Here is a 230,686-nt window from a genome sequence, read left to right as displayed (position 1 = left end):
AGGGTAAACAGAGTACCAATCGCCAGACCAGCAACGATAACGATACCGATACTGAAACGCTGAGCGGCACCTGCGCCCGTTGCGTACATCAGTGGGATCAGACCTGCAATCATCGCCGCAGTCGTCATTAGGATAGGACGTAGACGAACTTTCGCCGCTTCCATGACCGCTTCTGTCTTACCAAGTTTGTTATGTAACTGCTCTTCTTTGGCAACTTCACAGATCAAGATACCGTGCTTGGTAATCAGACCAACCAAGGTGATCAGACCGACCTGCGAGTAGATGTTCATTGAGGCTGCGCCCCATGCCAAAGCTATCAAAGCACCACAGATCGCCAGCGGTACGGAAACCATGATAACAATTGGATCTTTGAGAGATTCAAACTGAATCGCCAGAACCAAGAAGATGATCGCCAGTGCCAGACCAAATGTGGCGTACAGTGCGCTACCTTCTGTCACATACTGACGAGCTTCACCCATGTAATCATGGTTGTAACCGTTTGGCAGTTTCTCAGTCGCAATACTTTCGAGCCAGTTTACAGCATCACCCATGGCTGTGCCTGGTGCATTTACAGCACCAATGGTGGCTGAATTCAGCTGGTTGAAGTGCGGCAGTGAGCGTGGCTCAGCGACAACATCAATAGTGATCAGGCTACCTAGTGGAACCGCGCGGTTGTCTGCAGCACGCACGTAGTAGTTGTTCATCGATTCAGGGTTAAGACGCCATTTACGCTCGACCTGAGGGATCACTTCGTACGAACGACCATTGAGGTCAATTCGGTTCACGTAGCCATCAGACATCATAGTGCTCAGCGTGGTACCAATGTCCTGCATTGTTACGCCATACGCGCCCGCTTTGTCCTTATCGATATTGATCTTCATTGTCGCTGAGTCGTAGTTCAGGTCCAGCTCAGAATAAACAAACATCGGGTTAGACTTCACTTCGCCAAGAATATCGGTCGCGATAGTGAACAAGCTTTCGAACGCGTTTGGTGTGGTAATCACGAATTGAACCGGAAGGCCTGAACCTGCACCTGGTAGTTCTGGCATCTGGAATGCCGTTACCGCCATGCCTGGTACGTGACCGACTAAACCTGTCACGCGGTTAGCAACTTCAGACTGGCTCGCTTCACGCTCACTCCAAGGCACCATAGATGCGATACCAAATGCCTGGTTCGAGTTAGGTACACCAGTAAACACCTGTGCGTACGCTACTTCTGGCTGGTCAGACAGAATTCGGTTCACGTCGTTCATGGTGTTTTGCATGAAGTCGAGGTTGGCATTCGATGGAGCCGTACCCATCAGCATGACCACGCCTTTATCTTCTGACGGCGCCAGTTCACTTGGGATGAACTTGAACAGCATCGGCAAGCTGGCAAACACTATGATAGCGAAACCAATCACCACAGGGCGGTGTTTCATGACCGCACCCAGCATTCGCTCGTAACGGTTGGTCATGCCATCCAATACACTATGTACCTTCTGTTCGAACTTACTTGGCGTTTCATTTGCCTTAAGCATTTTCGAACACATCATAGGCGACAGTGTCAGAGCGACGATACCGGATACGAATACCGAACCTGCGAGGGTGAGGGCAAACTCTTTAAATAACGAGCCCGTGATACCACCCATCAAGGCAATCGGCGCGTATACCGCACCCAGTGTCAGGGTCATAGCGATAACCGGAACCGCGATTTCACGTGTACCGATAATTGCAGCACGGAAAGGTGATTCTCCCAGTTTGATGTGTCGGTCGACGTTCTCAAGAACAACGATCGCATCATCCACCACCAGACCGATGGCCAATACCATCGCCAGTAGCGTCATCAGGTTCCATGAGAAGCCCATTGCCTGCATCACCATTGCCACACCAATCAGAGATAGCGGAATGGTAACGATAGGAATCATAACCGCACGGAAAGAACCGAGGAACAGCGTAATTACGATCAGTACAATCAATGCCGCTTCAGCGATGGTCTTAATAACCTCGTTGATCGACTCATTGATGGCGATGGTCGAGTCATACATCACGTTCATGTCGATGTTACTTGGCAGGTTACGCTCTAGCTGAGGTAACAGGTCAAGGACATCGGCTGCGATGTTGATTGGGTTCGCACTTGGCGCCGCGTTGATCGCAACTACAACCGCTTCTTTACCATTGGCACTTGCACGGTAAACATCGTGGCTCTTCTCAAGCGTCACTTTCGCGATATCGCTCAGACGAGTGACATCACCTTCATCAGAGCTTACAACAAGGTTCTTCAGCTCTTCGACGTTAGATACCTGAGTATCAGCGCTACCGTTATACAGAACGAATTCGCCCACAGCCTGACCAGCCGCTGACTGGTAGTTGTTGGCATTTAGCACGTTCATGACATCAGTAGCGGTTTTGCCCAGTGCTGCCATTTTGGCAGGGTCTAGCCAAATACGCAGTGCGTATTTCATACCACCGTAGAGGTCAACCTTAGAGACACCATTAACAGTGAACAGCTGCGGGTTGATTACACGCTCTAGGTAGTCTGTGATCTGGCTTGATGAAAGTTCATCACTGGTAAAGCCGATGTAGAGAACCGCGGTTGTAGAACCCGTTGACATGGTCACGGTTGGGTCTTCGGCTTCTTTTGGAAGCTGAGATCGAACTGAGTTGGTCTTAGCCAGAATATCAGACAGGGCTGCATTCGGGTCAGTGTTCAACTTCATGTTAACGGTAATGGTCGATGTACCGAGTACCGACGATGATGTCATGTAATCGATATTGTCGGCCTGAGCCACAGCCTGTTCCAGAGGTTGGGTAATAAAGCCCTGGATAAGGTCGGCACTGGCGCCGTAGTAACTGGTGGTTACCGTTACTACCGTGTTTGTCATTTCAGGGTATTCTCGAACCTGCATCTTGAACACCGCTTGCAAACCAAGCAGGGCGATCAAAAAGCTGATCGATACCGCTAAAACTGGACGTTTAATAAAAACATCAGTAAAGCGCATGAGGCCTCCAATTACAGCATTGGTGTTTCAGCTGGTGGAGTAGTTGCATCGCTTTCTACTACACGAACTTTCGCGTCATTGCTCAGACGAACTTGACCAGATGTCACTACAACATCACCAGGTTTAACGCCATCTAGGATGTGAGCAATGTCTTTCACGCGTTCACCAACTTTAACCACGTGCTGCTTAACACGCTTTTCACCATTCTCTTCAGAGATGATGTAAACATTGTCACCGTAGAGCGTGAAGGTTATAGCGGTTTGTGGCAGAGTCACCTGATTGTCTAGCGTTGGCAGAATGATATTGGCACGAGCAAACATACCGCTACGTAGCTTGCCATCGCTGTTTGGAATATCAGCTTGAACCTGAATCAGACCACTTTGGATGTTAACTGCTGGTTCAATCGCGGTGATTGAGCCTTCAAATGGTGTTTCAGGGTAAGCGTCAACGAAGATATCAACTTGCTGACCTAGCTTGATGCGTGAGATGTCAGTCTGAGGCACAGTGAAGCGCAAGCGCATAACACTAGTATCTTCTAGGCGAACAATGTCCGTACCTGCTTGCAAGTATTGACCTAGGTAAACATTACGAATACCAACTACGCCTGCGAAAGGAGCTTTGATTTCACGGCGGTCGATGGTCGCTTTTAAGCTTTCGATATCCGCTTTAAGCGAGAAGTAGCTTGCTTCGGCGTCATCAAACGCTTCTTTCGATACAGACCCTTTTTTGTACAGGCCTTGGTAACGCTTATATTTAGCCTGAGCTGCCGGCAGCTTCGCCTGAGAGCTCTTCAGGTCTGCTTTTTCCACTTCAGAGTCAAGTAGAACAAGAGGCTGACCTTCTTCAACGGCAGTACCTGAGTCGAAAGTAATTTTATCAATCACACCCGCTGTTTCATTGGCAACTGTGACACCTTGGTTCGGTTCGATGAAACCGATCGCTTCGATCACAGGTACCCAATCAACAGGCTTCACTTCCGTTACGGTCACCGGAAACTCAGGCTCTGGGCGATTAGCCAAATATTCGGCTATCTTCTGTTGCTTGAATAGATTGAAGCCTATCACGCTACCAAATAGCAGTATTGCGATAAGCAACATAAAGAAAGTCCACTTTTTCATTCTGATCAGAACTCCAAGTTAGTGTTGAATTATTGCATCCCAGCTAGCTTCGATTGCGGCTTCTAAGGCTGCTTCATCCAGCTGGTAGTATCCCAAAGCATGTTTTCGGGCCAGTGCAACACTGGCTTCAAAGCTCAGCCCTGAAAGAATCTCATTGTCGAGAGGTTTAAAAATCCCTTGCTCTTTTCCTTGATTAAACAACCGATCCACTTGGGCAAACATTTGTCGCTCAAGTTCCCGAGTTTTTCGCTTATTTGCACAGGGAAGAGATTCATATTGAACGCGATTACTCAGGGTTTCCATATTGGAACCTGCAAGGTTCCAGATGTTTAACCACATAGTGCGATAGCGTGTTTTCAAGGGCATATCGTCATTGACGCCAGCTTGGACTGCAGTTGCAATCCGTTCGGCGACATTTAAACGCACTTCATCCAGGAGATGCTCTTTATCTGAGAAATAACGATAGATAGTACCTGCAGCCACCCCAGCTTCTTTAGCTAGCTTTTGCATCGACAGGCCTTGAAAACCCGACTCTGCAATCAGCTTTTCGGCAGCTGTGAGGATCTGCTCGTGTTTATCTATTGCCGTGTTACTAGACATAGTCTCACTATCAATGAATGAACGTTCATTCATTATAGCCCAATAACTGCACACTAGTGCAATAAAACATTTCGTTAATTATGTAAATTTACAGTCAATGAGATCATTTTAGCTGGAATTGGTGCACTACGATTAAACATAGCAATCGAACTATTGCACCATTATTATAGGCGCCAAAGATTTTGACCTCAGAGACTCCTATGAAGCTGAACCCCAATCAAGATGAAGCCGTAAAGTACGTATCGGGACCATGTCTGGTCTTGGCGGGGGCGGGATCGGGTAAAACACGTGTTATTACCAATAAGATTGCGTATTTGGTTCAGCAGTGCGGTTACAAAGCTCGCAATATTGCTGCGGTAACATTCACCAACAAAGCAGCACGTGAAATGAAAGAGCGTGTCGGCCAGACGTTAGGTAAGAACGAATCGAAAGGCTTGATGGTATCGACGTTCCACACCTTAGGTCTCAACATTATTAAACGTGAATACAAGGCGTTGGGGTTAAAGTCAGGTTTTTCTCTGTTTGACGACCAAGACCAGCTTGCACTATTGAAAGAGCTGACTGAGAAACAGCTCGATGGCGATAAGGATTTACTACGCCAGCTACTCAGTACCATTTCCAACTGGAAAAATGACATGCTGACTCCGGAGCAGGCGAAAGCATATGCTCAAGGGGAACAGCAGCAACTGTTTGCCTTCTGTTTCGATATGTATCAGAAACAGATGAAAGCCTACAATGCGCTCGACTTTGATGACTTGATCGCTTTACCGGTTCTGCTGCTGCGTACCAATGAAGAAGTCCGGCAGCGTTGGCAGAATCGTATTCGCTATTTATTGGTCGATGAGTATCAGGATACCAACACCAGTCAGTACGAGTTGGTCAAACTGATTGTTGGCGAGCGGGGTCGCCTGACGGTGGTAGGAGATGATGACCAGTCAATCTATTCTTGGCGTGGTGCGAAGCCGCAGAACTTAGTGTTATTAGGAGAAGATTATCCAAGCCTTCGTTTGATCAAGCTGGAACAGAACTATCGTTCTACTAGCCGAATTCTGCGCGCTGCCAATATTTTAATTGCCAACAACCCGCACGTGTATGAGAAGTCGCTGTTTTCTGAAATCCCCGATGGCGAAAAGCTCAAAGTGTTGCTGGCGAAAGATGAAGAACATGAAGCGGAGCGAGTGACGGGTGAGCTGATCGCCCATAAGTTCCTCAATCGTACTGATTACCGTGATTACGCTATCTTATATCGTGGTAACCATCAGTCTCGTCTGATTGAAAAATCGCTGATGCAAAACCGAGTGCCTTACAAGCTCTCTGGCGGTACCTCATTTTTTGCTCGTGCTGAAATCAAAGACATCATGGCGTATTTACGTGTGTTGGTGAACCCGGATGATGACAATGCATTTTTGCGTATTGTGAACACGCCACGGCGTGAGATTGGCCCAGTAACCTTGGAAAAACTGGGCAGTTACGCCAATATGCGCGGCAAGAGCCTGTTTGAGTGCAGTTTTGAGATCGGACTGGAGCAGCACTTGTCTGGCCGTGGGTTAGAAAATTTGCGCCGCTTTAGTCAGTGGTTAGTCAAGATTGCCGATCAGGCTGAGCGAGGAGACACTGTAGAAGCGGTGCGTTCATTGGTGCGGGACATCAACTACGAAGACTGGCTATATGAAACCTCTGCGAGCCCAAAAGCAGCAGAAATGCGGATGAAAAACGTCTCGGACCTGTATTCTTGGATTGTGGCTGACCTAGAAGGGGACAATTATGATCAGGAAGAAAAGACCATTAAAGAGGTAGTTCAACGTCTGACACTGCGAGACATGATGGAGCGGGGTGAAGAAGATGATGACAGTGATGCGGTGCAACTGATGACCTTACATGCGTCAAAAGGTTTGGAGTTTCCTTATGTCTACTTGATTGGTTCGGAAGAGGGCATTTTACCTCACCAGACCAGCATTGATGAAGATAATGTCGAGGAAGAACGCCGTCTGATGTACGTAGGGATCACACGAGCCCAGCGCGAGTTAACCTTTACCATGTGTAAAGAGCGCCGCCAGTTTGGTGAGTTGATAAAGCCGACCCAGAGTCGCTTCCTTGATGAGCTTCCATTTGATGATGTGGAGTGGGAAGTGAATAAAAAGCCCCAGACGCAAGAAGAGCGCATGGCCAAAGGGCAGGCTCACATCGCTAATATTCGTGCGATGTTCAATAAGAAGTAGTTGCCACTTATAAGGCGCACAGACAAAAAAGAAGGGCTTGGTAAAAACCAAGCCCTTCTTCTATATAAGGTGGGATTACAGACCAGCAATCATGTGCTCAATCGCAGCAACGATTTCGTCATCTGAACAATCCATACAAGACCCTTTCGCTGGCATCGCGTTGAAGCCGTTAATTGCGTGGTCTTTCAGCACGTCTTTACCTTGTGCGATACGAGGACCCCAGTCACCAGCATCACCAGTTTTTGGGGCGCCGCTTACACCTGATGCGTGACAAGCGATACAGAATGTACCGTATACTGTCGCACCATCACGTGGGCCAGTTGGCTCTGCTTTTACTGGCTCTGCGCCTGCTAGATAAACACCACCAACAGGTTTAATGCGTTCTGCAATCGCATCGTATTCTTCTTGGCTTACATTAGCTGCAAAAGAGGCGCTAGAAAAAGTGATCGCAGCGACCAAAGCGGTTAAGATTTTTCGAGACATATCCATTAAACTCACTTTACATTCCTGAAGGTAAGTTCGTGCTTACCTATTATTAGAGTGTGGTTTGATCCACAGCGTTTTGCTGTTAAATCAATGTAAATATTGGGTGATTATATCCTGATAACTTGTTGCAATAAACAACAAGTTACCCGCTTCCATGGGGTTATCTAATGGGAAATAGGGGTTTATCACACTTTAATTGCCGAAAAAGGCACCAAACGATAAAAAAAGTTTAAAAAGTACTAGACGGCCTAGTGTGATATACGTATTATTCCACTCCGCCGATAGGGCATGCGCCCGTAGCTCAGCTGGATAGAGCGTTGGCCTCCGGAGCCAAAGGTCGAAGGTTCGAATCCTTTCGGGCGCGCCATCCGGACGCTTACTAAGGTAAGTTAAATTGGCAAATATAATGGTGGCTATAGCTCAGTTGGTAGAGCCCTGGATTGTGATTCCAGTTGTCGCGGGTTCAAGTCCCGTTAGCCACCCCATTATTCTGGTGGCATAGTCTCCTTTCTTGATTCATTATCGAGATAAAACTTAAGTCGGTGAATAGCGCAGCTTGGTAGCGCATCTGGTTTGGGACCAGAGGGTCGGGGGTTCGAATCCCTCTTCACCGACCACTCTTTCGTTTATGGCTTTAGAGCGATAGACACAAAAATTGATGGTGGCTATAGCTCAGTTGGTAGAGCCCTGGATTGTGATTCCAGTTGTCGCGGGTTCAAGTCCCGTTAGCCACCCCATTTATTCTGGTAGCTTTGCTTCCAATCTTGATACATTCAAGATGAAACACAGTCGGTGAATAGCGCAGCTTGGTAGCGCATCTGGTTTGGGACCAGAGGGTCGGGGGTTCGAATCCCTCTTCACCGACCACTATTAGATAGAACCCCAGTCGAAAGACTGGGGTTTTTTCGTTTCTGTTCTATCCATATTTTCACGTCTAATCTCTTTGATTGAGAAGTCCTCTCGCCTCTCCAATTCTGTAATTCCTCAAAACATCGACAACCACTAATGCTTTCTTATTTATTGAAGGGCAAATATGGAGATTGCGTTCTTAGATTAAAAGCGGGGCTCTCGCTTCTGAGAGCATCATCATTCCATATTGAGCGGGTGGCGTTTGCTATCCGGCGGACATAAAGAAAATATTGGTTTCTTGCATCCGGATACAAGCGTTTGAATAAGTGCAGTTATGGTTCTCTTTATGCTTACTGTGTCACCTTGAACACTCAGTTTCTTGGTCGTGACACTCTTTCTACCAACAGTCATATATTCTACGTATGCACTAAATAGTTAAGCAGAAATTCCACCTATGCTCGATCTGATTATTGATCATTAATCATGGCAATTTTTGCTATTGATTTACTATTTATCTGGACTAAAGTTTTATTATTGTCGATTTGTATGGTTTAAATTACTAACTATTTAGTTAATTATAGTGGTATGTTTTTATTTTGTTAAATGACTCCATTGTGTTTTTTGTGAATTTTTATTCTTGATTATTTATAACGTCAAGGCCTAAGTCATAACTGGTAGTGCTTATAAACAAGGGGTTTTAGAGGGTATTGGCAACAGGTTTGACCAACCGATGATATAACCTAATTGCATATTTATTTTCATAAGCTGCTTGATATTTGTTCGAAATCGACTTTTTATACTATGTTTGTTGCTTTTCTGTGAATTTTTTGCCAAATTGATGACCTTATAAATTGCCAGAACGGTGTACCCAATTTTATCTAAATTGATTGGGTGGACAGGCTGGCTTGAATGGATTCACTTTTCAGACAGGGCAGAAAACTGCCAAAGCAGTAGAGGTCTGGTAATGTCACTTTTAGAAGTTAAAAATCTTCGAATCGAATACCCATCACGCCACGGTGTGCATGCAGCAGTTAAATCTCTATCGTTCAACATCGAACGAGGAGAAATTGTGGGCGTTGTGGGTGAGTCTGGTGCTGGTAAATCGACAGTCGGTAATGCCGTCATTGATTTGCTGAGCCCACCTGGTCGCATCGCGAGTGGTGATGTTTACTTGGACGGTGAGCTGATCTCAGGCTTATCGGCAGAAGAAATGCGCCAGGTTCGAGGCTCAAAAATTGGATTTATCTTTCAGGATCCAATGACCTCACTTAACCCGCTTTTTACTGTCGAACAGCAGTTGAAAGAAACCATTCATGCCAACATGAAGGTGACGGATGAAGAAGCGTATCAGCGCGCTCTATCTCTGATGCAGCAAGTGGGTATCCCTCAACCGGAAAACCGTCTCAAGCAGTTCCCACACCAATTCTCTGGCGGTATGCGTCAACGCGTGGTGATTGCGATTGCACTGGCTGGTGAGCCGGATCTGATCATTGCCGATGAACCGACGACGGCACTGGATGTATCCATTCAGGATCAAATCCTGAGTTTGATTCGAGAATTGTGTATTAAGAACAACGTGGGTTGTATGTTGGTAACGCACGATATGGGCGTGGTTTCTAACGTAACAGATCGTGTAGCGGTAATGTACCGAGGCGACTTGGTTGAATTTGGTAACACTGCCAAAGTTCTTGGGGATCCGGATCATCCATATACTCGCAGTCTGATTTCTGCGGTACCGCGTTCCGATGTAAAACTCGATCGCTTCCCACTCGTGAGCTATATAGAAGAAGCGCACGAAATGGAACCATTGGATGTGAAGAATCACTGGTTAGGTCAAAGTCAGGATCACCGTGATTACACCGGCTCATTATTGACCGTTGAGAACGTCAATCTTCGCTTTACCACCAAGGATTCATTGTTTGAAAGCCGCCGTGAGTATGTGCAGGCATCGAATAATGTCAGCTTTGAAGTCTTCGAAGGGGAAACCTTTGGCTTGGTAGGCGAATCGGGTTCGGGTAAGTCAACCATTGCACGTGTGATTGCGGGTTTGTATCAGCCAAACTCGGGCAAGGTGACATTCGAGGGCATTGACCTCACGTCTTTGAAGTCAGAGAAAGAGCGTCGCCCTCTACGCCGTCAAATGCAGATGGTGTTTCAGAACCCATACACCTCAATGAACCCGCGGATGAAGATCTTCGATATCATCGCTGAGCCAATTCGTTTCCACAAGCTTACTAGCAATGAAAACGAAACGCGCCAGATCGTGCACGATCTTCTTGATCACGTTGGTCTGGGCAAGATGGCGGGTGTGAAGTACCCACACGAATTCTCAGGTGGTCAGCGTCAGCGTATTTCGATTGCGCGTGCACTGGCAACCCGTCCACGTCTTCTGATTTGTGATGAACCGACATCAGCGCTCGATGTATCGGTACAGGCACAGATTCTGAACTTATTAAAAGATTTACAAGATGAGTTAAATCTAACCATGCTGTTTATCAGTCACGATTTACCCGTTATTCGCCAAATGTGTGATCGAGTGGGTGTGATGCAAATGGGCTCGCTACTGGAAGTGGCGCCGACCGAACAGCTCTTTAGATCACCTCAGCACGAATACAGTCAACAACTGATTTCATTAATGCCTGAATTTACAGGCTTAAGAGAAGAAGTAAAAACGGCGTAAGTCGTAGACATTACCCGATATTTGGGTGACAAAAACAGAAGCAAATACAACAACTAGGGATGAATCCCGCATAAGGAGTTATGCAATGAAAACCATGAAAAGCAAACTAGCAGTGGCTTTAATGGCAGCTGGCTTAAGCTTTAGCGCAGCAGCGGCAGATATCACAGTGGCTTATGATGCTGACCCAGTGTCTCTGGATCCACATGAGCAGCTATCTGGCGGTACACTGCAAATGTCTCACATGGTGTTTGATCCACTAGTTCGTTACACACAAAAGTTAGATTTTGAACCTCGCCTAGCAGAGAAATGGGAACGTGTAGATGACACAACTTTCCGCTTCCAGCTTCGTAAAGGCGTGAAGTTCCACTCTGGTAACGAACTAACGGCTGATGATGTAGTTTGGACGTTTGACCGTCTGAAAGACTCTCCTGACTTTAAAGCGATCTTCGAACCATACGAGAAGATGGTAAAAGTAGACGACTACACAGTTGAGCTAGTATCGAAAGGTGCTTACCCGCTGGTTCTACAGACCGCAACGTACATCTTCCCAATGGACAGCAAGTTCTACTCTGGTAAGACCGAAGATGGTAAAGACAAAGCGGAAGTGGTGAAGCACGGTAACTCGTTCGCTTCAACTAACGTATCTGGTACTGGTCCATTTATCGTCACTCAGCGTGAGCAAGGCGTAAAAGTGACGTTCGAGCGCTTTGGCGATTACTGGGACAAAGACACGGGTAACGTAGACAAGCTAACGTTAGTGCCAATCAAAGAAGACGCAACACGTGTTGCAGCACTTCTTTCTGGTGACGTCGATATGATTGCACCGGTTGCACCAAACGATCACAAACGTGTGAAAGGTGCGAAGAACGTAGACCTAGTAACACTACCTGGTACTCGTATCATCACATTCCAAATGAACCAAAGCAGCAACGAAGCACTGAAAGACGTTCGTGTTCGTCAGGCGATTGTTCACGCGATCAACAACGAAGGCATCGTGAAGAAGATCATGAAAGGCTTCGCAACGGTTGCGGGTCAGCAAGGTCCTGAAGGCTACGCTGGCTACGAAGCGGATCTCGTGCCACGTTACGACCTGAAGAAAGCGAAAGAGCTAATGAAGGAAGCGGGTTACGAAAACGGCTTCACGCTAACAATGATGGCGCCAAACAACCGTTATGTAAACGACGCGAAAATTGCTCAGGCTGCGGCGGCAATGCTGTCTAAGATCGGTATCAAAGTAGATCTGAAGACTATGCCTAAAGCGCAATACTGGCCAGAGTTCGATAAGTGTGCGGCTGACATGCTGATGATCGGTTGGCACTCAGATACAGAAGATTCTGCGAACTTCTCTGAGTTCCTAACGATGACGCGTGACGAAACAACAGGTAAAGGCCAGTACAACTGTGGTCATTACTCTAACGCTGAAGTTGATAAGCTGGTTAACGCATCTAACGTAGAGACGGATCCAGCGAAGCGTGCAGAAATGCTACAGAAAGTAGAAGCAACGCTGTACAACGAAGCGGCGTTTGTTCCTCTACACTGGCAGAACCTTGCTTGGGGTGCAAAATCTAACGTTGATATCGCGCCAATCGTGAACGCGATGAACTTCCCTTACTTCGGTGACTTGGTGGTGAAATAACCCCTCACAGAATTAAGTAGGAATATTGGCACCCTTTTCGGGTGCCAAAACTTAATTTTTTGGTGCTTAGCTTTGTTTCAGTCGGGTTAGGTGCCATTTTTAAGACTGAAAATGCGACCGGAGTACTTCTGGTTTAGCAGACTGAAATCTACGGAAAGTTAAAGGGGCAAGGAATGTTTTCGTTTCTGGTCAAGCGCCTGTTTCAGGCACTGATAGTGATGTTTGTGATCAGTTTGGTGGCGTTTGCCATTCAGGACAATCTGGGTGACCCATTGCGTGAGCTTGTTGGTCAGTCGGTTTCTGAAGCGGAGCGTCAAGCTCTGCGTGATGAGCTCGGCCTTAACGATCCCTTCATTACTAAATACACTCGCTTTGTTGGCGCTGCGCTGCAAGGTGATTTAGGTACTTCTTATTTCTTCAAGCGCCCTGCGGTTGAAGTGATTCTTGATAAGCTGGTTGCGACACTAGAGCTAGTGTTTGGCGCCACAGTTATCATCATCGTTTGTTCGATACCCCTCGGCGTTTACTCCGCGATTCACCCGAAAAGTATATTTACCAAAGTGGTGATGGCGTTCAGTAGTGTCGGGATTTCCATACCGGTCTTTTTGACCGCGATTATGCTGATGTATGTCTTCTCAATTGAGCTTGGCTGGTTGCCGTCCTATGGGCGGGGAGAAACCGCCAATGTGCTCGGCTGGGAATCCGGCTACTTTACTCTTGATGGCTTAGCGCATTTGATTCTGCCGTGTATTGCACTGGCGTCTATCATGCTGCCGCTTTTCATCCGTCTGGTGCGTTCAGAAATGCTGGAAGTGCTGAGCTCTGAGTACATCAAATTTGGTAAGGCGAAAGGCCTAGCGCTGAACAAGATCTACTACCAGCACGCACTGAAAAACACCATGCTGCCTGTTCTAACTGTTGGTGGTGTGCAAATTGGTACTATGGTGGCCTACACCATCCTGACTGAAACGGTTTTCCAATGGCCAGGTACTGGTTTCCTTTTCCTTGAAGCAATCAACCGTGTGGATACACCGCTGATCACCGCTTACGTTATTTTCGTTGGCCTGATTTTCGTTGTGACCAATACCATCGTCGACTTGCTATACGGCATTATCAACCCGACCGTTAACCTGACAGGCAAAGGAGCATAACCATGAGTCAAACAGCAACTGCTCCGTCTCATTTGGAGCGTTTTAAACAATCGGATTTCCTCTACTATTTCAAACGCGACAAAGTGGCAATGGCCAGCTTTACCGTGTTCATGTTATTCCTAGTGATGGCGATTGCCGCACCAATACTGTCACCGACAGACCCGTATGATCTGGCGTCTATTGATATCATGGACTCAGAGTTGCCACCATCTTGGATGGAAGACGGCGACGAGCGTTTTGTTTTGGGTACTGACGAACAGGGGCGTGATATTCTATCGACCATTCTGTACGGCTCACGTCTGTCACTGACCATCGGTTTTCTGGCGGTTGGACTACAGTTAGTGTTGGGTATCGTCATCGGCTTGTCTGCGGGCTACTTTGGTGGTCGTGTAGATAGCTTCCTAATGCGTTTTGCCGATGTACAGCTTTCGTTCTCTACCATGATGGTTGCCATCATCGTATCGGCCATCTTCAAAGCCAGCTTTGGCAGTGACTTTTACAGTCAATATGCCGTTGTGATGCTAGTGGTGATCATTGGTGTCGCAGAATGGCCGCAATACGCGCGGACAATTCGTGCCTCGGTACTGGCTGAGAAGAAAAAAGAATACGTGGAAGCGGCACGTGTGATGGGCTTTAAAGCACCACGCATCATGTTCCGCCACATTCTGCCGAACTGTTTGTCGCCTATCTTGGTGATCTCGACGGTTCAGGTGGCAAATGCCATCATGTCTGAAGCGGCACTTTCTTTCCTTGGCTTAGGTCTTCCGGTCGACCAGCCATCATTGGGTGCTCTGATCAGCATTGGCTTTAACTACATCTTCTCCGGTGCATGGTGGATTACTGCTTTCCCAGGTGTGGTTTTGGTGACATTAGTACTGGTTATCAATCTTTTGGGTGACTGGTTGCGAGATGTATTTAACCCGAAAATTTACAAAGGGTGATCCAAGCCTAAGATTTGATTATAAATATCTCACTACACTAAGAGCCGTAACATGTTACGGCTCTTTTTTTGCATCGACATTTTCTCAACAGTAAGCCGTCAATAATGTCACTATATCGATCACGATATGGACATCGAATTAAAGGTTTGAATTAAGAGTATGGGAATGAGAATGGCCGTTAAATCTAAGCGACCTTTAGTAACACTCATGAGCCTCGCAATATTGGCTTTGCCGATGTTGTCAGCTCCGACATATGCTGAAGAATTTTTGTGTGATGCAACTCAGGCGTCTAGCGACACCTTACCTGTGCTGGATGCTGCTTGCCCGATAGGCAAAGGGATGTGGGGAAAACAGAAGCCAAAAGGTCAGGCGTCTTATTTCTGGATCCAGTGTGGTGTGTACGGCAAACCGCTGGCTTTGCCTGAAGCGAAGAAAATCTATCAACACATCAATTCGGATGTATGGGCGAAACCGGAAGGCAAAGCCTACCGCTGTCTGATTGGTCCATACACAGACTTTGCTGAAGCAAAACAAGACCTGGCTAAAGTGAAGAAGCTGCCAGAGTATAAAGAGGCCTTCGTCCGCGAAGTGGTGAAAGGAGCGCCGACGGCAAAAGCCGCACCAATGACTAAGCCTACAACCAAGCCTAAACCTCAGCCAGCGCCTAGAGTGGCACAACAGCAGACAACGGTGATACCGGCACCAAGCCGACCTGAACCTAAGGTGGTGCCAAAAGCAGAGCCTAAGCAAAAGCAGGATAAAAGCGTGTCGATTCGTCAACACACCACCATCAATGGGGTCGAGTACAAGGTGCCATACGCTCTGTTTGGCAACGACCAGTTCTATATGGAACATGAATTGCCATGGAATCGCATGGACTATGAAATGGCCTATAAGACCTGTTACCGAATGGGAATGCGTCTGGCAACAGCAAAAGAGTGGCAATCTTTGTTGGATGCGAAGGTGATGTCACGAGACAAGTGGCCAATGCACTTACCGTACTGGGGCGCAGAGCGTACTGGACTGTTTTATAGCGGTAAGGTCAATCAGTTGAAAGGCACATCGCTGTTGAATGTCATGTGCGTGAAGTAATCGAAAAACCAGTGGCTCTGCTACTGGTTTTTTTCTTCAGCTTCTTTGAGTAAGTCGAGGTACTTTTTCTCAACAAAGTCTTTCTCTTTGGTAATGTGGTGCAGCTGCTGTTGCACCGCTTCCAGCTGAGCTTTGACTTCTCCGACGTCACCTTTCTCTGCGGCTTTTTTCTTGTAGGTGTCTATGATGCCAAGCAGTTGTTGCCGTTCATGCTGGTATTCTTTCTCTAGCTTATTAAAACCGCCAGCCTCACTGATCTGGACATATTCCTGCTCCAACTGTTCAAACTGTTTCTCTAGCTGCTCTTTCTCCTGTTGCAGGCTTTCGACGGTATCTGATTGTTTAAGAAGTTTATTTTTAGCGGTTCTTAATCCCTTGATGCTGCGGCTGAGGTCGCCTTTGAGCTTTTTGATCAACTGATGCGATTTGCTCAACTTCTGGTTGAGCTCTTCAATCGATTCCTGATCTTGAGCGCTTAACCCCCCGTCATTAGCGGATTTTATTTGTGATACCTGCGCTTCCAACGCCTGCTGGATAATAATGAGGTCATTGAGAGTGTCGCTGTTCTCAGCGGTGTAATTCAGCGCACTATCGACGGATTGCTGGCACAGTTCGTAGGTATTGCGGTCCATATTTTTGCCATGAACGACCTCTCGAGCGAAGTGGCGAAACTCGCGAAGTATCAACAATAGAATCACAAACCATACCAACAAAATGAATAACCCCATGTCGACCGCCAGGGCAATGAGATTTTCTGTGGTGAGAAGAGGCGCTAAATCCATGAACTCATTCCATGTTTTTTGAATCCTAATAGAGTGTAAGTTTAGTTGTCATAACAAATTGTGCCTATAATTTAGACAGCCCCCAGCAAGAGTAGAATGCGATTTGTGAAGATTCTGATTGTCGATGACAGTAAAGCCACATTAGAAATCGTCAGGCGAGCCTTAGAAAATTTCGGCTACCGCCGCTTGTCTATTCAGAAAACCGACAGTGCACTTGATGCTCTTGAACAGGTTAAACAATGGCAGCCAGAAATCGTCCTCACCGACTGGTACATGCCAGACATGACGGGGCTGACCTTAATTGAGGAAATCAAAAAGCTCGAACTGGGCGTCAAGATGGGCATGATTACTACGGTTGACGATCAACTGCAGATTAATCAAGCCAAAGCGGCTGGCGCGAGTTTTGTTTTGTCCAAGCCCTTTGATGACAAAGAGCTGCACCGCAAACTCTTACCATTAGTGCAAGGAGCTGAAGAGAGCGAAAGGGCGCTGGAAAACATCAACGATGTGCAGAAAGAGCTCGCTCTGCCTAAGTTATCTCAGCTGGAAAAGCTGATGAAACGTGAAATCAGCGATCGCCTAGTGCTGAACAATATCCGCCAGCAATCCTTTGATGAGAGTAAAATTCCGTGCCTGCTTGCAGTGTACGAGGATGGCGAAACGCAAAGGCCGCGCGCAGTGGCTATTCTCGACATCTATGCGATTTGTGTATTCTCGCGCAGCAATTCCGCAATCAGTAAGCAAGACCTGCAAAGAGCAATTCATAGCAAGCTGGTGAGCAAAGACATTCTCGATACCTGCCAGCGAGTGCTCGATAAGTCTTCTCTTGCGTTTCTCGACAGTAATTCACGCAAAAGCCTGCGACTGAAAAATGTCAGTTTTATCCCATCCGCGTTTGAAAAGCTCGAAGCTTTGTACAGTAAAGAAGCTGACAAGAGGGTCGACTTCTCCTGTCAGCTGGAAGATATGGCGCAGGGTAAAGTGACCCTGATTGGCTTTTAGTTTATGAGTCAGTGTTGAGTTGGGTGGTTGATATAAACTGGGTTGGAGTAGAACCACAAGTCCTTCCACGCCATGGTAGCAATGTCTGATTGGTCTTTTTGAAGATCAGAGATTGGATTACCTTGAGCATCCACGTATTTATCGGTGCCTTTCGGAGTATTTGAGCCACGTAAGCGCAGGTAATAAGGTTTCTCTTGTGCTGGAACGGTAAAGCTCAGTGATACTGTGTTTCCTTCTCTTGACCAGCTTTCGGTTCCGCTTTCGAAGCTCTGAATGACTTTGGCCAGATCTGTGTATGGCTGGTTATACATTTCATCACCGGGTAGTAATACCTGATTGGTAATGGTGCCTACAATGACATCGACGAACTCGACGTTAACCGCGTCACCATTATTATTCGTTTCTGGCATAGTAAATTGAATATTTACTGTGGCTGGCTGAGTGTGATCGATCGCTTGAACTTCGCCCATCTCAGCTTTGCGGCCGTTTTGGGTTACATGGAAATCGAGTTGTGTAATCAGATCACCATGTGTCGCAAAAGATTTGCCGCTTTTTATTGCATTGATAATGCCTTGAGGTGACTCTTCAGTCAGGTACAAGTGCGTTTTGCTGTACTCACCAGGCCAAAAATCTTTCAGCATGCTGTGAAAGTCACTTCCGACGAAAATCGAAAACTTATGACCTTCTGACAACAAAGCATCCCAGACGCCGCCAACTTTTGCTGTCATATAATCGAAGCCTCCATAGGTTGTTCCATGGTAGGCTTTATATTCCTTGCCTTGGATATCGGTCATCATGATTGGTAGGGTCATTTCATAAGAGCCGCGAGCAGCTGGATTACGCTGATGTCCAGGCGCGCCTTCCATGCCTGCAAACACATTCGGTCCGGTTGCCAACATCTCGCGGATAATCTCAATACGATACTCGTGCTTGCGCGATGGGTGGTTTAGGGTAAAGAAGCTATTGGTTGGATGGTTTTGTTGTAGGTAAGCCACGCCATCCAGCATGTTTTGCTTGTCTGCTCCTCCCTCTGATTGGTCGCTTGGGTTGCCCTTGAAGTATTGGTTATGGAAACTATTGAGCTCAGCGGAGGTATGATAGCCTTCATCGATAAACAGCGTGGTGTGCTCATCTACGTACGGTGCAGTCCATTCCATCCCTTTTAATAGCAGTTTATCGCTAGCCAGCTCTTGTTGACGATAATTGTTCAGATGCTCCAGCATTATATTGGAGTTAAAGGCGTACTCGCGTTCGTGTTTGGCGTGTTCAAAGTTGTCTTTGGCATAGTCGTGGTTGTGTGGCTCTTGTTGATTGTTCCAATCTACGATAAACGAACCTTGCCGCGCCATTCGCCACATATTATCTGATGAGATTTCAAAGCTCTTAAAGCCTCCGTGATCGGTGGAAATCAGGTAGTCCATACCGTATTTGTTATAGCCGATGTCCAGCACGGAGGTAATCAAGTTATGGCCATCTGATGCCGTCGAGTGAATGCGCATGTCACCCGTCACCCAGCGTCCAGTTGGTGTCGTTTCAGTCTTAGCTGTTTCATCTTCACAGCCGGAAAGTAGGGCCAAGAGCAAAAGGAGGGCTGTGTTGTGTTTGTTGATTTTCATAGGAAGAAATTGCTAGCAGATCGTCAAAAGCCGCAGAGTCTATTGTCTGAATATGAAAGTTAGGTTGCGAATACATTTCAACGCTCAGACTCATTATGAATCATCCTAAACAGCGTACTGCCCAACGATAGGATAGGGTGGATGTACAGTAATTAATTATTGGTGCGGGTTATGGTGTGACGAAGTGGTTTTTTTAATGGTGATGTTTTATTTGATGTAAACATTTTTATCTATTTGTTAAATAAAATGTTTTTAATATTATCCTTGGAAGCTTTTGTGCATCTCAATGTGATTTTTCTGCTTTTACCTCAATTATTGATAACCCGTTTAATTCGGCCTTACTTTTTGTAGTAAAACAAAATGCATAAGGTATGATACGCATATTGTTTTTTGCTGATAATACTAACAAGTCATGGATGTACGTAACGCTGACATGGAAGCGATGTGCCATGTATTCAAACGCTATGTTGAGTACATGGGAGTCGATCAGACGGTGTCTTTCTCTCGAGTGGATACACAACTTGAGCAAGTAAAAACCGTGTCGACTAACTATTCATGGCATCTGGCTTATTGGGGCGACGAGCTGTATAAAAACCTCCATTCGCGTCTCAAGCCGGGCATTAACCTGTGGAACAGTCAAGGGGCCCACAATTTCCGTGAGTCAGCGAAAGCGAGCCATAACCGCGTCGATATCGTGACCAATCAGGGCTCACAGTACGACATCCTCTCCATCTCTTTGCCAATCACGCCGTTACCTTGCGATGTGGTCAGTCAGGCGATTGCGTTCCGTCCTAAGGTCAATCACCTTGCGCTTGAATGCTGGAGTGATAAAGAGATACAAATCTCTATTGATAGCTTGTCAGCCGCCAATTCAGTTCAGTCGAATTATGACGAAGAGAAACCTTATGTGTTCGGCAATCTGACGCTGACACACGATGAGCTCACCAGTGTGCGTTACTTTCTTGAGATGAAAACCTTTCAAGAGGTGGCTCTGCTTCGAGGTTGCCAAGAGGCGGAAGAAGCGCGGCGACTCTATATCATCAAATGCAAACTGGGCTGTGAACCTCAGCCTGATTCGGTCTTCTTTAGAAAACTGGTGGAACATGGAGTGACAGTCGCATGTCTGGACAGTTTCATCACGTATCGCTAACGGTCAGCGATTTAGTCGCCAGCCAAAATTTCTATGCATTGTTTGGTTACCAGCTTGAACGAAGTTATCGGGATGAGCAGGTCACCATTCATATGTTGGAAAACCAAGGCTCGAGAATCGAGCTTTTTCATTTTTATGGGGACGTTTCAGCCCCAGTTTCTGAATCATTGATCGCGTTAAAAAGAGTGGGCATCACCCATTTCGCTTTACGTGTGAATGATCTTGAAGCCTTTCATAGAAAATTATCGGAAGTCACCAACATCACTACTATTTACAACGCTAGGCTAGGTAGTTTCCGTTACTTTTTCTGTTCAGACCCCGATGGAAATCAATTAGAACTTATAGAGGAGTAAAACAGAATGTCACTCACCTGGAAACAGCGCACCAGTGCTGTCCTTGGTAATGCCATGGAGTTTTATGATATCGCTGTATTCGCATCGATATCTATGTACATTTCCCAGCTATTTGCCACCCAAGGCATTGAGCACTCAGAGCTGGTGGTGTGGGGCGTATTTGCCCTGAGATTTTTGATCCGACCTTTTGGCGGCGTTGTGATTGGCCGCTACGCCGACAAATACGGGCGTAAACGAGCACTGGTTTTTTGTAACCTTCTGACTGGCTTAGCTACGGTATCGATGGCATTTGTACCAGTCGACACGGTCGGACAGTACGTGGTGGTTGTGTTCTTGTTCTTCCAAATGATTCAAGCGTTTAGCTTTGGGGGCGAATACCCAACCCTAATCAATTACCTTCTCTACGATGCGAAGAAATCAGAACGCTCACGTGTGAGCAGCTTGATTGTTGCGAGTTCTATTGTCGGTGTCATCATTTCTCTCCTTATCGTTGCAGGCTTAGAGCATTACTTAACGGCAGAAGAAATGAGTGCTTGGGGCTGGCGAGTGCCGCTGCTAGTGGGTGTCGCGAACATTATCGTAAGCTTATATTTGCGTCTTTCTCTACCTGAATTGCCGAAAGCAGAAGCGGTAGCAAGTAAGTCGAGCCGTCAGATCATTGCCAAAGTGTTTTGTATCTCCATTCTTGGTGCGGTGGTGTTCTATGTTCAGAACCTAGCGAGCGGTATCTTGGGCAAAGCGATGGGGATTGAGAACCTCGCACTGATCAACTCGTCAGTACTGGTGGTATTGCTGTTCGTATTTTCGTTTGTCGTCGACAAAAGTTCCTCACCACAACAAGCATTTAAAGTCGGAGCGCTGTTTATGCTGTTTGCAGCGGTCCCCTTGTTTGCGCTACTTGGTTCCAGCGAATTCATCTGGCAAGCGTTAGCAGTGTTGGGTATCAGTACGTTGGCAGCGATTATTTTAGGTAACTTGGCCGCGCTGTTATGGCAGCAATCTGCTAACCAAACCACCAGCTTAGGTATTGGTTATAACATTGCATTGTCTATCTTTGGTGGCCTAACACCACTGATCGTGACAGAAGCCATGCTGCTTAGCTCCGCCTATGTGGGTGTTTATGTTGCGATCGCGACATTACCGGGGCTAGCAGTGCTGTATCGCTTCGAGAAAGGTAACCAGTTAAGCTATCAGTAAGGCACAGAAGTGATAATTTGGGCATCAAGTTCAGATGCCCAAATCAGATTACTTAGGCTGATTCACTATTGCGATGAATATTCTTCACTGCACGGCCTGACGGATCTGCACAAGACTGGAAGGATTCATCCCAAGCGATAGCATTAGGAGTCGAACAAGCTATTGTTTTGCCATGAGGAACACAAAGAACTGCTGAGCTGCCTCCGAAAAAGCTTTCAAAGATACTCCGGTATAAATAACCTTCTTTCGTTAACGGTGTGTTTGTTGGGTACTTTAAACTAGCTCTTTCCATCTCTGGTGTGGAGACTTTAGTTTCAGCATAAGAATGGATTTTATCAATCCAAGAATATCCAACCCCATCAGAAAATTGTTCTTTTTGTCGCCATAGAATCTCATCAGGCAAGTAGTCGATGAAGGCTTCACGAAGAACTTTCTTTTCAATCACACCGTTACCACACATCTTTGAATTGGGGTTTAGAGTCATCGCACATTCCACAAACTCTTTATCTAAGAAAGGAACGCGGCTCTCAACTCCCCAGGCTGCCATAGCTTTGTTTGATCTAAGGCAATCGTATTTATGAAGTTGTTCTAGTTTAAGAACGGTTTCATCATGAAATTCTTTAGCATTTGGAGCCTTGTGGAAGTACAAGTAACCACCGAAGAGCTCATCACTTCCTTCTCCAGATAAAACCATCTTCAATCCCATAGCCTTAATCTGCCTAGCCATTAAGTACATGGGTGTTGCAGCTCGAATAGTAGTTATATCGTAAGTTTCTAGATGGTAAATAACATCTTTAATTGCATTAATGCCATCTTCAATATTGTAAATCACTTCATGGTGAATGGTTCCAATACTATTTGCCACCTCTCTAGCTGCTTTTAAGTCAGGAGAGTTTTTTAGACCAACAGCGAATGAATGCAAAGGATTAAGACCCTTCGAACGCCTTATTTTCTGAGCGACAGATGCAATGATTGAAGAATCTAGCCCTCCAGATAATAGTAGGCCGAATGGAACATCACACATCATGTGCTTTTCGATAGATGTACATAATGAGTCGTGAATAACTTTCAAGTTGGAAACGTTATTTTTGACTGAGTCATACTCTTTCCAAGAGTAATGATTGTATTGTTGTGGAGTATCACCATCTTTGCTCCAAATATAGTGACCAGGTGGAAAATCCATAACGACATCACATATATCGATAAGTGCCTTCATCTCAGAAGCTACATAAAGATTATTATTTTTATCAAATCCGTAGTAGAGCGGTATTATTCCTATAGGATCTCTCCCTATTAAGTAGTTGTCCGTTTTGGAGTCATAGATTGCGAAGGCATACATACCACTTAAATAATTAAACAGTTCAACACCATATTTATTGAATAATGGAATTATTACTTCACAGTCTGAATTAGTTTCAAAATAATATGAATTAGAATAATTATTTTTGAGTTCAATATGGTTGTATATCTCACCATTTGCAGCAAGATATAAATCTAGTTCGTTGCTATGAATTGGTTGCTTACCATTTTCAATACCAATAATAGATAACCTTTCATGGGTCATTGAAAATGTGTCATTGGATATGGATGACGAGTCATCTGGACCTCTATGTCTAATTTTTTTAGACATTTTCAGAGCTGTCTCTTTTAGGTTTTTATTTTTATATTTTGAGTGTATAAATATAAACCCACACATAAGCTTACCTTTAATTTTTTATTATTTTCCATACTGCTTGTTCGTTTAATTTAATCAATATTGAGATCAACTTCATAACGATAGCAGTATAAATAAATCTAACGACTAAAATCCAAAACAATGCTCCACCCATCATGAATATAATTATAGTATCTTCTATTATTGAGTGGAATAAGTTCATCGAGGTAACGGAAAGCAGAACATCATCCTCATCTAACTCTCCTTTCTCTACTTCTTCAAGGAGTAGAGCTCCCCCATACACGAGTCCAAGTGTCATACCAACAAATGTTATAGGAGCACAGTTTTTTGAGACTCCTATTAAGCTAAAATATGGAGATAGTATTTTTCCTAACTTATGAACTAGGTTAAATTTTTTCAGTAAATCAAGAGTTAGGACTAGTCCAACTAGCATGAAATATACCAAAATATAGCTCTTTAATTGAGATACACACCATGAAGAAAATGATTCTTGTAGTGAACTTGCCTCACCTATCATCACAAGTGCAGGCTCATTTAATAGGTTGAAAGTATTGAACGCAAAGTTAAATAAATAGGCAAGAATTAATGATCCACTTAGTCTTAAAATAAGTGAGAAAATAGCACTCACGCCACACTTTTGAACCATGCGAATCTCAAGAGGAAGGCCATGTGATATTAACATCATAATCCCAAGAATTGTTACTTGAGCTGATGTTACTTCAACGTTACCAATTAACGTTACGAAGAGTAATGCACCTGTCCATAAATTAGTAAACATGGTTACAGCCCATACCAGCCCCATAATTCCTGGGAGGCCAACTGATATCATGATTGGCTCTAATAAAGTACCGATAAAGTGTATTCCTCCTACTTCATCCAATAGCTTGACACTTATTGCAATTGGTATCATTAGCTTTATTACACTTATCCACAATAGAAATGAGCTTCTAATGCTTGATTTAATAAATTCAGTCATAAGATCCCTATACCTCTATACCTGCACTTTTTAGTGTCTGCGTTGCTGATGAGTAGTCGAGTATTCCGAGGTTTTTTAGAAAAGCGATGGTCGGCCTTGCAGCAAGGAGCATTTCTTCCATCAAAACATCTTGAGTGTACACTTCAGATATAATCTTTCTGGATTCATTACGATTTATCCCAGAAGCTTGAGAAAAGTAGAATCCTAGTCTATCAATATCCGGATAACTCCTAGCAATAGTGGTTTCAGCATATATTTTTGCAACAATTTCTCTTTGCCTATCATTAAAATTTTCCCAGGACCACTTTCCTAGTGCTCTGAACTGAGATGCATGGACTACTTCATCTTCTTGGTGGGAACGACAGTTATCAACTACTGCTGAATTAATTAGCTCATCATTTGTGAATAACCCTAATTCTTTAGAGATCCTCGTCTCAGTAACTACACCAATTATCATATTAAATATAGCGATATCTCTTTCAGTCTCCAAAAACTCTTTCTTGTCAAATAGCTTTCTCAAAAATAATGGCATTTCCTTGTCTTTCTCATACACTTCCAGATGAAATAAATCTTTTATTGCATTTATAAATGTAAGAGCTTGGGCTGCGTGATGACCTTCATCTGTCACAAGTTTATATAAATCTTCCAGCGGGGTTTGTGGAACTTCAATTGGTAGAAGATGTAAATCTCTGATAGCGGGGATCACAATATTGTGCTCCACAGCGATTGTATCGTGTAAGAAACCTAGAAACTGTGCAGCCCCAAATTTTTGGCTATCAAATTCATTAGAAAAGTAAGGTTCTAGGCTTCTATTTTTAGGATAAAAAACTTTATTTTTTTCAATTTTTACTTCGGTTTGAAAAAATTGATCTGTGAAAGTGGGATTTTTGCTGAGCTCAGAAAAAGTCAGATAGTTTGGATATGAATTCATTATTATTCCTTTATTATTAGTTATTAATTAGTTGGAAAGCATCTTTTCCTTCATCACATTCTGGACAAATGTAATCATCTGGCAGATTATGAAATAAATGTTCATTTTCTTCACTTTTTTCGTCATATATGTACCCACATACAACGCATACATACTTTTTCACTATTTTCTCCTTTTTTATATAGTGAATGTTTGGTTTATTATTGGAAGTCCAACCTTAATGAATAAGTTGTAATTGTTTTCTTCTAATTTTGATTTTTTATCAAAAATATTTTCAGATATAATAAGTGCGCATTTATTTATAAATTGAAGGTTGCTTATTGTTTTTCCTTTGTAACTTGCACAATCACCTAATGCGTAAATATTGTCTATATTAGTTTTAAGCTGGTTATTGACAATGACTCCATTATTTATATTTATATGGCTACCCTCAATAAATCCAACATTAGGTTTTATCCCAATAGTTTCTATAACTAAATCAACAGGTAAGATTTTTTTTTCTTGATTAGAACTGAAATGTATTTCGTTTGTTGATTTCTCTTTCTTGTATGAGATATCTTCACAATTCTTTAGTACTTTAACGTTCCTTTGTGATAGACGATGTTCAATTTCATTGCTAATGCTTTTTGGTGCAGTGTTTTTTAAAATAAGTTCTTTATTGCAAAGAAGGTAAACCTGCTCAAGCTTACAAGAAAGATCATACGCTATCTCGCATCCAACAACCCCAGCGCCTACTATCGCTACCGATTTAGCATTTTTTATTCTTTTCAATAGTTTCCTATAGCCTTCAATACAGTTGTAGCTATGGATAAAAAACGTTGATGTCAAAGATGCAGTGGACTTTTTAGGTGTAGCTCCTGATGCTATGACTAGAGAGTGGAATGCGATTTTTTGGTTATTATCTAGTGCAATGTAGCTTTCTTCAGTGTTGATCGAAATTACCTGAACATTTGATAATACAGAACATGATAAAGTGGTCTCTATTTCTTTTTTGTTTTTTATATTCAGTGATTGCTCGTCAAAGTCATTCTTGCATATTAGTGATAGCTTGGGCTTTGTGTACGTATAGCCATCCCCATTAGTGATGAGAATTAGTTCTACTTCTGAGTTAATCTTCCTGATGGCTTTAGCTGCAGCGATGCCGCTAGCTCCCGTCCCAATTATAACTATCGGCAGTGCCATTGGGCGTTCCTCAATAATCTATGCATAACATTTAACCTAATGATTCTTATGACTTATTTGTTAGTGTTATGATACATTATGAATATAACGATCAATTAAGGCTGTAAGGACGGCTAATGGACTTAAGTGGACAAAATATTCCTGCAAATAAAATGATTGATCTTAGGATTACATCATCTGCTGTAGGCAAAATTATCCATATGGCAAAAGGAATGGAGGAGGACTTTCATGTGCATACATGGCATCAGTTGGTTTATCCGGTTACAGGTCTGTTACAGACTCAAGCTAAACAAAGTAAGTTTTTGGTACCGAGGACGACAGCCGTCCTTGTTCCGGCAGGTGTCGTTCATGCCTCTAGTGCATTGACTGACACAGTATTCTTGGGCATATACATTAATCCTAATATATGCCCTGAGTTTGAACATCGAATTATGTCGGTTTCAGTCTCTGCGTTTATGCGCGAGCTGATGTTGACCTTAAAGAAAGAGTGCGAATCTGAGTCACTGGATAGTGAAATAAGAACGGCTCGCTTGATTGAAGTCCTTTACGACCAAATGAAGGAAAGTCAGACGGGAGACTTTAGCTTGTTGATACCTCGTGATAGACGCATTAAGTTAATTTTTGAGAAACTTACTGAAGAGCCATCTCTAAACTACACGTTGAGCGAGTGGAGTAATGCTGTAGGCGCTACTCAAAGGACATTGACTAGACTGTTTAGCAAAGAATTTAGTACTTCATTTTCCTTGTGGAGGCAGCATTTGAGATTAGTTTGTTCTTTGCCATTGCTGGAGGAAGGACTACCCATTCAATCTATATCTCATAAAGTGGGGTATCAAAATGATTCTTCCTTTATAAAAGCGTTTAAAGCTAGGTTTGGCATGACTCCTATTCAATTTCGAAACAACCATGAGACTTTGTATTGACGCTCGATTAATAAATGGATGCAATAAAAAGCAGGCCATTGGCCTGCTTTGTCGTTTGGTTTGATTAACGCATGGTAACAAACTCTTCTGAGCCCGTTGGGTGGATAGCCACCACAGAGTCAAAGTCTGCTTTGGTTGCGCCCATCTTCATTGCAACGCCGAAGCCTTGGATCATTTCATCTACCGTGAAGCCGATACCGTGTAGGCCTACTACGGTTTCTTCTTCACCGGCACAGACCAGTTTCATCTTACATGGTTGGCGATGCTTAGTGACCGCTGTGTACATTGCGGTAAAGCCAGACGTATAGACTTTGATGTTGTCTTTGCCGTACTTCTCTTCAGCTTCTTGGGTTGTCAGGCCGATAGTGCCGATTGGCGGGTGGCTAAATACCACCGTTGGTACTAGGTTGTAGTCCATCTTGGCTTCTGGCTTGTTGTTAAACAGGCGCTCAGATAGCTGACGACCTGCTTTAACGGCCACTGGCGTTAGCTCGATACCGCCTTCCATGATGTCGCCGACACAGTAGATACCAGGCACGTTGGTCGCTTGGTATTCATCAACTTTGATGTAACCACGGTCATTAGTTTCAACACCCGTTGATGCTAGGTTAATCGCATCGGTTGCTGGATGACGACCAATAGCCCAGATCAGTGTATCGACGTTTTGCGTGTTGCCGTTCTCTAGGTGAAGCGTCAGGCTGCCATCGGCTTCCTTAACCACTTCTTTTGGCACTGAGTGGGTGTGTAGTGTTGGGCCTTCCGCTTCCATCACTTCAACCAGCGTCTCGATGATCATTGGATCAAAGCTACGCAGTGGTGATTCTTTACGGCAGAAAAGGTGAGTGTCTGTGCCAAGAGCGCTAAGTACGCCAGCAATTTCAACGGCGATGTAACCAGCACCAATAACCGCTACGCGTTTTGGTTGCTCGCTTAGTTCGAAGAAACCGTTTGAATCGATGCCGTGCTCTGCACCTGGGATGTTAGGAATCGTTGGACGACCACCTACAGCGATTAGGATGTGATCGGCGGTGTAGTGCTCGCCGTTCACTTCAACGGTTTTCTCGTCAACAAACTTAGCGAAGCCTTTAATAACATTGACTTTGTTGTTGCCAAGTACGCGATCGTAAGATTGGTGAATACGACCGATGTAAGCTTGACGACTTTCAACCAGTTTGCTCCAGTCAAAGCCTTTCACGTCAACGTCAAAACCATAGTCTTCAGCGTATAGGTTCATCGCTTCAGCCACCTGAGCACCATGCCACATGACTTTCTTCGGTACACAACCTACGTTTACACACGTGCCGCCTAGATCCTGAGCTTCAATCAGCGCAACTTTAGCACCATACATCGCTGCTCGGTTTGCTGAAGCAATACCACCACTACCGCCACCGATACAGATATAGTCAAAATGAGTCGCCATTACTTTCTCCAATTATTGCGGGATTAAGGCGCTGTGCGACATGTGTTGCCCAGTCGCAAGCTCCCTGCGAGTTTTAATTCATTGTCTTTGATATGGAGGATAGATCGGTTGAACTCAATCTACCCTGTTTAATTTTTCTTCGGCCTGCGCTGTACATTGAGCGCGAGTGTCCGTTATTCCGGTACAATCCAGTCTACTTTGAAATGACCGGTTGCAGGCGCAATTGCTTCTTTGAGGAAAGGCAGAATGGCGTTCATCTGGCTTTCCAGCTTCCATGGAGGATTAATCACAATCATGCCTGAGGCGGTCATCCCGTGTTCATTGCTGTCCGCCGCAACACCTAATTCAATTTGTAAGATCTTACGGATGCCAAGGCCTTCAAGACCTTCAATCATGTCTTCAATGTCGCAGCGATTAACGACCGGATACCAGATAGCATAGATCCCCGTGGCCCAGCGTTTATAGCTCTGATAAATCGCTTGGACGACATCACGGTATTCCTTCGCCAGCTCGTAAGGTGGGTCAATCAGTACCAGACCACGACGCTCCTGCGGCGGTAAGCTCGCCTTCAAACGCTTGAAGCCATCTTCCTTATAGATGCTGACCTGACGGTCGCGATGGAACTCTTGTTCTAATAACGGGTAGTCACTTGGGTGAAGTTCCGTTAATACCATGCGGTCCTGTGGACGCAGATGCGCGCGAGCGACACGCGGCGAGCCTGGGTAGTAACGCAGTTTGTCACCGTTGTTCAGTGTCTGAATCGATTCAAGGTAGCTTTGGATTTCTTCTGGAATCTCAGTTTGTTGCCAGACACGCGCGATACCGTGTTTGTATTCACCTGTCTTTTCTGACCATTCGTGGGTTAAGTCATAGCGACCCACTCCTGAGTGGGTATCATGGTAAACAAATGGCTTATCTTTTTGCTTGAGCGCGTTGAGGATAAGGCTTTGAACAATATGCTTAACCACGTCAGCATGGTTGCCTGCGTGGAAACTGTGGCGATAACTTAACAAAATGACACTCTCTAACTGGTGACAACACCGGGTAATTTAATAGCTGTAGTATACGTCACTATTGAAAATTGCTGAACCTACCTATATTTACTATTTAAGACGAACGAGAAATAACAAAGACGAACCCGTCAGTTCGCTTTTTGCCAATAAAAGGAATGCTTTATGTCTAATCCTCTTCTGAGCTTTACCGATTTGCCCCCGTTTTCTGAAATCAAACCTGAACATGTGAAACCAGCCGTTGAACAGGCGATTGCAGACTGCCGGGCGAAAATCGATCTGGTACTGGAAGGAAACAGCGACCCAAGTTGGGAAAATGTCGTTGCGCCGATTGAAGAAGTGGATGATCAACTAAGCCGCCTTTGGTCACCTGTGAGCCATATGAACTCGGTGATGAACAGTGATGAATTGCGTGAAGCGTATGAAAGCTGCTTACCTCTTTTGTCCGAATACGGCACTTGGGTAGGGCAGCACAAAGGGTTGTTTGAGGCATATAAGGCAATTAAAGCGAGTGAGGCATTCGCTGGGCTGACTCAGGCACAGCAGAAAACCATCACAGACTCCCTGCGTGATTTTGAGTTGTCAGGCATTGGTCTGCCAGCCGACGAACAGCACCGCTACGGTGAAATCAGTAAGCGCATGTCTGAGTTGGGTTCTAAGTTCTCTAACAATGTGTTGGACGCGACCATGGGGTGGGCCAAACACATTGAAGATGAAAAACAATTGGCAGGTATGCCGGAGTCTGCACTGGCGGCAGCCAAAGCAGCGGCAGAGTCCAAAGAGCTGGATGGTTACCTGCTAACGCTGGATATCCCATCTTACCTTCCGGTGATGACTTACTGTGACAATCAGGAATTACGTAAAGAGCTCTATGAAGCTTACGTCACTCGTGCCTCGGATCGTGGCCCGAAAGCGGGCGAGTGGGACAACAGTGAAATCATTAACGAGCAGTTGAAGCTGCGTTATGAAATCGCCCGTATGTTAGGTTTCAATACCTTCAGTGAGAAGTCTCTGGCGACTAAAATGGCAGAAAACCCATCGCAAGTGTTGGGCTTCCTCAATGATCTTGCCAGCAAAGCCAAGCCGCAAGGCGAGCGTGAAGTTGAAGAGTTGCGCCAGTTTGCTAAGAGCGAGTTTGGTGTTGAAGAACTCAACCTTTGGGACATTGCTTACTACAGCGAAAAGCAGAAGCAGCACTTGTTCCAGATTTCTGACGAAGAGCTACGTCCTTACTTCCCAGAACAAAGAGCGGTAAGTGGCTTGTTTGAAGTTCTGAAGCGTGTGTTTGGTATGAATGTCAAAGAGCGAGAGGGCGTTGATGTTTGGCATGAGTCAGTGCGATTCTTTGATATTTTTGATGCCAACGATCAGCTTCGAGGCAGCTTCTACCTTGACCTGTATGCGCGTGAACACAAGCGCGGCGGTGCCTGGATGGACGAATGCCGTGTACGTCGTATCAATGCGAAAGGTGAGCTGCAATCACCAGTGGCGTATCTGACCTGTAACTTTAACAAACCGGTTGGTGACAAGCCTGCGCTGTTTACTCACGATGAAGTCGTGACTTTATTCCACGAGTTTGGCCACGGTATTCACCACATGCTGACTCAGGTCGATACTGGCGCAGTTTCGGGCATCAACGGTGTACCGTGGGATGCGGTAGAGTTGCCAAGTCAGTTCCTAGAGAACTGGTGTTGGGAAGAAGAGGCGCTGGCGTTTATCTCTGGTCACTTCGAAACGGGCGAACCACTGCCAAAAGAAATGCTGGATAAGATGCTGGCCGCAAAGAACTTCCAGTCGGCGATGTTTATTCTTCGTCAACTCGAGTTTGGTTTGTTTGATTTCACGCTGCACACTGAATTTGACCCTGAAATCGGTCCTCGCGTGCTGGAAACACTGGCGGATGTGAAATCTAAGGTCGCTGTCTTGCCAAGTCTGGAGTGGAACCGATTCTCGCACAGCTTTAGCCATATCTTTGCTGGTGGTTACAGTGCAGGCTATTACAGCTACCTGTGGGCGGAAGTACTTTCTTCAGATGCTTTCTCACGCTTTGAAGAAGAAGGCATTTTTAATACCGATACCGGTAAGAGCTTCCTAAATAACATTCTCGAAATGGGTGGCAGTGAAGAGCCAATGGAGTTGTTCAAGCGATTCCGTGGTCGTGAGCCGCAAATCGATGCCTTGCTGCGTCATTCAGGGATTCGTGCTTAAGCACTGAGCTTTGAAACTAAAAACGCCCTCCAATTAGGAGGGCGTTTTTGTATTGGGTTTAACCTTGTAGCTTACTCTTAAGCAGCTTATCCAGAGAAACCAAGCCCGGTCCCCAGACTACGACGTTGAGAATCATCAGGCCCCAGAGCTGATGGTCGTAGAAGCCTTTCTCCCACAGCAGCGGGTAGGAAACGACGGCAATGATATTGAATACGAACAAGATGGCCGCCATTGGGCGGGTCAACAGGCCGAATGCTAAGAAAGCAGGCAGAATAAGCTCGGCGGCGGTACCGATGTAAGCGGCCAGCTCCCAAGGTAAAATTGGCACCTGATATTCGTACTCAAATAGGTACAGAGTACTGTCCCAAGAAGCAATTTTAGTTAGGCCAGAATTGAAGAAGACCCAGGCAACCCAGAGTCGACAAAACAGTAGCAGCAGTGGCACAAAGACGCATTGGGCTTTATCGACTAAGGCGTCGTAGCTCTCGATCATGTTTTTTATTGCGTTAGACATAGTAACAATCCTTATTCTTATTGGGCGAGAGAAAACCCAGAAATTAACTGGTTCTCCAGTAGTACTCCCAGATAAGGTAGGTGCGTTTCAGGGATTTCCCCTAGCGTGCAACCTGAGCTGAGATACTGAAGCAGTTCAAAAGGCAGCTGATCGAGCGACATAGTCCAACATTGACCGTCGGGTTGACTGATGATCACGCCATATTCGGCCTGATTGAGCGTCAGCTGTTCGAAATCATTATTCTCAATGGCCAGACGCAGCGAGTACACCGCGTAGGGCGAATGAAAAGGCAAAGTGCCGGGCGAAAGATGAAAATGGATGTAAGGCTGCTGCTGCTCTGCGACTTCCGCTAGGCGAGCAATTGGCAAAATAGCTTCTGGTGTTTTGACACCACCTTGAAGCTGTTGAGATAGGTCGATTTGCCATTCAAAACGTGCCACATCCGCAGCATAAGGCGCAGCCTCAACCACTGCAGGGAAGGCTTCTATGGTAGTCACGAAATGTTCACCATAGTAAGTCACGTCACCAGAACGAAGAGGGTGGTTGAGCACATGCTGACGAGCTAATTGTTCAAAGCACTCTTCACCCACCAGCGCCAGTACCATAGGGTAAGTAGCCTGAAGTACTTCGCTTAAGCTGATGATGAAATTGTTGCGGTAAATCTGCATTCGTTCGTCGGCACTGAAGGTATCAGAGCAGATATCACAGGCATCACCCGTCGCCTGATAGTGCAGAGCGCTGGCGAAGTTTTTTTGCAGTTCTGCTAGAGATTGAGTCATGACGCCTTTCTCCCCTGCAGAGCGTCAAACTGAATCAGCCTCTCACTGGCTTTATGGCATTCTGCCAGTAACACGTCAGGCTGAGGAATATCCAGATCCCATTCAATCAGTGTATGGCGCGGACCGTGAGTCGCCAGCCATTGTTCGTATAGTGTCCACACTTCATCAGAAACAGGTTGGCTGTGGGTATCAATCCAGATTTCACCTTTTTCCAACTGCTTAATCGTAAAGCCTGCCAAATGAATTTCATCGACTTTATCGGCGGGAATCGCGTTGATATAGGTCTGGCTATCGAAACCGTGGTTAAAGGCGGAAACGTGAATATTGTTGAGATCAAGCAGTAGTCGGCAATCGGTGCGCTTCTGTACTTCAGCCAGAAATTCCCACTCGTCAATCGTAGAGTGAGCAAACTTCACGTAGCTCGATGGGTTTTCTATCAGCATTGGGCGCTGAATATAATCCTGAACTTCGATGACATTGCGACAAAACACTTCCAAGGCTTCTTCTGTATAAGGCAGTGGCAGAAGATCATTGAAATAGTGGCCGCCATTTTCACTCCAGCTGAGATGATCGGAGACCAAAAATGGGTTGACCTCATCAATGAGCGATTTGAGTTGTTTAAGGTGATTAGGGTTGACTCTTTCAACGCTGCCCAGTGATAAACCAATACCGTGACAGCTGATCTGGTAGTCATCCATCAGTTTGCGCAGGCTTTGTCTGGCTGGTGAGTAGGGCTGAAAGTAGTTTTCACTGTGGATCTCCAACCAAGATAAGGCGGGCTTATTGTCAGTGAAATAATCGATATGAGGAGAGCGCAGTCCTACACCCACCTGGTCGTGGTAGTTGTCCTTATTCACGAACTCTTCCTATGCGAGTAAAACAAAAATAAAGGCGACCGGGTTGAGCCTAGGTCGCCTTATCCAATCTATTAAGAAGACTGAGTGCTACCGCCAGCTAGCTTGCCACATAGTCCTTTAGGAACGACTACGAAGGCATCTTTCTGGTTATCTTCTTTTGCAGTACCTGCACAAGAACTGGTTTTGGTTGCACAATCATTTTTACCTGCTTTTGAAACGCCGTAGCATTTCTCTTTCTCTGCAGCAACAGCAGGTGCTGCAGTGAGCATTGTGCCACCTAGAGCTAGTAGACCAGTAACAGCAGCAGTAACAGCAAGATTAGACTTTTTCATAGTAATTTCCTCAGACTTTTCCTTTCTTAGTGAATACCCAAGTAATCTCCGTCAAAACGGTTCTTTAGAGGTCACTTGGGTATTTTTCACAAGCTAATTCATCAACTTGCTTAATTAAAAGGATAGAAAAAGCGCAAATAAACTTTCAGAAAAAATATAAAAAAACGCATTATTATTGGTTTTGTTTATTTAAGGCTATGTTTTATAAAGAAAATGCAACATAAAAAATTTGTGTTTTTTCTTCTGAAATAGGCAGGGTGTTTAGGTTATAATCGATTTTCATGTATAGATAACCAGTAGCTGAACTCATAATGGATCCTTCATTACTTCTTGACGGCCTCAACGATAAGCAGCGTGAAGCCGTTGCCGCTCCACTTGAAAATTTACTTGTCCTAGCGGGCGCGGGGAGTGGTAAAACCCGGGTGCTGGTGCACCGTATCGCGTGGCTGATGTCGGTGGAGCAGGCGTCTCCTTTTTCCATTATGTCGGTGACGTTTACTAATAAAGCCGCAGCGGAAATGCGAGGCCGTATTGAAGAGCTGATGATGGGCAGTGCTTCTGGGATGTGGAACGGCACCTTCCATGGTATCTGTCATCGTATTCTGCGCGCGCATTACCTTGATGCTAAATTGCCGGAAGATTTTCAGATCATCGATACGGATGACCAGCAAAGACTGCTGCGTCGTCTCATCAAAGCGCAAAATCTGGATGAAAAGCAGTGGCCAGCACGTCAAGTGAGCTGGTGGATCAACGGCAAGAAAGACGAAGGTCTGCGTCCAAATCATATTGACGCTTACCACGATCCTGTGACTAAAACCTATCTGCAGCTCTACACGGCTTATCAGGAAGCGTGTGACCGTGCGGGTTTGGTCGACTTCGCCGAAATTCTTCTGCGTGCTCATGAGTTGTTGCGTGATAACAAATTTGTCCGCGAGCACTATCAGGCACGCTTTAAACATATCTTGGTGGATGAGTTCCAAGATACCAACAACATTCAATACGCTTGGCTGCGAATGATGGCTGGTCCAGAGTCACACGTGATGATTGTAGGGGACGATGATCAGTCTATATATGGTTGGCGCGGTGCTAAGATTGAAAACATTGAGAAGTTCACCCGCGAATTCCCAAGCGTAAACACCATTCGTCTGGAACAAAACTACCGCTCGACCAAAACCATCCTTGAAGCGTCCAACACTCTGATTGCCAATAACACCGAGCGTATGGGTAAAGAGCTATGGACTGATGGCGTCGAAGGTGAGCCTATCTCGGTTTACTCTGCTTACAACGAGTTGGATGAAGCCCGTTTCGCGGTCAACAAGATTAAAGAATGGCAGGAAAAAGGTGGTGCACTGAATGATGCCGCCATGCTCTACCGTAACAACGCCCAGTCTCGTGTATTGGAAGAAGCGTTAATTCAGGCTGGCTTGCCATATCGTATCTACGGTGGCATGCGATTCTTCGAGCGTCAGGAAATCAAAGATGCGCTGAGCTATCTAAGATTGATGGCAAACCGCAATGACGACGCGGCGTTTGAGCGCGTGGTTAATACACCAACACGTGGGCTCGGGGACAAAACCTTAGAGACGATTCGTTTTGCAGCGCGGGATCGTGGTTGCACCATGTGGCAAGCGAGTGTTGCTTTGCTCGATGAGCAAGTTCTGGCTGGTCGAGCGGCGGGGGCGTTAAGCCGTTTCGTTGAGCTGGTCAGCGCGCTGGAGGATGATACTTGTGAAATGTCTCTGCATGAGCAGACCGACCACGTGATCAAATACTCCGGCTTGTTCGCTATGTACGAGCAGGAAAAAGGTGAAAAGTCCAAAGCACGCATTGAGAACTTGGAAGAGTTGGTAACGGCAACGCGTCAGTTCGAAAAGCCGGAAGAAGCAGAAGAAATGACCTTGCTTACGGCATTCCTGACCCACGCCGCGCTTGAGGCGGGTGAAGGTCAGGCCGATGAGTTCGAAGATGCGGTGCAACTGATGACCTTGCACAGTGCAAAAGGTCTGGAATTCCCACTGGTGTTTATGGTCGGCGTCGAAGAGGGGATGTTCCCAAGTCAGATGTCCGCTGAAGAAGCTGGGCGCTTAGAAGAAGAGCGCCGACTTTGCTACGTGGGGATGACACGTGCGATGGAGAAACTCTACATCACTTATGCTGAGATGCGTCGCTTGTACGGTCAGGACAAATACCATAAACCGTCGCGCTTTATTCGTGAATTGCCAGAAGGCTGCTTAGATGAAGTGCGTATGAAAGCGCAGGTCAGTCGCCCAGCAAGCTCGGGGCGTTTCAGTCAGACTGTGGTCAAAGAGAGTTTCAATGAAACTGGCTTTAGCCTAGGTGCAAGGGTGATGCATCCAAAATTTGGTGAAGGGACGATCATCAATTTTGAAGGCAGTGGTCCACAGAGCCGAGTTCAAGTCGCATTCAATGGTGAAGGCATCAAATGGTTGGTGACGGCTTACGCTAAGTTGGAAAAGCTCTAATTTTATCTTGCTCACACTCTGGCGGTTAAATTTTGCTCTTATGTCGAGCTTGTTTAAATAATAGGTAGGCAACGTCTGATAAGAGGAAATCGCTATGCCGTTCAAACAGTTGGCGAACCACCAACAAGATCTAACTGCTGAACTTAATGCCATTGCTCAGCAGTTTGGTCTTCACTCTCTATTGATCATGGAGTCGACACCAGAAACCATGATTGTTTTTGCTGCCAACCAACAACCCATTTATAACGCCGGAGATGCAGGGCCTAAGAGCGTCCAGCCCGGTTGTCATGAGCTTTACTGCGAGCGGGTTGTGGATACTCAATCGCCTTTACTTGTCGCAGATGCGGCGGCAGATGAAGAGTGGCGAGGCAACGAAGATCTGGTGAAGTTTGGTTTAGGCGTCTATTACGGATTGCCTATCATGCATCGCGGAGAAGCGATTGGTACGGTGTGTGCACTGAATGATAAAGCGTTCGATTTCGCTGAGGGAGAGCCTAGTGCTATTGAGCGCTTAAATCAGCTTAAGCTTCGAATTGAGCAGTTGTTATAGAATGAAAAGAGCGGCGATGAGCCGCTCTTTTGGATCTTGAGGGACTTAGATCGCAGCAAGTGCTGACTGGTAATCCGGTTCTTCAGTGATTTCGCTGACAAGCTGTGAATGAGTGATCAAACCTTCTTCATTTAGGCAAACTACCGCTCGTGCTGTCAGGCCTGCTAATGGACCTTCTGAGATTGCGACACCGTAGTCTTGAGCGAACTGTGGTGAACGGAACGTTGAGGCATGCTGAACCCCTTCAATGCCTTCAACCTCGCAGAAGCGGCCCGCGGCAAATGGCAAATCTGCTGAGATACAAACTACCACTGCATTGTCTTTTCCTGCTGCCTGCTCATTAAAGTGACGAACACTCTGAGCACATACTGGCGTATCTATACTTGGGAAAATATTCAGGATGACTTTTTTGCCTTGCAGCGACGATAGCGTCAGCTCAGACAAATCGCCGGCTGTCAGAGCAAAGTCTGCTGCCTGAGTGCCTTTTTGTGGAAATTCGCCTGATACCGGAACTGGGTTGCCCTGAAATGTTACCTTGTTCATTTTTTCTTCCTTATTGATAGTGTTTATCGTGATTGAACTTACATCACGACGTTAACCTAGCACGTGGTTGGTGGGGAACAAAAAAAATGTCAAAAGTTAGATGCGAGTAAATCTTGATGAATTTTTAGAGACGCAGATAAAGAAAAACCCCGAGGGCTTGCGCCCATCGGGGTTATAGTCTTACTCGCAGCAATCCGGCTACTAGAAGTGCTCCATGCATCAAATCCTTGATAGTATGCTGATGTCCTTCAGCTTAGTCCATTCATCGCCATCCTAGCGGTGTCCTTGACCCTATCCTGGTCTGCTAACAATCCTCGTTAGCTCACTTCGCTTGTTCCTTGAGCGGTGTCCTTTTCATCATCCTGATGATAAGTCCTTTCCTCGTCCAGAGGTGTCCATTTCCCATCCCTAGTAGCAACCATCCTAGTTACTATTGAGTCCGTTCAATGTCCTATTCGCTATCCTTGCCGATTGTTCATCCTGAGCAACCGTATCTTCTTCCTGAAGATTACCAAATCCGTGGTAATTCCTGTTCCGTGTCAGCATCCTTCCGACAGGTTTAATATTACGTTTTTGACGGTTTTCAGCAATAGCACAGAATTTGACTTATTGAATAAAAGTTTGGTCAAAATTAGAACATTTCCTTTTATTACAATAGGATATGTACGATAAGTTGTAATACTCTCACTAAAAAAGCTATTTTTGCTCACCAGCCTGTAAGAGATCTCGCACAAGCCGGTGAGCAGATCGACGCTATTGGCCGATAGCGGCACCTTCGCGTCTTGGGTCTGCAGCGCCTTCTAATTCATTATTTTTGAATAGAATTGCGTGTAGGCCAGAATTTAAGTCACGAATATTCACTTCGAAACCCATTTTCTCCAGCTCCGATTTGAACTTTTCTGCCTCTGTACCTTGCTCAATATCTAATGTACCGAAGCGATTCAGTAAGTGTGGCTGGTTGATGGCTTGTTGAATATCCATATCCCATTGCGTGTGAGCAATGATCGCTTGGGCAACATAACCGATGATGCGGCTGCCACCTGGAGAGCCGATCGCCATGTAAGGTTTGTCGTCTTGCATGATGATGGTCGGTGCCATTGAGGAGCGAGGGCGTTTGCCCGGCTCTAAGCGGTTGGCGATAGGGTAGCCATCTTTGTGGGTACGAAACGAGAAGTCGGTCAGCTCGTTGTTGAGCAGGAACCCATTGGTCATCAAGCGTGAACCAAACGCGTTCTCAATCGTGGTGGTGATCGACACTACGTTGCCCTCTTTATCAACCACATTGAAGTGGCTGGTAGATGGCAGTTCGATGGATTCATCACGGCTTTGGCGCTGAGCGTAGTCCCAAGGTGGTGTGCCCGCTGGTGCTGACTCGAGTGCTTTCCCTGGCGTGATCAGTTTCGCGCGCTGTTTAAGGTAGTCTGAGTTGATCAAACCTTGAGTTGGCATAGGGACAAAATCTTCATCGGCCATGTACATGCCACGGTCTGCAAAGGCTAAGCGTGAAGCATCGGCGATAACTTGCCAAGATTTGGCGTTATCAGGGCCCCAGTTTTTGAGATCAAACTGCTCTGTCATCGCCAGAATCTGACCCACGGTAAGGGCGCCAGAACTTGGTGGACCCATTCCGCAGATGTCGTAGCTCAGATAAGCGGAACAGACAGGTTGGCGCTGTTTTATTTGGTAAGCATCGAAATCGGCTTGTGCCAGTACGCCCGGGTTGCCAGCGGCTGACTGAACGGTACTGACAATATCGCTTGCAATCTTGCCCTGATAAAAGGCATCTGCACCACCTTTGGCGATGGCTTCGAGAGTCGCCGCGTATTCAGGATTCTTTAGTAATGTGCCTTGCTGCTTGGCAGAGCCATCACTATTAAAGAAATAGGCTTTTGTGGCAGGGAAACGCGACAGGCGCTCTGCATCTTTCTCAATTAAGGTTGCTAGACGAGGGCTGATGGTAAAACCGTTCTTAGCGACTTCGACCACAGGCTCAATCAGCTTTTTCCATTCAAGCTTGCCGTATTTCTGATGAGTATCCCACATCAGTTTTACGGTACCTGGCGTACCGACAGAACGGCCACCTACGACGGCATCGTAAAACTGCATCGGTTCGCCCTTCTCATCTTGGAAAAGGCGAGGGGTTGCGGCTAAAGGCGCAGTTTCACGGCCATCATAAGTCGTTAACTGCTGCTTTTTGGCATCCCAGTAAACCAAGAAGGCGCCGCCACCAATCCCTGAGGATTGCGGTTCAACCAGACCCAGCATGAGCTGAGTGGTAACCATAGCATCGATAGCGTTGCCGCCTTGCTTGAGGATATCAGCGCCCGCTTGTGTCGCGAGCGGGTTGGCGGCGGTGACCATCCAGTCTTTGGCCTTAACCAGTTGCTTTTGTTCTAAGCCACTACTGTGTTCTGGGGCAACTGAATCGGCAGCCTGATTCGCGGCAGCACCAACGGACGTTAATAATAGGCACGTCGTTAGGAAAGTATGTTTCCACTGCATCTTGTTCTCCTTGTTATTTATGCAGCGACAAGAGTGACAGTGGAGTAACTTTGAGTCTAAGGATTTGTTATGAAAATGTAATCTCGAATCAAATTTTAGACACTTGAAAGCAGGGCGGACAGGGATTGCCACAAAATGCTTAGGCCGATAAGTGTGAATAGCACGCCACAAAGGCTATCGATATATACGGCCAGAGAATGAATTTTTCTCTGCATACGTTGAGTTGATAAGGCCCAAGCAAGAAACGAGAACCATAGCAAAGACAGCCCCCAAAGAATGACCAACGCCATTCCTTTGCCGGTTAATGACATACTGGCTGGCACTAAGCTCGACATCAGGCTGACAAAGAATACCAACGCCTTTGGGTTGAGGATGTTAGTGGCAAAGCCGCGCGAAAAAGCCTGACGCTTGTTGTTCAGTAATAAGCTGGTTTGAGCGGGCGGCTCGTCGTTTTGCTTGTTATTACGTAGTGTTAACCAACTGGCCTTGAGTGCGCCGTAGCCTAGGTAGAATAAGTAACTACCGCCAGCGAGTTGCAGCACCGCAAATAAAGTCGGCTGCTGGTGAACAAGGTAGCTGACGCCCGTTAGGCTCAGTACAGAGTGAAGCAGAATGCCAAACGACAAGCCAAGCGCAATGTATAAGCCCGTCTGGCGACCATAACGTGTTGCGTTTTGTACCACTAGCGCGAAATCCGGCCCAGGGCTCATCAAAGCGATAAAGTGGACAGTGGCTAACGTGGCAAGAATGGTCAGTTCGTTCATGGTAAGGCTCTTTGATAATTGATGACCGGATTGTGCCCTGTTCGAAAGAGTAATGATTGTAAATTATTGGCACTGAACCTTAGAAGGGGGAACACCATAAGTGGCTTTAAACGCTTTGCTGAAATGGGCTTGGTCGTAGAAACCAATCTGGTGTGCCACTTCGGTACCGCAGACACCGCTTTTGAGCAATTTAAAACCTTGCTCTAAGCGCAGGCGGCTCAGCCAGGCGTAAGGTGTCAGACCAACTTTGGCTTTGAAGTGACGCTGGAACTGCGTTGGACTGAGGTCACACAGCTGGGAGAGTTGTTCAAGTCTGACTGGCTGCGCCAGATTCTCCATCAGATAGTCTTTTAACGTTGAGACTGACTGATTACCTAGCGGGACAACAGGCTTTTGCTCCAGAGCACCATAATGGGTGAAAAGCTGTTCGAAGCCTTCGTAAGGCAGGCAGTCTTTCGCCAGCTGACTGAGTTGGTTATCGGCTAACGCACTGTGCAACTGAGCGAGAGGATTGAAGATGCGCGAATCGGAGACAATCAACTGATTGAATTGGATCTGAGCGCTGTTTTGTTTCAGCTCGGCTAATTCACTGAACCATTCCGGCTCGACGGAGAACACGCGCACTTGATAGCCACTGTCGAGCATAGAGCGCCCGTCATGCAGTTCATCCGGTGGCATGATGACAATTTGCCCGGCGCCAACATTGTGGCTCTGACCTTGATAATGGAATTTTTGCTGGCCGTGTGTGATCAACCCGATATGAAAATCAAGATGATAGTGGCGCTGAAAGGCAAACTTCTGATAGTTGGCTTCAATCAGGCTAATCTCTTTATTCTGTGTCGTGTGATAGTTGACCTGGTCCATAAAACAAAAAAGATTGGTGAAACTTTCACCAAGCTTATATCGGCTGTGTCACATTGTCTTGTAAAAAACGATCACTTTGCCGTTGCAACTTTGCGTGATTGCTTGCTGGTTTTAAGGCCGTCGAAGCTAAAGACCACTAGCGCGCCCCAGATAAAGGCGAAGGTGATGGCCTTGTCTGTGGTAAAGGCCTCGCCGTACACCAGTACCGCCAGCAAGAACATCAGGCTTGGGCCAATGTACTGGAAAAAGCCCAGAGTTGAGAGCTTAAGGCGTGTGGCAGCGCCAGTGAAACACAACAGCGGCAAAGTGGTGATAACACCAGCGGAGATCAGCAGTAGGTTTAGGTTCATCGGGTTCGCTGAAAAATCGGAAGTCGGAGAATCGGCAATCCACAATAAATACACCGCTGCGGCAGGCAGCATTACCAGTGTTTCAATGAATAGGCCCGTTTGAGCATCTAAGCTGACTTTCTTACGCAATAGTCCGTAAAAACCAAATGTCAGTGCCAGAGCAATGGCGACGGTAGGCACAGAGCCAAAAGCGATCAGCTGAACCATCACACCACAAGCTGCCAGTGCCACAGCAAACCACTGCAATTTACGTAGCCGCTCGCCTAAGAACAACATGCCGAGCAGCACATTAATCAGAGGGTTGATGTAGTAACCGAGACTGGCATCTAGCATGTGATTGGCATTTACCGCCCAGATAAAAATCAGCCAGTTCACTCCCACGAGTAGTGAGGTAGAAACCAGAAACAGCATTTTGGTTTTGGAGCGAATCACATCTCGTACACCACGCCAGCGACGACCTACATGTAGCAATACCGCTAATAGAACAAAAGACCACACCACTCGATGGCTGAGGATTTCAAACGGTGAAACCTCACTAATGGCTTTAAAATAGATCGGTGCAATGCCCCACATGGTGTAGGCACCTATGGCGAGAAGGACGCCTTGCCGTGCTCTTTGCTGTTCTTCTGGTGTCATTGACGTTTACTCAAAGGATGATTTTTGCAAAAGGAAGCATCCAGTATACGAATGAGTCAGTTAATCACCTAGCAATTTGCGGTTTTATTCACATCCGAACACTACTACAATGTGCCCTTTGCATTTCCCCACTCTTTGCTCAATCGAGATATCAATGACCGCGACACTGCTTGCCGAACAATCTGATCCTTCACCGACTCCACAAAGCATACTGGAGGATGTGTTTGGTTATCAGTCGTTTCGAGATGGTCAGCAAGAAGTCATTGAAGCAGCCGTAAACGGTCAGGATAGTTTGGTCATCATGCCGACGGGTGGCGGTAAATCACTCTGCTATCAGGTTCCGGCCTTAGTTCGTGGCGGTTTAACACTGGTGATTTCTCCTCTGATATCACTGATGAAAGATCAGGTCGATCAGCTTAAAGCAAATGGTGTTTCGGCAGAGTGTGTCAACTCTTCCATGCCCCGCGATGAGTTGATTTCGGTCTACAATCGAATGCAGTCAGGCCAGTTGAAGCTAGTGTATGTGTCACCTGAGCGTGTGCTGATGCGTGACTTTATTGAGCGTCTTGAAAGCCTATCGCTGTCCATGATCGCCGTTGACGAAGCACACTGTATTTCTCAGTGGGGACATGATTTCAGACCTGAATATGCGTCGCTCGGCCAGATCAAACAGCACTTTCCTCATGTGCCTTTTATGGCGCTGACGGCGACGGCCGATGATGCGACGCGCAATGACATCATGCATCGTCTGCAATTGAACGAGCCGCATATCCACCTAAGCAGTTTCGATCGCCCCAACATCCGTTACACCTTGGTTGAGAAACACAAACCAATTTCTCAGGTGATCCGTTTTCTCGACACGCAGAAAGGCAACTGCGGCATCATCTATTGCGGTAGCCGTAAGAAAGTTGAAATGGTGACGGAAAAACTGTGCAACAACCATATTCGTGCCGCCAGTTACCATGCTGGCTTAGAGGCAGACGAGCGCGCTTATGTGCAAGAAGCATTTCAGCGTGATGATATCCAAATTGTGGTCGCGACGGTGGCGTTTGGTATGGGGATCAACAAACCTAACGTGCGCTTTGTGGTTCACTTTGATATTCCGCGCAACATTGAATCCTACTATCAGGAAACTGGTCGCGCAGGTCGGGACGGCTTGCCTGCGGAAGCGATGATGCTGTATGACCCAGCGGACATCAGCTGGCTAAGGCGGATGTTGGATGAAAAAGACGATGGGCCACAAAAGCAGGTTGAAGCGCATAAGCTCAATGCGATGAGTGCTTTTGCTGAAGCGCAGACGTGTCGTCGTCAGGTGCTGTTGAATTATTTTGGTGAGTACCGTGAGCAGCCTTGTGGCAACTGCGATATCTGTTTGGACCCGCCCAAGCATTTTGATGCCACCGAGCAGGCACGTAAAGCGTTGTCTTGTGTTTACCGAGTTAATCAGAGCTTTGGTATGGGGTATGTGGTTGAAGTCCTGCGCGGAATGCAGAATATCCGCATCCGTGAAAATGGCCACGACAAGCTCACTACCTATGGTATTGGGCGTGAAAACAGTCACGATTACTGGGTGAGTATTTTTCGTCAGTTGATCCATAAAGGGATGTTGTTCCAGAACATTACTCGCAACTCGACCTTACAGCTTACTGAGGAAGCGCGCCCACTATTGCGTGGCGATACCGCTCTTGAATTAGCCGTGCCTCGTCTGGATACCGCCGCAAGAGCGGCTAAGTCCGACAAACTCACCAGTAAAAACTACGACAAAAAGCTGTTTGCCAAGTTGCGTAAGTTACGCAAAGCGATTGCCGATGAAGATGGTTTACCACCGTACGTGGTATTCAGTGATGCCACCTTGATTGATATGGCGGAAATTTTGCCAACCTCTTATGGTGAAATGCTAGCGGTCAATGGAGTAGGGCAACGTAAGTTAGAGAAATACGCGGATCCATTCTTAGATTTAATTCAGGAGCACATTACTCATCATGGTTGATTCAGTGCAGCAAACGGAATTTGGTTTACTTGAGTATCAAGCGCAAGAAGGGCGTATCATCATTCGAGCTCCGCGTTTTGATTTTGATAGTTTTCCTCAACTGGCCGATAAGCTGATAAAACTCCTCTCTGCGTCTGTGATTGAAAAGCAATGGGACGCCGACATTCATTCGTGGTTGATTGATTTTGAGGGGTGTCAGCTGTTTCTCAAGTCCGAACATTACAGTGAAAGCATCTGGTTAGAAGCGTTAGCCATCGAAGACAGCAAAGAAGAGCTAGACTACCTTGCGGGCTTGTTCCAACGTGGTTTTTAACTAAGTCAACGATTGCATAAAGTCTAGTTGTTGCGACTCATGTTGGTTAATGTATAATCGCCCGCCGCGGTATTTATCATATTTGAAGTTTCACTTGTTTAGATGGCTTGAGCCTCTGTTATTGGGACTTTGACTGTGCTGAATATCGAATCTAAATTCATTTAACATTATTGGTAAGAGTCTTTCCGTGGCTTGGAAGAGATTCGCTTTGGGTTCCCTCACCCCCAAACCAAACTAAAAAGGTATCGCATGAGTAACTTTACCCCTGCGCAGCAGCGCAAAGCCCTTTTCTTGTTAGTTCTGTTTCACCTGATCATTATTGCGTCGAGTAATTATCTGGTTCAGCTTCCCTTTACCATCTTTGGTTTTCACACCACGTGGGGCGCTTTCACTTTTCCGTTTATCTTTTTAGCGACCGATCTGACAGTACGAATTTTTGGTGCCCAACTTGCGCGTAAGATTATTTTCTTGGTGATGCTACCAGCGCTCGCAGTGTCCTATGGCTTATCAGTGTTGTTTTTTGAAGGGCAATTTCAAGGTTTCTCACATTTAGGTGAATTTAATCTGTTTGTCGCGCGTATCGCGATTGCGAGCTTTATGGCGTATTTGCTAGGGCAAATCCTAGACGTGCATGTGTTTAATCGCCTGCGCCAGATGAAGCAGTGGTGGATTGCCCCAACGTGTTCCACTTTGTTTGGTAACGCGCTGGATACTATTGCTTTCTTTGCCATTGCGTTTTACCAAAGCCCAGATCCATTTATGGCGGAGCACTGGACCGAAATCGCGCTGGTGGATTATGGATTCAAACTAGTGATCAGCTTAGGTCTGTTTGTGCCTATGTATGGTGTGCTGCTGAATTACTTGGTTAAGAAGCTCACAGCCGTTAATCCTGACTTTAAAGTGATTGGCGCTAAGTAAGGTTCGCTCCTCGAAAACAAAAAAGCCCGACAAGTTATCTTGTCGGGCTTTTTATTTGTTCTTTAGTTAGTTGGCAATGATGCTCAAAGGCCAGCCAATGTCACTCTGACGGTTGGCTTCAATCTCTAACTCGGCCGCAGTCAGAGGATTGGCTTTCAGCCACTGGTCAGCAACCGTCAGGGTGAGCTTATCGCCTTGTGATTGAAGCGCGATGTTCGGCTCTAAATCCGGATTGCGACGATGGGTCAGCAAAACCGCGAGACGTAGCAAACGTAATACGCGTTTGGCGCTGTTACCTGACAGCGCATGTTGCTCTGGTAGAGAAGTCAGTTGCTCGCGATAACGACGTGATACTTCACCAAGAAAGTGCTTTTGTGCTCGGGTATAACCCGGTAGATCCAGGTTTTGTAGCAAGTAGGCACTGTGCTCGCCGCCTTTCTTGAAATCAATCGTCAGACCGATTTCATGCAGCTTAGCCGCTGTCTCTAGCAATACGCTGCCCTGAGCTTCAGCAATCCACTCAGCTTCACATTGCTCAAGCAATTTACTGGCTAAGGTGGCCACCTGCTGACCGTAAGCCGTATCAATTTGGTAGCGGGTTTGAACACTGGCAATTGTACGAGCACGAATGTCGTCTTGCTTGAGTTCATCGACCATTTCATACACTAGGCCTTCGCGCAGTGCGCCGCCAGCCAGTGTCATCGAATCAATTTCAAGCAGTTCAAAGATAGCGATGAGAATCGAAAGACCGCTTGGGAAGACCAATGCGCGTTCTAGCGTTAGCCCTTCAATCTCAAGTTCTTCCAAATGATCCGCTAGCATGGCTTGTTTTTGCAGACGCTTGAGTTTGGCGTGAGTAATGACCTCGTCCATACCTTGTGCCAGCATAATTTCCTGCAAAGCCTGAACCGTACCAGAAGCACCGACACACACGTCCCAACCAATTTGAGTGTATTGCTCAAGGATAGGTTTCAGCGTTTCTTTAGCCGCTTCAATTGCATTATTAAAGTTGGTTACGGTGAGCTGGCGGTCTTTAAAGTGACGTTCCAGCCAAGTAACACAACCCATTTTCAGGCTGGTCAGTGCTTTGGCTTCGAAACCTTCACCGATAATAAGTTCGGTACTGGCACCGCCAATATCGACCACCAAACGACGACCGCTGCCGCCAGATGTGTGGGCAACCCCTTTATAGATAGTGGCTGCTTCTTCTTCGCCACAGATCACTTCAATTTTGTGACCAAGAATCTGGTTTGCTTTCTCAAGAAAGATATCCACATTGGTGGCGGTGCGCAGTGTTGCGGTGCCCACAATGCGGATATTTTGGGTTGGAATATCTTGAAGTCGCTCTGCAAATAGACTCAAGCAGTCCCATCCGCGTTGCATGGCTTCCTGGCTTAAAGCGTTGTTGTCGTCTAACCCAGCGGCAAGACGAACCTTACGTTTAATTTTTGCCATAGTCTGAACGCTGCCATCAATGTGACGCACAACGAGCATGTGAAAACTGTTCGACCCGAGGTCGATGGCTGCGTAGAGCGGGGAAGAAACTGCTTGGCTCATAGACGACTTAAGAATCCTTTTGGTGACGTTGACGAGAGCGGTTGTTGTTACGACGGTTGCCTGAGCGTGAGCCACCAGTATTGGTGCGACGTTGTTGCGGACGGTTAGAACGCATACGTAGCGGTGCTGGTAGATCTTCGATCAGTGCACTTGGGTCGTAATCTGAAACAGGAATGGTGTGCTCAATGTACTCTTCAATTGGCGGTAGGTTGATGGCGTAGTCTTCACAAGCAAAGCTGATTGAATGGCCACTTGCGCCTGCACGACCCGTACGGCCGATACGGTGTACGTAATCTTCGCAATCGTCTGGTAGGTCGAAGTTAAACACGTGGGTCACTTGAGGGATGTGAAGGCCACGAGCTGCCACGTCTGTTGCTACTAGCAGGTCAACTTCACCTTTAGTGAACTGCTCTAAGATGCGTTCGCGCTTTTTCTGAGGTACGTCACCCGTCAATAGACCAACACGGTGGCCATCAGCCGCTAGGTGACCCCATACGGATTCACACTTGTGTTTGGTATTGGCAAAGATGATCGCACGCTCTGGCCACTCTTCTTCGATAAGAGTCTGTAGCAGAGACATTTTGTGTTCGTTAGACGGGTAAAACAGCTCTTCCTGAATGCGGTGACCTGTTTTGACTTCTGGCTCCACCACAACGTGTTCTGGGTTGTGCATATGTTCGAAAGCCAGCTCTTGAACACGGTATGACAGAGTCGCAGAGAACAACATGTTCAAGCGCTCTTTTGGTTCTGGCATACGACGGAATAGGAAACGAATGTCTTTGATGAAACCAAGATCGAACATGCGATCCGCTTCATCAAGCACAACAGCCTGAATATTGTTCAGGTTGAAGACACGCTGCTTGTAAAAGTCGATGATGCGACCTGTGGTACCGATTAGCACGTCCACACCTTGCTCTAACTTAGCAAGTTGCTTGTCGTAGCTCTCGCCACCGTAAGCTAACGCAGCTTTAATGCCGGTTTCTGCAACCAGAGGTTCAGCATCATTGTAAATCTGAATTGCCAGCTCACGGGTCGGTGCCATGATAATCGCACGTGGTTGAGTCGGCTTGCGACCTTCGTGCTCTGGTGTGTTCAGAAGATGGTTAAAAGTAGCAGTCAAGAAAGCCAGGGTTTTTCCTGTCCCTGTTTGAGCCTGACCTGCAATGTCTTGGCCGGTGAGCAGTACCGGCAACGCCAAGGCTTGAATTGGGGTACAAAACTCGAACCCTTTTTTCTTCAAACCTTCAACAACTTGGGGGTGTAAACCCAAATCGGCGAACTTTTGCTCTGTGATATGCGTCTTTTTCATGGCTATAGAATATCAGCTTAAGCTTGCAATACGAAAGTAAATACATTCCAATAGGGCATCTAAATACTGGTTATCATCCAACCAGTTCCGAAAAAACACATTGGAGTGGAAGATGAGTGATAAGATTTTGCAGCTAACTGATGACGGTTTTGAAGCCGACGTACTAAACGCTGCAGGCCCGGTTCTTGTTGATTTTTGGGCAGAATGGTGTGGTCCTTGTAAGATGATTGCTCCTATCCTGGACGAAATCGCCGAAGAGTACGAAGGCAAACTCACTATCGGTAAACTGAATATCGACCAAAACGCAGGTACTCCACCTAAATTTGGTATTCGTGGTATCCCAACGCTACTACTTTTCAAAGATGGTGGCGTGGCAGCAACCAAAGTAGGCGCGCTGTCTAAGACTCAATTAAAAGAGTTTTTGGACGCTAACCTATAATTGGGTTGTTCTGATAAGACCGTGCATTCACTTCAATGCACGGTTTTGTTTTTGAAGCCTAACAAAATCTAGACTAGGCTAGTATTTAGTGCTAATTTATCGCACGTTAAATAAACAAGTTTCTCTTCTTGGTCGATCCTGTGACCAAAATTCATCTTAACTAAATAACAGATCCTATTTTGACTAAAAAAGTATCCACCACAATGAATCTAACAGAACTGAAGAACAGACCTGTGTCTGATCTTGTCAAACTTGGCGAAAGCTTAGGCCTTGAAAACCTGGCGCGTCTAAGAAAGCAAGACATTATCTTCGCCATCCTTAAAGCACACGCGAAAAGTGGTGAAGATATTTTTGGCGACGGGGTTCTGGAAATACTTCAAGACGGCTTTGGCTTCTTGCGCAGTGCAGACAGTTCTTACTTGGCAGGCCCAGATGACATCTATGTCTCTCCAAGTCAGATCCGTCGTTTCAACCTACGTACGGGTGATTCCATTGCAGGTAAGATTCGTCCACCGAAAGATGGCGAACGTTACTTTGCTCTGTTAAAAGTCAATACAGTTAACGATGACAAGCCAGACAACGCGCGTAACAAGATTCTATTTGAAAACTTGACGCCACTGCACGCAAACGAGCGTATGGTGATGGAGCGTGGTAACGGTTCGACTGAAGATATTACTGCACGTGTTCTTGACCTGGCTTCACCAATTGGTAAAGGTCAGCGTGGTCTGATTGTTGCTCCGCCAAAAGCGGGTAAAACAATGCTGCTGCAGAACATTGCTCAAAGCATTGCTTACAACCACCCTGAATGTGAGCTAATGGTACTTCTTATCGACGAACGTCCTGAAGAAGTTACCGAGATGCAACGCCTGGTTAAAGGTGAAGTGGTTGCGTCAACGTTTGATGAGCCAGCGTCTCGCCACGTACAAGTTGCTGAGATGGTTATTGAGAAAGCAAAACGTCTTGTTGAACACAAGAAAGACGTGGTTATCCTGCTTGACTCTATCACTCGTCTAGCACGTGCATACAACACAGTTGTTCCTTCATCAGGTAAAGTTCTTACTGGTGGTGTGGATGCAAACGCACTGCACCGTCCTAAGCGCTTCTTCGGTGCGGCACGTAATGTAGAAGAAGGCGGTAGCCTGACGATTCTAGCAACAGCTCTAGTTGATACTGGTTCTAAGATGGACGAAGTTATCTACGAAGAGTTTAAAGGTACAGGTAACATGGAGATCCACCTGAACCGTAAGATTGCTGAGAAACGTGTTTTCCCTGCCATCGACTTCAACCGTTCAGGCACTCGTCGTGAAGAACTTCTGACTAAGAATGAAGAGCTTCAGAAGATGTGGATTCTGCGTAAGATTGTTCATCCAATGGGTGAGATCGACGCGATGGAGTTCTTAATCGATAAGTTAGCCATGACGAAGACCAACGATGAGTTCTTTGATGCCATGCGTCGCCAGTAAGAATTTGTGACTCCAAACGCCATCGACCTTGTCGGTGGCGTTTTTGTTTGCATTCTCATTTGATTGGCCTCACAATGAGCGAGAATGTTAAGAGGAGGTTAACATGCAACAAGGAATGTTGTCGTCGGTTCTCCTATGCACATCTTTATTGATTGGAGCGCCAACGGTTGCTGCGAAGGAAATGCAGCCCGAAAAAGCTGAGCTGTTACTTCAGGATAAGCAGATTCATCTGAAAGTTGCAGAACTGCTCCAATATGCTGTCGAAGATAATATCGACTCACTCAACTTCGCCCTCGAAAGACTGTCGCTTCCTCAACAAGAAGTGGCGCGTTTCCTACTGCTCAAAAAAATTGAAGATCAAAACGTCATCTTGACGCCAAAAATGGCTTTGTTCGTCGAGCACCAAAAAGCTATGGTTCCAACCTATCAAGTGTTGGAAAGAGGTGATGGCTATGAGTTTTCCATTCCTGCCTTTAACTATCCAGCCATCGCCAGCCGTTTACTGAAACAGTGGCAGCAAGATCAGTCGACACTTGAGTTTGTGTTGAGTGCAGAACGTGGCGAGCTGGATCTAAAGCAGTGGTTGTCGGGTAGTGATTACCAAATCCAAGCGCGTGAAGCGTTACTGATTCGTGAGTTAGACAGCTTATCGCCAGAAGCAGTACAAGGTTTAGTGGTTCAACTTACCGGAGAGGCTGTGACCAGTTGGCTGCCATCCTCACAGGTGATGGTGCGTTTAGCTCAGGTGAGTGAAAACCCTGATGTTTACAAACTGCTTTGGTTGATGCGTGCCGATTTTCAAAGCCAGTCCGAGCTGAGTCGTTTGGCAAAGGTCGGCGATGAATTCTCGGTGAATCAGATCATGCTCGCTTCTCATAACCCGAGCCTTAAAGAACAAGCCATTAAAGAGCTAACTCGTATCAAACCCATGACGGATGAGGTCAAAGCGTTTTTGATCGACAGAATGGCAATTCGTGATGAAGCTTCAATGGTAGCGACAGAGCTGGCAAATCAAGGTTACACCTCATGGCTAGAAGAGCTCGCCAGCCATAATCAAAAAGTACGCAGCAGCGCGATTTTGAACGTGTTATCACAATAAAAATAACCTTATAGAAAAGAGGGATCGGAAGATCCCTCTTTTTGTTATACTGCTTGCACTTTAATCAGTCACAGAAGACCTATGAGTTTTAAGGATTTACGCGACTTCATCGCCCACCTTGAGCAGGGAGGGAAGCTTAAACGCATTTCCGAGCCTGTCGATCCACATTATGAAATGACAGAGATTAGCGACCGTACTTTACGTGCAGGTGGCCCGGCATTGTTGTTTGAAAATCCCATTGGCTACGATGTGCCTGTGCTGACCAACTTGTTTGGCACTCCTGAACGGGTTGCGATAGGTATGGGTCGTGAAGACGTCAAAGATTTGCGTGAAGTGGGCAAATTGTTGGCTTATCTTAAGGAGCCCGAGCCACCACGTGGCTTTAAAGACGCGTTAGAGAAACTGCCTGTTTTTAGACAAGTCTTAAACATGCCAGCCAAAAGGTTACGTAAAGCTGCCTGTCAGGAGATTGTCTGGCAAGGTGACGAAGTTGATCTCGATAAAATCCCTGTGATGAGTTGTTGGCAAGATGATGTCGCGCCTCTGCTTACGTGGGGGTTAACCGTGACTCGAGGGCCACATAAAAAGCGCCAGAATCTTGGAATTTACCGTCAGCAGAAAATTGGTAAGAACAAAATCATCATGCGCTGGCTAGCACACCGTGGTGGCGCCCTTGATCTGCGTGACTGGATGAAAACCAACCCGGGAGAGCCTTTCCCTGTTTCAGTCGCATTTGGTGCTGACCCAGCCACTATATTAGGCGCGGTAACACCAGTACCAGATACCTTATCTGAGTATGCGTTTGCGGGCTTGCTTCGAGGCAGTAAAACTGAAGTGGTTAAATCTGTGAGTAATAACATTGAAGTGCCTGCCAGTGCAGAGATCGTGCTTGAGGGTTACATTGACCCGAATGAGTATGCGGACGAAGGGCCTTATGGTGACCACACTGGTTATTACAACGAAAAAGAAAAACACCATGTTTTTACCATTACGCATATCACCATGCGTAAGGACCCGATATATCACAGCACTTACACAGGACGTCCGCCAGATGAACCTGCTGTATTGGGTGTAGCGTTAAACGAAGTGTTTGTTCCTATCCTGCAAAAGCAGTTTCCCGAGATTGAAGATTTCTACCTACCGCCTGAAGGCTGTTCGTACCGCATGGCGGTGGTGACGATGAAAAAGCAATACCCAGGGCATGCTAAGCGAGTCATGATGGGGGTATGGTCTTTCCTTCGCCAGTTTATGTACACCAAGTTTGTTGTAGTGTGCGATGAAAGTGTCAATGCGCGAAGTTGGGATGATGTCGTGAAGGCCATGTGTGAGCATATGGAACCTGTTCGCGATACCTTAATGATTGACAACACGCCTATTGATTCTCTCGACTTCGCCTCACCGGTTGTAGGGCTTGGCTCTAAGATGGGCTTGGATGCAACGATTAAATGGGATGCCGAAAAGGCCTCTGACCCAGAGTTAACATCCGCAAGCCAAACAGCGATTACGGATGAGCAGTTACAACAACTTCGTCAGGCATTCCCAGAAATTGTTGATATTGCTTTACCAGAATCTGCTGGCGCTGATCGCTTCATGGTGGTCTCGATGAAGAAAACACACGCTATGCAATCGAAAGCGGTGCTTAATGGTGTGTGGGAGTTTCTCAAGCAGTATACGGATGCCAAGTTTGTTATTCTCTGCGATGATGACGTCGATGTGCACGATTGGAATGACATTATCTGGGCGATCACCACTAGAATGGACCCTAATCGTGACACCGTTAAAATAGAAGCAAAAGAAGGTCGCAGTTCTAAGTTAGGTTTGGATGCGACCAACAAGTTTGAGGGAGAAGTCCAGCGAGAGTGGGGCATCCCAATCAAGAAAGATTCTCAGTTAGTTGCGCAGGTCGATGCAAAATGGAGTAAGCTGGGAATATTATGAGCCATTTGGTGACCTTGCAGCCGCAGAATATACAATTCGATGTGCAGGAAGGGGAAACGGTATTGGAAGCTGCGCTCAACCATAACATCAGCTTCCCAAACCGTTGCCAAGTGGGAGCGTGCGCAGCGTGTCTGTGTCGGAAAATAGAAGGTCGAGTCACTTATCAGCTTGAGCCAATGCTCACAGAGAAAGAGCAGCAACAAGGCTGGGTGTTTGCTTGTCAGGCCTTCGCAGAAAGTAATTTGGTACTTACTTTTGAGGAGTAAGTAAGAGGAATAACATGACCATCCAATGTAAAGTAAAGTCTATTGAGCCGTTAGCTTGTAATACCTATCGAATTCTGTTGCATCCAGAGACACCAGTCAGCTTTAAAGCCGGCCAGTATCTAATGGTTGTGATGGGAGAAAAAGATAAACGTCCATTCTCTATTGCAAGCAGCCCTTGCCGTCATGAAGGCGAGCTAGAGCTTCACATTGGTGCAGCAGAGCATAACGCGTATGCTCTTGAAGTTGTCGAAGCGATGCAAAACGCATTAGAAAATGATGGTGACATCAGTATTGATGCGCCTCATGGCGATGCCTGGGTTAAAGAAGAGAGCGAACGCCCTCTACTTTTGATTGCTGGTGGTACAGGCTTTAGTTACGTACGTTCGATATTGGACCACTGCGTAGCTCAAAATAAGACCAATGAAATCCACCTTTATTGGGGTGGCCGGGATGAACGCCAACTATATGCTAAGGACGAACTGGATGGTATCGCAGCACAGTTCAGCAACGTGCATTTTATTCCAGTGGTAGAAGAAGCTACTTCTGAATGGCAAGGCAAAGTCGGAAACGTGCTTCAAGCCGTTAGTGACGATTTTGATTCTCTTGCAGAATATGACATCTACATTGCTGGACGTTTTGAAATGGCGGGTGCGGCTCGTGAACAATTTACCCAGAACAAAGGCGCTAACAGCGATCGTATGTTTGCTGACGCGTACGCATTCATTTAAAACTGAATGAAATAGATAGATAAAAGAGGGCTTTTTGCCCTCTTTTTTGTTGTTTTGAACACATTTTCAACGAACGATGAGTTTTTTCAATTTTTTTTGAAAAAGGGCTTGCGCTATCAGAAGGACTCCCTATAATGCGCTTCCACTGACACGGCAGACGCCACAAGGCTTCAGCAGTGTTGGAGAGGTGAAAAGCTTCTGAGAAAATAAGTTTGAAAAAGTGTTTGACTCTTCAAATTATCTCGCTAGAATGCACCTCCGCTTTGAGAGAAAGTTTCTTGAAAAGCACAGCTCTTTAACAATATAAACCTATCAATCTGTGTGGGCACTCGTTGATGATAATCCAATTAGAAGCTTCGGCTTCAAATTAGGTTTCAATGATACGAAGTGACCATTGAATCTTCGGATTCAGCACAGTCAATTCAAACATTACTTTATGTAATGTTCAGTATTCATTGAGCCGACAAAATCTTAAATTGAAGAGTTTGATCATGGCTCAGATTGAACGCTGGCGGCAGGCCTAACACATGCAAGTCGAGCGGAAACGAGTTATCTGAACCTTCGGGGAACGATAACGGCGTCGAGCGGCGGACGGGTGAGTAATGCCTGGGAAATTGCCCTGATGTGGGGGATAACCATTGGAAACGATGGCTAATACCGCATAATAGCTTCGGCTCAAAGAGGGGGACCTTCGGGCCTCTCGCGTCAGGATATGCCCAGGTGGGATTAGCTAGTTGGTGAGGTAATGGCTCACCAAGGCGACGATCCCTAGCTGGTCTGAGAGGATGATCAGCCACACTGGAACTGAGACACGGTCCAGACTCCTACGGGAGGCAGCAGTGGGGAATATTGCACAATGGGCGCAAGCCTGATGCAGCCATGCCGCGTGTATGAAGAAGGCCTTCGGGTTGTAAAGTACTTTCAGCAGTGAGGAAGGTGGATGTGTTAATAGCGCATTCATTTGACGTTAGCTGCAGAAGAAGCACCGGCTAACTCCGTGCCAGCAGCCGCGGTAATACGGAGGGTGCGAGCGTTAATCGGAATTACTGGGCGTAAAGCGCATGCAGGTGGTTTGTTAAGTCAGATGTGAAAGCCCGGGGCTCAACCTCGGAATTGCATTTGAAACTGGCAGACTAGAGTACTGTAGAGGGGGGTAGAATTTCAGGTGTAGCGGTGAAATGCGTAGAGATCTGAAGGAATACCGGTGGCGAAGGCGGCCCCCTGGACAGATACTGACACTCAGATGCGAAAGCGTGGGGAGCAAACAGGATTAGATACCCTGGTAGTCCACGCCGTAAACGATGTCTACTTGGAGGTTGTGGCCTTGAGCCGTGGCTTTCGGAGCTAACGCGTTAAGTAGACCGCCTGGGGAGTACGGTCGCAAGATTAAAACTCAAATGAATTGACGGGGGCCCGCACAAGCGGTGGAGCATGTGGTTTAATTCGATGCAACGCGAAGAACCTTACCTACTCTTGACATCCTCAGAAGAGACTGGAGACAGTCTTGTGCCTTCGGGAACTGAGAGACAGGTGCTGCATGGCTGTCGTCAGCTCGTGTTGTGAAATGTTGGGTTAAGTCCCGCAACGAGCGCAACCCTTATCCTTGTTTGCCAGCGAGTCATGTCGGGAACTCCAGGGAGACTGCCGGTGATAAACCGGAGGAAGGTGGGGACGACGTCAAGTCATCATGGCCCTTACGAGTAGGGCTACACACGTGCTACAATGGCGCATACAGAGGGCGGCCAACTTGCGAAAGTGAGCGAATCCCAAAAAGTGCGTCGTAGTCCGGATTGGAGTCTGCAACTCGACTCCATGAAGTCGGAATCGCTAGTAATCGTAGATCAGAATGCTACGGTGAATACGTTCCCGGGCCTTGTACACACCGCCCGTCACACCATGGGAGTGGGCTGCAAAAGAAGTGGGTAGTTTAACCTTCGGGGGGACGCTCACCACTTTGTGGTTCATGACTGGGGTGAAGTCGTAACAAGGTAGCGCTAGGGGAACCTGGCGCTGGATCACCTCCTTATACGATGATTATTCACGATGAGTGTCCACACAGATTGATGGTTTTGAAGCGCAAGCTTCGAGCTATGATTGCTCTTTAACAATTTGGAAAGCTGACGAATAACAACAATCCCCATCTCTTTGAGATGCGTTGTTATTCAATAAAAGTTCTCAAATCCTAATTCTTTGAATTAGGTACCAACACACATTCAAGTGTTCTTGGAAATTTGAGTCCGGCAAAATCGAGTCTGCATCATGTTTAAATAATGGCAGACAACTTTGGTTGTTTAAACAGAAGACCCTTTGGGGTTGTATGGTTAAGTGACTAAGCGTACACGGTGGATGCCTTGGCAGTCAGAGGCGATGAAGGACGTATTAACTTGCGATAAGCCCAGATTAGACAGTAAAAGTCATTTGAGTCTGGGATTTCCGAATGGGGAAACCCACCTGCATAAGCAGGTATCATTACCTGAATACATAGGGTAATGAGGCGAACCGGGGGAACTGAAACATCTAAGTACCCCGAGGAAAAGAAATCAACCGAGATTCCGAAAGTAGCGGCGAGCGAAATTGGACTAGCCCTTAAGCCTTTAATGCGTCAGGTGAAAGTTCTGGAAAGTTCTGCGATACAGGGTGATAGCCCCGTAACCGACAGCGCATTTTAGGTGAAATCGAGTAGGGCGGGACACGTGATATCCTGTCTGAATATGGGGGGACCATCCTCCAAGGCTAAATACTACTGACTGACCGATAGTGAACCAGTACCGTGAGGGAAAGGCGAAAAGAACCCCTGTGAGGGGAGTGAAATAGAACCTGAAACCGTGTACGTACAAGCAGTAGGAGCACCTTCGTGGTGTGACTGCGTACCTTTTGTATAATGGGTCAGCGACTTATATTCAGTAGCAAGGTTAACCATCTAGGGGAGCCGTAGAGAAATCGAGTCTTAACTGGGCGTCGAGTTGCTGGATATAGACCCGAAACCAGGTGATCTAGCCATGGGCAGGTTGAAGGTTGAGTAACATCAACTGGAGGACCGAACCGACTAATGTTGAAAAATTAGCGGATGACTTGTGGCTAGGGGTGAAAGGCCAATCAAACCTGGAGATAGCTGGTTCTCCCCGAAATCTATTTAGGTAGAGCCTCGGACGAATACTACTGGGGGTAGAGCACTGTTAAGGCTAGGGGGTCATCCCGACTTACCAACCCTTTGCAAACTCCGAATACCAGTAAGTACTATCCGGGAGACACACGGCGGGTGCTAACGTCCGTCGTGGAGAGGGAAACAACCCAGACCGCCAGCTAAGGTCCCAAATTACAGCTAAGTGGGAAACGATGTGGGAAGGCTTAGACAGCTAGGATGTTGGCTTAGAAGCAGCCATCATTTAAAGAAAGCGTAATAGCTCACTAGTCGAGTCGGCCTGCGCGGAAGATGTAACGGGGCTAAGCTGTAAACCGAAGCTGCGGCAATGCATTTTATGTATTGGGTAGGGGAGCGTTCTGTAAGCCGTTGAAGGTGAGCTGTAAAGCTTGCTGGAGGTATCAGAAGTGCGAATGCTGACATGAGTAACGATAAAGGGGGTGAAAAACCTCCTCGCCGGAAGACCAAGGGTTCCTGTCCAACGTTAATCGGGGCAGGGTAAGTCGACCCCTAAGGCGAGGCCGAAAGGCGTAGTCGATGGGAAACGGGTTAATATTCCCGTACTTCTTACAATTGCGATGGGGGGACGGAGAAGGCTAGGTGGGCCTGGCGACGGTTGTCCAGGTTCAAGTGCGTAGGCTTGAGAGTTAGGTAAATCCGGCTCTCTCTAAGGCTGAGACACGACGTCGAGCACCTACGGGTGTGAAGTCATTGATGCCATGCTTCCAGGAAAAGCCTCTAAGCTTCAGATTGTAAGGAATCGTACCCCAAACCGACACAGGTGGTCGGGTAGAGAATACCAAGGCGCTTGAGAGAACTCGGGTGAAGGAACTAGGCAAAATGGTACCGTAACTTCGGGAGAAGGTACGCTCCTGTCGGTGAAGTCCCTTGCGGATGGAGCTAACGGGAGTCGCAGATACCAGGTGGCTGCAACTGTTTATTAAAAACACAGCACTGTGCAAAATCGTAAGATGACGTATACGGTGTGACGCCTGCCCGGTGCCGGAAGGTTAATTGATGGGGTTAGACGTAAGTCGAAGCTCTTGATCGAAGCCCCGGTAAACGGCGGCCGTAACTATAACGGTCCTAAGGTAGCGAAATTCCTTGTCGGGTAAGTTCCGACCTGCACGAATGGCGTAATGATGGCCACGCTGTCTCCACCCGAGACTCAGTGAAATTGAAATCGCTGTGAAGATGCAGTGTACCCGCGGCTAGACGGAAAGACCCCGTGAACCTTTACTACAGCTTGGCACTGAACATTGACCCTACATGTGTAGGATAGGTGGGAGGCTTTGAAACCGGTACGCCAGTATCGGTGGAGCCGTCCTTGAAATACCACCCTTGTAGTGTTGATGTTCTAACTTAGACCCGTCATCCGGGTTGAGGACAGTGCCTGGTGGGTAGTTTGACTGGGGCGGTCTCCTCCCAAAGAGTAACGGAGGAGCACGAAGGTGGGCTAATCACGGTTGGACATCGTGAGGTTAGTGCAATGGCATAAGCCCGCTTGACTGCGAGAATGACAATTCGAGCAGGTGCGAAAGCAGGTCATAGTGATCCGGTGGTTCTGTATGGAAGGGCCATCGCTCAACGGATAAAAGGTACTCCGGGGATAACAGGCTGATACCGCCCAAGAGTTCATATCGACGGCGGTGTTTGGCACCTCGATGTCGGCTCATCACATCCTGGGGCTGAAGTCGGTCCCAAGGGTATGGCTGTTCGCCATTTAAAGTGGTACGCGAGCTGGGTTTAGAACGTCGTGAGACAGTTCGGTCCCTATCTGCCGTGGGCGTTGGAAGATTGAAGGGGGCTGCTCCTAGTACGAGAGGACCGGAGTGGACGAACCTCTGGTGTTCGGGTTGTCATGCCAATGGCATTGCCCGGTAGCTAAGTTCGGAATCGATAACCGCTGAAAGCATCTAAGCGGGAAGCGAGCCCTGAGATGAGTCTTCCCTGACCCCTTGAGGGTCCTAAAGGGTTGTTCGAGACTAGAACGTTGATAGGCAGGGTGTGTAAGCGTTGTGAGGCGTTGAGCTAACCTGTACTAATTGCCCGTGAGGCTTAACCATACAACACCCAAAGGGTTTTGATGGACTCAAAGTAAGAACAGATTGAATGTGTAGAGAACACAATAACAGCTTTCCGAATTATTCGATTTGCAAGCAAATCTCACCCTAAAGGGCCGCACTAAAGTGCGTTTGAATTTGCGAGCAAATTGATAAAGAATTTGCTTGGCGACCATAGCGTTGTGGACCCACCTGATCCCATGCCGAACTCAGAAGTGAAACGCAATAGCGCCGATGGTAGTGTGGGGCTTCCCCATGTGAGAGTAGGACATCGCCAGGCTTTAATTTCGACTTTGCTTATCTATTAAGCAAGTCACCATAAAGTTCTAATCTTTTTTAGAGTTTTATGTTGACTTCAACAGTCAGTCGCGTAATATACGCGTCCTGCTTAGGTGCTAAGACACTGAAAGCACAGCTCTTTAACAATATAAACCTATCAATCTGTGTGGGCACTCGTTGATGATAATCCAATTCGATACTTCGGTATCAAATTAGGTTTCAATGATACGAAGTGACCATTGAATCTTCGGATTCAGCACAGTCAATTCAAACATTACTTATGTAATGTTCAGTATTCATTGAGCCGAACAAAATCTTAAATTGAAGAGTTTGATCATGGCTCAGATTGAACGCTGGCGGCAGGCCTAACACATGCAAGTCGAGCGGAAACGAGTTGTCTGAACCTTCGGGGAACGATAACGGCGTCGAGCGGCGGACGGGTGAGTAATGCCTGGGAAATTGCCCTGATGTGGGGGATAACCATTGGAAACGATGGCTAATACCGCATAATAGCTTCGGCTCAAAGAGGGGGACCTTCGGGCCTCTCGCGTCAGGATATGCCCAGGTGGGATTAGCTAGTTGGTGAGGTAATGGCTCACCAAGGCGACGATCCCTAGCTGGTCTGAGAGGATGATCAGCCACACTGGAACTGAGACACGGTCCAGACTCCTACGGGAGGCAGCAGTGGGGAATATTGCACAATGGGCGCAAGCCTGATGCAGCCATGCCGCGTGTATGAAGAAGGCCTTCGGGTTGTAAAGTACTTTCAGCAGTGAGGAAGGTGGATGTGTTAATAGCGCATTCATTTGACGTTAGCTGCAGAAGAAGCACCGGCTAACTCCGTGCCAGCAGCCGCGGTAATACGGAGGGTGCGAGCGTTAATCGGAATTACTGGGCGTAAAGCGCATGCAGGTGGTTTGTTAAGTCAGATGTGAAAGCCCGGGGCTCAACCTCGGAATTGCATTTGAAACTGGCAGACTAGAGTACTGTAGAGGGGGGTAGAATTTCAGGTGTAGCGGTGAAATGCGTAGAGATCTGAAGGAATACCGGTGGCGAAGGCGGCCCCCTGGACAGATACTGACACTCAGATGCGAAAGCGTGGGGAGCAAACAGGATTAGATACCCTGGTAGTCCACGCCGTAAACGATGTCTACTTGGAGGTTGTGGCCTTGAGCCGTGGCTTTCGGAGCTAACGCGTTAAGTAGACCGCCTGGGGAGTACGGTCGCAAGATTAAAACTCAAATGAATTGACGGGGGCCCGCACAAGCGGTGGAGCATGTGGTTTAATTCGATGCAACGCGAAGAACCTTACCTACTCTTGACATCCTCAGAAGAGACTGGAGACAGTCTTGTGCCTTCGGGAACTGAGAGACAGGTGCTGCATGGCTGTCGTCAGCTCGTGTTGTGAAATGTTGGGTTAAGTCCCGCAACGAGCGCAACCCTTATCCTTGTTTGCCAGCGAGTCATGTCGGGAACTCCAGGGAGACTGCCGGTGATAAACCGGAGGAAGGTGGGGACGACGTCAAGTCATCATGGCCCTTACGAGTAGGGCTACACACGTGCTACAATGGCGCATACAGAGGGCGGCCAACTTGCGAAAGTGAGCGAATCCCAAAAAGTGCGTCGTAGTCCGGATTGGAGTCTGCAACTCGACTCCATGAAGTCGGAATCGCTAGTAATCGTAGATCAGAATGCTACGGTGAATACGTTCCCGGGCCTTGTACACACCGCCCGTCACACCATGGGAGTGGGCTGCAAAAGAAGTGGGTAGTTTAACCTTCGGGGGGACGCTCACCACTTTGTGGTTCATGACTGGGGTGAAGTCGTAACAAGGTAGCGCTAGGGGAACCTGGCGCTGGATCACCTCCTTATACGATGATTACTCACGATGAGTGTCCACACAGATTGATGGTTTATGTAGTTTAAGAGACGATACTGGGTCTGTAGCTCAGGTGGTTAGAGCGTTCGCCTGATAAGCGAGAGGTCGGTGGTTCAAGTCCACTCAGACCCACCAATCTTCCTCCCAGGAGATTGGCAACAGTATCGACACCTTGATGGGGCTATAGCTCAGCTGGGAGAGCGCCTGCCTTGCACGCAGGAGGTCAGCAGTTCGATCCTGCTTAGCTCCACCATCTTTAAGTGTTCTTGAAAAAGAATCTTTAAAAATGGTTCATTTATGAATCTAGCTCTTTAACAATTTGGAAAGCTGACGAATAACAACAATCCCCATCTCTTTGAGATGCGTTGTTATTCAATAAAAGTTCTCAAATCCTAATGACTTGTTCATTAGGTACCAACACACATTCAAGTGTTCTTGGAAATTTGAGTCCGGCAAAATCGAGTCTGCATCATGTTTAAATAATGGCAGACAACTTTGGTTGTTTGACGTAAAGACCCTTTGGGGTTGTATGGTTAAGTGACTAAGCGTACACGGTGGATGCCTTGGCAGTCAGAGGCGATGAAGGACGTATTAACTTGCGATAAGCCCAGATTAGGCAGTAAAAGCCATTTGAGTCTGGGATTTCCGAATGGGGAAACCCACCTGCATAAGCAGGTATCATTATCTGAATACATAGGGTAATGAGGCGAACCGGGGGAACTGAAACATCTAAGTACCCCGAGGAAAAGAAATCAACCGAGATTCCGAAAGTAGCGGCGAGCGAAATTGGACTAGCCCTTAAGCCTTTAATGCGTCAGGTGAAAGTTCTGGAAAGTTCTGCGATACAGGGTGATAGCCCCGTAACCGACAGCGCATTTTAGGTGAAATCGAGTAGGGCGGGACACGTGATATCCTGTCTGAATATGGGGGGACCATCCTCCAAGGCTAAATACTACTGACTGACCGATAGTGAACCAGTACCGTGAGGGAAAGGCGAAAAGAACCCCTGTGAGGGGAGTGAAATAGAACCTGAAACCGTGTACGTACAAGCAGTAGGAGCACCTTCGTGGTGTGACTGCGTACCTTTTGTATAATGGGTCAGCGACTTATATTCAGTAGCAAGGTTAACCATCTAGGGGAGCCGTAGAGAAATCGAGTCTTAACTGGGCGTCGAGTTGCTGGATATAGACCCGAAACCAGGTGATCTAGCCATGGGCAGGTTGAAGGTTGAGTAACATCAACTGGAGGACCGAACCGACTAATGTTGAAAAATTAGCGGATGACTTGTGGCTAGGGGTGAAAGGCCAATCAAACCTGGAGATAGCTGGTTCTCCCCGAAATCTATTTAGGTAGAGCCTCGGACGAATACTACTGGGGGTAGAGCACTGTTAAGGCTAGGGGGTCATCCCGACTTACCAACCCTTTGCAAACTCCGAATACCAGTAAGTACTATCCGGGAGACACACGGCGGGTGCTAACGTCCGTCGTGGAGAGGGAAACAACCCAGACCGCCAGCTAAGGTCCCAAATTACAGCTAAGTGGGAAACGATGTGGGAAGGCTTAGACAGCTAGGATGTTGGCTTAGAAGCAGCCATCATTTAAAGAAAGCGTAATAGCTCACTAGTCGAGTCGGCCTGCGCGGAAGATGTAACGGGGCTAAGCTGTAAACCGAAGCTGCGGCAATGCATTTTATGTATTGGGTAGGGGAGCGTTCTGTAAGCCGTTGAAGGTGAGCTGTAAAGCTTGCTGGAGGTATCAGAAGTGCGAATGCTGACATGAGTAACGATAAAGGGGGTGAAAAACCTCCTCGCCGGAAGACCAAGGGTTCCTGTCCAACGTTAATCGGGGCAGGGTAAGTCGACCCCTAAGGCGAGGCCGAAAGGCGTAGTCGATGGGAAACGGGTTAATATTCCCGTACTTCTTACAATTGCGATGGGGGGACGGAGAAGGCTAGGTGGGCCTGGCGACGGTTGTCCAGGTTCAAGTGCGTAGGCTTGAGAGTTAGGTAAATCCGGCTCTCTCTAAGGCTGAGACACGACGTCGAGCACCTACGGGTGTGAAGTCATTGATGCCATGCTTCCAGGAAAAGCCTCTAAGCTTCAGATTGTAAGGAATCGTACCCCAAACCGACACAGGTGGTCGGGTAGAGAATACCAAGGCGCTTGAGAGAACTCGGGTGAAGGAACTAGGCAAAATGGTACCGTAACTTCGGGAGAAGGTACGCTCCTGTCGGTGAAGTCCCTTGCGGATGGAGCTAACGGGAGTCGCAGATACCAGGTGGCTGCAACTGTTTATTAAAAACACAGCACTGTGCAAAATCGTAAGATGACGTATACGGTGTGACGCCTGCCCGGTGCCGGAAGGTTAATTGATGGGGTTAGACGTAAGTCGAAGCTCTTGATCGAAGCCCCGGTAAACGGCGGCCGTAACTATAACGGTCCTAAGGTAGCGAAATTCCTTGTCGGGTAAGTTCCGACCTGCACGAATGGCGTAATGATGGCCACGCTGTCTCCACCCGAGACTCAGTGAAATTGAAATCGCTGTGAAGATGCAGTGTACCCGCGGCTAGACGGAAAGACCCCGTGAACCTTTACTACAGCTTGGCACTGAACATTGACCCTACATGTGTAGGATAGGTGGGAGGCTTTGAAACCGGTACGCCAGTATCGGTGGAGCCGTCCTTGAAATACCACCCTTGTAGTGTTGATGTTCTAACTTAGACCCGTCATCCGGGTTGAGGACAGTGCCTGGTGGGTAGTTTGACTGGGGCGGTCTCCTCCCAAAGAGTAACGGAGGAGCACGAAGGTGGGCTAATCACGGTTGGACATCGTGAGGTTAGTGCAATGGCATAAGCCCGCTTGACTGCGAGAATGACAATTCGAGCAGGTGCGAAAGCAGGTCATAGTGATCCGGTGGTTCTGTATGGAAGGGCCATCGCTCAACGGATAAAAGGTACTCCGGGGATAACAGGCTGATACCGCCCAAGAGTTCATATCGACGGCGGTGTTTGGCACCTCGATGTCGGCTCATCACATCCTGGGGCTGAAGTCGGTCCCAAGGGTATGGCTGTTCGCCATTTAAAGTGGTACGCGAGCTGGGTTTAGAACGTCGTGAGACAGTTCGGTCCCTATCTGCCGTGGGCGTTGGAAGATTGAAGGGGGCTGCTCCTAGTACGAGAGGACCGGAGTGGACGAACCTCTGGTGTTCGGGTTGTCATGCCAATGGCATTGCCCGGTAGCTAAGTTCGGAATCGATAACCGCTGAAAGCATCTAAGCGGGAAGCGAGCCCTGAGATGAGTCTTCCCTGACCCCTTGAGGGTCCTAAAGGGTTGTTCGAGACTAGAACGTTGATAGGCAGGGTGTGTAAGCGTTGTGAGGCGTTGAGCTAACCTGTACTAATTGCCCGTGAGGCTTAACCATACAACACCCAAAGGGTTTTGATGGACTCAAAGTAAGAACAGATTGAATGTGTAGAGAACACAATAACAGCTTTCCGAATTATTCGATTTGCAAGCAAATCTCACCCTAAAGGGCCGCACTAAAGTGCGTTTGAATTTGCGAGCAAATTGATAAAGAATTTGCTTGGCGACCATAGCGTTGTGGACCCACCTGATTCCATGCCGAACTCAGAAGTGAAACGCAATAGCGCCGATGGTAGTGTGGGGCTTCCCCATGTGAGAGTAGGACATCGCCAGGCTTTAAATTTAGACTTAGAGTCTAACCAGTGCGGAGCGGTAGTTCAGTTGGTTAGAATACCGGCCTGTCACGCCGGGGGTCGCGGGTTCGAGTCCCGTCCGCTCCGCCACTTATTCAGAGAAAGCCCTAACAGAGATGTTAGGGCTTTTTCGTATCTGCAGTATTATTGCTGGTCTGCGACCAACAAGTCCCGGTTGTCCACAACTCTGAGCTAGGCCTCTCCACCACCATTAGCCATTTATTTAGAAACCCAGTCCAAGGACTGGGTTTTGTCGTTTAGGGGCAATGATATTTAGGGGACGCATCCCGCTTGAGTACAGACTCAGCGACCCGCACTTATTCTAGACCCGATCAGTTTATGATAGGGCCTCTTTGTTTGTGCAAAGTTGTCGCTTGCAACTAATAAGTCCCGAACGTATTCGAGTCCAACTACCCACAAAACTGAGCTACTACTTATATAGAGATACTATTCTCAAGCTGGGCTTTGTTGTTGGTGTATGCATCGTTTCTTTAGAGTACAAATCACATAAAGATTGGCCTGTCTTATCGGGTGCGGAATACTTAGGAAGTTTAGGAGTTGGTAGTCCTGACGACGATTTCTAAGGTATTAAACTGGCAACTTGGTAGGCTTAGACATTCAAATCTTAACGGTTTTTCATTCCACTACGGATAAGAATGAGCGTTGTGAGGTTTAAGTAATAAAAAGCCGACCTAGCGGTCGGCTTAGTTAGTAGAGATTAAACCTTTACGCTTGGACTAAAGTGAGTGCTTTCTTCGACACCTCATGAGCGGCTTTAGTCATATTCTGTTTCTCTAGTGCATCGGCTAAATAAGAGTAATCAGATACGCTGGAACGGACTGACAACGCTTTTTCTAAGTGCTGTTGTGCCTCAGACCAGTTTTCATTTCTTAAGTGGAACTGAGCAAGTGCACTGTGCGCTGAGGCATTGTTACCGTCTTTTTTTAACACGTCTTCTAGGAACACAACGACAGGATGATCGTCCGCTAGGTTCATATCAGGCAGCAATGCATAGAGCTCTGAATCTGGGTGCTTTTTGAGATTTTCTTTGACTAGCGTAAAAGCCTCACTGTCTGCTTTACGAGCCATAAGCTGCTTGGCAAAGCATTCGACTAAGTGAGTGTCGCTTTTTAATTTGCGGGTAAGGCTATTCCAGTGGGCGATCAGTCCTTCACTGCCTTTTTGCTCTGCAACTTCCTCTAACAAACCGCATTGAGCACGTTGGGTTAGCTGAGCCTGCTCATCTTTAGTGATGATTTTGCTTTTCACCAGTGTAGATAAGGTATTCAGCAGTGGTTGCCACATCTTAAGCTCAATGTAGACATTTTTTAGCAGATTAAGAACGATGCGATTATTTGGGTAGCTGGATTTCAACTGAGATAACGTCTCAAATGCCGCAGTGTAATTTGCTTCTCTGACTTGCTGCTTGGCTCTCGTAAGCTCAACCGCTAATAGAGCATTTTCCTGCTCAGATGCCAGTTTAAGATAGTGGTCACGCTTTTCATTGTCTCCCAGTCCTTGCGCTGCTTCTGAAGCGACTAGGTAACACAGTAGCGGCATATCATGATGATTTGCCCAGCGAGTGACTTTTTTTTCTGCCAGTTTGAAGTCACCTTCGAGCAACTTGATGATACCTTCATTGGTATAGCGGCGAGAGCGACGCATCTTACGCACACTGAAGTAATTCCAGGTCGCTGAGCTGGCATAGAGGGTTTTCTTGATCAGAAACTCGAGGCCAAACAGCGCGGCCAATGTTGCAATAACAAATATCACCAAAGTCGTGACACTCATTTCAATGGTCTTATCTGCAACTGAGATAAGTACGTAGCCCTGCTGGCCAGCATATTGGGTTCCGGCAAACAGCCCAGCCCCTAAGACGACGAAGAGAAAAATGATTCTGAACATTATTTCTCCTCCGTAACCAGAGTGGTGACTTCACGGCGCAGGCGGTCACGAATAACGTCGGACAGAATTTGCTGTGTTTCAAGTTTCACCGGGTAGTCGACTTGTACATTTTGCTTGCTTAGCATCTCCAGAGTTTTATTGAACTCGATAACGGTGTTAGCGTCTTGGTTAAAGAATGAACTCGACCATTTGTCGGCAGTTGTTAATGCTGTCTGATAAATATCTTGCTGCTCAACGTACACCGCTTTAATCGCCGTTTCTAACTTGGCCTTAATGTTTTCTTTAAGATAGAAATGTTGTTCTGGCGATAACAAAGGAATGACATTGCCATCTCGAGTGCGGAAGGTAATGAAATTTTCCGAGAAGTCTTTGAGTGAAGTCATCAGGTTATCTTTCCAATCATAGATGTCTTCGGAGACCTGTTGCTCTTTCTGCTCTGGTGCCTCAGGAAGAATGGCATTGGCTAACGGAAGGCTGTCGACTTGCTGTTGCAGCGCCGTTAATCTGAGCACTAGGCCTTCGCGATCGATAATTGGCACAGACTTAAGCTTCGTAATGTCATTGGCCATTGATTTACGTAACGGCACCAAGCTTGGGTCGTTTAACGCCGCGATGCGCTGATCGGCGCTTTCCATCAGTTTAGTGGCGCTGACGGCATCATGTTCGAGAAACAGCTTTCGGCCCGCCAACTTCACTAGATAATCTGCTTCTGCTAATAGCCAGTCGTTCGGGCGACGACCTTTTACGTCAGCAATCGCAAGCTGCAGGCTTTCAATGCTTTTTTGCTGCTGTGATAAAACAGTTTCTGTATTGTGAGTGATCTCGGTGGCTTTGGCTAACGTTGCCTGCTGAGTTGCGGTTAAATCCTGCTGAACAGAAGCGGTAGTTTGTTCCAGTTGCTTTTTCAGTGCTTCAATTTGAGATTGGTACTGAGCATTTTGTTGCTGCATCTGGAATGTTAAACCGCCACCAACTATCAGTGAAATCACGATCGCGACAGCACCGAGCTTAACCCCGCGCTTGGCATTTTTTTCTTGTTTGGCAGTGTCTGTTGACGCTGTAGGTTCAGACTTTTTATCGGAAGACGTAGAGGGAGATTCAGACGCATTAGAAGTATTGTTGGAAGACTCGTGAGTCTCAGCAGATGACGCTGTTTCTTGGTCTTTCTCAGGTTCAATGTGGTCGTTTTTATTTTTACTTGTCATTGCTATTGTCCTGTTTCACTTTGGCCGGAGAGTAGCCAGTAAATCCTTATTGGAAGCGCTTCCTGTGTTGATTATATGAAGAAACCCCATTTGTTGCGCTTCATTTGCGATACGTGCACTCGGTACATAAAGTTGAAGCCCGAATGCCCAGTTCAATTGCGCTTGTGTAAGCTGTGATACAAAGTAACTCAGCTGACCTGAACTGGTGATGACTAACTGTTGAATATGTTTATCCTGCCAGAAAGGTACGAATAAATCTGAGTCGAAAGCAAGGTTTTCTCGTTTGTATACTTCAAGATAACTGGTATGCGCGCCTCGAGATCTAAGTGTCTCGTAGATCAGCTCTCGGCCACCGTTGCCTCGTAGGATAACGACCTTTTTGCCTTTGACTTTTTTTAGTATGTCCAGCTCGAGCAAATGCTCGCTGTCACCAACGTCGGGGTAGTGTACTTTTTGCTGGCTGAGTTTGCTTAAAACATGTGCAGTTTTTTGACCGACGGCAATGTAGGTCGCTGTTTGCGGCCATTCTTGCTGAGACGTAAAGGCTTGTTGTGTGAGCGTTACCGCATGTTGGCTGACGGCAAGAATACAGTCGAACTGATTAAGTTGAGTGGCAATGCCGGAGAGATCTTTCCCCGGCAGGATTTCGATAAGAGGCTGATGAAGCGCGCAGATACCTGCGCTGTTGAGCTGTTGGCAGAGTGAGCGGCCTTGTTCACCTGGCCGGGTAACCAACACCGCCATGGAGTTACTCGTGATCCGCGTACAGTCTAGTCAAAATATCGCGAGCACCGTCATCCAGCAGTTGGTTGGCCAATGTCACCCCAAGTTTCTCAGCGTCGGCGCGCGAGCCTTTGATTTCGCCACGCACAATCTTTGAGCCGTCAGGCTCGCCGACAAGCGCGCGCAACCAGATGTCATCACCATCCAGCAGGGAGTAACTGCCAATAGGCACCTGACACCCCCCTTCCAAGGTTAAGTTCATTGCGCGCTCACACAGTACGCGGTCAGCGGTATCTTTGTGGTTAAGTGGTTCAAGTAGCTTGATAAGGCGCTCATCATCTAGGCGACATTCAATGCCGACTGCACCTTGCCCGACAGCAGGAAGAGACTGCTCAGGCTCAATAAAACTGCGAATGCGCTCTTCTAGCTCTAGGCGTTTCAAGCCTGCTGCTGCAAGGATGATGGCATCATATTCGCCAGCATCGAGCTTACCTAAACGCGTACCTACGTTGCCGCGTAGCTCCTTAATGACTAGATCTGGGCGGTATTCCTTGATCTGACATTGACGGCGCAGACTGCAAGTGCCGACAACCGCACCTTGCGGCAGTTCGTCAATGTTAGCGTAGGTATTAGAAACGAAAGCGTCACGAGGATCTTCACGCTCACAAATCGTAACCAGCCCTAGGCCTTCTGGAAAATCAACAGGCACATCTTTCATTGAGTGAACTGCCAAATCTGCGCGTCCTTCCAGCATGGCGACTTCGAGCTCTTTTACGAACAGACCTTTACCGCCGACTTTTGCTAATGGAGTATCGAGAATGACATCGCCTTTCGTCACCATAGTTACAAGCTCCACTTCTAAACCAGGGTGTGCTGCTTGAAGGGCATCTCGTACGTAGTAGGCTTGCCAAAGAGCAAGAGGGCTTTTGCGTGTTGCAATTCGAATAGGAGTCGATTGTGTCATGATGGTCTTTGAATAACAGTTCAGATGGGCTAATCCTACCATTCTCCAAGAAAAAGTCTTACTGCTAGATCATTTCGATGAATGTCAGACGTCGGGCTAGCAGAAAATATTCAAAATAGTGTGATGAGCATCTCGTTTGTAAAATGGGCTATTATTACAAAAGGCGGATACGTACCACACTATGTCGCGAGCATATTGATTAACAAAACAATGTCGATTCGATCGTACATTTCTTTACCAATCGAAATAAAAGTGTTAAATTGATCACGTTTTGTTAGTGCTTTAGAACAATTTGTCGTCAGGGCACAGTTAGGAATCAACCAAGGAATCACCCTTGCAGGCTTATACAAAGACGCTTATTCAGAGACTTGATAACCTAAACCAGCAGCGTATTGAGCGCGCGCTGGCTCTTATGGATATGCAAAGTCAGCGTGTTTTCCATCTGATTCCTACCCTTCTTCACTTCAACCACCCAGTCATCCCCGGCTATTACGATTCTCAAGTTCCTTTTGGTGTATACGGTCTCGAATTCAATGAGGTGCAACAGCAGTTTGTTGAAGATACTGAACTGACGATAGGTCAGTCGCTTCGGACCAGTGCAGAGCCCGCTATTCTCGGCTTGTATACCATGGGTAGTACTTCGTCGATTGGACAGAGTACCTCAAGCGATCTTGATATCTGGGTGTGTGTCTCACCATCAATGAGCTGTGAAGAAAGAGAGTGCCTGACCAATAAGTGTTTGTTGATTACCGATTGGGCTCAGACTCAAGGTGTTGAGGCGAATTTCTTCCTTATGGATGAAGAGCGTTTTCGTACCAATCGCTCAGAAGAAATGACCGGCGACAACTGTGGCTCGTCCCAACACTTACTACTATTAGATGAATTCTATCGCTCTGCTGTTCGTCTTGCTGGTCAGCGGTTGCTGTGGCAAATCGTGCCGCCTGAGATGGAAGAGTGCTACGACGAATACGTTCGCGATTTATGCAGCCAAGGTTACATTGATTGCTCGCAGTGGATTGACTTTGGTCAGCTGAACCGTATTCCAGCCGAAGAGTATTTTGGCTCGAACTTGTGGCAGTTGTATAAGAGTATCGATTCACCTTACAAGTCGGTGCTAAAAGCTATCCTACTTGAAGCGTATTCGTGGGAGTACCCACATACCCAACTGCTTAGCATTGATACTAAGCGTCGATTTTTTGCCCATGAGCCTGATCTCTATGGCATGGATGCATACTACTTGATGCTAGAAAAGGTAACACGTTACCTTGAGCGTATTGGCGATTATACCCGTCTTGATCTGGTGCGCCGTTGTTTCTATCTCAAAACACACGAGAAGTTATCACGTGAGCCTGGTATTGGCTCTGTTGCTTGGCGCCGTGAGGCGATGAGTGACATGATCCAGAAATGGAACTGGGACCACTCAGTGCTGGTTGAGCTAGACGACCGCCGTAACTGGAAGGTTGAGCAGGTTAAAGTGGTTCACCATGCTTTGCTTGATGCGTTGATGCTGAGCTATCGTAATCTGATTCAGTTTGCTCGTCGTAACGACATTACTTCTGCAATCAGTCCGCAGGACATCAGTATCTTGGCGCGTAAGCTCTACGCGGCGTTTGAGGTGTTGCCGGGTAAGGTGACTTTGCTTAATCCGCAGATTTCCCCAGACTTGCATGAATCCGACTTGAGCTTTATTGAAGTGAGACCAGGTCGTACAAACCGAGCCGGCTGGTACCTCTATAAGCAACCTCTTCAGCCAGATCGCATTCTTGGTCAGCCATTCTTAGAGCACAATGAATACCTCAGTAAGTTGGTCGCTTGGTCATTCTTCAATGGTCTAATTACAGAATCGACGCGTCTGCACTCGGTAGTTCGTGATGCTCATCTGGATATCGATAAGTTCTATCAGATGGTCAGCGATTTGCGTAATACCTTCTCATTACGCAAGCGCCGCCCAACCATGCAGGCATTAGCGAGCCCTTGTGAAATCAGCCAACTGGCGATGTTCATCAACTTTGAAGATGATCCAACGGCTGAGCTGAGTGGTCGCGCGCTGAAAGTGGATCTGAAAACTACCGATATTTTTAGTTTTGGCTCAAAGCAGACTTGTCTGGTTGGCAGTGTGGATTTGGTTTATCGCAATTCTTGGCATGAAGTCCGTACGCTGCATTTCCGAGGCGAAACGGCGATGCTGGATGCACTGAAAACCATTCTGGGTAAGATGCACCAAGATGCGTTGCCGCCTGAGTCGGTAGATGTGTTCTGCTACAGTAAAAACCTGCGTGGTGTGATGCGTAATATGGTGTATCAGCTTTTAGCGGAATGCATTGATTTGCGCCTTAAGCCTATTGAGCAAGAGAAACGTCGCCGCTTTAAAGCGCTGCGTATTGCTCAACAAACGTATGGCTTGTTCTTTGAGCGCCGCGGTGTGTCTGTGCAGATGCTGGAAAACTCGGTCGATTTCTACCGCAGCATCTCGACCAGTAAACTCAAAGGTTCACCATTGCTGATGCTGGACAAGGAGCAAGATTACCAGCTGCCAGAAATAGTCGACAGCTTTGCCAGTGAAGGTCTGATCCAGTTCTTTTTTGAAGATTCAGATCAAGGCTTCAATATCTATGTATTGGATGAAGCAAACCGTGTTGAGGTGTACCACCAGTTCAGTGGCATGAAAGATGAGATGATTGCCAGCGTGAATAGCTTCTACACGTCGGTAAAAGATGATAATCAAATGTCGACTCAGTTTATTAACTTCAATTTGCCTCAGTACTATCAAATCGTTCACCCAGCAGAAGGTGACTCTTACATCGTGCCATATCGTAATGATGGCGCTAACTATTCCAAGCCAAGTCGGGCCGTGAATGCGTAAGTCGAAGCAATAAAAAAGAGCACTTAAGGTGCTCTTTTTTGTATCCGAGTTTTACGGGGCACTACACCCATTCAATCTCTTCATCCGAATGCTTTTCGCACTCCTGTTTAACCATCGCAATCAGCTCAATACCCGTTTTTGAACAGGTCCACTGATCCTCAACCATAGCGAAGTGGAAACCGCCAGACTTAGATGCCAGCCAGATTTCCTTCATTGGCTCCTGACGGTTAATAATGATTTGGCTACGGTCTTCAAACTCTAGGGTCATGACATTACCGGAAGTTTCGTAATCAATGTCCGCGCCTGAATCATCAATCATTTCTTCGATGATTTGCATTTGAACATCTGCCAGCTGATGAAATTCAGTCTCGTTCATCCTGTTATCCTATTGCTTTTCCTGAGTGTGGTGCGATTATAGGGGGCATTGAAAGATTAATCACGACACAACCCATGAAAAAATCACTAATCGCTCTGTTTCTTTTATCCGTTCTTGGTTTGGCTGGCTGCGGTCAGACAGGTCCTCTCTACATGCCTGAAGATGCATCTCAGAATGAGCAGCCTTCACAACAATAAATAATGACATAAGGGATAGCACTTTGGATTACTTCAACTATCAGGATGATGGCCAACTTTGGGCCGAAGATGTTCCACTGACAGACTTAGCAGAGCAATTTGGAACGCCACTTTACGTATATTCCCGCGCGACGTTTGAGCGCCATTGGAATGCTTTCGATAAATCCGTTGGTGAGCACCCACACTTGGTGTGTTATGCCGTAAAAGCGAACTCGAATCTGGGTGTGCTTAATACACTGGCTCGCCTTGGGTCTGGCTTCGACATTGTTTCTGGTGGTGAACTGGAGCGTGTTATTGCAGCAGGCGGTGAAGCGAGCAAAGTCGTTTTCTCGGGTGTTGGCAAAACGGCGCCTGAAATGAAACGTGCCCTTGAACTGGGTATCAAGTGTTTCAATGTGGAATCTGAGCCAGAGCTAGAGCGCCTTAATAAGGTCGCGGGTGAGTTAGGAGTGAAAGCACCAATTTCACTGCGTATCAATCCAGACGTTGATGCCAATACGCACCCTTATATCTCAACAGGTCTGCGTGATAACAAGTTTGGTATTGCGTTTGATCGTGCACCTGCGGTGTACCAGTTTGCACAAGGTCTTAAAAACTTAACGATCAAAGGCATCGACTGTCACATTGGTTCTCAGCTGACGGACATCGAACCGTTTATTGATGCCACTGACCGCTTGCTGGCACTGATTGATGACTTGAAAGCGCAAGGTATCAATATTGAACACCTTGATGTGGGTGGTGGTCTGGGTGTTGTTTACCGTGACGAACTGCCGCCTGAGCCATCTGAATATGCTAAGGCACTGCTTGGTAGACTGGAAAATCACCAAGATCTGGAACTGATTTTTGAACCAGGCCGCGCAATCGCTGCTAACGCCGGTGTATTGCTTACCAAGGTTGAGTTCCTAAAACATACCGAGCACAAAAACTTTGCCATTATCGATGCTGCAATGAATGATCTGATGCGCCCAGCACTGTATCAAGCGTGGCAAGACATCGTGCCGGTCAACCCTCGTGAAGGTGAGCCAGTGACATACGATCTGGTTGGCCCAATTTGTGAAACGGGCGATTTCCTTGGTAAGGACCGCGCTTTGGTATTGCAGGAAAATGACCTGCTTGCGGTTCGCTCAGCAGGTGCGTATGGCTTTGTGATGTCGTCGAACTACAATACTCGTACTCGTGTCGCTGAAGTGATGGTCGATGGCAATAAAGCGCATTTGGTACGCCAGCGTGAAGAGCTGTCGAGCCTGTGGGCCCTAGAAAACATTCTTCCGGAGTAATTGGAGTCTTATGCATTTCCATTTTTCTAAAATGCATGGTTTGGGTAATGACTTCATGGTCGTCGACTGCATTACTCAGAACATTTTCTTTTCTCCTGACTTGATCCGCCGTCTGGCGGATCGTCATACAGGAGTTGGTTTTGACCAACTGTTGGTGGTTGAAGCCCCTTACGATCCCGAAACCGATTTCCACTATCGCATTTTCAATGCCGATGGCAGCGAAGTGGAGCAGTGCGGTAATGGTGCCCGTTGTTTTGCCCGTTTTGTGCGCATGAAAGGCCTGACTAATAAATACAGCATCAGTGTCAGCACCAAGAAAGGCAAAATGATTCTCAGTATTGAAGAAGACGATCAGGTTACCGTCAATATGGGGGTACCGGAATTTGAACCGAATAAGATCCCATTCAAAGCCAAGCAAACAGAGAAGACTTACATCTTACGTGCCGAAGAAAAGACCTTGTTCTGCGGTGCGGTGAGCATGGGTAATCCGCATGTTGTGACGGTCGTAGACGATACACAAACTGCCGACGTTGATACGTTAGGCCCGCTGCTGGAATCTCATGAGCGTTTCCCTGAGCGAGTGAACGCTGGCTTCATGCAGGTATTAAGCCGCAACGAAGTGAACCTGAGAGTCTACGAGCGTGGTGCCGGTGAAACTCAGGCATGCGGCAGTGGTGCTTGTGGCGCGGTTGCAGTGGGTATCGTGCAAGAACTGTTGGATGAGAAAGTCACAGTGAACCTGCCTGGTGGCTCGCTAAAAATCAGCTGGCAAGGACCGGGTAAACCGCTTTACATGACTGGCCCCGCCACTCATGTGTTCGATGGTCAGCTAAGCTGTTAAGAAGAAAATAAATAAAGGAACGAACGTGTCGCAGATTGAAGCTGATGCGCTGACAGCTGAGGTTGTCGCGGAATACTTGCGTGACAACCCAGATTTTTTTAGTACCCGAAGTGATTTAGTCGATCGCCTTGCATTACCTCATAAAGAGCAGGGCGCGGTGTCGCTGGTTCATGTTCAAATGACCAGACAACGCCAGCGTATTGAAGAGCTGGAAGAAGAGATAACCACTCTGATGTCGTTGGCGAAAAACAACGATCGTACTTTTCATGAGTTTATGAGTTTGCAGGAACATGTCCTGACTTGTGATGCCTTGCTGCCTGCGGTCAAAGCCGTCGAAGAGATGGCTAAGTCTCTCGGGTTGGTGGCGTATGTACGTTTGCTCGACAGTGAGTCAGCGTATTACTCACTCGATAAAGATAATTACCAACGTTTTGCGACCAATCACCTCAATGGTAAGAGTGCTTATTTAGGGCGAATGCGTAAAGCAGATCGAGAACTGCTGTTTGGTGACAATACCCGCGCACCTGAGATGGGGTCTTATGTGGTGTTACCGCTGCACAAGCAGTCCCTGCAAGGCATTCTGGCTTTTTCCAGCAGTGATGGTGGGCACTTTCAGCCGCATATGGACACCTTATTCTTGCGCCATCTTGCACTGGTGCTTTCCCACTTGATTGAAACCCTTCCATGGCAAAGTGACGACCATGAGCGAATCAGTAATACCTCTGCCTAACGGACTACAAAGCCCTCTCAATCGTTTCTATGAGTACTTGAGAAGCGAGAAAGGGCTTAGCCTGCACACTCAACGTAATTACAAACAACAACTGGAAACCATGGCTCAACACTTGGTGACTATGGGCTTGAAAGATTGGTCTCAGGTTGACGCAGCTTGGGTTCGCCAACTGGCGAGTAAAGGTATGCGTGATGGCATGAAAGCCAGCAGCCTTGCGACTCGATTATCCGCATTACGGAGTTTCTTTGATTTCCTGATCTTGAGAGGAGAGTTAACCGCAAATCCTGCCAAGGGTGTGTCTGCTCCGCGGAAGAAAAGGCCTTTACCCAAAAACCTCGATGTGGATGAAGTTGGTCAGTTACTCGAAGTTAATGAAGATGATCCGTTGGCGATACGCGACCGAGCCATGATGGAACTGATGTATGGCGCGGGGCTGCGACTGGCGGAAATGGTCAGTGTTGATGTTCGTGATGTGAGCCTGTCTTCCGGAGAGATCCGAGTGGTGGGTAAAGGTGACAAAGAGCGTAAGGTGCCTTTTGCTGGCATGGCGGAGGAATGGGTCGCCAAATGGCTCAAAGTTCGTGGTGCGCTAGCCAATACCGATGAGCCAGCGTTGTTTGTGTCCAAACTGGGAGTACGGATTTCGCACCGTAACGTACAAAAGCGTATGGCCGAATGGGGACAAAAACAGTCGGTTGCCAGTCACATCAGTCCGCACAAGCTACGTCATTCGTTTGCGACCCACATGCTGGAGTCGAGTAATAACCTCAGAGCCGTTCAAGAGTTGCTGGGTCATGAGAACATCTCCACCACTCAAATCTATACACACTTGGACTTTCAGCATCTTGCTGACGTCTACGACCAAGCTCACCCCAGAGCTAAAAAGAAAGAGAGTGACTGATGCATTTCTATCGCCAGCTACCAGTCATTGAAGCAATGACGTTCGATCTTGATGATACCTTGTACGACAACCGCCCAGTGATCCGCAGGGTTGAGGCGCAGGTGGTGGCTTGGCTACACAAACACCACCCAATGTCTGCGAGTAAACCACTGAGCTGGTGGCATGAGTTAAAGATGGAATTGGCAGCCGCTGACCGCTGGCTGACCAATGACATGACGCTATGGCGGCGAACTCAGATAGAGCAAGGTCTTTATCGCCTTGGCTATGAGCAAGTGGACGCCAAATACGCCGCTGAGCAGGCGATTCAGGAAGTGTTGCGGCTACGCAGTGATTTTACTGTACCTGATCAAACGCATCAGGTTATGCAGAAGCTTGCTGAGCAAATGCCATTAGTAGCGATTACCAATGGCAATGTGGATGCCGAAAGAATCGGCCTAGCAAAATATTTTTCCTTGATCCTTCAATCGGGTCCAGATGGCTATGCTAAACCACACCCACAGATGTTCGATAAAGCCATCAGCCATCTGCAGTGCTCAGCTCACAACATCTTGCACGTTGGTGATCATCTGATTAGTGATGTTAAAGGCGCCAAGAATCGTGGTTTGTCGGCATGTTGGTTTAACGATCAGGGTGCGAGCTTAATCCAGCACCGCAGAGCCCGAACACTGCCTGACATTGAAGTGTCCTGTTTACAGGAATTGCTGTTACTGATTGAGAACTAAGTTACGCCTTGATAGACAAGGACTTTTCATTTGCACAGTCATCAATTAGGTTAGAGTGAGTACACAAAAAATAACGTCTTAGGCCGATTGCATGCATACCTATTCTGCTCTTATCAGAGATGAACAACAGCTCACCCGCTTTCTTGGTTCCTTGTCTGATGACGCATCGCAATCGGTTTTGATTCAATTATTGTCATCGCAAGATGAACGCCAGATCCGCAGTTACGCTCAGTTGATTGAAGAGCGTTTACCTGAGGCCAAAATCATTGGTCACAGTACCCGTCATGTTATCCATCAGGGAGATATTCACCATCACAGTACGTTGATTGCGGTATCGGTCTTCTGTTGCACTCAATTGAGTGCTGCCTATGTCCCTCTGCAAGGTCACCCAGATAACGAAGCGGCTTCTCTAATCGAGCAACTAGAACTCAATGAGCAGAGTAAGCTCATTATCAGCTTTTCCCAGTTGACGAACGGCCGTGACTACAACCTGTACTTGGCACTTAATCCCATTGCTGATGTGCCAGTGTGTGGTGGCCTGGCTGCCAGCGTTGACGGCCAGCCTGCTTGGTTACTGCTTGGCACTGATATTCATCATGATTCTTCAATAGCCGTCGCCTTACATGGTGAATCACTCTCAGTATGGCGCAGTGCGTTTGCTGAATGGAACCCGATTGGCAGCCCAATGCGCGTGACCGCTGTGAGTGGCAATAAGCTGATATCGCTCAATCATGAACCTGCTTATGATGTGTTTCGCCAGCGTTTAGCTGATGGCAAAGCACTGACGCTGGAACAAATGCTGAGCTTTCCACTGCAACGCGATAATCGTCAGCAGATCTGCGTGCCGAGTGAGCTGCATCCCGGCGGCGTGGTGGAGTTGGACAGTCCCTTAGAGGTGGGAGATGAAGTACGAATTTGCTACAACCACCCGTCAGTGACTCTAGAGCAAGTCAGGCACAATACCGCTCAACTGGCGCAGTACAATCCAGAAGCGGTGTTTATCTACAATTGCGAATCTCGCCTTGAGTTCATTGAAGGTACCAGTGAAATAAAGCCGTTTGATCGTTTCGAATCTTGTATCGGTTCCTACTGCATGGGGGAGTTGTATCGCAATGAGCAGCAGGAAGTTTTGCATCACAGCATGACTTACGTGGCGTTGAGTGAAAATGATCGCCAGCCTTTGCAACATCAGTTGCAGGAAGAGTACCCGATTTCACCTTTGTTTCATCTGATCCGTCATTCAATCGAAGAGTTGGATGAGACACGTAAACAGATTGAAGAAAAGCTTGCCCGCCAAACGGAAAAACTGATAGAGAGCTATCGTTACGATAAGCATACGGGGCTGAAGAATCGGGCGGCATTGCAGGAGGAGGTGAGAGGAGCTGATGCCAATACGCACCTGATCACCTTGAAGCTGTCTAACTTCCATCAGGTTAACGAGAAATATGGCTATCAGGTGGCGGACGAGCTAATCCGCGATCTGACGGACCTGTTTGTCGTTCAGCTTGAAACACATCGTGGTGAGGCAGCGCTTCGTCAGTTGTACTACATCGGTATTGCCGAATGGGCCTTGGTTTTCAGTTCGCAAGAGAGCAGTGAGCGTATTCGCCAAGAATTTCTACTGTTTGCCGATCAGATTGAACACATTAATTTTGAGCCTTATGGCCTACCGGAGGTGGATTACCTGTCGGTGTCGGTCACGGGCGGGCTAGCCAGCATGAAGGACTTTCCCAATATTGAAGGGGAAGAACTATTACTGCGTGCGATTGATGCGAGACGTAAAGGCAAGGCGCATAACACCCATTTATACAATGCCAAAGACTGCGCGACAGGGATTGAAGCCCAACAAGAGCGCTTGGCTTTGATGGGGTCAGTGAGCCGCGCGATATTAAATCAACGTATTCTGACCTTCAGCCAGCCGATTTTCGCGGCTCACTCTCATGAAATGGTGTCACAGGAGTGTCTGGTTCGCATTGAAGATGAAGGCGAAATTATCGCTCCGGGGCGTTTTCTGCCCATCATTGAATACACGCACCTGTATACCCGATTAAGTCGTTTTATGTTGAGTTCGACGTTGGAATATATGGCGGACAAGGCTATGCCTTTTTCGATTAACCTGTCGCCGCAAGATATGCTCAGTGATAAAACGCTTTATTTGCTTGAAGAGTCGATTGCGCGCCTTAATGATCCAAGTCGCTTAGGTCTGGAAGTGCTGGAGTCTGAGCAGATCAAAGACTTTTCTAGGATGACGGAGATCTGCGGACACTTTAAGGCGATGGGGGTTCGTCTGCTGGTGGATGATTTTGGTAGCGGTTATTCCAATATCGATCAGATTATTCGCCTTGAGCCAGACATCATCAAGCTCGATGGCAGTTTGATCAAAACCATACACACGGACCCGAAACAGCGCCAGATCACCGGGCAATTAGTCAAACTTTGCCAAGTGCTCAACGCGAAGACGGTCGCGGAATTTGTTCACAACCAAGCGGTGTGTGAGATTGCGGAAGATTTAGGGGTTGACTATTTACAAGGTTTCTATCTGGGGGAGCCAACACGGCTATTTTAGCGCGTGCCCGCTTTTATCTGCCTGAAATGCTCTCATGTAGTGACTGAGAAACTGCCGTAAATGCTCTGCTTGTGATTCTTGGCCTAAAGAACCGATGATTTCTGCCCCCACCTCTAGTGTGCATAAATGGCCCTCATCTTGATTGCGCCTCAGCTGATAGTTGGATGTAGAAGCTGGCGCTAAGTGCACTTTGGTAAGTGCCTGCAGCCAAGGGCTTTTACGCAGCATTTTCCTCGCTTCTTGCCAAGTCCCGTCAAGAATGATGAATAAAGGCTTGTGTGCTTTCTGCTCCGCGTATTGAGTCATCTGGTTGATGGGCTGGCTATCTTCACCAGGAAACAGCAGCAGCGGTTGATAACCATCATGGTTGACTAGTCGAGCCAGTTCGGAGCAGGGTTGTTTGCGTTGCCAGATATGTCGACTGCTAGGATGGACCGTTTTCAGTAGCCACTGCCCAGTGTTGGTTTCCCGCTGATACTCATTTTCGTGCATCAAGATAGCCAGATGTGCAGGCACGTTGATGTTAGGTAAGTACTCACAAACACAGTTGTGTTTCAGCAGGCAGTTTGGGCAAGGGCTTGAAGTTGGCATCTTACAGCGTGACGCCTCCCTGATGAGGAGTCAGGCCATCAGAAAACAGTTGAACTGGGCTGATTTCATCGTAGTTTGCCACGGGCGCGACACTTGGGTTGAGGGGGTAGTGCGTACCGTTAAATTGCAAAGTGTGCTGGTTGGGTACTGCGCCGCCACCGCTGACAAACATCACCAGATCGCGCCAATTTTGATGAAATTGGGTCCCCAAGTTTAAAGGCGTTTGCACCAATGTAATCCGGCTATTGAATTGCCATTTCTGCTCCACATTGTCGAAAATCAGCAAGGTGCAACCACCAGAACCGCACCAGTCGAGCTGAGCCAGCAATTCTTTGTTGCCATCGCCATTAAGGTCGTACGTCAGCCAGCGATAGCGCGTCCCAGTAGGATCCTGCTTCTCTCCCTTGAAGTAATCACGCAGAGCTTGATCAACCTGTGGGTTGAACTCAGCACTCGACGGGACTTTGTTGCTGTCTGCCATGGTTTGTTGAGAAGAGAGAGTATTCCCCGCTTTGTAAAGCGTGAGTCCGCCTTCAGCAATGTCGTACACCACGCTACCGACTTTTTCCTGCTTGGCCGTCAGGGTATGGTCTTTTTCGGTATACAGTCGCTCGGAGGTGAGAGGCTGGCCTTGTAAGTGTGTGCCAACCACTTGTACCTGACTTGGATTCAGTTGCTGCCAGAAACCTTTTTCAACCGTATCCGATCCTCCATTCTGATAGCTGTAAGTGGTGCTGGCTGTATGATCTGGTTTCATTACTAGAGAAACACTAAAGGGAGTATTTTTTCTTGCTTGAGCCTGATAAGTCGCCGCCCAGCGTTGGGTCGTGTCCTGGTTTGATAGCGTCGCACAGCCACGATAGGTTTTATCGCCGATTGTAAGTGTTGAGCTCCAACCATAAAGGCTATCACTCATACCATCACTGCAACTGCGCAGGTTAAGCTCTAGTTGACCATTGCTGAATGTGTAGCGGCGACGGTCTGCTTCAATCTTTGTCGTGGTCAGTTCAAGTTGTTGTGCTTCTTGGCCCATTTGGCTGAACTTAAGGGCGTTATCGGCAAATTGAACTGACCAGAATGGTTCATTACCAAAGGCTTTCGTCGGTTGAGCAGGCTGTGCGCAGCGTTGGGTATTTTCCGCTGTTAGTAGGTTGATCTTGTCGACCACGAAGCGCGCGGCGTAATCGGCAGCGAATCCTTCCTTGCCCGATGGCTCAAGGTGGCCAATTACCTCACCGTATAGCGGCGCATAAGGGGAACGTACCAACTTCATCCCTTGCTGGAATCTATCTTCAGGTAGATCCAACCAATATTGCTGCTGGCTGCCACATGGCACAATTGAGCGTACCTCGTGACCAAGGATGACTTCACCGCGCATGACAAAAGTTTGAGGTTTGACTGAGGAAGGATCATTCAGCGTTGCCTGTGGAGTGTGTGCTGGCTCCGAACCGGATTGAAAACCGGAACAGGCCTGAAGGGCCAGTAAGGTCGTCACTGCTACTGGGTTTCTTAACGCCTTCATGCTATATCTTCCTCATACTTAATCATTCGGACGTCATTATGGCATATTGGTTATTCAAAACAGAACCGGACACTTTCTCTATTGACACACTTCGTACACAAAATACTTCCTGCTGGGAAGGCGTACGTAATTATCAGGCGCGCAATATGATGCGAGATGAGGTCAAAGAGGGCGATTTGGTGCTGATTTACCACTCTTCATGCAAGAAGGTTGGAGTCGCTGGTATTGCGAAAGTAACCAAAGAGGCTTATCCCGATCATTTCGCCTTTGATCCTGAAAGTGACTATTTTGACCCGAAATCTTCACCGGACAACCCTCGCTGGGTGATGGTGGATATTGAATTCGTCAGAAAGACGGAGCGGCTGATTCCACTAACAGTCATGAAAGCAATGCCTGAGCTGGAAAACATGCCTTTGGTGAAACGTGGCAATCGCCTGTCAATTATGCCGGTGAGTGAGCAGGAATGGCAGGCGATACTGGATAAAGAGAAATTACCGTCGCAAAGATAATGCGTCTCTCTTAAAGAGTGAAGATTAGAACAAATGAGTATGTAGGTAGTGTGCCACCGCATCGTCAGCGTTGCTGCCTATCACTTCATTATCTGGCAAGGCTTGTTTCACTTTGATATGTGAAGTCTCCATCACCAAGCCTTTGCCCGCCATGGACAGCATTTCGACATCGTTCATCCCATCACCGAAAGCAATACAGTTTTCCAGTGTCAGATTGAGAGACTCAGCCACCACCTTCAGAGCTTCTCCTTTCGATACGTCCGCCGCCATCACTTCGAGACACCAAGGGGTGGAGAAAGCCACATTGAGCTGGTCACCAAACTTGTCATTCAATTGTTGTTCAAACTTCACCAGATGGTCGTGATCTTTAGCTGGATGGGTAAAGAAGATTTTTGCTATTCCATCGGTTGGCGCTGCATTGCCATCAAAGCGTTGATAGGCGAAACCGGATTCACTGTGGAACTTCGCTAGCATGTCGTCGTCTCTGTCCAGCAGCCAACTATCATTCTGATACATATGGATGAAAATCTCAGGATCTTGTCTGATCACATCGATCACCGGCTGAACCAGATTTTGCGGTACATTGTTGCTGTACATCAGGTTGTCATCTTGATCGTGAACACGGGCACCGTTTGAGGTGATCATGTAAGCTGGGATGCCTGACAGTTGACGAATACCTGAAACATCAACGTGGTGACGACCAGTCGCAAAGATAAAGGTATAGCCCTTCTGGTGTAGCTCGTTCAGCGTTTGCTTAGAGAAGTCACTCAGCTGGTGGTTAGGCGCCAGTAAAGTACCATCGAGATCGGAAGCAACCAGTTGGAAAGGAGTCTCTTTGCGTGTGTCTGTCATATCACCCTCGTGCGTAATGCGTTGAACAGCCCAGGAAGGGCAGAGTGACTATTCTACTGGAACAGAAAGGGGAAAAAGAGGGTAAAAGTTACCCTCCAGTATTTCCTATTTTTATCAATACTGATTGAAGAAAGACAGTGTGGCATCCAGTGCTTGATCGCGATATTCGTCTTTTTCAAACAACACTTCATGGCGCGAGCTATAAATGATCTTTAACGCGCACTGATAGTTGGTTTTCGCCAGTTTTTTGATGAATTTGAGCTGATCCTGATTGGAAACGATCTGGTCACTGCTGGCCTGAAGGAGTAACAATGGGACTTTTATCTGGCGCGTCATCAGGTGACATTTTCTGGCTGCCATTAATCCCTGCCACACCCAGCGTGTGCTGGCTCCGCCAATTTTCAGCTCTGGTCTCTGCTCATAGAGGTCACGAAACCAGTGATAGCGGATCTGGCTTTGAGTAAGGAAATTACCTTCAAATGGTTTTGGGTAATAGGGGGCCTGACCGGGGGCAAAAGTTGGCTTAGGCGCAAGCGCAGTCATGATGTGGCCAAGGGGTATTGCGATTGGTTTGAGATGCCAGGGCAGATTGACGCCAAACATCGGTGCACTGAGTGACACGGCTGAAAATGAATGATCTGGATAGCTTTGTAGGTAACGAGTGGCGATATTGCCCCCCATTGAATGGCCGAGCAGGTAACGTTTATCGTAACCACTTAAGTCAAAATGTTGGATCAGACCATGTAAATCTTGCACATAGTCTTCGAAGTCTTCGACATAACCCATTTGCTGGTCTTCAATCAGCCGATCTGACAGGCCCTGACCTCGATGGTCGAAGGAGTAGATGTCATAGCCTTGCTGGAACAGATCATAGAACAGTTCCTGATACTTCCAGGTGCACTCTATACGGCCATTGACCACCACGATCGCTTTAGTGTGCTCAGGAGAGGTAAGTTTCACCCAGAACAGCCGAGTTTTATCAAATGACTTAAAGAAGCCTTCCTCACGTGAGCGCCACAATTGAGCAATATTGTTATTGATTGCTTGCTCAAAATTCGACTCTTGAGTATAAGGTGGATTAATGCTGGTGCTCGATTCATTCATGATATCGGGGCCTAGTATCAACACTGACAAGTAAACAAGTCTAAATTATGTGTGGCTAAGGAAGTTTAGTCGAGAGGAAAACACTATGGATATGCATGTTTGGTTAGCCTACGTAGTTACAGCTGTTGTATTCAGCCTCGCTCCAGGTTCAGGAACCGTGAACTCAATCAGTAATGGTCTGAGCTATGGTACACGTAAATCTCTCTCAGCGATCGCAGGGCTGCAAATTGGGCTGACGTTACACATTATCTTAGTCGGTGCCGGCATTGGCGCCTTGGTTGCTCAGTCAGCAACTGCATTTACCGTGATTAAATGGGTCGGTGCGGCTTACTTAGTGTGGTTAGGTATTCAGAAATGGCGCGATAAGTCTGGTTTGGCGACTCACACTCAAGGTGAAGCGTTATCCGGTACTAAACTGATGAGCAATGCTGTGCTGATCAATCTGACCAACCCAAAATCCATCGTATTTTTGGTCGCGCTGTTTCCGCAATTCATTGACCCTGCCAAAGATCAGCTGACGCAATTGGCGGTATTAGGGGTGACAACCGTCGTGATCGACTCGATTGTTATGCTGGGTTACACCTCTTTGGCGGCACAAATGGGGCGTTTTATCCGTTCTGATAAGATTATGAGTAAGATCAACAAGGTATTTGGTTCCATGTTTGTCGGTTGTGGGGCATTATTAGCGGCTGCCAAAGCTTAAGTAATTTCAAGGTGTAGCAGTCAATGCGCGATACCTATGTGGCTCGCCAGCCCATTTTTAACGCCAAAAGACAAACGCTCGGGTATGAATTATTGTTCCGTGACGGAGAAAACAATGCATACCCAGCTCATGTCGATTCCAACCGTGCAACGTATCGTTTAATTGTCGAGAACTTCCTGTCTCTGGGCACTAATCCTGCTTTTGCACAATCGCGCAGCTTCATTAACTTTCCGTATAAAAGCCTTATTCGTCGCTTACCTCTGTCGCTGCCCAGAGAGCAGATAGTCATTGAAGTACTGGAAACTTGTCCACCGACGGACGAGCTATATGAAGCGATAAAAGAGCTCAATGCAGCAGGTTACCTGATTGCACTAGATGACTTTGTTTATAGCCCTGAGTGGGAACGCTTCTTACCATTTGTTCAGATCATCAAGCTCGATATTATGGCTATGGGGCTCGACGCGGCGTGCGAGTTTGTTCAAGAGCGGAAGTCACGTGGGATCCGACGTAAGTTTCTTGCTGAACGAGTTGAAACCGAAGAAGAATTCTTAACTGCGCGTTCGGCGGGTTTTTCGTTCTTCCAAGGCTTCTTTTTCAGTAAGCCCGAAGTGATTCGTCAGCAGTACATTAGCCCTGAACAGGTGATTGCGATGGAGTTGCTTCGTGAAGTATGTCAGACCAATGTCGACTTCGAGAAGGTTGAAGCCATAGTGGCCAAAGACGTTGCGCTGTCATACAAATTGCTCCGCTTTGTAAACACCATGTCGGAGAGGCTCGAAGTTACCATATCCTCGTTTAGGCAGGCGTTGGTTTATCTTGGTGAAGACAAACTGCGTATCTTCGTTTCACTGGCCGTGGCGTCTTTTATTTCTGCTAAGAAGCCCAAAGAGCTGTACAACCTTTCGTTGCAACGCGCTCAGTTTTGTCAGTTGATGGCGAACGAAAATCCATTCAGCCAGTTCCGTGAACAGGCCTTTCTTATCGGCTTGTTCTCAACTTTGGATGCGTTACTGGATCTCTCGCTTGAAGAGCTGGTAAAGCAGTTGCCACTCAATCAGGCGATTAAGGTCGCATTACTTGAGCGCCAGGGCCCTTATGGCATCTTGCTTGGATTGGAAGAGTGCTATGAACGGGCCGACTGGCAGGGCATGCAGGACGCGTGTCGTCAGTTGAACCTATCCGTAGATGACGTTATGCCGCGCATTTCTGAAGCGCAGCGCTGGAGTCAGGACATCAACCGCCTGGTGTAAGGCGGCTTTCCTCATTTGTGAATCTTTTATGACAGTACCGATAGGGTATTGATCTTCAGTTCGGTTTAAATAAATATATACGCATATCCATATATGAGTATATTTAAATGTTGCCACATCAGTTTTTTAAATTGCTATCTGACGAAACAAGAGTTCGTTGCCTGATGCTGATTGAACGTGAAGAGTGTTTGTCAGTGGGTGAATTGACTGAAGCGCTGCAGGAAAGCCAGCCGAAAATTTCGCGTCATCTGGCTCAGCTGCGCTCGAGTGGTGTGCTGGTTGACGTCCGCCAAGGGCAATGGGTGTTTTATCGTTTGTCGGCGGAATTGCCGGGTTGGATGAAAAAACTGATTGATGATCTTGTCGCGTCAAACTGCCTGAAAACAGAGTACCAACAAGATATAGAAAGACTTCATGCCATTCAGGCTCGTCCTGTTTGCTGCCAGTAATTTGAAATAAGAGAGATAGAAAGATGACAATTAAAGTCGGAATTAACGGTTTTGGTCGTATTGGACGTTTGGCTCTGCGTACGGCGTTTGATTGGGAAGAACTGGAGTTTGTGCAGATCAATGATGTGGCGGGCGATGCAGCAACACTCGCACACCTGCTGGAGTTTGATTCAGTTCAAGGACGCTGGGATCACGAAGTCAAAGCGGAAGGCGATCAAATTCTGATTAACGGTCAGGTTATCAAAACGACGCAAGAGAAAGACATTGATGCCATCGACTGGTCTGGCTGTGATGTTGTGATCGAAGCGACGGGTAAGCACCGTAAAACCTCGATTCTTAACAAGTACCTAGCTCAAGGTGTGAAACGAGTCGTGGTTTCTGCGCCAGTTAAAGAGGAAGGCGTGGCGAACATAGTGGTGGGTGTGAATGATCATATCTTTGACCCAGCAGCACATCAGATTGTTACTGCAGCGTCTTGTACGACTAACTGTATTGCGCCAGTGGTTAAAGTGATTCATGAGAAGTTAGGTATCGCACAGTCTTCTTTTACCACTATCCATGACCTGACCAACACGCAAACTATTCTTGATGCGCCACATAAAGATTTGCGCCGTGCCCGTGCTTGCGGCATGAGCCTTATCCCGACAACGACCGGCAGCGCAACAGCGATTGTCGAAATCTTCCCGGATCTGAAAGGCAAGATTAACGGCCACGCGGTGCGCGTTCCTCTGGCCAACGCGTCACTCACAGACATCATCTTTGATGTGAAACGTGATACTACGGTGGAAGAAGTGAATGCGTTGCTAAAAGAAGCATCACAAGGTGAGCTGAACGGTATCCTTGGTTTTGAAGAGCGTCCGCTGGTATCGATTGATTACAAAGGCGACCAACGTTCAACCATCGTTGATGCTCAATCGACTATGGTGGTAGGTAGCCGCATGGTGAAGATCTACGCTTGGTACGACAACGAAATGGGCTACGCGACGCGTACTGCTGAGTTGGTACGTAAAGTGGGTTTGGCATAAGGAGTAATTGTGATGACACATCCGACTTGGCAATTGGACCTTGAGCAAGGTGCGTTAGTACTTACTCCTTGCCCGGGTACTAAAGGTGTTGATCTGGAAGCTTCGCTTGTGCAGCTAAAAGAGCAAGGTGTTGAAGCGATAGTGACGGCGCTGGATAACATAGAATTAGAGAACAAAGGCGTTGCTCAGCTTGGTGAAGTGACAGAGAAACTAGGCATGCAGTGGTTTCAGATTGAAATTGAAGATGACTGCGCACCGGGTGATGACTTTGGCGTGAAATGGCAGCAAGCCAGCTCTGCTCTGCATCAGGTTGTCGATAATGGCGGTAAAGTGGCGATGCATTGCATGGGCGGGTCAGGTCGTACGGGCCTGTTGGCCGCACATCTGCTGTTAGAAAAACAGTGGCCGTTGAGCGACATTGTCAAAGAGGTGCAGGCGCTACGTCCGGGTGCCTTTACCAAACCTGTTCAGGTCGATTACATCAACGCAGTCACGGCGAAATAATCCCTTGAGGAGCTTTTGGATCATAGGTGTCCAAAAGCTCTCATCGCTGTACATAAGAGAAAATTGGGTACTCTATGATCGCAAATCTGAGTAAGAGTGTACGTCAATATATGCTGGTGACGTTCAATTACTGGAACTTCACCATTACTGACGGCGCATTGAGAATGCTGGTGGTGCTGTATTTCCATGATCTGGGCTACAGCACGTTAGAAATCGCATCCTTGTTCTTGTTCTACGAGTTCTTTGGCGTGGTAACCAACCTGATTGGTGGTTGGCTTGGAGCTAGGCTTGGCTTAAACAAAACCATGAACCTAGGGCTGGCGATGCAGATAGTGGCACTGGCGATGCTCGCAGTTCCCAATATCTGGCTGACCATACCTTGGGTGATGCTGGCTCAGGCGTTGTCTGGTATTGCCAAAGACCTCAACAAGATGAGTGCCAAAAGTTCCATTAAGGCACTGGTGCCTGATGAGCAGCAAGGTGCCTTGTATAAGTGGGTCGCGATTCTGACGGGGTCGAAAAATGCCCTAAAAGGTGTTGGTTTCTTCATTGGGGGGTTATTGCTGTCTCTGATTGGCTTTAAGTACGCGGTGTTGCTGATGGCGGGTGTGTTAACACTGGTTCTTATCGGCAGCTTAATCGGTCTTGAAAGTGATTTGGGTAAAGCTAAAAACAAGCCTAAATTCAGCCAAATCTTTTCTAAGTCGAGTTCAATCAATATCTTGTCTGCAGCACGTATGTTCCTGTTTGGGGCACGAGATGTTTGGTTTGTTGTCGCTCTACCTATCTATCTGGGCAGTGTGTTTGGCTGGGATCATCTTTGGGTTGGCGGTTTCTTAGCAACTTGGGTGATTGCTTATGGTTTTGTCCAAGGCTTTGCCCCTAAGATCACTGGTAAAGCACAAGGTAAAGTCCCTGACGGCAGTGCAGCACTGATGTGGGCTGGCTTGTTGGCAGTGATCACTGCGGGAATTGCTTACGCAGTGCAAATTGGCTGGCAACCTCAGTTGGTTATCGTAGTTGGACTCTTGATTTTTGGCGCGGTGTTTGCGGTGAATTCGTCCCTGCATTCCTATTTAATCGTCAGCTATGCCAAAGGGGATGGCGTATCACTGGATGTCGGCTTCTACTATATGGCGAATGCCATGGGGCGCTTAATTGGTACAGTGTTGTCAGGTTGGATATTTCAGGTTGCAGGTTTGGCTGCGTGTCTATGGGTTTCCTTTGCATTTCTTGCGCTGACTACCCTGATTTCCATCAAGCTGCCTAAGGTGAGTAATCCCGCAACTGCTTAAATTAAGAACAATTCTATGACTAAAAGTTGACCAAGGTTACACCTTGGTCAACTTTTTTATTGCTACCTTTGCTCAACCAGTGTTGAACAAAGGTAGCGGTATGAGAGATAGAGTGCTGTTTTTTGACTTGTTGCGATGCGTCGCTGCTGTGGCAGTTATTGCGATTCATGTTCTTGCCCCTTATCGTCAGGAACTCGGTAGCATCCCCTTCTCAGAGTGGTCTACCGCGATTGGTTTAAACAGTGCGATACGTTGGGCGGTGCCCGTGTTCACTCTTATTACTGGTGCGCTATTGCTCAGTGATACCCGGCCATTTGATGCCAAATACTATGTCAAACGTCGATTAGGCAAAGTCTTGGTGCCGTTTATTGTTTGGTCGCTGTTCTATGCGTATCTTTCGGGGTGGAGCTTGAACGGTTTTAATCCTGAAGAAACCAAGCAAGTGCTTGCCAATAGTGCTTCTCACGCCACTTATTATCATCTCGGCTTCTTCTACTACTTCATTCCTTTGTATTTCGTCATTCCGTTTTTTCAATATGTGATCAGGCAGTATGGTGATAGCTCGTTGTATTCCTATGTAGTGATTTGGTTGGTGACGACCTTACTGTTTTTAATCGGAATTGATGGGCCTTGGAGTCATCAAATGTGGCTTTACAGCGGCTATTTACCTCTAGGGTACTTGCTGTATAAAAGAGTGCCTCTGACTTCGCCTTATGTCGCCATGTTCACGGTCTTGGGTGTGGCGGCACTTGTCATGACGGGATACGCGGTCATCATCAACAGTGTTGAAGCACAAGAATATACCGTAGGGCGATGGCTGTCGTATAAGACACTCAATGTGGTACTGGCTGCGAGCATGATTTTCATGTTATGTCGTTATGTTGGTGAAAACTTGCCTGATAAGGCCAACAAAGTGATCGGCTTCATTAGCCAACACAGTCTTGGCATTTACATTCTCCATCCGATCTTTCTCTGGCCAATGAAAGAGTATGGCTGGTACCAAGGCCACCCCGCTTGGGTGATTCCTGTGTGGATTGTCTTGAGCGGTTCTGGTGCGCTAGTGATGAGTTGGATGGTGTCTAAATCCCGACGTACTCGTTGGTTGTTGCCTTAGTATTGCAGTCAGCTAGCCGCCATTGATTGGTGCTCGCTTATATTTCCAAAACCGTAACTGATTAAATTAAAACGGTTTATGTCTAAAACATGGCATGAATCTGCCTGAATCATCAGGTTAATTGTTATATTGAATACTTAATCGCAGTGAGGTGAACGGTAATACTCGTTCAGGAAGGGAATATGAACAGAAAATGGTTAGCGGGCTTAATGTTGTCAGTAGCCCCATTCGCCAACGGGTATGACGGCAGTTTTAATGATGCCGAGATCCATTATGTTGATTTTTTTCAGCGAACCGATGGCATCAAATACCTGGTGCATAAGATGGATCAAAGCAACATTGAACATGCGTTTGTGATGGGCCTGCCGATTATGAAAAAGTGGAACGCTCACGATCCTGTCGCACCGCGTTATGAATTTGGCGATGACTCGCCCGTCTATTACTACTCACGTACCGATGAGATTCTCTACCGAGCGTTGAAAGACTCGCCGCATCAAGATCGACTGTTTCCTTTTATTACCGGCTTTAACCCCACAGATATGTTCGCAGCGGAACAAGTCGAACAGATGATTGAAAGCGACCCCGGTTTCTGGAAAGGAATTGGTGAGATTCTGACCCGTCATGATGGCTTGTCTGCGCTGACGTTAGGCGAACAGGCCAGAGCGAATCATCCTGCTTTGATGAAGGTGTATCAGGTGGCTGCGAAGCACAACATGCCGGTGATTCTGCATACCAACATCACATCTGAGCGAGAAACGCATCCGTTGTACAAGCATGAGCTGGTGGAGGCGTTAGAAGAAAACAGCAAAACCAACTTTATCTGGGCGCACGCGGGGACGAGTTCGACACTGCTACGACGTCAGAATCTGTCGTTTCTCATCGATGAAGTCAGCGAGCTACTGGATGATTACGATAATCTCTACATCTTGGCATCTTGGAGCTTGCGCGATGTGATACTGGCGAGCCCTGAATCGAAGAAAGAGTGGGTGGCGTTGATTAAAGAGTATCCCGATCGTTTCATGATTGGCTCTGATGTTGTAGGCCGTTTTAAAATTACGGGTGAAGTGTTATCTCGTTGGGATGAAGTTTTGGACGCGTTGCCGGATGACGTGGCCGAAAACATGGCGAAAAACAATATGCTCAAGATGGTGAAGCGCTAGATTAGCGCTTCATCGCGAAGTGAAGAAACTTATCACCTTGATAAGTCAGCATGCCTTTGTCTCCGGGATTTAAGGCATGGAAATAATGCACTCCAACCTGAAACTCTCGTTTAGGGCCTAGACGACCTTTCTGCACGTAAATCCAGTATTCCTGCTCATCTTGTCCTGGTTGGGCGTCATGAACATCAATGGCCTGTTTATCGAGAACAGTGACGTCCGCTGTTTGTTCAGGCGCATTTTCTCCCTGAATGTGTCTGCGATAAAGTCGACTAAATACCCAGCCACTGGCGAGCACAAACACAATAATGGCAATGAATAACGTTAATGGCATTGTTGTTCTCCCCAAAAAGCCGATGGGTTATTTTAGTGCTAATTTGGACTCAGGTTGGGGCTTTGAACACAACTGTGAGCCTCTGTTGTTATCCTTTGTATCATTCTTCGAGACATATCACACGTTAGTGGTGATTTTGTCAGTATGCTGATAAAGCTAGTCATTGATTTCTTTACATTAATTTACTTGCAAAGGACCGTAAAAATGGGGCTAGATAGTAGATAATGAGACGGAATATTATTTACTTATAGTGCTGGCTGGAAGAGGTCAGTCTCTGCCCCTAAACTTACTAGCGATGGAGGGAAGCCATGTCTGATATCGAAAAAGTAGTGACACGGACACGAACAATTGAAAAGCTGCTTCGCACGCAATATCACGCTGAAGGTAAGGGATTACATCAGTTGATCACTAGCTGCGAGGAGCGGCTACCGCACGATGTGATTGGTAAGTTGCGCTATATCGCGACCATTCGCAATAAGATAGTTCATGAAGAAGATTACAAGTTGGAAAGTCGTAGTGACTTTCTTTCTGTGTGTGATGAATGTGAAAAAGAGCTAACGCCACGCAGTAGTCGCTTTATCTGGCGAGCGGCGATTACTTTGATGACTCTGATTACATTAGCGGCATTGCTTTTCTATTATGCCCATTGGGATATTTTGTCTAAGCATTTGTAATAAAAGGTCTAAAACAGACTGTTTTTAAAAAATAGTCAAACTTAGAAATCCGTTGGATTTGTAGGCGGGTTTTGTGTGAAAAATCTGCGACATAACAAAAAGGGACGCGAATGCGTCCCTTTTTGCTTTTGTAACTATGGCTTAGTACATCATCGGCAGTGTCATTAGGCCAACAACAACTGCGATCATTACAAGTCCTTGTTTTTGTGAAGAAGTTATCATAACCCTGCTCCTATTCAGCGATGCTTAACTCTATGTAATTTAGAATAGCAGTATTTTTGTACTTTGATCAAGTTTTTATTTTCCTAAGCTTTAAAAGTAACGCTGTGTAAGTGCGAAAATGCAGTGTTTAGGATGGTTTTTTGATTGTCTTTCTATGGTTTTTGAGTTGATTGAAAACTGTTCTTGTTGTTTGATTTGGTGCTTAACTTATTGTTTTTTTAATGCTTTTAATGGTGTTTAATTGTTGTTAAATTATAGAGATTGTCATTTTGTTTGATTGATTGCTCTCTTGGTGTCAGTGTTGAGCTAAATTGATGGTTATTGGGTTTTTTTTGGTTTGTTTTACCTAGTTTTTGATTAAAATGGCTGCCGGCTTACCTGACTAAGATTGCATTCTATTGGTTTTGGGAGCTAATGATGAGCTTGGCTTGGGTTTAACTTGTTGATTTTAATGATTTTGATGTGACTATGTGTTCTTGTTTTTATGCTTTTTTGGATCTTGGTTAGCTGGGTCTGGTGAATTTGGATAAAGTCGGCGTTTACGCCAAATTTAGTTGGTGTAAAAGCCTGTGATGAAAGAGAAGGTGCTTTAGCTAGCGCTTTACCGACGCCTTTGTGACTCTGTCAGAAGCCAATCAAGATCCAAGTTTTGCTTTCCATTTCTGGACATCTTTAGCGTCCTGCCTACACTGGCGACTCAGTTTAAAAGAGGTGGACCCATGTGGAGCTGGCTTTCAGTCGCGCTGTCAGGATTTATTAGTATTTCTGCTAACGAAAGCAACCAGAACAAACAAGCGGTCGTGTTTAAAACATTGTCGTTAGGCATGCTTGTCGTCATGCTGTGGAGCCAGAATAGTCTGGTTGGTCTATCGGCCTGGTGGGTCACATTGGGTTTATTGATCTCCATGCTGGCAGACGGTCTTTATATCTATAAACGACAACAAAAGCTGTGCTTTGCCGCATTTGTCGGAGCCCAGCTTTGTTACAGCACCTCTTTTTGGCTTCAGCTTTCGGGTGAGATTGTCTGGTGGCTACCTGCAATGCTGTTGGCGATTGGCGTTGTGGTGTTCTTCCTAATGCTGCCCAAAATTGATCGTCTTATCTTCCCAGTGGTGATAATGGGCATGATGTTACTGCAGCTAAACTGGGCGGCGGGTGAAGTGTGGCTTTTGACCGGGACAATGGAAAGTGTGCTGGGCTTTTTAGGAACGCTGACTCTGACGTTATCGGCAGGCTTGCTTGCGGTGCATGACTACAAACACCCTATTCGCTATGGCCGTTATCTGATTTCTGGCAGTTACCTGCTGGCGCATTCCTTGATTACTGCCTCTTTGATTATCTGAAATCAAAATCTATTCAATAACATCAGGCTATTCTCTCTTCACTGAATTATTCGTGGAGGAAATCATGTCTAACGAAATACACGCACATAACGTTCTAAACTTATTGCATGATCGACCAATGACAATGCAGGAACTGCGAGAGGTTGCCTGCGCTGAGTTTGGCGATGATGCTAAGTTCCATACCTGTAAACTGGATGGGCTGGATTTGGATGCCTTGATGGCGTTTTTTATTGAACGAGAAAAGGTCGTTGATGTGAAAGGAAAATGGGCGCTGAACTTAGAACGCGTCTGTAGCCATTAAAAACTCTGCTTTTTGCCTCCAAATTGTCAAACGGTGTTGATATACTTCGCCGACTTTTCGCTCTGTTCACTGAGAACTTTTTGGCTTTGGAGGCTCATTCATGGAAATTCTTTCTGCCGCAACCATGTTGTTTCTTATCATGGATCCGCTTGGCAATCTTCCAATCGTCCTATCGATTCTCAAGCACCTTGACCCAAAACGCAGGCGCAAAGTTCTGGTGCGTGAGTTGTGCTTCGCACTGATTATCCTGATGCTGTTCCTGTTTGCAGGTCAGGCGATTCTGAGTTTCCTTCATGTTGAGCCCGAAACGCTGAGTATTTCTGGCGGTATTATCCTGTTCATCATCGCGATTAAGATGATTTTCCCAAGTGCGGGCAGCATCACAGGCCTCGCGGCGGGTGAAGAGCCGTTTATTGTCCCTATGGCTATTCCTATGATTGCGGGGCCATCGGTGATTGCGGCACTGTTACTTCTGTCGACCCAGCACCCGGACAAATTGCTTGAGTTGTCTGGCGCTGTTCTGCTGGCGTGGGGGGCGACCTTCTTTATCTTAATGTTCTATAACTTCTTCCACCGTATCTTAGGTGAACGAGGCTTAAAAGCCATTGAGCGCCTGATGGGACTGCTGCTAGTAATGATTTCGACTCAGATGTTCCTCAACGGAGTGAAGAGTTATCTAAGCTAAGAAACAAAAAAACGCCGCTCAAGATGAACGGCGTTTTACATTGGATGGTGTGGGTTTTACATCATGTACTTGCGACGAATATCGAGCAGGGCAAAGATGCCGAAAATCAGAATCGACCATTTTTCCCAACTGGTCATCTTAATCTTGTCACCAAACGCGCCGATAAAGATGGCTGATTGCAAACCATGCATGATGAACAGGAAGGCCGTCATAATGTAAAGCGCAATCGCCGCTTTGCCCGGAAAGGGCATAAAGAAGTTCAGGATCAGGATGAACCACACAAAGCCAATCGCGGCTTTGGCAAGAAAAAGTAGAGCTTTCATGAGACTTCCTTTTTAGTCTTGTTGTCTTTCAAATAATCGGTAACTGACTTGGCCTGCCGTTTTTTCTCGGTGTAGATGCCAGTTGGTTGGAATGCCTTCCAACGCAAGTTCTTTCTCAGTTTCAATGTAAATCATGGCATCGTTGGCCAACCAGCCATTGCTTTCCAGCAAAGTGACGGTTTGTTCCAGCAAGCCTTTGCGAAATGGTGGGTCGATAAATACCACATGATGCGGAGTACCTGCTTGTTGAAGAAAGCTCAACGCATCGCTGTTAATTGCGGTGAGGTTATCTGAATTAAGATCCGCAATGTTTTTTTCTAACTGCTTGAATGCATTCGGGTTGAGCTCAATCATGGTGACCTTATCAGCCTGACGCGAAGCCGCTTCAAAGCCCAATCCGCCAGAACCGGCAAACAAGTCGAGGCATTTTGCCTGAGGCACATCCTGAGCCAGCCAGTTGAAAAGGGTTTCTTTGACGCGATCCGTTGTCGGGCGTAGCCCTTCTGCATCATGAACAGGCAGTTTTCTTCCTCTCCATAAGCCGCTAATAATTCGAACAAAGCCCGTTGAAGGCTTTTTTTGTGATGTGTTTTGCTGGCGACGCCGTACCATAGATTTTTTGACCGCTAATAAAGTGATACTATACCCAGTCGCTCAGTGAGTTCGTCCTGAGTACAGCCCAAATTTTGTTGATGACAAAGTGTATACCATCGTTATTACGCTGGAAACTTTTCACTCTGTTGTCATTTTTCTTTTCTTTACCGGGACAATACCCGGCGAAAAGTGTCAGAGTAAATTAAGACAATCTAGGATATCCCCAGATGACGGAAAAAAAGAAGCGCGGATTACTTTCTTGGCTTGGCTTCGGTGATGAGGAGCAACAAGCCAAGCAAGCTGCTGAAGAAACCCAATCGGAAATAGTTGAAGAAGTTGCAGAACAAGCGCAAACCGTTGACGACGTTCAGCCAGAGCTTCAGGCTGACTTAGCAGAAGCAGAAGCAGAAGCAGAAGCAGAAGCAGAAGCAGAAGCAGAAGCAGAAGCAGAAGCAGAAGCAGAAGCAGAAGCAGAAGCAGAAGCAGAACAGCCACAAGAACCTCGTGTGATTGAGCAAGAGAAGCCAACTGAAAGCTTTTTTGCCCGCTTAAAGCGTAGCTTAGCGCGTACCAAAGCAAACATAGGCGCTGGCTTCTTTGGCTTGTTTAAAGACAAACAAATTGATGATGAGCTGTTTGAAGAGCTGGAAGAGCAGCTACTGATCGCTGATGTTGGTATGGATACCACGGTGAAAATCATCGACAACCTGACAGAAAAAGCTTCACGTCAGGAATTGAAAGATGGCGAAGCACTGTATGGTCTGTTGAAAGAAGAGATGGCAGGCATTCTCTCAACCGTTGAAAAACCGCTTGAAATTGATACCAATAAAACCCCTTACGTTATCCTGATGGTTGGCGTAAATGGCGTCGGTAAAACGACGACAATCGGTAAGCTGGCTAAGCAATTCCAATCACAAGGTAAAAAAGTCATGCTGGCTGCAGGTGACACCTTCCGCGCTGCGGCTGTTGAGCAACTTCAAGTATGGGGTGAGCGCAACCAGGTACCTGTAGTGGCTCAGCATACTGGCGCAGACAGTGCATCGGTTATTTATGACGCCATTGAGTCTGCAAAAGCCAAAGGTGTTGATGTGGTGATTGCCGATACTGCGGGTCGTCTACAAAATAAAGCCAATCTGATGGAAGAGCTGCGTAAGATCGTTCGAGTGATGAAGAAGGTCGATGACTCTGCACCGCATGAAATCATGCTGACATTGGATGCGGGTACGGGCCAGAATGCTATTAGTCAGGCAAAACTGTTCAGTGATGTTGCACCGTTAACCGGCATTACCCTCACCAAATTAGATGGTACCGCGAAAGGTGGGGTTATCTTTGCGTTGGCCGATCAGTTCCAGATTCCTATCCGCTATATTGGTGTGGGTGAAGGCATTGATGATCTACGCCCATTTGAAACTCAGGAATTTATTGACGCATTATTCAGCCGCGAAGACTAATCAGTAGCTCAGTAAGAGGAACGACGAGTGATAAAGTTTCAGCAAGTAAGTAAAGCGTATCGCGGAGGCAGACAAGCGCTGCAAAAGGTGGATTTCCACCTACGCCGCGGAGAAATGGCTTTTCTCGGTGGCCACTCCGGCGCTGGAAAAAGCACTTTGCTCAAGTTGATTTGTGCCATTGAGCGCCCAACGGACGGAAAAATCAGCTTTAATGATCACGATATCACTCGTATTCCCAATAAAGACATCCCGTTCTTGCGTCGAAACATCGGCATTGTCTTTCAGGACCATCGCTTACTGATGGATCGCTCGGTGTTTGATAACGTCGCATTGCCGATGCGTATCGAATCTATCTCTGAGAGTGAGATTAAACGTCGTGTGTCCGCAGCACTGGATAAAACGGATTTACTGGATAAGGCCAAATGCTTACCCAGTCAGCTGTCTGGCGGTGAACAGCAGCGCGTCGGTATTGCTCGTGCAGTGGTTAATCGCCCAACCTTGCTGTTGGCGGACGAACCGACGGGCAACTTAGATCCCGAACTATCCAACCGAGTCGTTAAGCTTTTTGAAGAGTTTAACCGCGCTGGAGTGACCATTCTGCTGGCGACGCACGATATTGGTCTGGTCAACACACGACCACAATATCGCCATCTTGAACTGAACCAAGGTTTCCTGAGTGAGGTAGAAGATTATGGCTGCTAATGTGCGCAACAAAAAATCGGCTAAAGGACGCCCGAAAAACCGTGTAAAGCGTGACAGCTTCTTTACCGTTCATTTCAAGCAGGCCAGAGCGTCTTTTGCTGTGATGTGGTCTCGACCTCTGGGTAACATTCTTACGTTGGCGGTGATTTCGATGGCATTAGCCATGCCCGCGGCGTTGTACCTTTTGGGTAAAAATCTTGCAGCGGCTTCAAGCGATGTAACCAGTCCATCGAAAGTGAGTGGCTACATACAAGAACAAACGCCAGAAGCTCGCATTATGGTGTTGAAAGACCAACTGGAAAGTATGGAAGAAGTGGCCAAGGTTGAGTATATCTCGCCACAACAAGGTCTTGATGATCTGAGCCAGTACTCTGGATTTGACCATGCGATTTCTTTGCTGGATGACTACGCGCTACCCGGTGTGCTTATCGTCACGCCAAGCGTTGAAGATAAAACAAAGATCAAACAGTTGGCTGCAACATTAGCGGGTGAAGAAGAAGTGACGGATGTTCGCCTTGACGAAGATTGGCTGACGCGTCTTGATGCGATCAAGAATCTGGTCGGGGGCATAGTGATCACCTTGTCTGTTTTGATGCTGGGTTCGGTATTTTTGATTGTCGGTAATACCCTGCGTTTCAATGTCCTTGCCAATAAAGAAGAAATTCAGACTATGAAGCTGATAGGGGCAACCAACAGCTTTATTCTCCGACCGTACCTGTACTCAGGGATGTGGTTTGGTCTGTTGGGAGCACTTACTGCCTGGATCATGACGGCGATTATCACTGTGGTACTGAACAGCAGCGTAGAGCAATTGGCTCTGCTGTACGATAGTCGTTTCCGCCTGATTGGACTAAGCTGGGATGAAAGCTTGTTATTATTGATGCTTGGCACCTTCTTAGGATGCTTGGCAGCGAAAGTTTCAGCGCAGCGTCATTTGAAAGAAATTGAACCTGTATAAATAGTTGTTGTCCTAATTATTTGAAAAAGTACACGCTACCGTGTACTTTTTTACTTGTATAGACGAAAGGTTTATGCATAATAACTTTCCCCCGCTTGAATCTTGTTCATTTTAGGTTCAAGATTGATGGGCTAAAACCTACTCCAGATCAGAAATTGATGAGGAATTGAATGACTAACCAAGCGTATCCAATGGCTGTAGTTACACAAGATAGCTTAGATAGCTATATCCGCACAGTGAACGGCTATCCAATGCTGACCGCTGAAGAGGAGCGTGGACTGGCTGAGCGACTACACTACAACGGCGAAATTGAAGCGGCAAAAGGCCTGATTCTTTCGCACCTGCGTTTTGTGGTGCACGTAGCTCGTGGTTACTCTGGCTATGGCTTGCCAATGGCAGACTTAGTACAGGAAGGCAACATCGGCCTGATGAAAGCAGTAAAACGCTTTAATCCGGAAGTCGGTGTGCGTTTGGTGTCGTTTGCTGTGCACTGGATTAAAGCTGAAATTCACGAATACGTATTACGCAACTGGCGTATTGTGAAAATTGCGACCACTAAGGCTCAGCGCAAATTGTTCTTCAATCTGCGTAAATCGAAGAAGCGCCTTGGCTGGTTTAACAACGGTGAAGTTGAAACTGTTGCGAGAGAGTTGGGTGTTGAGCCATCTGAAGTGCGTGAGATGGAATCTCGTCTTGCAGCTCAGGATGCGGCATTTGAAATGCAGAACGATGATGACGATTCAGGTGTTTCTTACACAGCGCCAATGCTGTACTTAGAAGATAAAGCCTCGGATGTTGCCGACAATGTCGAAGCGGCCAACTGGGAAGCGCACACGAACAACCGCTTAAGCTTAGCCTTGTCGAGTCTGGATGAGCGTAGTCAGCATATTGTCCGTTCACGATGGCTTGAAGACAATAAGTCGACGTTACAGGAATTGGCGGAAACCTACAGTGTGTCTGCTGAACGTATTCGTCAGCTTGAAAAAAATGCCATGAAGAAGTTAAAGGCTGCCGTCGGCGACTTCTAATTCTCATCGCGATCGAATTTAAAAACCGAGATCATTTGATCTCGGTTTTTTCGTTTTATCGATCCAATAATACCTTGAGGCCTAGACTTTTGTGGATCGAATTTTGCCAAGCAGCCTGTGGGTAACTCTGTGGTAAATTTCTTCGCTATATGTCAGAAAGGCGGGTGAATAAAGGTATCAGAGGCATTTTTCTCATGGGGATACTTTTACTCTTACACACAAAAAAATAAGGATCATCACTACATATTGTGGATCCAACTTCCTTTGGATACTTTATCAACGTAATCCACAAATTTATCCACAGATGGTGAAGAATTGATCGCAAGTGGATAACCTTACTGCGCTGGTGTACTTGTTGACCACTGGATAGGTTACAATGACGCCCAACTCCCTATTCCTATTTAAGAGACAGTAAATGGACCAGTTTCAACACATTGATGTAGCAGGTGCACAGGCCTTACTTGAACAAGGTGACGCTCGTTTAGTCGACATTCGTGATCCACAATCTTTCGCCGTTGCTCATCCAGAAGCCGCCTTTCATCTGACGAACGACACTATTACTAAGTTTATGGATGAGGTGGAATTTGAACAGCCGGTACTGGTGATGTGTTACCACGGTATTAGTAGCCAAGGGGCGGCACAATATTTGGTTAACCAAGGCTTTGAGCAGGTGTATAGTGTTGATGGGGGCTTTGAAGCCTGGCAACGTGCTCAGTTGCCTGTTGAATCCAACCTGCCATAGGAACCGCTATGATAAGACTGATCTCGATTTCCAATCCGCGCATGGCGCAAGCGTTTATCGACTATATGGCATCACGTCGTATTGATATAAAGATGATGCCGGAAGGAAGTGGTCAGTTTGCATTGTGGCTTGCCGATTCTCAGCATCAGATTGAAGCAGAAGCAGAGCTGCAACATTTTCTCGACAATCCCAGCGACGCTAAATACCAAGCTGCGTCATGGGACATGGCTGAAAGTCGAACCAGCCAGTTTAGTTATCAGTCTCCCAGTATGTTAGCAATGGTGAAGGCCAAAGCTGGTCCTGTGACGTTAGCTGTGATGTTGGTGTGCATCGTCATCTTTGCCTTGCAGCAGTTTGGTGCAGGCCAGGCGGTTTTCTCAGCCTTGCACTTTCCCGCGCTCGCCGGACAAGAATGGCAGCTGTGGCGCTGGGTCAGTCATGCGGTTCTGCACTTCTCGGTCATGCACATTGCGTTCAACTTATTGTGGTGGTGGCAACTAGGGGGAGACATTGAGCAGCGCTTGGGAGCGAAAAAACTGCTTCAGTTGTTTGTTGTGTCAGCAGCTATGTCAGGTGCAGGCCAGTACTGGGTAGAAGGGGCCAACTTCGGTGGCTTATCTGGCGTAGTGTATGCGTTGGTCGGCTACTTATGGATGCTGGGATACAAAGCACCACAGCTTGGGCTCAATATGCCAAAACCTATTATAGGTTTTATGCTGGTCTGGCTGGTACTAGGGTTTGTTCAACCCTTTATGGCGATTGCCAACACGGCCCATCTGGTTGGCTTGATTTCTGGTGTCGTATTTGGCTTGGTGGATGCCAGTCGAGCAAAGAAATAAAAAAGCGGCCGAAGCCGCTTTTTTGCAAAATGTGGTTACTGGTAGAGGTATTTGGTAAACAGCAAATCGGCAATGATCGTTCTACCTGTTTCTGGCAGCAAAATAGAGTTCAGCTGCTCAACGAGGTTTTTGCGTAAATCTTCGCGGCCCGCTAATGAAGTGATCGTATCCGAGGATTGTTTACCCAGCAGCTCAATCACTGCATCGCGGATGAGTGGTTGATGTAATTCGATGATCGCCAGATCAGTCTCATTCGCCACCATAATATCAATACGTACCTGAATGTAACCGAGCTGTTTGCCTTTGGTATAAAAATTTGTTGTCAGATCCGGCTCTAGGGTAAAGTAGGCCAACTTAGGCTCGCCGCCTTCTTCGGCGATAGATGAGAGACTAACCAAGACGCTCAAAGCGACAAATATTTGGACTAAGTAACGTTTAATCATATTTCTGTCTTTTCTTTCTTCTAATCACGATACTCGAATCGTCTGAGTCTTGTTACAATAGAGCATCTATTTGTAATAATTATGCGTTAAGCACTCGATGGGGTGGTTAACAACTAAGATCGAAGCTTTATTGTACGACGATAAAGCTACTTATTGAATACTAGTATGAATCAATTTACTTCGCTTTATTTATCTGCTCTTCGCCAAGTCGAATGGCAAGATCCTGATAATTTTAGCTTTCCTACACAAAATGCGAAAAATTGGTTGTTGGAACAGGGCTCATTGTCACGTTTATTAGAAGCCCACTGCCAGACATTAAGTGTAGATTTGTTGCATAACAAAGTAGTTAAAGCAGAGAAGCTCAATCCGCAGGAAATTGAGCTTCTTGCACAAGAAGAATGCTTGCTGCGCAAAGTCGTCTTGAAAGGGGATGGTAATGCTTGGGTTCTGGGCAGAACCTTAATCCCGCAATCCTCTATGGATGGTCAGCAATTCGATTTGACGCGCCAAGGCGAAATTCCGCTTGGTTTGACGGTGTTTAATGCTGAGAACGTTAAACGCGATGCGCTGCAAGTGGGTTGGGCTGAAACGCCAGACGGTCAGTTCCTTGCTCGCCGTTCTCGTTTATGGATGAATCACAAACCTATGCTGGTGGCAGAGCTGTTTTTGCCAACCGCACCGATGTACTCGAAGGAGAGCGTTTAGATGACTGCGGCAAAAGCTCAGGCTTATTGGCAATTAATGCGCATGGATAAGCCGATTGGTACCTTGCTTTTGTTATGGCCGACTCTGTGGGCTCTGATTATTGCAGCGCAAGGCGTGCCTGATCTGACGGTTTTAGTCGTGTTTATTCTAGGTGTGGTGTTTATGCGCTCTGCGGGTTGCGTGATCAATGATTTCGCAGACCGCAAAGTCGATGGCCATGTCAAGCGCACTAGTCAGCGTCCTTTGCCTTCAGGAAGAGTGACGCCCAAAGAAGCGATTGGGCTTTTTATTGGCTTATCTGTTGCGTCTTTCCTGCTGGTTCTGACCATGAACCCACTGACCATCAAACTCTCTTTTGCCGGCCTGTTCCTCGCTTTTATCTACCCATTCATGAAGCGCTATACCCATTTACCGCAACTCTTCCTTGGGTTAGCGTTTAGTTGGTCGATTCCAATGGCTTGGGCCGCTCAGGCTAATGAATTGCCTACGATGGTATGGTTTATCTTTGCCATCAACGCACTTTGGACGATTGCTTACGATACTCAGTATGCCATGGTGGATCGCGATGACGACCTCAAAATTGGCATCAAGTCGACAGCCATTCTGTTTGGCCGCTTCGACAAGATGATTATTGGAGCGTTGCAGTTAGTGACGATGGCTATGCTTATTGCTGTTGGGCATTGGTATGAGTTAGGTGCCAGCTATTATTGGAGTCTGCTAATCGCGGGTGCGCTGTTTGTTTTTCAGCACCAGTTGATTCGTCATCGAGAACGAGATTTGTGTTTCCGCGCTTTTCTTAATAACAACTATGTCGGGATGGTGATCGCCGCTGGGTTGTTGATTGCGTTCTGGTAAGCATTTGAAAAAATAAAAAGGGCATCCAATCGGATGCCCTTTCTGTATTTTGGCTGTCGATTACGCTTCGCCGACCTGACAGATACTTTCTTTAATCGTCAGGCGCACTTCTGGGTAAAGCATAGAGTAAAGTAACTCGGCCAGAATCTGACTTTTCTCTTTATCGCAGTTACCGTCTTTGTCCAGATACGCTTGTTGCTGTAGCGTGGTAAACATAGCGGAGAAAACCCCTTTGTCGAAGAACTCAGGCGCATTAATGCCGTGCAGTCGACCCAAACGCTGAGCGATGTCTTGGCTCTTTTGCTCAAGATCGGCTTTGCCCAATTCCGGGTTGGCGGTTAGCAGGTTAAGTGCAATCGAGTAACGTTGCAGGGTTTCCGTAATGGTGCGACCAAGCAGCATCAAGACCTGGGTGTTAGCCTGCTTGAGTGCCACATTCTGTTCTGTGTCGATAGCAACCAGACCAAGACGAGCGATCTCCTCGATGTAGGCTTCCGTGACATCACCGAGCTGTTCTTCTTCAATGCTCAGGAACAATTCCTGTTTCAGGAATGGATACACCAAAGCCACATTGGCTTTGATTTGCTCCAAGCTAAGCTGCTGATGACGGATCAGCATCTGAGCTATCAAAGATGGAATCGCGAACAGGTGAATAATGTTATTGCGGTAGTAGGTCATTAGGATCGACTGATTGCGATCCAGTGACACGATCTCGCCCATGGTGTCAGACTCGATGACAAACTTATCCAGCGACTCTGCGTGTTTGACTAAGGCTTCCGCATCTTCATCCGGAACCGTGAAAGTAGACGAATAAGGTACGTTCTTAAGTAGAGACAGATAACATTCGATTTGTTTGACTAGGCTGTCACGAGATAGTGCACGTTGACGTGAAGCGAGCAGCGCAGTAGCACACAATGTCAGTGCGTTGGTCGCAGCCGCATCGTTAATGTGCGTCATCATTTTAGTCGCCAAGTCGTTAACCACTGGGTTTAGCCACTGAGGCTTGGTGCTTCCCATAGGGTCAATATCTTGTGTCCACTCAGGCGCGTTTTCATTTAGGTATTGGTTGAGTGGAATTGGCTCACCAAAGTTCACGTAGCCTTGACCAAAATTGCGCAGTTTGCGAATCGTACGCAGCACTAGGCCAGCGTTTTCTTTCTCTTTACGCTTACCGCGCAGCTCTTTGGCATACGTGCTGACTTCCATCACGTGCTCATAGCCAATATAGACAGGCACTAGAGTGACTGGTCGGTTGAGGCCGCGCAGCATCGCCTGAATGGTCATCGCCAACATACCAGTTTTAGCCTGAAGCAGTCGGCCCGTTCGTGAACGTCCACCTTCACTGAAGTACTCAACTGAATAGCCTTTGGTGAACAGCTCCGCCAGATACTCGCGGAAAATAGTGGAATAAAGTTTATTCCCCTTAAAGCTACGGCGAATAAAGAACGCGCCTCCGCGACGGAATAGTGGTCCCGCTGGGAAAAAGTTAAGGTTAATACCTGCAGCGATATGTGGCGGTACCATGCCTTCGTGGAACAGGACGTAAGACAGAAGTAGGTAGTCCATGTGGCTACGGTGACAAGGCACATAGACGATTTCATGCCCATCTTGAGCCAACTTACGTACTGTGGACGCGTTGTTAATATTCAGGCCCTGATAAATGCGATTCCACAGCCAGCTCAACAGTCGGTCGCCGTTTTTCACCAAAGAGTATGAAAAGTCTGCCGCAATCTCATCCATGATATCTTGCGCTTCTTTACGCGCTTTCTCGAGTGAGATATTTTTGGCTTTTGCTTCGTCTGCAATCGCTTTTTCAATCGCTTTGGACTTCATCAAGCGATTAAACAGCGCCTGACGGTTAGGCAAGTTTGGTCCAGATGCCGCCAGTTTCTGACGAGAAAAATGGATTCGAGCAACGCGAGCTAGCTTGTGGGCGATGGAAGCATCGGTGCCGTGTGAATCGGCCATGTAACGCAGAGATACGACTGGGCTGATCCGCACCAGACAGTCGCGGCCCGATTTAAGTACCGCCATCGCTTTCTCTGGGCCATTGAGTGCTTGAAGATAAGGCGTTTGCTGGGATTCTTTGCCCGGCTTACGGCCCCAAAGGACCGTAGCAGGAATCACTTGGACATCCAGTTCACTGTCAAATTTATGCAGTTCAAGCAACTCAGAAAATAGAGCGACGGACTCGCTTGGGACATCCTGATCATTGCTCATCAAGGTTTGACGTGAAGAGATAAAAACATAACGTTTGAATGACTTGCCGTTGATCTTAACTGGTTCAAATGGATCAGGCAAACCAAGGCGGACGACCTGTGTTTGTAGTGTGACTAAATCAACACTCGAACGATAAGGCAGGGCATAAATGATGGGTTTGGCTGCATCAATGTTATGATCTTCAATAGGATTTGAAGGAATCGCGGTTCCTTTTACCATCACTGACAAAGGCAGTTTTAGTAATGAACTCGATAATGATTGTCCGGAAGACATAAGGTTCTTGGCCTCAAAAAACAGATAAATCGCATAAGCATTTTCCATTTCCTTTATTGTAGGAGTGGAAAAGCGCTCAAGCTGATATTTTTAAGGCTGCAAGGATATCAGAAACTGGTCGAACCTTTTACTGGTAATTGGGCGTAAAAGCATCAATTTAGCCAAAATTAAATCATCTATTTAATTATTCAAGAGAAAAGTCTGTGCCGCAAAAATCACTTCATGGATTCAAACGTATAAGAAATGCAACCCGTTACTCATGCCAAGGCCTCAAAGCTGCGTTTAAAAATGAACCTGCATTCAGAGAAGAAATTTTCCTCGCAGCGTTCATGATTCCAACTGCGCTTTTGCTCGATGTTAGCCAGCTAGAACGCATCTTACTGATTGCCACTGTGGTTCTGGTATTGATTGCTGAACTGTTTAACAGTGCCATTGAAGCCGTTGTTGATCGTATTGGTGAAGAGCAGCATGAGCTGGCAGGTAGGGCGAAAGACATCGGGTCGGCGGCAGTCATGATTACCATGCTACTGACAGGTTACGTGTGGCTGGAAGTATTGTTTTTGTAGTCAAAAGTTTAACTCTATCAAAAAACCAGCAATTGGCTTTTCATTTAAACAATTACTGGATATACTCACAGTTAACTGTATAAAAAGACAGGTGACTTATGAAGCCGTTAACGCCACGCCAGCAACAAGTATTTGATCTGATCAAGAGTAAAATTGATGACACAGGCATGCCTCCTACGCGTGCTGAAATTGCCCGTGAACTGGGCTTTCGTTCTGCCAATGCCGCAGAGGAGCATTTAAAAGCTCTAGCTCGTAAACAAGCGATTGAAATTATTCCAGGCGCATCGCGTGGAATCCGCATCTTGCTAGAAGATGCTGCCAATGATGATGGCCTGCCTTTGATTGGTCAGGTTGCTGCAGGTGAACCGATTCTGGCTCAGGAACACGTTGAAGCGCATTATCAGGTGGATCCGGCCATGTTCAAGCCTCAGGCTGATTTCTTATTGCGCGTCAACGGCGAGAGTATGAAAGACATCGGTATCATGGATGGCGATCTGCTTGCGGTGCACAAAACTCAGGACGTTCATGATGGTCAGGTGGTTGTTGCTCGTGTCGATGACGATGTCACCGTTAAGCGTTTGGAACGCAAAGGGTCAACCGTTTTACTCCATGCAGAAAACGAAGAGTTTGAACCTATTAAAGTTGACCTGTCATGTCAGCACCTAGCGATTGAAGGTCTAGCGGTCGGAATTATCCGTAATACCGACTGGATGTAATCACTGCACTGCTCGCAGAAGTGGTATTGAATGGCTTGTAACGTCAGCGAGAATGTTCGCTGACGTTGTTTTGTCACTTCAGTCTGTGAGTTGTGGCTCGATATCTCATATTTTGTTGAGATCTATTCTCAATTACTTGTTTTTGTAATTGATATTCATTATCATCTTATTTCTGGTATGGAAGGAAGATGATCATGGCCGCTAAGCAAAAAGCTTCAACACATCGCTATCAAATCCCGGCCAATTTGTTGCAACCTCTCTGGCTTCGCAGCCGAGAAAGCTTGGTCGACAACGGCTTGGTTTATGACCCAATCGCGGCTAATGCGTGTCAGCGTTGCCAACTCGCACCAGAGTGCCTCTCTGGTGATATCGATCAGAAACAACTTCTTCATGCCACCCTGACTCAAATCTGTGACGATCAGGTCAATCACTTCATTTCACGTAATCCCGATGGTTGGATAATCAATGTTGGCGCTGGCCTCGATACGCGTTTCTATCGAGTCGACAATGGCCGCTGTCACTGGCTTGAGCTGGATGTGACGGAAAACCTCCTTTGGCGTCAGAAACTGTTCCATAAAAGCGAACGTTACCAACATATGTGTGGCAACGTTGATGACTTGTCATGGCTGGATAATTTGCCTGTACCGGAAAAGGCGCCGGTATTGATTGTCTGTGAGCACGCTTTACTGGATTGCAGTGAAAAGCAAGTTGGTAAGTTTATTCAGGCCCTTGGTTGCCACTTTGATTCAGCACGAGCATGTGTGGTGCTGGCGGGGGATCTCGCGGCAAGCAAACTTGGTCAGAAAATGGGCGCAGGCAGTTATAATCATGGCTATGCGTCACCCGGGGATGCAACACTTAATTACCTGCCATGGGCGCGCTGGGCCAAGACCTTTTCTCCTTTAGATAAACACTGCGGGCGTTGGAAGTTATGGCAACGCTGGCTCACCAAATTCAATTCCCTTAAGCATAGGCTTACTCCGGTAGTGGTTCAGCTTCGCTGGTAATCCGGTTACACTTTGCACTCTTCTTTTATGATGAGTGCAAACGTGCAATTACTTCAGACCCTTTCCAATAAAGCGCTTCATAAGCAGGTTCTACTGCTGGCGATCCCCATGGTTCTATCGAACATAACCGTACCTTTACTCGGCTTAGTTGATGCGGCGGTTATTGGCCACCTTGAACATGCTTGGTATCTGGGCGGAGTTGCGCTTGGCAGTACCATGATCAGTGTGACTTTCTGGCTACTGGGTTTTTTGCGGATGTCGACCACTGGGCTGGCGGCGCAATCGTATGGTGCTCAAAGTGGTAAACAACTCGGTTTAGTGTTCACTCAGGGTGTCGCGATGGCCTTGGGTTTTGCATTGCTGTTTCTCCTATTTCACCAGCCGATTGCCAATCTGGTATTTTCGCTGAGCAGTGCGAGTGATGAAGTCAAATTTTATGGTGAGCAGTATTTTGCCATTCGTGCTTGGAGCGCTCCTGCTGCCTTAGTTAACTTTGTCTTATTGGGCTGGTTGCTAGGGACGCAGAACGCACGTGCACCGATGTGGATGGTGATCATTGCAAACGTCACCAACATCGTTCTCGATGTGCTGTTTGTGATTGGCTTTGGCTGGAAAGTGGAAGGTGCCGCACTGGCGTCGGTGATTGCTGATTATAGTGGTATGAGTTTTGGCCTATGGTGTGTTTGGCGTACGTGGCATAAAAGCCATTTACCCTCGATTGCTTCGTTGCTGAAAGACACCACCCATGGATTAAGCCGTTTCGTAAAGCTTAACCGTGATATTTTCCTGCGGTCTTTGTGCCTGCAAGCGACCTTTACGTTTATGACGTTCCAGGGCGCAAGCTTTGGCGATGATATTGTGGCTGCCAATGCGGTATTAATGAGTTTTCTGATGATCATTTCCTACGGCATGGACGGATTTGCCTATGCGATGGAGGCGATGGTTGGTAAAGCGATAGGCGCTAAGGATAAGCAACAGCTCAGCGCGTCATTGGTGGGAACTTTCTTCTGGAGTCTGATCATCTGTTTGGGGTTAACGGCTGTGTTTGCTTTCGCCGGATCGTCCTTGATCAGTCTGATCACCGACATCCCGAAAGTGCACGATACAGCACTGATATACCTTCCTTGGTTGATGGCGATGCCTTTAGTCTCAATGTGGTGCTTCTTATTGGATGGCATATTCATTGGGGCTACGAAAGGGAGAGAAATGCGCAACAGCATGTTTTTCGCAATGTGCACTTTCTTTGGGGTATTTTTCGCCTTGGCCAGTTTCGGTAACCATGCATTGTGGCTGGCTATGTTGAGTTTTATGGGGATGCGTGGTGTGACACTGGCGGTGATTTTTTATCAGCAGTGGCGCAAACAACAATTTTTGACTGCTTAACAAAAAGCCGCAGCGATGACTGCGGCTTTTTTATTGCTCGACTTAGAATAAGCGATTGAGGCCATTCAGCGCCGCTACGCGGTACGCTTCGGCCATGGTCGGATAGTTAAATGTGGTATTGACGAAGTATTCAATCGTATTGGCTTCGCCTTTTTGTTCCATAATCGCTTGTCCGATATGGATGATTTCCGCGGCACGCTCACCAAAGCAGTGAATACCAAGGATCTCTTTGGTTTCGCGGTGGAAGAGAATCTTCAAGCTGCCGATGTCTTTACCTGCAATCTGAGCGCGAGCTAAGTGCTTAAACGACGAACGGCCGACTTCATAAGGGACTTTTGCCGCTGTTAGTTCTTGCTCAGTCTTACCTACAGAACTGATTTCCGGAATGGTATAAATACCGGTCGGGATATCTTCAATCAGATTGCCATCGGCCTGGCCTTTATTGATCGCCTGTGCCACGTATCGGCCTTGGTCATAAGCCGCACTGGCTAGGCTAGGGTAGCCAATAACATCGCCGACTGCGTAAATATGCTCGACTTCCGTCTGGTAGTTACTGTCAACGGACAACTGGCCACGAGAATCGGCGTTTAAACCCACAGCCGATAGGTTGAGTTTGTCGGTGTTACCCGTGCGGCCGTTGGCGTAAAGAATACAATCGGCACGCATTTTCTTGCCTGATTCGAGATGGATAATCACGCCATCTTCGGTGCCTTCAATTTTCTCGTAAGTTTCGTCGTTGCGGATCACAACACCACTGTTCCAGAAGTGATAAGACAAAGCGTCTGATACTTCATTATCGAGGAAAGACAGCAGTCGGTCTCGAGTGTTGATTAAGTCCGTTTTTACGCCCAAACCCCGGAAGATAGACGCATACTCACAACCGATCACGCCGGCACCATAAATAATGATATGACGAGGGTCGTGTTTCAGGCTGAGAATAGAATCGCTGTCATAGATACGCTCATGCAGAAAGTCGACATCAGCTGGCTGGTATGGGCGTGAGCCTGTTGCAATCACAAATCGATCAGCGCTGTACAGCTCCTCTGTGCCGTCTGCTTGAGTGACGGCAATGGTGTACTTGTCCGTAAAGCGTGCAGTACCGAAAATCAAAGAACATTGATTACGATCGTAAAAGCCTTGTCTCAGGCGAGTTTGTTTATCAATCACAGACTTAGCGTGGCCCAAGATATTGGAGAACGTAGAGTGCAAGCTGGTGTTGTTATGGCAAAACAGCGGGTTATTGTTGAATTCAATGATGCGGCTGACCGCATGACGCAGCGCTTTAGAAGGGATGGTTCCCCAGTGGGTACAACCGCCACCGACGCTGCTCTCTTTTTCCACTATGGCGACATTGAGTCCCGCTTTGGTTAGCCCCATCGCTGCCCCTTCACCACCAGGGCCACTACCAATAACGATCACGTCAAAGTGGTTACTTTCCGCCATAACTTTTCCTTTGTTATATTGTCTTAACATTGCTTTAGCGAGATTTTAACTGATTTCACGATAGAGCACACGGTCAGCGCACTAGAGAGTGGAAGTGATCACGCAGAATGTTTCATATCTGGTATTTGCGCGGTGATAGGTCTCTAAACCAGCGTTAAGTGATTGAAAAAGAAATCAGGCTGAGTTTAATTGTCACGCGGTAGTCAAAGGTTACGATTTTGGCTTATGTCCTTAAGGTAATCGTTGTATATTAACTGCTACTAAACCAATAAATAGAAAACAGATGAAATCCATGGGAATCCGTGCACAGCAAAAAGAAAAAACGCGTCGCTCATTAATTGATGCTGCGTTTAGCCAGCTTAGCGCTGACCGAAGCTTTTCGAACCTGAGTTTACGAGAAGTTGCCCGGGAAGCAGGGATTGCTCCAACCTCATTTTATCGCCATTTCAAAGATATGGATGAGCTGGGGTTGACCATGGTTGACGAAGGCGGCTTGCTGCTTCGTCAGTTGATGCGCCAGGCGCGACAGCGAATCGTCAAAGAGGGGAGTGTGATTCGCACTTCTATCGAGACGTTTATGGAGTTCATTGAAAGCAACCCCAATGTGTTTCGACTATTATTGCGAGAACGTTCGGGAACATCATTTGACTTTCGTACCGCTGTGGCGAGAGAGATTCAGCACTTTGCTGCTGAACTGACCGAGTACTTGATCAGCACAGGAATGACGCGTGATGAGGCCTATACCCAGGCTGAAGCTTCCGTCACCTTAGTGTTTAGCTCAGGCGCAGAAGCACTGGATTTGAATCGACGCGAGCGAGATGAGCTTGCGGAACGATTGATTATGCAATTGCGAATGATAGCCAAAGGGGCTTTATGGTATCGCAAAGAACGTGAACGTAACCGTAACCGATTAAAAGGTGGGATTGATTAATGTCGAATGAAGTAAACCAAGTTAATCGTGGTTCTGAGAAGAAGACGCTCGTACTTGCATTGATTGCTGGTATGTGTGGAGACGCATTGTTGTCATGGCTGACAATGAGCGAAGTTTCTTTCTCTATTTTTCCACTGATTGCGCTTGTACTGTCTGTGCAGGCGCTGTACCAAGAATATCTACGTAACCCTGTCTCTGAAGACATTCCGCTGGTTGGTCTAGCGTGTTTCTTCGTTGGCGCCTTTGGCCACTCTGCTTTTGTCAAAGCGCAGCACCCAGATGCGGGGTCTAACTTCTTTGCCATCATAGTGTCGCTGTTGCTATTGCTATGGATTGGTAAGAAACTGGGTTTTATGAACCGCTCCGCTAGCGCTGAGTAGTCTGACTCCAAATATAAAAAACGAGCCAAATGGCTCGTTTTTTTGTGTTCTCTTATCAAGCTATGCTTTGCGTTCCAGTAGGACACCCGCTTCCATATGGTGGGTATAAGGGAACTGATCAAACAGAGCAAAACGCGTGATGTTGTGTGTTTCGCTTAATACATCAAGATTGTCCTTGAGCGTCTCTGGGTTGCAGGAGATGTAAAGGATGCGCTCATAGCCTTGCACCATCTTACACGTATCGATATCCATGCCTGAGCGAGGAGGATCGACAAAAATCGTGTTGCAGTTGTAGCTCTTCAAATCGACGCCCGCGTCTTTTAGGCGGCGGAATTCGCGTTTGCCTTCAATAGCCTGAGTAAACTCTTCCGCGGATAGGCGTAGGATCTGAACGTTATCAATGTTATTGGCTGCAATATTGTACTGCGCAGACTCGACGGAAGGTTTTGCCAGTTCGGTTGCCAGTACTCGGTTAAAGTTTTGCGCGAGTGCCAGAGAGAAGTTACCGTTACCACAGTAAAGCTCCAGCAAATCGCCTTGGCTTTCGTTGGTACAGTCGATTGCCCACTCCAGCATTTTTTCAGCTACTTTGCCGTTAGGCTGCGTAAAGCTATTCTCGACTTGTTGGTAAACGTACGGTTGGCCATTGACGTCGAGCTTTTCAATCACGTAGTCGCGATCGAGAACAATCTTCATTTTACGTGCACGACCGATCAGGTTCAGGTTGAATCCTTCATCGTTCAGACGTTGCTTGAGCGCTTTTGCATTCTTCGTCCACTCATCGTCCAATTGACGGTGGTATAGCAGAGACACCAGAATCTCACCGCTCAGTGTCGATAGAAAATCCACTTGGAACAGTTTACGACGTAGAGAGTCGTTGTCTTTCATTGCATCAATCAGCAATGGCATTAGATCGTTGATCAAACGGCTCGCCGCAGGGAACTGGTCAACACGGTATTTTTCACGCGTTTCCTGATTGAACATGATGTAGTAAAGGTCATCCCCTTCATGCCAAACACGGAACTCAGCGCGCATACGATAATGTTGCTCTGGGGACTCAAACACTTCCAGTTCTGGAACGTGGTAGGGAGCAAACATCTCATTAAGACGTTCGACCTTTTCCGCCAGTTGTTCTTGGTAGCGCTGTGGATTTACTTCAAGAGTCGCCATGTTTATTACCTTCAAGTGCTGAGTGCGTTTGTTTTAGGAGCGCAGATTTTATTCAATATCTGCGACATGTCCAGCTTTGTCACTCTCCAGTGATCAATATAGTGTGTAAACCCGTTATCAGGCATTAGAGATAAAGCGGTTGGTTATATAAAAGCACAATATTGGCTGGACAAAGGAATGATAGCTGAATAACATTTGCGCCTAGCTGGTGCTATCTAGCAGTATAGATGGCTGAAAAGGGAATCTGGTGTGAATCCAGAACTGACGCGCAGCGGTAAAAGAGAACGAACACTCAACAGACACTGCATAGAGGACTATGTGGGAAGTCGAGTTAGTAGGTGGTGCAAACTGAGCTCTTGAGTCCGAATACCTGCCAGCAGCTGAGCCAATCACTGGAAGCAAGTGCTCCAAGCTCGGTAGGATTTACGCGATTTAGGATTATAAAAATGAACCGTTCTATTCTGGCGATAGCAGTGGCATCGCTACTTCCTCACGCCTCCCTTTCATACGCCCAAGAAGCCTCAGCTGATGAGACTATGGTGGTCACGGCAAGTCGATTTGAGCAGTCTGAAGCAAGTGTCTTAGCTTCGGTTACTACGATTACACGAGAAGAAATAGACACTCTTCAAGCTAAATCTTTAACAGAAGTTTTTAAGTACGTTCCTGGCGTTCAGCTTGGGGAGAGTGGAGACTCCTTTCATTCGACGTCTATTTTCATTCGGGGCTCTGAAAGTAAACATTCGCTCATTCTTTTGAATGGAGTAAAAGTAAATAGCGCATCTCAAGGTGGCTTTGACCTTTCTTTATTGCCTGTTGAGATCATCGAGAGAATTGAAATTATTCGTGGACCTCGTGCTGCAGTATACGGTGCCGACGCTATTGGTGGTGTTATCAACTTCATCACCCATCAGGCTGGTGACTCACTACATCAAATTAAAACGAGTATGGGGAGTGATAGTTATTATCAGACTTCATGGCAATCCCGTGGACAAATAAATGAAAAAACTTATGGGACGTTTTTTGTAAATTACAAAGAGACGGACGGCTATAACATTAAGGAAGGTACATCAAAAGACATTGGTGGTGAATACGGAGGAGAGTCGAAAGATTTTACTGCTTCACTTTTTCATGAACTTTCTTCTAAGGTTCAGTTGAATCTAGATGTGTTCTACAGTGATAGTTTATCTGAATTCAATGGTAGCAATAGTTCATTTGCAACAACTCTAAATGAACGAGATGCAGAGTTCTTCCAAGTAAGCGGTGGTGCATTATATAGTAATGATGCTATGTCTAGCCGCCTTAGCTTTTCGAAATCTATCCAAGAAAGTACTTCCTATCCTGTAAGTGAACGTGAGCACGTATCAACCTATAAGACGAATCGTACATCTCTAAATTGGCTGAATTCGTTTTTCGTTGAAGATGGCTTCAAAGTTAATGCCGGTTTAGATGTGGTAAATGAAGATGTTTCTAGTGGTACCGTTGACTATGTAAAAAAAGACAGAACGAATACGGGCGTATTCATCACCTCAACTAAAGAGTTTGGCCAGTTTACGTTAGATGGTAGTGTAAGATTCGACGATGATACTAGCTTTGATAACTTCACAACTTGGTCTGCTGCTATTGCATATGATTTCAATGAAAAACTGAGGGTATATGGCAGCTATGGGACAGCGTTTAAAGCTCCTTCTTTTTATGATTTATACGATCCAACTTCAGGCAATCCAAATCTGAAAGTTGAAGAGTCTGCTTCATCTGAGATTGGCTTAATTGGTCAGTTTGAACTGATTGATTGGAGACTGAGTGCTTATGTTTCTAAATTGGAAGATATGATCATTTACTATGAGCACTTAAACTGGGCACCAACAAATACTGATGCTGACATTTCCGGGATTGAATTTGAAGGTAGCTTTGATACTGGTCCTATTTACCATACTGTTGGCCTTGCTTATATGAACCCTGAAGACTCTGAAGGAAAGCAGCTGGCTCGAAGAGCAAAAGAAACCGCATCTTGGATTGGTACATTTACCCAAGACTCGTGGGATCTATCTTTAAGCATGGTGTACCAAGGTGATCGTTATGATGATTATAGTAACAATAACAAGTTAGAAGCTTACTCATTATGGAATCTATCCACAAACTACTATGTGACGCCGAATATCACCTTGTCAGGAAAAGTTAACAATCTGTTCGATGAAGATTACCAAACAGCGAAAGAATACTTAACACCGGAACGTAGTTACTATCTAAGTGCGTCATACCAATTCTAATTAACTAAACCGCCTTCGGGCGGTTTTTTCTTATCTATAGGCATTAACAATGAAAAAGAACGTCATTATCAGTTGGTCGAGCGGAAAGGATTCGACCCTCACTCTAGAAAGGCTAGTCGATAGTGAACACTACAATGTTGTTGGTCTTTACACCACTTACGTAAAAGATGAAGTCCCATTCCAAGCCACTCCTGTTGAAGTGCTGGACATGCAAGCAGCCTTACTTGGGTTACCTCTAATAAAAATTGAAATGCCGGAAACATTTCCACCAAATGACGTCTATCAGTCGACCATCATTGATGCACTAAAGAGCAGCGATCTCGATATTCAGGCCGTGGCTTTTGGTGATATGTTCTGCAATGGTATCGAAGCTTATCGCCGCAGTTATATTGAACCCGCTGGTTGGGAGTGTGTTTTTCCACTCATTGGACAAAATAGCCAAGACCTTGCGGATGAGATCTTAGAGCGAGGGATTAAAACCCTGGTTGTGACAACGGATGGTCAAGCACTTGACCCTGAGTATTGCGGGCGATGGTATGACCGAGCATTCATTGATTCTCTACCGAGTGGTGTGGACCCATGCGGTGAAGACGGCGAGTTTCATACGCTGGTCACGCAAACCCGTAGCTATCAAGGCAAGATTGAGTTGAGTTTTACGACTCGTGACGTTGGAGACCGTTTCTCTCATCAACGTTACCAAGCGAAGATATTGCCAAACTGATTTGTGTGAGTATGATTGCCACATCGAAATGTGTGGGTATATCAAGTGTCACTACAATCAAAAGTACTAATTTTTGACTCTGGGGTCGGTGGGCTTTCTGTTTTCCAAGAAATAGAGAAAAAGCTCCCTCAACTTGACTATGTATACCTGTTTGATAACGCAGCTTATCCCTACGGTGAGTTGGATCATGAAACGTTAGTTTCTCGAGTGGAAGCATTGGTTTCGCAGTATGTCGCTGATCACCAAGTGGATTTGGTTGTGATTGCATGTAATACCGCAAGCACCATTGTATTACCTTCATTGAGAACTTTGCTCTCGATTCCGGTTGTCGGCGTCGTACCTGCGATTAAACCAGCATCTAATTTAGCGAATAAAGCGGTCGGACTGATAGCAACCCCCGCGACGGTGACACGTCAGTACACGCAGGAATTGATTCGCGACTTCTCGCAAAGCAAACCCGTTGAGCTTTTAGGCTCTACTCGACTGGTCGACATGGCAGAAGAAAAGCTTCGCGGTACCCCTGTCTCGAATCAAGAACTAAAGGCAGTACTGTCACCCATGATAGGTAAAGTCGATGTTGCCGTATTAGGGTGCACACACTTTCCTCTCATTAAAGAAGAAATACAGTCGGTGCTGAGTGAACAGGTTGTGCTGGTGGACTCTGGTGAGGCGATTGCGCGTCGAGTACAAGAATTGTTGAACCTTGAGGACAAGAAAGAAGGAAAAGGTCTGAGGGAAATTTTTTCAACGGCTCCCCCTTATGCAGAAGGAGCGTTGAATAGAGCATTACAAAACTTAGGCTTTAGTCCTGTTCAGCTTGAGATTTTGGATCATTAGCGATACGTACCTTTAATGTACGCTGCATATAATCCTTTTCATTTAGTCCTTCTATAGCACCAGCAGCATCCGTTGCTGCCATGACAACAAAACCAAATCCTCGTCTTTTACCTGTGCGTTTATCTTTCATCAGGCGGACGGCAAAGACTTCACCATGCTTAGCAAACAATTCCTTCACATGGGATTCATTTGCTTTGTAAGGAAGGTTGCCGACATAGAGGGTCTTGGTCGCGGGTTCATTAACGGTTGCTGGCTCAGTTGTGGTGTTTGAAAATTTAAAAACAAAAGCAGAAGCAAAAACACCGATAACAAAGCTGAGCGCAGGAGAAATAGCAACCTGCGAAAAGATGATTCCACCTAAAACCGCTAAGGCGAGAATCATTAAGGTCGATTTATTAGAACTCATATTTGAATACAACTTCGTAGTTTAAGAAAAAAGTGCCTAGGTATTAACAAAATAGACACACGGATCTTACGTATATGGTTGTTGTTTTTCCAACCTATTGATGTGACGTGACTCAAATGTTGAAATTTTATTCTATTTCTGGCGTTTTGATTTGTTTTTAACCGAATGAAAAATAAATTCAAAAAAACACTTGTCATCCTTTCTAAGCTCCCTATAATGCCGCCTCACCGACAAGGAGTGAGACGAAAGTCACAAACCGAAATCGGAATTGAAAGAGGAAAGAAAGTTAAATAAAACGCTTGACTCTTAAAATGGGAAGCGTAAGATACGCACCCCTAACGACGAGGCGCTAAAGCGCAACGGAAGTTAGAAAAGCTCTTTAACAATATAAACCTATCAATCTGTGTGGGCACTCGTTGATGATAATCCAATTCGAAGCTTCGGCTTCAAATTAGGTTTCAATGATACGAAGTGACCATTGAATCTTCGGATTCAGCACAGTCAATTCAAACATTACTTTGTGTAATGTTCAGTATTCATTGAGCCGAACAAAATCTTAAATTGAAGAGTTTGATCATGGCTCAGATTGAACGCTGGCGGCAGGCCTAACACATGCAAGTCGAGCGGAAACGAGTTATCTGAACCTTCGGGGAACGATAACGGCGTCGAGCGGCGGACGGGTGAGTAATGCCTGGGAAATTGCCCTGATGTGGGGGATAACCATTGGAAACGATGGCTAATACCGCATAATAGCTTCGGCTCAAAGAGGGGGACCTTCGGGCCTCTCGCGTCAGGATATGCCCAGGTGGGATTAGCTAGTTGGTGAGGTAATGGCTCACCAAGGCGACGATCCCTAGCTGGTCTGAGAGGATGATCAGCCACACTGGAACTGAGACACGGTCCAGACTCCTACGGGAGGCAGCAGTGGGGAATATTGCACAATGGGCGCAAGCCTGATGCAGCCATGCCGCGTGTATGAAGAAGGCCTTCGGGTTGTAAAGTACTTTCAGCAGTGAGGAAGGTGGATGTGTTAATAGCGCATTCATTTGACGTTAGCTGCAGAAGAAGCACCGGCTAACTCCGTGCCAGCAGCCGCGGTAATACGGAGGGTGCGAGCGTTAATCGGAATTACTGGGCGTAAAGCGCATGCAGGTGGTTTGTTAAGTCAGATGTGAAAGCCCGGGGCTCAACCTCGGAATTGCATTTGAAACTGGCAGACTAGAGTACTGTAGAGGGGGGTAGAATTTCAGGTGTAGCGGTGAAATGCGTAGAGATCTGAAGGAATACCGGTGGCGAAGGCGGCCCCCTGGACAGATACTGACACTCAGATGCGAAAGCGTGGGGAGCAAACAGGATTAGATACCCTGGTAGTCCACGCCGTAAACGATGTCTACTTGGAGGTTGTGGCCTTGAGCCGTGGCTTTCGGAGCTAACGCGTTAAGTAGACCGCCTGGGGAGTACGGTCGCAAGATTAAAACTCAAATGAATTGACGGGGGCCCGCACAAGCGGTGGAGCATGTGGTTTAATTCGATGCAACGCGAAGAACCTTACCTACTCTTGACATCCTCAGAAGAGACTGGAGACAGTCTTGTGCCTTCGGGAACTGAGAGACAGGTGCTGCATGGCTGTCGTCAGCTCGTGTTGTGAAATGTTGGGTTAAGTCCCGCAACGAGCGCAACCCTTATCCTTGTTTGCCAGCGAGTCATGTCGGGAACTCCAGGGAGACTGCCGGTGATAAACCGGAGGAAGGTGGGGACGACGTCAAGTCATCATGGCCCTTACGAGTAGGGCTACACACGTGCTACAATGGCGCATACAGAGGGCGGCCAACTTGCGAAAGTGAGCGAATCCCAAAAAGTGCGTCGTAGTCCGGATTGGAGTCTGCAACTCGACTCCATGAAGTCGGAATCGCTAGTAATCGTAGATCAGAATGCTACGGTGAATACGTTCCCGGGCCTTGTACACACCGCCCGTCACACCATGGGAGTGGGCTGCAAAAGAAGTGGGTAGTTTAACCTTCGGGGGGACGCTCACCACTTTGTGGTTCATGACTGGGGTGAAGTCGTAACAAGGTAGCGCTAGGGGAACCTGGCGCTGGATCACCTCCTTATACGATGATTATTCACGATGAGTGTCCACACAGATTGATATGTTTATATAAATTAAAGAGGGGCTATAGCTCAGCTGGGAGAGCGCTTCGCTGGCAGCGAAGAGGTCATCGGTTCGATCCCGATTAGCTCCACCAATGATTTCTATTAAGAAATTCTTAGTGTCCCGTTCGTCTAGAGGCCTAGGACACCGCCCTTTCACGGCGGTAACAGGGGTTCGACTCCCCTACGGGATACCATCTTTAAGCGCATTAGTGATAGTGCTTTTAAAAATGGTTTCGAAAGAAACATGCTCTTTAACAATTTGGAAAGCTGACGAATAACAACAATCCCCATCTCTATGAGATGCGTTGTTATTCAATAAAAGTTCTCAAATCCTAATTCTTTGAATTAGGTACCAACACACATTCAAGTGTTCTTGGAAATTTGAGTCCGGCAAAATCGAGTCTGCATCATGTTTAAATAATGGCAGACAACTTTGGTTGTTTAAACAGAAGACCCTTTGGGGTTGTATGGTTAAGTGACTAAGCGTACACGGTGGATGCCTTGGCAGTCAGAGGCGATGAAGGACGTATTAACTTGCGATAAGCCCAGATTAGACAGTAAAAGTCATTTGAGTCTGGGATTTCCGAATGGGGAAACCCACCTGCATAAGCAGGTATCATTACCTGAATACATAGGGTAATGAGGCGAACCGGGGGAACTGAAACATCTAAGTACCCCGAGGAAAAGAAATCAACCGAGATTCCGAAAGTAGCGGCGAGCGAAATTGGACTAGCCCTTAAGCCTTTAATGCGTCAGGTGAAAGTTCTGGAAAGTTCTGCGATACAGGGTGATAGCCCCGTAACCGACAGCGCATTTTAGGTGAAATCGAGTAGGGCGGGACACGTGATATCCTGTCTGAATATGGGGGGACCATCCTCCAAGGCTAAATACTACTGACTGACCGATAGTGAACCAGTACCGTGAGGGAAAGGCGAAAAGAACCCCTGTGAGGGGAGTGAAATAGAACCTGAAACCGTGTACGTACAAGCAGTAGGAGCACCTTCGTGGTGTGACTGCGTACCTTTTGTATAATGGGTCAGCGACTTATATTCAGTAGCAAGGTTAACCATCTAGGGGAGCCGTAGAGAAATCGAGTCTTAACTGGGCGTCGAGTTGCTGGATATAGACCCGAAACCAGGTGATCTAGCCATGGGCAGGTTGAAGGTTGAGTAACATCAACTGGAGGACCGAACCGACTAATGTTGAAAAATTAGCGGATGACTTGTGGCTAGGGGTGAAAGGCCAATCAAACCTGGAGATAGCTGGTTCTCCCCGAAATCTATTTAGGTAGAGCCTCGGACGAATACTACTGGGGGTAGAGCACTGTTAAGGCTAGGGGGTCATCCCGACTTACCAACCCTTTGCAAACTCCGAATACCAGTAAGTACTATCCGGGAGACACACGGCGGGTGCTAACGTCCGTCGTGGAGAGGGAAACAACCCAGACCGCCAGCTAAGGTCCCAAATTACAGCTAAGTGGGAAACGATGTGGGAAGGCTTAGACAGCTAGGATGTTGGCTTAGAAGCAGCCATCATTTAAAGAAAGCGTAATAGCTCACTAGTCGAGTCGGCCTGCGCGGAAGATGTAACGGGGCTAAGCTGTAAACCGAAGCTGCGGCAATGCATTTTATGTATTGGGTAGGGGAGCGTTCTGTAAGCCGTTGAAGGTGAGCTGTAAAGCTTGCTGGAGGTATCAGAAGTGCGAATGCTGACATGAGTAACGATAAAGGGGGTGAAAAACCTCCTCGCCGGAAGACCAAGGGTTCCTGTCCAACGTTAATCGGGGCAGGGTAAGTCGACCCCTAAGGCGAGGCCGAAAGGCGTAGTCGATGGGAAACGGGTTAATATTCCCGTACTTCTTACAATTGCGATGGGGGGACGGAGAAGGCTAGGTGGGCCTGGCGACGGTTGTCCAGGTTCAAGTGCGTAGGCTTGAGAGTTAGGTAAATCCGGCTCTCTCTAAGGCTGAGACACGACGTCGAGCACCTACGGGTGTGAAGTCATTGATGCCATGCTTCCAGGAAAAGCCTCTAAGCTTCAGATTGTAAGGAATCGTACCCCAAACCGACACAGGTGGTCGGGTAGAGAATACCAAGGCGCTTGAGAGAACTCGGGTGAAGGAACTAGGCAAAATGGTACCGTAACTTCGGGAGAAGGTACGCTCCTGTCGGTGAAGTCCCTTGCGGATGGAGCTAACGGGAGTCGCAGATACCAGGTGGCTGCAACTGTTTATTAAAAACACAGCACTGTGCAAAATCGTAAGATGACGTATACGGTGTGACGCCTGCCCGGTGCCGGAAGGTTAATTGATGGGGTTAGACGTAAGTCGAAGCTCTTGATCGAAGCCCCGGTAAACGGCGGCCGTAACTATAACGGTCCTAAGGTAGCGAAATTCCTTGTCGGGTAAGTTCCGACCTGCACGAATGGCGTAATGATGGCCACGCTGTCTCCACCCGAGACTCAGTGAAATTGAAATCGCTGTGAAGATGCAGTGTACCCGCGGCTAGACGGAAAGACCCCGTGAACCTTTACTACAGCTTGGCACTGAACATTGACCCTACATGTGTAGGATAGGTGGGAGGCTTTGAAACCGGTACGCCAGTATCGGTGGAGCCGTCCTTGAAATACCACCCTTGTAGTGTTGATGTTCTAACTTAGACCCGTCATCCGGGTTGAGGACAGTGCCTGGTGGGTAGTTTGACTGGGGCGGTCTCCTCCCAAAGAGTAACGGAGGAGCACGAAGGTGGGCTAATCACGGTTGGACATCGTGAGGTTAGTGCAATGGCATAAGCCCGCTTGACTGCGAGAATGACAATTCGAGCAGGTGCGAAAGCAGGTCATAGTGATCCGGTGGTTCTGTATGGAAGGGCCATCGCTCAACGGATAAAAGGTACTCCGGGGATAACAGGCTGATACCGCCCAAGAGTTCATATCGACGGCGGTGTTTGGCACCTCGATGTCGGCTCATCACATCCTGGGGCTGAAGTCGGTCCCAAGGGTATGGCTGTTCGCCATTTAAAGTGGTACGCGAGCTGGGTTTAGAACGTCGTGAGACAGTTCGGTCCCTATCTGCCGTGGGCGTTGGAAGATTGAAGGGGGCTGCTCCTAGTACGAGAGGACCGGAGTGGACGAACCTCTGGTGTTCGGGTTGTCATGCCAATGGCATTGCCCGGTAGCTAAGTTCGGAATCGATAACCGCTGAAAGCATCTAAGCGGGAAGCGAGCCCTGAGATGAGTCTTCCCTGACCCCTTGAGGGTCCTAAAGGGTTGTTCGAGACTAGAACGTTGATAGGCAGGGTGTGTAAGCGTTGTGAGGCGTTGAGCTAACCTGTACTAATTGCCCGTGAGGCTTAACCATACAACACCCAAAGGGTTTTGATGGACTCAAAGTAAGAACAGATTGAATGTGTAGAGAACACAATAACAGCTTTCCGAATTATTCGATTTGCAAGCAAATCTCACCCTAAAGGGCCGCACTAAAGTGCGTTTGAATTTGCGAGCAAATTGATAAAGAATTTGCTTGGCGACCATAGCGTTGTGGACCCACCTGATCCCATGCCGAACTCAGAAGTGAAACGCAATAGCGCCGATGGTAGTGTGGGGCTTCCCCATGTGAGAGTAGGACATCGCCAGGCTTTAATTTCGACTTTGCTTATCTATTAAGCAAGTCACCATAAAGTTCTAATCTTTTTTAGAGTTTTATGTTGACTTCAACAGTCAGTCGCGTAATATACGCGTCCTGCTTAGGTGCTAAGACACTGAAAGCACAGCTCTTTAACAATATAAACCTATCAATCTGTGTGGGCACTCGTTGATGATAATCCAATTCGATACTTCGGTATCAAATTAGGTTTCAATGATACGAAGTGACCATTGAATCTTCGGATTCAGCACAGTCAATTCAAACATTACTTATGTAATGTTCAGTATTCATTGAGCCGAACAAAATCTTAAATTGAAGAGTTTGATCATGGCTCAGATTGAACGCTGGCGGCAGGCCTAACACATGCAAGTCGAGCGGAAACGAGTTGTCTGAACCTTCGGGGAACGATAACGGCGTCGAGCGGCGGACGGGTGAGTAATGCCTGGGAAATTGCCCTGATGTGGGGGATAACCATTGGAAACGATGGCTAATACCGCATAATAGCTTCGGCTCAAAGAGGGGGACCTTCGGGCCTCTCGCGTCAGGATATGCCCAGGTGGGATTAGCTAGTTGGTGAGGTAATGGCTCACCAAGGCGACGATCCCTAGCTGGTCTGAGAGGATGATCAGCCACACTGGAACTGAGACACGGTCCAGACTCCTACGGGAGGCAGCAGTGGGGAATATTGCACAATGGGCGCAAGCCTGATGCAGCCATGCCGCGTGTATGAAGAAGGCCTTCGGGTTGTAAAGTACTTTCAGCAGTGAGGAAGGTGGATGTGTTAATAGCGCATTCATTTGACGTTAGCTGCAGAAGAAGCACCGGCTAACTCCGTGCCAGCAGCCGCGGTAATACGGAGGGTGCGAGCGTTAATCGGAATTACTGGGCGTAAAGCGCATGCAGGTGGTTTGTTAAGTCAGATGTGAAAGCCCGGGGCTCAACCTCGGAATTGCATTTGAAACTGGCAGACTAGAGTACTGTAGAGGGGGGTAGAATTTCAGGTGTAGCGGTGAAATGCGTAGAGATCTGAAGGAATACCGGTGGCGAAGGCGGCCCCCTGGACAGATACTGACACTCAGATGCGAAAGCGTGGGGAGCAAACAGGATTAGATACCCTGGTAGTCCACGCCGTAAACGATGTCTACTTGGAGGTTGTGGCCTTGAGCCGTGGCTTTCGGAGCTAACGCGTTAAGTAGACCGCCTGGGGAGTACGGTCGCAAGATTAAAACTCAAATGAATTGACGGGGGCCCGCACAAGCGGTGGAGCATGTGGTTTAATTCGATGCAACGCGAAGAACCTTACCTACTCTTGACATCCTCAGAAGAGACTGGAGACAGTCTTGTGCCTTCGGGAACTGAGAGACAGGTGCTGCATGGCTGTCGTCAGCTCGTGTTGTGAAATGTTGGGTTAAGTCCCGCAACGAGCGCAACCCTTATCCTTGTTTGCCAGCGAGTCATGTCGGGAACTCCAGGGAGACTGCCGGTGATAAACCGGAGGAAGGTGGGGACGACGTCAAGTCATCATGGCCCTTACGAGTAGGGCTACACACGTGCTACAATGGCGCATACAGAGGGCGGCCAACTTGCGAAAGTGAGCGAATCCCAAAAAGTGCGTCGTAGTCCGGATTGGAGTCTGCAACTCGACTCCATGAAGTCGGAATCGCTAGTAATCGTAGATCAGAATGCTACGGTGAATACGTTCCCGGGCCTTGTACACACCGCCCGTCACACCATGGGAGTGGGCTGCAAAAGAAGTGGGTAGTTTAACCTTCGGGGGGACGCTCACCACTTTGTGGTTCATGACTGGGGTGAAGTCGTAACAAGGTAGCGCTAGGGGAACCTGGCGCTGGATCACCTCCTTATACGATGATTACTCACGATGAGTGTCCACACAGATTGATGGTTTATGTAGTTTAAGAGACGATACTGGGTCTGTAGCTCAGGTGGTTAGAGCGTTCGCCTGATAAGCGAGAGGTCGGTGGTTCAAGTCCACTCAGACCCACCAATCTTCCTCCCAGGAGATTGGCAACAGTATCGACACCTTGATGGGGCTATAGCTCAGCTGGGAGAGCGCCTGCCTTGCACGCAGGAGGTCAGCAGTTCGATCCTGCTTAGCTCCACCATCTTTAAGTGTTCTTGAAAAAGAATCTTTAAAAATGGTTCATTTATGAATCTAGCTCTTTAACAATTTGGAAAGCTGACGAATAACAACAATCCCCATCTCTATGAGATGCGTTGTTATTCATTGAAAAGTTCTCAAATCCTAATGACTTGTTCATTAGGTACCAACACACATTCAAGTGTTCTTGGAAACATCCTTGTGATGTTTAATATTTGAGTCCGGCAAAATCGAGTCTGCATCATGTTTAAATAATGGCAGACAACTTTGGTTGTTTGATTGTAAGACCCTTTGGGGTTGTATGGTTAAGTGACTAAGCGTACACGGTGGATGCCTTGGCAGTCAGAGGCGATGAAGGACGTATTAACTTGCGATAAGCCCAGATTAGACAGTAAAAGTCATTTGAGTCTGGGATTTCCGAATGGGGAAACCCACCTGCATAAGCAGGTATCATTATCTGAATACATAGGGTAATGAGGCGAACCGGGGGAACTGAAACATCTAAGTACCCCGAGGAAAAGAAATCAACCGAGATTCCGAAAGTAGCGGCGAGCGAAATTGGACTAGCCCTTAAGCCTTTAATGCGTCAGGTGAAAGTTCTGGAAAGTTCTGCGATACAGGGTGATAGCCCCGTAACCGACAGCGCATTTTAGGTGAAATCGAGTAGGGCGGGACACGTGATATCCTGTCTGAATATGGGGGGACCATCCTCCAAGGCTAAATACTACTGACTGACCGATAGTGAACCAGTACCGTGAGGGAAAGGCGAAAAGAACCCCTGTGAGGGGAGTGAAATAGAACCTGAAACCGTGTACGTACAAGCAGTAGGAGCACCTTCGTGGTGTGACTGCGTACCTTTTGTATAATGGGTCAGCGACTTATATTCAGTAGCAAGGTTAACCATCTAGGGGAGCCGTAGAGAAATCGAGTCTTAACTGGGCGTCGAGTTGCTGGATATAGACCCGAAACCAGGTGATCTAGCCATGGGCAGGTTGAAGGTTGAGTAACATCAACTGGAGGACCGAACCGACTAATGTTGAAAAATTAGCGGATGACTTGTGGCTAGGGGTGAAAGGCCAATCAAACCTGGAGATAGCTGGTTCTCCCCGAAATCTATTTAGGTAGAGCCTCGGACGAATACTACTGGGGGTAGAGCACTGTTAAGGCTAGGGGGTCATCCCGACTTACCAACCCTTTGCAAACTCCGAATACCAGTAAGTACTATCCGGGAGACACACGGCGGGTGCTAACGTCCGTCGTGGAGAGGGAAACAACCCAGACCGCCAGCTAAGGTCCCAAATTACAGCTAAGTGGGAAACGATGTGGGAAGGCTTAGACAGCTAGGATGTTGGCTTAGAAGCAGCCATCATTTAAAGAAAGCGTAATAGCTCACTAGTCGAGTCGGCCTGCGCGGAAGATGTAACGGGGCTAAGCTGTAAACCGAAGCTGCGGCAATGCATTTTATGTATTGGGTAGGGGAGCGTTCTGTAAGCCGTTGAAGGTGAGCTGTAAAGCTTGCTGGAGGTATCAGAAGTGCGAATGCTGACATGAGTAACGATAAAGGGGGTGAAAAACCTCCTCGCCGGAAGACCAAGGGTTCCTGTCCAACGTTAATCGGGGCAGGGTAAGTCGACCCCTAAGGCGAGGCCGAAAGGCGTAGTCGATGGGAAACGGGTTAATATTCCCGTACTTCTTACAATTGCGATGGGGGGACGGAGAAGGCTAGGTGGGCCTGGCGACGGTTGTCCAGGTTCAAGTGCGTAGGCTTGAGAGTTAGGTAAATCCGGCTCTCTCTAAGGCTGAGACACGACGTCGAGCACCTACGGGTGTGAAGTCATTGATGCCATGCTTCCAGGAAAAGCCTCTAAGCTTCAGATTGTAAGGAATCGTACCCCAAACCGACACAGGTGGTCGGGTAGAGAATACCAAGGCGCTTGAGAGAACTCGGGTGAAGGAACTAGGCAAAATGGTACCGTAACTTCGGGAGAAGGTACGCTCCTGTCGGTGAAGTCCCTTGCGGATGGAGCTAACGGGAGTCGCAGATACCAGGTGGCTGCAACTGTTTATTAAAAACACAGCACTGTGCAAAATCGTAAGATGACGTATACGGTGTGACGCCTGCCCGGTGCCGGAAGGTTAATTGATGGGGTTAGACGTAAGTCGAAGCTCTTGATCGAAGCCCCGGTAAACGGCGGCCGTAACTATAACGGTCCTAAGGTAGCGAAATTCCTTGTCGGGTAAGTTCCGACCTGCACGAATGGCGTAATGATGGCCACGCTGTCTCCACCCGAGACTCAGTGAAATTGAAATCGCTGTGAAGATGCAGTGTACCCGCGGCTAGACGGAAAGACCCCGTGAACCTTTACTACAGCTTGGCACTGAACATTGACCCTACATGTGTAGGATAGGTGGGAGGCTTTGAAACCGGTACGCCAGTATCGGTGGAGCCGTCCTTGAAATACCACCCTTGTAGTGTTGATGTTCTAACTTAGACCCGTCATCCGGGTTGAGGACAGTGCCTGGTGGGTAGTTTGACTGGGGCGGTCTCCTCCCAAAGAGTAACGGAGGAGCACGAAGGTGGGCTAATCACGGTTGGACATCGTGAGGTTAGTGCAATGGCATAAGCCCGCTTGACTGCGAGAATGACAATTCGAGCAGGTGCGAAAGCAGGTCATAGTGATCCGGTGGTTCTGTATGGAAGGGCCATCGCTCAACGGATAAAAGGTACTCCGGGGATAACAGGCTGATACCGCCCAAGAGTTCATATCGACGGCGGTGTTTGGCACCTCGATGTCGGCTCATCACATCCTGGGGCTGAAGTCGGTCCCAAGGGTATGGCTGTTCGCCATTTAAAGTGGTACGCGAGCTGGGTTTAGAACGTCGTGAGACAGTTCGGTCCCTATCTGCCGTGGGCGTTGGAAGATTGAAGGGGGCTGCTCCTAGTACGAGAGGACCGGAGTGGACGAACCTCTGGTGTTCGGGTTGTCATGCCAATGGCATTGCCCGGTAGCTAAGTTCGGAATCGATAACCGCTGAAAGCATCTAAGCGGGAAGCGAGCCCTGAGATGAGTCTTCCCTGACCCCTTGAGGGTCCTAAAGGGTTGTTCGAGACTAGAACGTTGATAGGCAGGGTGTGTAAGCGTTGTGAGGCGTTGAGCTAACCTGTACTAATTGCCCGTGAGGCTTAACCATACAACACCCAAAGGGTTTTGATGGACTCAAAGTAAGAACAGATTGAATGTGTAGAGAACACAATAACAGCTTTCCGAATTATTCGATTTGCAAGCAAATCTCACCCTAAAGGGCCGCACTAAAGTGCGTTTGAATTTGCGAGCAAATTGATAAAGAATTTGCTTGGCGACCATAGCGTTGTGGACCCACCTGATCCCATGCCGAACTCAGAAGTGAAACGCAATAGCGCCGATGGTAGTGTGGGGCTTCCCCATGTGAGAGTAGGACATCGCCAGGCTTTAATTTCGACTTTGCTTATCTATTAAGCAAGTCACCATAAAGTTCTAATCTTTTTTAGAGTTTTATGTTGACTTCAACAGTCAGTCGCGTAATATACGCGTCCTGCTTAGGTGCTAAGACACTGAAAGCACAGCTCTTTAACAATATAAACCTATCAATCTGTGTGGGCACTCGTTGATGATAATCCAATTCGATACTTCGGTATCAAATTAGGTTTCAATGATACGAAGTGACCATTGAATCTTCGGATTCAGCACAGTCAATTCAAACATTACTTATGTAATGTTCAGTATTCATTGAGCCGAACAAAATCTTAAATTGAAGAGTTTGATCATGGCTCAGATTGAACGCTGGCGGCAGGCCTAACACATGCAAGTCGAGCGGAAACGAGTTGTCTGAACCTTCGGGGAACGATAACGGCGTCGAGCGGCGGACGGGTGAGTAATGCCTGGGAAATTGCCCTGATGTGGGGGATAACCATTGGAAACGATGGCTAATACCGCATAATAGCTTCGGCTCAAAGAGGGGGACCTTCGGGCCTCTCGCGTCAGGATATGCCCAGGTGGGATTAGCTAGTTGGTGAGGTAATGGCTCACCAAGGCGACGATCCCTAGCTGGTCTGAGAGGATGATCAGCCACACTGGAACTGAGACACGGTCCAGACTCCTACGGGAGGCAGCAGTGGGGAATATTGCACAATGGGCGCAAGCCTGATGCAGCCATGCCGCGTGTATGAAGAAGGCCTTCGGGTTGTAAAGTACTTTCAGCAGTGAGGAAGGTGGATGTGTTAATAGCGCATTCATTTGACGTTAGCTGCAGAAGAAGCACCGGCTAACTCCGTGCCAGCAGCCGCGGTAATACGGAGGGTGCGAGCGTTAATCGGAATTACTGGGCGTAAAGCGCATGCAGGTGGTTTGTTAAGTCAGATGTGAAAGCCCGGGGCTCAACCTCGGAATTGCATTTGAAACTGGCAGACTAGAGTACTGTAGAGGGGGGTAGAATTTCAGGTGTAGCGGTGAAATGCGTAGAGATCTGAAGGAATACCGGTGGCGAAGGCGGCCCCCTGGACAGATACTGACACTCAGATGCGAAAGCGTGGGGAGCAAACAGGATTAGATACCCTGGTAGTCCACGCCGTAAACGATGTCTACTTGGAGGTTGTGGCCTTGAGCCGTGGCTTTCGGAGCTAACGCGTTAAGTAGACCGCCTGGGGAGTACGGTCGCAAGATTAAAACTCAAATGAATTGACGGGGGCCCGCACAAGCGGTGGAGCATGTGGTTTAATTCGATGCAACGCGAAGAACCTTACCTACTCTTGACATCCTCAGAAGAGACTGGAGACAGTCTTGTGCCTTCGGGAACTGAGAGACAGGTGCTGCATGGCTGTCGTCAGCTCGTGTTGTGAAATGTTGGGTTAAGTCCCGCAACGAGCGCAACCCTTATCCTTGTTTGCCAGCGAGTCATGTCGGGAACTCCAGGGAGACTGCCGGTGATAAACCGGAGGAAGGTGGGGACGACGTCAAGTCATCATGGCCCTTACGAGTAGGGCTACACACGTGCTACAATGGCGCATACAGAGGGCGGCCAACTTGCGAAAGTGAGCGAATCCCAAAAAGTGCGTCGTAGTCCGGATTGGAGTCTGCAACTCGACTCCATGAAGTCGGAATCGCTAGTAATCGTAGATCAGAATGCTACGGTGAATACGTTCCCGGGCCTTGTACACACCGCCCGTCACACCATGGGAGTGGGCTGCAAAAGAAGTGGGTAGTTTAACCTTCGGGGGGACGCTCACCACTTTGTGGTTCATGACTGGGGTGAAGTCGTAACAAGGTAGCGCTAGGGGAACCTGGCGCTGGATCACCTCCTTATACGATGATTACTCACGATGAGTGTCCACACAGATTGATGGTTTATGTAGTTTAAGAGAATGAACATCCCCCAAGATGTTCAACTTAGTGTCCCGTTCGTCTAGAGGCCTAGGACACCGCCCTTTCACGGCGGTAACAGGGGTTCGACTCCCCTACGGGATACCATTGGGTCGTTAGCTCAGTTGGTAGAGCAGTTGACTTTTAATCAATTGGTCGCAGGTTCGAATCCTGCACGACCCACCATTCTTCTCCACGAAGAATTAAAACTTATGTGGGCGATTAGCTCAGTTGGGAGAGCACCTGCCTTACAAGCAGGGGGTCACTGGTTCGAGCCCGGTATCGCCCACCATTCTCTAAGTATTTTTGGATTCAAATTTCCAAACCACTTCAGTAATACGTACGTGGTTGGATTTTTGCCGCTGAAAGTCTTTAGAAAATGTAACTTCCTTGTGAAGAAACATGCTCTTTAACAATTTGGAAAGCTGACGAATAACAACAATCCCCATCTCTATGAGATGCGTTGTTATTCATTTAAAGTTCTCAAATCCTAATTCTTAGCTATTTGTTACTAAGAACTAGGTACCAACACACATTCAAGTGTTCTTGGAAATTTGAGTCCGGCAAAATCGAGTCTGCATCATGTTTAAATAATGGCAGACAACTTTGGTTGTTTGATTGTAAGACCCTTTGGGGTTGTATGGTTAAGTGACTAAGCGTACACGGTGGATGCCTTGGCAGTCAGAGGCGATGAAGGACGTATTAACTTGCGATAAGCCCAGATTAGGCAGTAAAAGCCATTTGAGTCTGGGATTTCCGAATGGGGAAACCCACCTGCATAAGCAGGTATCATTACCTGAATACATAGGGTAATGAGGCGAACCGGGGGAACTGAAACATCTAAGTACCCCGAGGAAAAGAAATCAACCGAGATTCCGAAAGTAGCGGCGAGCGAAATTGGACTAGCCCTTAAGCCTTTAATGCGTCAGGTGAAAGTTCTGGAAAGTTCTGCGATACAGGGTGATAGCCCCGTAACCGACAGCGCATTTTAGGTGAAATCGAGTAGGGCGGGACACGTGATATCCTGTCTGAATATGGGGGGACCATCCTCCAAGGCTAAATACTACTGACTGACCGATAGTGAACCAGTACCGTGAGGGAAAGGCGAAAAGAACCCCTGTGAGGGGAGTGAAATAGAACCTGAAACCGTGTACGTACAAGCAGTAGGAGCACCTTCGTGGTGTGACTGCGTACCTTTTGTATAATGGGTCAGCGACTTATATTCAGTAGCAAGGTTAACCATCTAGGGGAGCCGTAGAGAAATCGAGTCTTAACTGGGCGTCGAGTTGCTGGATATAGACCCGAAACCAGGTGATCTAGCCATGGGCAGGTTGAAGGTTGAGTAACATCAACTGGAGGACCGAACCGACTAATGTTGAAAAATTAGCGGATGACTTGTGGCTAGGGGTGAAAGGCCAATCAAACCTGGAGATAGCTGGTTCTCCCCGAAATCTATTTAGGTAGAGCCTCGGACGAATACTACTGGGGGTAGAGCACTGTTAAGGCTAGGGGGTCATCCCGACTTACCAACCCTTTGCAAACTCCGAATACCAGTAAGTACTATCCGGGAGACACACGGCGGGTGCTAACGTCCGTCGTGGAGAGGGAAACAACCCAGACCGCCAGCTAAGGTCCCAAATTACAGCTAAGTGGGAAACGATGTGGGAAGGCTTAGACAGCTAGGATGTTGGCTTAGAAGCAGCCATCATTTAAAGAAAGCGTAATAGCTCACTAGTCGAGTCGGCCTGCGCGGAAGATGTAACGGGGCTAAGCTGTAAACCGAAGCTGCGGCAATGCATTTTATGTATTGGGTAGGGGAGCGTTCTGTAAGCCGTTGAAGGTGAGCTGTAAAGCTTGCTGGAGGTATCAGAAGTGCGAATGCTGACATGAGTAACGATAAAGGGGGTGAAAAACCTCCTCGCCGGAAGACCAAGGGTTCCTGTCCAACGTTAATCGGGGCAGGGTAAGTCGACCCCTAAGGCGAGGCCGAAAGGCGTAGTCGATGGGAAACGGGTTAATATTCCCGTACTTCTTACAATTGCGATGGGGGGACGGAGAAGGCTAGGTGGGCCTGGCGACGGTTGTCCAGGTTCAAGTGCGTAGGCTTGAGAGTTAGGTAAATCCGGCTCTCTCTAAGGCTGAGACACGACGTCGAGCACCTACGGGTGTGAAGTCATTGATGCCATGCTTCCAGGAAAAGCCTCTAAGCTTCAGATTGTAAGGAATCGTACCCCAAACCGACACAGGTGGTCGGGTAGAGAATACCAAGGCGCTTGAGAGAACTCGGGTGAAGGAACTAGGCAAAATGGTACCGTAACTTCGGGAGAAGGTACGCTCCTGTCGGTGAAGTCCCTTGCGGATGGAGCTAACGGGAGTCGCAGATACCAGGTGGCTGCAACTGTTTATTAAAAACACAGCACTGTGCAAAATCGTAAGATGACGTATACGGTGTGACGCCTGCCCGGTGCCGGAAGGTTAATTGATGGGGTTAGACGTAAGTCGAAGCTCTTGATCGAAGCCCCGGTAAACGGCGGCCGTAACTATAACGGTCCTAAGGTAGCGAAATTCCTTGTCGGGTAAGTTCCGACCTGCACGAATGGCGTAATGATGGCCACGCTGTCTCCACCCGAGACTCAGTGAAATTGAAATCGCTGTGAAGATGCAGTGTACCCGCGGCTAGACGGAAAGACCCCGTGAACCTTTACTACAGCTTGGCACTGAACATTGACCCTACATGTGTAGGATAGGTGGGAGGCTTTGAAACCGGTACGCCAGTATCGGTGGAGCCGTCCTTGAAATACCACCCTTGTAGTGTTGATGTTCTAACTTAGACCCGTCATCCGGGTTGAGGACAGTGCCTGGTGGGTAGTTTGACTGGGGCGGTCTCCTCCCAAAGAGTAACGGAGGAGCACGAAGGTGGGCTAATCACGGTTGGACATCGTGAGGTTAGTGCAATGGCATAAGCCCGCTTGACTGCGAGAATGACAATTCGAGCAGGTGCGAAAGCAGGTCATAGTGATCCGGTGGTTCTGTATGGAAGGGCCATCGCTCAACGGATAAAAGGTACTCCGGGGATAACAGGCTGATACCGCCCAAGAGTTCATATCGACGGCGGTGTTTGGCACCTCGATGTCGGCTCATCACATCCTGGGGCTGAAGTCGGTCCCAAGGGTATGGCTGTTCGCCATTTAAAGTGGTACGCGAGCTGGGTTTAGAACGTCGTGAGACAGTTCGGTCCCTATCTGCCGTGGGCGTTGGAAGATTGAAGGGGGCTGCTCCTAGTACGAGAGGACCGGAGTGGACGAACCTCTGGTGTTCGGGTTGTCATGCCAATGGCATTGCCCGGTAGCTAAGTTCGGAATCGATAACCGCTGAAAGCATCTAAGCGGGAAGCGAGCCCTGAGATGAGTCTTCCCTGACCCCTTGAGGGTCCTAAAGGGTTGTTCGAGACTAGAACGTTGATAGGCAGGGTGTGTAAGCGTTGTGAGGCGTTGAGCTAACCTGTACTAATTGCCCGTGAGGCTTAACCATACAACACCCAAAGGGTTTTGATGGACTCAAAGTAAGAACAGATTGAATGTGTAGAGAACACAATAACAGCTTTCCGAATTATTCGATTTGCAAGCAAATCTCACCCTAAAGGGCCGCACTAAAGTGCGTTTGAATTTGCGAGCAAATTGATAAAGAATTTGCTTGGCGACCATAGCGTTGTGGACCCACCTGATTCCATGCCGAACTCAGAAGTGAAACGCAATAGCGCCGATGGTAGTGTGGGGCTTCCCCATGTGAGAGTAGGACATCGCCAGGCTTTAAATTTAGACTTTAAGTCTAACCAGTGCGGAGCGGTAGTTCAGTTGGTTAGAATACCGGCCTGTCACGCCGGGGGTCGCGGGTTCGAGTCCCGTCCGCTCCGCCACTTATTCAGAGAAAGCCCTAACAGCGATGTTAGGGCTTTTTCGTATCTGCAGTATTGTTTTTTGGTCTGTGGCCAACGAGCCCAGTTTAAGTGCAAATCCGAACTCAGTTATCACTTATACGGTGTCTCCACCTTCTGCTACTTATTGAGAAACCCAGTCTAAGGACTGGGTTTTGTCGTTTAGGAGCAAAGCTATTCCCCTCAAGGGAACAAATCCAACTTGCGTTTGGTTGTAGGAATCTACAAACTCAATCGAACCGATGTTTATATAGAAGCCCAATCTCCAGATCGGGCTTCGTAGTTTCTAGAATATGAAATCTAAAGCCCGCTGCTGGCGCAACGGGCTTGTTTATATCTGGAGATGAGTGCTGAAGTACTCGTCTTAGGTTGGCTAGAAGCAATATTTATATATAGCTTTGGAAAGTATCTCGACAGTAGGGTCGATAAACTCAAACGCCAGAAATTCATCCGGTTGGTGAGCTTGGTCAATAGACCCCGGGCCAAGTACTAGCGTTGGACATAGCTGTTGAAGGAAGGGAGCTTCAGTACAGTAATTGACAGTTTCTGAGTCAGTGCCACATATCTCTTCCACGCCTCCTATAAAAGGATGATCATGCTGACATTCGTAACCAGGAATCGGTTCGTGTAGAGGTGTTATATCAATCCGGCCAGGCCATTTGGTCTCGATTTCTTTTAAGGCGCCACGAAGCATGTTGTCCAAGCCATCAAGGCTTATCCCAGGCAGAGGGCGTACGTCATAATGAAGCTCACAACAACCACAGATGCGGTTAGCGCTGTCTCCACCATGAATGTGGCCAAGGTTAAGTGTTGGGCTTGGAATCGCGAACCCAGGATGGTGATACTCTTTGATGAGCTTGTCACGCAACTGCATCATGGCAAAAAGGATTTCATGCATGATTTCAATGGCGTTGACTCCTAAAGCCGGATCTGACGAATGGCCAGATTTGCCTGTGACTCGAATAGCATTGGCAACATGGCCTTTATGGCCTCGTATCGGAACCAAACTAGTAGGCTCCCCGATAATGCAATAGTCTGGCTTGAATGGTGCGTTATCGGTAAAATGACGCGCACCGAGCATGGTCGTCTCTTCATCACAAGTCGCTAAGACATATAACGGCTTACTTTGTTTACTCCAGTTAACCTTCTTTACAGCTTCAAGAATGAAGGCAAAGAAACCTTTCATATCAGCCGTTCCTAGACCGTAGAAGCGGTTATTCGCTTCCGTGAGGGCATGAGGTTCGTAATTCCAGCGACCTTCATCGAAAGGTACTGTATCGCTGTGACCAGCCAGCAACAGCCCTCCTTCACCGCTTCCTATTTTACCTAGCAGATTAAACTTCCCGGGTTCGACTTCGATAATGTCGACTTCAAAACCTATGTCTTGCATCCAACTGGCAAGCTTTTCAATGACTTTTGCATTCCCTTCATCCCAACTCGGATCGGTTGAACTGATGGAAGAGGTAGAAATCAGGCCTTTGTAGACCTCAAGAAAACTGGGTATTTGCATATTAAGTTCGCTTTGCCTGTTGACATAAATCAATAATGAAGGTAAAACACATAATAAATCAGTTTTAATGAATAAAAAACCATTAAAAGCTAAGTTTATTAAATTTATAGTCACTGGTTGGGTGACGATTTTAAGGTCTTAATGGATGTCTGAGATGCTCAAAACTACAATTATTGGCGCCAGCGGTTATACCGGAGCTGAGTTAGCACTTATGGTGCATAAACACCCACAACTTACGCTATCAGGTTTATATGTCTCCGCCAATAGTGTTGATGCCGGTAAATGTATCTCTGAGCTACATGGAAAACTGGCGGGTATTATCAGTCAGCCTGTAGAGCCTTTGAAAGATATCAATGCTGTAGCGGCGGAATGCGATGTAGTTTTTCTTGCTACTGCCCATGAGGTCAGCCACGACATTGCGCCTACGTTTTTGAAACAAGGTTGTCAGGTATTCGACTTGTCGGGCGCTTTCCGAGTTAAGAAACACGGCTTCTATAACGAATTTTATGGTTTTGAGCATCAACATGAAGATTGGCTAGATAGCGCAGCTTACGGTCTTGTTGAATGGAACCACAGCGCCATTAAACAGAGTCAGCTCATTGCTGTACCAGGCTGTTACCCAACAGCCTCACAGCTTGCGATTAAACCTTTGGTCGAGGCGGGTTTGCTGGATTCTGTTCAGTGGCCAGTAATCAACGCAACCAGTGGTGTCTCAGGAGCTGGTCGAAAAGCATCGATGACCAACAGTTTCTGTGAAGTGAGTTTGCAGCCTTATGGTGTGTTCAGCCACAGGCACCAACCTGAGATCGCGACTCATCTGGGGACTGAGGTAATTTTTACCCCTCACTTAGGTAACTTTAAACGTGGCATCCTTGCGACCATCACTATGAAGTTAGCTAGCGGAGTGAGTGAGCAGCAGATCTCAAAAGCATTTAATACGGCATATGAGAATAAACCTGCGGTGCGCCTGCACCAAGCGACGTTACCCAGTATTCAACATGTTGAAAATACACCTTTCTGCGATATTGGTTGGAAGGTACAAGGCGAGCATATCATTGTCGTTTCTGCGATTGATAACTTGCTTAAAGGTGCATCGAGTCAAGCGATGCAATGTTTAAATATCCACTACGGATTTCCAGAGTTAACTGCCCTTGTATAAGCAAGTTGGTAAAGGGAAAAGTAATGACAGATAACAAACCAACTCCATTAGTGATCAAATTGGGCGGTGCTGCCCTTTCGTGTACTGAGACGTTAAGTCAGGTTTTTAGTGCAATTGCTGACTATCAAAAGCAGGCTCAGCGACGAATCGTGATCGTCCATGGAGGAGGTTATCTAGTGGACGATCTTATGGCTCAGCTTCAGATTGAAACGCTGAAAAAAGACGGGCTTCGTGTGACTCCCTATGAGCAAATTCCCTTGATAGCAGGTGCTTTAGCCGGTACGGCGAACAAGATGCTTCAGGGGCAGGCGATCAAAGACGGTTTGAATGCTGTCGGGTTATCCCTTGCTGATGGTGGCTTGTGTCAGGTTGAAGAGTTGGATCCAGAACTAGGCGCTGTTGGTAAAGCGACACCAGGTAACTCTACCGTGTTACAGGCGATTTTATCCGCTGATACATTACCTATTATTAGCTCAATTGGCCTGACTGCAGAAGGTCAGATGATGAACGTCAATGCTGACCAAGCGGCGGTTGCCGTTGCAGGTGCCTTGGATGCCGAGCTTGTTCTATTGTCAGACGTCAGTGGCGTTTTGGATGGCAAAGGCCATCTGATCAAAAGCTTAGATGAGCAAGAAGCACAAAGTCTGATCAATGCGCAGGTAATCACTGACGGCATGATCGTCAAAGTCAATGCAGCACTGGAAGCGGCTAACGATTTAGGCCGACCAATAGAAGTGGCTACCTGGCGTTATCCAGAAAAGCTCGCAGAGCTGTTTGCTGGGCAAAGCATCGGGACACAATTTTTACCTAAGAATTAGTCGCTTGTGTTAAGGCACGAGCACAACAAAAAGAACGAAAAAGTCACCCGTAGCACTGACCGCCACGCGCAGAGCCGGGATTTTGGAGAAAAGAAAATGAGCAAGTTAAAAGTAAATAAAGTAGTAGTCGCATATTCTGGCGGTCTGGATACTTCAGTGATTATCCCTTGGTTGAAAGAAAACTATGATTGTGAAGTGGTCGCGTTTGTGGCCGATGTTGGTCAAGGTGCAGAAGAATTAGAAGGCATCGAAGCAAAAGCGAAGGCTTCAGGTGCATCTGAGTGTTATGTCGCTGACCTGAAAGAAGAAATGGTCGCAGACTACATCTACCCGACGCTGAAAACAGGTGCTTACTACGAAGGCAAATACTTGTTGGGTACATCGATGGCTCGCCCAATCATTGCGAAAGCTCAGGTTGAGGTTGCGCGTAAAGTAGGCGCCGATGCCCTTTGCCACGGCTGTACAGGTAAAGGTAACGACCAAGTACGTTTTGAAGGCGCTTTTGCCGCTTTGGCCCCTGATCTTCATGTGATTGCCCCTTGGCGCGAATGGGATCTGGTTAGCCGTGAAGAGTGTCTGGACTACCTTGCTGAACGCAACATTCCTTGTACGGCTTCACTAACGAAGATTTATTCACGTGATGCTAATGCATGGCACATCTCAACAGAAGGTGGTGTTCTGGAAAATACGTGGAATGCGCCTAATGAAGACTGCTGGGTTTGGACAGCCGATCCTGAGCAAGCTCCGAATGAAGCTGAATACGTTACGCTGAAAGTCGAAAAAGGCGAAGTGGTTGGCGTGGATGGTGAAAACATGACGCCATACAACGCACTTGTTTACCTGAATGAAAAAGGTGCTAAGCATGGTGTTGGCCGTATCGATATTGTAGAAAACCGTCTGGTTGGTATGAAGTCTCGTGGTTGTTATGAAACTCCGGGTGGCACGATTATGATGGAAGCGCTGCGTGCTGTTGAGCAGCTGGTACTGGATAAGACCGCATTTGAATTCCGTGAAGAACTAGGCGTTAAGGCTTCTCATCTTGTATACGACGGCCGTTGGTTCACACCATTGTGTAAATCCATTCTCGCAGCGTCAGAAGAACTGGCTCAAAATGTAAACGGTGAAGTCGTGATTAAGTTGTATAAAGGTCAAGCTACGGTGACCCAGAAGCGCTCAGTGAACAGCCTTTATTGTGAAGAGTTTGCTACTTTTGGTGAAGATGAAGTTTACGATCAAAGCCATGCAGAAGGCTTCATTCGCCTTTACTCACTGTCTAGCCGTATTCGTGCGCTGAATAGTCAGAAAAAGTAACCCTTAACTTATCTAGCTGACGAGCCCATTTGCTTAGCAAATGGGCTCGTTGTTTTTTGGTAACCAAAACAACAGCGCTTAAAATGCCCATGAATAAATATGTAGAAATAATGAATTAATACTTTATTTTTGGTTTGAATTGCCGTAAGTTTGAACCATCAGAAAAATACTGGGTTTCACCCAGAAATAGCAATAGATCAAAAACTGTTCGCACTGACAGTGAGCACCGGTAATCAGGAGATACGCAATGGCATTATGGGGCGGAAGATTTACCCAAGCAGCAGACACGAGATTCAAAGAATTTAACGATTCATTGCGCTTTGATTACCGATTGGCAGAACAAGATATTGTGGGCTCAATCGCTTGGTCGAAAGCGTTGTTATCAGTGGATGTGCTTAATGAAGAAGAGCAACAGAAGCTAGAACTGGCGTTGAATGAACTTAAGCTAGAAGTGATGGAAGATCCTCATCAGATCCTTCGTTCTGACGCGGAAGATATCCATTCATGGGTTGAGCAACAACTGATTGGCAAAGTGGGTGACTTAGGCAAAAAACTGCACACAGGCCGTTCTAGAAACGATCAGGTCGCGACTGACCTTAAACTCTGGTGTCGTCAGCAAGGTCAACAGCTACTGATGGCATTGGATCGTCTGCAATCTCAAATGGTATCGGTCGCGAAAGAGCATCAGGCAACGGTTCTGCCAGGCTACACACACTTGCAGCGTGCCCAGCCGGTGACGTTTGCCCATTGGTGTTTGGCTTATGTGGAAATGTTCGAGCGGGACTACTCGCGCCTTCATGACGCCATCGAACGTTTAGATACTTGCCCGCTTGGTTCCGGTGCTTTGGCAGGAACGGCTTACCCTATCGACCGGGAGCAGCTGGCGCATAACCTTGGTTTTCGCCGCGCGACACGGAACTCACTGGATTCGGTTTCCGACCGTGATCATGTCATGGAGCTGATGTCGGTAGCCTCTATTTCTATGCTTCACTTGTCGCGTTTGGCAGAAGATATGATTTTCTACAACTCGGGCGAGTCTAACTTTATCGAATTGGCGGATACTGTGACCTCAGGATCGTCGTTGATGCCACAAAAGAAAAACCCAGATGCGCTGGAGCTGATACGTGGTAAGACAGGGCGGGTCTACGGCTCACTGGCTGGCATGATGATGACGGTGAAAGCATTGCCGCTCGCTTACAACAAAGATATGCAGGAAGACAAAGAAGGGCTGTTCGATGCGCTAGACACCTGGAACGACTGTATGGAAATGGCGGCGCTTTGTTTCGATGGCATCAAAGTAAACGGCGAGCGTACATTGGAAGCTGCGAAACAAGGCTATGCGAATGCCACTGAGTTGGCAGATTATCTGGTGGCTAAAGGCATCCCATTCCGTGAGGCACACCACATTGTGGGTGTTGCAGTAGTGGGAGCCATTGCGAAAGGTTGTGCGTTAGAGGAACTGTCGATTGCGGAACTGAAAGAGTTCTCCTCAGTCATAGAAGAAGATGTTTACAGCATACTGACGATAGAATCGTGCCTTGAGAAGCGTAGTGCTCTGGGCGGGGTTTCGCCAAAGCAAGTCGCTCATGCAGTCGAGCAAGCGGAAGGGCGCCTTATCAAACGGGATACCTCTGCGGTGAATGTTCGTCCTGCGCGTTTGACGGATATTGAAGCGCTAGAAGGTATGGTGACTTACTGGGCCAATATGGGGGAGAACTTACCTCGTTCTCGCAGTGAACTGGTGAGAGATATTGGCTCTTTCGCCGTTGCAGAGCACCATGGCGAGGTGACTGGATGTGCGTCGCTCTATGTCTATGACTCTGGGCTGGCCGAGATTCGTTCACTGGGTGTCGAAGCGGGCTGGCAAGGGCAAGGTCAGGGAAGCGCGATTGTACAATACTTGGTGGAAAAAGCGCGCCAGATGGCGATCAAGAAAGTGTTCGTTCTGACTCGTACTCCAGAGTTCTTTATGAAGCAAAGTTTTCTACCGACATCGAAGTCGCTATTACCGGAGAAAGTGCTTAAAGATTGTGATCAGTGCCCTCGCCAGCACGCTTGTGATGAAGTTGCGTTAGAAGTGAATCTGGTTGAGAAATCTATCGCGCGAGCAAATGTTGCTTAACGCATTGATGGTTAAGGTTTTCGAAGAAAGATCAAAAAAGATCGAATGTTTTTGGGAACCTTATTCAAAAGGCAGGGTCTATTAAAGTACCACTGCTTTTTCTTAGAAGAATCTAAGAGAGCCCCAGAATCGACGTTGATTTTGGGGCTTTTTTCTTTTCTCGTACCGAGAATGTTTCCCCAAAACCCATTACCTCTAACCTTTTTTGTTTCTGCGCCGCCAAGGTAAAATGACAAAGCGCATCCAGAGGTGAAGGAATAACAAGCTGTTAAATGCGAACCCTGCGATGATCAAAGCGATAGACTCTATGCTTAGAGGGTTATCTCTGAAGGCAAACCACCAGATAACCCAGCACAATACTGATAGCACAGTAAGCTGATCCATACATCGCTGACAACGGCCTATTTTTTTCCAGAACCAGTTGCTATTTTTACAGTAGTCGCATGTCATGAGCATCGTTTATTGGGTAACATGTGCTTTGATAATATCTCAAGCTAACGTGAAAGTGATAAAAATGATCGAACGTCAACAAACTAAACAACGTATGAGCCGTATCGTGAAGCATAACGGCACGATTTACCTATGTGGGCAAGTGTGTGCGGATGCGACGAAAGGCATTACTGAACAGACGCAAACTATGTTGGATAAAGTTGAAGAGCTGCTGCTTGAAGCGGGCAGTGACAAGGAGCATATGTTGTCTGCGACGATTTATTTGAAGGACATGAAAGACTTCCAGGAAATGAATGCGGTATGGGATGCATGGGTTCCTGAAGGTCACGCTCCAGCTCGAGCATGTGTTACTGCTGATATGGCGCGTGAAGCCTTGTTGGTGGAGATCTCTGTGATTGCAGCTGAGAAATAATGAGTCTATATGATAAAAAACGAGCCAATTGGCTCGTTTTTATTTTTTGTTTAGGGTTAGCAACCCGGTCCACAATCAAGACAGTGTTTAATCATCTCTGGGCCTAAGTGCAGTTTCGCATTCAGGTCCCGCAGAGCAGTGCGAACTCCTTCTTCAATCACTGGGTGATAGAAAGGCATATCGAGCATTTCTGAAACGGTCATCTTATTTTGATGTGCCCACGCCAGTAAGTGTGCAAGATGCTCAGCATTAGGTCCTATCATTTCAGCCCCTAGGAAACGCCCGGTACCTTGTTCACCATAGACATGCAAGATGCCTTTGTTGCGTAGCATAACGCGTGAACGACCTTGACCTTCAAATGACACCTCTCCTGTCGCAAAGCAGCCACAGTTACCTAGACGGGTTTCAAGTTGTTTAAAGGATTCACCTACCATTGCAATCTGAGGGTCAGAGAATACCGCTGAGATTGACGAACGACGTAATCCTGCTCGGATATCTGGATAGCGACCTGCATTGTCACCGGCAATTCGGCCTTGATCTGCCGCCTCATGGAGCAACGGAATCTGGTTACTGGCATCGCCGGCGATAAAAATATTGTCTACTGATGTTTGCAGTGTGTAATGGTCGGCTGTTGGTACGCCGCGTTCATCAAGGGCAACTTGGGTATTTTCAATTGCCAACTGATCGACATTTGGACGGCGACCCGTCGCAGCAAGTACATAGTCAACAATGAAGGTTTCCAGCTCGCCATCGTGATTGATGAATTGGATCTCGACTTTATCTTCACCTTCTACGCGTCGCATGCTTTCGACTTTCACGTCAGCATCAAGATAGAACTCTTCTTTAAACGCTTTGTCGGCATAGGCCATCACTTCAGGATCTGTTATCGGCCCTACTTGACCGCCGAGGCCAAACAGTTTGACCTTAACGCCGAGCCGATGCAGTGCCTGCCCCAGTTCAAGGCCGATCACCCCCGGGCCAAAGACGGCTACCGATTCAGGCAGATCATCCCAATCAAACACATCATCATTAATGACCAAACGATCCCCTAGCTCATTCCAGACACCCGGATAAGCCGGGCGAGAGCCTGTTGCAATCACAATACGTTTGGCCGTGATCTGGGTATGGTCATCCACCATCAATGTGTTGTTGTCGACAAATTTAGCGTAGCCCGCGATTTTGTCTTCAGCTGGGATCTCATCCACGCCTTCAAGTACAAAGCCAACGAAGCGATCACGCTCTCTCTTGACGCGATCCATGACTTCACGGCCATTGATGACAACCTCACCTTGCGGATGGATACCAAAGCCCGGTGCTTTTTCTATCTGATGCACGCTTTCTGCAGCCGCGATCAGCAGCTTAGATGGCATGCAGCCCACTCGAGCACAGGTTGTTCCGTATGGCCCACCTTCAATCATAACGACACTAGAGGTATGCGCTTTGGCTGAGCGATATGCGCCTAGACCGGCTGTACCACCACCAATAATAGCAACATCGACATTGAGCTGTTTCATTGTGAGTTCTCGCTTTGTCTTTCCAGGCTTCCTAGCCAACCTGGGGGATGAATTTGATTCCGCTGCCAGAGTAAAATTAAGATAGCGGCTTGGTTCTGCAATAGATTCTCCGACCTTAGGGAAAGCCGGAGAATCGAGGTAGCGATACAATTAGCCTAGGTAAGATTCAAGCTCTTCGCTGCCACCAATGTGCTTACCACCGATGAAGACCTGAGGTACCGTTGTACGGCCTGAAATAGCACGCAAACTTACTGTTGTTGCATCTTTACCCAGAATCACTTCCTCATACTGAAGACCGTGGTCGATAAGATTTTGTTTCGCCTTGGCACAGAAAGGACAGCCTGGTTTAGTGAATACAGTGATCGATTCCTGTGTTTTGTAGTTAGGTGCGATGTAATTCAGCATAGTATCTGCATCAGACACTTTGAACGGGTCGCCTGGCTCGTTTGGTTCAATGAACATTTTCTCAACCACGCCATCTTTAACCAGCATGCTGTAGCGCCATGAGCGTTTGCCAAAGCCAAGATCGTTCTTGTCAACCAGTAGCCCCATACCATCCGTGAATTCACCGTTACCATCTGGTAGGAAAGTGATGTTGTCTGCTTCCTGGTCATTTTTCCAAGCGTTCATCACAAAAGTGTCATTCACAGAGACACAGATAATTTCGTCGACGCCGTGGTCTTGAAAGACAGGGAACAACTCGTTGTAGCGAGGTAGGTGACTCGATGAACAGGTTGGTGTAAATGCACCTGGTAGACTGAAAAGGATCACTGTCTTGCCTTTAAACAGCTCATCGCTGGTGACACTAACCCAAGCATCACCTTGACGAGTTGGGAATGTAACTTGTGGAACGTTTTGACCTTCTTTTGACGCAAACATAGTAGTGTCCTTTGGTAGATTCTGATTAATTCGTATTAGAGCTTAGCGTGTTTTTGCTAAGTGACTTTGTTTCGATGAGGTTATTATTCTAAATTTCCTTTGATAGCTCTAATCGTTTAATGCTATGGTTTTGATAGATGTTTTCTATCGTATCGAGATAGGTAAATTAGCAAGATGAATATCCGTGATTTTGAGTATCTGGTAGCGCTCGCTGAGCACAACCACTTCCGTAAGGCCGCTGAAGCCTGCTTTGTCAGCCAGCCGACACTGAGCGGACAGATCCGTAAATTGGAAGATGAATTGGGTACTGCCTTACTGGAACGTAGCAGCCGAAGAGTATTGTTTACCGATGCTGGTCTACAGCTGGTGGATCAGGCCAAACGTATTCTGTCAGAAGTAAAAACCTTTCGTGATATGGCGAATGGTCAAGGTGAAGCCATGACAGGGCCAATGCACATAGGTTTTATTCCAACAGTTGGTCCTTATCTATTGCCGAAAATCGTACCGACGTTGAAGGAACAGTTCCCAGAGCTAGAACTGTTCTTGCATGAAGCACAGACTCACCAGTTGGTACGTCAGTTGGAAGATGGCAAGCTCGATTGTCTGGTTTTAGCATCGGTAGCAGAAACGGCCCCATTCAAAGAGATTGCAGTATATGAAGAGCCATTGAGCGTGGCCGTACCGTGTGATCATGAATGGTCTGCTCTTGAAGAGATCGACATGCTGGAGCTGAATGGCAAAACCGTGCTTGCACTGGGTGATGGGCACTGCCTGCGTGATCAGGCGCTGGGTTTTTGTTTTGCCGCTGGGGCAAAAGATGATGAGCGTTTTAAAGCGACGAGTCTTGAAACTCTGCGTAACATGGTTGCTGCAGGGGCAGGTATCACTCTGTTACCCGAGTTATCGTTACCGAAAGAAAAGCAAAAAGATGGTGTGTGTTATGTCCGAGCGACTAACCCAGTGCCTTCTCGTAGCATTGTACTGGCGTACCGCCCTGGTTCGCCGCTGCGTGCTCGTTTCGAACAGCTGGCTGAAGCAATAAAGCATCAGCTTGAAGCTAAGTAAATCTTAGCTAATAAAAAAGGGCGGATGTCATGACATCCGCCCTTTTTGTTTTGATGCTGGTTAAAACAACTCTTCACTTTCAGCAGAGGTATAGATGCTGTCAGTAATTTCATCAGTGACGTATTCAGTCGGCTCCGTCCCTTCAAGGAAGTACTCAAACATCGAGCTTGAGTCGAACTTGTTGGTCAATAGCCCTGAATCACGGTCAATTCTTACGCGAACAATATTCGGCGGTATGACTTTCTGCTGAGCAGGTACACCCGCTAGGGCGGTGTGCATGAAGTCAACCCAAGCTGGCTGAGCGGTTTTCGCGCCGGCTTCGGCGCCGGAAATTTGCCCTTTGCCCAAATTGCTGTTTGGCTTGGTGCGGCCGAGCTTACGGTTGTGGTCATCAAAACCGACCCAGGATACGGCAACCATGCCTGGTCCATAGCCGTTGTACCACGCATCTTTCGAGTCATTAGTGGTACCCGTCTTGCCGCCCACATCGCGACGCTTCAGTGCTTGTGCTCGCCAGCCGGTACCGTTCCAGCCAGTACCATCGCGCCAGTTACCACCACCCCAAATGTTGCTGTACATCATTTCACGCACGAGGAAGGCGGTCTGCTCAGAGATCACCTGTGGCGCGTATTGAGGTGTTTGACCATCTTGAGGATCAACGTCTTGTTCCTGGAACTCGTTAGTGACGGTTTCTGTCGCCGTTTGTTCACAGTCTTGACGACAGATGGATTTCGGTGTCGCTTCAAACTCTACATCACCAAATGGGCCTTCCACTTTACTGATGTAATGTGGTTCAACGTAGTAGCCTCCATTGGCAAACACTGAGTAGCCTTGTGCCATCTTCATTGGTGTCAGACTGCCAGCACCAAGAGCAATTGTCTCAGAGCGTGGTACCTGATCAATATTGAAGCCAAATCGAGTCAGATACTGGCGCGTTTCATCTAAGCCCACTTCACGCAGCACGCGCACTGCCATGACGTTTTTAGATTGCGCTAAGCCGATTCTTAATCGAGTTGGGCCGATATAAGTTGGAGGCGAGTTTTTCGGGCGCCATGCTGTCCCTTGACTCTTATCCCACTGGTTAATCGGTGCATCATTGACCAATGTTGCCAGAGTCAGACCTTTATCGATAGCCGCCGAGTAAATAAACGGTTTGATACTGGAGCCAACCTGACGCACGGATTGCGTCGCGCGGTTGAACTTATTGTGAACGAAGTTGAAACCGCCAACCAGAGACAAGACTGCGCCATTTTCTGGGTCCATGGCAACAAACGCTGTATTGGCATTTGGCACCTGGCTTAAGTGCCAAGCAGTTTGTGTTTCGCCATCTTCAACAGGTGTCTCTACCTGACGGACCCAAATTTGCTCACCTTCTTCCAGTACATCCGTGGCCGCTTTTGGTGCTGGGCCTTGGCGGTCATCGGTGAGGAATTTACGCGCCCACTTGATGCCATCCCATTCGAGCGTTTTGACGCCTTGGTTTTTCACCCAGACAGTCGCTTGTCGGGCTGTGACTTGTGTGACGACCGCAGGGAGAAGGGAGCCGTAAGTTGGCACTCGGTCCAAAGTGTCGTCAATTTTTTCTTCATCGAATGCTGTCTGACCTGCTTTCCACAGGACTTTTTCAGCGCCGCGGTAACCGTGACGTTCATCGTACGCTAGCAGGTTATTGATGGCAGCTTCATTGGCAGCAGACTGCAGCTTAGAATCCACGGTGGTGTAGACATTCATTCCTGAGCTGTAAGCTTCTTCACCGTAACGCGCGACCATCCATGCACGAGCCAGCTCTGCTACATAAGGTGCACTCAGTTCAATCTCTGCGCCATGGTAGCGCGACATGATCTCTTCAGCACGGGCCTGTTGATACTCATCTTCAGTGATGTACTTTTCATCCAGCATACGCTTAAGGACAACGTTGCGACGGCTGGTGGCACGCTGAAGCGAGTAGATAGGGTTCATGGTTGACGGGGCTTTTGGCATGCCTGCCAAGGTGGCAATTTCACTCAACGTTAGGTTCTGTAGATCTTTGCCAAAATAAGTCTGTGCTGCTGCGCCAAAGCCATACGAACGGTAACCTAAGAAAATTTTATTCACGTACAGCTCAAGGATCTCTTCTTTACTCAGCAGTTGTTCAATGTGAATAGCGATAAAGATCTCTTTGATTTTTCGCATGATCTTTTTGTCATTGGACAAGAAGAAGTTACGTGCCAGCTGCTGAGTGATCGTACTCGCACCTTGCTTGGCCGAGCCTGAAAGAGCAACGACAACAGCAGCACGTGCGATACCAATAGGGTCGATACCGGGGTGATCGTAGAAACGGCTGTCTTCTGTCGCGATCAGCGCTTCAATCAGGTGTGGGGGAATTTCATCATAGGTGACCGGAATACGTCGCTTCTCACCAAACTGTGAGATCAGCTTGCCGTCTTGAGTGAATATCTGCATTGGTGTCTGCAGTTTGACATCTTTTAAAGTCGCCACATCGGGCAACTCTGGTTTTACGTAGAAGTAGAAACCAACAATGGTCCCGACCCCAAGTACCGTGCAAACCAATACGAAAATAAACAATCGCTTTATGAACTTCACCGGAGAATCCCTGATTAATTAAGCTTACGTTATGCAAACCTAGGTAGTTTAAGCTAAAACGTAGCTCAAATCTGTTTATGTGCTTACTAAATCAACGATTTAAGCCTAAGCGCTAAGCAAGTTTATGGAGCTGAGCTATATGGGTAAATCACTAATTACAGGCATAGATATCAGCCACCAGAGTATCAAAGCGGTGGTCTTAAAACCTGAAAAAGACACTTTTGCACTTGTTGGTTATCACCAAATGCCAGTCGAAGCGGACATTTTCACTGATAACTACAGGTTAAATTATCAGAAAATTGTAAAGAAACTCAAAGAACTAAGAAAGGCTTTGCCACTATTTAGTCGCAAAGTGTGTCTGAGTGTTCCTGATAGTTCAGTAATAAGTAAGCAATTACAAATAGATAGCAATTTGAGTGACGCCGAATGCCAGTTCGCGATTACTCAAGCTTTTGCGAGGCAGTCGTCTGTGGATGTGGAAGCGCTGTATTTGGATTTTACCTCACTGTCCCACGATAAGGCGCAAGACTATCAAGTCTACGCGGTGAGAAAAGGGTGTGTGGATAGTCGGGTTGCGCCATGCCTTAAAGCGGGTATGGAGCCTGTTCTGATCAACCCCTATTCACATAACCTTGCTCAGTTATGGCGACGTGCTGCAAAACAATATCAACAGTCAAATTGGTTACTGATTGACTTCAACTGGCACAGTATCGCGTTGTATTGTGAAGCTGAGCCATTACGCCTGATAGACAAAACGTTCAGCTTGGAAAGTCTGGAACATGACGTTATTTGCAAAACGTTAGAAAAGTTAGTTCTCCATATTCGGCTACTGGATATCAAACCTGACGGGATTTGGTTAAGTGGTGAAATCCATTTTTTCTCTTCGTTTATCCAAACAATGCAGTCCGATGCGGGACTGGCGTGTATTCCGCTTAAGCTGGGTGATTTGTTCTGCTGCAAGCAAGAAACGAGAGCAGACTTCGGTCCTCAATTCTCCCAAGCACTTGGGCTAGCGTTAAGTGGTGCTTCTTGGTTGGAGAAGCATAATGCAGCTTAATATTAATCTGCTGCCTTGGCGTGAAAGACAACGTCAGATGCAAATCCGTCGATTCCTGCTGAGTCTTTTTGCAGTAAGTGTTGTTGCTGTGCTTAGCATCGCGAGCGTGAGCCGATATTTGCAGTTACAACTGGATATTCAACAGGGGAGAGTCGAGCAACTGACAAGGTGGGATAGCAAGCTCGGGCAGCAACAAGCTCAGTTAAGTGCCATCGAAAAAGAGATAGAAGAATTGAACAGTGAGTTTGCTGCTTTGCGCAATCTGGATGCTAGACGCTATCTAATCGCCCAGCTAGAGAGCCTATTGCCTAGCGTACTTCCAAACCACGTCTATCTAGAGCAGATGCACACCACAGGAAAACAGGTCAGGCTTCATGGCATTGCATCCACAACAGAGCAGTTGTCTACGCTGTTAGCGCAACTTGATCGGACGCCTATAGCTGAGTCGGTTGCCATGCAATCGGTGTTACACCATCAGTCACAGAGTCAGCAAAACTATCAGGTTTTCACATTGACCTTTGAGCTAGTGGAACCAAAACATGATTGATCTACGTGATATTGACCTGGTGACGCTAGCTCAGTTACCTAAGCTCCAGAAGCGTATCATGTTAGGTGCTTATCTATTGGTATTGTTGTTATTGGGCTACGCCCTTTTTCTGTCCTCACAACTCGCGCGATTGGATTCGCAACTGGCCAAGGAGAAACAGCAACTAAGTGCTATTCAGTCTAAAAGTCACAATGTGTCGTCTCTAGAACAACGTAAAAGTGAGCTAGACTCTCTGCGGAAAAGAAATAACTTGCTGGAAAAACAAGTACTGCAGCCGATGGAATTACCCCAAGTTTTGAGTGATCTTCATCGGATTGCGGAGCAACATGATTTGGTGTTTCCACGCATAGTTCAGGGAAGTCAAACACATGCAGATTCCTACCTACAACGCTCGCTGCAATTTGAGCTCACAGGGCGTTACCGTCAAATTACGGCCTTCTTTCGATCAATCTTAACGTTATCTTATCCGGTTCACTTTGATGCCTTGCACTGGCGACGAGTACAGGCTGGCAGTAATAGACTGCATGTCAAAGGCCGCATCTATCTCTTTCAATCTAACCATGAGGTGAGTGATGCCAACTAAGTTCGCCATGCTATTCATTATATTGGTATTGCTAGGATGTAGAGCCAATCAACAGCCTATTGAACTGCTTGTGCCTAAAGCTGCTCAGCACCAACAGGACGAGAGCTCGGACTTTATCTCTACTATTGATAAACCTCATCTACTAGTGGTTTCTGATTTTCAATCAGAGCGAGATCCTTTTGCATTACCTGAGAGCATTTCACACGTTCGTACCGAGAAGCCACTTTGTCAGTCGAACCCTAACGTCGCTTCAAAGGGTGAGCTGGTAGGTTATCCTCTTCAGCAACTGCGACTGGCCGGTACGATGGGCAAAGAGCGTGAGCAAACTGCACTGATCGAGCTTCCTTCTGGGAACATTATAAAATCTAAGCTCGGGCACTCAATCGGTGTCAATAAAGGCACCATCACCAGCATTTCCTCAGATGTGATTCAAATTCGTGAGATGGTGAAAGATCATCAAGGGTGCTGGACTGCCAGAAATGTCAGGTTAGCGATGAACTAGGTGATATCGAAAATGGTTTTTAAGAAAGCAAGGTTGCTCGGTGTGCTGCTGTTTAGTTTGGTGATTACGCTTAATGCTGCAAGCAGTGAGGAGATGAAGCATGAACTTGAGATAGAGGGAAAGGTGTCAGACAAGCTTTCCGTCAATTTTCAGGATATTCCGGTGCGCCAGGTATTGCAGCAGATTGCGGATTACAACGATTTTAATCTGGTTGTGTCAGATGCCGTGTCTGGCAATCTGACCCTAAGAGTGAAGGAGGTTCCGTGGCCACAGTTACTCGATATCATTTTGCGTATGAAGGGATTAGAGAAGCGCATGGATGGCAGTGTGTTGCTGGTGGCAACGGCGGCTGAAATTGCTCAGTTCAGACAACAAAAGTTGGAACAGGAGAAAGTCACGGCTGAGCTTCAACCGTTAGAATCTGAGATTATCGCTATGAGGTTTGCCAAAGCGGCAGATATTGCGGCATTACTGAGCGATAGCGCTGCGACGCGGATGTTGTCTGAACGAGGGGTGATTTCAATCGATACTCGAACCAATAGCCTGTTAATTCGCGATGTTGCTATCAATATTCAAGCGATGAAGGCGATCATTACGGCATTAGATGTGCCGGTGAAACAAGTACAAATTGAGGCGCGCATAGTCAGCTTGAATGAAGGTGATTTACAGGAGTTGGGTGTGCGTTGGGGGTTCAGTTCGACCAACGGCAGTCACAGTGTGGGAGGCTCGATAGAAAATAACTTAGCCAATCTCAATCTGTATGGGGATTCGGACTCGTCACTGGACGATTTTCTCAACGTCAACTTAGCGGCGACGTCCGTGAACGCTTCGACGATTGCTTTTCAGGTCGCTAAGCTGGGCAGTGACACTTTACTGGATTTAGAATTGTCAGCGTTGCAAAGGGAATCGAGAGCAGAAGTTATATCCAGTCCGCGTCTGATTACCACCAACAAGCAACCTGCTTACATTGAGCAGGGGACTGAAATTCCTTATTTAGAGGCGGCCTCAAGCGGTGCAACCAGCGTGAATTTTAAAAAAGCAGTGTTAAGTTTAAAAGTCACCCCGCAAATCACATCGGATAACCGTTTGATTCTGGATCTGAATGTCACCCAAGATAGGCCGGGTCAAGTGGTCAAAACCGGCACTGGGGAAGCTGTTGCGATAGACACGCAACGTATCGGTACTCAGGTACTGGTCAATAATGGCGAAACCATTGTTCTGGGAGGCATTTATCAGCACAGTGTTTCGGATACGGTCGATCAGGTTCCGTTGTTAGGCGACATTCCTTTGCTAGGTGGGCTTTTTCGACGAACTTATCAGCAAATGGGTAAGAGCGAGTTGTTGATTTTTGTAACGCCAACAGTGGTTGCGCCTTAATCAATCAACAAACAGGCAAAAATAAATTTGCATTAGTGTCACCTTATCTAGATAATTTCGGGTCTTATCACGAATTATCTGTGAGGAATAGGTGCCACAAGCATATCTTTGACCAGAGAAATCTTGGTTTTCTTGTGGCGATGTCATTGAATTAACGTTGTAAATTACTGCTGAACATGGCTGAAAAACGCAATATTTTTCTTGTTGGCCCAATGGGTGCCGGCAAAAGTACAATTGGTAGACACTTGGCTCAACAACTTCATATGGAGTTTGTTGACTCGGACACTGTGATTGAAGAGCGCACTGGCGCAGATATCGCTTGGGTATTTGACGTTGAAGGCGAAGAAGGCTTCCGTGTCCGTGAAGAAAGGGTGATCAACGACCTGACAGAAGAACATGGTATTGTTCTGGCAACAGGCGGTGGCTCTATCAAGAGTAAAGAAAACCGCAACCGTTTATCGGCTCGCGGTATCGTCGTTTATTTAGAAACAACGATTGAAAAGCAACTTGCACGTACCAACCGTGACAAGAAACGTCCTCTGCTACAGACGGATAACCCTCGTGATGTGTTGGAGTCACTGGCTGGTGAACGCAACCCTCTTTACGAAGAAATCGCGGATTACACAGTACGTACTGACGATCAAAGTGCAAAAGTGGTAGCCAACCAGATCGTAAAAATGCTAGAAGAACGTTAATACGTTAAATTTTAGCAACTGGAGAATACCCATGGAACGGATTACGGTCAGTTTAGGTGAGCGTAGCTATCCAATCTCAATTGGTGCCGGATTATTCAATGATCCGGCCCACCTTTCATTTTTATCAGCGAAACAAAAAGTTGTCGTGATTACCAATGTCACGGTAGCGCCTTTGTATGCCGATAAAATCTTATCTCTTCTTGAGCAAGTGGGCTGTGAAGCCTCAGTTCTTGAGCTACCAGATGGCGAACAGTACAAATCGCTGGATACTTTCAATACCGTGATGAGCTACCTTCTCGAAGGTAATTTCGCTCGCGATGTTGTTGTCATTGCCCTTGGTGGAGGTGTGATTGGTGATTTGGTTGGCTTCTCTGCAGCGTGCTATCAGCGTGGCGTCGACTTTATCCAAATTCCGACCACTTTGCTGTCTCAGGTGGATTCGTCGGTTGGCGGTAAAACAGCGGTGAACCACAAGCTGGGTAAGAACATGATTGGTGCCTTCTACCAACCAAAGTCAGTGATCATTGATACCGACTGCCTAGCGACGTTGCCTGAGCGCGAGTTTGCTGCTGGCATTGCTGAGGTAATCAAGTACGGCATCATCTACGATCAGGACTTTTTTGTCTGGTTAGAAGAGAACCTTAACAAGCTGTACGAACTCGACGAGCAGGCATTGACTTATGCCATTGCACGCTGCTGCCAAATTAAGGCGGAAGTGGTGGCTCAGGATGAAAAAGAGTCCGGCATTCGTGCATTACTGAACCTAGGTCATACATTTGGTCATGCGATCGAAGCTGAGTTAGGTTATGGTAAATGGCTACATGGCGAAGCGGTTTCTTCCGGCACTGTGATGGCAGCAAAAACTGCGCAGCTTCAAGGGCTTATCACAGAGCAGCAAGTAGAGAGAATTCTCTCTATACTGAAGAGAGCACATTTGCCTGTGCATACACCAGACACTATGACTTTTGACGACTTCATGAAACACATGATGCGCGATAAAAAAGTGCTCTCTGGTGAACTGCGTTTAGTGTTGCCAACCAGCATCGGCAGCGCAGAAGTAGTTAAAGGTGTGCCTGAATCGGTCATCAAGCAAGCGATCGATTTTTGTCGCGATATCTAAGTTCTTTTCTTTAGACAGTGGACTGTCATTAGGATGGTTGAATGAGTTTGACGCATGAATCCCGTGTGTTGGAGTTAGATTCTCAAGTAGAATTGCTTGAGCGAATGCAATTGCTGACTAACTTCGGGTCAAACTTAGTCACTGTTGGCGGTGCATCAGGAGCCGGTAAATCTTGGCTCGCCCAACGATACCTTGAAGCGTGGGCGTCAGATAAAAACCAATCGCTCCTGATGTGTCATCCAAGTCAGGATGACCAACAACGCCGCACCATGATTCTGACTCAGCTCTTTTCTGAGCCGATGTTCAATCCTGCCGACCCATTAGCCGAAAGTTTTGCCCGCCAGATGGAAGGGGAAAGCTGCGATGCTGTTATCGTCGTTGATGATGCCGATTTACTGCAGGAATCCTTTGTCTCTGAATTGTGGATGTTGATTCTCGAAGCGCAGGAAAATCCGGCTTGGACAATCAACGTGGTTTTGTTCGCTCAGTCCAATAGTCTTGATGTGTTGTTGACCCGCCTTAGCTATGGTCAGGATCACAAGCCGATTGATTTAGAGATTGAAGCGCTGACCCAGGCTGAAGCGGATCGATTCTTTGAACACCTGGTGATTCGCTTTGTCGAAGATGAGAGAGAGAAGCGTGTACGTAACGCATACCGAACTGTTGCCCGTCGTCCGGGTGAGATTATGGCTTTAGGGGATCATAAAGTGGAAAAAAGGATCATTATCCGCTCAATCATTGGTTCACCAATCAATATTGCATTGGTGGTGATTACGTTGCTGGTGCTGATAGGTGGTGGTTATTGGTGGATGATGGGCCAACCTTCGCCAGATGACAAAGCGCAACAGATGACAGACTCTATCGAGCAGACTGTGATTCCAACGTTACCGGTTGATGCTCAATCTGATACTGAACAGCAAGGCTCAATAAGTGAAGAGCCGATTTCTGATCCTATGTTGTCTTCGGCAGAAGATGATTCGGAATCCCTTCCTCCGGCAGTGACCGAGCAAACTTCGAGTGTAGGTAATGCTTCGGATGATCATCAGCGCGTTGTGATTACCTCAGAAGTCGTAGATGCACTGTTGGAAGGTAAGCCTGAGAAAGTCGACACGACAACGATACAAGAAGTGGTTGAGCAATCAGTCCCTAAAGTGGATGTACCTGACACAACAGCGAGTGCGGTGGCTGAGCCTGCCGCACAAACTGAGGTTGCCACTCAGGTAGAAAAGCCGATTGTGAAGTTTTCTTTCACGAAAGATGAGCTGAAGAGCTTCTCCCCTCGCAGTTATACCCTTCAATTAGCCGCTGTGCGTTCTCTGGAGGATGTACAAGTCTTCTTAGATAAGCATAATTTGGCTGACAATGTGTATATATACCCGACTGTTCGCAACGAAGTAGAGTGGTTTATCATCACTTATCAAAACTATCCAACCATTCAGGTGGCGAGAGATGCCGTTGAAGCGCTTCCAGCTGATATACAGCAGCTGGATCCTTGGGCTAAATCTCTCAGTCAGGTCCACCGTGAAATTGATCGAGTGAAATAACGCTGAGCTTAGCGGGAAAATATGTTACATTCCGCAGCCTTAATTTGTGGTTGATAGATAGAGCAGTAGATGAAGAAGCAGCGTGCCTTCCTGAAATGGGCAGGTGGAAAATACGGACTTGTCGAAGATATCCAGCGATACTTGCCTGAAGGGCGTAAGCTGGTTGAACCGTTCGTTGGCGCTGGTTCGGTTTTCCTGAATACTGACTATGAGCAGTACCTACTTGCAGACATCAACCCAGATTTGATTAATCTCTACAACTTACTCAAAGAGAGCCCGGAAGCGTATATTTCCGAAGCAAAGCGTTGGTTTGTGCCTGAGAATAATCGCAAAGAAGCTTATTTGTCGATCCGAGCGCAGTTTAATGCGACGGACGACGTGATGTACCGTTCTTTGGCTTTTCTGTATATGAACCGTTTCGGTTTTAACGGCCTCTGTCGCTACAACAAGAAAGGTGGTTTTAACGTTCCTTTTGGCTCGTATAAAAAGCCATACTTCCCTGAAGCTGAGCTGGAATTCTTTGCCAAAAAAGCCAAGAAAGCGACGTTTGTATGTGAAAGCTATACCGATACCTTTAAACGTGCTCGTAAAGGCAGTGTAGTGTATTGCGACCCGCCGTATGCGCCACTGTCTAATACCGCCAACTTTACCTCCTATGCCGGTAACGGTTTTACGTTAGATGATCAGGCAGCCTTGGCGGATGTAGCTGAAAGAGCGGCGAAAGAGCGCCATATTCCGGTGTTGATTTCTAATCACGATACCACGCTCACCCGCCGCTTGTACCACGGTGCGGAACTCAATGTTGTTAAAGTGAAGCGCACCATCAGCCGCAATGGCGCTGGGCGTAATAAAGTGGATGAACTACTGGCATTGTTTAAGCCAGACGATCAGCACTAACGACATTTCTCTTATCTCATCTATCTTCTGGCCTTTAGCTTCGGTAGAATTGCGCTCAACTTGTATTCAATGGTTTTGCCCAATAAATTCTAGAGGTCAGGTATGAAAGATTTCCTTATCGCTCCATCCATTTTGTCTGCAGACATGGCTCGTCTTGGTGAAGATGTTGAAAAAGTGCTCGCAGCGGGTGCAGATGTGGTTCACTTCGACGTTATGGATAACCATTACGTTCCTAACCTGACTTTTGGAGCTCCTATCTGTCAGGCTCTGCGTGATTACGGTATTACTGCACCGATTGATGTGCATCTGATGGTGAAGCCAGTCGATCGTATTATTCCGGATTTTGCCAAAGCCGGTGCGTCTATGATTACCTTCCACATTGAAGCGTCTGAACACGTTGATCGCACACTGCAACTGATCAAAGAACATGGTTGTAAAGCGGGTGTGGTACTAAACCCAGCAACACCACTTTCTCACCTTGAATACATCATGGATAAGATCGATATGATTCTTTTGATGTCAGTGAACCCAGGTTTTGGTGGTCAATCTTTCATCCCTAAAACATTGGATAAGCTACGCGCAGTGCGCAAGATGATCGATGAGTCTGGCCGCGATATCCGTCTGGAAATTGATGGTGGTGTCAAAGTGGACAACATTCGAGAAATCGCTGAAGCGGGTGCGGATATGTTTGTGGCGGGTTCCGCGATCTTCAACCAACCTGACTACAAAGAAGTCATAGACCAGATGCGTGCTGAATTAGCAAAGGCAGAGTAATTGAATGAGCAATATTAAACTTATCGCGTTTGACTTGGATGGAACGTTATTGGATAGCGTGCCTGACCTAGCCGTGGCTGCTGACCAGGCTGTACAAGCACTAGGTTACCCAGCAGTAACGGAAGAGCAAGTTCGTGACTACGTAGGGAACGGCGCTGATGTTCTTATTGGGCGCTCGCTGAGTCGCAGTCTAACGGTATCGCCTGATTTGGATCCAGAACTGCATGCCAAAGCTCGTGTTCTTTTCGATGATTATTATGAGCAAAGCGGGCACAAGCTAAGCCACCTTTACCCTGCGGTTAAAGAAACCTTGGCCGAGCTGCACAAAGCGGGTTTTACAATGGCGCTGGTGACCAACAAGCCTTCGAAGTTCGTACCTGATGTGTTGGCAAAGCACGGCATTGATAAGTACTTTGTTGATGTGATTGGTGGTGATACTTTCCCAGAGAAAAAACCGAACCCAATGGCATTGACCTGGTTGCTTGAGAAACATGGTTGTCAGCCACAAGAAATGTTGATGGTGGGCGATTCCAAGAATGACATTCTGGCAGCGAAAAATGCGGGTTGCGCTTCGTTCGGTTTGACTTACGGATACAATCACGGCGAGCCAATTTCGCAGTCTCAACCGGATTTTGTTGCAGACACAATCGCAGATCTAGTGGATGTGGTAGCGGTTTCCGCTTAGTGGCAACAAAAGATCTTCCAAAATACTCGTTAATGAGTACACTGAGTGAACCGTGTGGCTAGAATCCACACGGTTTTTTTCATTTTTTAGATAAGAAGTCAAAGGAACTATTCCCATGAGCAAACCCATTGTATTGAGTGGTGTTCAACCATCAGGTGAACTAAGTATCGGTAACTACTTGGGTGCTCTACGTCAATGGCAACAGATGCAAGACGATTACGATTGCCAATATTGTGTTGTAGACCTTCATGCGATCACGGTTCGTCAGGAGCCGAAAGCACTGCATGAAGCGACTCTAGACGCATTAGCGATCTGTCTGGCAGTTGGTGTTGATCCACAAAAGAGCACGCTATTTGTTCAGTCACACGTACCAGAGCATGCTCAACTTGGTTGGCTTCTTAACTGTTACACCCAGATGGGCGAGCTGAGCCGTATGACTCAGTTTAAAGATAAGTCTGCCCGCTATTCGAAAGACAGCTCAAGCCAGTTTGGCGACGTGAACGTTGGCCTGTTCGATTACCCTGTACTAATGGCAGCGGACATCCTGCTATACGGTGCACACCAAGTACCTGTGGGTAGTGACCAGAAACAGCACCTTGAGCTAGCTCGTGATATCGCTAACCGATTCAACAATATCTACTCGCCTGAGCAGCCAATCTTCCAAGTGCCAGAACCGTACATTCCGACTGTGAATGCACGTGTTATGAGTCTTCAGGATGCGACGAAGAAGATGTCGAAATCAGACGATAACCGTAAGAACGTGATTACTCTGCTCGAAGAGCCTAAATCGATCATCAAGAAGATCAACAAAGCTCAGACAGATGCAGAAACGCCACCACGTATTGCCCATGATTGGGATAACAAAGCGGGTATCTCTAACTTAATGGGTCTTTACTCGGCAGCAACAGGTAAGAGCTTTGAAGAGATCGAAGCGCAATACCAAGGTGTTGAGATGTACGGTCCATTTAAGAAAGATGTGGGTGAAGCGATTGTAGCGATGCTCGAGCCTATTCAAGCTGAATATCATCGTATTCGTGCAGATCGCGCATACATGGATCAAGTGATGAAGCAGGGTGCTGAAAAAGCCTCAGCTCGCGCAGCTGAGACACTAAAGAAAGCATACGAAGCGGTTGGTTTTGTGGCTCGCCCATAGACCTGTCTGAATTTCGGTAAATATAAAAAACGGACTCATTTGAGTCCGTTTTTTATATCCAATTTTTGATGCTATTGAGCACCTTCAAAGCCCATCTGACGCCAAGCTTCAAAAGCGATAATGGCGACTGCGTTAGATAAATTGAGGCTGCGAGCATCGGGCATCATTGGGATGCGAATGCGCTGTTCCATTGGCATACTCTCAATCAACTCTGCTGGCAGGCCACGGGTTTCTGGGCCAAACAATAGAACATCGCCTTGTTGAAAATTTGCGTCGACGTGATGACCAGTTGTTTTTGTCGTACAGGCAAAAATGCGGAAGGTTTGACGCTCTTTTTCTAGGTACTCAACAAACGCTTGATAGTTTTTATGGCGAGTGACACGTGCTAAGTCATGGTAGTCTAGCCCAGCGCGGCGGACTTTTTTCTCTTCTAAATCAAACCCTAATGGCTCAATTAAATGCAGGTTTGCACCACAGTTAGCACACAGGCGAATGATGTTTCCTGTATTTGGGGCAATTTCAGGCTCATAAAGGGCGATATCGAACATAGTGTTAATTTCTTATCATCTGCTGGGAAGCTAAGCAGTATAAGGCGGCTTTAAAATGCCGCCAAGCCTGAAATGGTGAGTTTTTGCTATGCGTTTTGCGCTAGTGCTACTGCATAGTTCTCGCTAACCACATCCCAGTTAACCACATTCCACCAAGCGTCAATGTATTCAGGGCGACGGTTTTGATAGCTGATGTAGTAAGCGTGTTCCCATACATCCAGCGCTAAAATAGGCTCACCTTGAACGCTCGCAACATCCATTAAAGGGTTGTCCTGATTGCTGGTGGATGCAATGTGCAGCTTGCCATCTTTGACAACTAGCCAGGCAAAGCCGGAGCCAAATGTATTGATGGCTGCTTCGGCAAACAGAGATTTAAACTGCTCGAAGCCACCGAAAGTAGCGTCAATTTCCTTGGCTAATTCACCTTCAGGTTCACCACCTGCACCGGGTGCCATGCAATTCCAGTAAAGGATATGGTTGTAGTAGCCACCACCATTGTTGCGTACAGCAGGAGAGTGCTGAGATATATTGGCGAAGATGTCGCTTAGTGAGGCATCTTCCAGCTCCGTCCCTTTGACCGCAGCAACGAATTTGTCGAAGTAAGTGCGGTGATGCTTGCTGTAATGGACTTCCATGGTTTTAGCATCAATGTAAGGTTCGAGTGAGTCGTATGCGTAAGGTAATTCTGGGAAAGTGTGAGACATAGTAAATCCTCCGTAATTGAAGGATTTACTTTAAGTGATAATGAGATCCATTATCAACTGTGTTTTTATAAGGTTATTGCATGGGTACGAGTGGTAGACGAATTTCTACTCTCAAGCCTCCGAGCTCACTGCGCAGTGCTTGTATGGAGCCACTGTGCTGTCGAATCGCGTTTTCGGTGATCGCTAATCCTAAACCTGTACCGCCGCTGTGGCGATCTCGTGCGGTCGAGACCCGATAGAAAGGTCGGAAAATGGCTTCCAGTTCTTGCTCGGGAACACCTTCGCCATTGTCATCGACAGCAATTGTGAGCTGATCAGAATGGATGCTCAGTGACACCTGAATGACGTCTTTACCGTAATAAATGGCGTTACGCACAATATTGTCAACAGCACTCATCAGTAATTTAGGATTGCCCGAAATGGTACGCTCTGGAATAGCATCGTAGCGGAGTGTTTTGTGCATCTGTTCGGCTTCAAATTGCGCATCAGAGAGTATCGCTTCCCACAGGCTACCAATAGGTTGTTGTTCACGCTCAACATGGCTGTCGACTTGCATTCGAGACAGCTCGAGAAGTTCGCCGATCATCTGTTCTAATCGCTGTGCCTCGGTATCAATTCGATTGAGTTCAGGGCTCTCTCCTTGCTTGCGTGACGCTAAGGCCGTGGCCATTCTCAATCGAGTCAGTGGAGAGCGTAACTCATGTGAAATGTCGGATAACAAGCGCTGTTGACCAGAGATCATCTGATTTACTGCTTCAACCATCTGGTTAAAGCTTTTACCAGCCTGACGGAATTCAGACGTGCCTTTTTCCAGTTGTGGGTCGACAAAAAATTCGCCTTTCGCGACCCGTTTAGCAGCGCGCTCCAACTTACGAGCGGGTTGACTTAACGCCCATGCTAACCAAAGCAGTAGAGGAGTGCTGACCAGCATCACTGCGAACAGCAGCTGAAATGGTTTATCAAACAGGCGAATCAAAAATGGTGATGGTTGATTCCACTTCATGCCGACGTAGAGCAGAAGATCTCTCTTAGCCAGAGTAATGGGAAGTGGGCCTGCCACCATATAGTGGCCATACAATCTTTGCTTAGGATGTTCAGGGTTTTCGATACTGGTGATAAAGTTCTGTACGGCTTTGAGTTTGAAATCTTTGCGGTCACGCGTGGTCAGAATATTGCCTTCCAGATCTGTCAGAACAAAGCGAGGGCGGGGATCGCGTGGTGAACGCTTTGGACCTTCAAGCTGGAATATAATCCGGCGAAGATCCTGTTCGCGCGCAAAGTTCTTCTCTATCTTCTGTTTGATCCCGATGAGTTTTTTATAATGATCGGTCGGAATATCCCTCGATTTTCTTGGATCCAAATGAGGTAACGACAGCACGGCGATCAGCACCAAAAACATGGTAAACCAGAAGATGGCAAAGATACGCCCGTATAGGCTGGTGATCTTAGGCAGACGCATCAACTTTCCTCAACCAGCAAATAGCCGCGTCCGCGCAGCGTTTTAATACGAGACTTGCCATCTTCGCGCTCAGGCAGTTTTTTGCGTAGGTTGGATACGTGCATATCAATGGCGCGGTCAAATGCTGCTAAGCGTTTGCCCAGAACATCTAAGCTGAGCGTTTCTTTGGTCAGCGTTTCGCCTGGATGCTGGACAAAGTGGCTCAGGAGTGCGAACTCCGTGGTGGTCAGATCTAGGTACTGCTCTTGGCAGTAGGCTTCCTGCTTGCCCGGATAGATTTTGATGTCCTGATACTGAATACAATCACTGTTTTTGTTGCCGCCTTTCGATTGAGTGCGACGTAAAATAGCACGGATTCGGGCCAGCAATTCACGGTCACTGAAAGGTTTTGGTAGATAATCGTCAGCGCCTAGTTCCAAGCCAATGACACGGTCAATTTCTTCGCCTTTCGCAGTCAGCATCAAGACAGGGGTTTCCCAGTGTTCACGCAAGCGCTTAAGGGTTTCCATTCCATTCAGCTTAGGCATCATGACATCGAGCAGCACTAAATCTATGCTGTCGTTAATGGCTTCAAGCCCTGCTTCTCCGTCGTTGGCTTCAGATACGCGATAACCTTCAAATGTCAGTACTTCTTTGAGCAGGCTGGTCAGTTCGGTGTCATCGTCAATCAATAGGATGTTGGCCATGGAATACGTCTCTCAATCATATCGGTTACACTAATATTACTGATTATTCGTCGAGAGCTTTAGTTTAATTTTTGCTCTTTACGATTCTTTACGCTCTCTAGACGTCACTTTACGTTGCAGTTCGTAATCTACACTCAAGCGCTGTCGAGACAGCTTGATTCCATCCCTCTGGATATGAAAGGTACGATTATGAAAACTGCAAAGAAACTGGTATTGGCTGCCGTTGTTCTTCCCCTCACATTAGGTACCGCGAGTGCATTTGCTTACGGTGGTAAAGACCACAAGAAAGGCCCACATGGTGAATTTGGCTTTGACCGCGGCATTATGCGCCAGCTGGACTTGACCGATGCGCAAAAAGATCAACTGAAAGAAATGCGCCAAGCCAACAAAACGGAAATGAAAGCGAAGTTCAAAGATAACTTTGAAAGCCATCATGCAGAGATGCAGGCTAATAAAGAAAAGGTTCAGGCGTTGCTACTCGCTGATACATTCGATGAAGCAGCAGCCAACGAGCTGGCTAAGCAAATGGTTGAGAAGCAGACTGAGCGCAGAGTGAAGATGCTTGAAAAGCAACATCAGATGCTGAGCATTCTGACACCGGAGCAGAAAACCAAATATGTTGAGCTGCAGAAAGAGCGCTCTGAAAAGCGTTTAGAGAAGATGCAGGAGCGTTTTAGCGACAGCTGATATTTGTATGCAGATTCAGGCGGCCAATTGGCCGCCTTTTTTTGTATCATTTTTATTCAATAATTTGCGGGTTATACTTAAGGTAATGTTTTTCAAACGCTTTACTTTATGAAACACGAATATGCGCGCTTGGTGACACTGGCTGCTTGGACAGCTACGATTGTCGCGACGTTACTGCTGGTGGTAAAACTGGCGGCGTGGTGGGTAACGGGCTCGGTCAGCTTACTCGCCTCATTGATTGACTCTATGCTTGATATTGCCGCTTCTCTGGTCAACCTTTTTGTCGTCAGGTATTCACTGCAACCTGCCGACAGGGAACACACCTTTGGCCACGGCAAAGCGGAGTCTCTGGCTGCATTGGCTCAGGCGATGTTTATCTCTGGCTCTGCGGTATTTCTTATTCTCAATGGTGTTGAGCGCTTCTTCAGGCCTCATGAATTGCAATCTCCCGAGTACGGGGTGTACGTCAGTATGTTTGCCATTGCGGTCACTTTCGCTCTGGTGCAGTTCCAGAAACATGTTGTGAGGAAAACGGGCAGCCAGGCCATTGCTGCGGACTCTTTGCATTATCAGTCCGATTTGTACATGAACGCTGCGATTATGTTGGCGCTTGGTTTGAGTTGGTTCGGTGTAACTCAGGCAGATGCCGTGTTTGCAGTGGGCATTGGTCTGTACATTCTTTATAGCGCTGTGCAGATGGTACGGGAAGCGATTCAGACCTTACTGGACCGTAAGTTGCCAGATGAAGAGCTGGAAGCGATCAAAGCATGCTGCCTGTCTGTCGATGGAGTCTTAGGAGTTCATCAATTGAGGACCCGTATGTCAGGTCCAACACGTTTCATTCAGCTGCACTTGGAGCTTGAGGATCAGATTCCTTTGATTGAAGCACATCGCATTTCCGATCAGGTTGAGAATCAGCTACTTGAGCTATTCCCCCATGCCGATGTATTGATCCACCAGGATCCTTATTCAGTAGTTTTCGGGCCAGAGAAAGAGCAAAAAATCCAAGATTGGTAAACCAGGATTAGGAAGGGGTAGCCCGCAGCGACAAAACCGCGCTTATTGACTATCTTTTCATCGGGACGACAATTCACTGTGATCCTGATATGTATCAAATCAGTGAAAGCGCAAAGCTGTAATACTCTTACATAAGTAGAAAAGTTACATAATTTCGTGCAAATAAAAGTAGTATTCCTTGCCCGTCAAGGTAACATATTGCGCAGCTATAAGAATCTTGTCAGTAATTTGGCTGAAAATTGCTGACGTAAAAATTGAAATAAGATTCCCAAAAATCGAGGGTGAGCATGATTAAGAAGATCGGTGTTTTGACAAGTGGCGGTGACGCACCAGGCATGAACGCGGCAGTACGCGGCGTGGTTCGCACAGCTCTATCGGAAGGTTTAGAAGTTTTCGGCGTTTATGATGGATACTTGGGCCTGTACGAAGACCGTATCAAGAAGCTTGATCGTTCAAGCGTATCTGATGTGATCAACAAAGGTGGTACTTTCCTAGGCTCTGCACGTTTCCCTGAATTCAAAGACGTTGCTGTGCGTGAAAAAGCGATCGAAAACCTTAAAAAACATGGTATTGAAGCGTTAGTTGTTGTTGGCGGTGACGGTTCATACATGGGTGCGAAGAAACTAACAGAAATGGGTTACCCATGTGTTGGTCTACCAGGCACCATCGATAACGATATTGCTGGTACTGATTACACTATCGGTTACCTGACGGCGCTCAACACTGTTATTGATGCGATTGACCGCCTGCGTGATACCTCTTCATCTCACCAGCGTATCTCTATTGTAGAGATCATGGGTCGTCATTGTGGCGATCTGACTTTGATGTCTGCGATTGCTGGCGGTTGTGAGTACATCATCACACCAGAAACGGGACTGGATAAGCAGAAGCTGATCAACAATATCCAAGACGGCATCAAGAAAGGTAAGAAGCACGCGATCATTGCTCTGACTGAGCTGATGATGGACGCCAATGAGTTGGCTAAAGAGATTGAAACGGCAACAGGCCGTGAAACTCGTGCGACAGTATTGGGTCACATCCAACGTGGTGGTCGTCCAACCGCATTTGACCGTGTATTAGCTTCTCGTATGGGTAACTATGCTGTCCACCTACTGATGGATGGTAAAGGCGGCCGTTGTGTCGGTATCCAGAAAGAACAACTGGTTCATCACGATATTATCGACGCGATTGAAAACATGAAACGTCCAGTACGTGAAGACCTTTACAAAGTTGCGGAAGAGTTATTCTAAGCAGCAATGAATAAAAGAAAACCACCCAATTGGGTGGTTTTTTTATGTCTCGCGCGAGGGGGAATTCTCTTTGATGTTTGAGCTCCTGCGCCGCTGAATTTTCTGATGCACGCCACGACGTAGGGCCTGAATTCGATTCTCGGCTTTATCGACCCCGAGCAAAACAATCAGTGCCAATACTGTAATGACAACAGATTGCTGCAAATAGCCAAGACCAATCATAAGTCCCAAGGCTGCCAGCAACCAAATCACGGCAGCTGACGTTACGCCATGGATTTTACCGTCCAATGTCATCATCACTCCAGCGCCTAAGAATCCAACACCAGTAATGATCTGACCCAGCACTCGCGCTTGATCTAAGGTGTTAGGCGAAAGAGAGGCTGCCATTGACATAAACAGATAAGTACCAGCGATGATCAGAATGGAAGTTCTTATACCGACTGGTTTGCCCCTTGTTTGACGTTCGACACCAATGAGAAGGCCATTTATCGCGCAGCACAGGAGGGCATGCCAATCAAAGGGGCCTAAGTCGAGCAAGGAATCTTGCAAAATGTACATAGTGTTCTCCTAAACCGCGAAGTATGCAGAGTGGTCTCGGTTTAGGCGAACAAAAGATATTTGTCTTAAGGATAAATAGCGGTTAACAGCCGGAAGTGGTCAGGCTAAAGCTCGGTTCTGAGGAGGAGGTGGCTTCACTGTATTGCAGGTAGCAATTTTGTGCTGTCTGACGGCGGTCGGCTGGGAGGTAAAGAATCACACCATCATTGGGATCGGTATTGCTGAAATACCAATCGGCACCGTCTGACCCAAATGTGGCGTCTTCAATGGTGGTTTCCAGTAATTGTGACCAAGCGTTAGCATTGTCTGCTTTCGGGTAACCGTAAACGATCGCGACGTCATCGCCTTCAATGGTTAGTGTTGCGCTGGAAAGCGCATTTAGATTCTCTACTGATGCCAGACCAATCACCTGCTCGTTGGCACCCTGCATGGCTCCTTTCAAACCTTGCAAAGCCGAAGTGCGGGCATTGGACTGCAAATTGAGCAATCGAGGCAGGGCCGTCACGGCCAAAATGCCGAGCACCACAATCACGATCACCAGTTCAATCAGAGTAAAACCTTGTTTGTTTTTCATCATTATTCTAAATGTAAATCCAGTGGCGTTTTACTGGCTCGGCCGCCGATTTCACGGGTGAGTTTCGGTACCAGATAACCAGAAACCCGCTCAATGACGCCCGCCATGATCTGTTTGGCTTGCTGATCAGAGATAAAAAAGTGCGCCGCGCCCTGTACCTTATCTAATACATGAATGTAGTAGGGCAGCACGCCCGCATCAAATAACGACTCGCTGAGTGCCACTTGAGCTTCAACACTGTCATTGACACCTTTAAGCATGACGCCTTGATTGAGAAGAGTAACACCCTCACGGCGGAGTGAACTTAACGCATCTCTCAGTTCCTGATTGATCTCATTGGCATGATTAATGTGCGTGACGAGAATGACCTGCAGGCGAGTACCGGCGAGCAGCTTGGTGAAGGTGGTGGTGATGCGAGCTGGAATCACAACAGGTAGGCGAGAGTGAATTCTCAAGCGTTTAATGTGCTGAATATCTGCAATTTGCCCGATGAGCCATTGAAGTTCTTCATCTTTGGCCATTAGAGGATCCCCTCCTGAAAGAATGATTTCGTTCAGCTCTGGGTGCTGTCGTACATAATCTAGGCTCTGCGACCATACAGATTTATTGCCTTTGTTTTCGTTATATGGGAAATGACGACGGAAGCAATAGCGACAGTTGATCGCACACCCTCCTTTCACGATCATCAATGCTCGGTTACGATATTTATGCAGTAGCCCCGGTACCTGATTGTCTTGTTCATCGAGAGGATCGGTTGAATACCCAGAATGCACATCGAATTCTTCTGAGAGTGGTAAAACCTGACGCAGCAAGGGATCAAACGGATTGCCTTTCTCCATTCGATCAACAAAACTTTGCGGAACTCGTTGGGCGAATAGCTTGCGCGCTTCAAACCCGCTCTGCCACGGAGAAGGATCAATTTCCAGTTGCAGCAGAAGTTTTTCAGGATCAGAGATCCCATTCGCTAGCTGTTTGAGCCAGTTTTGCTCAACAGATTCGACTTTTCGGGTTATGATGTGCGGCATTAAATTTAACTCGAAGAATGGTAAGAGGAAAAAATGGCTACTGTTAGCACGAATGAATTCAAAGGCGGTCTTAAAATTATGCTTGATAATGAGCCTTGTGTCATTCTCGAAAACGAGTATGTAAAACCAGGCAAAGGTCAGGCATTTAACCGCGTTAAAATCCGTAAACTGCTTTCAGGCAAAGTTCTAGAGAAAACATTTAAGTCAGGCGACACTGTAGAAGTTGCGGACGTAATGGATATCGATCTGGACTACCTGTACAACGACGGTGAATTCTACCATTTCATGAACAACGAAACATTCGAACAAATTGCAGCGGATGTAAAAGCAGTTGGCGAAAATGCGAAGTGGTTGGTTGAAAACGACTCTTGTATGCTAACTCTTTGGAACGGTAACCCAATCGTTGTAACGCCACCAAACTTCGTTGAGCTGGAAGTAACGGATACCGACCCAGGCCTTAAAGGTGATACTCAAGGTACAGGCGGTAAGCCAGCAACACTAACAACGGGTGCTGTTGTACGAGTGCCTCTGTTCATCTCTATTGGTGAAGTGATTAAAGTGGACACTCGCTCTGGTGAATACGTAGGTCGCGTTAAGTAAGCGTAAACTTACTCAAGATTTAGAAAAGGTCACTTCGGTGGCCTTTTTTTGTTTCTACGCTAACTTTGATGTGCCACAATTCTAGCACTCGATTATGAGACTACACTAGTCAGTATGAAACAGTCCTTACGTATCTGGCTCGACGCTGCTCGACCAAAAACACTGCCATTGGCACTGGTATCGATCTTAACCGGTAGTGTGCTGGCATATTCTACTCATCAGTTTTCTTGGATGATTGCTATCTTAGCGTTTCTCACTGCGACGTTATTGCAGATCCTGTCCAACTTAGCCAACGATTATGGTGATGCGGTAAAAGGCACAGATAACGACAAACGTCTCGGGCCAATGCGCGCGATCCAGTCGGGCGCTGTGACTCAGGCTGACATGAAACAGGCGATCGTGATTAATATCATTTTGACCATGCTTGTTGGTTTAGCCCTCGTTTTTTATGCACTCGACAGTCTACAAAGTATTTTGGCTTTCATCGGCTTAGGTGTGCTGGCAATTGTTGCCGCCATCGCCTACACCGTGGGTAATAAGCCTTATGGTTATGTCGGGCTGGGTGATGTGTCCGTCTTTATCTTTTTTGGTTTGCTTGGCGTCGCCGGCACTTTCTTCCTCCATACTGGTATCGTCGCGCCTTTGTTGGTTTTACCCGCTATAGGTTGTGGTTTACTCGCCGTCGCTGTGTTGAACATTAATAATATGCGAGATATTGAAAACGACGAAGAATGCGGAAAGCGCACAGTTGCGGTGCGCCTTGGGCAGAAGAATGCGAAGCACTACCACACGATGCTATTGGCAGGGGCTGTCGTTGCGTTTATTGTCTATCTGCTGCTTCAGCCGGTACCTGTTTGGCTGAGCTTACCGTTCTTATTGAGCGTGCTGGTGATTTACAAGCATGGTAAAGCCGTGTGGCAGGCAGAGCAGCCTGCGCAAATCGCCCCTATGATGCCAGTCATTGTGAAGTGCTCGCTGGTGACTAACTTATTGTTTGCTGGTGTGGTTATAGCTCAAACTCTGGCCAGTTAATTGAGTCTTGTCATTGCAATGACTTAATGTCCCTATATACTCGATGGAGATGACGAACCGTATGGGAAGGAACACTATGGAATACAATACGTCGGCTTTATGTGACATTTACTCAGAACAAGTAGATGTAGTAGAACCTATGTTTAGCAATTTTGGTGGCAGCGCCTCATTTGCTGGACAGATCACGACGGTGAAGTGTTTTGAAGACAACGGTCTGATTCGAGAAGTACTCGAACAGGATGGTTTAGGTCGGGTACTGCTGATTGATGGTGGAGGTTCATTACGTCGTGCTTTGATTGATGCAGAATTGGCGTCACTGGCTGAAGAAAACGAATGGGAAGGCCTAGTCGTTTATGGCTGTGTTCGTGAGGTCGATGAACTGGAAGACATGAGTATTGGCATTCAAGCTCTCGCTTCAATTCCGGTTGGGGCGGTATCGCAGAGTGTGGGTGAGGTGGATGTGCCAGTGAATTTCGGAGGCGTCACCTTCATTCCCGAAGATTACCTCTACGCTGATAATACTGGGGTCATCTTGTCTCAAGAACCGTTGGATGTTGAGCTCGACACCGAAGAAGATGAGCTTATCGCCGACTAAGCGGTAAAGAATCAAAAAAACACCGACCTTGAAGGTCGGTGTTTTGCTATGTGGCTTCTGCTAAGAATTGGCGTCGGACTCTCAACGCGTAAAGATAGCCCAGGACGCCACCCAATATATTGCCGAGCGCAATGCCTATAAATAGCCCTTCAATATCGTACAGGTAGCTACCAATCCATGCACAAGGCAAGGTAAAGATGAACAAGCGCATAAAGCTCCATTGGAATGCTTTGAGCGGCTCATGCAGTGCATTCAGGCCAGACACCAACATCATGATGATTCCCTGAAAACCGTAACTAAATGGCACTACAAGCAAATAGTGCCAAAGCAGATCTTTCACCGCTTGTTCTTGAGAGAAAAGCGCCGCGAGTGGAATGCTCAGCGGAACCATCATGATAAAAATCCCAAACTGGAAAAGCAGCGAAAAGCGCATGCTGAGGAATAGCCCAGCGAAGCTACGTTGAGGGTTATTCGCCCCAACATTCTGAGCAATAAATGGTGTCAAAGTTGAAGTTAGCGACATCAATACAATGATGAGGATGGATTCAACCCGCTGGGCAGCACCATAAGCGGCCACTGCCGCGGTGCCGTGGCTGGAGAGTAGCATCATCAGAATGGCACCGGACAACGGGTTCATCGCGTTGGAGAGAGCTGCCGGAGTGCCAATTTTTAGGATTTGTCGCCAGTCAGCCCATAGTGTTTTGAAGTGGGGTAAGGCGAGAAGTTTTTCTCTTTTCACCAACACATACAGTGAGCCGATTAAGGCGCCAAACCAGCTTAGGGCACTGGCGATGGCGGCACCCTGGATCCCAAGTTCAGGAAATGGCCCATAACCAAAAATCAGTAATGGATCGAGCACGCCATTGATTAAGCCCGCAAGCATCATGATTTTGGCGGGTGTTTTGGTATCCCCGGTCGCACGAATTGCGCTATTGCCTGCCATGGGGACAACAAGTAATGGAATCGTCAGGTACCAGATGTGCATGTACTGGTTTATCAGGGGCAGCAGTTCTTGTTCTGCACCAAGAGCAAGGAACAATGGGTCAATGGTGAAGTAGCCTAAGCCAGATGCAAGCGCGACTAACGTCACCGCTAGAACCAATCCATGACTTGAGAAGCGTGCTGCATCTTCGGATTGTCCTTGCCCGAGTAAGCGGCCGATATTGGCTGATAGCCCGACGCCAATCCCCATCGTGATGCAGTTGACCGCGAAGGTCACCGGAAAAGTGTAGCTGATGGCAGCAAGGGCTTCAGTTCCGAGCAGAGAGATAAAAAAGGTATCCACTAAGTTGAACATCAGAATAGCCACCATGCCGAAAGTCATCGGAATGGTCATCTGACGGAGCACGAGAGGGATGGGGCCAGTCAAAAGGCCGTGCTTATCCTGCATTCGGTACAACTACTTTTGGGGCGGAAAAGCGTAGGATACTTGATTGATGTGTGAGACACAAAAAAGGCCAGCTTGCGCTGACCTTAATAAGAATTTTCCTAAAGGAAAAATTACGCTTTAGCTGCTGCCGCTGCTTTAGCAATTGCTGCAAAGCTCTTCGCATCAAGAGAAGCACCACCCACTAGAGCACCGTCGATGTCTGGTTGTGAGAAGTAAGCTTCAGCGTTTTCTGGCTTAACAGAGCCACCGTATTGGATGACAACTTGAGCTGCAACTGCTTCGTCTTTCGCTGCGATTAGTGCACGGATAGAAGCGTGGATGCGCTGTGCATCTTCAGCAGTTGCTGCTTTACCAGTACCGATAGCCCAGATTGGTTCGTATGCGATGATCGCATCGTTAAGTGCTTCAACACCGTATGCATCGATAACTGCGTTGATTTGACGAGCACATACTGCTTCAGTTTCACCAGCTTCGTTTTGAGCTTCTGATTCACCGATACAGAAAACAGGCTTCAGGCCGTTCTCTTTTAGGAAAGCAAATTTCTTCGCGATGAACTCGTCAGATTCGTTGTGGTATTCACGACGCTCAGAGTGGCCGATGATGATGTGAGAAGCACCGAAGTCTTTCAGCATTTCTGGAGACATGTCGCCAGTGAATGCACCGCTGTTGTTCAGGTCAGTGTTCTGAGCACCTAGGATGATCTTGTTACCGCCTTCTTCGATAACGCGCTCAGCAAGATCAATGTAAAGCGCTGGTGGAGCTACTGCTACGTCAACACCTTCAACACCTTCAAGTTCCGCGTTAAGGCCAGTTAGCAACTCTTTTACCATTGCTTTGCTGCCGTTAAGTTTCCAGTTACCCATCACTACAGGACGACGCATAGGAATATCTCCCTTTGTATTTAATGTAGAAAGTTCATTAATGTAAAAAATCTTCGTAGGAATATAACAGATTAAAGCGACCAAATCATGACTAGTGTCATGTCTTGTTCGGTTCTGACTTAATGGTTACCGCTATAGCCGCGCATAATTGGTATAAGCTCTGCTCTCAGCAGTGATCCATAATGCATTATGCTGGTTTTTCGCTCGGAAATAGCAGCTGAAATTGGTAATAGTGATGGAGTATTTTTAGTGATTTTTTGAAACTCTCTTACATTTGAGGACTACAATGCCAAATTTAGTAATGGAATACTCTAACTCCGTCGATGAACGCGTGAATGTGCAAGGTCTATTGGAGGACCTGCATCAAGTGGCGCTTCAATGCGGGCTTTTTGACGCGCCTTCCGTGAAATCCCGAGCGCTACGCTGCCATAATTGGCTGATTGGAGAAGATGGCGATAACGTTGACTTTATCCATATTAGTTTTGAACTGCTTGACGGGAGAACAGCGGAGCAAAAGCGAGACCTCTCACGCCAGTTGATGGATGTGTTGCAGGAGCAAGCCAGTCACGTCCATAGCTTGACGGTGAATATTCGAGATATGGATAAAGAGTGTTTTCAAAAAGTGCTAAATTAACATTTTGATTTTTAGGTAAGGAATCATGTCGATGAAAGAGCTGTTGTTTTCATTTCAGGGGCGAGTAGGGCGAAAGATCTACTGGATATGGAATGTGGTCTATTACACAATAATTGTGGGCTTTGCCGCTGGCATGAATGTGTTGTTTCCCAGTCAGGCGCATTTGCTTTTGCCCGTGTTTTTGATTGTTGTTCTGATCCCAGATTTAGCAATAACGGCCAAGCGATGGCATGACAGAGGTAAATCGAGCTGGTGGCTACTATTGAATGTTCCCTTGGTGATAGGGCGCATGACAGTACCAGCTGGCGATCCCACGCAGATGGCACAATCAACCACGTTGCAAGCCTTCAGTTCATTGGCTGCATTGATATGTGGTGTTTGGATTCTAGTTGAGTGCGGTTTCCTCAAAGGAACAGAAGGTGAAAACCAGTACGGCGCTGAGTTGAAATAGAACGTCGAGAAGGGTTGAGGCTATGTCATCAACCCTTGATAGATTCTCGCTATTTTCGCAACAGTACTTCTTCGACTCTGTGGTCGCGAGCTTTCTTCAAGATAAGGTGAGCACGACCCTTGGTCGGCAAAATATTAGCCGTGAGGTTGATGCCGTTGATTGATTGCCAGATTGAGTGCGCTTTCTCTATCGCCGCTTTCTCAGTCAGTTCGGTATAGTGACTAAAGTAAGAGCCGGGTTTGGTGAAGGCAACTAAGCGGAATTTCAGGAAGCGTTCCACGTACCATTGTTCAATAACATCACATTCTGCATCGACATATAAAGAGAAGTCGAGGAAATCAGAGACAAACACACGATGGGGATCGTGTGGATAGTCCATACCACTTTGCAGAACATTGAGTCCTTCAATGATCAACACATCTGGGCGGTCTACTACTTTGACATTGTCGGTAATGTCATAAGTGATATGTGAGTAGACGGGAACTTCAAGATTGGGCTTGCCAGCTTTCACATCCGAAACAAATTCGACCAAACGCTTGATATCATAAGATTCAGGAAAGCCTTTACGATGCATGATCCCGCGATCGTTCAATACCTTTTTAGGGTAAAGAAAACCGTCTGTCGTCACCAGTTCAACCTTTGGGTGATTTTCCCAGCGCGAAAGTAGCGCTTTAAGTAGACGAGCCGTTGTGCTTTTCCCCACCGCGACACTGCCTGCAATGCCAATAATAAAAGGCGGCGCACTTTCCTGATTGTCCAGAAAGTTGTTGAGAACAGAGTTACGACTTTGTCTGGCGGCAACATACAAGTTGAGTAGACGCGCAAGTGGCAGGTAGATCTCAACCGCTTCTTCCATGGTTAGGCTTTCATTGACGCCCTGTAGCTCAATGAGATCCTCTTCGGATAGCGTCATCGGGACGGAATTACGCAATTCGGCCCATTGCTGACGATTAAAAGAGAGATATGGCGTCATAGTCTTCCTAACTGAGATTCGCGATAGAGAGCTGCGAAAATACAACAACCCGCGCAAATTGCCAAATAACTCGGCGGAGATAAAACGCTTTTATCGAGTAAATTGTGCGATTTTTCAGCAAATAAGCAGAAACTGGTTAAAATCGCATTTTTTTTTAATTTAGCTATTGCAAGGTAGAGATTCCTTCAATAGAATGCGCACCACTTATGCCGACTTAGCTCAGTAGGTAGAGCAACTGACTTGTAATCAGTAGGTCACCAGTTCGATTCCGGTAGTCGGCACCATTTCTCCTTTATGAGTGAAATGGATTAAAAATTTGGAGGGGTTCCCGAGTGGCCAAAGGGATCAGACTGTAAATCTGCTGGCACTGCCTTCGATGGTTCGAATCCGTCCCCCTCCACCATATTCTTAAGGAAATAGCTCACAGAGTTACGTGTTGCGGGCATCGTATAATGGCTATTACCTCAGCCTTCCAAGCTGATGATGCGGGTTCGATTCCCGCTGCCCGCTCCACTCTAATTTGAGTGCTGATATAGCTCAGGTGGTAGAGCGCATCCTTGGTAAGGATGAGGTCGGCAGTTCGAGTCTGCCTATCAGCACCAGCTCTTAAGCAATGTTTCCTTTTGATACTTTCTTTTAACTAAACTACGTTTAGTGATTAAGAGAAGTTTATCACCAATACTTTTTGGTTGCGTGGTCATCAAAGCCACCTAAATCCGTACCTAGAGGGACAACTCATGTCTAAAGAAAAATTTGAACGTACGAAACCGCACGTAAACGTTGGTACTATCGGCCACGTTGACCACGGTAAAACAACTCTAACTGCTGCAATCTGTACAACTCTATCTAAAGTGTACGGCGGTGAAGCGAAAGACTTCGCATCAATCGATAACGCTCCAGAAGAGCGTGAGCGCGGTATCACAATCGCAACATCTCACGTTGAGTACGACACTCCAACTCGTCACTACGCACACGTAGACTGTCCAGGACACGCGGATTATGTTAAGAACATGATCACAGGTGCTGCACAGATGGACGGTGGTATCCTAGTTGTTGCTGCGACAGATGGCCCAATGCCACAAACTCGTGAGCACATCCTACTAGGCCGTCAGGTTGGTATCCCATACATCATCGTATTCATGAACAAATGTGACATGGTTGACGATGAAGAACTACTTGAGCTAGTAGAAATGGAAGTTCGTGAACTTCTATCTGAGTACGATTTCCCAGGTGATGACCTACCAGTTATCCAGGGTTCTGCACTTGGCGCACTAAACGGCGAGAAGCAGTGGGAAGACAAGATCGTTGAGCTTGCAGAAGCACTAGACAACTACATCCCAGAGCCAGAGCGTGCAATCGATCAGCCATTCCTAATGCCTATCGAAGACGTATTCTCAATCCAGGGTCGTGGTACAGTAGTAACTGGTCGTATCGAGCGTGGTATCCTAACAGTAGGTGACGAAGTAGAAATCGTAGGTATCAAAGAGACTACAACAACTACTTGTACTGGTGTTGAGATGTTCCGTAAGCTTCTAGACGAAGGTCGTGCGGGTGAGAACGTTGGTGCACTTCTACGTGGTACTAAGCGTGACGAAGTAGAGCGTGGTCAAGTACTAGCGGCTCCTAAGTCAATCAACCCACACACTAAGTTCGAGTCAGAAGTATACGTACTTTCTAAAGACGAAGGCGGCCGTCATACTCCGTTCTTCAAAGGCTACCGTCCACAGTTCTACTTCCGTACAACTGACGTAACTGGTAACATCGAGCTACCAGAAGGCGTAGAAATGGTAATGCCAGGCGATAACATCAAGATGACTGTAGAGCTAATCGCACCAATCGCAATGGACGAAGGTCTTCGTTTCGCGATCCGTGAAGGTGGCCGTACAGTAGGTGCTGGTGTTGTTGCTAAGATCTTCGACTAATTCTCAGGAATTGCTGAAGACTTCTGAAAAATCTTTGAATAAGATTTGACGAACCAGTAGCAAAAAGGGCATCATTTGATGCCCTTTTTCTGCACTAAATATAATGTTTGCTAATTTCTTATCCAAGCAGATATTAAGCAGGATTTTTTGCCCAAGATGTTGCTTCTTGGTCATTAAGAAAGAGTACGTCAATCGATAAGGTTGTCGTTTCATGGATTTGCCCTGCAACAGCGGGGTTGTTGTCGTCTATATTAAGACTTGTGACAGGTTTGGTTTTATGAAAGCAAATAATGCTGAAACTCCTGAAAGCTCAAATGGCGCAGATATCTTCAAGTGGATTGTCACTTTCGTTCTGCTAGCTGCCGCTGTTGTGGGTAATTACCTGTATGGTGAAATGTCTGTAGTGATTCGCGCTGCAGGTGTTGTTGTACTAATTGCTGCGGCACTTGGTGTTGCAGCTACAACAACAAAAGGTAAAGCTGCGATCGAGTTCGCTAAAGAATCTCGTATGGAAGTTCGCAAAGTAGTTTGGCCAACGCGTCAAGAAACTGTGCAAACGACTTTGATCGTTTTAGCTGTAAGTATTGTAATGGCTCTGGCACTTTGGGGCATCGACGGCATTATGGTTCGTCTTGTCAACTTTGTGACTGGGGTATAGAGGGTTTTAATTCATGAGTGAAGCTCCTAAAAAACGCTGGTATGTGGTTCAAGCCTTCTCTGGATTTGAAGGCCGTGTAGCTCAGTCTCTTCGCGAGCATATCAAAATGCACAGCATGGAAGAGCTATTTGGTGAAGTTCTAGTCCCTACTGAAGAAGTAGTGGAGATGCGCGCAGGCCAACGTCGTAAGTCTGAGCGTAAGTTCTTCCCTGGTTACGTCCTCGTTCAGATGATCATGAACGATGAATCATGGCACCTAGTACGCAGCGTGCCACGTGTCATGGGCTTCATTGGTGGTACCTCTGACCGTCCAGCTCCTATCACTGATAAAGAAGCTGACGCTATCCTTAACCGTCTTGAGAAAGCGAGCGAGTCTCCTCGTCCGCGTACTATGTACGAAGCCGGTGAAGTGGTACGTGTTACTGATGGTCCATTTGCTGACTTCAACGGTACCGTTGAAGAAGTGGATTACGAGAAGAGCCGCCTGAAAGTGTCTGTGTCGATCTTTGGTCGTGCAACACCAGTTGAGCTTGAGTTTGGTCAGGTTGAAAAACTTGATTAAAAAAACACCTTTTTAGGGTTGTTTAAGGCGCGAATTATGACTATAATTTCGCGCCTTTTTGCTTCTGTCGAAGCAAAAAGTTATTTACGTAAACGGGGAGCTGATCGGTCGATTAGCGTTTGTACCCAAAATTAGGAAAAATCATGGCTAAGAAAGTTGAAGCTTACATCAAGCTGCAAGTTGCTGCTGGTATGGCAAACCCAAGTCCACCAGTTGGTCCTGCTCTAGGTCAACACGGTGTTAACATCATGGAATTCTGTAAAGCGTTTAACGCAAAAACAGAATCTATCGAGAAAGGTCTACCGACTCCTGTTGTTATCACTGTATACAACGACCGTTCTTTCACGTTCATCACTAAGACTCCACCTGCTGCAGTTCTTCTTAAGAAAGCGGCTGGCGTTAAGTCTGGTTCAGGTCGTCCAAACACTGAAAAAGTGGGTACTGTAACTGACGCTCAAATCCAAGAAATCGCAGAAACTAAAGCTGCTGATATGACTGGTGCTGACATCGAAGCAATGAAGCGTTCAATCGCGGGTACTGCTCGTTCAATGGGCCTAGTGGTAGAGGGTTAAGATCATGGCAAAACTAACTAAGCGCATGCGCGTAATCCGCGAAAAAGTTGACGTAACTAAAGAATACGAAATCAACGAAGCTGTTGCTCTTCTTCAAGAACTAGCAACTGCTAAATTCGTTGAGTCTGTAGACGTTGCTGTTAACCTAGGCATCGATGCTCGTAAATCTGACCAGAACGTACGTGGTGCAACTGTACTACCTCACGGTACTGGCCGCGAAATCCGCGTTGCAGTTTTCACTCAAGGTGCAAACGCTGAAGCAGCTAAAGAAGCTGGCGCAGACATCGTTGGTATGGAAGATCTTGCTGAGCAAGTGAAGAAAGGCGAAATGAACTTTGACGTAGTTGTTGCTTCTCCAGATGCAATGCGCGTTGTAGGTCAACTAGGTACTATCCTAGGTCCTCGCGGTCTAATGCCAAACCCTAAAGTTGGTACTGTAACTCCTAACGTTGCTGAAGCAGTTAAGAACGCTAAAGCTGGTCAGGTTCGTTACCGTAACGACAAGAACGGCATCATCCACACTACTATCGGTAAAGCAAACTTCTCTGCTGAGCAGATCAAAGAGAACCTAGAAGCACTTCTAGTGGCTCTGAAGAAAGCTAAGCCATCTTCTGCTAAGGGTACATTCCTGCAGAAAGTAAGCATCTCTACTACTATGGGTGCTGGTGTTGCTGTTGATCAGGCTAGCCTGAACACTCTAGCAAACTAATATATTTGCTTAGGCGCGAAATTTGTGTATAATTTCGCGCCTAATATTTGTGGTTGGGGCTGAACTTTGGTTCTGTAAGAATTAAGACCCAGTCTCCGTCCAAGACCGTAGGTGTCTGAATTTATTTGATAAATAAAGACTTAATTACCCTACGTAGATGGTGCCCGAACTGACAGAAAGCTCTATGTAAATAGTTACCTTTCTTCTGGGAAGCACCTCAATAGCTCTCACTGTTGTGATAATAGTGAGTGGTGTAACGACAACCAGGAGTAAATCCAAGATGGCTTTAAACCTTCAAGACAAAAAAGCAATTGTTGCTGAAGTCAACGAAGCTGCCAGTGGTGCACTTTCTGCAGTTGTAGCTGACTCTCGTGGCGTTGAAGTAGGCGCGATGACTTCTCTACGTAAACAAGCTCGTGAAGCGGGCGTTTACCTGAAAGTTGTTCGTAATACTCTAGCGCGTCGTGCGGTTGAAGGTACAGACTACGAGTGTCTAACAGACACTTTCACTGGTCCTACTCTAATCGCATTCTCTAACGAGCACCCAGGTGCCGCAGCGCGTCTTTTCAAAGACTTCGCTAAAGAGAACGACAAGTTCGAGATCAAAGCTGCTGCATTTGAAGGCGCAGTTACTGATGCTGAAGTACTAGCGACACTACCAACTTACGACGAAGCAATTGCACGCCTAATGATGTGCATGAAAGAAGCTTCTGCAGGCAAGCTGGTACGTACTATCGCTGCACTACGCGATCAAAAAGAAGAAGCTGCGGCATAAGCCTTGCTTTTTACTGGTTGCTAATTAAACTTATTGTTGATTTTAAAAGAGAATTGTTATGTCTATTACTAACGAGCAAATCCTAGACGCAGTTGCAGAAATGTCTGTAATGCAAGTTGTTGAACTAATCGAAGCAATGGAAGAGAAATTCGGTGTTTCTGCTGCTGCTGCTGTTGTTGCTGGCGGCGCTGCTGGTGGCGAAGCTGCTGCTGAGCAAACTGAATTCGACGTAATCCTAGAATCTGCTGGCGGTAACAAAGTTGCTGTAATCAAAGCAGTACGTGGCGCAACTGGCCTAGGTCTTAAAGAAGCTAAAGCTCTAGTAGACGGCGCACCTGCACCTCTAAAAGAAGGCATCGAGAAAGATGAAGCTGAAGCTCTTAAAGCTCAGCTAGAAGAAGCTGGTGCAAGTGTTACTGTTAAGTAATTATTGCATAGTTTCTTAGCCTAACGGCTAATGGCTGGTGGTTTTATAACCACCGGCCTTTTTGCGCTGTAGGGGTTGGGTGATTTTTCCGCTGTTTGAGCACCCAGGTTCCTAGCAAAAAACATTTCATTACAGCTTAATGAAATGTCACTACATTCAAACAGGTGTTAGTCACTGTCTCATAACGATTGGAGACAGTTTGGGTCACTTATCAGCGAGCTGAGGAACCCCATGGTTTACTCTTATACCGAGAAAAAGCGCATCCGTAAGGACTTTGGTACTCGTCCACAAGTGTTGGACATTCCATACCTGCTATCGATCCAGCTCGATTCGTTCGAAAAATTCATCGAACAGGATCCTGAAGGTCAATACGGTCTTGAAGCTGCTTTCCGTTCTGTATTTCCAATTCAGAGCTACAACGGCAATTCCGAGCTGCAATACGTTAGCTACCGTCTTGGTGAGCCAGTATTTGATGTTAAAGAATGTCAAATTCGCGGCGTAACTTACTCAAAACCACTTCGCGTAAAACTACGCCTAGTTATCTTTGATAAAGACGCGCCAGCAGGTACTGTAAAAGACATTAAAGAACAAGAAGTCTACATGGGCGAAATTCCGCTTATGACAGACAATGGTACCTTCGTTATCAATGGTACCGAGAGGGTTATCGTATCCCAGCTGCACAGAAGCCCAGGTGTATTCTTCGACAGCGATAAAGGTAAGACCCACTCTTCAGGTAAAGTTCTATATAACGCACGTATCATTCCTTACCGTGGTTCATGGCTTGATTTCGAGTTTGATCCTAAGGACAACCTATACGTACGTATCGACCGCCGTCGTAAGCTACCAGCATCTATCATTCTTCGCGCACTAGGTAAGACGACAGAAGAGATCCTGGACATCTTCTTTGAGAAGGTGAACTTCGAGGTTAAAGATCAAACTCTACTTATGGAGTTGGTTCCTGATCGTCTACGTGGTGAAACTGCGTCATTCGATATCGAAGCAAACGGCAAGACTTACGTTGAAACAGGTCGTCGTGTAACGGCACGCCACATCCGTCAGCTTGAAAAAGATGGCGTTGAGCACATCGAAGTACCAGTAGAGTACATCGTAGGCAAAGTGTCTTCGAAAGACTACATCAACGAAGCGACTGGCGAGATCATCGTTGCGGCTAACCAAGAAATCAGTCTTGAAGCACTAGCGAACCTATCTCAGGCAGGCCATAAAGCTCTAGAAGTTCTATTTACGAACGACCTAGATCACGGTCCATTCATGTCAGACACACTACGTATCGACAGTACTGTTGATCGTATTTCTGCACTGGTAGAAATCTACCGCATGATGCGCCCTGGTGAGCCACCAACGAAAGAAGCTGCTGAAGCCCTATTCGAAAGCCTATTCTTCTCAGAAGAGCGTTACGATCTATCGACTGTTGGTCGTATGAAGTTCAACAGCTCTATCGAACGTGAAGATGCTCAAGAGCAAGGCACACTTGACGAAACTGATATCGTTGAAGTGATGAAGAAGCTTATCGCTATCCGTAACGGCATCGGTGAAGTGGACGATATCGACCACCTAGGTAACCGTCGTATCCGTTCAGTTGGTGAAATGGCTGAAAACCAATTCCGCGTTGGTCTAGTACGTGTTGAACGTGCTGTTAAAGAGCGTCTAAGCCTTGGTGACCTTGATGCAATCATGCCTCAAGATCTAATCAACGCTAAGCCTATCTCTGCTGCGGTTAAAGAATTCTTTGGCTCTTCACAGCTTTCACAGTTCATGGACCAAAACAACCCGCTATCAGAAGTGACGCACAAGCGTCGTATCTCTGCATTGGGTCCTGGTGGTCTTACTCGTGAACGTGCTGGCTTCGAAGTACGTGACGTACACGTAACTCACTACGGTCGTCTGTGTCCTATCGAAACGCCTGAAGGTCCAAACATCGGTCTGATCAACTCACTATCTGCGTTTGCGCGTTGTAACGAGTACGGTTTCCTTGAGACTCCATACCGTCGCGTAGTAGATGGCGTAGTAACAGACGAAGTTGATTACCTATCTGCTATTCAGGAAGGTCAGTACGTTATCGCTCAGGCGAACACGGTACTTTCTGAGCAAGGTACATTTGCTGAAGAGCTAATCACAGCTCGTCAGAAAGGTGAATCTGGCCTACACCCACGCGAACATGTTGACTACATGGACGTTGCAACTAACCAGGTTGTATCTATCGCTGCATCGCTTATCCCGTTCCTAGAACACGATGATGCGAACCGTGCATTGATGGGTGCGAACATGCAACGTCAGGCCGTTCCAACACTTAAGGCTGACAAGCCTCTAGTTGGTACTGGTATCGAGCGTAACATCGCAGTTGACTCTGGTGTTACAGCAGTAGCGAAACGTGGTGGTGTAATCCAGTCTGTAGATGCTTCTCGTATCGTTGTTAAAGTAAACGAAGACGAGCTGATCCCTGGTGAAGCAGGTATCGATATCTACAACCTAACTAAATACACTCGCTCTAACCAAAATACGTGTATCAACCAGCGTCCATGTGTGATGCCGGGTGAGCCAGTTGCACGTGGTGACGTTCTTGCTGATGGTCCTTCAACAGACCTTGGTGAGCTAGCACTTGGTCAGAACATGCGTATCGCATTCATGCCTTGGAACGGCTACAACTTCGAAGACTCGATCTTAGTATCTGAGCGCGTAGTTCAAGAAGACCGTTTCACTACGATCCACATTCAAGAGCTATCTTGTGTGGCGCGTGATACTAAGCTTGGTGCTGAAGAAATCACAGCTGACATTCCAAACGTAGGTGAGTCTGCTCTGTCTAAACTAGACGAGTCAGGTATCGTTTACATCGGTGCGGAAGTGAAAGGCGGTGACATCCTTGTAGGTAAAGTAACGCCTAAAGGTGAAACTCAGCTAACGCCTGAAGAGAAGCTACTACGTGCTATCTTCGGTGAGAAAGCGTCAGACGTTAAAGACACGTCTCTACGCGTACCAAACTCTGTATCAGGTACGATCATCGACGTTCAAGTATTTACTCGTGACGGTGTTGAAAAAGACAAACGTGCACTTGAAATTGAACAGATGCAGCTTAAAGAAGCGAAGAAAGACCTTACTGAAGAATTCCAGATTCTTGAGGGTGGCCTTCTAAACCGTGTTAAAGCTGTACTTCTTGACGGTGGTTACACTGAAGCGAAACTAGACGCTATTGATCGTAAGAAGTGGCTAGAGCTAACGCTTGAAGATGATGCTCAACAGACTCAGCTTGAGCAGCTAGCAGAGCAGTACGACGAGCTACGTGCTGACTTCGATAAGAAGTTTGAAACTAAGCGTCGTAAGATCACACAAGGTGATGATCTAGCACCTGGTGTACTGAAGATCGTTAAGGTTTACCTAGCGGTTAAACGTCGTATCCAGCCTGGTGATAAGATGGCCGGTCGTCACGGTAACAAGGGTGTAATCTCTAAGATCAACCCTGTTGAAGACATGCCTTACGATGAGAAAGGTCAGCCGGTTGACATCGTACTGAACCCACTGGGTGTACCTTCGCGTATGAACATCGGTCAGATCTTAGAAGTTCACTTAGGTCTGGCAGCGAAAGGCATCGGTGACAAGATCAACCAGATGGTGAAAGAGCAGCAAGAGCTGGCTAAGTTCCGTGACTTCCTACAAAAAGTTTACGACCTTGGCGATACTCGTCAGAAAGTAGACGTTGCGTCTCTATCTGATGATGAAGTTCGTACGCTGATCAAGAACCTACGTGGTGGTCTACCGATCGCGACTCCAGTATTTGACGGTGCGTCTGAGCAATCAATCAAAGAGCTATTGAAACTAGGTGACCTACCAGAATCTGGTCAGCTAACGCTGTTTGATGGTCGCACAGGTGATGCGTTTGAGCGTCCTGTAACGGTTGGTTACATGTACATGCTGAAACTGAACCACCTTGTTGATGACAAGATGCACGCTCGTTCTACTGGCTCGTACAGCCTAGTAACTCAGCAACCACTTGGTGGTAAAGCTCAGTTCGGTGGTCAGCGTTTCGGTGAGATGGAAGTATGGGCACTGGAAGCATACGGTGCGGCTTACACCCTACAAGAAATGCTAACCGTTAAGTCGGATGACGTTAACGGCCGTACTAAGATGTATAAGAACATCGTAGACGGTAACCACAGCATGGAACCTGGCATGCCAGAATCGTTCAACGTACTGTTGAAAGAGATTCGCTCGCTAGGTATCAACATCGAGCTAGAAGACGAAGAGTAATCCCCACGGGGTTATTTGGTTGAAGGTGCTCACTTTTGCGGGTGAGCTCCTTTTAACTCCTTACAGGAGCTGATTGTGAAAGACTTATTAAACTTTCTAAAAGCACAGCATAAGACCGAAGAGTTTGATGCAATCAAAATCGGTCTATCTTCACCAGACATGATCCGTTCATGGTCTTTCGGTGAAGTTAAAAAACCTGAAACGATCAACTATCGTACGTTCAAACCTGAGCGTGATGGTCTGTTCTGTGCGCGTATCTTTGGTCCAGTAAAAGACTACGAATGTCTTTGTGGCAAATATAAGCGTCTGAAACACCGTGGTGTTATCTGTGAGAAGTGTGGCGTTGAAGTTACACAAACTAAAGTTCGTCGTGACCGTATGGGCCACATCGAGCTTGCTTCACCAGTTGCTCACATCTGGTTCCTAAAATCACTGCCATCTCGTATCGGTCTACTAATGGATATCCCTCTACGTGATATCGAACGCGTTCTTTACTTCGAAATGTACGTAGTAACTGAACCGGGTATGACTGACCTAGAAAAATCTCAGATGCTGACTGAAGAAGAGTATCTGGATCGTCTAGAAGAGTGGGGTGATGAATTCACGGCTAAGATGGGTGCAGAAGCGATCAAAGACCTACTTGCGTCTATGGATCTGCCTGCTGAAATCGAAGAAATGCGTGAAGAGCTTCAGTCTACTAACTCAGAGACTAAGCGTAAGAAGATCACTAAGCGTTTGAAGCTAGTTGAAGCGTTCGTTCAATCTGGTAACAACCCAGAGTGGATGATCCTAACTGTGCTTCCGGTACTTCCGCCAGATCTACGTCCTCTAGTACCACTAGATGGCGGTCGCTTCGCGACTTCTGATCTGAACGACCTATACCGTCGCGTAATCAACCGTAACAACCGTTTGAAGCGTCTACTAGAGCTAGCTGCTCCGGACATCATCGTACGTAACGAAAAGCGTATGCTGCAAGAGTCTGTTGATGCCCTTCTAGATAACGGTCGTCGCGGTCGTGCGATCACAGGTTCGAACAAGCGTCCTCTGAAATCTCTTGCTGATATGATCAAGGGTAAACAAGGTCGTTTCCGTCAGAACCTTCTAGGTAAGCGTGTAGACTACTCTGGCCGTTCTGTAATCACAGTAGGTCCATACCTTCGTCTGCACCAGTGTGGTCTTCCTAAGAAGATGGCACTTGAGCTATTCAAACCATTTATCTACAGCAAGCTTGAGACTCGTGGCCTAGCAACGACAATCAAAGCCGCTAAGAAGATGGTAGAGCGCGAAGAAGCAGTTGTTTGGGATATCCTAGACGAAGTTATCCGCGAACACCCAGTACTATTGAACCGTGCACCTACACTTCACCGTCTAGGTATCCAGGCGTTCGAACCAGTACTGATCGAAGGTAAAGCGATTCAGCTACACCCACTTGTGTGTGCGGCGTACAACGCGGACTTCGATGGTGACCAAATGGCGGTTCACGTGCCTCTAACTCTAGAAGCACAGCTTGAAGCTCGTACTCTGATGATGTCGACAAACAACATTCTGTCGCCAGCGTCAGGTGATCCGATCATCGTACCTTCTCAGGACGTTGTATTGGGTCTTTACTACATGACTCGTGACAAGATTAACGTGAAAGGCGAAGGTATGTACCTTGCTAGCCCAGCTGAAGCTGAGAAAGCATACCGTACTAAGTCTGCAGAGCTACACGCTCGCGTTAAAGTTCGTATCACTGAGACAGTGAAAGATGAAGATGGCAATAGCACTACAGAGACTAAGCTAGTTGATACAACTATCGGTCGTGCAATGCTATGGCAAATCGTGCCATCTGGTCTTCCGTACAGCATCGTTAACCAGAAGCTAGGTAAGAAGCAAATCTCTCACCTACTTAACGAGGCGTACCGTAAGCTAGGTCTGAAAGATACGGTTATCTTCGCTGACCAAATCATGTACACAGGTTTTGCTTACGCAGCACTTTCTGGTGTATCGGTTGGTATCGACGACATGGTTGTGCCAGATGCGAAATACACTGAGATCGAAGAAGCGGAAGCAGAAGTTCGCGAAATTCAAGAACAGTACCAATCTGGTCTTGTAACTGCGGGTGAGCGCTACAACAAAGTGATCGATATTTGGGCTTCAACCAACGATCGCGTAGCGAAGTTGATGATGGAAAACCTTTCATCTGAAACGGTAGTGAACCGTGAAGGTGAAGACGAGCAACAAGAATCGTTCAACAGCATCTACATGATGGCTGACTCAGGCGCACGTGGTTCTGCAGCTCAGATTCGTCAGCTTGCAGGTATGCGTGGTCTGATGGCACGTCCAGATGGTTCAATCATCGAAACGCCGATCACTGCGAACTTTAAAGAAGGTCTAAACGTACTTCAGTACTTTATCTCAACGCACGGTGCTCGTAAGGGTCTTGCGGATACGGCACTGAAAACAGCGAACTCGGGTTACCTAACTCGTCGTCTAGTAGACGTTGCTCAAGACGTTGTTGTACACGAGCATGACTGTGGCACGCACGAAGGTATCGACATGATGCCTCACATCGAAGGTGGTGACGTTAAAGTTGCACTTTCTGAGCTTGCTCTAGGTCGTGTTGTTGCAGAAGACGTTCTGAAACCAGGTACTGACGAAGTGCTGATCCCACGTAATACTCTGATTGATGAGAAGTGGTGTCAGATCATGGAAGATAACTCAGTAGATAGCATGAAAGTGCGCTCTGTAGTTACCTGTGATGCAGACTTCGGTTGTTGTGCACAGTGTTACGGTCGTGACCTAGCACGTGGTCACCTAGTGAACCAAGGTGAAGCAGTCGGCGTTATCGCTGCTCAGTCTATCGGTGAGCCTGGTACACAGCTTACAATGCGTACGTTCCACATCGGTGGTGCGGCATCTACTGCAGCAGCAGAGAACAGCATCCAAGCGAAGACAACTGGTACGGTTAAGCTACACAACGCTAAGTTCGTAATGAACAAAGATAAGAAGCTTGTTATCACGTCTCGTGCTTCTGAGCTGACTATCATCGACGAATTCGGTCGTACAAAAGAGAAACACAAACTACCTTACGGTTCCCTACTAAGCAAAGGCGACAACGATGCGGTTGAAGCTGGCGAAACAGTAGCGAACTGGGAAGCGCACACTATGCCAATCATCACTGAAGTGGCAGGTCGCATCCAGTTTGTGGACATGATCGATGGCGTAACAGTTTCTCGTCAAACAGATGATCTAACAGGTCTATCTTCAAGTGAAGTAACTGAAGCCGCCGCTCGCCCAGCAGCAGGTAAAGATATGCGTCCAGCTATCAAACTTGTTGATGCTGCGGGTAATGACGTAATGATCCCTGGTACTGAAATGCCAGCTCACTACTTCCTACCTGGTAAAGCGATTGTAAACATCGAAGACGGCGCAGAAGTAGGTGTGGGTGATACGCTATCTCGTATCCCTCAGAAATCTGGCGGTAACAAAGATATCACCGGTGGTCTACCACGCGTAGCTGACCTATTCGAAGCTCGTAAGCCGAAAGAGCCTGCGATTCTTGCTGAGCACACAGGTACTGTGAGCTTCGGTAAAGAAACGAAAGGTAAACGTCGTCTAGTAATCACTCGTGACGGCGGTGACGCTTACGAAGAGATGATTCCTAAGCATCGTCAGCTTAACGTATTCGAAGGCGAGAAAGTTGAACGTGGTGACGTGATCGCAGATGGTCCAGAATCTCCACATGACATTCTACGTCTACGTGGCATCCACGCTGTGACTCAGTACATCGCGAACGAAGTTCAAGAAGTATACCGTCTACAAGGCGTTAAGATTAACGATAAGCACATTGAGACTATCGTTCGTCAGATGCTACGTAAGTGTACAATCACTCACGCTGGTGACTCTACAGAGTTCCTAGTTGGTGAACAGGTTGAATACGCGAACGTTAAGATTGCTAACCGTCAGCTAGAAGCTGAAGGCAAAGAGCTTGTTCGTTTCGAGCGTGAGCTACTTGGTATTACTAAGGCATCTCTAGCGACTGAATCGTTCATCTCTGCGGCATCGTTCCAGGAGACAACTCGCGTACTAACAGAAGCAGCCGTTTCTGGTAAACGTGATGAGCTACGTGGTCTGAAAGAAAACGTAATTGTTGGTCGTCTAATTCCAGCAGGTACAGGTTTCGCTTACCACCAAGATCGCCAAGCTAAGCGCACTGAAGAACAAGAAGGTCCTTCAGCTGAGCAAGCAACTGACAATCTTGCAGCATTGCTAAACGCAGGTTTCTCTGCTGACGAGTAATCGTTAGTCAAGAAATGACAAAAGGCACCTTAGGGTGCCTTTTTTGTTTTTGGAGAGAGGAGGGAACGAACTGCGTCCTATGGGAAGCTGGAACGGGCTTTGGCCTGCGAGAGTGCCCTTATCCCGCATCCACAACGAAACGTTACTAAGCAAAAAGGGCTGACTTTACGCCAACCCTCACTAATCTCTTTTTTAAGCGCCTGGCGGTATCGCTAGACTATCGGCAATAAGCTGGATCAGATTATCTTCAACTTCAAATCGCACTTCGAGTAGTTCGCCAACTTTTGACATATCTACTTCGAAATCAGGAAGCTCATCGTCTGCACTAACGCTGACGTACTTGTCATTAAACTCAAGTAAAGGCTCGGTGGTTAACACGATTTTTGCGTATGTGGTGTCAATCTCGTTATTGGTTTTAAAGCCTGTAGCCTGCCACTTTTCCATCACCATATCGTAAATTTTGAAATGGCCTTCGGAAATATAATCAACGACGTGATTGCAAAAAGAGCTGATTTGTTTCGGGGAAGGGAGTTCAACTACGTTAGCGTGCCCATTCGCTGGCTGAAGAGAGCCTAACTGGCAATATTCGACAATAAGTGACTGGCGAGTTTCTAACCAATGATCGATGACTTCACTTGAGCCACCCCACTGTTCTTGTGTTTGTTTGAATTTATTCAGCATGACCATGCCCTCATGATCGGATCACAGTTCCGGTGATCATTACGCTTTGCTTTGCAAAGCCATTCTAGAGATACAACCTCTTGTCCTTACTAGAATTTATAGCCAGAAAATTGTTCCACTACAAACTCTGGTATGAAATTAGATTGCCAGTAAAATGAATGAACTGCAAGCGAAGAGGAAGGGTAATGTTAAAGAACAGTGACACGAACCGTACGAGCAATGCTTATTGGTGTGTTGTATCAGGCAGTGAGGCTTGGCTGGTGGACCATGCATTACCTTGTGGTGCGGCGAAGGCGTTTAATTTGCCTGAAGAAAATGCGATAAAGATTGGAAATTACAAGGGCTTGCCAGTCATGTGGCTCAATGCTCAGGAGCTAGAGCAAGTATTACCACTGACGTCGTTGAGAGATTGTTTAGATCTACCCGAGCCATTGTTTCTGCTGATTAGCAAAGCCGTTCAGTATGGTCATATGACACAAACACTGCGCTTTTGTCCGATATGTGGTGGCCGAAACCATCTCAATCACAACCAAATCGCCATGCAGTGTGGTGACTGTCGAACGTTACACTATCCGCGTATTTTTCCGTGCATCATTGTTGCCGTGCGCAACGGCGACCAAATTCTTCTAGCGCAGCATCCAAGACACCGTAATGGTATGTACACCGTGATTGCAGGCTTTGTTGAGGTTGGGGAAACACTTGAACAGTGTGTGGCTCGAGAGGTGAAAGAAGAGACCGGTATCGATGTGGCAAACATTCGTTATTTTGGCAGCCAGCCTTGGGCGTTCCCGTCCAGCCTGATGATGGGATTTCTGGCGGACTATCAAGGTGGAGAGTTGAAGCCGGATTACAGCGAATTGAGTGACGCGCAGTGGTTTAGCGCGGACGACTTACCGCCGGTGGCACCAGAAGGAACCATCGCGCGATCCTTGATTCAACAAACTCTGGATGAGATGGATTAATTCACTGATTTATAGACAAAAAAAACCCTCCGATAGGGAGGGGGTAAGTAAGATGTCGTTATGAGATGCTGAGTAGCGAGTACTCAGGTTATAATTGTTGTTTTCGCTAGCAAACAAATTTTTAACACTCTTGATGATTGGGTGCAAATTAAGCACTGATTTAAAAGTTAATAACTTGATCTAGGTTGCAAAGCACACAGCTTTTGCATGGAAAACAGTGTTAGAATAGCGCCCCTAAATAGAAGCCGAATAGTTGGAAAGACGGAATGACTGAATTAAAAAATGATCGTTATCTGCGTGCGCTTTTAAAGCAGCCTGTGGATTACACGCCAGTATGGATGATGCGTCAGGCAGGACGATACCTACCTGAATATAAAGCGACCCGTGCTGAAGCGGGCGATTTCATGTCTTTGTGTAAGAATGCAGAGCTGGCGTCAGAAGTCACGCTGCAGCCACTGCGCCGTTTTCCACTTGATGCTGCCATTTTGTTCTCTGACATCCTAACTATCCCGGATGCAATGGGGTTAGAACTCCGTTTTGCTGCGGGTGAAGGCCCGGTATTTGATAAGCCGATTACCTGCAAAGCGGATGTTGAGAAAATTGGCACTCCTGATCCAGAAGGTGAGCTGAAGTACGTAATGAATGCAGTGCGTCAGATCCGTAAAGATTTAAACGGTGATGTACCTCTGATTGGTTTCTCTGGTAGCCCATGGACTCTGGCAACTTACATGGTTGAAGGTGGCAGCTCAAAAGCCTTCACTAAGATCAAGAAGATGATGTACGCAGAACCACAGACGCTGCATCTGCTACTGGATAAACTCGCAGACAGCGTTATTGAGTACCTAAACGCACAAATCAAAGCGGGTGCCCAGTCGGTAATGGTTTTTGATACTTGGGGCGGTGTCTTAACGCCACGTGATTACAACCTGTTCTCGCTACAGTACATGCATAAAATCGTCGATGGCTTGATTCGTGAGAACGATGGCCGCCGTGTTCCTGTTACTCTGTTCACTAAGAACGGTGGCATGTGGCTAGAGCAAATCGCTGCGACTGGCTGTGATGCTGTTGGTTTGGACTGGACGATCAACATCCAAGATGCGGTTAAGCGTGTGGGTGATAAAGTGGCGCTGCAAGGCAATATGGATCCATCGATGCTTTACGCTTCACCAGAACGTATCCGTGAAGAGGTTGCGACCATCCTAGAAGGCTTTGGTGACGCAGGTACAGGCCATGTATTTAACCTTGGCCATGGTATTCACCTCGATGTACCGCCTGAAAATGCTGGTGTGTTTGTTGAAGCGGTTCATGAGTTATCCAAGCCGTACCACAAATAACTAAGAAACCGATGAAAGCGCCTGGTCTAATCAGGCGCTTTTTTGTTATTGGTTAATATACTCAGTTATACTGATAATATTAATGGAAGAGGGTACGGAAAACGAATGAAGACACGCGACAAAATAGTGCTTGCCGCATTGGATCTATTTAATGAACACGGTGAGCGTAATATCACCACTAACCATATTGCAGCACATATAGACATTAGTCCGGGCAACCTTTACTACCACTTCCGCAACAAACAAGAAATCGTTCGTGAAATTTTTGCGCTTTATTCCAATGAGCTGCTGGAGCGATTTTCACCAATCCATGGTCAACAAGAAAGCCTGGTTTTGCTCAAGCATTATCTAGACTCTATCTTTAATCTGATGTGGAAGTACCGATTTTTCTACGCCAACTTGCCAGAGATTCTCCAGCGTGATGATCAATTGCATGATGATTACATTCAGGTACAGGAAAAGCTGCAAACCAACCTAATCAATATCATGCGTGCCTTTGTTGAGCTGGAACTGTTGAAAGTGGAAGAGCACGAGATGAAATCTCTCGTGACCACTTTGCACCTGATTGCATCCAGCTGGTTGGGTTACCGTGCCGCCATGTCGCCAAAAACTCAGATCACGGAGCAGGTGATTCACCAAGGAATGCTGCAAATGATCGCGGTGGTGAAGCCTAAAGCCACCATACAAGGTCTTGAACAATTACAGTTGTTGGAAGATGGCGTTAAAGCAATTCATGCTTAACCATAACCAAATGCGATTGTTGAAATAAGGCTAACCCCTTAAAGTATCTAAAGATATTTTAAGGGGTTTTTGTTTATGCACTACGATGTGTTCAATGGTGATGCGGATGGCATTATCGCGCTTCTTCAGCTGCGTCTGGCTGAGCCCAAAACGTCAACTCTGATCACCGGCGTGAAACGCGACATTAAACTGCTCGATTCCCTTAATTGCCAGGCGAGTGATTCCGTCACTGTACTGGATATCTCGATGGAGAAAAATAAGGCGAGTTTAGAAGCGATGCTTGCTGCCGGTGCTCAGGTATTCTATGCCGACCACCACAAGTCCGGCGATATTCCGCAGCACATAAACCTCGATGCTCACATTAACTTAGATGCCAATACCTGTACCGCTTTGATTGTGGATGAGTTGCTGCAAGGTCGTTTTCACTTATGGGCGATTACCGCTGCATACGGTGATAACTTGATTGCAAAAGCGGATGAGTTGGCTGGCAGAGCTGGCCTCACCGATGAACAGAAAGATCAGTTGAAAGAGCTGGGGACATTAATTAACTACAATGGCTATGGGGCTGAGCTGGCGGATCTGCATTTTGACCCTGCTCAGTTGTTTAAGCACCTTTTGGCTTATGATGATCCTTTTGCCGTTATTGCTGATCAACGCTCTCCTTATCACACTCTCAAATCAGCGTATCAAAGTGATATGGATAAGGCGCTCGCAATTCAAGCTTCTCATCAAAGTGATGTTCTGGGCGTATTTGAGCTGCCTAACCAGGCTTCTTCACGACGTATCAGTGGTGTTTACGGCAACTGGCTGGCGAATCAAACCCCAGATCGTGCGCATGCTGTACTTTCCGAGAATGCGGATGGGAGCTATACCGTCTCATTGCGTGCGCCGCTGAATAATAAGCAAGGAGCGGGAGATGTATGTGCTCAGTTTACGACGGGTGGCGGTCGTGCAGCAGCGGCGGGAATCAACGCCTTAGCTAAAGAGCAGATTGACGCGTTTATTCAAGCAGTTGAGGCCTACTACGCCTAGTCTTGCGAGAGCAAATGGCGGTTATCTTGTCAGCCAACCCTTAGGGTTTTGAGTTTTGCTGTTGCGGCGGATTTCAAAGTAAAGTGACGCTTGTGGCTGACCACCTGTGTCACCGGCCAATGCGATGGTTTCGCCAGCGGAAACTTTATCACCTTCTTTCTTTAGCAAGCTTTGGTTAAAGCCATACAAGGTCATGTCGCCTTTTCCGTGGTCGAGTAGAATCACCAGACCATATCCTCTGAGGTAGTCTGAAAATACGACAGTACCAGAGTAGACGGCTTTCACTGACTGACCGTAATTGGCGTCGATCACCATTCCTTTCCAGTTTATCTGACCCGTTTGGCGCGAGCCGTAGTTGTGGAGAATCTTGCCTTTAAGCGGCCACGGGAGTCGACCTTTACGCTTTGCTAAACCGTCCATAGGAACCGCATTGAGTTTGGCTGCTTTCGCGGCTTTAGCCGCTTTGGCAATTTCAGCTTTTAAGCGTGTTTCATTGCGCTGCAGCTCTGACAGGTAAACTTTATCACTGGTGATGTTCTTTTTGATGTTACTGACGGTGCCTTTTCGTTTGGACTGTTCTTTCGTTAGTTGCTTGCGCTTTTGATTCTGCTGCGTGATCAGTTTAGTGATTTGCTGCTTCTCTAGCTTGAGCTGCGTTTCACTTTCCGCGAGCTGATTGACGGTTGTTTCCAACTCTTCAATCGTGAGTGCTCGTTGTTTGGCTAAGTGCTGGAAATATTGGCTGATTCTGTCCTCTTCGACGCCTTGGTTAAGAATGCTGGCAGAAGACTTGGCACGCTGGGTGACATAATAGGTTTGTAACAGCTCAGCAAGTTTTTCGCTTTGCTGCTGTCTTTGCGCTTTTAGTGAAGCAATTTTTTTCTCTAACGAAGCAATACTGGCGTTGGTTTTACTCAACGACGATTTGGCTTCTTTGATCTCTTTTTCAAGACGCACGATACCCAGTTCCTGCTTCTTGAGAGACTGTTGTAGGGAGTCGAGTTTTTTCTGTTGTGAAGTTAACGCTTGTCTTTGACGTGAGATTTCACTACTGACGCCTTTTAATTCTGAAGGCGATGAAGACCAACTAGGGAAAGCCAGTGTCGAGGCAACAATCAATACGAATGCAGAGAGCTTTGGAAAAGCTGTTAGTCGTCCTTGTCGTCGTGTTGCCATGTGAAAAGTCTGTCCTAAGTCTTTGAGAGAAAGTCAGTATACCCAAACACATTCCTTTGAAGAAAGAGTAATGTCAAAACTTGTTGGTGGAGAAATAAAAAAGCCCGAGCGCGAGCCCGGGCTTTCGAGATTTGAAGTTTGGCGACTTACTTAACTAGCACTTCACCAGACATTTCTGCAGGGATTTCTAGGCCGGCTAGAGAAAGCATGGTTGGAGCAAGGTCAGACAGTTTACCGCCTTCTTTGAACTCAACCGCTTTGTCACCAACGTAGATTAGCGGTACTGGTAGGTTAGTGTGAGCAGTGTGGATGCCACCCGTTTCTGGGTCGATCATCATTTCTGCGTTACCGTGGTCTGCAGTGATCAGTAGCTGACCGCCCACTTCTTTGATGGCTTCCGCCACTTTACCAACGCTTTCGTCCAGTGCTTCGATCGCTTTTTCGGCTGCTTCATAAACACCTGTGTGGCCAACCATATCTGCGTTCGGGTAGTTACAGATTATAGTGTCGTACTTACCAGACTTGATAGCCGCAACCATCTTCTCAGTTAGTTTTGGAGAGCTCATTTCTGGCTGCATATCGTAAGTTGCTACTTTTGGAGAAGCAACAAGTTGACGCTCTTCGCCTTCGAATTCGTTCTCAATACCACCGTTGAAGAAGAAGGTTACGTGCGCGTATTTCTCTGTTTCAGAGATACGTAGCTGAGTTTGACCTTGCTTAGATAGCCACTCACCGTAAGTGTTTTCTAGAGACGCAGGTGGGAATGCGATTGCTAGAGGGATGTCAGCCGCGTATTGAGTCAGCATCACGAAGTTGATTGCTGGGAATACAGCGCGCTCGAAGCCGTCAAATGCAGGAACGAATGCCCGAGTGATTTGACGTGCACGGTCAGCACGGTAGTTCATGAAGATAACCGCATCGCCATCTTGCATGATTGCGTCTTCTTGACCTTCTGCTTTGATAGCTGTTGCTTTAACGAATTCGTCGTTTTCTTCACGAGCGTAAGCCGCTTCTAGACCTGCAACTGCCGTTTCTGCTGTGAATTCAGCTTTAGCTTGAGTTAGAAGATCGTAAGCAACTTGAACGCGATCCCAGTTGTTGTCACGGTCCATTGCGTAGTAACGACCAACTAGAGAAGCAACACGACCTTTACCTAGTTTCGCAAATAGGTCTTGGAAACGTTGTAGTGAGTTTTCAGCACTACGTGGTGGAGTGTCACGGCCGTCTAGGAAACAGTGTAGGTAGATTTTCTCAGCGCCACGAGCTGCTGCCATTTCAACCGCTGCGTAGATGTGATCTTCGTGAGAGTGAACACCACCAGGAGACATAAGACCCATGATGTGTACAGCTTTCTCAGCTTTTACTGCAGAGTCAATGGCTTCTACTAATGCAGGCGTGTCTGCAAATTCACCATCGGCGATAGATTTAGTGATACGAGTCAGGTCTTGATAGACCACACGGCCAGCGCCGATGTTGGTATGACCGACTTCAGAGTTACCCATCTGACCGTCAGGAAGACCAACGTCTAGGCCAGAAGCTGAGATCAGTGTGTTTGGGTTATTGGCAAGCAGACCGTCGATAACTGGCGTTTTTGCGTTCGCGATTGCGTTGCTTGCAGTATCTTCACGGTGGCCGTAGCCGTCAAGAATGACTAGAGCCAAAGGCTTCTTAGCTGACATAGTGATGTCCTCGTCAAATTTCAAAGTAACTTAGAAAACAAATTAGCGTAATTTTACTACACTTTTTAACCAAAACTGTAGGATAAGATCAAATATTGTTAGTGAAATATCGTTGTTATCTTTCACCTTATTCCTAGCGTGGTGCTCGATTCTGGCCTGTTTTCCTGTCTTGTTAATATTATTTTCACTCATTAAGAGCAAACATAAAGTGGATTATAACTATCGTTCTAATAGCCGCTAGCTGACTAATAACCCCGTGCCAACAACGGCTAGAATGGCGCCAAACCAGGCGAATCGATTTGGGCGCTTCTTGGTGTAAATCCAAAGTATCGGCAACAGCATGATAGGGGTAGTAGAAGAAAGTAGGGCAACCATGCCGACGTTTCCTTCTTGCAATGCGTAAAGGATAAGTGTCATGCCCACAGCCATCGCGAGGAAGCCGTTAACCGCCGTGATGGCAAACAGACGCAGATTCATTGGTAGCGTTGCTTTCGCGAGTTTCGCGCCACTAAGGAAAAAGACACAGTGAGCTGCAAAGGCCGTCATCATCCGCATAGCGGAAGCCGCGACAGGATCAATAGCCGTCTGCATCACCGGTTTTGCTATAATGCCGCCGAGTGCTTGGCACAGCGCAGCAATTAACCCCAGGCCAATCCCCAACCAGATATTGCCTTTTATGGATTCTAAGTGATTATTGCTTTGCCCTTTGCGACCAAAAAAGATAGCGGTTAGTACGCCGGAAAACACCAGAGCGGAGCCGATAAGTTCGGTACTCGTCATGGTTTCGCTAAACAGGAAGTAGCCGAGTATGGCGGAAAATACTGCATGACAGGAAAATAGCAAGCCAGCTTGGCGCGGGCCCATGCGGTTCAAACAGGCGAACAGTGCGGTGTCACCGATAAAAATACCAATCAGCCCCGACAGCGCCATGGCTGAGATGGCACTGGTTTCAACCGTTGTCCATCCTCCGGTGAGAGCAGCCATTGAGGCGAGAATGACGGAAGTACTGCCCATTCTCCAGCGGCTGTACGCAAAGGTCCCAAGGTGTTGAGCGGGGCCAACAGAAAGCAGGCTGGCAACCGCCCAGAGAAAAGCGGCAGCCAGTGCCAGCCATTCGAATCCCATATGTTGTTCGTCCTGTGAACAAAGAAATCAATAGGCTGACAATATGCATTAAATGGTTTTAGAAACAAAGCCTAAACTTTAAAACGCTCCACTTCAGTTCGGACAGTATTGGCAGAGTTAAACATGTTGGTCGCACTTTCGCTGCTGCGCATAGCCTGTTCTGAGAGAATATCTGACGCGTCCTTAATCCCCTGAGTATTGCGGCTGATGTCTTCACTAACGGCACGTTGCTCTTCTGCGGCGCTGGCAATTTGCAGTGCCATGTCATTGATTTCTGTAATCGCAGAAGTGATGGTATTGAGACTTTCATACGCTTGCTGAGCGTAATCAACACTGGTACCGGCTAAGGCGGTGCTGCTCTCCATACTGTTGACGGCCAGTTTGGTATTGTTTTGCAACGTCTCAATCATGTTGCGAATTTCTTCGGTCGAACCATGTGTGCGTTGGCTCAATACTCTGACTTCGTCCGCTACGACGGCAAAACCACGGCCTTGCTCACCGGCTCGCGCAGCTTCGATTGCAGCGTTGAGTGCCAACAAATTGGTCTGTTCGGCGATTTCTCGAATGGTGGAGAGGATTTGATTGATGCTCTGTGTATTACTCTCCAGCTCAGAAATAATGCCGGATGCCGCTGAAACCTGATCGGCCAGCTCTACAATAGCCTGGCGGTTTTTCTCAATAACTTGTTGACCATCTTCACAAGCAGAAGCGGAGCCTTGAGAGGCGTTAGCAGTCAGTTCCGCATGGCTGGCGACTTCGGCTGCGGTAGCTGACATCTCATGGATGGCGGTGGCGATCTGATTGACGTCGTTTTGCTGTGTTTCCACTTGCTGTGACGATTGTTGTGACAGTTGATTGGCCTGTTCAGCCTGAACGGCTAGTTCTTGGCTGTGATGAATAATGCCACTGAGCATGGATTGCATCTGACTCAGGAATTGGTTGACGTGCTGAGCCAATTCGCCAATCTCGTCCATACGACGAACTTCGATTCTCTGAGTTAAGTCACCTTCACCCTGAGCCAATTGTGACAGGGCTGCTGAGAGCGTTTGCAATGGCTTGAGCAACCGAGTGATAACGTAGGTGCTGATGGATGCGATCAGAATGTAAAGGAAGATTGAAGCAATCGCAGTGAACTGGATTTGCTCGGTCACTGACGCAAACGCCATATCCTTGTCCACGACGATGCCGAGTGACCAATCAGTATGAGGAACATTGGCAACAAATATCAGTTTATCGCCCTGTTCAGGCCAGCTGACGGTGGAAATAGAAGAGGTGTTGACCAACTGCTGGACTTTATCCGCTGACAGTAGTGGGTTGAGTTCGGTCAACGGTTGCTGGCTCAGCTTTTCATCTTGATAAGCAACGATGTTGTTATTGCCATCGACCAAGAATGAGAAGCCATCGTTGTCCAAACTCACATTAAGGACTTCTTCGATGATACTTGTGACGGTTAAATCAGCGGCCAGAACACCATTCTTGCTTCCACTGAAGGCTTTAGCAAAGCTGACAACGATGCTGCCATCAAAGTCCTGATAGGGTTCGGTGACAATCAATCCATTGGTTGCCATAGCATCTTTATACCAAGGGCGGGTGCGGGGGTCGTAATTGACTGGCCAGTCTTCAGTTTTGTCACCATAAGCGATAGAACCGTCCTCAAAGCCAGCATAAACCGATAGGAACCCACCGGCCCGCTTAGTGATCAGCATCTCTCTATCGGCATTGTCCGAGTTGAGAATGCTCGTTTCATTCGCCAGCATCATGTCGCTGCGAATGGAGAGCCAGTCGCTGATATAGCGAGAAGTCGCGTGACTGACGTTTGTCATTTCACTATTCAGTGCAGAAGTAGTTTCTTGTTTTAATTGACTGACGGATATCCAAGCTTGGACACCGGAGACAATCGCAATAATGATCGCGATAGCGATCTGGATCTTTAGCTTGATTGTGTTTCTCATTGCCTTTCCTTAATACTGAGACAACCTATCGAAAATCAGAGTGTGTTGGTATGAATTAGTGATTACACCCTGTTAGTGCGAAAATTCACGTAGGAACTGCTGAAATAGCTATGAATGTTGGTTTAACAGGCTGATGTTATAGAAGTTATTAAAATATAGATTTGATCTATATGGATATTCAGAGAGTGGAATATCAATGAAGTGGTACCTTTTTACCGAATTGTGACTTCTTGCCCATTAATTGAGCAAGAAGTCCGAGGTCACTCTTAAGTCAGCAATAAGGCGGCAATATAGACGATGATTAAACCAATAACACCAATGATCACGCCCGTTTTAGCCATGTCTTTACTCTCAATAAGCCCCGTCGAATAAGCTAGAGAGTTTGGTGGGGTAGAGACAGGTAGAATCATACCGAGTGAGGCTGAGAAGGCGACAACGACCAGCAATCCTTGCAATCCCCCCATAGAAGAGAGGCTTTCCATTGAAGCGCCAATAGCGGCTGCAATCGGCATCAAAAGGTTAGCTGTCGCGGTGTTGGACATAAAGTTGGCCATTAACCAGCACACAATCGACATGGTAATTACTACAGCTACAGGTGAGAGGGCTTCATAATCGATCGCGTGTGCGAGCGCGGCTGCCAATCCGGTTTTGTCCAAACCAATACCGATCGCGATACCCCCTGCAACCAGCCACAACACATCCCAGTTGATCTGTTTCAGTTCGGCTTTGCCCATTATGCCCGTTAAGGTGAAGACCGCGAGTGGAATTATCGAGACCACATAGGTGTTCATCCCGTGCACTTTTGTCGTCATCCATAACAAGATGGTGGCGGCGAATGTGACGTACACTACCATGGCGCGCCAGTTGCGCTGAAATTGTCCGTCAAGTTTGAGCGTCATGGTTTTCTGAGAAGAAGGGAAGAGTTTTTGTAGCAAAAACCAAGCGATCGTCAGCTGAACAATGACAAAGGGGAGCCCCATCATCATCCAGCTTAGAAAGTCGATACTGTTTTCACCGGTTAGATATTGCAGGGCAATCGCGTTGGGTGGCGTACCGATAGGGGTTGCGATGCCCCCAGTATTGGCAGCAATTGGTATACATAAAACGAGTGCTTTGATGCCGATGTCACCTTTGGGAGCTGAAGCGACGATCGGGCCAAGTAGCGCCAGCATCATTACAGTAGTAGCGGTGTTGGACATGAACATGGAAAACACGGCAGTGATCAGCATCAATCCAAGCATGATGAATTTAGGCTGGTGGCCAAAAGGTCGCAGCAAGACTCGTGCGAGGTTGTTGTCCAGCTCATATTTTGATGCGGCGATGGCTAAGGCAAACCCACCCATAAACAGGATGATAATAGGTGAGGAAAACGCACTGAAGATATCGGTGTATTTCATGAGTTCGCCGAGATCGTGCCCCGCTGGTGGTGTACGGAACAAGTGCAGACCTTTATCGGAAATCATGATCAGCTCAAGTGCAATGATCAGAATCGAGGTGGCAAAGACAGGAACAGGTTCAAGCACCCATAGTAGGGCAGCAAGCAGAAATATTGCCAGCAGGCGATGTTGTATTAGGGTTAGATCTGCTATGGGTATGGCATCAATCGGCATCATCAATACCGCGACGGGTAAGCCAAAGCAAATCAGTAATTTGATCACTATCGTTTGATCAATTTTAGGCATAAGGGTTTAACCTCAAAGCGAAACTCTTCGGCTAAGAATAAAGAATAACCAAATTAAGGTCTTAGATTGAGATGGAAGTTTTTGAATGCAATAAAGAAATGTTGCGTAAGGTTTGTTTCTGGTCAAAAAAAGCCCCGAAAAATCGGGGCTGTTGAGGTTATTCTTGCTCTTGCTCTTGCTCTTGCTCTTGCTCTTGCTCTTGCTCTTGCTCTTGCTCTTGCTCTTGCTCTGGAGCGGTAAGGTGAGCGTATGGCGTCCCCATCACAGTTGCGTGGCCGTTAGCCATAGAGTCATCAAACTTGATTGCATCTTTAGCAAATAGATTGATCACCGTTGAGCCAAGCTTAAATCGACCCATCTCTTCACCTTTTTTGAGGATGACCGCTTTGTCGCCTTTGCTTGGGTAATCCCATTTGTAGACAGTATTGCCACGCGGTGGAGTAATGGTACCTGCCCAGATTTGTTCTATGCTACCGACTATGGTCGCGCCGACTAACACTTGAGCCATTGGGCCAAATTCGGTGTCGAAAATACACACTACGCGCTCATTACGCGCGAACAGATTTGGTACATTTTCTGCGGTCAAAGGATTTACCGAGAACAGGTCACCCGGCACATAGATCATCTGACGAAGTGTACCGTCACAAGGCATGTGCACTCGGTGGTAATCACGTGGTGAAAGGTAAAGTGTTGCAAATTCGCCATCGGCAAATTCAGCCGCAAGGTCAGCGTCACCACCCAATAATTCTTGAGCCGTAAAATCATGGCCTTTTGCCTGAATGAGTTTGCCATCCTGAATAGGGCCAAACTGGCTGACACAAGCATCTGCTGGATGAGTAATGATGCTTTCCCCTTCAGTGATTGGGCGCGCACCGTCTTTCAGCTCACGGACAAAAAACTCATTGAAGGTTTTGAAATGTTTAGGATCAGAGTGCTTGGCCTCGTCCATATTGACGTTGTACTGCTTGATGAACCAGCGAATAACGGCAGTGGTTAGGCTACCCGCTTTTGCGGATGCCAATTTACCGACCAAACGGGTCAAACCGTGTTGAGGGATCCAGTACTGCAGTCCAACTTTAATCTTATCCATTGTCATAAATTCCAATGCTAACTGTATGTTTGCTTACTTTTGGGCGCGAGATACTACTTAAATTTGTCGGTAAAGTCAGTATCAAGCGCTGATGATTTGTGCAAGAAGCCGTTACAGATCGGCTTTTTTGTTGCGTGAGTACTGACGGTTGGCTTTGACTTCGGCCATGCTTTCAAGGATGCGATGGTAGTTTTCAAAGCGAACTTCACTGATTTCACCATTTTCTACTGCTTCACGTAATACGCATCCTGGGTCATCGTTGTGTTTACAATCCCGGAACTTACAGCTGCCAAGGTAGCTGCGGAACTCAACGAATGCTTTGGTGACTTCTTCAGCTTCCAAATGCCACAAACCAAACTCACGTACTCCAGGAGAGTCGATTAGGTCGCCGCCCGTGGGGATGTGATAAAGTCGGGAAGCGGTGGTAGTGTGCTGACCTAAACCAGAGTTTTCAGAGACTTCGCCTTCTTCAACGTTAAACTCAGGCATCAATGCATTCACCAAGCTCGATTTACCGACGCCAGACTGACCCACAAAAATGTTAGTTCGATCTTTGAGTTCGGCTTCCAGTGCTGCAATGCCTTCTCCAGTCTGTTTACTGACTAGCAGCACTTTGTAACCGATACGCTCGTACTCACTCAGCCATTCCTGATATAGGTTGCGTTGCTCTTCTTCAAGTAAGTCAATTTTGTTTAGCACCAGAAGAGGGGCAATATTGAGTGTTTCAGAGGCGACTAAGTAGCGGTCAATGATGTTGAGTGACAATTCTGGCAGTACAGAAGATACGATGACCATTTGATCGACGTTTGCTGCCACTGGTTTCAGACCATCATAGTAGTCAGGGCGGGTCAGCACCGAGCTGCGTGGTTCTACGGCTTCAACAACACCGTTTATGCCTTCCATTGATTCCAGACCAGCACGCCAGATCACCTTATCACCAGAGACCAAGGTCTCGATACCACGGCGCAAATTGCAACGGTGGATTTCACCGCTTTCTGCATCTTCAATGTCGGCATGTTGACCAAAACGAGTAATCACCAGACCTTTTTGAGTCGCACCCAGCATGGATTCTTCCCATTGAACGGAATCCTCTTTTGCCAGTTTACGTTTCTGGTTACTTCTAACTCGTCTCACTTGACCTTTGGTTAGCTTTTTCTTCTTTGCCACAATTGTCTACTTAACTTTAATCATCTTGATGGATCCTAGGATAGCTACCCTGAGGATCAGAATTTGGGTATAGTACCTCTTTTAGCATAAAACCAATAGGCAACGATTTATGTCCTTTAGCGATCAAAATTTAATTTGGATTGATCTCGAGATGACAGGTTTAGACCCAGAAACCCATAAAGTCATCGAAATCGCCACTATCGTCACGGATAGTGAGTTGAATATTTTAGCTGAAGGACCGGTACTTGCCATCCACCAACCAGAAGAAGAGCTGGCTAAAATGGATGAGTGGTGTACGACTACTCATACGGGCAGCGGCTTAGTGGATCGCGTTCGCGCCAGTAAAGTAACGGAACAGGACGCAGTTCGTCAGACAATTGAGTTCCTGGAACAGTGGTTACCAAAGGGTGTGTCGCCAATATGCGGTAACAGTGTGGGTCAAGATCGTCGCTTTCTATACAAACATATGCCTGAACTGGAAACGTACTTCCATTACCGCTATATCGACGTCAGTACACTTAAAGAGCTGACCCGTCGTTGGAAACCAGAAGTATTAGACGGCTTTTCTAAGACAGGTAGTCACTTGGCGTTGGATGATATCCGTGAGTCAATTGCTGAGCTAAAGTACTATCGCCAAACAATTTTTAACATCTAAAAAACAGGGCTTTCTATTAAGAGTAATGATGGAAAAGCCTCGCTTAGATGGAAAAAACTTCTATTCTGTGTGCTTTTTCATCAAACAGAAAAAAAACACCTTTTTTTTTGCAGGAAGGACTTGCATCACAAAAAAATGCTCTTATAATTCGCAGCCCTAAACGACGGAAACGTTGTTAAAGCGACACTAGCTCAGTTGGTAGAGCGCAACCTTGCCAAGGTTGAGGTCACGAGTTCGAACCTCGTGTGTCGCTCCAAATTTATAGCTGTCATCGTGCTTAACGGTGAGACAATACGGACGCGGGGTGGAGCAGCTTGGTAGCTCGTCGGGCTCATAACCCGAAGGTCGTCGGTTCAAATCCGGCCCCCGCAACCAAATGCGACACTAGCTCAGTTGGTAGAGCGCAACCTTGCCAAGGTTGAGGTCACGAGTTCGAACCTCGTGTGTCGCTCCAAATTTAAAGCTGTCATCGTGCTTAACGGTGAACAATATGGACGCGGGGTGGAGCAGCTTGGTAGCTCGTCGGGCTCATAACCCGAAGGTCGTCGGTTCAAATCCGGCCCCCGCAACCAAATTTTAAGGTGTTGTGATTCGCTAGCTCGTCGGGCTCAGCCATTCATAAAACCTAGCGAAGGTTATCGATTCAATTCTAGCCTCCGCAACCAATTCTCCTTACGAGAATATGCGACACTAGCTCAGTTGGTAGAGCGCAACCTTGCCAAGGTTGAGGTCACGAGTTCGAACCTCGTGTGTCGCTCCAAATTTAAAGCTGTCATCGTGCTTAACGGTGAAACAATACGGACGCGGGGTGGAGCAGCTTGGTAGCTCGTCGGGCTCATAACCCGAAGGTCGTCGGTTCAAATCCGGCCCCCGCAACCAATTCTCCTTACGAGAATATGCGACACTAGCTCAGTTGGTAGAGCGCAACCTTGCCAAGGTTGAGGTCACGAGTTCGAACCTCGTGTGTCGCTCCAAATTTATAGCTGTCATCGTGCTTAACGGTGAGACAATACGGACGCGGGGTGGAGCAGCTTGGTAGCTCGTCGGGCTCATAACCCGAAGGTCGTCGGTTCAAATCCGGCCCCCGCAACCAATTCTCCTTATGAGAATATGCGACACTAGCTCAGTTGGTAGAGCGCAACCTTGCCAAGGTTGAGGTCACGAGTTCGAACCTCGTGTGTCGCTCCAATTTTCTAAGCCTTCATTATGCTTTGAATAATGAACTGCGACACTAGCTCAGTTGGTAGAGCGCAACCTTGCCAAGGTTGAGGTCACGAGTTCGAACCTCGTGTGTCGCTCCAAATTCTTCTCAGACTTCAGACGTCTGATCGACCTTAAAGGTCACCGCTCTTTATCTAATGCTGTGAAGCATAAACCAATCAAAATCATAATAAGTCCTCCATTACGGTGGGCGTTTTTATGTCTAAAATTCAAATCAGCACGAGATGTGCTCGTTTTATTTTTTAATGACAAGCCTCGGTGAGTCAGGGCTAGCTGTAAAAACTAACAGAGTTATCCACAATTATTGTTCTGTGGATAAGTTGGTGGGTAACCTGATTATGGATGTTGATTTGAGTCGAAGAGAAATGATCTTTTGTGTTATGAAAGTTTCTTTCTGATTCCCGATATTAAGCTAAGTCTTTGTATTAAAAGAATTTATCGATTGGCTGTTGTTAGCTAAAGAGCATCTCGTTCGATCATTAAGTGATTGTTTTTTGATCCTGGTCATTTATGGCTAATGTGATTAACTTCTTTAGCTGAAAGAAAACAAGCAATCGCCCTTTCTTTTTTCCACATTCCCGTTTTTAGAGCTAAATCAAATTACGCCGTCTTATATCAGGCAAAGTTTATGCATCTCTGGGGAGCCCTTTTTGCACGATACGGATTAGCCTATTTAGCTTAGTCGATGAATGGGGTATTTGGGCAATTTGTTGCTCTATCGCCCAACGAATATGTTCATCCAGTACTTCACTCAATCCTATACGCTGCTCTAGTGCCTCAATAATATTAGCTGAATATGGCGCATTGCCCATGGCGATCGACAAATTTCTTAACCATTGGATATGACCTATTCTTCGAATGGCAGAACCTTCCATATTTTTGAGAAATGTTTTTTCATCCCATGCAAACAGAGTAACAAGATCTGGTGAGGTTAACGCCTGCCTACGATGAAAGTCTTCGCGTTCAGTTAATTCAGAGAAGCGGTTCCATGGGCAAACAAGCTGGCAATCGTCGCACCCATAAATACGGTTACCCATAGGTTTGCGGAATTCTTCAGGAATCACGCCGTCGAATTCAATGGTCAGGTAAGAAATGCATCGTCGTGCATCAACGACACCTTCTTCAATAATGGCTTGGGTAGGGCAGGAAGTGATACAAGCGGTACATTTTCCGCAGTCACCTTGGTGCGCTTCATCGATGGGCAAAGGTAAATCGATGAGTAGCTCACCAAGAAAAAACCACGAACCACAATCTTTATCCAGAATGAGGGAGTGCTTTCCGGTCCAGCCTAGTCCTGCTTTTTGCGCTAAAGGGCGCTCGAGAATAGGCGCGGAATCGACAAAAGGGCGGTAGCCAAACTGCCCCACTTCTTGCTCTATTTTCTGGCCAAGTTTCTTTAGCTGGTTGCGTACCAGTTTGTGGTAATCTCGGCCCAGTGCATAGCGGCTTATATAAGCTTGGGTAGGATCGGCTAGGTTGGCTGCAAATAGCGCTTCAGGGGGGAGGTAGTCCATGCGGACGCTAATGACTCGCACTGTGCCAGGCAGAAGCTCAGCAGGGCGTGCTCGCATCATGCCGTGACGTGCCATCCAATCCATTTCACCGTGATAGCCGGCATCAAGCCATTTTTGCAGTGCTGCTTCGTGTTCACTCAGGTCGACATCGCAGATACCGGCTTTCTGGAAGCCAAGCTCTTGTGCCCAAACTTTGATCTTGTTTGCGAGCTCTTGGTAGTTCATGCTAATGACTCTGGTGAAATGGGGGGCGGATCTTAACGGATCTTTTTCGTTGAATCTAGCAGCGAAATCAGAGAATTCATGCCAAAATAGCAGGAATTTGGCTTTTACTTACACAACAGACCTTGTCTCTCAATTCCAACCCAGTTTACTATTCCTGTTCTTTTGATTTTTATATAGTCACCCAGTAGAGATTGATCTTCATGACCACGAAACATTTTGCCCTTAAAGATGAACAAGCAACGATTCAATTAGGGACAGTCTTGGCAAACCTATGCTCTCAACAAACCACCATCTATTTACACGGTGATTTGGGCGCTGGTAAAACGACATTCAGCCGAGGTTTTGTGCGTGCACTGGGTCATCAGGGAAATGTGAAAAGCCCAACCTATACCTTAGTGGAGCCGTACCAGCTAGACCAATGGCAAGTTTATCATTTTGATCTATACCGCTTAGCCGATCCGGAAGAGTTGGAGTTCATGGGGATCCGAGATTACTTTACTCCTGATGCGATCTGTTTGGTTGAATGGCCAGAGAAAGGTCAGGGTTTGCTTCCTCGCGCAGATCTGGATATAGAGTTGCGCTATGACGGTGAAGCGCGCATGGTTGATCTCACTGCCAATAATGATTATGGATCTAAATTACTTGAACAGTTGGAGTTATGATAATCAATAAATTCGTTCGAGCTGTCTCTGTCTCTTTTCTCCTAGCTCTGTTTCTTTTGCCCACTCGTGTGTGGGCAAATGCTCTTGAAAGTATTCGTGTTTGGCCGTCTCCTGACGAAACCCGTGTGGTTATTGATTTGGCATCGGAGGCGGAGTACAGCTATTTCACACTCAGCAGCCCTGATCGCTTAGTCGTGGATCTCAAGCAGACTTCCATCAATACCAAATTACCGATTAACGTCTCGGAAAGTCCAGTACTGAAAAGGATTCGTAAGAGTTCGCCACCACAGAAAGGTACCTATCGACTGGTGTTTGAACTCAAACGGAAAGTGACGCCTCAGTTGTTTAAGCTGGCGCCTACTCCGGGTGGTCAATATGGTCATCGTTTGGTGATCGACATGCCTCATGGCTCATCCTCTTCATCTACCTCAGCAGCCAAGCCTTCTTCTTCAAGTAGTTCACCTCAAGTGAGTCGAGATGCCTCTCAGTTATTGGGCACCGCTGATATTGTGGTTGCGATTGACGCTGGCCACGGTGGTGAAGACCCGGGTTCTATCGGGCCAAGCCGCAAGTATGAGAAACATGCGACTTTGGCAATCTCCAAGAAAATTGCTGCTCAGATCAATGCCGTTCCGGGCATGAAAGCCGTGTTGACTCGTCGTGGTGATTACTTTGTGAATCTCAACAAACGCTCCGAAATTGCGCGTGGCAGCAAGGCACATTTATTAGTTTCAATTCATGCTGATGGTTTCCGCACTCCGCAGCCGCGCGGTGGTTCAGTGTTTGTGCTTAATACACGTCGAGCAAATTCAGAAATCGCCCGTTGGGTAGAGAATCACGAGGAACAGTCGCAACTACTGGGTGGTGCAGGTGAAGTTCTTTCTAAGAACACCAGCGATAAGAATGTCAGCCAGACGCTGCTGGATCTGCAGTTCAGTCATTCTCAGAAAGAAGGCTATAAAGTTGCTACTAAGATCCTCAAACAGATGAGCAGTGCCGGAATTAAACTGCACAAGAAGCAACCTGTAAACGCCAGCCTCGCAGTATTGAAGTCGCCTGATATTCCATCTGTCTTGGTTGAGACTGGGTTCATTACTAACCCGACAGAAGAAAAATTACTTTTCCAACGCAGCCATCAAGATAAATTGGCGCGTGCACTGACTAAAGCGATTGTTCAGTACTTTGAAGCGAATCCACCTGAAGGTACTCTGTTCTCGAATCGTGGTAAGACTATAAAACATAAGGTTAAACGCGGTGAATCGCTGTCAGTGATTGCCAAAAAGTACGGCACGACAACGAAAGCCATCATGCAGGCCAATAAGCTGAAAAGTTCTAGTCTCGCGATTGGTCAGGTGTTGACGATCCCAGGTTCAAAAGGTGCAATACCAGTACCTAAAGTGACGAATCCGGTGGAAACCAAGACCATCACTCATGTGGTTCAAAGTGGGGAATACCTCGGTAAGATTGCTGCGCGATACAAAGTGTCGGTTGCAACGATTAAACGCGAAAACAAACTGCGTTCTGACACGCTGAAGCTCGGTCAAAAGCTGAAAATTACCGTCAGCATGAAAGATCAGCCGTTACGTAAACACAAAGTGAAGCGCGGTGAGTTCCTTGGGAAAATTGCCAGCCAATACGATGTGAGTGTCAGCGCGATCCGAAAAGCCAACAATCTGCGTTCAGATGAACTGGCGATTGGTCAGGTTCTGATCATTCCGAATAAGTAGCGATAAGCATGACGATTAAAATTCTTCCAGCACGACTGGCTAACCAGATTGCCGCAGGGGAAGTGGTTGAGAGGCCAGCTTCCGTTGTCAAAGAGCTGGTCGAAAACAGTTTAGACTCTGGTGCTACCCGGATTGATATTGATATCGAAAAAGGCGGCACTAAGCTTATCCGTGTGCGTGACAATGGCAAAGGCATTGCCAAGGATGAGTTGGGTTTAGCTTTGAGTCGTCATGCGACGTCAAAAATACACAGCTTGGATGATCTTGAAGCGATCATGAGCTTAGGGTTTCGTGGCGAAGCGCTTGCCAGTATCAGTTCTGTTGCTCGTCTGACACTGACCTCTCGTCCTGCTACACAAGATCAGGCTTGGTCTGCGTACAGTGAAGGGCGCGAGATGCAAGTGAAGCTGCAACCGACAGCGCACCCTATTGGTACGTCAGTCGAAGTGCTGGATCTGTTTTTTAATACGCCAGCTAGACGTAAATTCCTCCGCACAGAGAAGACCGAATTTACTCATATTGACGAGCTGTTAAAACGTATCGCTTTAAGCCGATTTGACGTCACGATCAATTTGCGACACAACGGCAAAATGATCAAGCAATATCGAGCGGCTAAGACTCAGGTTCAAGAAGAAAAACGCATTGCGGCAGTATGTGGCAACCCGTTCGTGCGCAATATGTTGAAAATTGAGCTTGAACACCAAGGGCTCAAGCTGCATGGCTGGATCACGACGCCCGAAGGAGCTCGTCAGCAAAGTGATCTGCAATACTGCTACGTCAATGGCCGTATGATGCGTGACAAGCTGATCAACCATGCCATTAGGCAAAGCTACGAGACCAGTCTACGTCCTGAACAGTTTGCTACTTATGTGCTGTTTATTGAGATTGACCCCCATCAAGTCGATGTGAATGTCCATCCGGCGAAACATGAAGTGCGTTTCCATCAAGCTCGTCTGGTACATGACTTTATTTATCAAGCCTTGAGTGATGCTCTAGTACAGAGTGCTCAGATTGATAAACCCGACATCAACGCCTCTGCATTTCATACAGAACCCGTTACACCGGAAATACCTACCCCCGTCACTGCCGACACCAATCCTGTGTCTGAAAGCGTGTATCGAGCAGTGGAAAAAGTGCCTGCTTATCCTGGTCAGCAAGGCTATGAAGAAAAGCGTCAAGCTGAGAAAGAGCGTACTCAGGTACGTGAGGCAGCAGCGAAAAGTGACTGGGTAGAATCACGTCCTGTACCTCGGCAAAAAGCGAAACCTGAAGAGCGCTATGGAGAGCCAGCACCAAGCAAGCAGGAAGTACGTGCTTACAAAGAGTTGCTGGAAACACCAGTGTTGTCTCAGGAAGCCCCTCCAATTCCCTCAGAACTTGAACCTGTAACTTCAGCTCTCGCAGAGCCTGCTGAGGCAATAGAGGCATTGGGTAAAGCTGTCTGTGTGACTCAAGGCCAGTACTTGCTTATGGGAGATAAGCAGGGAGCGAGGGTAGTCTCAATGGCTAAAGCAGAATGGTTGCGTGTGAACGGGCAGTTGTCACTCAATGGAGGGGCATTGAAGAGTCAGCCTCTCTTGGTGCCATTGTCACTGAAACTCGACCATCAGCAGATTGAAGCGTCTCAACAGCATCACGCAACGTTGATGCAGTTTGGCATAGAGCTGAAGAGTCGAAATTCATCCTCATTGATGATCATGGGGGTACCTCAGCCGCTTCGTCAGCAAAATTTACAACAATTGATACCAGATCTGTTATCTTACGCGGCTTTGATATCAGAGAATGATCAAGCCTTGCCACCACAGGCGCTCTCTGATTGGTTAACCAACCAGATCACACAGGTTAAAAGCGACTACACTTTGTCGGAAGCGATACAGGTCATTGCTGAGATAGAACAACTTTGGCGGGGGAACCTGCCGTTAGATGACCGTACTTTTGTTCGCCCTGTTGATTTTTCTGCAACCATTGCAGCGATGAAGTTATGAAGAATGAATTACCTTTGGCCCTCTTTTTAATGGGGCCAACCGCATCGGGGAAAACCGATCTGGCGATCCGCCTGCGAAAAAAATTTCCAGTGGAAATTATTTCTGTGGATTCCGCTCTAATTTATAAAGGGATGGATATCGGTACCGCCAAGCCTGATGATGAAGAACAGGCACAGGCCCCACATCGATTGATCGATATTCTCGATCCTAGCGAAGCCTATTCCGCCGCAGACTTTCGTCGCGATGCGTTGAATGAAATGCACAAGATTGTAGAGCAAGGCAAGATCCCACTCTTGGTTGGTGGCACCATGCTCTATTACAAAGCACTACTGGAAGGTTTGTCACCTCTTCCAGCTGCAAACCCTGAAATCCGTCAGCAAATTGAGCAAGAAGCATTGACTCTAGGCTGGGAGGTACTGCACGATCAACTCAAAGAGATTGATCCGGTTTCTGCTGAACGAATCCACCCGAATGATCCGCAAAGATTGTCGAGGGCATTGGAAGTTTATCGAATTTCAGGTAAAACTCTTACTGAACTGACTCAAACCAAAGGTGAAAGCCTGCCGTTTAGAGTGAAACAGTTTGCTATAGCTCCCAAGGAAAGGGCTGAACTTCATCGCCGAATCGAATTAAGATTCGACAAAATGATGGAAGCAGGATTTGAGCAAGAAATGCGTGAGTTGTATGCTCGCGATGATCTTAACCCAGATCTTCCTTCTATTCGTTGCGTCGGCTATCGGCAGATGTGGGATTATTTGGATGGGAATTGCACACTTGATGATGCCATATTTAAAGGCATCTGTGCGACCCGCCAGTTGGCCAAGCGACAAATCACCTGGTTGCGCAGCTGGGATGATTTAACTTGGTTAGATAGCGAAAACATAGAACAGTCTCTAGAAACCGTATCAAATGCCATAGCGTCTGAAGGTTTTAGCTGTGTATAATGTGATCGCTTTTGCGTGAATGTACCCTGTAAAGGATCTGTTACTTGAAATTTGATGGTAAAGCCGTCATAACAGGTAACGACAGGGTGTTTTTTATCGTTTAGCTCAGATGCAAAGGCCGCACCTAGTTTTGCAGCGCACCACTAGCTAAATAACTAGAACAAAATTACAAAATAAGGAAAATAAAATGGCTAAGGGGCAATCTCTTCAAGACCCATTCTTAAATGCATTACGTCGTGAACGTATTCCCGTATCAATCTACCTAGTAAACGGAATTAAACTACAGGGTCAGATTGAGTCTTTCGATCAATTTGTGATCTTGCTGAAAAACACAGTAAACCAAATGGTATACAAGCACGCTATCTCTACGGTAGTTCCTGCTCGTCCAGTTAGCCACCACAGTGGTGAGCGTCCTCAGGGTGGCGAGCGTCAGCAAGAGAAATCAGAAGATTAATTCTCTGAACAAGAAAACTAGTATTATTTTAAGGAGTTGATTGCTTGTTTGACCGTTATGAAGCCGGTGAGCGAGCCGTACTTGTTCATATCAACTTCACGCAAGAAGGGGAGTGGGAAGATCTCAGCGAGTTTGAAATGCTGGTATCTTCAGCTGGTGTCTCAACGTTACAAGTTGTAACTGGTAGTCGCCAGTCACCACACCCTAAATATTATGTCGGAGAGGGTAAAGCTCAGGAAATTGCCCAAGCGGTGCAACTTGCTGCTGCGGATATAGTGATATTCAATCACGCCCTCTCTCCTGCCCAAGAACGTAACCTAGAATCGTTGTGTAAATGTCGAGTCCTTGATCGTACCGGTCTGATCCTCGATATCTTTGCTCAACGTGCCCGAACACACGAAGGTAAATTGCAGGTTGAGCTCGCTCAGCTTCGCCATATCTCTACTCGACTTATTCGTGGTTGGACTCACCTTGAGCGACAAAAAGGTGGTATTGGTTTACGTGGTCCAGGTGAAACCCAGTTAGAAACTGACCGACGTCTTTTGCGTGACCGTATAAAAGCTATCTTGCGCCGCTTGGAAAAAGTGGCAAAGCAGCGTGAACAAGGTCGCCGATCCAGAAATCGAGCGGAAATCCCAACTATCTCTCTGGTTGGTTATACCAACGCGGGTAAATCCACCATGTTTAACCGCATTACCGAAGCGGGCGTATATGCAGCAGACCAGCTGTTTGCCACTTTGGATCCAACGTTGAGAAAAATTGAGCTTGCGGATGTGGGAACAGCCATTTTGGCTGACACGGTTGGATTTATCCGACATTTACCCCATGACCTAGTCGCCGCTTTTAAAGCGACCCTGCAAGAAACGCAGGAAGCTGACATTTTGTTACATGTTGTCGATGCCAGTGATGAGCGTTTTCGTGAGAATATTCATGCTGTTCATGAAGTGCTTGAAGAGATTGGTGCCCATGAGGTACCTGCTCTTCTCGTAATGAACAAAATTGATAATCTCGAAGACCAGAAACCTCGAATTGAAAGGGACGAAGAAGGTATTCCTCGTGCCGTTTGGGTTTCGGCAATGGAAGGCATTGGTGTTGAACTGCTGTTTGATGCTCTGACTGAGCGCTTAGCTAGTCAAATGGTTCAGTATCAATTGCGAATACCGCCACAACATCAGGGGCGCATTCGTAGTACATTCTTCCAAATGAAATGTATTCAACGAGAAGAATATGATCAGGATGGTAACTTGTTGATTGATGTTCGCATGCAACAAGTGGATTGGTCTAGACTTGAAAAAAGAGAAGGGGCAGTTTTACGTGACTTTATAGTTACTTAAATGACTGCTACAGTATAACGTCATATCAAATGATGGAGCTTTCTAATGGCGTGGAATGAGCCTGGTAATAACAACGGCAACAATGGCCGCGATAACGACCCTTGGGGGAGTAATAATCGTGGTAACAAAGGTGGCCGTGATCAAGGACCGCCAGACTTAGACGAAGTATTTAATAAACTGAGTCAGAAACTGGGTGGAAAGTTTGGTGGTGGAAAAGGAGGCAAAGGGTCTTCTATCGGTGGCGGCGGTGGTGCACTAGGTTTTGGTGTCATTGCAGTAATCGCGATAGCAATCTGGTTCTTTGCGGGCTTTTACACCATCGGTGAAGCCGAACGTGGTGTTGTTCTACGATTGGGTAAATACGATCGCGTCGTAGATCCTGGTCTGAACTGGCGCCCTCGCTTCATTGATGAAGTTACTCCTGTCAACGTACAGGCAATTCGCTCACTGCGTTCATCTGGTCTAATGCTGACTAAAGATGAAAACGTTGTGACGATAGCGATGGATGTTCAGTACCGTGTTGCTGACCCATACAAATACCTATTCCGCGTGACGAACGCAGATGATAGCTTACGCCAAGCGACCGACTCTGCGCTTCGCGCAGTGATTGGTGACTCTCTGATGGATAGCATCCTGACGACTGGTCGTCAGCAAATCCGTCAAAGTACTCAGGAAACGTTAAATGAAATCGTAGATAGCTACGATATGGGTGTTGTCATTGTTGACGTCAACTTCCAGTCTGCGCGTCCACCTGAGCAAGTTAAAGACGCATTCGACGATGCTATCGCAGCACGTGAGGATGAAGAGCGTTTTGAACGTGAAGCAGAAGCTTACCGTAACGATATTCTTCCAAAAGCGACGGGTCGAGCTGAGCGTCTGAAGAAAGAAGCATTAGGTTACTCTGAGCGCGTAGTGAATGAAGCACTTGGTCAAGTAGCGCAGTTTGAGAAACTACTTCCTGAATACCAAGCAGCGCCTGAAGTTACTCGTAACCGTTTGTACCTAGATACTATGGAACGCGTTTATTCAAGCACGTCTAAAGTCCTGATAGATTCGGAATCAAGCGGTAACCTTCTGTATCTGCCTATTGATAAACTGGCGGGTCAAGAAGGTAAGACTCAAACCAAACGTAGCACGAAGTCCTCTTCTGCATACGATCAAATTGAGCTAGAAACTCAGAAAAATGAGACAACTTCAGACTCGCAATCTCGTTCAACTGGTTCACGTCAAGGGAGATATTAAGAATGCGTAAGTTAATGATCCCTGTATTAGTCGTTACCATTGTTCTACTGCTAATGTCAGTATTTGTCATTCAAGAAGGCGAGCGTGGATTGGTGATTCGATTTGGTCGTGTTCTTGATGATAACGGCGCATCAAAAATCTACGAGCCAGGCTTGCATTTTAAGATGCCGCTATTCGATCGAGTGAAAACTCTGGATGCGCGTATTCAAACAATGGATAGCCGTTCTGACCGTTTCGTAACGTCTGAGAAAAAAGACGTGCTGATCGATACTTACGTTAAGTGGCGTATCTCAGACTTCGGGCGTTACTACCTAACCACTGGTGGTGGGAATACGTTGACAGCGGAAGCGCTACTTGAACGTAAAGTTACCGACGTACTACGTTCTGAAATTGGTGCTCGTGAGATCAAGCAGATTGTTTCTGGCCCGCGTAACAAAGATGTACTTCCTGAAAGTGCAGACAGCGAAGAAGTGACAACTGAAGCGGCTCTTGAAGCGCTAGAAGTTGACGGTGAGCGTGACCAAATTATGGAGAACGTTCTTGTTGGTACTTCAGATAGCGCAATGACTGACTTGGGTGTTGAGATCGTTGATTTCCGTATGAAGAAAATCAACCTACCTGATGAAATCAGTGAGTCTATCTACCGCCGTATGAGAGCTGAGCGTGAATCTGTAGCGCGTAAGCACCGTTCCCAAGGTCGTGAGAAGGCAGAAGTTATCCGTGCACAAGCTGATCTAGAAGTGGCAACAGTTCTAGCAGAAGCGGACAAAACTGCACGTGTAACTCGAGGTGAAGCGGATGCGAAATCTGCGAAAATCTACTCGGATGCTTATAACAAAGATCCAGAATTCTTTGGCTTTATGCGTTCTCTAAAAGCTTATGAGACATCATTCAGCGATAAGAGCGATATCTTAGTACTGGATCCGAAGAGTGACTTCTTCCAGTACATGAATAACTCTGCTGGTGCACCAGCGAAGTAAGTTCAAGTTGATAGATAATAAAGGCTCCCTTGTGGAGCCTTTCTTTTTTGAGGAGCTACGTATGTCGAACTCATTGTGGGTCGCATTGGGGTTAGTGTTAATCGTCGAAGGGCTAGGGCCTTTAATTGCCCCTAATTTCTGGCGTAATATGGTTGCTCAGTTAAGTGAACAACCCGACAATCAACTCAGGCGTATCGGCGGTTGCTTAGTGGTCGCCGGTGTCGTGATTACATACATGTTTAGTTAGTAGTGTGGAGGCGGGGTTTCTTGAGCTGGATCAGCTAAATTAGATGAGTCCATGTTTTTGACCTTGCCCACCACGTACTTCATCTGGTCCTGCATTTTTGTGATCAGCAGCTGTTGCTGGCTCAATGCATCATTAAGAGACTCAATGGTCTGTTCTTGAAAGGCCAGCTGGCACTCCATGTCGTTTAGACGGTTCTCCAATTCTTCAACACGCTTTTCTGTCATGATTAGTAGTCCACGCTCCAAGCTTGAGCAATTCCAGCGGAAGTGCCCGAGATCACTCGGTTCTGATTGTCAAAAGCTGCATCATACACCACTGCACGTGGAGGGCGAGTATCTTTTAAAGGCTCGGCTTCAAATCCCTCGACCTTTTTACCTGTTTGTACGTCCCAGACCATAATTCGGCTTGAAGGAGTACCAGTGACAAGGAACTGCCCATCATCCGAGAAGCGGGCCGTTGAGAAGATCAACTGACGAGAAAAACTGCGCAGGTTGGAAATTTGCTCTCCGGTTCTGAGATCCCAGATGATTGCTTGATTGCCCCCGTCCGAGGTAAAGGCGTACAAACCATCCCGTTGTAGGGCGACACGATTGATGCGCTGCTCATGTTCAAAGCTCTTAAGAATTTGCCCTGTGCGGGTATCCCATAGGTAGGCGGTGTAGTCATTGCCTCCAGATAAGGCGAAGCGACCATTAGGAGATAGGGCGACAGAATTCACTTTTTCATTGTGGGCAAGGAACTCTAATCGTCTTCCAGTGACTAAGTTGACGTAAATGGCCTTGCCGTTCGATAAGCCCAGCAAGACTTGTTCACCATTGCTGGCAATGTCGACATCGCGAATTAATCCGTCGGAGATGGACCAAAGACCTTGTGCTTGTGTCCAAGCTAAATCCCAAACCGCGAAGTTAATTTGCGTTGCGGTGACGGCAAATCGGCCATTATCTGAGATACGGATTCGAGAAACGGTACTGGCTTGAGGATCTTGTTCGCCTAATGAGGCAAGCTGCTGGCTTTCGTAGAGATCCCACAGTACCAGTTGATGCTCTTTGGAGTACAACAGGGCAAAGCGGGCATCTCGGCTTAAGGCGAAACTGGTGGTTCCTAGAGGTTCAATTACCCAACGTTGATCATCCTGCGTGGAGAAAAAGCAGCCATTTAACGCTGCGATGACAAACGTAAGTATCAGAGTGTGAAAAATAATTCGCATTAAATACAAAGATCCGCTTTAGTTAACGTTTAATTAAAACGCATATTGGTTATAGTGGTACAACATGCTTATGAGCACCAGTCTAAATTACAGATTTGTGCGCAAAGACAAATGGTTAGCCATTAATTGGAGAATTCAATGAAATCTATTTTTAAGGTGTCACTGCTTGCAGCAACAGTAATGTTGGCGGTTGGCTGTCAGAAAGAAGAAGAAGCTAAAACAGAAGCAGCGCCTGCAGCCGAGCAAGTGCAAGCAGAAGCCGGTAAAACGGTTCACTTTAAAACCGACGATGAGAAAGCAGCTTACGCGATTGGCGTATCGTTCGCTAACTACCTGAATACTAGCCTAGATAAGCCAAACGAAATTGGTATCAATCTAGATAAAGACCTTGTATTGAAAGGCATTGAACATGTGTTTGCGGGTAATCCTGAGCTAAATGAAGAAGAAACACGCGCAGCACTTGAGTCGCTAGACAAGCGTGTAGCTGAAACGATGCAAAAGCAAGCAGCAGAAAAAGCAGCTGAAGCAAAGAAAGCGGGTGATGATTTCCGTGCTGACTTCGAAAAGCAGGAAGGTGTGAAGAAGACTGAATCAGGTCTACTTTACCAAGTAATGACTCCAGCTAAAGGTGATCAGCCGAAAGACACTGATACGGTTCAGGTTCATTACAAAGGCACATTGATTGACGGCACTCAATTCGATAGCTCATACGATCGTGGCGAACCAGCGACGTTCCCACTTAACCGTGTGATTTCTGGTTGGACTGAAGGTGTTCAACTAATGCCTGTAGGCTCTAAGTTTAAGTTCGTTATCCCACCTGAGCTAGCATACGGTGAGCAAGATACGCCAAGCATCCCGGCAAACTCTACCCTGGTGTTTGAAGTTGAACTGCTGAAAATCGATAATGGCGAAGGCGAGCAAGCGGTTCAATAAACCACTTCTCTCTGAATAAAGATGGAAAGGTCTGACGTAAGTCAGGCCTTTTTTCATTTTCTGAGTGCTGTATCGCGTGAATAGTTTGTTCTAAATCACTAGATAGTGGCATTGCTAGATGTTCAATTCAAAATTTCTGATAAACTTACACCAATTTGTTGATTTTTCGCTCGAAGGCTTAAAAAGTGACAACTACAGACACAGTAAACACGGATATGTTGCTCGAAATGGAATCTGTCAATGTGATGCCATTTAGTGAGCACGACAAAATTATTCTGAGATCCTATGAAGCAGTCGTAGACGGCATCGCCAGTCTTATCGGCCCATTTTGTGAAATCGTTCTGCATTCTCTGGAAGATCTCAATACGTCAGCGATTAAAATTGCCAATGGTGAAAATACCGGCCGTCAGGTTGGTTCACCTATCACAGATTTAGCGTTAAAAATGTTGCGTGATATTGAAGGTTCCGAACGTAACTTCTCTCGTTCCTACTTTACCCGTGCCAAGGGTGGAGTGTTGATGAAGTCGATTACCGTTGCGATCCGCAATGGCGAGAATCGTGTTATTGGCTTGCTATGTATCAACGTCAATCTCGATGCGCCATTCTCTCAAGTACTGCAATCTTTCATGCCAACGGAAGAGGCAAAGCAAGCGGCATCCTCAGTGAACTTTGCCAGTGATGTTGAAGAGCTGGTGGACCAGACGGTTGAACGTACTATCGAAGAGATCAATGCTGACAAGTCAGTATCGAACAACACCAAAAACCGTCAGATTGTGATGGAGTTATTCGATAAAGGCATTTTTGACATTAAAGATGCGATTAATCGCGTGGCAGATCGTTTGAATATCTCTAAGCACACCGTTTATCTTTATATCCGCCAGCGCAAGACTGAGGAAGACGAAAGTTGAGTGCATTGAGCTACACCTTGGTCGTCAACGGTTCAGTGTATGGCAGTCAGTCTGCTAGAACTGCATATCAGTTTGCCCGTAGCCTGATTAATAAAGGGCATCAGTTGGTCAGTGTGTTCTTTTATCAAGATGGCGTAACCAACGGAACCGCGCTGAGTGTACCGGCGAATGACGAATTTGATTTGGTCAAAGCGTGGCAATCTCTGGCTTTAGAACACGCAGTGCGCCTCGAGACTTGTGTTGCCGCGGCATTGCGTCGTGGTGTAGTCAGTCAGGATGAAGCCAAGCAACACAGCTTGATGCAAAGTAACCTTGCAGATGGCTTTCATCAGGCAGGGCTAGGCAGTTTGGCTGAAGCTATGCTTACCCAAGATAGAGTGGTGCAGTTTTGAGTCAGTTAACCTATGTGTTCCGCAGTGCCCCTCATGGCAGCTCGTCCGGCCGAGAAGGTGTCGATGCTTTGCTGGCGGCATCAGCGTATTGCGAAGACATCAGCGTACTGTTTATTGGTGATGGTGTGTACCAGCTGATTGCTGGGCAGCAAACAGGCAATATCCTTAGCAAAGACTATTCACCTATGCTCAAGCTATTTGATCTTTACGACATTGAACAAGTATACGTCTGCTCGGACTCATTGGCTGAACGTGGTTTAGCGCAAGCTGACTTAGTCATCGATGTTGAATCGCTATCTGTTGTTGATATGCAGGCGCAGCTCCATCGCGCTGACAAAGTACTTTCTTTCTAAGGGAATCATGTTACATATTGTTAAGTCTGTGGCGGCTCTGGAAGACGTCGTTAAGGTGTATGTTGATGGCGATGCTTTGCTATTGATTGAAGATGCTGTTTACGCGGTTAATCCCCAACATAAGACGTACCCACTAATAAAAGGCTTCAATACCTTTGTGTTGCAGAGTGATCTGGCAGCCCGTGGTATCCTTAACCGTATGAGCCCATCTATAGAGATGGTCGACTACGAAGGCTTTGTTGACCTTACTTCTGAGCAAGAAAACTCTCTCACCTGGGATTAAGTCTTTTCCTTGGCAGACTGTGAATAAGCATTTACGGCACACGTGTTCGAGTTGAACAAAAAAGATCCGTATATTTCTTGACACACCTCTCACTGCTGCATAGAATTTTGCGTCCCTATTTGTACGAAGTGCTTTGGTACGACGTCTAGATAGGGTTAGATTTTTCACAAAGCTTACTTTTAAGTAAATCAGGAGCTAGTTAATGGCAACTATTAACCAGTTGGTACGTAAGCCACGTGCAAAGCAAGTTGTTAAAAGCAACGTGCCAGCACTAGAAGCGTGCCCACAAAAACGTGGTGTATGTACTCGTGTTTACACTACTACACCTAAAAAACCTAACTCGGCACTACGTAAAGTATGTCGTGTACGTCTAACAAACGGTTTCGAAGTAACTTCGTACATCGGTGGTGAAGGTCACAACCTTCAAGAGCACTCAGTTGTTCTAATCCGTGGCGGTCGTGTTAAAGACCTTCCGGGTGTACGTTACCACACTGTACGTGGTGCACTTGACTGTGCTGGCGTAAATGACCGTAAACAAGGTCGTTCTAAGTACGGTGTGAAGCGTCCTAAGTCTTAATCGTCTTTTCTTTTAAAGAGAAGCGTTAAGTAAGGCCAAACACTAAAATTAATATTAATTTTTGAAGAAACTGTAAAGTTTTGGATAACCTGAAGAATAAGACAACGGAGAAATTCCATGCCACGTCGTCGCGTCATCGGTCAGCGTAAGATCCTTCCAGATCCAAAGTTCAAATCAGAACTGCTGGCAAAATTCGTTAACATCCTTATGGTTGACGGTAAAAAATCTACTGCAGAGAAAATTGTTTACACTGCACTAGATGCAATGGCTGAGAAATCTGGTAAAGATCACTTAGCTGTATTTGAAGAAGCTCTTGAAAATGTTCGCCCTGCGGTAGAGGTTAAATCTCGTCGCGTGGGTGGTTCAACTTACCAAGTACCTGTAGAAGTTCGTCCGGTTCGCCGTAACGCACTTGCTATGCGTTGGGTAGTTGAAGCTGCGCGTAAGCGTGGTGAAAAATCTATGGCTCAACGCCTAGCTGCTGAAATGCTAGACGCGTCTGAGAACAAAGGTACTGCTGTTAAGAAACGTGAAGACGTTCACCGTATGGCAGAAGCGAACAAAGCATTCGCTCATTACCGCTGGTAATACCTTTCAGTGCCGCGGGAACCCTCGCGGCGCTACACTAGTTCCTATGCGCAAGCCTAGGAACTATTGCTATATCTAGGGCAAGCAAAAACTGCTTCTAACAGATTAAAATGCAACTAGAAATAGCAATAGTCCCTAATTCAAGAGGATTCAATCGTGGCTCGTAAAACACCTATTGAGCGCTACCGTAATATTGGTATCGTCGCTCACGTAGACGCAGGTAAAACAACCACAAGTGAACGCATTCTTTTCTACACTGGTCTTTCTCATAAAATCGGTGAAGTTCACGATGGTGCTGCTACCATGGACTGGATGGAGCAGGAGCAAGAGCGTGGTATCACAATCACCTCTGCGGCTACGACAACTTTCTGGCGTGGTATGGAAGCGCAATTCCAAGACCACCGCATCAATATTATCGATACTCCTGGACACGTTGACTTCACTATTGAAGTAGAGCGCTCACTGCGCGTACTCGATGGTGCAGTTGTTGTATTCTGTGGCTCGTCAGGTGTTGAACCTCAATCTGAAACGGTATGGCGTCAAGCAGATAAGTACCACGTTCCGCGTATGGTGTTTGTCAACAAGATGGACCGTGCAGGTGCTGACTTCCTTCGTGTTGTTGATCAAATTAAAAACCGTCTTGGTGCGAACCCTGTTCCTATCCAACTTAATGTTGGTGCGGAAGAAGACTTCAAGGGTGTTATTGACCTGATCAAGATGAAGATGATCAACTGGAGTGAAGCTGATCAAGGTACAACTTTCACTTACGAAGACATTCCAGCGGACATGCTTGAACTTGCTGAAGAGTGGCACAACAACCTTGTTGAGTCAGCGGCAGAAGCTAGCGAAGAGCTAATGGATAAGTATCTTGAAGAAGGCGAACTAACGGAAGCTGAAATCAAGCAAGCATTACGTACTCGTACACTAAACAATGAAATCGTACTGGCCACTTGTGGTAGTGCGTTTAAAAACAAAGGTGTTCAAGCGGTACTCGATGCAGTAGTCGAATTTTTACCATCGCCAATTGACGTTCCAGCGATCAAAGGTGTGGATGACAACGACAACGAAGTAGAGCGTCATGCAGACGACAACGAACCGTTCTCAGCACTCGCATTTAAAATCGCGACAGACCCGTTCGTAGGTACGCTAACCTTTATGCGTGTTTACTCTGGTGTAGTGAACTCTGGTGATGCTGTTTACAACTCTGTTAAACAGAAGAAAGAACGCTTTGGTCGCATCGTACAGATGCACTCAAACAAGCGTGATGAGATTAAAGAAGTTCGCGCAGGTGATATTGCAGCAGCAATTGGCCTGAAAGACGTGACGACAGGTGACACACTATGTGACCAGAACCACAAGGTGATTCTGGAACGCATGGAGTTCCCTGACCCAGTAATTCAGATCGCGGTAGAGCCTCGCTCTGTTGCCGATCAAGAAAAGATGGCTATTGCGCTAGGTAAACTAGCCGCAGAAGATCCGTCTTTCCGCGTCGAAACGGATGACGAAACAGGTCAGACACTGATCTCTGGTATGGGTGAGCTTCACCTAGATATCATCGTTGACCGTATGAAACGTGAATTCAGCGTTGACTGTAATGTTGGTAAACCTCAGGTTGCTTACCGAGAAACGATTCGTGGTAACGCGGAAGTTGAAGGTAAATTTGTACGTCAATCTGGTGGTCGTGGTCAGTATGGTCACGTATGGATCAAACTGGAGCCATCTGAACCTGGTGAAGGTTTTGTCTTTGTTGACGAAATTGTGGGTGGTGTTGTTCCTAAGGAATACATCAGTTCGGTAGCGAAAGGTATCGAAGAGCAAATGAACAGTGGTGTTCTAGCGGGTTACCCGGTTCTAGACATTAAAGCAACACTGTTTGATGGTTCTTACCACGATGTTGACTCTAACGAGATGGCGTTTAAGATCGCTGGCTCGATGGCATTCAAGAAGGGTTCATTAGAAGCACAGCCTGTACTTCTTGAGCCAATGATGAATGTTGAAGTAACTACGCCTGAAGATTGGATGGGTGACGTTGTTGGTGACCTAAACCGCCGTCGCGGTATGATCGAAGGTATGGACGATGGTGTGGCTGGTATTAAGATCATCCGCGCTCAAGTACCACTATCTGAGATGTTTGGTTACGCAACTGATCTACGTTCTGCAACTCAAGGCCGTGCGTCTTATTCTATGGAGTTTAACGAGTACGCTGAAGTACCGAAAAACTTTGCAGATAAAATCATTGCAGACCGTGGTTACTAATAAATCGTATTAACCTTTAAAAATAGCAAGACTTTTTTAAAGATCAATACGTCCAAATATTGCGCTGACGGACGTTGGCGCATAAAATAGCAAATTCTGGCGCGTCGTGATCAATAATGTTCGCGGCGAATCATAACTAGGAAGGAACACGATCGTGTCTAAAGAAAAATTTGAACGTACTAAACCGCACGTTAACGTTGGTACTATCGGCCACGTTGACCACGGTAAAACAACTCTAACTGCTGCAATCTGTACAACTCTATCTAAAGTGTACGGCGGTGAAGCGAAAGACTTCGCATCAATCGATAACGCTCCAGAAGAGCGTGAGCGCGGTATCACAATCGCAACATCTCACGTTGAGTACGACACTCCAACTCGTCACTACGCACACGTAGACTGTCCAGGACACGCGGATTATGTTAAGAACATGATCACAGGTGCTGCACAGATGGACGGTGGTATCCTAGTTGTTGCTGCGACAGATGGCCCAATGCCACAAACTCGTGAGCACATCCTACTAGGCCGTCAGGTTGGTATCCCATACATCATCGTATTCATGAACAAATGTGACATGGTTGACGATGAAGAACTACTTGAGCTAGTAGAAATGGAAGTTCGTGAACTTCTATCTGAGTACGATTTCCCAGGTGATGACCTACCAGTTATCCAGGGTTCTGCACTTGGCGCACTAAACGGCGAGAAGCAGTGGGAAGACAAGATCGTTGAGCTTGCAGAAGCACTAGACAACTACATCCCAGAGCCAGAGCGTGCAATCGATCAGCCATTCCTAATGCCTATCGAAGACGTATTCTCAATCCAGGGTCGTGGTACAGTAGTAACTGGTCGTATCGAGCGTGGTATCCTAACAGTAGGTGACGAAGTAGAAATCGTAGGTATCAAAGAGACTACAACAACTACTTGTACTGGTGTTGAGATGTTCCGTAAGCTTCTAGACGAAGGTCGTGCGGGTGAGAACGTTGGTGCACTTCTACGTGGTACTAAGCGTGACGAAGTAGAGCGTGGTCAAGTACTAGCGGCTCCTAAGTCAATCAACCCACACACTAAGTTCGAGTCAGAAGTATACGTACTTTCTAAAGACGAAGGCGGCCGTCATACTCCGTTCTTCAAAGGCTACCGTCCACAGTTCTACTTCCGTACAACTGACGTAACTGGTAACATCGAGCTGCCAGAAGGCGTAGAAATGGTAATGCCAGGCGATAACATCAAGATGACTGTAGAGCTAATCGCACCAATCGCAATGGACGAAGGTCTTCGTTTCGCGATCCGTGAAGGTGGCCGTACAGTAGGTGCTGGTGTTGTTGCTAAGATCTTCGACTAATTCTTAAGAATTAATTGAAATCTTGCACTTTTCTTCATTTATGAAGAAAGCGCATCTAGAAAAAGAGAAGCTTCGGCTTCTCTTTTTTGATTTTTGGTTATAAAAAAAATTGTCCGATAACTTCACTCACTCACCAATTCCTCTTTTCTTTATCCTTTAAAACAAACAGTTATCAAGGCTTATTTCATTACCATTTTTATGGTTAAGTGCGTAAGTGTTTTGTGCAGGCTTTTTCCTATTTTTGATATAACAAATCAGTCTTAATACCTCCAAAAATGCAACTGGTAATAAGAACAATTATTGTTTATATTTTTCTCCTAGGTTGTATTACGGGTTTCATTTATGTACGTTTGTTTGTGTCACGGAGTTTCTGACAAGAAAATCAAAAAGTTAGCTTTAGAAGAAGGCATAACTGATATCAGAGGCATAAAGAAATGTACCGCGCTTGGCAGCCAATGTGGCAAATGTGTCAAGATGGCGAAGGAAATCCTTAATGAAACAGGCGTAGTACAGTACCAAAAAGCGAGCTAAAACAGTCTCGTGGCTTTTTGACACCTTCTCAATTGGTTCTACAGTTTAATTGGAGCCAAAGAGGAGGTTTTTGTCATGAAAGGCGATCCAATCATTATTCAACATCTCAATAAAATCCTTGGCAATGAGTTAGTTGCCATTAATCAATATTTCCTTCATGCACGAATGTATAAAGACTGGGGCTTAAAGCATCTAGCCGATAAGGAGTATCACGAATCCATCGATGAAATGAATCATGCGGATCATTTGATTGAACGTATTCTGTTTCTTGAAGGCGTCCCTAACTTGCAAGATCTTGGTAAGTTAATGATAGGCGAAGATACCAAAGAGATGCTGGAGTGCGACCTTAAGTTAGAAATGGCCGCGATACCTGATCTAAAAGCTGCCATTGCTTACGCAGAAGACACACACGATTATGTATCCAGAGATCTGTTTCAGGATATATTGGAAGATGAAGAAGAACACGTAGACTGGCTTGAAACGCAACTTGGTTTGATCGACATGACAGGTATTCAAAATTACTTGCAGGCTCAATATGTTGATGAAGATGATGACTAGTCAGAATTAGAACAATCCCGGGCAGCGTGCGATACGCTGCTCTATTCCTACCAGCTTACCTCCACTTGTATCACATTTTTCTTGCTTAAATTGCATTCATTCTGTACTATTCGTGCTCCTTAAAACTCGGTCAATTATCTTTAGTTCCTTGCTTCCTCTGGACGACCGGGCCAATTGTGGAAGCTGAATAATCCGTAAGGAGCAACCAATGCGTCATTACGAAATCGTATTCATGGTGCACCCTGATCAAAGCGAGCAAGTTGCTGGCATGATCGAGCGTTACACTGGTTCTATCACTGAAGCTGGCGGTACTATCCACCGTCTAGAAGACTGGGGTCGTCGTCAACTGGCTTACCCAATCAACAAGCTTCACAAAGCTCACTACGTTCTAATGAACGTTGAAGCTGACCAAGCTGTAATCGATGAGCTAGAAACTGCTTTCCGTTTCAACGATGCAGTTCTACGTAACATGATCATGCGTACTAAAGCGGCTATCACTGAGCAATCTATCATGCTTAAGCAGAAAGAAGAGCGTGCTCCTCGTCGCGAAGAGCGTACTGAAGCTAAGCCAGAAGCAGCTGCTGAGTAATTACTACTCAGAATTAGTACTCAGTCTAGATAACTCACGAGTTTACTCGGATGTGTTTATTTAGGCAGACAACTTTTTTAAATTTAAGATCAGGAGATAGCCCATGGCTCGTTTCTTCCGTCGTCGTAAATTCTGCCGTTTCACTGCAGAAGGCGTACAAGAGATTGATTACAAAGACGTAGCAACTCTTAAAAACTACATCACTGAAGCTGGTAAAATTGTACCTAGCCGTATCACTGGTACAAGCGCTAAGTATCAACGTCAACTAGCTCGCGCTATCAAGCGTTCTCGCTACCTAGCTCTACTACCGTACACTGACAAGCATCAGTAATCGGTCGTTTTATTAAGAAAGAGGATTAAGCAATGCAAGTTATTCTACTTGATAAAATCGGTAACCTAGGTGGTCTTGGTGACACTGTAAACGTTAAATCTGGCTACGCTCGTAACTTCCTTATCCCTCAAGCTAAGGCAGTTATGGCAACTAAAGCTAACGTTGAAATGTTCGAAGCTCGTCGTGCTGAACTAGAAGCTAAAGTTGCTGAGCAACTAGCTGCTTCAGAAGCTCGCGCTGAGAAAGTTAACGCTCTAGAAGCTGTTGTTATCGCTTCTAAAGCTGGTGACGAAGGTAAACTGTTCGGTTCTATCGGTACTCGTGACATCGCTGAAGCAATCACTGCTGCTGGCGTTGAAGTTGCGAAAAGCGAAGTTCGTCTTCCAGAAGGCGCACTACGTAACACTGGTGAGTTCGAGATCAGCGTTCAACTTCACTCTGAAGTTTTCGCGACAGTTAACCTACAAGTTGTTGCTGCTGAGT

General features: G+C 46.9%; 190 protein-coding genes, 30 tRNA genes, 15 rRNA genes, 1 pseudogene and 1 riboswitch (2 of these 237 cut by a window edge). Of the genes and pseudogenes, 169 read left to right on the top strand and 67 right to left on the bottom strand.

What is annotated here, in order from left to right:
* The 3 genes in view from FIU99_RS16130 to FIU99_RS16120 are tightly spaced (at most 18 nt apart) and all read right to left on the bottom strand, a layout consistent with a single transcriptional unit that may run on beyond the window.
* On the bottom strand, positions 1–2,981 hold the 5' portion of the coding sequence (locus tag FIU99_RS16130; protein ID WP_006957595.1) for a multidrug efflux RND transporter permease subunit. It extends 142 nt beyond the left edge of the window; 2,981 of the gene's 3,123 nt are visible here — the first part of the coding sequence; its start codon is at positions 2,979–2,981; its stop codon lies off the left edge, out of view.
* An 11-nt stretch (positions 2,982–2,992) separates the two neighbouring features.
* Entirely contained in the window at positions 2,993–4,099 is a 1,107-nt protein-coding gene (locus FIU99_RS16125) for an efflux RND transporter periplasmic adaptor subunit (protein WP_006957597.1), read from the bottom strand.
* A gap of 18 nt (positions 4,100–4,117) precedes the next feature.
* Positions 4,118–4,699, bottom strand: a complete 582-nt coding sequence (locus tag FIU99_RS16120) for a TetR/AcrR family transcriptional regulator (RefSeq protein ID WP_029236302.1) — start codon at positions 4,697–4,699, stop codon at positions 4,118–4,120.
* Positions 4,700–4,899: 200 nt separating this feature from the next.
* Here FIU99_RS16120 and rep point away from each other — a divergent pair, with 200 nt between their 5' ends.
* Entirely contained in the window at positions 4,900–6,918 is a 2,019-nt protein-coding gene (gene rep / locus FIU99_RS16115) for a DNA helicase Rep (RefSeq protein WP_006957602.1), read from the top strand.
* A 75-nt stretch (positions 6,919–6,993) separates the two neighbouring features.
* On the opposite strand, the gene FIU99_RS16110 is transcribed toward rep, so the two are convergent.
* Complete coding sequence (locus FIU99_RS16110) at positions 6,994–7,407, bottom strand: cytochrome c5 family protein (RefSeq protein ID WP_021457724.1); 414 nt, start codon at positions 7,405–7,407, stop codon at positions 6,994–6,996.
* A gap of 287 nt (positions 7,408–7,694) precedes the next feature.
* On the opposite strand from FIU99_RS16110, the gene FIU99_RS16105 reads away from it, so the two are divergent.
* The 10 genes from FIU99_RS16105 (at position 7,695) to FIU99_RS16060 (ending at position 15,753) form a co-directional block, all read left to right on the top strand.
* Positions 7,695–7,771, top strand: a tRNA-Arg gene (locus FIU99_RS16105).
* A 42-nt stretch (positions 7,772–7,813) separates the two neighbouring features.
* Positions 7,814–7,889 (top strand) — tRNA-His (locus FIU99_RS16100).
* 55 nt (positions 7,890–7,944) lie between these two features.
* A tRNA-Pro gene (locus FIU99_RS16095) sits at positions 7,945–8,021 on the top strand.
* Between the two features lie 44 nt (positions 8,022–8,065).
* Positions 8,066–8,141 (top strand) — tRNA-His (locus FIU99_RS16090).
* A gap of 53 nt (positions 8,142–8,194) precedes the next feature.
* Positions 8,195–8,271, top strand: a tRNA-Pro gene (locus FIU99_RS16085).
* 946 nt (positions 8,272–9,217) lie between these two features.
* Entirely contained in the window at positions 9,218–10,933 is a 1,716-nt protein-coding gene (locus FIU99_RS16080; protein WP_039951204.1) for an ABC transporter ATP-binding protein, read from the top strand.
* 85 nt (positions 10,934–11,018) lie between these two features.
* A complete protein-coding gene (locus FIU99_RS16075; RefSeq protein WP_006957608.1) occupies positions 11,019–12,569 on the top strand; it encodes an ABC transporter substrate-binding protein in 1,551 nt (516 codons plus the stop codon).
* Positions 12,570–12,742: 173 nt separating this feature from the next.
* Positions 12,743–13,720 (top strand): ABC transporter permease, encoded by a 978-nt coding sequence (locus tag FIU99_RS16070; protein ID WP_006957610.1) that lies wholly within the window; start codon positions 12,743–12,745, stop codon positions 13,718–13,720.
* A gap of 2 nt (positions 13,721–13,722) precedes the next feature.
* A complete protein-coding gene (locus tag FIU99_RS16065; protein WP_006957612.1) occupies positions 13,723–14,661 on the top strand; it encodes an ABC transporter permease in 939 nt (312 codons plus the stop codon).
* A gap of 171 nt (positions 14,662–14,832) precedes the next feature.
* Positions 14,833–15,753, top strand: coding sequence for an SPOR domain-containing protein (locus tag FIU99_RS16060; RefSeq protein WP_080555899.1), 921 nt, complete (start codon positions 14,833–14,835; stop codon positions 15,751–15,753).
* Positions 15,754–15,773: 20 nt separating this feature from the next.
* Here the strand turns inward: FIU99_RS16060 and FIU99_RS16055 are convergent, their stop codons facing one another.
* Complete coding sequence (locus FIU99_RS16055) at positions 15,774–16,535, bottom strand: hypothetical protein (protein ID WP_006957615.1); 762 nt, start codon at positions 16,533–16,535, stop codon at positions 15,774–15,776.
* 105 nt (positions 16,536–16,640) lie between these two features.
* Here FIU99_RS16055 and FIU99_RS16050 point away from each other — a divergent pair, with 105 nt between their 5' ends.
* Complete coding sequence (locus FIU99_RS16050; protein ID WP_029236299.1) at positions 16,641–17,537, top strand: response regulator; 897 nt, start codon at positions 16,641–16,643, stop codon at positions 17,535–17,537.
* 8 nt (positions 17,538–17,545) lie between these two features.
* Here FIU99_RS16050 and FIU99_RS16045 read toward each other — a convergent pair whose 3' ends face one another.
* The gene (locus FIU99_RS16045) at positions 17,546–19,153 is read right to left on the bottom strand and encodes a hypothetical protein (RefSeq protein WP_152472373.1); all 1,608 of its coding nucleotides are present in this window, start codon (positions 19,151–19,153) and stop codon (positions 17,546–17,548) included.
* Between the two features lie 412 nt (positions 19,154–19,565).
* Here FIU99_RS16045 and FIU99_RS16040 point away from each other — a divergent pair, with 412 nt between their 5' ends.
* Genes FIU99_RS16040 through FIU99_RS16030 form a run of 3 tightly spaced genes read left to right on the top strand, consistent with a single transcriptional unit; the run spans position 19,566 to position 21,853 of the window.
* Entirely contained in the window at positions 19,566–20,303 is a 738-nt protein-coding gene (locus FIU99_RS16040) for a hypothetical protein (RefSeq protein WP_006957618.1), read from the top strand.
* Entirely contained in the window at positions 20,273–20,656 is a 384-nt protein-coding gene (locus tag FIU99_RS16035) for a VOC family protein (protein WP_039951208.1), read from the top strand. Before FIU99_RS16040 ends, FIU99_RS16035 begins: the two co-directional genes overlap by 31 nt.
* 6 nt (positions 20,657–20,662) lie before the next feature.
* Entirely contained in the window at positions 20,663–21,853 is a 1,191-nt protein-coding gene (locus FIU99_RS16030) for an MFS transporter (RefSeq protein ID WP_006957619.1), read from the top strand.
* 52 nt (positions 21,854–21,905) lie between these two features.
* Here the strand turns inward: FIU99_RS16030 and asnB are convergent, their stop codons facing one another.
* Genes asnB through FIU99_RS16005 form a run of 5 tightly spaced genes read right to left on the bottom strand, consistent with a single transcriptional unit; the run spans position 21,906 to position 26,617 of the window.
* Complete coding sequence (gene asnB, locus FIU99_RS16025; RefSeq protein ID WP_006957620.1) at positions 21,906–23,549, bottom strand: asparagine synthase B; 1,644 nt, start codon at positions 23,547–23,549, stop codon at positions 21,906–21,908.
* A gap of 10 nt (positions 23,550–23,559) precedes the next feature.
* A complete protein-coding gene (locus FIU99_RS16020) occupies positions 23,560–24,504 on the bottom strand; it encodes a hypothetical protein (RefSeq protein WP_006957621.1) in 945 nt (314 codons plus the stop codon).
* A 7-nt stretch (positions 24,505–24,511) separates the two neighbouring features.
* Positions 24,512–25,435 (bottom strand): diiron oxygenase, encoded by a 924-nt coding sequence (locus FIU99_RS16015; RefSeq protein ID WP_006957622.1) that lies wholly within the window; start codon positions 25,433–25,435, stop codon positions 24,512–24,514.
* Positions 25,436–25,451: 16 nt separating this feature from the next.
* A complete protein-coding gene (locus tag FIU99_RS16010) occupies positions 25,452–25,598 on the bottom strand; it encodes a rubredoxin (protein WP_080555900.1) in 147 nt (48 codons plus the stop codon).
* 14 nt (positions 25,599–25,612) lie between these two features.
* The gene (locus FIU99_RS16005; protein ID WP_006957624.1) at positions 25,613–26,617 is read right to left on the bottom strand and encodes an FAD-dependent oxidoreductase; all 1,005 of its coding nucleotides are present in this window, start codon (positions 26,615–26,617) and stop codon (positions 25,613–25,615) included.
* Positions 26,618–26,733: 116 nt separating this feature from the next.
* Between FIU99_RS16005 and FIU99_RS16000 the strand changes: the two genes are divergently transcribed.
* The gene (locus FIU99_RS16000) at positions 26,734–27,540 is read left to right on the top strand and encodes a helix-turn-helix domain-containing protein (RefSeq protein WP_006957625.1); all 807 of its coding nucleotides are present in this window, start codon (positions 26,734–26,736) and stop codon (positions 27,538–27,540) included.
* A 64-nt stretch (positions 27,541–27,604) separates the two neighbouring features.
* Here the strand turns inward: FIU99_RS16000 and gorA are convergent, their stop codons facing one another.
* The gene (gene gorA, locus FIU99_RS15995) at positions 27,605–28,960 is read right to left on the bottom strand and encodes a glutathione-disulfide reductase (RefSeq protein WP_006957626.1); all 1,356 of its coding nucleotides are present in this window, start codon (positions 28,958–28,960) and stop codon (positions 27,605–27,607) included.
* A gap of 173 nt (positions 28,961–29,133) precedes the next feature.
* On the bottom strand, positions 29,134–29,973 hold the full coding sequence (locus FIU99_RS15990; RefSeq protein ID WP_006957627.1) for a 23S rRNA (adenine(2030)-N(6))-methyltransferase RlmJ: 840 nt from the start codon (positions 29,971–29,973) through the stop codon (positions 29,134–29,136).
* A 162-nt stretch (positions 29,974–30,135) separates the two neighbouring features.
* On the opposite strand from FIU99_RS15990, the gene prlC reads away from it, so the two are divergent.
* Positions 30,136–32,178, top strand: a complete 2,043-nt coding sequence (gene prlC / locus FIU99_RS15985) for an oligopeptidase A (RefSeq protein ID WP_152472372.1) — start codon at positions 30,136–30,138, stop codon at positions 32,176–32,178.
* Between the two features lie 58 nt (positions 32,179–32,236).
* Here the strand turns inward: prlC and FIU99_RS15980 are convergent, their stop codons facing one another.
* The 4 genes from FIU99_RS15980 to FIU99_RS15965 all read right to left on the bottom strand — a co-directional run bounded on the left by FIU99_RS15980 (position 32,237) and on the right by FIU99_RS15965 (position 34,660).
* On the bottom strand, positions 32,237–32,692 hold the full coding sequence (locus FIU99_RS15980) for a DoxX family protein (protein ID WP_006957629.1): 456 nt from the start codon (positions 32,690–32,692) through the stop codon (positions 32,237–32,239).
* Positions 32,693–32,709: 17 nt separating this feature from the next.
* Positions 32,710–33,471 carry a DNA-binding domain-containing protein gene (locus FIU99_RS15975; protein ID WP_006957630.1) on the bottom strand — a complete coding sequence of 254 codons (762 nt, stop codon included), beginning with the start codon at positions 33,469–33,471 and terminating at the stop codon, positions 32,710–32,712.
* Entirely contained in the window at positions 33,468–34,328 is an 861-nt protein-coding gene (locus tag FIU99_RS15970; RefSeq protein WP_006957631.1) for a DUF692 domain-containing protein, read from the bottom strand. The genes FIU99_RS15975 and FIU99_RS15970 overlap by 4 nt, the downstream gene beginning before the upstream one ends.
* Positions 34,329–34,399: 71 nt before the next feature.
* Entirely contained in the window at positions 34,400–34,660 is a 261-nt protein-coding gene (locus FIU99_RS15965; RefSeq protein WP_006957632.1) for a DUF2282 domain-containing protein, read from the bottom strand.
* A 308-nt stretch (positions 34,661–34,968) separates the two neighbouring features.
* Here FIU99_RS15965 and uvrD point away from each other — a divergent pair, with 308 nt between their 5' ends.
* Positions 34,969–37,143 carry a DNA helicase II gene (gene uvrD / locus FIU99_RS15960; RefSeq protein ID WP_029236297.1) on the top strand — a complete coding sequence of 725 codons (2,175 nt, stop codon included), beginning with the start codon at positions 34,969–34,971 and terminating at the stop codon, positions 37,141–37,143.
* A gap of 94 nt (positions 37,144–37,237) precedes the next feature.
* Positions 37,238–37,693, top strand: a complete 456-nt coding sequence (locus FIU99_RS15955) for a GAF domain-containing protein (protein ID WP_006957634.1) — start codon at positions 37,238–37,240, stop codon at positions 37,691–37,693.
* Between the two features lie 45 nt (positions 37,694–37,738).
* On the opposite strand, the gene tpx is transcribed toward FIU99_RS15955, so the two are convergent.
* From tpx to rarD, 5 genes are all read right to left on the bottom strand, one after another.
* Entirely contained in the window at positions 37,739–38,236 is a 498-nt protein-coding gene (gene tpx, locus FIU99_RS15950) for a thiol peroxidase (protein WP_006957635.1), read from the bottom strand.
* 753 nt (positions 38,237–38,989) lie between these two features.
* A complete protein-coding gene (ggt, locus tag FIU99_RS15940) occupies positions 38,990–40,738 on the bottom strand; it encodes a gamma-glutamyltransferase (protein ID WP_006957636.1) in 1,749 nt (582 codons plus the stop codon).
* A gap of 95 nt (positions 40,739–40,833) precedes the next feature.
* Positions 40,834–41,502 (bottom strand): LysE family translocator, encoded by a 669-nt coding sequence (locus FIU99_RS15935; RefSeq protein ID WP_006957637.1) that lies wholly within the window; start codon positions 41,500–41,502, stop codon positions 40,834–40,836.
* Positions 41,503–41,565: 63 nt separating this feature from the next.
* Positions 41,566–42,366 carry an AraC family transcriptional regulator gene (locus FIU99_RS15930; RefSeq protein ID WP_006957638.1) on the bottom strand — a complete coding sequence of 267 codons (801 nt, stop codon included), beginning with the start codon at positions 42,364–42,366 and terminating at the stop codon, positions 41,566–41,568.
* A 71-nt stretch (positions 42,367–42,437) separates the two neighbouring features.
* Entirely contained in the window at positions 42,438–43,352 is a 915-nt protein-coding gene (rarD, locus tag FIU99_RS15925) for an EamA family transporter RarD (protein WP_039951214.1), read from the bottom strand.
* 154 nt (positions 43,353–43,506) lie between these two features.
* Here rarD and recQ point away from each other — a divergent pair, with 154 nt between their 5' ends.
* The 3 genes from recQ (at position 43,507) to FIU99_RS15910 (ending at position 46,573) form a co-directional block, all read left to right on the top strand.
* Positions 43,507–45,342: an ATP-dependent DNA helicase RecQ gene (recQ, locus tag FIU99_RS15920; RefSeq protein ID WP_006957640.1), complete on the top strand. Its 1,836-nt coding sequence runs from the start codon at positions 43,507–43,509 to the stop codon at positions 45,340–45,342.
* Entirely contained in the window at positions 45,335–45,655 is a 321-nt protein-coding gene (locus tag FIU99_RS15915) for a DUF3630 family protein (protein WP_006957641.1), read from the top strand. The genes recQ and FIU99_RS15915 overlap by 8 nt, the downstream gene beginning before the upstream one ends.
* A 249-nt stretch (positions 45,656–45,904) precedes the next feature.
* The gene (locus tag FIU99_RS15910; RefSeq protein WP_006957642.1) at positions 45,905–46,573 is read left to right on the top strand and encodes a 7-cyano-7-deazaguanine/7-aminomethyl-7-deazaguanine transporter; all 669 of its coding nucleotides are present in this window, start codon (positions 45,905–45,907) and stop codon (positions 46,571–46,573) included.
* Positions 46,574–46,639: 66 nt separating this feature from the next.
* Here the strand turns inward: FIU99_RS15910 and gppA are convergent, their stop codons facing one another.
* Together gppA and rhlB are read right to left on the bottom strand one after the other, a co-directional pair.
* Positions 46,640–48,130 (bottom strand): guanosine-5'-triphosphate,3'-diphosphate diphosphatase, encoded by a 1,491-nt coding sequence (gppA, locus tag FIU99_RS15905; protein WP_006957643.1) that lies wholly within the window; start codon positions 48,128–48,130, stop codon positions 46,640–46,642.
* A 7-nt stretch (positions 48,131–48,137) separates the two neighbouring features.
* Positions 48,138–49,439, bottom strand: a complete 1,302-nt coding sequence (rhlB, locus tag FIU99_RS15900; RefSeq protein ID WP_006957644.1) for an ATP-dependent RNA helicase RhlB — start codon at positions 49,437–49,439, stop codon at positions 48,138–48,140.
* Between the two features lie 112 nt (positions 49,440–49,551).
* Between rhlB and trxA the strand changes: the two genes are divergently transcribed.
* The 15 genes from trxA to FIU99_RS15820 all read left to right on the top strand — a co-directional run bounded on the left by trxA (position 49,552) and on the right by FIU99_RS15820 (position 66,540).
* Positions 49,552–49,878, top strand: coding sequence for a thioredoxin TrxA (gene trxA, locus FIU99_RS15895; protein ID WP_006957645.1), 327 nt, complete (start codon positions 49,552–49,554; stop codon positions 49,876–49,878).
* 203 nt (positions 49,879–50,081) lie between these two features.
* Positions 50,082–51,341 carry a transcription termination factor Rho gene (gene rho, locus FIU99_RS15890; RefSeq protein WP_004745495.1) on the top strand — a complete coding sequence of 420 codons (1,260 nt, stop codon included), beginning with the start codon at positions 50,082–50,084 and terminating at the stop codon, positions 51,339–51,341.
* Positions 51,342–51,444: 103 nt separating this feature from the next.
* On the top strand, positions 51,445–52,440 hold the full coding sequence (locus FIU99_RS15885; protein WP_006957646.1) for a hypothetical protein: 996 nt from the start codon (positions 51,445–51,447) through the stop codon (positions 52,438–52,440).
* Between the two features lie 81 nt (positions 52,441–52,521).
* A complete protein-coding gene (ubiD, locus tag FIU99_RS15880) occupies positions 52,522–54,378 on the top strand; it encodes a 4-hydroxy-3-polyprenylbenzoate decarboxylase (protein WP_006957647.1) in 1,857 nt (618 codons plus the stop codon).
* The gene (locus FIU99_RS15875; protein ID WP_006957648.1) at positions 54,375–54,644 is read left to right on the top strand and encodes a 2Fe-2S iron-sulfur cluster-binding protein; all 270 of its coding nucleotides are present in this window, start codon (positions 54,375–54,377) and stop codon (positions 54,642–54,644) included. Before ubiD ends, FIU99_RS15875 begins: the two co-directional genes overlap by 4 nt.
* A 14-nt stretch (positions 54,645–54,658) precedes the next feature.
* Positions 54,659–55,372, top strand: coding sequence for an NAD(P)H-flavin reductase (fre, locus tag FIU99_RS15870; RefSeq protein WP_006957649.1), 714 nt, complete (start codon positions 54,659–54,661; stop codon positions 55,370–55,372).
* A gap of 473 nt (positions 55,373–55,845) precedes the next feature.
* Positions 55,846–57,398, top strand: a 16S ribosomal RNA gene (locus FIU99_RS15860).
* Positions 57,399–57,691: 293 nt separating this feature from the next.
* Positions 57,692–60,580, top strand: a 23S ribosomal RNA gene (locus FIU99_RS15855).
* Between the two features lie 161 nt (positions 60,581–60,741).
* Positions 60,742–60,857: ribosomal RNA gene (rrf, locus tag FIU99_RS15850) — 5S ribosomal RNA — on the top strand.
* Between the two features lie 317 nt (positions 60,858–61,174).
* A 16S ribosomal RNA gene (locus FIU99_RS15845) occupies positions 61,175–62,727 on the top strand.
* Positions 62,728–62,793: 66 nt separating this feature from the next.
* Positions 62,794–62,870: transfer RNA gene (locus tag FIU99_RS15840), tRNA-Ile, on the top strand.
* A gap of 42 nt (positions 62,871–62,912) precedes the next feature.
* Positions 62,913–62,988, top strand: a tRNA-Ala gene (locus FIU99_RS15835).
* 278 nt (positions 62,989–63,266) lie between these two features.
* Positions 63,267–66,155 (top strand): 23S ribosomal RNA (locus FIU99_RS15830).
* Positions 66,156–66,316: 161 nt separating this feature from the next.
* Positions 66,317–66,432: ribosomal RNA gene (gene rrf, locus FIU99_RS15825) — 5S ribosomal RNA — on the top strand.
* The 16S, 23S and 5S rRNA genes sit together here with 3 tRNA genes alongside, the layout of an rRNA operon.
* Positions 66,433–66,463: 31 nt before the next feature.
* A tRNA-Asp gene (locus tag FIU99_RS15820) sits at positions 66,464–66,540 on the top strand.
* A 636-nt stretch (positions 66,541–67,176) separates the two neighbouring features.
* Here FIU99_RS15820 and FIU99_RS15815 read toward each other — a convergent pair.
* From FIU99_RS15815 to hemC, 4 genes are read right to left on the bottom strand one after another with little or no spacing between them, the layout of a single operon-like run.
* Positions 67,177–68,355 (bottom strand): heme biosynthesis protein HemY, encoded by a 1,179-nt coding sequence (locus tag FIU99_RS15815; RefSeq protein WP_006957340.1) that lies wholly within the window; start codon positions 68,353–68,355, stop codon positions 67,177–67,179.
* A complete protein-coding gene (locus tag FIU99_RS15810; RefSeq protein ID WP_006957339.1) occupies positions 68,355–69,560 on the bottom strand; it encodes a uroporphyrinogen-III C-methyltransferase in 1,206 nt (401 codons plus the stop codon). Before FIU99_RS15810 ends, FIU99_RS15815 begins: the two co-directional genes overlap by 1 nt.
* A 15-nt stretch (positions 69,561–69,575) precedes the next feature.
* The gene (locus FIU99_RS15805) at positions 69,576–70,304 is read right to left on the bottom strand and encodes a uroporphyrinogen-III synthase (protein WP_006957338.1); all 729 of its coding nucleotides are present in this window, start codon (positions 70,302–70,304) and stop codon (positions 69,576–69,578) included.
* Between the two features lie 4 nt (positions 70,305–70,308).
* Entirely contained in the window at positions 70,309–71,247 is a 939-nt protein-coding gene (gene hemC, locus FIU99_RS15800) for a hydroxymethylbilane synthase (RefSeq protein ID WP_006957337.1), read from the bottom strand.
* Positions 71,248–71,581: 334 nt separating this feature from the next.
* Between hemC and FIU99_RS15795 the strand changes: the two genes are divergently transcribed.
* On the top strand, positions 71,582–74,110 hold the full coding sequence (locus FIU99_RS15795; protein ID WP_006957335.1) for a class I adenylate cyclase: 2,529 nt from the start codon (positions 71,582–71,584) through the stop codon (positions 74,108–74,110).
* A 61-nt stretch (positions 74,111–74,171) separates the two neighbouring features.
* Here the strand turns inward: FIU99_RS15795 and cyaY are convergent, their stop codons facing one another.
* Complete coding sequence (cyaY, locus tag FIU99_RS15790) at positions 74,172–74,486, bottom strand: iron donor protein CyaY (protein WP_006957334.1); 315 nt, start codon at positions 74,484–74,486, stop codon at positions 74,172–74,174.
* On the opposite strand from cyaY, the pseudogene FIU99_RS15785 reads away from it, so the two are divergent.
* From FIU99_RS15785 to FIU99_RS15755, 7 genes and pseudogenes are all read left to right on the top strand, one after another.
* A pseudogene (locus FIU99_RS15785) lies at positions 74,466–74,683 on the top strand (lipoprotein). The gene cyaY and the pseudogene FIU99_RS15785 overlap by 21 nt on opposite strands.
* Before the next feature lie 23 nt (positions 74,684–74,706).
* Entirely contained in the window at positions 74,707–75,960 is a 1,254-nt protein-coding gene (gene lysA / locus FIU99_RS15780; protein WP_006957332.1) for a diaminopimelate decarboxylase, read from the top strand.
* Between the two features lie 10 nt (positions 75,961–75,970).
* On the top strand, positions 75,971–76,801 hold the full coding sequence (gene dapF / locus FIU99_RS15775) for a diaminopimelate epimerase (RefSeq protein WP_006957331.1): 831 nt from the start codon (positions 75,971–75,973) through the stop codon (positions 76,799–76,801).
* A gap of 25 nt (positions 76,802–76,826) precedes the next feature.
* Positions 76,827–77,531 carry a DUF484 family protein gene (locus FIU99_RS15770; protein WP_006957330.1) on the top strand — a complete coding sequence of 235 codons (705 nt, stop codon included), beginning with the start codon at positions 76,827–76,829 and terminating at the stop codon, positions 77,529–77,531.
* Positions 77,503–78,432 carry a tyrosine recombinase XerC gene (xerC, locus tag FIU99_RS15765; protein ID WP_006957329.1) on the top strand — a complete coding sequence of 310 codons (930 nt, stop codon included), beginning with the start codon at positions 77,503–77,505 and terminating at the stop codon, positions 78,430–78,432. Before FIU99_RS15770 ends, xerC begins: the two co-directional genes overlap by 29 nt.
* A complete protein-coding gene (yigB, locus tag FIU99_RS15760) occupies positions 78,432–79,154 on the top strand; it encodes a 5-amino-6-(5-phospho-D-ribitylamino)uracil phosphatase YigB (protein WP_006957328.1) in 723 nt (240 codons plus the stop codon). The genes xerC and yigB overlap by 1 nt, the downstream gene beginning before the upstream one ends.
* A gap of 91 nt (positions 79,155–79,245) precedes the next feature.
* The gene (locus FIU99_RS15755; RefSeq protein ID WP_152472371.1) at positions 79,246–81,720 is read left to right on the top strand and encodes an EAL domain-containing protein; all 2,475 of its coding nucleotides are present in this window, start codon (positions 79,246–79,248) and stop codon (positions 81,718–81,720) included.
* On the opposite strand, the gene FIU99_RS15750 is transcribed toward FIU99_RS15755, so the two are convergent.
* Both FIU99_RS15750 and FIU99_RS15745 read right to left on the bottom strand, forming a co-directional pair.
* Positions 81,712–82,311, bottom strand: a complete 600-nt coding sequence (locus tag FIU99_RS15750) for a tRNA-uridine aminocarboxypropyltransferase (protein WP_006957327.1) — start codon at positions 82,309–82,311, stop codon at positions 81,712–81,714. The genes FIU99_RS15755 and FIU99_RS15750 overlap by 9 nt on opposite strands.
* Before the next feature lies 1 nt (position 82,312).
* Positions 82,313–83,833 carry a COG3650 family protein gene (locus FIU99_RS15745; protein WP_152472370.1) on the bottom strand — a complete coding sequence of 507 codons (1,521 nt, stop codon included), beginning with the start codon at positions 83,831–83,833 and terminating at the stop codon, positions 82,313–82,315.
* A 38-nt stretch (positions 83,834–83,871) separates the two neighbouring features.
* Here FIU99_RS15745 and FIU99_RS15740 point away from each other — a divergent pair, with 38 nt between their 5' ends.
* Complete coding sequence (locus tag FIU99_RS15740; RefSeq protein ID WP_019274046.1) at positions 83,872–84,342, top strand: EVE domain-containing protein; 471 nt, start codon at positions 83,872–83,874, stop codon at positions 84,340–84,342.
* Between the two features lie 24 nt (positions 84,343–84,366).
* On the opposite strand, the gene FIU99_RS15735 is transcribed toward FIU99_RS15740, so the two are convergent.
* Both FIU99_RS15735 and FIU99_RS15730 read right to left on the bottom strand, forming a co-directional pair.
* Positions 84,367–85,194, bottom strand: a complete 828-nt coding sequence (locus FIU99_RS15735) for a Cof-type HAD-IIB family hydrolase (protein WP_006957324.1) — start codon at positions 85,192–85,194, stop codon at positions 84,367–84,369.
* Between the two features lie 114 nt (positions 85,195–85,308).
* Complete coding sequence (locus tag FIU99_RS15730; protein WP_006957323.1) at positions 85,309–86,298, bottom strand: alpha/beta fold hydrolase; 990 nt, start codon at positions 86,296–86,298, stop codon at positions 85,309–85,311.
* Between the two features lie 85 nt (positions 86,299–86,383).
* Between FIU99_RS15730 and rhtB the strand changes: the two genes are divergently transcribed.
* The 8 genes from rhtB (at position 86,384) to FIU99_RS15690 (ending at position 93,798) form a co-directional block, all read left to right on the top strand.
* The gene (gene rhtB / locus FIU99_RS15725; RefSeq protein ID WP_006957322.1) at positions 86,384–87,001 is read left to right on the top strand and encodes a homoserine/homoserine lactone efflux protein; all 618 of its coding nucleotides are present in this window, start codon (positions 86,384–86,386) and stop codon (positions 86,999–87,001) included.
* A gap of 23 nt (positions 87,002–87,024) precedes the next feature.
* Entirely contained in the window at positions 87,025–88,251 is a 1,227-nt protein-coding gene (locus FIU99_RS15720) for an EAL and HDOD domain-containing protein (RefSeq protein ID WP_006957321.1), read from the top strand.
* Positions 88,252–88,358: 107 nt separating this feature from the next.
* Positions 88,359–88,700: a metalloregulator ArsR/SmtB family transcription factor gene (locus tag FIU99_RS15715; protein WP_019274050.1), complete on the top strand. Its 342-nt coding sequence runs from the start codon at positions 88,359–88,361 to the stop codon at positions 88,698–88,700.
* Between the two features lie 23 nt (positions 88,701–88,723).
* A complete protein-coding gene (locus FIU99_RS15710; RefSeq protein WP_039951120.1) occupies positions 88,724–89,725 on the top strand; it encodes an ArsJ-associated glyceraldehyde-3-phosphate dehydrogenase in 1,002 nt (333 codons plus the stop codon).
* A gap of 12 nt (positions 89,726–89,737) precedes the next feature.
* Entirely contained in the window at positions 89,738–90,229 is a 492-nt protein-coding gene (locus FIU99_RS15705) for a cyclin-dependent kinase inhibitor 3 family protein (protein ID WP_152472369.1), read from the top strand.
* 74 nt (positions 90,230–90,303) lie between these two features.
* Positions 90,304–91,524: an organoarsenical effux MFS transporter ArsJ gene (gene arsJ, locus FIU99_RS15700; RefSeq protein ID WP_006957317.1), complete on the top strand. Its 1,221-nt coding sequence runs from the start codon at positions 90,304–90,306 to the stop codon at positions 91,522–91,524.
* 100 nt (positions 91,525–91,624) lie between these two features.
* Positions 91,625–92,638: an acyltransferase gene (locus FIU99_RS15695; protein ID WP_039951134.1), complete on the top strand. Its 1,014-nt coding sequence runs from the start codon at positions 91,625–91,627 to the stop codon at positions 92,636–92,638.
* Between the two features lie 182 nt (positions 92,639–92,820).
* Positions 92,821–93,798 carry an amidohydrolase family protein gene (locus FIU99_RS15690; protein ID WP_152472368.1) on the top strand — a complete coding sequence of 326 codons (978 nt, stop codon included), beginning with the start codon at positions 92,821–92,823 and terminating at the stop codon, positions 93,796–93,798.
* Between the two features lies 1 nt (position 93,799).
* Here the strand turns inward: FIU99_RS15690 and FIU99_RS15685 are convergent, their stop codons facing one another.
* On the bottom strand, positions 93,800–94,129 hold the full coding sequence (locus FIU99_RS15685) for a DUF2500 domain-containing protein (RefSeq protein WP_019274056.1): 330 nt from the start codon (positions 94,127–94,129) through the stop codon (positions 93,800–93,802).
* A gap of 308 nt (positions 94,130–94,437) precedes the next feature.
* Here FIU99_RS15685 and FIU99_RS15680 point away from each other — a divergent pair, with 308 nt between their 5' ends.
* From FIU99_RS15680 to FIU99_RS15660, 4 genes are all read left to right on the top strand, one after another.
* A complete protein-coding gene (locus FIU99_RS15680) occupies positions 94,438–94,803 on the top strand; it encodes a hypothetical protein (RefSeq protein WP_019274057.1) in 366 nt (121 codons plus the stop codon).
* 941 nt (positions 94,804–95,744) lie between these two features.
* Complete coding sequence (locus FIU99_RS15670; protein ID WP_045987148.1) at positions 95,745–96,368, top strand: lysoplasmalogenase; 624 nt, start codon at positions 95,745–95,747, stop codon at positions 96,366–96,368.
* Positions 96,369–96,432: 64 nt separating this feature from the next.
* Positions 96,433–96,669: a YecH family metal-binding protein gene (locus tag FIU99_RS15665; protein ID WP_099609442.1), complete on the top strand. Its 237-nt coding sequence runs from the start codon at positions 96,433–96,435 to the stop codon at positions 96,667–96,669.
* 100 nt (positions 96,670–96,769) lie between these two features.
* Positions 96,770–97,354 (top strand): YhgN family NAAT transporter, encoded by a 585-nt coding sequence (locus FIU99_RS15660; RefSeq protein WP_006957309.1) that lies wholly within the window; start codon positions 96,770–96,772, stop codon positions 97,352–97,354.
* Positions 97,355–97,410: 56 nt separating this feature from the next.
* Here FIU99_RS15660 and FIU99_RS15655 read toward each other — a convergent pair whose 3' ends face one another.
* Positions 97,411–97,677, bottom strand: a complete 267-nt coding sequence (locus tag FIU99_RS15655) for a DUF1145 domain-containing protein (protein WP_006957308.1) — start codon at positions 97,675–97,677, stop codon at positions 97,411–97,413.
* A 12-nt stretch (positions 97,678–97,689) separates the two neighbouring features.
* On the bottom strand, positions 97,690–98,289 hold the full coding sequence (gene rsmD, locus FIU99_RS15650; protein WP_152472367.1) for a 16S rRNA (guanine(966)-N(2))-methyltransferase RsmD: 600 nt from the start codon (positions 98,287–98,289) through the stop codon (positions 97,690–97,692).
* 209 nt (positions 98,290–98,498) lie between these two features.
* Here rsmD and ftsY point away from each other — a divergent pair, with 209 nt between their 5' ends.
* The 6 genes from ftsY to glpG all read left to right on the top strand — a co-directional run bounded on the left by ftsY (position 98,499) and on the right by glpG (position 103,991).
* Positions 98,499–99,722 (top strand): signal recognition particle-docking protein FtsY, encoded by a 1,224-nt coding sequence (gene ftsY / locus FIU99_RS15645; protein WP_152472366.1) that lies wholly within the window; start codon positions 98,499–98,501, stop codon positions 99,720–99,722.
* A gap of 27 nt (positions 99,723–99,749) precedes the next feature.
* Positions 99,750–100,424 carry a cell division ATP-binding protein FtsE gene (gene ftsE / locus FIU99_RS15640; protein ID WP_006957305.1) on the top strand — a complete coding sequence of 225 codons (675 nt, stop codon included), beginning with the start codon at positions 99,750–99,752 and terminating at the stop codon, positions 100,422–100,424.
* Positions 100,414–101,382, top strand: a complete 969-nt coding sequence (ftsX, locus tag FIU99_RS15635) for a permease-like cell division protein FtsX (protein WP_064489040.1) — start codon at positions 100,414–100,416, stop codon at positions 101,380–101,382. Before ftsE ends, ftsX begins: the two co-directional genes overlap by 11 nt.
* A gap of 170 nt (positions 101,383–101,552) precedes the next feature.
* On the top strand, positions 101,553–102,410 hold the full coding sequence (rpoH, locus tag FIU99_RS15630; RefSeq protein ID WP_006957304.1) for an RNA polymerase sigma factor RpoH: 858 nt from the start codon (positions 101,553–101,555) through the stop codon (positions 102,408–102,410).
* A gap of 415 nt (positions 102,411–102,825) precedes the next feature.
* Entirely contained in the window at positions 102,826–103,152 is a 327-nt protein-coding gene (gene glpE, locus FIU99_RS15625) for a thiosulfate sulfurtransferase GlpE (RefSeq protein WP_006957303.1), read from the top strand.
* An 8-nt stretch (positions 103,153–103,160) separates the two neighbouring features.
* Complete coding sequence (gene glpG / locus FIU99_RS15620; protein ID WP_152472365.1) at positions 103,161–103,991, top strand: rhomboid family intramembrane serine protease GlpG; 831 nt, start codon at positions 103,161–103,163, stop codon at positions 103,989–103,991.
* A gap of 35 nt (positions 103,992–104,026) precedes the next feature.
* On the opposite strand, the gene FIU99_RS15615 is transcribed toward glpG, so the two are convergent.
* Complete coding sequence (locus tag FIU99_RS15615) at positions 104,027–104,434, bottom strand: flagellar basal body-associated protein FliL (protein WP_006957301.1); 408 nt, start codon at positions 104,432–104,434, stop codon at positions 104,027–104,029.
* 165 nt (positions 104,435–104,599) lie between these two features.
* Here FIU99_RS15615 and FIU99_RS15610 point away from each other — a divergent pair, with 165 nt between their 5' ends.
* Both FIU99_RS15610 and ubiA read left to right on the top strand, forming a co-directional pair.
* Positions 104,600–105,139: a chorismate lyase gene (locus FIU99_RS15610; RefSeq protein WP_152472364.1), complete on the top strand. Its 540-nt coding sequence runs from the start codon at positions 104,600–104,602 to the stop codon at positions 105,137–105,139.
* Positions 105,140–105,994 carry a 4-hydroxybenzoate octaprenyltransferase gene (ubiA, locus tag FIU99_RS15605; protein ID WP_152472363.1) on the top strand — a complete coding sequence of 285 codons (855 nt, stop codon included), beginning with the start codon at positions 105,140–105,142 and terminating at the stop codon, positions 105,992–105,994.
* 60 nt (positions 105,995–106,054) lie between these two features.
* Here the strand turns inward: ubiA and plsB are convergent, their stop codons facing one another.
* Positions 106,055–108,487: a glycerol-3-phosphate 1-O-acyltransferase PlsB gene (plsB, locus tag FIU99_RS15600; protein ID WP_172974076.1), complete on the bottom strand. Its 2,433-nt coding sequence runs from the start codon at positions 108,485–108,487 to the stop codon at positions 106,055–106,057.
* Positions 108,488–108,690: 203 nt separating this feature from the next.
* On the opposite strand from plsB, the gene FIU99_RS15595 reads away from it, so the two are divergent.
* The 4 genes from FIU99_RS15595 to dinF all read left to right on the top strand — a co-directional run bounded on the left by FIU99_RS15595 (position 108,691) and on the right by dinF (position 112,159).
* Positions 108,691–109,053, top strand: a complete 363-nt coding sequence (locus FIU99_RS15595; protein ID WP_152472361.1) for a diacylglycerol kinase — start codon at positions 108,691–108,693, stop codon at positions 109,051–109,053.
* A gap of 98 nt (positions 109,054–109,151) precedes the next feature.
* The gene (gene lexA, locus FIU99_RS15585) at positions 109,152–109,769 is read left to right on the top strand and encodes a transcriptional repressor LexA (protein WP_006957296.1); all 618 of its coding nucleotides are present in this window, start codon (positions 109,152–109,154) and stop codon (positions 109,767–109,769) included.
* 188 nt (positions 109,770–109,957) lie between these two features.
* Positions 109,958–110,776, top strand: coding sequence for a class I SAM-dependent methyltransferase (locus tag FIU99_RS15580; protein WP_171341743.1), 819 nt, complete (start codon positions 109,958–109,960; stop codon positions 110,774–110,776).
* Between the two features lie 27 nt (positions 110,777–110,803).
* Positions 110,804–112,159, top strand: coding sequence for an MATE family efflux transporter DinF (gene dinF, locus FIU99_RS15575; protein ID WP_080748829.1), 1,356 nt, complete (start codon positions 110,804–110,806; stop codon positions 112,157–112,159).
* 42 nt (positions 112,160–112,201) lie between these two features.
* Here dinF and sthA read toward each other — a convergent pair whose 3' ends face one another.
* Positions 112,202–113,602 (bottom strand): Si-specific NAD(P)(+) transhydrogenase, encoded by a 1,401-nt coding sequence (gene sthA / locus FIU99_RS15570; RefSeq protein ID WP_006957291.1) that lies wholly within the window; start codon positions 113,600–113,602, stop codon positions 112,202–112,204.
* A 283-nt stretch (positions 113,603–113,885) separates the two neighbouring features.
* Between sthA and fabR the strand changes: the two genes are divergently transcribed.
* A complete protein-coding gene (fabR, locus tag FIU99_RS15565) occupies positions 113,886–114,533 on the top strand; it encodes an HTH-type transcriptional repressor FabR (protein ID WP_006957289.1) in 648 nt (215 codons plus the stop codon).
* A complete protein-coding gene (locus tag FIU99_RS15560; protein ID WP_006957287.1) occupies positions 114,533–114,913 on the top strand; it encodes a YijD family membrane protein in 381 nt (126 codons plus the stop codon). The genes fabR and FIU99_RS15560 overlap by 1 nt, the downstream gene beginning before the upstream one ends.
* Positions 114,914–114,973: 60 nt before the next feature.
* Here FIU99_RS15560 and trmA read toward each other — a convergent pair whose 3' ends face one another.
* A complete protein-coding gene (gene trmA, locus FIU99_RS15555) occupies positions 114,974–116,083 on the bottom strand; it encodes a tRNA (uridine(54)-C5)-methyltransferase TrmA (RefSeq protein ID WP_019274069.1) in 1,110 nt (369 codons plus the stop codon).
* Positions 116,084–116,272: 189 nt separating this feature from the next.
* A riboswitch (cobalamin riboswitch) is annotated at positions 116,273–116,476 on the top strand.
* 53 nt (positions 116,477–116,529) lie between these two features.
* Between trmA and FIU99_RS15550 the strand changes: the two genes are divergently transcribed.
* From FIU99_RS15550 to murI, 3 genes are read left to right on the top strand one after another with little or no spacing between them, the layout of a single operon-like run.
* Positions 116,530–118,350, top strand: a complete 1,821-nt coding sequence (locus FIU99_RS15550) for a TonB-dependent receptor (protein ID WP_006957240.1) — start codon at positions 116,530–116,532, stop codon at positions 118,348–118,350.
* 49 nt (positions 118,351–118,399) lie between these two features.
* Positions 118,400–119,071 (top strand): ATPase, encoded by a 672-nt coding sequence (locus tag FIU99_RS15545; RefSeq protein WP_006957239.1) that lies wholly within the window; start codon positions 118,400–118,402, stop codon positions 119,069–119,071.
* Positions 119,072–119,116: 45 nt separating this feature from the next.
* Positions 119,117–119,908, top strand: coding sequence for a glutamate racemase (murI, locus tag FIU99_RS15540; RefSeq protein WP_006957238.1), 792 nt, complete (start codon positions 119,117–119,119; stop codon positions 119,906–119,908).
* On the opposite strand, the gene FIU99_RS15535 is transcribed toward murI, so the two are convergent.
* Positions 119,874–120,314, bottom strand: a complete 441-nt coding sequence (locus FIU99_RS15535; protein ID WP_029235943.1) for an RNA-binding protein — start codon at positions 120,312–120,314, stop codon at positions 119,874–119,876. The genes murI and FIU99_RS15535 overlap by 35 nt on opposite strands.
* A gap of 558 nt (positions 120,315–120,872) precedes the next feature.
* Between FIU99_RS15535 and FIU99_RS15530 the strand changes: the two genes are divergently transcribed.
* The 17 genes from FIU99_RS15530 (at position 120,873) to FIU99_RS15450 (ending at position 137,542) form a co-directional block, all read left to right on the top strand.
* Positions 120,873–122,425, top strand: a 16S ribosomal RNA gene (locus FIU99_RS15530).
* A gap of 59 nt (positions 122,426–122,484) precedes the next feature.
* Positions 122,485–122,560 (top strand) — tRNA-Ala (locus tag FIU99_RS15525).
* Between the two features lie 26 nt (positions 122,561–122,586).
* A tRNA-Glu gene (locus FIU99_RS15520) sits at positions 122,587–122,662 on the top strand.
* 275 nt (positions 122,663–122,937) lie between these two features.
* Positions 122,938–125,826: ribosomal RNA gene (locus FIU99_RS15515) — 23S ribosomal RNA — on the top strand.
* A 161-nt stretch (positions 125,827–125,987) separates the two neighbouring features.
* Positions 125,988–126,103: ribosomal RNA gene (rrf, locus tag FIU99_RS15510) — 5S ribosomal RNA — on the top strand.
* A 317-nt stretch (positions 126,104–126,420) separates the two neighbouring features.
* Positions 126,421–127,973: ribosomal RNA gene (locus FIU99_RS15505) — 16S ribosomal RNA — on the top strand.
* Between the two features lie 66 nt (positions 127,974–128,039).
* Positions 128,040–128,116: transfer RNA gene (locus tag FIU99_RS15500), tRNA-Ile, on the top strand.
* Between the two features lie 42 nt (positions 128,117–128,158).
* A tRNA-Ala gene (locus FIU99_RS15495) sits at positions 128,159–128,234 on the top strand.
* 299 nt (positions 128,235–128,533) lie between these two features.
* Positions 128,534–131,422, top strand: a 23S ribosomal RNA gene (locus FIU99_RS15490).
* 161 nt (positions 131,423–131,583) lie between these two features.
* Positions 131,584–131,699 (top strand): 5S ribosomal RNA (gene rrf, locus FIU99_RS15485).
* A 317-nt stretch (positions 131,700–132,016) separates the two neighbouring features.
* Positions 132,017–133,569 (top strand): 16S ribosomal RNA (locus FIU99_RS15480).
* An 89-nt stretch (positions 133,570–133,658) separates the two neighbouring features.
* Positions 133,659–133,734, top strand: a tRNA-Glu gene (locus tag FIU99_RS15475).
* 2 nt (positions 133,735–133,736) lie between these two features.
* Positions 133,737–133,812 (top strand) — tRNA-Lys (locus FIU99_RS15470).
* A 30-nt stretch (positions 133,813–133,842) separates the two neighbouring features.
* Positions 133,843–133,918, top strand: a tRNA-Val gene (locus tag FIU99_RS15465).
* Between the two features lie 350 nt (positions 133,919–134,268).
* A 23S ribosomal RNA gene (locus FIU99_RS15460) occupies positions 134,269–137,157 on the top strand.
* Between the two features lie 161 nt (positions 137,158–137,318).
* Positions 137,319–137,434 (top strand): 5S ribosomal RNA (gene rrf, locus FIU99_RS15455).
* A 31-nt stretch (positions 137,435–137,465) separates the two neighbouring features.
* Positions 137,466–137,542: transfer RNA gene (locus FIU99_RS15450), tRNA-Asp, on the top strand.
* Between the two features lie 391 nt (positions 137,543–137,933).
* On the opposite strand, the gene argE is transcribed toward FIU99_RS15450, so the two are convergent.
* Positions 137,934–139,070 carry an acetylornithine deacetylase gene (argE, locus tag FIU99_RS15445; protein WP_006957172.1) on the bottom strand — a complete coding sequence of 379 codons (1,137 nt, stop codon included), beginning with the start codon at positions 139,068–139,070 and terminating at the stop codon, positions 137,934–137,936.
* A 154-nt stretch (positions 139,071–139,224) separates the two neighbouring features.
* On the opposite strand from argE, the gene argC reads away from it, so the two are divergent.
* The 4 genes from argC (at position 139,225) to argH (ending at position 144,480) form a co-directional block, all read left to right on the top strand.
* The gene (gene argC / locus FIU99_RS15440) at positions 139,225–140,229 is read left to right on the top strand and encodes an N-acetyl-gamma-glutamyl-phosphate reductase (protein WP_039951085.1); all 1,005 of its coding nucleotides are present in this window, start codon (positions 139,225–139,227) and stop codon (positions 140,227–140,229) included.
* A gap of 23 nt (positions 140,230–140,252) precedes the next feature.
* The gene (gene argB / locus FIU99_RS15435; RefSeq protein WP_006957170.1) at positions 140,253–141,047 is read left to right on the top strand and encodes an acetylglutamate kinase; all 795 of its coding nucleotides are present in this window, start codon (positions 140,253–140,255) and stop codon (positions 141,045–141,047) included.
* A gap of 96 nt (positions 141,048–141,143) precedes the next feature.
* The gene (locus FIU99_RS15430) at positions 141,144–142,358 is read left to right on the top strand and encodes an argininosuccinate synthase (RefSeq protein ID WP_006957169.1); all 1,215 of its coding nucleotides are present in this window, start codon (positions 141,144–141,146) and stop codon (positions 142,356–142,358) included.
* Between the two features lie 247 nt (positions 142,359–142,605).
* Positions 142,606–144,480, top strand: a complete 1,875-nt coding sequence (gene argH, locus FIU99_RS15425) for an argininosuccinate lyase (RefSeq protein ID WP_006957168.1) — start codon at positions 142,606–142,608, stop codon at positions 144,478–144,480.
* A gap of 195 nt (positions 144,481–144,675) precedes the next feature.
* Here argH and FIU99_RS15420 read toward each other — a convergent pair whose 3' ends face one another.
* Positions 144,676–144,930: a DUF3624 domain-containing protein gene (locus tag FIU99_RS15420; RefSeq protein WP_039951089.1), complete on the bottom strand. Its 255-nt coding sequence runs from the start codon at positions 144,928–144,930 to the stop codon at positions 144,676–144,678.
* Positions 144,931–144,994: 64 nt separating this feature from the next.
* Here FIU99_RS15420 and FIU99_RS15415 point away from each other — a divergent pair, with 64 nt between their 5' ends.
* Complete coding sequence (locus FIU99_RS15415) at positions 144,995–145,342, top strand: RidA family protein (RefSeq protein ID WP_006957166.1); 348 nt, start codon at positions 144,995–144,997, stop codon at positions 145,340–145,342.
* Between the two features lie 56 nt (positions 145,343–145,398).
* Here FIU99_RS15415 and FIU99_RS15410 read toward each other — a convergent pair whose 3' ends face one another.
* Positions 145,399–146,856: a dihydrolipoyl dehydrogenase gene (locus FIU99_RS15410; RefSeq protein ID WP_006957165.1), complete on the bottom strand. Its 1,458-nt coding sequence runs from the start codon at positions 146,854–146,856 to the stop codon at positions 145,399–145,401.
* Between the two features lie 150 nt (positions 146,857–147,006).
* Positions 147,007–147,735, bottom strand: a complete 729-nt coding sequence (locus tag FIU99_RS15405; RefSeq protein WP_006957164.1) for a redoxin family protein — start codon at positions 147,733–147,735, stop codon at positions 147,007–147,009.
* A gap of 174 nt (positions 147,736–147,909) precedes the next feature.
* On the opposite strand from FIU99_RS15405, the gene oxyR reads away from it, so the two are divergent.
* Positions 147,910–148,800, top strand: a complete 891-nt coding sequence (gene oxyR, locus FIU99_RS15400) for a DNA-binding transcriptional regulator OxyR (protein ID WP_006957163.1) — start codon at positions 147,910–147,912, stop codon at positions 148,798–148,800.
* Between the two features lie 60 nt (positions 148,801–148,860).
* Here the strand turns inward: oxyR and FIU99_RS15395 are convergent, their stop codons facing one another.
* Positions 148,861–151,383 carry a penicillin-binding protein 1A gene (locus tag FIU99_RS15395; protein WP_006957162.1) on the bottom strand — a complete coding sequence of 841 codons (2,523 nt, stop codon included), beginning with the start codon at positions 151,381–151,383 and terminating at the stop codon, positions 148,861–148,863.
* A gap of 139 nt (positions 151,384–151,522) precedes the next feature.
* Here FIU99_RS15395 and pilM point away from each other — a divergent pair, with 139 nt between their 5' ends.
* The 12 genes from pilM to trpS all read left to right on the top strand — a co-directional run bounded on the left by pilM (position 151,523) and on the right by trpS (position 162,317).
* Positions 151,523–152,440 carry a pilus assembly protein PilM gene (gene pilM, locus FIU99_RS15390; RefSeq protein ID WP_006957161.1) on the top strand — a complete coding sequence of 306 codons (918 nt, stop codon included), beginning with the start codon at positions 151,523–151,525 and terminating at the stop codon, positions 152,438–152,440.
* Entirely contained in the window at positions 152,430–152,987 is a 558-nt protein-coding gene (locus tag FIU99_RS15385; RefSeq protein ID WP_006957160.1) for a PilN domain-containing protein, read from the top strand. The genes pilM and FIU99_RS15385 overlap by 11 nt, the downstream gene beginning before the upstream one ends.
* Positions 152,980–153,570 carry a type 4a pilus biogenesis protein PilO gene (pilO, locus tag FIU99_RS15380; protein ID WP_006957159.1) on the top strand — a complete coding sequence of 197 codons (591 nt, stop codon included), beginning with the start codon at positions 152,980–152,982 and terminating at the stop codon, positions 153,568–153,570. Before FIU99_RS15385 ends, pilO begins: the two co-directional genes overlap by 8 nt.
* Positions 153,560–154,072, top strand: a complete 513-nt coding sequence (locus tag FIU99_RS15375) for a pilus assembly protein PilP (protein ID WP_006957158.1) — start codon at positions 153,560–153,562, stop codon at positions 154,070–154,072. The genes pilO and FIU99_RS15375 overlap by 11 nt, the downstream gene beginning before the upstream one ends.
* A 12-nt stretch (positions 154,073–154,084) precedes the next feature.
* Positions 154,085–155,449: a type IV pilus secretin PilQ gene (locus FIU99_RS15370; RefSeq protein ID WP_152472360.1), complete on the top strand. Its 1,365-nt coding sequence runs from the start codon at positions 154,085–154,087 to the stop codon at positions 155,447–155,449.
* A 176-nt stretch (positions 155,450–155,625) separates the two neighbouring features.
* Entirely contained in the window at positions 155,626–156,144 is a 519-nt protein-coding gene (gene aroK / locus FIU99_RS15365; RefSeq protein ID WP_006957155.1) for a shikimate kinase AroK, read from the top strand.
* Between the two features lie 31 nt (positions 156,145–156,175).
* Positions 156,176–157,264: a 3-dehydroquinate synthase gene (gene aroB / locus FIU99_RS15360; protein ID WP_006957153.1), complete on the top strand. Its 1,089-nt coding sequence runs from the start codon at positions 156,176–156,178 to the stop codon at positions 157,262–157,264.
* 41 nt (positions 157,265–157,305) lie between these two features.
* On the top strand, positions 157,306–158,808 hold the full coding sequence (locus tag FIU99_RS15355) for an SPOR domain-containing protein (protein ID WP_006957151.1): 1,503 nt from the start codon (positions 157,306–157,308) through the stop codon (positions 158,806–158,808).
* Positions 158,809–158,877: 69 nt separating this feature from the next.
* Positions 158,878–159,705, top strand: coding sequence for a Dam family site-specific DNA-(adenine-N6)-methyltransferase (locus tag FIU99_RS15350; protein WP_006957149.1), 828 nt, complete (start codon positions 158,878–158,880; stop codon positions 159,703–159,705).
* A 102-nt stretch (positions 159,706–159,807) separates the two neighbouring features.
* Complete coding sequence (gene rpe / locus FIU99_RS15345; RefSeq protein ID WP_006957145.1) at positions 159,808–160,479, top strand: ribulose-phosphate 3-epimerase; 672 nt, start codon at positions 159,808–159,810, stop codon at positions 160,477–160,479.
* 4 nt (positions 160,480–160,483) lie between these two features.
* Positions 160,484–161,164 (top strand): phosphoglycolate phosphatase, encoded by a 681-nt coding sequence (locus FIU99_RS15340; RefSeq protein ID WP_152472359.1) that lies wholly within the window; start codon positions 160,484–160,486, stop codon positions 161,162–161,164.
* Positions 161,165–161,279: 115 nt separating this feature from the next.
* A complete protein-coding gene (trpS, locus tag FIU99_RS15335; RefSeq protein WP_006957143.1) occupies positions 161,280–162,317 on the top strand; it encodes a tryptophan--tRNA ligase in 1,038 nt (345 codons plus the stop codon).
* Between the two features lie 71 nt (positions 162,318–162,388).
* On the opposite strand, the gene trmL is transcribed toward trpS, so the two are convergent.
* From trmL to FIU99_RS15315, 4 genes are all read right to left on the bottom strand, one after another.
* Positions 162,389–162,865 carry a tRNA (uridine(34)/cytosine(34)/5-carboxymethylaminomethyluridine(34)-2'-O)-methyltransferase TrmL gene (gene trmL / locus FIU99_RS15330; RefSeq protein WP_006957142.1) on the bottom strand — a complete coding sequence of 159 codons (477 nt, stop codon included), beginning with the start codon at positions 162,863–162,865 and terminating at the stop codon, positions 162,389–162,391.
* An 86-nt stretch (positions 162,866–162,951) separates the two neighbouring features.
* Positions 162,952–163,569: a superoxide dismutase gene (locus FIU99_RS15325; RefSeq protein WP_006957140.1), complete on the bottom strand. Its 618-nt coding sequence runs from the start codon at positions 163,567–163,569 to the stop codon at positions 162,952–162,954.
* Between the two features lie 73 nt (positions 163,570–163,642).
* On the bottom strand, positions 163,643–165,028 hold the full coding sequence (cpxA, locus tag FIU99_RS15320) for an envelope stress sensor histidine kinase CpxA (RefSeq protein WP_152472358.1): 1,386 nt from the start codon (positions 165,026–165,028) through the stop codon (positions 163,643–163,645).
* A complete protein-coding gene (locus FIU99_RS15315) occupies positions 165,028–165,714 on the bottom strand; it encodes a response regulator (RefSeq protein WP_152472357.1) in 687 nt (228 codons plus the stop codon). Before FIU99_RS15315 ends, cpxA begins: the two co-directional genes overlap by 1 nt.
* 189 nt (positions 165,715–165,903) lie before the next feature.
* Here FIU99_RS15315 and FIU99_RS15310 point away from each other — a divergent pair, with 189 nt between their 5' ends.
* The 3 genes from FIU99_RS15310 (at position 165,904) to pfkA (ending at position 168,668) form a co-directional block, all read left to right on the top strand.
* A complete protein-coding gene (locus FIU99_RS15310) occupies positions 165,904–166,401 on the top strand; it encodes a CpxP family protein (protein WP_006957137.1) in 498 nt (165 codons plus the stop codon).
* A 108-nt stretch (positions 166,402–166,509) separates the two neighbouring features.
* On the top strand, positions 166,510–167,418 hold the full coding sequence (gene fieF, locus FIU99_RS15305) for a CDF family cation-efflux transporter FieF (RefSeq protein ID WP_006957136.1): 909 nt from the start codon (positions 166,510–166,512) through the stop codon (positions 167,416–167,418).
* Between the two features lie 287 nt (positions 167,419–167,705).
* The gene (pfkA, locus tag FIU99_RS15300; RefSeq protein ID WP_006957135.1) at positions 167,706–168,668 is read left to right on the top strand and encodes a 6-phosphofructokinase; all 963 of its coding nucleotides are present in this window, start codon (positions 167,706–167,708) and stop codon (positions 168,666–168,668) included.
* A 42-nt stretch (positions 168,669–168,710) separates the two neighbouring features.
* Here pfkA and FIU99_RS15295 read toward each other — a convergent pair whose 3' ends face one another.
* The 3 genes from FIU99_RS15295 to epmB form a co-directional block, all read right to left on the bottom strand.
* Complete coding sequence (locus tag FIU99_RS15295; protein WP_006957133.1) at positions 168,711–169,226, bottom strand: MgtC/SapB family protein; 516 nt, start codon at positions 169,224–169,226, stop codon at positions 168,711–168,713.
* 82 nt (positions 169,227–169,308) lie between these two features.
* Positions 169,309–169,800: a type II secretion system protein gene (locus FIU99_RS15290; protein ID WP_039951081.1), complete on the bottom strand. Its 492-nt coding sequence runs from the start codon at positions 169,798–169,800 to the stop codon at positions 169,309–169,311.
* A 2-nt stretch (positions 169,801–169,802) separates the two neighbouring features.
* A complete protein-coding gene (gene epmB, locus FIU99_RS15285; protein ID WP_006957129.1) occupies positions 169,803–170,825 on the bottom strand; it encodes an EF-P beta-lysylation protein EpmB in 1,023 nt (340 codons plus the stop codon).
* A gap of 33 nt (positions 170,826–170,858) precedes the next feature.
* Here epmB and efp point away from each other — a divergent pair, with 33 nt between their 5' ends.
* From efp to rraA, 3 genes are all read left to right on the top strand, one after another.
* Positions 170,859–171,425, top strand: coding sequence for an elongation factor P (gene efp / locus FIU99_RS15280; protein ID WP_021458016.1), 567 nt, complete (start codon positions 170,859–170,861; stop codon positions 171,423–171,425).
* 114 nt (positions 171,426–171,539) lie between these two features.
* Complete coding sequence (locus FIU99_RS15275) at positions 171,540–172,457, top strand: 1,4-dihydroxy-2-naphthoate polyprenyltransferase (RefSeq protein WP_006957126.1); 918 nt, start codon at positions 171,540–171,542, stop codon at positions 172,455–172,457.
* Positions 172,458–172,533: 76 nt separating this feature from the next.
* Positions 172,534–173,052, top strand: coding sequence for a ribonuclease E activity regulator RraA (gene rraA / locus FIU99_RS15270; protein ID WP_006957124.1), 519 nt, complete (start codon positions 172,534–172,536; stop codon positions 173,050–173,052).
* A 46-nt stretch (positions 173,053–173,098) separates the two neighbouring features.
* On the opposite strand, the gene FIU99_RS15265 is transcribed toward rraA, so the two are convergent.
* Complete coding sequence (locus tag FIU99_RS15265; RefSeq protein ID WP_172974068.1) at positions 173,099–174,442, bottom strand: MATE family efflux transporter; 1,344 nt, start codon at positions 174,440–174,442, stop codon at positions 173,099–173,101.
* Between the two features lie 110 nt (positions 174,443–174,552).
* Positions 174,553–175,323, bottom strand: a complete 771-nt coding sequence (tpiA, locus tag FIU99_RS15260; protein WP_006957121.1) for a triose-phosphate isomerase — start codon at positions 175,321–175,323, stop codon at positions 174,553–174,555.
* Between the two features lie 286 nt (positions 175,324–175,609).
* Between tpiA and FIU99_RS15255 the strand changes: the two genes are divergently transcribed.
* On the top strand, positions 175,610–175,957 hold the full coding sequence (locus FIU99_RS15255; protein WP_006957120.1) for a 5-carboxymethyl-2-hydroxymuconate Delta-isomerase: 348 nt from the start codon (positions 175,610–175,612) through the stop codon (positions 175,955–175,957).
* A gap of 25 nt (positions 175,958–175,982) precedes the next feature.
* Entirely contained in the window at positions 175,983–176,408 is a 426-nt protein-coding gene (locus FIU99_RS15250; RefSeq protein ID WP_039951080.1) for a DUF805 domain-containing protein, read from the top strand.
* A 49-nt stretch (positions 176,409–176,457) separates the two neighbouring features.
* Here the strand turns inward: FIU99_RS15250 and coaA are convergent, their stop codons facing one another.
* Positions 176,458–177,381 carry a type I pantothenate kinase gene (gene coaA, locus FIU99_RS15245; protein ID WP_152472356.1) on the bottom strand — a complete coding sequence of 308 codons (924 nt, stop codon included), beginning with the start codon at positions 177,379–177,381 and terminating at the stop codon, positions 176,458–176,460.
* 208 nt (positions 177,382–177,589) lie between these two features.
* Between coaA and FIU99_RS15240 the strand changes: the two genes are divergently transcribed.
* The 13 genes from FIU99_RS15240 (at position 177,590) to rpoC (ending at position 191,547) form a co-directional block, all read left to right on the top strand.
* A tRNA-Thr gene (locus FIU99_RS15240) sits at positions 177,590–177,665 on the top strand.
* Positions 177,666–177,699: 34 nt separating this feature from the next.
* Positions 177,700–177,784: transfer RNA gene (locus FIU99_RS15235), tRNA-Tyr, on the top strand.
* A gap of 35 nt (positions 177,785–177,819) precedes the next feature.
* Positions 177,820–177,894, top strand: a tRNA-Gly gene (locus FIU99_RS15230).
* A gap of 13 nt (positions 177,895–177,907) precedes the next feature.
* Positions 177,908–177,983: transfer RNA gene (locus FIU99_RS15225), tRNA-Thr, on the top strand.
* Between the two features lie 135 nt (positions 177,984–178,118).
* Complete coding sequence (gene tuf / locus FIU99_RS15220; protein ID WP_152472353.1) at positions 178,119–179,303, top strand: elongation factor Tu; 1,185 nt, start codon at positions 178,119–178,121, stop codon at positions 179,301–179,303.
* Positions 179,304–179,580: 277 nt separating this feature from the next.
* Positions 179,581–179,961: a preprotein translocase subunit SecE gene (gene secE, locus FIU99_RS15215; protein WP_006957117.1), complete on the top strand. Its 381-nt coding sequence runs from the start codon at positions 179,581–179,583 to the stop codon at positions 179,959–179,961.
* A gap of 13 nt (positions 179,962–179,974) precedes the next feature.
* Positions 179,975–180,523 carry a transcription termination/antitermination protein NusG gene (gene nusG, locus FIU99_RS15210; protein ID WP_006957116.1) on the top strand — a complete coding sequence of 183 codons (549 nt, stop codon included), beginning with the start codon at positions 179,975–179,977 and terminating at the stop codon, positions 180,521–180,523.
* Between the two features lie 143 nt (positions 180,524–180,666).
* Positions 180,667–181,095, top strand: coding sequence for a 50S ribosomal protein L11 (rplK, locus tag FIU99_RS15205; protein WP_006957115.1), 429 nt, complete (start codon positions 180,667–180,669; stop codon positions 181,093–181,095).
* Positions 181,096–181,099: 4 nt separating this feature from the next.
* Positions 181,100–181,804, top strand: coding sequence for a 50S ribosomal protein L1 (gene rplA / locus FIU99_RS15200; protein ID WP_004747603.1), 705 nt, complete (start codon positions 181,100–181,102; stop codon positions 181,802–181,804).
* Positions 181,805–182,084: 280 nt separating this feature from the next.
* The gene (rplJ, locus tag FIU99_RS15195) at positions 182,085–182,579 is read left to right on the top strand and encodes a 50S ribosomal protein L10 (RefSeq protein ID WP_006957114.1); all 495 of its coding nucleotides are present in this window, start codon (positions 182,085–182,087) and stop codon (positions 182,577–182,579) included.
* Positions 182,580–182,637: 58 nt separating this feature from the next.
* On the top strand, positions 182,638–183,006 hold the full coding sequence (rplL, locus tag FIU99_RS15190) for a 50S ribosomal protein L7/L12 (protein WP_006957113.1): 369 nt from the start codon (positions 182,638–182,640) through the stop codon (positions 183,004–183,006).
* A 231-nt stretch (positions 183,007–183,237) separates the two neighbouring features.
* The gene (rpoB, locus tag FIU99_RS15185) at positions 183,238–187,266 is read left to right on the top strand and encodes a DNA-directed RNA polymerase subunit beta (RefSeq protein WP_006957112.1); all 4,029 of its coding nucleotides are present in this window, start codon (positions 183,238–183,240) and stop codon (positions 187,264–187,266) included.
* Between the two features lie 75 nt (positions 187,267–187,341).
* A complete protein-coding gene (rpoC, locus tag FIU99_RS15180; RefSeq protein WP_006957111.1) occupies positions 187,342–191,547 on the top strand; it encodes a DNA-directed RNA polymerase subunit beta' in 4,206 nt (1,401 codons plus the stop codon).
* 192 nt (positions 191,548–191,739) lie between these two features.
* On the opposite strand, the gene FIU99_RS15175 is transcribed toward rpoC, so the two are convergent.
* On the bottom strand, positions 191,740–192,234 hold the full coding sequence (locus FIU99_RS15175) for an Rsd/AlgQ family anti-sigma factor (RefSeq protein ID WP_006957110.1): 495 nt from the start codon (positions 192,232–192,234) through the stop codon (positions 191,740–191,742).
* Between the two features lie 179 nt (positions 192,235–192,413).
* Here FIU99_RS15175 and nudC point away from each other — a divergent pair, with 179 nt between their 5' ends.
* From nudC to FIU99_RS15155, 4 genes are all read left to right on the top strand, one after another.
* A complete protein-coding gene (gene nudC / locus FIU99_RS15170) occupies positions 192,414–193,190 on the top strand; it encodes an NAD(+) diphosphatase (protein WP_006957109.1) in 777 nt (258 codons plus the stop codon).
* Positions 193,191–193,456: 266 nt separating this feature from the next.
* Positions 193,457–194,524: a uroporphyrinogen decarboxylase gene (gene hemE, locus FIU99_RS15165; protein WP_006957108.1), complete on the top strand. Its 1,068-nt coding sequence runs from the start codon at positions 193,457–193,459 to the stop codon at positions 194,522–194,524.
* A 105-nt stretch (positions 194,525–194,629) separates the two neighbouring features.
* Entirely contained in the window at positions 194,630–195,265 is a 636-nt protein-coding gene (locus FIU99_RS15160) for a TetR/AcrR family transcriptional regulator (protein ID WP_006957107.1), read from the top strand.
* Positions 195,266–195,340: 75 nt separating this feature from the next.
* Positions 195,341–196,297 (top strand): acetyltransferase, encoded by a 957-nt coding sequence (locus FIU99_RS15155; RefSeq protein WP_006957106.1) that lies wholly within the window; start codon positions 195,341–195,343, stop codon positions 196,295–196,297.
* A 21-nt stretch (positions 196,298–196,318) separates the two neighbouring features.
* On the opposite strand, the gene FIU99_RS15150 is transcribed toward FIU99_RS15155, so the two are convergent.
* The 7 genes from FIU99_RS15150 to rsgA all read right to left on the bottom strand — a co-directional run bounded on the left by FIU99_RS15150 (position 196,319) and on the right by rsgA (position 206,168).
* On the bottom strand, positions 196,319–197,473 hold the full coding sequence (locus FIU99_RS15150; protein WP_006957105.1) for a murein hydrolase activator EnvC: 1,155 nt from the start codon (positions 197,471–197,473) through the stop codon (positions 196,319–196,321).
* Between the two features lie 146 nt (positions 197,474–197,619).
* Entirely contained in the window at positions 197,620–199,152 is a 1,533-nt protein-coding gene (gene gpmM, locus FIU99_RS15145) for a 2,3-bisphosphoglycerate-independent phosphoglycerate mutase (RefSeq protein WP_006957104.1), read from the bottom strand.
* A 237-nt stretch (positions 199,153–199,389) separates the two neighbouring features.
* Positions 199,390–200,277 (bottom strand): DMT family transporter, encoded by an 888-nt coding sequence (locus FIU99_RS15140; protein ID WP_152472355.1) that lies wholly within the window; start codon positions 200,275–200,277, stop codon positions 199,390–199,392.
* A 71-nt stretch (positions 200,278–200,348) separates the two neighbouring features.
* Complete coding sequence (locus tag FIU99_RS15135; RefSeq protein ID WP_006957102.1) at positions 200,349–202,229, bottom strand: methyl-accepting chemotaxis protein; 1,881 nt, start codon at positions 202,227–202,229, stop codon at positions 200,349–200,351.
* Positions 202,230–202,495: 266 nt separating this feature from the next.
* Positions 202,496–203,911, bottom strand: a complete 1,416-nt coding sequence (locus FIU99_RS15130) for a DASS family sodium-coupled anion symporter (RefSeq protein ID WP_006957101.1) — start codon at positions 203,909–203,911, stop codon at positions 202,496–202,498.
* 157 nt (positions 203,912–204,068) lie between these two features.
* A complete protein-coding gene (gene asd, locus FIU99_RS15125) occupies positions 204,069–205,001 on the bottom strand; it encodes an archaetidylserine decarboxylase (protein WP_152472354.1) in 933 nt (310 codons plus the stop codon).
* 111 nt (positions 205,002–205,112) lie between these two features.
* A complete protein-coding gene (gene rsgA / locus FIU99_RS15120) occupies positions 205,113–206,168 on the bottom strand; it encodes a small ribosomal subunit biogenesis GTPase RsgA (protein ID WP_006957099.1) in 1,056 nt (351 codons plus the stop codon).
* Positions 206,169–206,277: 109 nt separating this feature from the next.
* Between rsgA and orn the strand changes: the two genes are divergently transcribed.
* From orn to FIU99_RS15065, 11 genes are all read left to right on the top strand, one after another.
* Positions 206,278–206,823 carry an oligoribonuclease gene (orn, locus tag FIU99_RS15115; protein ID WP_039951071.1) on the top strand — a complete coding sequence of 182 codons (546 nt, stop codon included), beginning with the start codon at positions 206,278–206,280 and terminating at the stop codon, positions 206,821–206,823.
* Between the two features lie 180 nt (positions 206,824–207,003).
* Positions 207,004–207,079: transfer RNA gene (locus tag FIU99_RS15110), tRNA-Gly, on the top strand.
* A 42-nt stretch (positions 207,080–207,121) separates the two neighbouring features.
* Positions 207,122–207,198 (top strand) — tRNA-Met (locus FIU99_RS15105).
* A gap of 3 nt (positions 207,199–207,201) precedes the next feature.
* Positions 207,202–207,277: transfer RNA gene (locus FIU99_RS15100), tRNA-Gly, on the top strand.
* Between the two features lie 41 nt (positions 207,278–207,318).
* Positions 207,319–207,395: transfer RNA gene (locus tag FIU99_RS15095), tRNA-Met, on the top strand.
* A 112-nt stretch (positions 207,396–207,507) separates the two neighbouring features.
* Positions 207,508–207,583: transfer RNA gene (locus FIU99_RS15090), tRNA-Gly, on the top strand.
* Positions 207,584–207,625: 42 nt separating this feature from the next.
* A tRNA-Met gene (locus FIU99_RS15085) sits at positions 207,626–207,702 on the top strand.
* Positions 207,703–207,721: 19 nt separating this feature from the next.
* Positions 207,722–207,797: transfer RNA gene (locus tag FIU99_RS15080), tRNA-Gly, on the top strand.
* A gap of 42 nt (positions 207,798–207,839) precedes the next feature.
* Positions 207,840–207,916, top strand: a tRNA-Met gene (locus FIU99_RS15075).
* A 19-nt stretch (positions 207,917–207,935) separates the two neighbouring features.
* Positions 207,936–208,011 (top strand) — tRNA-Gly (locus tag FIU99_RS15070).
* A 37-nt stretch (positions 208,012–208,048) separates the two neighbouring features.
* Positions 208,049–208,124, top strand: a tRNA-Gly gene (locus tag FIU99_RS15065).
* Between the two features lie 546 nt (positions 208,125–208,670).
* Here the strand turns inward: FIU99_RS15065 and queG are convergent.
* Positions 208,671–209,783, bottom strand: coding sequence for a tRNA epoxyqueuosine(34) reductase QueG (gene queG / locus FIU99_RS15060; protein WP_006957046.1), 1,113 nt, complete (start codon positions 209,781–209,783; stop codon positions 208,671–208,673).
* 200 nt (positions 209,784–209,983) lie between these two features.
* On the opposite strand from queG, the gene tsaE reads away from it, so the two are divergent.
* From tsaE to FIU99_RS15015, 9 genes are all read left to right on the top strand, one after another.
* Positions 209,984–210,445 carry a tRNA (adenosine(37)-N6)-threonylcarbamoyltransferase complex ATPase subunit type 1 TsaE gene (gene tsaE / locus FIU99_RS15055; RefSeq protein WP_006957047.1) on the top strand — a complete coding sequence of 154 codons (462 nt, stop codon included), beginning with the start codon at positions 209,984–209,986 and terminating at the stop codon, positions 210,443–210,445.
* A complete protein-coding gene (locus tag FIU99_RS15050; protein WP_006957048.1) occupies positions 210,442–212,172 on the top strand; it encodes a LysM peptidoglycan-binding domain-containing protein in 1,731 nt (576 codons plus the stop codon). Before tsaE ends, FIU99_RS15050 begins: the two co-directional genes overlap by 4 nt.
* 8 nt (positions 212,173–212,180) lie before the next feature.
* Positions 212,181–214,157, top strand: coding sequence for a DNA mismatch repair endonuclease MutL (gene mutL, locus FIU99_RS15045; RefSeq protein WP_006957049.1), 1,977 nt, complete (start codon positions 212,181–212,183; stop codon positions 214,155–214,157).
* Positions 214,154–215,101: a tRNA (adenosine(37)-N6)-dimethylallyltransferase MiaA gene (miaA, locus tag FIU99_RS15040; protein WP_006957050.1), complete on the top strand. Its 948-nt coding sequence runs from the start codon at positions 214,154–214,156 to the stop codon at positions 215,099–215,101. The genes mutL and miaA overlap by 4 nt, the downstream gene beginning before the upstream one ends.
* A gap of 187 nt (positions 215,102–215,288) precedes the next feature.
* Positions 215,289–215,555: an RNA chaperone Hfq gene (hfq, locus tag FIU99_RS15035; protein ID WP_006957051.1), complete on the top strand. Its 267-nt coding sequence runs from the start codon at positions 215,289–215,291 to the stop codon at positions 215,553–215,555.
* A gap of 44 nt (positions 215,556–215,599) precedes the next feature.
* Entirely contained in the window at positions 215,600–216,889 is a 1,290-nt protein-coding gene (gene hflX, locus FIU99_RS15030) for a ribosome rescue GTPase HflX (RefSeq protein ID WP_006957052.1), read from the top strand.
* A gap of 45 nt (positions 216,890–216,934) precedes the next feature.
* On the top strand, positions 216,935–218,131 hold the full coding sequence (gene hflK, locus FIU99_RS15025) for an FtsH protease activity modulator HflK (RefSeq protein WP_006957053.1): 1,197 nt from the start codon (positions 216,935–216,937) through the stop codon (positions 218,129–218,131).
* Between the two features lie 2 nt (positions 218,132–218,133).
* On the top strand, positions 218,134–219,111 hold the full coding sequence (gene hflC, locus FIU99_RS15020; RefSeq protein ID WP_006957054.1) for a protease modulator HflC: 978 nt from the start codon (positions 218,134–218,136) through the stop codon (positions 219,109–219,111).
* Positions 219,112–219,172: 61 nt separating this feature from the next.
* Positions 219,173–219,358 carry a DUF2065 domain-containing protein gene (locus FIU99_RS15015; protein WP_006957055.1) on the top strand — a complete coding sequence of 62 codons (186 nt, stop codon included), beginning with the start codon at positions 219,173–219,175 and terminating at the stop codon, positions 219,356–219,358.
* Here FIU99_RS15015 and FIU99_RS15010 read toward each other — a convergent pair.
* Positions 219,355–219,582, bottom strand: a complete 228-nt coding sequence (locus FIU99_RS15010) for a SlyX family protein (protein WP_006957056.1) — start codon at positions 219,580–219,582, stop codon at positions 219,355–219,357. The two genes, FIU99_RS15015 and FIU99_RS15010, sit on opposite strands and share 4 nt — an antisense overlap.
* 2 nt (positions 219,583–219,584) lie before the next feature.
* Positions 219,585–220,565 (bottom strand): WD40 repeat domain-containing protein, encoded by a 981-nt coding sequence (locus tag FIU99_RS15005; protein ID WP_006957057.1) that lies wholly within the window; start codon positions 220,563–220,565, stop codon positions 219,585–219,587.
* A gap of 138 nt (positions 220,566–220,703) precedes the next feature.
* Between FIU99_RS15005 and fkpA the strand changes: the two genes are divergently transcribed.
* From fkpA to rplI, 14 genes are all read left to right on the top strand, one after another.
* Entirely contained in the window at positions 220,704–221,498 is a 795-nt protein-coding gene (fkpA, locus tag FIU99_RS15000; RefSeq protein ID WP_006957058.1) for an FKBP-type peptidyl-prolyl cis-trans isomerase, read from the top strand.
* Between the two features lie 185 nt (positions 221,499–221,683).
* Positions 221,684–222,406, top strand: coding sequence for a transcriptional regulator (locus tag FIU99_RS14995; protein ID WP_039951057.1), 723 nt, complete (start codon positions 221,684–221,686; stop codon positions 222,404–222,406).
* On the top strand, positions 222,403–222,798 hold the full coding sequence (tusD, locus tag FIU99_RS14990) for a sulfurtransferase complex subunit TusD (protein ID WP_006957060.1): 396 nt from the start codon (positions 222,403–222,405) through the stop codon (positions 222,796–222,798). Before FIU99_RS14995 ends, tusD begins: the two co-directional genes overlap by 4 nt.
* Positions 222,795–223,151, top strand: coding sequence for a sulfurtransferase complex subunit TusC (gene tusC / locus FIU99_RS14985; protein WP_006957061.1), 357 nt, complete (start codon positions 222,795–222,797; stop codon positions 223,149–223,151). The genes tusD and tusC overlap by 4 nt, the downstream gene beginning before the upstream one ends.
* Before the next feature lie 7 nt (positions 223,152–223,158).
* On the top strand, positions 223,159–223,434 hold the full coding sequence (gene tusB, locus FIU99_RS14980) for a sulfurtransferase complex subunit TusB (RefSeq protein WP_006957062.1): 276 nt from the start codon (positions 223,159–223,161) through the stop codon (positions 223,432–223,434).
* A 202-nt stretch (positions 223,435–223,636) separates the two neighbouring features.
* Entirely contained in the window at positions 223,637–224,011 is a 375-nt protein-coding gene (rpsL, locus tag FIU99_RS14975; RefSeq protein ID WP_004399892.1) for a 30S ribosomal protein S12, read from the top strand.
* Between the two features lie 117 nt (positions 224,012–224,128).
* The gene (gene rpsG / locus FIU99_RS14970) at positions 224,129–224,599 is read left to right on the top strand and encodes a 30S ribosomal protein S7 (RefSeq protein WP_006957063.1); all 471 of its coding nucleotides are present in this window, start codon (positions 224,129–224,131) and stop codon (positions 224,597–224,599) included.
* A gap of 156 nt (positions 224,600–224,755) precedes the next feature.
* Positions 224,756–226,855, top strand: coding sequence for an elongation factor G (gene fusA / locus FIU99_RS14965; protein WP_006957064.1), 2,100 nt, complete (start codon positions 224,756–224,758; stop codon positions 226,853–226,855).
* A 154-nt stretch (positions 226,856–227,009) separates the two neighbouring features.
* Positions 227,010–228,194 carry an elongation factor Tu gene (gene tuf / locus FIU99_RS14960; RefSeq protein WP_152472353.1) on the top strand — a complete coding sequence of 395 codons (1,185 nt, stop codon included), beginning with the start codon at positions 227,010–227,012 and terminating at the stop codon, positions 228,192–228,194.
* Between the two features lie 342 nt (positions 228,195–228,536).
* Positions 228,537–228,725: a (2Fe-2S)-binding protein gene (locus tag FIU99_RS14955; protein ID WP_006958359.1), complete on the top strand. Its 189-nt coding sequence runs from the start codon at positions 228,537–228,539 to the stop codon at positions 228,723–228,725.
* 75 nt (positions 228,726–228,800) lie between these two features.
* A complete protein-coding gene (gene bfr, locus FIU99_RS14950) occupies positions 228,801–229,283 on the top strand; it encodes a bacterioferritin (protein ID WP_006958356.1) in 483 nt (160 codons plus the stop codon).
* A 208-nt stretch (positions 229,284–229,491) separates the two neighbouring features.
* A complete protein-coding gene (rpsF, locus tag FIU99_RS14945; protein WP_006958355.1) occupies positions 229,492–229,872 on the top strand; it encodes a 30S ribosomal protein S6 in 381 nt (126 codons plus the stop codon).
* 103 nt (positions 229,873–229,975) lie between these two features.
* Positions 229,976–230,203 carry a 30S ribosomal protein S18 gene (rpsR, locus tag FIU99_RS14940; RefSeq protein WP_000090472.1) on the top strand — a complete coding sequence of 76 codons (228 nt, stop codon included), beginning with the start codon at positions 229,976–229,978 and terminating at the stop codon, positions 230,201–230,203.
* A gap of 32 nt (positions 230,204–230,235) precedes the next feature.
* Positions 230,236–230,686, top strand: partial view of a 50S ribosomal protein L9 gene (gene rplI, locus FIU99_RS14935; protein ID WP_006958354.1) — the 5' portion only. 2 nt of this gene lie beyond the right edge of the window; the window shows 451 of its 453 coding nt (coding positions 1–451); the start codon lies at positions 230,236–230,238; only part of the stop codon is in view: it crosses the right edge, with 1 base visible at position 230,686.

The organism is Vibrio sp. THAF64 (assembly GCF_009363455.1).
GTDB classification, from domain to species: Bacteria; Pseudomonadota; Gammaproteobacteria; order Enterobacterales; family Vibrionaceae; genus Vibrio; species Vibrio coralliilyticus.
Note: the sequence above shows the minus strand (reverse complement) of the source record. Positions and strands in the feature narration are given on the sequence as shown.

Coding starts and splice junctions, on each gene's coding strand:
- FIU99_RS16125 (WP_006957597.1), bottom strand. CDS start 4,099: ATGAAAAAGTGGACTTTCTTTATGTTGCTTATCGCAATACTGCTATTT.
- FIU99_RS16120 (WP_029236302.1), bottom strand. CDS start 4,699: ATGTCTAGTAACACGGCAATAGATAAACACGAGCAGATCCTCACAGCT.
- rep (WP_006957602.1), top strand. CDS start 4,900: ATGAAGCTGAACCCCAATCAAGATGAAGCCGTAAAGTACGTATCGGGA.
- FIU99_RS16110 (WP_021457724.1), bottom strand. CDS start 7,407: ATGGATATGTCTCGAAAAATCTTAACCGCTTTGGTCGCTGCGATCACT.
- FIU99_RS16080 (WP_039951204.1), top strand. CDS start 9,218: ATGTCACTTTTAGAAGTTAAAAATCTTCGAATCGAATACCCATCACGC.
- FIU99_RS16075 (WP_006957608.1), top strand. CDS start 11,019: ATGAAAACCATGAAAAGCAAACTAGCAGTGGCTTTAATGGCAGCTGGC.
- FIU99_RS16070 (WP_006957610.1), top strand. CDS start 12,743: ATGTTTTCGTTTCTGGTCAAGCGCCTGTTTCAGGCACTGATAGTGATG.
- FIU99_RS16065 (WP_006957612.1), top strand. CDS start 13,723: ATGAGTCAAACAGCAACTGCTCCGTCTCATTTGGAGCGTTTTAAACAA.
- FIU99_RS16060 (WP_080555899.1), top strand. CDS start 14,833: ATGGCCGTTAAATCTAAGCGACCTTTAGTAACACTCATGAGCCTCGCA.
- FIU99_RS16055 (WP_006957615.1), bottom strand. CDS start 16,535: ATGGATTTAGCGCCTCTTCTCACCACAGAAAATCTCATTGCCCTGGCG.
- FIU99_RS16045 (WP_152472373.1), bottom strand. CDS start 19,153: ATGAAAATCAACAAACACAACACAGCCCTCCTTTTGCTCTTGGCCCTA.
- FIU99_RS16040 (WP_006957618.1), top strand. CDS start 19,566: ATGGATGTACGTAACGCTGACATGGAAGCGATGTGCCATGTATTCAAA.
- FIU99_RS16035 (WP_039951208.1), top strand. CDS start 20,273: ATGTCTGGACAGTTTCATCACGTATCGCTAACGGTCAGCGATTTAGTC.
- FIU99_RS16030 (WP_006957619.1), top strand. CDS start 20,663: ATGTCACTCACCTGGAAACAGCGCACCAGTGCTGTCCTTGGTAATGCC.
- asnB (WP_006957620.1), bottom strand. CDS start 23,549: ATGTGTGGGTTTATATTTATACACTCAAAATATAAAAATAAAAACCTA.
- FIU99_RS16020 (WP_006957621.1), bottom strand. CDS start 24,504: ATGACTGAATTTATTAAATCAAGCATTAGAAGCTCATTTCTATTGTGG.
- FIU99_RS16015 (WP_006957622.1), bottom strand. CDS start 25,435: ATGAATTCATATCCAAACTATCTGACTTTTTCTGAGCTCAGCAAAAAT.
- FIU99_RS16005 (WP_006957624.1), bottom strand. CDS start 26,617: ATGGCACTGCCGATAGTTATAATTGGGACGGGAGCTAGCGGCATCGCT.
- FIU99_RS16000 (WP_006957625.1), top strand. CDS start 26,734: ATGGACTTAAGTGGACAAAATATTCCTGCAAATAAAATGATTGATCTT.
- gorA (WP_006957626.1), bottom strand. CDS start 28,960: ATGGCGACTCATTTTGACTATATCTGTATCGGTGGCGGTAGTGGTGGT.
- prlC (WP_152472372.1), top strand. CDS start 30,136: ATGTCTAATCCTCTTCTGAGCTTTACCGATTTGCCCCCGTTTTCTGAA.
- FIU99_RS15980 (WP_006957629.1), bottom strand. CDS start 32,692: ATGTCTAACGCAATAAAAAACATGATCGAGAGCTACGACGCCTTAGTC.
- FIU99_RS15975 (WP_006957630.1), bottom strand. CDS start 33,471: ATGACTCAATCTCTAGCAGAACTGCAAAAAAACTTCGCCAGCGCTCTG.
- FIU99_RS15965 (WP_006957632.1), bottom strand. CDS start 34,660: ATGAAAAAGTCTAATCTTGCTGTTACTGCTGCTGTTACTGGTCTACTA.
- FIU99_RS15955 (WP_006957634.1), top strand. CDS start 37,238: ATGCCGTTCAAACAGTTGGCGAACCACCAACAAGATCTAACTGCTGAA.
- tpx (WP_006957635.1), bottom strand. CDS start 38,236: ATGAACAAGGTAACATTTCAGGGCAACCCAGTTCCGGTATCAGGCGAA.
- ggt (WP_006957636.1), bottom strand. CDS start 40,738: ATGCAGTGGAAACATACTTTCCTAACGACGTGCCTATTATTAACGTCC.
- FIU99_RS15935 (WP_006957637.1), bottom strand. CDS start 41,502: ATGAACGAACTGACCATTCTTGCCACGTTAGCCACTGTCCACTTTATC.
- FIU99_RS15930 (WP_006957638.1), bottom strand. CDS start 42,366: ATGGACCAGGTCAACTATCACACGACACAGAATAAAGAGATTAGCCTG.
- rarD (WP_039951214.1), bottom strand. CDS start 43,352: ATGACACCAGAAGAACAGCAAAGAGCACGGCAAGGCGTCCTTCTCGCC.
- recQ (WP_006957640.1), top strand. CDS start 43,507: ATGACCGCGACACTGCTTGCCGAACAATCTGATCCTTCACCGACTCCA.
- FIU99_RS15915 (WP_006957641.1), top strand. CDS start 45,335: ATGGTTGATTCAGTGCAGCAAACGGAATTTGGTTTACTTGAGTATCAA.
- FIU99_RS15910 (WP_006957642.1), top strand. CDS start 45,905: ATGAGTAACTTTACCCCTGCGCAGCAGCGCAAAGCCCTTTTCTTGTTA.
- gppA (WP_006957643.1), bottom strand. CDS start 48,130: ATGAGCCAAGCAGTTTCTTCCCCGCTCTACGCAGCCATCGACCTCGGG.
- rhlB (WP_006957644.1), bottom strand. CDS start 49,439: ATGAAAAAGACGCATATCACAGAGCAAAAGTTCGCCGATTTGGGTTTA.
- trxA (WP_006957645.1), top strand. CDS start 49,552: ATGAGTGATAAGATTTTGCAGCTAACTGATGACGGTTTTGAAGCCGAC.
- rho (WP_004745495.1), top strand. CDS start 50,082: ATGAATCTAACAGAACTGAAGAACAGACCTGTGTCTGATCTTGTCAAA.
- FIU99_RS15885 (WP_006957646.1), top strand. CDS start 51,445: ATGCAACAAGGAATGTTGTCGTCGGTTCTCCTATGCACATCTTTATTG.
- ubiD (WP_006957647.1), top strand. CDS start 52,522: ATGAGTTTTAAGGATTTACGCGACTTCATCGCCCACCTTGAGCAGGGA.
- FIU99_RS15875 (WP_006957648.1), top strand. CDS start 54,375: ATGAGCCATTTGGTGACCTTGCAGCCGCAGAATATACAATTCGATGTG.
- fre (WP_006957649.1), top strand. CDS start 54,659: ATGACCATCCAATGTAAAGTAAAGTCTATTGAGCCGTTAGCTTGTAAT.
- FIU99_RS15815 (WP_006957340.1), bottom strand. CDS start 68,355: ATGTTCAGAATCATTTTTCTCTTCGTCGTCTTAGGGGCTGGGCTGTTT.
- FIU99_RS15810 (WP_006957339.1), bottom strand. CDS start 69,560: ATGACAAGTAAAAATAAAAACGACCACATTGAACCTGAGAAAGACCAA.
- FIU99_RS15805 (WP_006957338.1), bottom strand. CDS start 70,304: ATGGCGGTGTTGGTTACCCGGCCAGGTGAACAAGGCCGCTCACTCTGC.
- hemC (WP_006957337.1), bottom strand. CDS start 71,247: ATGACACAATCGACTCCTATTCGAATTGCAACACGCAAAAGCCCTCTT.
- cyaY (WP_006957334.1), bottom strand. CDS start 74,486: ATGAACGAGACTGAATTTCATCAGCTGGCAGATGTTCAAATGCAAATC.
- dapF (WP_006957331.1), top strand. CDS start 75,971: ATGCATTTCCATTTTTCTAAAATGCATGGTTTGGGTAATGACTTCATG.
- xerC (WP_006957329.1), top strand. CDS start 77,503: ATGAGCGAATCAGTAATACCTCTGCCTAACGGACTACAAAGCCCTCTC.
- yigB (WP_006957328.1), top strand. CDS start 78,432: ATGCATTTCTATCGCCAGCTACCAGTCATTGAAGCAATGACGTTCGAT.
- FIU99_RS15755 (WP_152472371.1), top strand. CDS start 79,246: ATGCATACCTATTCTGCTCTTATCAGAGATGAACAACAGCTCACCCGC.
- FIU99_RS15750 (WP_006957327.1), bottom strand. CDS start 82,311: ATGCCAACTTCAAGCCCTTGCCCAAACTGCCTGCTGAAACACAACTGT.
- FIU99_RS15745 (WP_152472370.1), bottom strand. CDS start 83,833: ATGAAGGCGTTAAGAAACCCAGTAGCAGTGACGACCTTACTGGCCCTT.
- FIU99_RS15740 (WP_019274046.1), top strand. CDS start 83,872: ATGGCATATTGGTTATTCAAAACAGAACCGGACACTTTCTCTATTGAC.
- FIU99_RS15735 (WP_006957324.1), bottom strand. CDS start 85,194: ATGACAGACACACGCAAAGAGACTCCTTTCCAACTGGTTGCTTCCGAT.
- FIU99_RS15730 (WP_006957323.1), bottom strand. CDS start 86,298: ATGAATGAATCGAGCACCAGCATTAATCCACCTTATACTCAAGAGTCG.
- rhtB (WP_006957322.1), top strand. CDS start 86,384: ATGGATATGCATGTTTGGTTAGCCTACGTAGTTACAGCTGTTGTATTC.
- FIU99_RS15720 (WP_006957321.1), top strand. CDS start 87,025: ATGCGCGATACCTATGTGGCTCGCCAGCCCATTTTTAACGCCAAAAGA.
- FIU99_RS15715 (WP_019274050.1), top strand. CDS start 88,359: ATGTTGCCACATCAGTTTTTTAAATTGCTATCTGACGAAACAAGAGTT.
- FIU99_RS15710 (WP_039951120.1), top strand. CDS start 88,724: ATGACAATTAAAGTCGGAATTAACGGTTTTGGTCGTATTGGACGTTTG.
- FIU99_RS15705 (WP_152472369.1), top strand. CDS start 89,738: ATGACACATCCGACTTGGCAATTGGACCTTGAGCAAGGTGCGTTAGTA.
- arsJ (WP_006957317.1), top strand. CDS start 90,304: ATGATCGCAAATCTGAGTAAGAGTGTACGTCAATATATGCTGGTGACG.
- FIU99_RS15695 (WP_039951134.1), top strand. CDS start 91,625: ATGAGAGATAGAGTGCTGTTTTTTGACTTGTTGCGATGCGTCGCTGCT.
- FIU99_RS15690 (WP_152472368.1), top strand. CDS start 92,821: ATGAACAGAAAATGGTTAGCGGGCTTAATGTTGTCAGTAGCCCCATTC.
- FIU99_RS15685 (WP_019274056.1), bottom strand. CDS start 94,129: ATGCCATTAACGTTATTCATTGCCATTATTGTGTTTGTGCTCGCCAGT.
- FIU99_RS15680 (WP_019274057.1), top strand. CDS start 94,438: ATGTCTGATATCGAAAAAGTAGTGACACGGACACGAACAATTGAAAAG.
- FIU99_RS15670 (WP_045987148.1), top strand. CDS start 95,745: ATGTGGAGCTGGCTTTCAGTCGCGCTGTCAGGATTTATTAGTATTTCT.
- FIU99_RS15665 (WP_099609442.1), top strand. CDS start 96,433: ATGTCTAACGAAATACACGCACATAACGTTCTAAACTTATTGCATGAT.
- FIU99_RS15660 (WP_006957309.1), top strand. CDS start 96,770: ATGGAAATTCTTTCTGCCGCAACCATGTTGTTTCTTATCATGGATCCG.
- FIU99_RS15655 (WP_006957308.1), bottom strand. CDS start 97,677: ATGAAAGCTCTACTTTTTCTTGCCAAAGCCGCGATTGGCTTTGTGTGG.
- rsmD (WP_152472367.1), bottom strand. CDS start 98,289: ATGGTACGGCGTCGCCAGCAAAACACATCACAAAAAAAGCCTTCAACG.
- ftsY (WP_152472366.1), top strand. CDS start 98,499: ATGACGGAAAAAAAGAAGCGCGGATTACTTTCTTGGCTTGGCTTCGGT.
- ftsX (WP_064489040.1), top strand. CDS start 100,414: ATGGCTGCTAATGTGCGCAACAAAAAATCGGCTAAAGGACGCCCGAAA.
- rpoH (WP_006957304.1), top strand. CDS start 101,553: ATGACTAACCAAGCGTATCCAATGGCTGTAGTTACACAAGATAGCTTA.
- glpE (WP_006957303.1), top strand. CDS start 102,826: ATGGACCAGTTTCAACACATTGATGTAGCAGGTGCACAGGCCTTACTT.
- glpG (WP_152472365.1), top strand. CDS start 103,161: ATGATAAGACTGATCTCGATTTCCAATCCGCGCATGGCGCAAGCGTTT.
- FIU99_RS15615 (WP_006957301.1), bottom strand. CDS start 104,434: ATGATTAAACGTTACTTAGTCCAAATATTTGTCGCTTTGAGCGTCTTG.
- FIU99_RS15610 (WP_152472364.1), top strand. CDS start 104,600: ATGAATCAATTTACTTCGCTTTATTTATCTGCTCTTCGCCAAGTCGAA.
- ubiA (WP_152472363.1), top strand. CDS start 105,140: ATGACTGCGGCAAAAGCTCAGGCTTATTGGCAATTAATGCGCATGGAT.
- plsB (WP_172974076.1), bottom strand. CDS start 108,487: ATGTCTTCCGGACAATCATTATCGAGTTCATTACTAAAACTGCCTTTG.
- lexA (WP_006957296.1), top strand. CDS start 109,152: ATGAAGCCGTTAACGCCACGCCAGCAACAAGTATTTGATCTGATCAAG.
- FIU99_RS15580 (WP_171341743.1), top strand. CDS start 109,958: ATGATCATGGCCGCTAAGCAAAAAGCTTCAACACATCGCTATCAAATC.
- dinF (WP_080748829.1), top strand. CDS start 110,804: ATGATGAGTGCAAACGTGCAATTACTTCAGACCCTTTCCAATAAAGCG.
- sthA (WP_006957291.1), bottom strand. CDS start 113,602: ATGGCGGAAAGTAACCACTTTGACGTGATCGTTATTGGTAGTGGCCCT.
- fabR (WP_006957289.1), top strand. CDS start 113,886: ATGAAATCCATGGGAATCCGTGCACAGCAAAAAGAAAAAACGCGTCGC.
- FIU99_RS15560 (WP_006957287.1), top strand. CDS start 114,533: ATGTCGAATGAAGTAAACCAAGTTAATCGTGGTTCTGAGAAGAAGACG.
- trmA (WP_019274069.1), bottom strand. CDS start 116,083: ATGGCGACTCTTGAAGTAAATCCACAGCGCTACCAAGAACAACTGGCG.
- FIU99_RS15550 (WP_006957240.1), top strand. CDS start 116,530: ATGAACCGTTCTATTCTGGCGATAGCAGTGGCATCGCTACTTCCTCAC.
- FIU99_RS15545 (WP_006957239.1), top strand. CDS start 118,400: ATGAAAAAGAACGTCATTATCAGTTGGTCGAGCGGAAAGGATTCGACC.
- FIU99_RS15535 (WP_029235943.1), bottom strand. CDS start 120,314: ATGAGTTCTAATAAATCGACCTTAATGATTCTCGCCTTAGCGGTTTTA.
- argE (WP_006957172.1), bottom strand. CDS start 139,070: ATGCAAATACCCAGTTTTCTTGAGGTCTACAAAGGCCTGATTTCTACC.
- argC (WP_039951085.1), top strand. CDS start 139,225: ATGCTCAAAACTACAATTATTGGCGCCAGCGGTTATACCGGAGCTGAG.
- argB (WP_006957170.1), top strand. CDS start 140,253: ATGACAGATAACAAACCAACTCCATTAGTGATCAAATTGGGCGGTGCT.
- FIU99_RS15430 (WP_006957169.1), top strand. CDS start 141,144: ATGAGCAAGTTAAAAGTAAATAAAGTAGTAGTCGCATATTCTGGCGGT.
- argH (WP_006957168.1), top strand. CDS start 142,606: ATGGCATTATGGGGCGGAAGATTTACCCAAGCAGCAGACACGAGATTC.
- FIU99_RS15420 (WP_039951089.1), bottom strand. CDS start 144,930: ATGACATGCGACTACTGTAAAAATAGCAACTGGTTCTGGAAAAAAATA.
- FIU99_RS15415 (WP_006957166.1), top strand. CDS start 144,995: ATGATCGAACGTCAACAAACTAAACAACGTATGAGCCGTATCGTGAAG.
- FIU99_RS15410 (WP_006957165.1), bottom strand. CDS start 146,856: ATGAAACAGCTCAATGTCGATGTTGCTATTATTGGTGGTGGTACAGCC.
- FIU99_RS15405 (WP_006957164.1), bottom strand. CDS start 147,735: ATGTTTGCGTCAAAAGAAGGTCAAAACGTTCCACAAGTTACATTCCCA.
- oxyR (WP_006957163.1), top strand. CDS start 147,910: ATGAATATCCGTGATTTTGAGTATCTGGTAGCGCTCGCTGAGCACAAC.
- pilM (WP_006957161.1), top strand. CDS start 151,523: ATGGGTAAATCACTAATTACAGGCATAGATATCAGCCACCAGAGTATC.
- FIU99_RS15385 (WP_006957160.1), top strand. CDS start 152,430: ATGCAGCTTAATATTAATCTGCTGCCTTGGCGTGAAAGACAACGTCAG.
- pilO (WP_006957159.1), top strand. CDS start 152,980: ATGATTGATCTACGTGATATTGACCTGGTGACGCTAGCTCAGTTACCT.
- FIU99_RS15375 (WP_006957158.1), top strand. CDS start 153,560: ATGCCAACTAAGTTCGCCATGCTATTCATTATATTGGTATTGCTAGGA.
- FIU99_RS15370 (WP_152472360.1), top strand. CDS start 154,085: ATGGTTTTTAAGAAAGCAAGGTTGCTCGGTGTGCTGCTGTTTAGTTTG.
- aroK (WP_006957155.1), top strand. CDS start 155,626: ATGGCTGAAAAACGCAATATTTTTCTTGTTGGCCCAATGGGTGCCGGC.
- aroB (WP_006957153.1), top strand. CDS start 156,176: ATGGAACGGATTACGGTCAGTTTAGGTGAGCGTAGCTATCCAATCTCA.
- FIU99_RS15355 (WP_006957151.1), top strand. CDS start 157,306: ATGAGTTTGACGCATGAATCCCGTGTGTTGGAGTTAGATTCTCAAGTA.
- FIU99_RS15350 (WP_006957149.1), top strand. CDS start 158,878: ATGAAGAAGCAGCGTGCCTTCCTGAAATGGGCAGGTGGAAAATACGGA.
- rpe (WP_006957145.1), top strand. CDS start 159,808: ATGAAAGATTTCCTTATCGCTCCATCCATTTTGTCTGCAGACATGGCT.
- FIU99_RS15340 (WP_152472359.1), top strand. CDS start 160,484: ATGAGCAATATTAAACTTATCGCGTTTGACTTGGATGGAACGTTATTG.
- trpS (WP_006957143.1), top strand. CDS start 161,280: ATGAGCAAACCCATTGTATTGAGTGGTGTTCAACCATCAGGTGAACTA.
- trmL (WP_006957142.1), bottom strand. CDS start 162,865: ATGTTCGATATCGCCCTTTATGAGCCTGAAATTGCCCCAAATACAGGA.
- FIU99_RS15325 (WP_006957140.1), bottom strand. CDS start 163,569: ATGTCTCACACTTTCCCAGAATTACCTTACGCATACGACTCACTCGAA.
- cpxA (WP_152472358.1), bottom strand. CDS start 165,028: ATGCGTCTGCCTAAGATCACCAGCCTATACGGGCGTATCTTTGCCATC.
- FIU99_RS15315 (WP_152472357.1), bottom strand. CDS start 165,714: ATGGCCAACATCCTATTGATTGACGATGACACCGAACTGACCAGCCTG.
- FIU99_RS15310 (WP_006957137.1), top strand. CDS start 165,904: ATGAAAACTGCAAAGAAACTGGTATTGGCTGCCGTTGTTCTTCCCCTC.
- fieF (WP_006957136.1), top strand. CDS start 166,510: ATGAAACACGAATATGCGCGCTTGGTGACACTGGCTGCTTGGACAGCT.
- pfkA (WP_006957135.1), top strand. CDS start 167,706: ATGATTAAGAAGATCGGTGTTTTGACAAGTGGCGGTGACGCACCAGGC.
- FIU99_RS15295 (WP_006957133.1), bottom strand. CDS start 169,226: ATGTACATTTTGCAAGATTCCTTGCTCGACTTAGGCCCCTTTGATTGG.
- FIU99_RS15290 (WP_039951081.1), bottom strand. CDS start 169,800: ATGAAAAACAAACAAGGTTTTACTCTGATTGAACTGGTGATCGTGATT.
- epmB (WP_006957129.1), bottom strand. CDS start 170,825: ATGCCGCACATCATAACCCGAAAAGTCGAATCTGTTGAGCAAAACTGG.
- efp (WP_021458016.1), top strand. CDS start 170,859: ATGGCTACTGTTAGCACGAATGAATTCAAAGGCGGTCTTAAAATTATG.
- FIU99_RS15275 (WP_006957126.1), top strand. CDS start 171,540: ATGAAACAGTCCTTACGTATCTGGCTCGACGCTGCTCGACCAAAAACA.
- rraA (WP_006957124.1), top strand. CDS start 172,534: ATGGAATACAATACGTCGGCTTTATGTGACATTTACTCAGAACAAGTA.
- FIU99_RS15265 (WP_172974068.1), bottom strand. CDS start 174,442: ATGCAGGATAAGCACGGCCTTTTGACTGGCCCCATCCCTCTCGTGCTC.
- tpiA (WP_006957121.1), bottom strand. CDS start 175,323: ATGCGTCGTCCTGTAGTGATGGGTAACTGGAAACTTAACGGCAGCAAA.
- FIU99_RS15255 (WP_006957120.1), top strand. CDS start 175,610: ATGCCAAATTTAGTAATGGAATACTCTAACTCCGTCGATGAACGCGTG.
- FIU99_RS15250 (WP_039951080.1), top strand. CDS start 175,983: ATGTCGATGAAAGAGCTGTTGTTTTCATTTCAGGGGCGAGTAGGGCGA.
- coaA (WP_152472356.1), bottom strand. CDS start 177,381: ATGACGCCATATCTCTCTTTTAATCGTCAGCAATGGGCCGAATTGCGT.
- tuf (WP_152472353.1), top strand. CDS start 178,119: ATGTCTAAAGAAAAATTTGAACGTACGAAACCGCACGTAAACGTTGGT.
- secE (WP_006957117.1), top strand. CDS start 179,581: ATGAAAGCAAATAATGCTGAAACTCCTGAAAGCTCAAATGGCGCAGAT.
- nusG (WP_006957116.1), top strand. CDS start 179,975: ATGAGTGAAGCTCCTAAAAAACGCTGGTATGTGGTTCAAGCCTTCTCT.
- rplK (WP_006957115.1), top strand. CDS start 180,667: ATGGCTAAGAAAGTTGAAGCTTACATCAAGCTGCAAGTTGCTGCTGGT.
- rplA (WP_004747603.1), top strand. CDS start 181,100: ATGGCAAAACTAACTAAGCGCATGCGCGTAATCCGCGAAAAAGTTGAC.
- rplJ (WP_006957114.1), top strand. CDS start 182,085: ATGGCTTTAAACCTTCAAGACAAAAAAGCAATTGTTGCTGAAGTCAAC.
- rplL (WP_006957113.1), top strand. CDS start 182,638: ATGTCTATTACTAACGAGCAAATCCTAGACGCAGTTGCAGAAATGTCT.
- rpoB (WP_006957112.1), top strand. CDS start 183,238: ATGGTTTACTCTTATACCGAGAAAAAGCGCATCCGTAAGGACTTTGGT.
- FIU99_RS15175 (WP_006957110.1), bottom strand. CDS start 192,234: ATGGTCATGCTGAATAAATTCAAACAAACACAAGAACAGTGGGGTGGC.
- nudC (WP_006957109.1), top strand. CDS start 192,414: ATGTTAAAGAACAGTGACACGAACCGTACGAGCAATGCTTATTGGTGT.
- hemE (WP_006957108.1), top strand. CDS start 193,457: ATGACTGAATTAAAAAATGATCGTTATCTGCGTGCGCTTTTAAAGCAG.
- FIU99_RS15160 (WP_006957107.1), top strand. CDS start 194,630: ATGAAGACACGCGACAAAATAGTGCTTGCCGCATTGGATCTATTTAAT.
- FIU99_RS15155 (WP_006957106.1), top strand. CDS start 195,341: ATGCACTACGATGTGTTCAATGGTGATGCGGATGGCATTATCGCGCTT.
- FIU99_RS15150 (WP_006957105.1), bottom strand. CDS start 197,473: ATGGCAACACGACGACAAGGACGACTAACAGCTTTTCCAAAGCTCTCT.
- gpmM (WP_006957104.1), bottom strand. CDS start 199,152: ATGTCAGCTAAGAAGCCTTTGGCTCTAGTCATTCTTGACGGCTACGGC.
- FIU99_RS15140 (WP_152472355.1), bottom strand. CDS start 200,277: ATGGGATTCGAATGGCTGGCACTGGCTGCCGCTTTTCTCTGGGCGGTT.
- FIU99_RS15135 (WP_006957102.1), bottom strand. CDS start 202,229: ATGAGAAACACAATCAAGCTAAAGATCCAGATCGCTATCGCGATCATT.
- FIU99_RS15130 (WP_006957101.1), bottom strand. CDS start 203,911: ATGCCTAAAATTGATCAAACGATAGTGATCAAATTACTGATTTGCTTT.
- asd (WP_152472354.1), bottom strand. CDS start 205,001: ATGGATAAGATTAAAGTTGGACTGCAGTACTGGATCCCTCAACACGGT.
- orn (WP_039951071.1), top strand. CDS start 206,278: ATGTCCTTTAGCGATCAAAATTTAATTTGGATTGATCTCGAGATGACA.
- queG (WP_006957046.1), bottom strand. CDS start 209,783: ATGAACTACCAAGAGCTCGCAAACAAGATCAAAGTTTGGGCACAAGAG.
- tsaE (WP_006957047.1), top strand. CDS start 209,984: ATGACCACGAAACATTTTGCCCTTAAAGATGAACAAGCAACGATTCAA.
- FIU99_RS15050 (WP_006957048.1), top strand. CDS start 210,442: ATGATAATCAATAAATTCGTTCGAGCTGTCTCTGTCTCTTTTCTCCTA.
- mutL (WP_006957049.1), top strand. CDS start 212,181: ATGACGATTAAAATTCTTCCAGCACGACTGGCTAACCAGATTGCCGCA.
- miaA (WP_006957050.1), top strand. CDS start 214,154: ATGAAGAATGAATTACCTTTGGCCCTCTTTTTAATGGGGCCAACCGCA.
- hfq (WP_006957051.1), top strand. CDS start 215,289: ATGGCTAAGGGGCAATCTCTTCAAGACCCATTCTTAAATGCATTACGT.
- hflK (WP_006957053.1), top strand. CDS start 216,935: ATGGCGTGGAATGAGCCTGGTAATAACAACGGCAACAATGGCCGCGAT.
- hflC (WP_006957054.1), top strand. CDS start 218,134: ATGCGTAAGTTAATGATCCCTGTATTAGTCGTTACCATTGTTCTACTG.
- FIU99_RS15015 (WP_006957055.1), top strand. CDS start 219,173: ATGTCGAACTCATTGTGGGTCGCATTGGGGTTAGTGTTAATCGTCGAA.
- FIU99_RS15010 (WP_006957056.1), bottom strand. CDS start 219,582: ATGACAGAAAAGCGTGTTGAAGAATTGGAGAACCGTCTAAACGACATG.
- FIU99_RS15005 (WP_006957057.1), bottom strand. CDS start 220,565: ATGCGAATTATTTTTCACACTCTGATACTTACGTTTGTCATCGCAGCG.
- fkpA (WP_006957058.1), top strand. CDS start 220,704: ATGAAATCTATTTTTAAGGTGTCACTGCTTGCAGCAACAGTAATGTTG.
- tusB (WP_006957062.1), top strand. CDS start 223,159: ATGTTACATATTGTTAAGTCTGTGGCGGCTCTGGAAGACGTCGTTAAG.
- rpsL (WP_004399892.1), top strand. CDS start 223,637: ATGGCAACTATTAACCAGTTGGTACGTAAGCCACGTGCAAAGCAAGTT.
- rpsG (WP_006957063.1), top strand. CDS start 224,129: ATGCCACGTCGTCGCGTCATCGGTCAGCGTAAGATCCTTCCAGATCCA.
- FIU99_RS14955 (WP_006958359.1), top strand. CDS start 228,537: ATGTACGTTTGTTTGTGTCACGGAGTTTCTGACAAGAAAATCAAAAAG.
- bfr (WP_006958356.1), top strand. CDS start 228,801: ATGAAAGGCGATCCAATCATTATTCAACATCTCAATAAAATCCTTGGC.
- rpsF (WP_006958355.1), top strand. CDS start 229,492: ATGCGTCATTACGAAATCGTATTCATGGTGCACCCTGATCAAAGCGAG.
- rpsR (WP_000090472.1), top strand. CDS start 229,976: ATGGCTCGTTTCTTCCGTCGTCGTAAATTCTGCCGTTTCACTGCAGAA.